Origin of the sequence: Serratia sp. CY33525 (genome assembly GCF_052169115.1) — a bacterium.
Taxonomy (GTDB): Bacteria; Pseudomonadota; Gammaproteobacteria; order Enterobacterales; family Enterobacteriaceae; genus Serratia; species Serratia sarumanii.
On the sequence record NZ_JBJNLK010000004.1, the window covers coordinates 57,672 to 281,049 of the forward strand.

Annotated in this window: 219 protein-coding genes, 3 tRNA genes, 1 other RNA gene, 1 pseudogene and 1 other annotated feature (1 of these 225 running past the window's edge); of the genes and pseudogenes, 117 read left to right on the top strand and 107 right to left on the bottom strand. The window is 60.7% G+C overall.

Annotated features, from left to right (window positions below; all coding sequences use genetic code 11):
* Positions 1-114: 114 nt before the first annotated feature.
* Positions 115-1,437, bottom strand: coding sequence for a guanine deaminase (guaD, locus tag ACJ8IM_RS11600; RefSeq protein WP_101455839.1), 1,323 nt, complete (start codon positions 1,435-1,437; stop codon positions 115-117).
* Positions 1,438-1,862: 425 nt separating this feature from the next.
* Here guaD and fecI point away from each other — a divergent pair, with 425 nt between their 5' ends.
* The 3 genes from fecI to fecA all read left to right on the top strand — a co-directional run bounded on the left by fecI (position 1,863) and on the right by fecA (position 5,806).
* Entirely contained in the window at positions 1,863-2,387 is a 525-nt protein-coding gene (gene fecI, locus ACJ8IM_RS11605) for a ferric citrate uptake sigma factor FecI (RefSeq protein WP_033648234.1), read from the top strand.
* Positions 2,384-3,340 carry a ferric citrate uptake sigma factor regulator FecR gene (gene fecR / locus ACJ8IM_RS11610; RefSeq protein ID WP_033655181.1) on the top strand — a complete coding sequence of 319 codons (957 nt, stop codon included), beginning with the start codon at positions 2,384-2,386 and terminating at the stop codon, positions 3,338-3,340. Before fecI ends, fecR begins: the two co-directional genes overlap by 4 nt.
* Positions 3,341-3,454: 114 nt before the next feature.
* Positions 3,455-5,806 (top strand): TonB-dependent Fe(3+) dicitrate receptor FecA, encoded by a 2,352-nt coding sequence (gene fecA, locus ACJ8IM_RS11615; RefSeq protein WP_033655180.1) that lies wholly within the window; start codon positions 3,455-3,457, stop codon positions 5,804-5,806.
* A 41-nt stretch (positions 5,807-5,847) separates the two neighbouring features.
* On the opposite strand, the gene ACJ8IM_RS11620 is transcribed toward fecA, so the two are convergent.
* Positions 5,848-6,015: a hypothetical protein gene (locus ACJ8IM_RS11620; protein ID WP_185745315.1), complete on the bottom strand. Its 168-nt coding sequence runs from the start codon at positions 6,013-6,015 to the stop codon at positions 5,848-5,850.
* Here ACJ8IM_RS11620 and ACJ8IM_RS11625 point away from each other — a divergent pair.
* Both ACJ8IM_RS11625 and ydfG read left to right on the top strand, forming a co-directional pair.
* A complete protein-coding gene (locus ACJ8IM_RS11625; protein ID WP_033655179.1) occupies positions 6,007-6,528 on the top strand; it encodes a GNAT family N-acetyltransferase in 522 nt (173 codons plus the stop codon). The genes ACJ8IM_RS11620 and ACJ8IM_RS11625 overlap by 9 nt on opposite strands.
* A gap of 125 nt (positions 6,529-6,653) precedes the next feature.
* Entirely contained in the window at positions 6,654-7,403 is a 750-nt protein-coding gene (gene ydfG / locus ACJ8IM_RS11630; protein ID WP_025302722.1) for a bifunctional NADP-dependent 3-hydroxy acid dehydrogenase/3-hydroxypropionate dehydrogenase YdfG, read from the top strand.
* Positions 7,404-7,439: 36 nt separating this feature from the next.
* On the opposite strand, the gene ACJ8IM_RS11635 is transcribed toward ydfG, so the two are convergent.
* The gene (locus tag ACJ8IM_RS11635; RefSeq protein ID WP_004938563.1) at positions 7,440-7,766 is read right to left on the bottom strand and encodes a YnfA family protein; all 327 of its coding nucleotides are present in this window, start codon (positions 7,764-7,766) and stop codon (positions 7,440-7,442) included.
* Positions 7,767-7,914: 148 nt separating this feature from the next.
* Here ACJ8IM_RS11635 and ACJ8IM_RS11640 point away from each other — a divergent pair, with 148 nt between their 5' ends.
* Both ACJ8IM_RS11640 and ACJ8IM_RS11645 read left to right on the top strand, forming a co-directional pair.
* Positions 7,915-8,283 carry a DUF1283 family protein gene (locus tag ACJ8IM_RS11640; RefSeq protein ID WP_004938560.1) on the top strand — a complete coding sequence of 123 codons (369 nt, stop codon included), beginning with the start codon at positions 7,915-7,917 and terminating at the stop codon, positions 8,281-8,283.
* 89 nt (positions 8,284-8,372) lie between these two features.
* Positions 8,373-8,672 carry a DUF1161 domain-containing protein gene (locus ACJ8IM_RS11645; RefSeq protein WP_033654733.1) on the top strand — a complete coding sequence of 100 codons (300 nt, stop codon included), beginning with the start codon at positions 8,373-8,375 and terminating at the stop codon, positions 8,670-8,672.
* Between the two features lie 56 nt (positions 8,673-8,728).
* Here the strand turns inward: ACJ8IM_RS11645 and ACJ8IM_RS11650 are convergent, their stop codons facing one another.
* Entirely contained in the window at positions 8,729-10,216 is a 1,488-nt protein-coding gene (locus ACJ8IM_RS11650) for an MDR family MFS transporter (RefSeq protein WP_101426872.1), read from the bottom strand.
* Between the two features lie 508 nt (positions 10,217-10,724).
* On the opposite strand from ACJ8IM_RS11650, the gene ACJ8IM_RS11655 reads away from it, so the two are divergent.
* The 5 genes from ACJ8IM_RS11655 (at position 10,725) to clcB (ending at position 15,588) form a co-directional block, all read left to right on the top strand.
* Positions 10,725-11,441: an ABC transporter permease gene (locus ACJ8IM_RS11655; protein WP_033638459.1), complete on the top strand. Its 717-nt coding sequence runs from the start codon at positions 10,725-10,727 to the stop codon at positions 11,439-11,441.
* A gap of 64 nt (positions 11,442-11,505) precedes the next feature.
* Entirely contained in the window at positions 11,506-12,363 is an 858-nt protein-coding gene (locus tag ACJ8IM_RS11660; RefSeq protein ID WP_223307178.1) for a glycine betaine ABC transporter substrate-binding protein, read from the top strand.
* A gap of 11 nt (positions 12,364-12,374) precedes the next feature.
* The gene (gene osmW / locus ACJ8IM_RS11665; RefSeq protein ID WP_033638455.1) at positions 12,375-13,025 is read left to right on the top strand and encodes an osmoprotectant ABC transporter permease OsmW; all 651 of its coding nucleotides are present in this window, start codon (positions 12,375-12,377) and stop codon (positions 13,023-13,025) included.
* Positions 13,022-14,161, top strand: coding sequence for an osmoprotectant ABC transporter ATP-binding protein OsmV (gene osmV, locus ACJ8IM_RS11670; protein WP_033638454.1), 1,140 nt, complete (start codon positions 13,022-13,024; stop codon positions 14,159-14,161). The genes osmW and osmV overlap by 4 nt, the downstream gene beginning before the upstream one ends.
* Before the next feature lie 125 nt (positions 14,162-14,286).
* Entirely contained in the window at positions 14,287-15,588 is a 1,302-nt protein-coding gene (clcB, locus tag ACJ8IM_RS11675; RefSeq protein WP_033654737.1) for a voltage-gated ClC-type chloride channel ClcB, read from the top strand.
* On the opposite strand, the gene ACJ8IM_RS11680 is transcribed toward clcB, so the two are convergent.
* Positions 15,585-15,977, bottom strand: a complete 393-nt coding sequence (locus ACJ8IM_RS11680) for a helix-turn-helix domain-containing protein (RefSeq protein ID WP_033648225.1) — start codon at positions 15,975-15,977, stop codon at positions 15,585-15,587. The genes clcB and ACJ8IM_RS11680 overlap by 4 nt on opposite strands.
* A gap of 68 nt (positions 15,978-16,045) precedes the next feature.
* Here ACJ8IM_RS11680 and ACJ8IM_RS11685 point away from each other — a divergent pair, with 68 nt between their 5' ends.
* Entirely contained in the window at positions 16,046-16,540 is a 495-nt protein-coding gene (locus ACJ8IM_RS11685; protein ID WP_033654738.1) for a DUF2938 family protein, read from the top strand.
* A 6-nt stretch (positions 16,541-16,546) separates the two neighbouring features.
* Here ACJ8IM_RS11685 and bioD read toward each other — a convergent pair whose 3' ends face one another.
* The 3 genes from bioD to ACJ8IM_RS11700 all read right to left on the bottom strand — a co-directional run bounded on the left by bioD (position 16,547) and on the right by ACJ8IM_RS11700 (position 19,624).
* Positions 16,547-17,212 carry a dethiobiotin synthase gene (bioD, locus tag ACJ8IM_RS11690; protein WP_033638445.1) on the bottom strand — a complete coding sequence of 222 codons (666 nt, stop codon included), beginning with the start codon at positions 17,210-17,212 and terminating at the stop codon, positions 16,547-16,549.
* Between the two features lie 144 nt (positions 17,213-17,356).
* Positions 17,357-18,574, bottom strand: a complete 1,218-nt coding sequence (gene mlc / locus ACJ8IM_RS11695; protein WP_004938526.1) for a sugar metabolism global transcriptional regulator Mlc — start codon at positions 18,572-18,574, stop codon at positions 17,357-17,359.
* A gap of 159 nt (positions 18,575-18,733) precedes the next feature.
* A complete protein-coding gene (locus ACJ8IM_RS11700; protein ID WP_033638441.1) occupies positions 18,734-19,624 on the bottom strand; it encodes a LysR substrate-binding domain-containing protein in 891 nt (296 codons plus the stop codon).
* Between the two features lie 147 nt (positions 19,625-19,771).
* On the opposite strand from ACJ8IM_RS11700, the gene ACJ8IM_RS11705 reads away from it, so the two are divergent.
* Positions 19,772-21,040: an MFS transporter gene (locus ACJ8IM_RS11705; RefSeq protein ID WP_031300458.1), complete on the top strand. Its 1,269-nt coding sequence runs from the start codon at positions 19,772-19,774 to the stop codon at positions 21,038-21,040.
* A gap of 51 nt (positions 21,041-21,091) precedes the next feature.
* Here ACJ8IM_RS11705 and ACJ8IM_RS11710 read toward each other — a convergent pair whose 3' ends face one another.
* Together ACJ8IM_RS11710 and ACJ8IM_RS11715 are read right to left on the bottom strand one after the other, a co-directional pair.
* Positions 21,092-22,378, bottom strand: coding sequence for a glycoside hydrolase family 10 protein (locus ACJ8IM_RS11710; RefSeq protein ID WP_172448766.1), 1,287 nt, complete (start codon positions 22,376-22,378; stop codon positions 21,092-21,094).
* 118 nt (positions 22,379-22,496) lie between these two features.
* Positions 22,497-24,293, bottom strand: a complete 1,797-nt coding sequence (locus ACJ8IM_RS11715; protein WP_101455836.1) for a glycoside hydrolase family 3 N-terminal domain-containing protein — start codon at positions 24,291-24,293, stop codon at positions 22,497-22,499.
* A 332-nt stretch (positions 24,294-24,625) separates the two neighbouring features.
* Here ACJ8IM_RS11715 and tus point away from each other — a divergent pair, with 332 nt between their 5' ends.
* Positions 24,626-25,564, top strand: a complete 939-nt coding sequence (tus, locus tag ACJ8IM_RS11720) for a DNA replication terminus site-binding protein (protein ID WP_033654741.1) — start codon at positions 24,626-24,628, stop codon at positions 25,562-25,564.
* Here tus and ACJ8IM_RS11725 read toward each other — a convergent pair.
* The 4 genes from ACJ8IM_RS11725 to ACJ8IM_RS11740 form a co-directional block, all read right to left on the bottom strand.
* On the bottom strand, positions 25,554-25,922 hold the full coding sequence (locus tag ACJ8IM_RS11725; protein ID WP_033638436.1) for a VOC family protein: 369 nt from the start codon (positions 25,920-25,922) through the stop codon (positions 25,554-25,556). The two genes, tus and ACJ8IM_RS11725, sit on opposite strands and share 11 nt — an antisense overlap.
* Positions 25,923-26,012: 90 nt before the next feature.
* Positions 26,013-26,702: a helix-turn-helix transcriptional regulator gene (locus tag ACJ8IM_RS11730; RefSeq protein ID WP_101455835.1), complete on the bottom strand. Its 690-nt coding sequence runs from the start codon at positions 26,700-26,702 to the stop codon at positions 26,013-26,015.
* A gap of 61 nt (positions 26,703-26,763) precedes the next feature.
* Positions 26,764-28,161 (bottom strand): class II fumarate hydratase, encoded by a 1,398-nt coding sequence (gene fumC / locus ACJ8IM_RS11735; RefSeq protein WP_033654744.1) that lies wholly within the window; start codon positions 28,159-28,161, stop codon positions 26,764-26,766.
* Positions 28,162-28,391: 230 nt separating this feature from the next.
* Entirely contained in the window at positions 28,392-28,724 is a 333-nt protein-coding gene (locus ACJ8IM_RS11740; RefSeq protein WP_033654745.1) for a hypothetical protein, read from the bottom strand.
* A gap of 476 nt (positions 28,725-29,200) precedes the next feature.
* Between ACJ8IM_RS11740 and manA the strand changes: the two genes are divergently transcribed.
* Complete coding sequence (manA, locus tag ACJ8IM_RS11745; protein ID WP_101455834.1) at positions 29,201-30,379, top strand: mannose-6-phosphate isomerase; 1,179 nt, start codon at positions 29,201-29,203, stop codon at positions 30,377-30,379.
* A 140-nt stretch (positions 30,380-30,519) separates the two neighbouring features.
* The gene (locus ACJ8IM_RS11750) at positions 30,520-32,052 is read left to right on the top strand and encodes a YdgA family protein (protein ID WP_033654747.1); all 1,533 of its coding nucleotides are present in this window, start codon (positions 30,520-30,522) and stop codon (positions 32,050-32,052) included.
* Positions 32,053-32,096: 44 nt separating this feature from the next.
* Here the strand turns inward: ACJ8IM_RS11750 and ACJ8IM_RS11755 are convergent, their stop codons facing one another.
* Entirely contained in the window at positions 32,097-33,260 is a 1,164-nt protein-coding gene (locus ACJ8IM_RS11755; protein WP_033654779.1) for a serine hydrolase domain-containing protein, read from the bottom strand.
* Positions 33,261-33,362: 102 nt separating this feature from the next.
* On the opposite strand from ACJ8IM_RS11755, the gene ACJ8IM_RS11760 reads away from it, so the two are divergent.
* Entirely contained in the window at positions 33,363-34,271 is a 909-nt protein-coding gene (locus ACJ8IM_RS11760; protein ID WP_033654748.1) for a LysR family transcriptional regulator, read from the top strand.
* Between the two features lie 26 nt (positions 34,272-34,297).
* Here ACJ8IM_RS11760 and blaSRT read toward each other — a convergent pair whose 3' ends face one another.
* Positions 34,298-35,434, bottom strand: a complete 1,137-nt coding sequence (blaSRT, locus tag ACJ8IM_RS11765) for an SRT/SST family class C beta-lactamase (RefSeq protein ID WP_033648215.1) — start codon at positions 35,432-35,434, stop codon at positions 34,298-34,300.
* 206 nt (positions 35,435-35,640) lie between these two features.
* On the opposite strand from blaSRT, the gene ACJ8IM_RS11770 reads away from it, so the two are divergent.
* Positions 35,641-36,522 (top strand): LysR family transcriptional regulator, encoded by an 882-nt coding sequence (locus ACJ8IM_RS11770; RefSeq protein WP_033654750.1) that lies wholly within the window; start codon positions 35,641-35,643, stop codon positions 36,520-36,522.
* Here the strand turns inward: ACJ8IM_RS11770 and ACJ8IM_RS11775 are convergent.
* Entirely contained in the window at positions 36,519-37,550 is a 1,032-nt protein-coding gene (locus ACJ8IM_RS11775) for a Mal regulon transcriptional regulator MalI (protein WP_033648213.1), read from the bottom strand. The genes ACJ8IM_RS11770 and ACJ8IM_RS11775 overlap by 4 nt on opposite strands.
* 223 nt (positions 37,551-37,773) lie before the next feature.
* On the opposite strand from ACJ8IM_RS11775, the gene malX reads away from it, so the two are divergent.
* Both malX and ACJ8IM_RS11785 read left to right on the top strand, forming a co-directional pair.
* Positions 37,774-39,393: a maltose/glucose-specific PTS transporter subunit IIBC gene (gene malX, locus ACJ8IM_RS11780; protein WP_033654751.1), complete on the top strand. Its 1,620-nt coding sequence runs from the start codon at positions 37,774-37,776 to the stop codon at positions 39,391-39,393.
* Positions 39,386-40,567 carry a MalY/PatB family protein gene (locus ACJ8IM_RS11785; RefSeq protein ID WP_033654752.1) on the top strand — a complete coding sequence of 394 codons (1,182 nt, stop codon included), beginning with the start codon at positions 39,386-39,388 and terminating at the stop codon, positions 40,565-40,567. Before malX ends, ACJ8IM_RS11785 begins: the two co-directional genes overlap by 8 nt.
* Before the next feature lie 32 nt (positions 40,568-40,599).
* On the opposite strand, the gene ACJ8IM_RS11790 is transcribed toward ACJ8IM_RS11785, so the two are convergent.
* Positions 40,600-40,968, bottom strand: a complete 369-nt coding sequence (locus ACJ8IM_RS11790; RefSeq protein ID WP_033654753.1) for an NUDIX hydrolase — start codon at positions 40,966-40,968, stop codon at positions 40,600-40,602.
* A complete protein-coding gene (locus ACJ8IM_RS11795; protein ID WP_033654754.1) occupies positions 40,965-41,561 on the bottom strand; it encodes an NUDIX domain-containing protein in 597 nt (198 codons plus the stop codon). The genes ACJ8IM_RS11790 and ACJ8IM_RS11795 overlap by 4 nt, the downstream gene beginning before the upstream one ends.
* Before the next feature lie 97 nt (positions 41,562-41,658).
* Between ACJ8IM_RS11795 and ACJ8IM_RS11800 the strand changes: the two genes are divergently transcribed.
* The 3 genes from ACJ8IM_RS11800 to ACJ8IM_RS11810 all read left to right on the top strand — a co-directional run bounded on the left by ACJ8IM_RS11800 (position 41,659) and on the right by ACJ8IM_RS11810 (position 44,204).
* Complete coding sequence (locus ACJ8IM_RS11800; protein ID WP_033654756.1) at positions 41,659-42,414, top strand: DeoR/GlpR family DNA-binding transcription regulator; 756 nt, start codon at positions 41,659-41,661, stop codon at positions 42,412-42,414.
* 136 nt (positions 42,415-42,550) lie between these two features.
* Positions 42,551-43,549, top strand: a complete 999-nt coding sequence (gene add, locus ACJ8IM_RS11805) for an adenosine deaminase (protein WP_019455941.1) — start codon at positions 42,551-42,553, stop codon at positions 43,547-43,549.
* A gap of 109 nt (positions 43,550-43,658) precedes the next feature.
* The gene (locus ACJ8IM_RS11810) at positions 43,659-44,204 is read left to right on the top strand and encodes an AAA family ATPase (RefSeq protein ID WP_033654757.1); all 546 of its coding nucleotides are present in this window, start codon (positions 43,659-43,661) and stop codon (positions 44,202-44,204) included.
* Positions 44,205-44,215: 11 nt separating this feature from the next.
* Here ACJ8IM_RS11810 and ACJ8IM_RS11815 read toward each other — a convergent pair whose 3' ends face one another.
* Together ACJ8IM_RS11815 and ACJ8IM_RS11820 are read right to left on the bottom strand one after the other, a co-directional pair.
* Positions 44,216-45,220, bottom strand: coding sequence for a bile acid:sodium symporter family protein (locus tag ACJ8IM_RS11815; RefSeq protein WP_033648207.1), 1,005 nt, complete (start codon positions 45,218-45,220; stop codon positions 44,216-44,218).
* Between the two features lie 73 nt (positions 45,221-45,293).
* Positions 45,294-46,334 (bottom strand): oxidoreductase, encoded by a 1,041-nt coding sequence (locus ACJ8IM_RS11820; RefSeq protein WP_033654759.1) that lies wholly within the window; start codon positions 46,332-46,334, stop codon positions 45,294-45,296.
* Between the two features lie 231 nt (positions 46,335-46,565).
* On the opposite strand from ACJ8IM_RS11820, the gene ACJ8IM_RS11825 reads away from it, so the two are divergent.
* The 4 genes from ACJ8IM_RS11825 (at position 46,566) to rsxC (ending at position 50,717) form a co-directional block, all read left to right on the top strand.
* Positions 46,566-47,006 (top strand): DUF2569 domain-containing protein, encoded by a 441-nt coding sequence (locus ACJ8IM_RS11825; protein ID WP_019455945.1) that lies wholly within the window; start codon positions 46,566-46,568, stop codon positions 47,004-47,006.
* A 135-nt stretch (positions 47,007-47,141) separates the two neighbouring features.
* Positions 47,142-47,723, top strand: coding sequence for an electron transport complex subunit RsxA (rsxA, locus tag ACJ8IM_RS11830; RefSeq protein WP_004938443.1), 582 nt, complete (start codon positions 47,142-47,144; stop codon positions 47,721-47,723).
* The gene (gene rsxB, locus ACJ8IM_RS11835; protein WP_004938428.1) at positions 47,723-48,295 is read left to right on the top strand and encodes an electron transport complex subunit RsxB; all 573 of its coding nucleotides are present in this window, start codon (positions 47,723-47,725) and stop codon (positions 48,293-48,295) included. The genes rsxA and rsxB overlap by 1 nt, the downstream gene beginning before the upstream one ends.
* Positions 48,288-50,717, top strand: coding sequence for an electron transport complex subunit RsxC (rsxC, locus tag ACJ8IM_RS11840; RefSeq protein ID WP_101455833.1), 2,430 nt, complete (start codon positions 48,288-48,290; stop codon positions 50,715-50,717). The genes rsxB and rsxC overlap by 8 nt, the downstream gene beginning before the upstream one ends.
* A 32-nt stretch (positions 50,718-50,749) precedes the next feature.
* Here the strand turns inward: rsxC and ACJ8IM_RS11845 are convergent, their stop codons facing one another.
* The gene (locus tag ACJ8IM_RS11845; RefSeq protein ID WP_033654761.1) at positions 50,750-51,643 is read right to left on the bottom strand and encodes a helix-turn-helix domain-containing protein; all 894 of its coding nucleotides are present in this window, start codon (positions 51,641-51,643) and stop codon (positions 50,750-50,752) included.
* A gap of 84 nt (positions 51,644-51,727) precedes the next feature.
* Between ACJ8IM_RS11845 and ACJ8IM_RS11850 the strand changes: the two genes are divergently transcribed.
* The 6 genes from ACJ8IM_RS11850 (at position 51,728) to dtpA (ending at position 57,188) form a co-directional block, all read left to right on the top strand.
* Positions 51,728-52,012: a hypothetical protein gene (locus tag ACJ8IM_RS11850; RefSeq protein WP_125460740.1), complete on the top strand. Its 285-nt coding sequence runs from the start codon at positions 51,728-51,730 to the stop codon at positions 52,010-52,012.
* Positions 52,009-53,094: an electron transport complex subunit RsxD gene (rsxD, locus tag ACJ8IM_RS11855; protein ID WP_033638411.1), complete on the top strand. Its 1,086-nt coding sequence runs from the start codon at positions 52,009-52,011 to the stop codon at positions 53,092-53,094. Before ACJ8IM_RS11850 ends, rsxD begins: the two co-directional genes overlap by 4 nt.
* A 9-nt stretch (positions 53,095-53,103) precedes the next feature.
* Positions 53,104-53,733 carry an electron transport complex subunit RsxG gene (gene rsxG, locus ACJ8IM_RS11860; RefSeq protein ID WP_033654762.1) on the top strand — a complete coding sequence of 210 codons (630 nt, stop codon included), beginning with the start codon at positions 53,104-53,106 and terminating at the stop codon, positions 53,731-53,733.
* Entirely contained in the window at positions 53,730-54,428 is a 699-nt protein-coding gene (locus ACJ8IM_RS11865; protein WP_033654763.1) for an electron transport complex subunit E, read from the top strand. The genes rsxG and ACJ8IM_RS11865 overlap by 4 nt, the downstream gene beginning before the upstream one ends.
* Positions 54,428-55,069, top strand: a complete 642-nt coding sequence (nth, locus tag ACJ8IM_RS11870) for an endonuclease III (protein WP_019455952.1) — start codon at positions 54,428-54,430, stop codon at positions 55,067-55,069. The genes ACJ8IM_RS11865 and nth overlap by 1 nt, the downstream gene beginning before the upstream one ends.
* A 604-nt stretch (positions 55,070-55,673) precedes the next feature.
* Positions 55,674-57,188 (top strand): dipeptide/tripeptide permease DtpA, encoded by a 1,515-nt coding sequence (dtpA, locus tag ACJ8IM_RS11875; RefSeq protein WP_033638407.1) that lies wholly within the window; start codon positions 55,674-55,676, stop codon positions 57,186-57,188.
* 77 nt (positions 57,189-57,265) lie between these two features.
* On the opposite strand, the gene ACJ8IM_RS11880 is transcribed toward dtpA, so the two are convergent.
* Positions 57,266-59,359, bottom strand: coding sequence for a prolyl oligopeptidase family serine peptidase (locus ACJ8IM_RS11880; RefSeq protein WP_033654764.1), 2,094 nt, complete (start codon positions 59,357-59,359; stop codon positions 57,266-57,268).
* A 194-nt stretch (positions 59,360-59,553) separates the two neighbouring features.
* Positions 59,554-60,117, bottom strand: coding sequence for a helix-turn-helix domain-containing protein (locus ACJ8IM_RS11885; RefSeq protein ID WP_033654765.1), 564 nt, complete (start codon positions 60,115-60,117; stop codon positions 59,554-59,556).
* Between the two features lie 115 nt (positions 60,118-60,232).
* Between ACJ8IM_RS11885 and ACJ8IM_RS11890 the strand changes: the two genes are divergently transcribed.
* Positions 60,233-61,420, top strand: a complete 1,188-nt coding sequence (locus tag ACJ8IM_RS11890; protein ID WP_033638404.1) for a benzoate/H(+) symporter BenE family transporter — start codon at positions 60,233-60,235, stop codon at positions 61,418-61,420.
* A 100-nt stretch (positions 61,421-61,520) separates the two neighbouring features.
* Positions 61,521-62,024 (top strand): cupin domain-containing protein, encoded by a 504-nt coding sequence (locus ACJ8IM_RS11895; protein WP_033638403.1) that lies wholly within the window; start codon positions 61,521-61,523, stop codon positions 62,022-62,024.
* On the opposite strand, the gene ACJ8IM_RS11900 is transcribed toward ACJ8IM_RS11895, so the two are convergent.
* Positions 61,989-62,843, bottom strand: coding sequence for an aminoglycoside phosphotransferase family protein (locus ACJ8IM_RS11900; RefSeq protein WP_033654766.1), 855 nt, complete (start codon positions 62,841-62,843; stop codon positions 61,989-61,991). The two genes, ACJ8IM_RS11895 and ACJ8IM_RS11900, sit on opposite strands and share 36 nt — an antisense overlap.
* Positions 62,844-63,025: 182 nt before the next feature.
* Between ACJ8IM_RS11900 and ACJ8IM_RS11905 the strand changes: the two genes are divergently transcribed.
* Positions 63,026-63,406, top strand: a complete 381-nt coding sequence (locus ACJ8IM_RS11905; protein WP_033654780.1) for a RidA family protein — start codon at positions 63,026-63,028, stop codon at positions 63,404-63,406.
* A gap of 7 nt (positions 63,407-63,413) precedes the next feature.
* On the opposite strand, the gene ACJ8IM_RS11910 is transcribed toward ACJ8IM_RS11905, so the two are convergent.
* Positions 63,414-63,794, bottom strand: coding sequence for a nuclear transport factor 2 family protein (locus ACJ8IM_RS11910; protein ID WP_033638401.1), 381 nt, complete (start codon positions 63,792-63,794; stop codon positions 63,414-63,416).
* 275 nt (positions 63,795-64,069) lie between these two features.
* Here ACJ8IM_RS11910 and ACJ8IM_RS11915 point away from each other — a divergent pair, with 275 nt between their 5' ends.
* The gene (locus tag ACJ8IM_RS11915) at positions 64,070-64,339 is read left to right on the top strand and encodes a hypothetical protein (protein WP_004938382.1); all 270 of its coding nucleotides are present in this window, start codon (positions 64,070-64,072) and stop codon (positions 64,337-64,339) included.
* On the opposite strand, the gene ACJ8IM_RS11920 is transcribed toward ACJ8IM_RS11915, so the two are convergent.
* Entirely contained in the window at positions 64,336-64,728 is a 393-nt protein-coding gene (locus tag ACJ8IM_RS11920; RefSeq protein WP_033638399.1) for a nuclear transport factor 2 family protein, read from the bottom strand. The two genes, ACJ8IM_RS11915 and ACJ8IM_RS11920, sit on opposite strands and share 4 nt — an antisense overlap.
* Before the next feature lie 201 nt (positions 64,729-64,929).
* Between ACJ8IM_RS11920 and ACJ8IM_RS11925 the strand changes: the two genes are divergently transcribed.
* The 4 genes from ACJ8IM_RS11925 to gstA all read left to right on the top strand — a co-directional run bounded on the left by ACJ8IM_RS11925 (position 64,930) and on the right by gstA (position 67,927).
* Positions 64,930-65,625, top strand: a complete 696-nt coding sequence (locus ACJ8IM_RS11925) for an HD domain-containing protein (protein WP_079656471.1) — start codon at positions 64,930-64,932, stop codon at positions 65,623-65,625.
* A 94-nt stretch (positions 65,626-65,719) separates the two neighbouring features.
* Positions 65,720-65,983 carry a DUF3811 domain-containing protein gene (locus ACJ8IM_RS11930; protein WP_004938373.1) on the top strand — a complete coding sequence of 88 codons (264 nt, stop codon included), beginning with the start codon at positions 65,720-65,722 and terminating at the stop codon, positions 65,981-65,983.
* Positions 65,984-66,344: 361 nt separating this feature from the next.
* Positions 66,345-67,229 carry a 4-hydroxy-tetrahydrodipicolinate synthase gene (gene dapA / locus ACJ8IM_RS11935; protein ID WP_033654767.1) on the top strand — a complete coding sequence of 295 codons (885 nt, stop codon included), beginning with the start codon at positions 66,345-66,347 and terminating at the stop codon, positions 67,227-67,229.
* Between the two features lie 92 nt (positions 67,230-67,321).
* Positions 67,322-67,927: a glutathione transferase GstA gene (gstA, locus tag ACJ8IM_RS11940; protein WP_033638396.1), complete on the top strand. Its 606-nt coding sequence runs from the start codon at positions 67,322-67,324 to the stop codon at positions 67,925-67,927.
* 39 nt (positions 67,928-67,966) lie between these two features.
* On the opposite strand, the gene pdxY is transcribed toward gstA, so the two are convergent.
* The 5 genes from pdxY to anmK all read right to left on the bottom strand — a co-directional run bounded on the left by pdxY (position 67,967) and on the right by anmK (position 72,536).
* Positions 67,967-68,827, bottom strand: a complete 861-nt coding sequence (gene pdxY / locus ACJ8IM_RS11945; RefSeq protein WP_033654768.1) for a pyridoxal kinase PdxY — start codon at positions 68,825-68,827, stop codon at positions 67,967-67,969.
* An 83-nt stretch (positions 68,828-68,910) separates the two neighbouring features.
* Complete coding sequence (gene tyrS / locus ACJ8IM_RS11950; RefSeq protein ID WP_033648189.1) at positions 68,911-70,185, bottom strand: tyrosine--tRNA ligase; 1,275 nt, start codon at positions 70,183-70,185, stop codon at positions 68,911-68,913.
* A gap of 138 nt (positions 70,186-70,323) precedes the next feature.
* The gene (gene pdxH, locus ACJ8IM_RS11955) at positions 70,324-70,977 is read right to left on the bottom strand and encodes a pyridoxamine 5'-phosphate oxidase (protein WP_033648477.1); all 654 of its coding nucleotides are present in this window, start codon (positions 70,975-70,977) and stop codon (positions 70,324-70,326) included.
* Between the two features lie 89 nt (positions 70,978-71,066).
* Positions 71,067-71,369, bottom strand: coding sequence for an MliC family protein (locus tag ACJ8IM_RS11960; protein WP_004931294.1), 303 nt, complete (start codon positions 71,367-71,369; stop codon positions 71,067-71,069).
* Positions 71,370-71,414: 45 nt separating this feature from the next.
* The gene (anmK, locus tag ACJ8IM_RS11965) at positions 71,415-72,536 is read right to left on the bottom strand and encodes an anhydro-N-acetylmuramic acid kinase (protein ID WP_033654769.1); all 1,122 of its coding nucleotides are present in this window, start codon (positions 72,534-72,536) and stop codon (positions 71,415-71,417) included.
* 359 nt (positions 72,537-72,895) lie between these two features.
* Here anmK and ACJ8IM_RS11970 point away from each other — a divergent pair, with 359 nt between their 5' ends.
* Positions 72,896-73,360, top strand: a complete 465-nt coding sequence (locus tag ACJ8IM_RS11970; RefSeq protein ID WP_028128178.1) for a glycine zipper 2TM domain-containing protein — start codon at positions 72,896-72,898, stop codon at positions 73,358-73,360.
* Between the two features lie 92 nt (positions 73,361-73,452).
* Here ACJ8IM_RS11970 and slyA read toward each other — a convergent pair whose 3' ends face one another.
* Positions 73,453-73,884, bottom strand: coding sequence for a transcriptional regulator SlyA (gene slyA, locus ACJ8IM_RS11975; RefSeq protein ID WP_004931301.1), 432 nt, complete (start codon positions 73,882-73,884; stop codon positions 73,453-73,455).
* Between the two features lie 180 nt (positions 73,885-74,064).
* Here slyA and ACJ8IM_RS11980 point away from each other — a divergent pair, with 180 nt between their 5' ends.
* The 3 genes from ACJ8IM_RS11980 to ACJ8IM_RS11990 are packed head-to-tail and all read left to right on the top strand — an operon-like array spanning position 74,065 to position 77,202.
* A complete protein-coding gene (locus ACJ8IM_RS11980; protein WP_049234481.1) occupies positions 74,065-74,301 on the top strand; it encodes a DUF1656 domain-containing protein in 237 nt (78 codons plus the stop codon).
* A gap of 3 nt (positions 74,302-74,304) precedes the next feature.
* On the top strand, positions 74,305-75,168 hold the full coding sequence (locus tag ACJ8IM_RS11985; protein WP_033654770.1) for an efflux RND transporter periplasmic adaptor subunit: 864 nt from the start codon (positions 74,305-74,307) through the stop codon (positions 75,166-75,168).
* 3 nt (positions 75,169-75,171) lie between these two features.
* Complete coding sequence (locus tag ACJ8IM_RS11990) at positions 75,172-77,202, top strand: FUSC family protein (protein WP_033654771.1); 2,031 nt, start codon at positions 75,172-75,174, stop codon at positions 77,200-77,202.
* On the opposite strand, the gene sodC is transcribed toward ACJ8IM_RS11990, so the two are convergent.
* On the bottom strand, positions 77,203-77,724 hold the full coding sequence (gene sodC / locus ACJ8IM_RS11995; RefSeq protein ID WP_033648185.1) for a superoxide dismutase family protein: 522 nt from the start codon (positions 77,722-77,724) through the stop codon (positions 77,203-77,205).
* A 240-nt stretch (positions 77,725-77,964) separates the two neighbouring features.
* Here sodC and ACJ8IM_RS12000 point away from each other — a divergent pair, with 240 nt between their 5' ends.
* Positions 77,965-79,809, top strand: a complete 1,845-nt coding sequence (locus ACJ8IM_RS12000; RefSeq protein ID WP_033654772.1) for a polyurethane esterase — start codon at positions 77,965-77,967, stop codon at positions 79,807-79,809.
* A gap of 60 nt (positions 79,810-79,869) precedes the next feature.
* On the opposite strand, the gene ACJ8IM_RS12005 is transcribed toward ACJ8IM_RS12000, so the two are convergent.
* The 3 genes from ACJ8IM_RS12005 to ACJ8IM_RS12015 form a co-directional block, all read right to left on the bottom strand.
* Complete coding sequence (locus ACJ8IM_RS12005) at positions 79,870-80,766, bottom strand: aldo/keto reductase (protein WP_033638383.1); 897 nt, start codon at positions 80,764-80,766, stop codon at positions 79,870-79,872.
* Positions 80,767-80,865: 99 nt separating this feature from the next.
* Complete coding sequence (locus ACJ8IM_RS12010; RefSeq protein ID WP_015377731.1) at positions 80,866-81,105, bottom strand: DUF1289 domain-containing protein; 240 nt, start codon at positions 81,103-81,105, stop codon at positions 80,866-80,868.
* A 23-nt stretch (positions 81,106-81,128) separates the two neighbouring features.
* A complete protein-coding gene (locus ACJ8IM_RS12015; protein WP_188239961.1) occupies positions 81,129-82,058 on the bottom strand; it encodes a LysR substrate-binding domain-containing protein in 930 nt (309 codons plus the stop codon).
* Between the two features lie 139 nt (positions 82,059-82,197).
* On the opposite strand from ACJ8IM_RS12015, the gene ACJ8IM_RS12020 reads away from it, so the two are divergent.
* The 6 genes from ACJ8IM_RS12020 to rnt all read left to right on the top strand — a co-directional run bounded on the left by ACJ8IM_RS12020 (position 82,198) and on the right by rnt (position 88,039).
* Entirely contained in the window at positions 82,198-82,839 is a 642-nt protein-coding gene (locus tag ACJ8IM_RS12020) for an NAD(P)-dependent oxidoreductase (RefSeq protein ID WP_033648179.1), read from the top strand.
* A gap of 138 nt (positions 82,840-82,977) precedes the next feature.
* Positions 82,978-84,615: a phosphoethanolamine transferase EptA gene (gene eptA, locus ACJ8IM_RS12025; protein WP_033654774.1), complete on the top strand. Its 1,638-nt coding sequence runs from the start codon at positions 82,978-82,980 to the stop codon at positions 84,613-84,615.
* A 103-nt stretch (positions 84,616-84,718) separates the two neighbouring features.
* Positions 84,719-85,339 (top strand): TetR/AcrR family transcriptional regulator, encoded by a 621-nt coding sequence (locus tag ACJ8IM_RS12030; protein ID WP_033654775.1) that lies wholly within the window; start codon positions 84,719-84,721, stop codon positions 85,337-85,339.
* Between the two features lie 89 nt (positions 85,340-85,428).
* Positions 85,429-86,532: an alkene reductase gene (locus ACJ8IM_RS12035; RefSeq protein ID WP_033654776.1), complete on the top strand. Its 1,104-nt coding sequence runs from the start codon at positions 85,429-85,431 to the stop codon at positions 86,530-86,532.
* A gap of 337 nt (positions 86,533-86,869) precedes the next feature.
* On the top strand, positions 86,870-87,277 hold the full coding sequence (gene gloA / locus ACJ8IM_RS12040) for a lactoylglutathione lyase (protein ID WP_004931325.1): 408 nt from the start codon (positions 86,870-86,872) through the stop codon (positions 87,275-87,277).
* Positions 87,278-87,355: 78 nt separating this feature from the next.
* Positions 87,356-88,039 (top strand): ribonuclease T, encoded by a 684-nt coding sequence (rnt, locus tag ACJ8IM_RS12045; protein ID WP_033654777.1) that lies wholly within the window; start codon positions 87,356-87,358, stop codon positions 88,037-88,039.
* A 68-nt stretch (positions 88,040-88,107) separates the two neighbouring features.
* On the opposite strand, the gene ACJ8IM_RS12050 is transcribed toward rnt, so the two are convergent.
* A complete protein-coding gene (locus tag ACJ8IM_RS12050; protein WP_004931329.1) occupies positions 88,108-88,455 on the bottom strand; it encodes a Grx4 family monothiol glutaredoxin in 348 nt (115 codons plus the stop codon).
* Positions 88,456-88,871: 416 nt separating this feature from the next.
* Here ACJ8IM_RS12050 and ACJ8IM_RS12055 point away from each other — a divergent pair, with 416 nt between their 5' ends.
* Together ACJ8IM_RS12055 and sodB are read left to right on the top strand one after the other, a co-directional pair.
* A complete protein-coding gene (locus ACJ8IM_RS12055) occupies positions 88,872-89,690 on the top strand; it encodes a C40 family peptidase (protein WP_033654778.1) in 819 nt (272 codons plus the stop codon).
* Between the two features lie 199 nt (positions 89,691-89,889).
* The gene (sodB, locus tag ACJ8IM_RS12060; RefSeq protein ID WP_004931333.1) at positions 89,890-90,468 is read left to right on the top strand and encodes a superoxide dismutase [Fe]; all 579 of its coding nucleotides are present in this window, start codon (positions 89,890-89,892) and stop codon (positions 90,466-90,468) included.
* A 61-nt stretch (positions 90,469-90,529) separates the two neighbouring features.
* Here sodB and cydH read toward each other — a convergent pair whose 3' ends face one another.
* Entirely contained in the window at positions 90,530-90,619 is a 90-nt protein-coding gene (gene cydH / locus ACJ8IM_RS12065) for a cytochrome bd-I oxidase subunit CydH (protein ID WP_019455989.1), read from the bottom strand.
* 324 nt (positions 90,620-90,943) lie between these two features.
* Between cydH and purR the strand changes: the two genes are divergently transcribed.
* On the top strand, positions 90,944-91,969 hold the full coding sequence (purR, locus tag ACJ8IM_RS12070; protein WP_033638375.1) for an HTH-type transcriptional repressor PurR: 1,026 nt from the start codon (positions 90,944-90,946) through the stop codon (positions 91,967-91,969).
* On the opposite strand, the gene punR is transcribed toward purR, so the two are convergent.
* Entirely contained in the window at positions 91,966-92,910 is a 945-nt protein-coding gene (gene punR / locus ACJ8IM_RS12075) for a DNA-binding transcriptional activator PunR (protein ID WP_033648176.1), read from the bottom strand. The genes purR and punR overlap by 4 nt on opposite strands.
* Positions 92,911-93,033: 123 nt before the next feature.
* Between punR and punC the strand changes: the two genes are divergently transcribed.
* Positions 93,034-94,245, top strand: coding sequence for a purine nucleoside transporter PunC (gene punC / locus ACJ8IM_RS12080; RefSeq protein ID WP_033638373.1), 1,212 nt, complete (start codon positions 93,034-93,036; stop codon positions 94,243-94,245).
* Between the two features lie 345 nt (positions 94,246-94,590).
* The gene (gene cfa / locus ACJ8IM_RS12085) at positions 94,591-95,742 is read left to right on the top strand and encodes a cyclopropane fatty acyl phospholipid synthase (protein ID WP_033638372.1); all 1,152 of its coding nucleotides are present in this window, start codon (positions 94,591-94,593) and stop codon (positions 95,740-95,742) included.
* Between the two features lie 73 nt (positions 95,743-95,815).
* Here cfa and ACJ8IM_RS12090 read toward each other — a convergent pair whose 3' ends face one another.
* Positions 95,816-96,109, bottom strand: coding sequence for an I78 family peptidase inhibitor (locus ACJ8IM_RS12090; protein ID WP_016927929.1), 294 nt, complete (start codon positions 96,107-96,109; stop codon positions 95,816-95,818).
* A gap of 54 nt (positions 96,110-96,163) precedes the next feature.
* On the bottom strand, positions 96,164-96,814 hold the full coding sequence (locus ACJ8IM_RS12095; protein WP_033638371.1) for a riboflavin synthase: 651 nt from the start codon (positions 96,812-96,814) through the stop codon (positions 96,164-96,166).
* Positions 96,815-97,053: 239 nt separating this feature from the next.
* Here ACJ8IM_RS12095 and ACJ8IM_RS12100 point away from each other — a divergent pair, with 239 nt between their 5' ends.
* The 7 genes from ACJ8IM_RS12100 to ACJ8IM_RS12130 all read left to right on the top strand — a co-directional run bounded on the left by ACJ8IM_RS12100 (position 97,054) and on the right by ACJ8IM_RS12130 (position 101,650).
* Positions 97,054-98,430: an MATE family efflux transporter gene (locus ACJ8IM_RS12100; protein ID WP_033638369.1), complete on the top strand. Its 1,377-nt coding sequence runs from the start codon at positions 97,054-97,056 to the stop codon at positions 98,428-98,430.
* A gap of 181 nt (positions 98,431-98,611) precedes the next feature.
* Positions 98,612-98,688: transfer RNA gene (locus ACJ8IM_RS12105), tRNA-Val, on the top strand.
* Positions 98,689-98,708: 20 nt separating this feature from the next.
* Positions 98,709-98,785 (top strand) — tRNA-Val (locus ACJ8IM_RS12110).
* A 20-nt stretch (positions 98,786-98,805) separates the two neighbouring features.
* Positions 98,806-98,882: transfer RNA gene (locus ACJ8IM_RS12115), tRNA-Val, on the top strand.
* A gap of 111 nt (positions 98,883-98,993) precedes the next feature.
* Positions 98,994-99,299: a cupin domain-containing protein gene (locus ACJ8IM_RS12120; RefSeq protein ID WP_033653931.1), complete on the top strand. Its 306-nt coding sequence runs from the start codon at positions 98,994-98,996 to the stop codon at positions 99,297-99,299.
* A 393-nt stretch (positions 99,300-99,692) separates the two neighbouring features.
* Entirely contained in the window at positions 99,693-101,105 is a 1,413-nt protein-coding gene (gene pykF / locus ACJ8IM_RS12125; protein WP_033638367.1) for a pyruvate kinase PykF, read from the top strand.
* A 308-nt stretch (positions 101,106-101,413) separates the two neighbouring features.
* Entirely contained in the window at positions 101,414-101,650 is a 237-nt protein-coding gene (locus ACJ8IM_RS12130) for a major outer membrane lipoprotein (RefSeq protein ID WP_004931354.1), read from the top strand.
* A 139-nt stretch (positions 101,651-101,789) separates the two neighbouring features.
* Here the strand turns inward: ACJ8IM_RS12130 and ACJ8IM_RS12135 are convergent, their stop codons facing one another.
* The 7 genes from ACJ8IM_RS12135 to sufA all read right to left on the bottom strand — a co-directional run bounded on the left by ACJ8IM_RS12135 (position 101,790) and on the right by sufA (position 108,710).
* Positions 101,790-102,803 (bottom strand): L,D-transpeptidase family protein, encoded by a 1,014-nt coding sequence (locus ACJ8IM_RS12135; RefSeq protein ID WP_033653930.1) that lies wholly within the window; start codon positions 102,801-102,803, stop codon positions 101,790-101,792.
* Positions 102,804-103,100: 297 nt separating this feature from the next.
* A complete protein-coding gene (sufE, locus tag ACJ8IM_RS12140; protein WP_033638363.1) occupies positions 103,101-103,517 on the bottom strand; it encodes a cysteine desulfuration protein SufE in 417 nt (138 codons plus the stop codon).
* Between the two features lie 36 nt (positions 103,518-103,553).
* Entirely contained in the window at positions 103,554-104,780 is a 1,227-nt protein-coding gene (sufS, locus tag ACJ8IM_RS12145) for a cysteine desulfurase SufS (RefSeq protein WP_033653929.1), read from the bottom strand.
* Positions 104,777-106,063, bottom strand: coding sequence for a Fe-S cluster assembly protein SufD (gene sufD, locus ACJ8IM_RS12150; protein ID WP_033638361.1), 1,287 nt, complete (start codon positions 106,061-106,063; stop codon positions 104,777-104,779). The genes sufS and sufD overlap by 4 nt, the downstream gene beginning before the upstream one ends.
* Positions 106,038-106,784, bottom strand: coding sequence for a Fe-S cluster assembly ATPase SufC (sufC, locus tag ACJ8IM_RS12155; protein ID WP_016927936.1), 747 nt, complete (start codon positions 106,782-106,784; stop codon positions 106,038-106,040). The genes sufD and sufC overlap by 26 nt, the downstream gene beginning before the upstream one ends.
* Positions 106,785-106,827: 43 nt before the next feature.
* The gene (gene sufB, locus ACJ8IM_RS12160; RefSeq protein WP_033638360.1) at positions 106,828-108,324 is read right to left on the bottom strand and encodes a Fe-S cluster assembly protein SufB; all 1,497 of its coding nucleotides are present in this window, start codon (positions 108,322-108,324) and stop codon (positions 106,828-106,830) included.
* Positions 108,325-108,338: 14 nt separating this feature from the next.
* Positions 108,339-108,710, bottom strand: a complete 372-nt coding sequence (sufA, locus tag ACJ8IM_RS12165) for a Fe-S cluster assembly scaffold SufA (protein WP_004931368.1) — start codon at positions 108,708-108,710, stop codon at positions 108,339-108,341.
* A gap of 527 nt (positions 108,711-109,237) precedes the next feature.
* Between sufA and ACJ8IM_RS12170 the strand changes: the two genes are divergently transcribed.
* Positions 109,238-109,642 (top strand): hypothetical protein, encoded by a 405-nt coding sequence (locus tag ACJ8IM_RS12170; protein WP_004931369.1) that lies wholly within the window; start codon positions 109,238-109,240, stop codon positions 109,640-109,642.
* A gap of 45 nt (positions 109,643-109,687) precedes the next feature.
* Here the strand turns inward: ACJ8IM_RS12170 and menI are convergent, their stop codons facing one another.
* Positions 109,688-110,104 carry a 1,4-dihydroxy-2-naphthoyl-CoA hydrolase gene (gene menI, locus ACJ8IM_RS12175; protein WP_016927938.1) on the bottom strand — a complete coding sequence of 139 codons (417 nt, stop codon included), beginning with the start codon at positions 110,102-110,104 and terminating at the stop codon, positions 109,688-109,690.
* Positions 110,101-113,157, bottom strand: coding sequence for a D-2-hydroxyglutarate dehydrogenase YdiJ (gene ydiJ / locus ACJ8IM_RS12180; RefSeq protein WP_033653928.1), 3,057 nt, complete (start codon positions 113,155-113,157; stop codon positions 110,101-110,103). Before ydiJ ends, menI begins: the two co-directional genes overlap by 4 nt.
* Positions 113,158-113,401: 244 nt before the next feature.
* Between ydiJ and ydiK the strand changes: the two genes are divergently transcribed.
* Together ydiK and rprA are read left to right on the top strand one after the other, a co-directional pair.
* Positions 113,402-114,502, top strand: a complete 1,101-nt coding sequence (gene ydiK / locus ACJ8IM_RS12185) for an AI-2E family transporter YdiK (RefSeq protein WP_033646299.1) — start codon at positions 113,402-113,404, stop codon at positions 114,500-114,502.
* Positions 114,503-114,760: 258 nt separating this feature from the next.
* Positions 114,761-114,870, top strand: an RNA gene (gene rprA / locus ACJ8IM_RS12190) — antisense sRNA RprA.
* A 109-nt stretch (positions 114,871-114,979) separates the two neighbouring features.
* On the opposite strand, the gene ppsA is transcribed toward rprA, so the two are convergent.
* Complete coding sequence (gene ppsA / locus ACJ8IM_RS12195) at positions 114,980-117,358, bottom strand: phosphoenolpyruvate synthase (protein ID WP_033653927.1); 2,379 nt, start codon at positions 117,356-117,358, stop codon at positions 114,980-114,982.
* Positions 117,359-117,817: 459 nt separating this feature from the next.
* On the opposite strand from ppsA, the gene ppsR reads away from it, so the two are divergent.
* The 9 genes from ppsR (at position 117,818) to ACJ8IM_RS12240 (ending at position 126,717) form a co-directional block, all read left to right on the top strand.
* Positions 117,818-118,678 (top strand): posphoenolpyruvate synthetase regulatory kinase/phosphorylase PpsR, encoded by an 861-nt coding sequence (ppsR, locus tag ACJ8IM_RS12200; protein ID WP_049234269.1) that lies wholly within the window; start codon positions 117,818-117,820, stop codon positions 118,676-118,678.
* A 197-nt stretch (positions 118,679-118,875) separates the two neighbouring features.
* The gene (locus tag ACJ8IM_RS12205; RefSeq protein ID WP_004931381.1) at positions 118,876-119,922 is read left to right on the top strand and encodes a 3-deoxy-7-phosphoheptulonate synthase; all 1,047 of its coding nucleotides are present in this window, start codon (positions 118,876-118,878) and stop codon (positions 119,920-119,922) included.
* Between the two features lie 105 nt (positions 119,923-120,027).
* Positions 120,028-120,513 carry a glutathione peroxidase gene (locus ACJ8IM_RS12210; RefSeq protein WP_033646302.1) on the top strand — a complete coding sequence of 162 codons (486 nt, stop codon included), beginning with the start codon at positions 120,028-120,030 and terminating at the stop codon, positions 120,511-120,513.
* 171 nt (positions 120,514-120,684) lie between these two features.
* The gene (gene hemP / locus ACJ8IM_RS12215; RefSeq protein WP_016927944.1) at positions 120,685-120,867 is read left to right on the top strand and encodes a hemin uptake protein HemP; all 183 of its coding nucleotides are present in this window, start codon (positions 120,685-120,687) and stop codon (positions 120,865-120,867) included.
* 94 nt (positions 120,868-120,961) lie between these two features.
* The gene (locus tag ACJ8IM_RS12220) at positions 120,962-123,004 is read left to right on the top strand and encodes a TonB-dependent hemoglobin/transferrin/lactoferrin family receptor (RefSeq protein WP_033653926.1); all 2,043 of its coding nucleotides are present in this window, start codon (positions 120,962-120,964) and stop codon (positions 123,002-123,004) included.
* 66 nt (positions 123,005-123,070) lie between these two features.
* The gene (locus ACJ8IM_RS12225) at positions 123,071-124,108 is read left to right on the top strand and encodes a hemin-degrading factor (protein ID WP_033653925.1); all 1,038 of its coding nucleotides are present in this window, start codon (positions 123,071-123,073) and stop codon (positions 124,106-124,108) included.
* A complete protein-coding gene (locus tag ACJ8IM_RS12230) occupies positions 124,105-124,935 on the top strand; it encodes a heme/hemin ABC transporter substrate-binding protein (RefSeq protein WP_033638352.1) in 831 nt (276 codons plus the stop codon). Before ACJ8IM_RS12225 ends, ACJ8IM_RS12230 begins: the two co-directional genes overlap by 4 nt.
* Positions 124,935-125,939: a FecCD family ABC transporter permease gene (locus ACJ8IM_RS12235; protein WP_033638351.1), complete on the top strand. Its 1,005-nt coding sequence runs from the start codon at positions 124,935-124,937 to the stop codon at positions 125,937-125,939. The genes ACJ8IM_RS12230 and ACJ8IM_RS12235 overlap by 1 nt, the downstream gene beginning before the upstream one ends.
* Positions 125,932-126,717 (top strand): heme ABC transporter ATP-binding protein, encoded by a 786-nt coding sequence (locus ACJ8IM_RS12240; protein WP_033646306.1) that lies wholly within the window; start codon positions 125,932-125,934, stop codon positions 126,715-126,717. Before ACJ8IM_RS12235 ends, ACJ8IM_RS12240 begins: the two co-directional genes overlap by 8 nt.
* Before the next feature lie 37 nt (positions 126,718-126,754).
* Here ACJ8IM_RS12240 and ACJ8IM_RS12245 read toward each other — a convergent pair whose 3' ends face one another.
* The 15 genes from ACJ8IM_RS12245 to ACJ8IM_RS12315 all read right to left on the bottom strand — a co-directional run bounded on the left by ACJ8IM_RS12245 (position 126,755) and on the right by ACJ8IM_RS12315 (position 142,165).
* Positions 126,755-128,197 (bottom strand): protein adenylyltransferase SelO, encoded by a 1,443-nt coding sequence (locus tag ACJ8IM_RS12245; protein ID WP_033653924.1) that lies wholly within the window; start codon positions 128,195-128,197, stop codon positions 126,755-126,757.
* A 258-nt stretch (positions 128,198-128,455) separates the two neighbouring features.
* Positions 128,456-129,187, bottom strand: a complete 732-nt coding sequence (locus ACJ8IM_RS12250; protein ID WP_033646308.1) for an EAL domain-containing protein — start codon at positions 129,185-129,187, stop codon at positions 128,456-128,458.
* Between the two features lie 510 nt (positions 129,188-129,697).
* The gene (locus ACJ8IM_RS12255; RefSeq protein WP_033653940.1) at positions 129,698-130,711 is read right to left on the bottom strand and encodes a lipoate--protein ligase A; all 1,014 of its coding nucleotides are present in this window, start codon (positions 130,709-130,711) and stop codon (positions 129,698-129,700) included.
* Between the two features lie 59 nt (positions 130,712-130,770).
* Positions 130,771-131,235 (bottom strand): NlpC/P60 family protein, encoded by a 465-nt coding sequence (locus ACJ8IM_RS12260; protein ID WP_016927954.1) that lies wholly within the window; start codon positions 131,233-131,235, stop codon positions 130,771-130,773.
* 176 nt (positions 131,236-131,411) lie between these two features.
* Positions 131,412-131,804: a 4-amino-4-deoxy-L-arabinose-phosphoundecaprenol flippase subunit ArnF gene (gene arnF / locus ACJ8IM_RS12265; RefSeq protein ID WP_033638346.1), complete on the bottom strand. Its 393-nt coding sequence runs from the start codon at positions 131,802-131,804 to the stop codon at positions 131,412-131,414.
* On the bottom strand, positions 131,801-132,145 hold the full coding sequence (arnE, locus tag ACJ8IM_RS12270) for a 4-amino-4-deoxy-L-arabinose-phosphoundecaprenol flippase subunit ArnE (protein ID WP_033653923.1): 345 nt from the start codon (positions 132,143-132,145) through the stop codon (positions 131,801-131,803). The genes arnF and arnE overlap by 4 nt, the downstream gene beginning before the upstream one ends.
* The gene (arnT, locus tag ACJ8IM_RS12275; protein WP_033653922.1) at positions 132,142-133,806 is read right to left on the bottom strand and encodes a lipid IV(A) 4-amino-4-deoxy-L-arabinosyltransferase; all 1,665 of its coding nucleotides are present in this window, start codon (positions 133,804-133,806) and stop codon (positions 132,142-132,144) included. The genes arnE and arnT overlap by 4 nt, the downstream gene beginning before the upstream one ends.
* Positions 133,803-134,708 carry a 4-deoxy-4-formamido-L-arabinose-phosphoundecaprenol deformylase gene (gene arnD, locus ACJ8IM_RS12280; RefSeq protein ID WP_033646311.1) on the bottom strand — a complete coding sequence of 302 codons (906 nt, stop codon included), beginning with the start codon at positions 134,706-134,708 and terminating at the stop codon, positions 133,803-133,805. The genes arnT and arnD overlap by 4 nt, the downstream gene beginning before the upstream one ends.
* Complete coding sequence (arnA, locus tag ACJ8IM_RS12285) at positions 134,705-136,687, bottom strand: bifunctional UDP-4-amino-4-deoxy-L-arabinose formyltransferase/UDP-glucuronic acid oxidase ArnA (protein ID WP_033653939.1); 1,983 nt, start codon at positions 136,685-136,687, stop codon at positions 134,705-134,707. The genes arnD and arnA overlap by 4 nt, the downstream gene beginning before the upstream one ends.
* The gene (gene arnC / locus ACJ8IM_RS12290; RefSeq protein WP_194243198.1) at positions 136,687-137,697 is read right to left on the bottom strand and encodes an undecaprenyl-phosphate 4-deoxy-4-formamido-L-arabinose transferase; all 1,011 of its coding nucleotides are present in this window, start codon (positions 137,695-137,697) and stop codon (positions 136,687-136,689) included. The genes arnA and arnC overlap by 1 nt, the downstream gene beginning before the upstream one ends.
* On the bottom strand, positions 137,654-138,808 hold the full coding sequence (gene arnB / locus ACJ8IM_RS12295; RefSeq protein WP_033653921.1) for a UDP-4-amino-4-deoxy-L-arabinose aminotransferase: 1,155 nt from the start codon (positions 138,806-138,808) through the stop codon (positions 137,654-137,656). The genes arnC and arnB overlap by 44 nt, the downstream gene beginning before the upstream one ends.
* Before the next feature lie 396 nt (positions 138,809-139,204).
* Positions 139,205-139,960: a vitamin B12 ABC transporter ATP-binding protein BtuD gene (gene btuD / locus ACJ8IM_RS12300; RefSeq protein WP_033638333.1), complete on the bottom strand. Its 756-nt coding sequence runs from the start codon at positions 139,958-139,960 to the stop codon at positions 139,205-139,207.
* Between the two features lie 5 nt (positions 139,961-139,965).
* Complete coding sequence (locus ACJ8IM_RS12305; RefSeq protein WP_033638331.1) at positions 139,966-140,517, bottom strand: glutathione peroxidase; 552 nt, start codon at positions 140,515-140,517, stop codon at positions 139,966-139,968.
* Positions 140,518-140,562: 45 nt separating this feature from the next.
* The gene (btuC, locus tag ACJ8IM_RS12310) at positions 140,563-141,570 is read right to left on the bottom strand and encodes a vitamin B12 ABC transporter permease BtuC (RefSeq protein WP_033653920.1); all 1,008 of its coding nucleotides are present in this window, start codon (positions 141,568-141,570) and stop codon (positions 140,563-140,565) included.
* A gap of 178 nt (positions 141,571-141,748) precedes the next feature.
* On the bottom strand, positions 141,749-142,165 hold the full coding sequence (locus ACJ8IM_RS12315) for a DUF2502 domain-containing protein (protein ID WP_033638328.1): 417 nt from the start codon (positions 142,163-142,165) through the stop codon (positions 141,749-141,751).
* 232 nt (positions 142,166-142,397) lie between these two features.
* Here ACJ8IM_RS12315 and ACJ8IM_RS12320 point away from each other — a divergent pair, with 232 nt between their 5' ends.
* The gene (locus ACJ8IM_RS12320; protein ID WP_033653919.1) at positions 142,398-142,529 is read left to right on the top strand and encodes a hypothetical protein; all 132 of its coding nucleotides are present in this window, start codon (positions 142,398-142,400) and stop codon (positions 142,527-142,529) included.
* Positions 142,530-142,714: 185 nt separating this feature from the next.
* Here ACJ8IM_RS12320 and ihfA read toward each other — a convergent pair whose 3' ends face one another.
* The 10 genes from ihfA to ACJ8IM_RS12370 all read right to left on the bottom strand — a co-directional run bounded on the left by ihfA (position 142,715) and on the right by ACJ8IM_RS12370 (position 152,117).
* A complete protein-coding gene (ihfA, locus tag ACJ8IM_RS12325) occupies positions 142,715-143,011 on the bottom strand; it encodes an integration host factor subunit alpha (protein WP_004931414.1) in 297 nt (98 codons plus the stop codon).
* A gap of 4 nt (positions 143,012-143,015) precedes the next feature.
* On the bottom strand, positions 143,016-145,403 hold the full coding sequence (pheT, locus tag ACJ8IM_RS12330) for a phenylalanine--tRNA ligase subunit beta (protein ID WP_033653918.1): 2,388 nt from the start codon (positions 145,401-145,403) through the stop codon (positions 143,016-143,018).
* A 14-nt stretch (positions 145,404-145,417) separates the two neighbouring features.
* Positions 145,418-146,401: a phenylalanine--tRNA ligase subunit alpha gene (gene pheS, locus ACJ8IM_RS12335; protein ID WP_004931416.1), complete on the bottom strand. Its 984-nt coding sequence runs from the start codon at positions 146,399-146,401 to the stop codon at positions 145,418-145,420.
* 172 nt (positions 146,402-146,573) lie between these two features.
* Positions 146,574-146,696, bottom strand: a sequence feature (Phe leader region).
* Complete coding sequence (gene pheM / locus ACJ8IM_RS12340) at positions 146,648-146,692, bottom strand: pheST operon leader peptide PheM (RefSeq protein WP_121626058.1); 45 nt, start codon at positions 146,690-146,692, stop codon at positions 146,648-146,650. It overlaps the preceding feature by 45 nt.
* A 113-nt stretch (positions 146,697-146,809) precedes the next feature.
* Positions 146,810-147,166, bottom strand: a complete 357-nt coding sequence (gene rplT, locus ACJ8IM_RS12345) for a 50S ribosomal protein L20 (RefSeq protein WP_004931417.1) — start codon at positions 147,164-147,166, stop codon at positions 146,810-146,812.
* 43 nt (positions 147,167-147,209) lie between these two features.
* Positions 147,210-147,407 (bottom strand): 50S ribosomal protein L35, encoded by a 198-nt coding sequence (gene rpmI / locus ACJ8IM_RS12350; protein ID WP_004931418.1) that lies wholly within the window; start codon positions 147,405-147,407, stop codon positions 147,210-147,212.
* Positions 147,408-147,505: 98 nt separating this feature from the next.
* Entirely contained in the window at positions 147,506-148,057 is a 552-nt protein-coding gene (infC, locus tag ACJ8IM_RS12355) for a translation initiation factor IF-3 (protein WP_048233542.1), read from the bottom strand.
* Between the two features lie 3 nt (positions 148,058-148,060).
* Positions 148,061-149,989, bottom strand: a complete 1,929-nt coding sequence (thrS, locus tag ACJ8IM_RS12360) for a threonine--tRNA ligase (RefSeq protein WP_025159696.1) — start codon at positions 149,987-149,989, stop codon at positions 148,061-148,063.
* 215 nt (positions 149,990-150,204) lie between these two features.
* Positions 150,205-150,828, bottom strand: a complete 624-nt coding sequence (locus ACJ8IM_RS12365) for a hypothetical protein (protein ID WP_033653917.1) — start codon at positions 150,826-150,828, stop codon at positions 150,205-150,207.
* 239 nt (positions 150,829-151,067) lie between these two features.
* Positions 151,068-152,117: a hypothetical protein gene (locus ACJ8IM_RS12370; protein ID WP_033653916.1), complete on the bottom strand. Its 1,050-nt coding sequence runs from the start codon at positions 152,115-152,117 to the stop codon at positions 151,068-151,070.
* Positions 152,118-152,235: 118 nt separating this feature from the next.
* Here ACJ8IM_RS12370 and ACJ8IM_RS12375 point away from each other — a divergent pair, with 118 nt between their 5' ends.
* On the top strand, positions 152,236-152,394 hold the full coding sequence (locus ACJ8IM_RS12375) for a hypothetical protein (protein ID WP_165790329.1): 159 nt from the start codon (positions 152,236-152,238) through the stop codon (positions 152,392-152,394).
* A 105-nt stretch (positions 152,395-152,499) separates the two neighbouring features.
* Complete coding sequence (locus ACJ8IM_RS12380) at positions 152,500-153,189, top strand: MarC family NAAT transporter (protein ID WP_033653915.1); 690 nt, start codon at positions 152,500-152,502, stop codon at positions 153,187-153,189.
* A 36-nt stretch (positions 153,190-153,225) separates the two neighbouring features.
* Here ACJ8IM_RS12380 and ACJ8IM_RS12385 read toward each other — a convergent pair whose 3' ends face one another.
* From ACJ8IM_RS12385 to ACJ8IM_RS12410, 6 genes are all read right to left on the bottom strand, one after another.
* A complete protein-coding gene (locus ACJ8IM_RS12385) occupies positions 153,226-154,359 on the bottom strand; it encodes an ABC transporter substrate-binding protein (RefSeq protein WP_033653914.1) in 1,134 nt (377 codons plus the stop codon).
* A gap of 150 nt (positions 154,360-154,509) precedes the next feature.
* Positions 154,510-155,793: a serine/threonine protein kinase gene (locus ACJ8IM_RS12390; protein WP_033638320.1), complete on the bottom strand. Its 1,284-nt coding sequence runs from the start codon at positions 155,791-155,793 to the stop codon at positions 154,510-154,512.
* Between the two features lie 257 nt (positions 155,794-156,050).
* Positions 156,051-157,388, bottom strand: coding sequence for a c-type cytochrome (locus tag ACJ8IM_RS12395; RefSeq protein WP_033638319.1), 1,338 nt, complete (start codon positions 157,386-157,388; stop codon positions 156,051-156,053).
* Positions 157,389-157,400: 12 nt separating this feature from the next.
* Complete coding sequence (locus tag ACJ8IM_RS12400; protein ID WP_004931432.1) at positions 157,401-159,182, bottom strand: GMC family oxidoreductase; 1,782 nt, start codon at positions 159,180-159,182, stop codon at positions 157,401-157,403.
* 2 nt (positions 159,183-159,184) lie between these two features.
* Positions 159,185-159,910: a gluconate 2-dehydrogenase subunit 3 family protein gene (locus ACJ8IM_RS12405; protein ID WP_033653913.1), complete on the bottom strand. Its 726-nt coding sequence runs from the start codon at positions 159,908-159,910 to the stop codon at positions 159,185-159,187.
* A 307-nt stretch (positions 159,911-160,217) separates the two neighbouring features.
* The gene (locus tag ACJ8IM_RS12410; RefSeq protein ID WP_004931439.1) at positions 160,218-160,883 is read right to left on the bottom strand and encodes a transglycosylase SLT domain-containing protein; all 666 of its coding nucleotides are present in this window, start codon (positions 160,881-160,883) and stop codon (positions 160,218-160,220) included.
* Between the two features lie 109 nt (positions 160,884-160,992).
* Here ACJ8IM_RS12410 and ghoS point away from each other — a divergent pair, with 109 nt between their 5' ends.
* The 6 genes from ghoS to ACJ8IM_RS12440 all read left to right on the top strand — a co-directional run bounded on the left by ghoS (position 160,993) and on the right by ACJ8IM_RS12440 (position 166,078).
* Positions 160,993-161,292: a type V toxin-antitoxin system endoribonuclease antitoxin GhoS gene (gene ghoS, locus ACJ8IM_RS12415; protein ID WP_033646321.1), complete on the top strand. Its 300-nt coding sequence runs from the start codon at positions 160,993-160,995 to the stop codon at positions 161,290-161,292.
* Positions 161,293-161,423: 131 nt separating this feature from the next.
* Positions 161,424-162,368 (top strand): metal ABC transporter substrate-binding protein, encoded by a 945-nt coding sequence (locus ACJ8IM_RS12420; RefSeq protein ID WP_033638313.1) that lies wholly within the window; start codon positions 161,424-161,426, stop codon positions 162,366-162,368.
* A complete protein-coding gene (locus ACJ8IM_RS12425) occupies positions 162,365-163,255 on the top strand; it encodes a manganese/iron ABC transporter ATP-binding protein (RefSeq protein WP_033638312.1) in 891 nt (296 codons plus the stop codon). The genes ACJ8IM_RS12420 and ACJ8IM_RS12425 overlap by 4 nt, the downstream gene beginning before the upstream one ends.
* The gene (gene yfeC / locus ACJ8IM_RS12430) at positions 163,255-164,115 is read left to right on the top strand and encodes an iron/manganese ABC transporter permease subunit YfeC (RefSeq protein WP_033638311.1); all 861 of its coding nucleotides are present in this window, start codon (positions 163,255-163,257) and stop codon (positions 164,113-164,115) included. Before ACJ8IM_RS12425 ends, yfeC begins: the two co-directional genes overlap by 1 nt.
* A complete protein-coding gene (locus ACJ8IM_RS12435; RefSeq protein WP_033646322.1) occupies positions 164,115-164,969 on the top strand; it encodes a metal ABC transporter permease in 855 nt (284 codons plus the stop codon). Before yfeC ends, ACJ8IM_RS12435 begins: the two co-directional genes overlap by 1 nt.
* Positions 164,970-165,208: 239 nt before the next feature.
* Positions 165,209-166,078, top strand: coding sequence for a fructosamine kinase family protein (locus tag ACJ8IM_RS12440; RefSeq protein WP_033642864.1), 870 nt, complete (start codon positions 165,209-165,211; stop codon positions 166,076-166,078).
* Between the two features lie 35 nt (positions 166,079-166,113).
* On the opposite strand, the gene ACJ8IM_RS12445 is transcribed toward ACJ8IM_RS12440, so the two are convergent.
* Positions 166,114-166,674, bottom strand: a complete 561-nt coding sequence (locus tag ACJ8IM_RS12445) for a YniB family protein (protein WP_033638308.1) — start codon at positions 166,672-166,674, stop codon at positions 166,114-166,116.
* Between the two features lie 185 nt (positions 166,675-166,859).
* Here ACJ8IM_RS12445 and ACJ8IM_RS12450 point away from each other — a divergent pair, with 185 nt between their 5' ends.
* From ACJ8IM_RS12450 to ACJ8IM_RS12465, 4 genes are all read left to right on the top strand, one after another.
* Positions 166,860-168,140 (top strand): HdeD family acid-resistance protein, encoded by a 1,281-nt coding sequence (locus ACJ8IM_RS12450; RefSeq protein ID WP_033653912.1) that lies wholly within the window; start codon positions 166,860-166,862, stop codon positions 168,138-168,140.
* A gap of 64 nt (positions 168,141-168,204) precedes the next feature.
* Entirely contained in the window at positions 168,205-168,870 is a 666-nt protein-coding gene (hxpB, locus tag ACJ8IM_RS12455) for a hexitol phosphatase HxpB (protein ID WP_033653911.1), read from the top strand.
* A gap of 422 nt (positions 168,871-169,292) precedes the next feature.
* The gene (locus ACJ8IM_RS12460; RefSeq protein WP_033638305.1) at positions 169,293-169,841 is read left to right on the top strand and encodes a metal-dependent hydrolase; all 549 of its coding nucleotides are present in this window, start codon (positions 169,293-169,295) and stop codon (positions 169,839-169,841) included.
* Positions 169,842-170,022: 181 nt separating this feature from the next.
* The gene (locus ACJ8IM_RS12465) at positions 170,023-171,414 is read left to right on the top strand and encodes an L-cystine transporter (RefSeq protein WP_033653910.1); all 1,392 of its coding nucleotides are present in this window, start codon (positions 170,023-170,025) and stop codon (positions 171,412-171,414) included.
* A gap of 63 nt (positions 171,415-171,477) precedes the next feature.
* Here the strand turns inward: ACJ8IM_RS12465 and phnX are convergent, their stop codons facing one another.
* Together phnX and phnW are read right to left on the bottom strand one after the other, a co-directional pair.
* Entirely contained in the window at positions 171,478-172,287 is an 810-nt protein-coding gene (gene phnX / locus ACJ8IM_RS12470; protein WP_033653909.1) for a phosphonoacetaldehyde hydrolase, read from the bottom strand.
* A 9-nt stretch (positions 172,288-172,296) separates the two neighbouring features.
* Positions 172,297-173,400 (bottom strand): 2-aminoethylphosphonate--pyruvate transaminase, encoded by a 1,104-nt coding sequence (phnW, locus tag ACJ8IM_RS12475; RefSeq protein ID WP_033653908.1) that lies wholly within the window; start codon positions 173,398-173,400, stop codon positions 172,297-172,299.
* Between the two features lie 155 nt (positions 173,401-173,555).
* Here phnW and phnR point away from each other — a divergent pair, with 155 nt between their 5' ends.
* From phnR to ACJ8IM_RS12500, 5 genes are all read left to right on the top strand, one after another.
* Positions 173,556-174,275, top strand: coding sequence for a phosphonate utilization transcriptional regulator PhnR (gene phnR, locus ACJ8IM_RS12480; protein WP_033653907.1), 720 nt, complete (start codon positions 173,556-173,558; stop codon positions 174,273-174,275).
* Positions 174,276-174,450: 175 nt separating this feature from the next.
* Complete coding sequence (locus tag ACJ8IM_RS12485; RefSeq protein WP_033653906.1) at positions 174,451-175,461, top strand: 2-aminoethylphosphonate ABC transporter substrate-binding protein; 1,011 nt, start codon at positions 174,451-174,453, stop codon at positions 175,459-175,461.
* Positions 175,462-175,463: 2 nt separating this feature from the next.
* Complete coding sequence (phnT, locus tag ACJ8IM_RS12490) at positions 175,464-176,594, top strand: 2-aminoethylphosphonate ABC transport system ATP-binding subunit PhnT (protein ID WP_373275238.1); 1,131 nt, start codon at positions 175,464-175,466, stop codon at positions 176,592-176,594.
* Between the two features lies 1 nt (position 176,595).
* The gene (gene phnU, locus ACJ8IM_RS12495; RefSeq protein WP_033653904.1) at positions 176,596-177,459 is read left to right on the top strand and encodes a 2-aminoethylphosphonate ABC transporter permease subunit; all 864 of its coding nucleotides are present in this window, start codon (positions 176,596-176,598) and stop codon (positions 177,457-177,459) included.
* Positions 177,460-177,461: 2 nt separating this feature from the next.
* Positions 177,462-178,265 (top strand): ABC transporter permease, encoded by an 804-nt coding sequence (locus ACJ8IM_RS12500; RefSeq protein ID WP_033653903.1) that lies wholly within the window; start codon positions 177,462-177,464, stop codon positions 178,263-178,265.
* Positions 178,266-178,311: 46 nt separating this feature from the next.
* On the opposite strand, the gene kdgR is transcribed toward ACJ8IM_RS12500, so the two are convergent.
* Positions 178,312-179,103: a DNA-binding transcriptional regulator KdgR gene (gene kdgR / locus ACJ8IM_RS12505; protein ID WP_033653902.1), complete on the bottom strand. Its 792-nt coding sequence runs from the start codon at positions 179,101-179,103 to the stop codon at positions 178,312-178,314.
* Between the two features lie 231 nt (positions 179,104-179,334).
* Between kdgR and ACJ8IM_RS12510 the strand changes: the two genes are divergently transcribed.
* Positions 179,335-180,729 carry an MFS transporter gene (locus ACJ8IM_RS12510; RefSeq protein ID WP_033653901.1) on the top strand — a complete coding sequence of 465 codons (1,395 nt, stop codon included), beginning with the start codon at positions 179,335-179,337 and terminating at the stop codon, positions 180,727-180,729.
* A gap of 100 nt (positions 180,730-180,829) precedes the next feature.
* Here ACJ8IM_RS12510 and ACJ8IM_RS12515 read toward each other — a convergent pair whose 3' ends face one another.
* The 5 genes from ACJ8IM_RS12515 to ACJ8IM_RS12535 all read right to left on the bottom strand — a co-directional run bounded on the left by ACJ8IM_RS12515 (position 180,830) and on the right by ACJ8IM_RS12535 (position 186,336).
* The gene (locus ACJ8IM_RS12515) at positions 180,830-181,537 is read right to left on the bottom strand and encodes a hypothetical protein (RefSeq protein WP_033653900.1); all 708 of its coding nucleotides are present in this window, start codon (positions 181,535-181,537) and stop codon (positions 180,830-180,832) included.
* 237 nt (positions 181,538-181,774) lie between these two features.
* Positions 181,775-182,653 (bottom strand): protease HtpX, encoded by an 879-nt coding sequence (htpX, locus tag ACJ8IM_RS12520; RefSeq protein WP_033638291.1) that lies wholly within the window; start codon positions 182,651-182,653, stop codon positions 181,775-181,777.
* Positions 182,654-182,963: 310 nt separating this feature from the next.
* On the bottom strand, positions 182,964-185,012 hold the full coding sequence (gene prc, locus ACJ8IM_RS12525; RefSeq protein WP_033638289.1) for a carboxy terminal-processing peptidase: 2,049 nt from the start codon (positions 185,010-185,012) through the stop codon (positions 182,964-182,966).
* 19 nt (positions 185,013-185,031) lie between these two features.
* Entirely contained in the window at positions 185,032-185,742 is a 711-nt protein-coding gene (gene proQ / locus ACJ8IM_RS12530) for an RNA chaperone ProQ (protein ID WP_033638287.1), read from the bottom strand.
* Between the two features lie 96 nt (positions 185,743-185,838).
* Positions 185,839-186,336: a GAF domain-containing protein gene (locus tag ACJ8IM_RS12535; RefSeq protein WP_033638286.1), complete on the bottom strand. Its 498-nt coding sequence runs from the start codon at positions 186,334-186,336 to the stop codon at positions 185,839-185,841.
* A gap of 255 nt (positions 186,337-186,591) precedes the next feature.
* Here ACJ8IM_RS12535 and yebS point away from each other — a divergent pair, with 255 nt between their 5' ends.
* The 10 genes from yebS to ACJ8IM_RS12585 all read left to right on the top strand — a co-directional run bounded on the left by yebS (position 186,592) and on the right by ACJ8IM_RS12585 (position 198,458).
* The gene (gene yebS / locus ACJ8IM_RS12540) at positions 186,592-187,839 is read left to right on the top strand and encodes a membrane integrity lipid transport subunit YebS (protein ID WP_033638760.1); all 1,248 of its coding nucleotides are present in this window, start codon (positions 186,592-186,594) and stop codon (positions 187,837-187,839) included.
* Entirely contained in the window at positions 187,808-190,438 is a 2,631-nt protein-coding gene (locus ACJ8IM_RS12545) for a PqiB family protein (RefSeq protein WP_033647432.1), read from the top strand. Before yebS ends, ACJ8IM_RS12545 begins: the two co-directional genes overlap by 32 nt.
* 101 nt (positions 190,439-190,539) lie before the next feature.
* Positions 190,540-191,976, top strand: coding sequence for a 16S rRNA (cytosine(1407)-C(5))-methyltransferase RsmF (rsmF, locus tag ACJ8IM_RS12550; protein ID WP_033653899.1), 1,437 nt, complete (start codon positions 190,540-190,542; stop codon positions 191,974-191,976).
* Between the two features lie 274 nt (positions 191,977-192,250).
* Positions 192,251-192,790 carry a Csu type fimbrial protein gene (locus ACJ8IM_RS12555; protein ID WP_033638282.1) on the top strand — a complete coding sequence of 180 codons (540 nt, stop codon included), beginning with the start codon at positions 192,251-192,253 and terminating at the stop codon, positions 192,788-192,790.
* Positions 192,791-192,792: 2 nt separating this feature from the next.
* Entirely contained in the window at positions 192,793-193,296 is a 504-nt protein-coding gene (locus tag ACJ8IM_RS12560; RefSeq protein WP_072008406.1) for a Csu type fimbrial protein, read from the top strand.
* A 5-nt stretch (positions 193,297-193,301) separates the two neighbouring features.
* Positions 193,302-193,850: a Csu type fimbrial protein gene (locus ACJ8IM_RS12565; RefSeq protein ID WP_086557004.1), complete on the top strand. Its 549-nt coding sequence runs from the start codon at positions 193,302-193,304 to the stop codon at positions 193,848-193,850.
* A gap of 24 nt (positions 193,851-193,874) precedes the next feature.
* Positions 193,875-194,639, top strand: coding sequence for a fimbrial biogenesis chaperone (locus ACJ8IM_RS12570; protein WP_033638279.1), 765 nt, complete (start codon positions 193,875-193,877; stop codon positions 194,637-194,639).
* 67 nt (positions 194,640-194,706) lie between these two features.
* Complete coding sequence (locus ACJ8IM_RS12575) at positions 194,707-197,127, top strand: fimbria/pilus outer membrane usher protein (RefSeq protein WP_172448765.1); 2,421 nt, start codon at positions 194,707-194,709, stop codon at positions 197,125-197,127.
* Between the two features lie 20 nt (positions 197,128-197,147).
* On the top strand, positions 197,148-198,083 hold the full coding sequence (locus ACJ8IM_RS12580; protein WP_033638278.1) for a Csu type fimbrial protein: 936 nt from the start codon (positions 197,148-197,150) through the stop codon (positions 198,081-198,083).
* A 135-nt stretch (positions 198,084-198,218) separates the two neighbouring features.
* A complete protein-coding gene (locus ACJ8IM_RS12585) occupies positions 198,219-198,458 on the top strand; it encodes a DUF1480 family protein (protein ID WP_101455830.1) in 240 nt (79 codons plus the stop codon).
* A 55-nt stretch (positions 198,459-198,513) separates the two neighbouring features.
* Here the strand turns inward: ACJ8IM_RS12585 and ACJ8IM_RS12590 are convergent, their stop codons facing one another.
* On the bottom strand, positions 198,514-199,113 hold the full coding sequence (locus ACJ8IM_RS12590; RefSeq protein ID WP_033653895.1) for a hypothetical protein: 600 nt from the start codon (positions 199,111-199,113) through the stop codon (positions 198,514-198,516).
* 4 nt (positions 199,114-199,117) lie between these two features.
* Positions 199,118-199,510, bottom strand: a complete 393-nt coding sequence (locus tag ACJ8IM_RS12595) for an ASCH domain-containing protein (protein ID WP_033638276.1) — start codon at positions 199,508-199,510, stop codon at positions 199,118-199,120.
* Positions 199,511-199,848: 338 nt separating this feature from the next.
* On the opposite strand from ACJ8IM_RS12595, the gene yniD reads away from it, so the two are divergent.
* Positions 199,849-199,941: a small membrane protein YniD gene (yniD, locus tag ACJ8IM_RS12600; RefSeq protein WP_226872161.1), complete on the top strand. Its 93-nt coding sequence runs from the start codon at positions 199,849-199,851 to the stop codon at positions 199,939-199,941.
* Positions 199,942-199,965: 24 nt separating this feature from the next.
* On the opposite strand, the gene ACJ8IM_RS12605 is transcribed toward yniD, so the two are convergent.
* Positions 199,966-200,118, bottom strand: coding sequence for a hypothetical protein (locus ACJ8IM_RS12605; protein WP_162846222.1), 153 nt, complete (start codon positions 200,116-200,118; stop codon positions 199,966-199,968).
* A gap of 157 nt (positions 200,119-200,275) precedes the next feature.
* Between ACJ8IM_RS12605 and ACJ8IM_RS12610 the strand changes: the two genes are divergently transcribed.
* Entirely contained in the window at positions 200,276-200,485 is a 210-nt protein-coding gene (locus tag ACJ8IM_RS12610; RefSeq protein ID WP_004931526.1) for a hypothetical protein, read from the top strand.
* A 276-nt stretch (positions 200,486-200,761) separates the two neighbouring features.
* Here ACJ8IM_RS12610 and ACJ8IM_RS12615 read toward each other — a convergent pair.
* Together ACJ8IM_RS12615 and ACJ8IM_RS12620 are read right to left on the bottom strand one after the other, a co-directional pair.
* Positions 200,762-200,971 (bottom strand): annotated as a pseudogene (locus tag ACJ8IM_RS12615) (M10 family metallopeptidase C-terminal domain-containing protein); the annotation flags it as partial.
* Between the two features lie 47 nt (positions 200,972-201,018).
* A complete protein-coding gene (locus ACJ8IM_RS12620; RefSeq protein ID WP_033653894.1) occupies positions 201,019-202,362 on the bottom strand; it encodes a 2-hydroxycarboxylate transporter family protein in 1,344 nt (447 codons plus the stop codon).
* 432 nt (positions 202,363-202,794) lie between these two features.
* On the opposite strand from ACJ8IM_RS12620, the gene pckA reads away from it, so the two are divergent.
* From pckA to ACJ8IM_RS12640, 4 genes are all read left to right on the top strand, one after another.
* Positions 202,795-204,414, top strand: a complete 1,620-nt coding sequence (gene pckA / locus ACJ8IM_RS12625; RefSeq protein WP_033653893.1) for a phosphoenolpyruvate carboxykinase (ATP) — start codon at positions 202,795-202,797, stop codon at positions 204,412-204,414.
* A 215-nt stretch (positions 204,415-204,629) separates the two neighbouring features.
* Positions 204,630-205,934, top strand: coding sequence for an MFS transporter (locus ACJ8IM_RS12630; RefSeq protein ID WP_033653892.1), 1,305 nt, complete (start codon positions 204,630-204,632; stop codon positions 205,932-205,934).
* 169 nt (positions 205,935-206,103) lie between these two features.
* Positions 206,104-207,363: an MFS transporter gene (locus tag ACJ8IM_RS12635; RefSeq protein ID WP_033653891.1), complete on the top strand. Its 1,260-nt coding sequence runs from the start codon at positions 206,104-206,106 to the stop codon at positions 207,361-207,363.
* Positions 207,360-208,802, top strand: coding sequence for a glycoside hydrolase family 32 protein (locus tag ACJ8IM_RS12640; RefSeq protein WP_033653890.1), 1,443 nt, complete (start codon positions 207,360-207,362; stop codon positions 208,800-208,802). The genes ACJ8IM_RS12635 and ACJ8IM_RS12640 overlap by 4 nt, the downstream gene beginning before the upstream one ends.
* 41 nt (positions 208,803-208,843) lie before the next feature.
* Here ACJ8IM_RS12640 and ACJ8IM_RS12645 read toward each other — a convergent pair whose 3' ends face one another.
* The 3 genes from ACJ8IM_RS12645 to ACJ8IM_RS12655 form a co-directional block, all read right to left on the bottom strand.
* Positions 208,844-209,845, bottom strand: coding sequence for a LacI family DNA-binding transcriptional regulator (locus tag ACJ8IM_RS12645; RefSeq protein ID WP_033653889.1), 1,002 nt, complete (start codon positions 209,843-209,845; stop codon positions 208,844-208,846).
* 69 nt (positions 209,846-209,914) lie between these two features.
* Entirely contained in the window at positions 209,915-210,478 is a 564-nt protein-coding gene (locus tag ACJ8IM_RS12650; protein WP_033653888.1) for a HutD/Ves family protein, read from the bottom strand.
* Positions 210,478-211,848 carry a formimidoylglutamate deiminase gene (locus ACJ8IM_RS12655; protein ID WP_033653887.1) on the bottom strand — a complete coding sequence of 457 codons (1,371 nt, stop codon included), beginning with the start codon at positions 211,846-211,848 and terminating at the stop codon, positions 210,478-210,480. Before ACJ8IM_RS12655 ends, ACJ8IM_RS12650 begins: the two co-directional genes overlap by 1 nt.
* A 180-nt stretch (positions 211,849-212,028) precedes the next feature.
* Here ACJ8IM_RS12655 and hutC point away from each other — a divergent pair, with 180 nt between their 5' ends.
* The 4 genes from hutC to ACJ8IM_RS12675 all read left to right on the top strand — a co-directional run bounded on the left by hutC (position 212,029) and on the right by ACJ8IM_RS12675 (position 216,746).
* Positions 212,029-212,784, top strand: coding sequence for a histidine utilization repressor (hutC, locus tag ACJ8IM_RS12660; RefSeq protein ID WP_033653886.1), 756 nt, complete (start codon positions 212,029-212,031; stop codon positions 212,782-212,784).
* 157 nt (positions 212,785-212,941) lie between these two features.
* Positions 212,942-214,165 carry an imidazolonepropionase gene (gene hutI, locus ACJ8IM_RS12665; RefSeq protein ID WP_033646347.1) on the top strand — a complete coding sequence of 408 codons (1,224 nt, stop codon included), beginning with the start codon at positions 212,942-212,944 and terminating at the stop codon, positions 214,163-214,165.
* The gene (hutG, locus tag ACJ8IM_RS12670; protein WP_033646348.1) at positions 214,162-214,965 is read left to right on the top strand and encodes an N-formylglutamate deformylase; all 804 of its coding nucleotides are present in this window, start codon (positions 214,162-214,164) and stop codon (positions 214,963-214,965) included. The genes hutI and hutG overlap by 4 nt, the downstream gene beginning before the upstream one ends.
* Positions 214,966-215,210: 245 nt before the next feature.
* Positions 215,211-216,746: a serine hydrolase domain-containing protein gene (locus ACJ8IM_RS12675; RefSeq protein ID WP_033653885.1), complete on the top strand. Its 1,536-nt coding sequence runs from the start codon at positions 215,211-215,213 to the stop codon at positions 216,744-216,746.
* A gap of 3 nt (positions 216,747-216,749) precedes the next feature.
* Here ACJ8IM_RS12675 and ACJ8IM_RS12680 read toward each other — a convergent pair whose 3' ends face one another.
* On the bottom strand, positions 216,750-217,280 hold the full coding sequence (locus tag ACJ8IM_RS12680) for a chorismate mutase (protein ID WP_033653884.1): 531 nt from the start codon (positions 217,278-217,280) through the stop codon (positions 216,750-216,752).
* Positions 217,281-217,394: 114 nt separating this feature from the next.
* Positions 217,395-217,880: an anti-virulence regulator CigR family protein gene (locus ACJ8IM_RS12685; RefSeq protein ID WP_033646351.1), complete on the bottom strand. Its 486-nt coding sequence runs from the start codon at positions 217,878-217,880 to the stop codon at positions 217,395-217,397.
* Positions 217,881-218,323: 443 nt separating this feature from the next.
* Here ACJ8IM_RS12685 and ACJ8IM_RS12690 point away from each other — a divergent pair, with 443 nt between their 5' ends.
* Positions 218,324-218,503 (top strand): hypothetical protein, encoded by a 180-nt coding sequence (locus tag ACJ8IM_RS12690; protein ID WP_025160261.1) that lies wholly within the window; start codon positions 218,324-218,326, stop codon positions 218,501-218,503.
* 54 nt (positions 218,504-218,557) lie between these two features.
* Here the strand turns inward: ACJ8IM_RS12690 and ACJ8IM_RS12695 are convergent, their stop codons facing one another.
* From ACJ8IM_RS12695 to ACJ8IM_RS12715, 5 genes are all read right to left on the bottom strand, one after another.
* A complete protein-coding gene (locus ACJ8IM_RS12695) occupies positions 218,558-219,439 on the bottom strand; it encodes a nucleoside-specific channel-forming protein Tsx (protein ID WP_004941293.1) in 882 nt (293 codons plus the stop codon).
* Between the two features lie 373 nt (positions 219,440-219,812).
* Entirely contained in the window at positions 219,813-220,085 is a 273-nt protein-coding gene (locus tag ACJ8IM_RS12700; protein WP_004941292.1) for a hypothetical protein, read from the bottom strand.
* Between the two features lie 73 nt (positions 220,086-220,158).
* Positions 220,159-221,052 carry an aromatic amino acid DMT transporter YddG gene (gene yddG / locus ACJ8IM_RS12705; RefSeq protein ID WP_033653883.1) on the bottom strand — a complete coding sequence of 298 codons (894 nt, stop codon included), beginning with the start codon at positions 221,050-221,052 and terminating at the stop codon, positions 220,159-220,161.
* A gap of 91 nt (positions 221,053-221,143) precedes the next feature.
* Positions 221,144-222,514 (bottom strand): APC family permease, encoded by a 1,371-nt coding sequence (locus ACJ8IM_RS12710; RefSeq protein ID WP_033646354.1) that lies wholly within the window; start codon positions 222,512-222,514, stop codon positions 221,144-221,146.
* 308 nt (positions 222,515-222,822) lie between these two features.
* Positions 222,823-223,378, bottom strand: the final stretch of a protein-coding gene (locus ACJ8IM_RS12715) for a glutamine synthetase family protein (protein ID WP_101455828.1). 863 nt of this gene lie beyond the right edge of the window; only the last 556 of its 1,419 coding nucleotides appear in the window; its start codon lies beyond the right edge, outside the window; it ends in the stop codon at positions 222,823-222,825.

Genomic DNA, 223,378 nt, shown 5'->3' on the forward strand with positions numbered 1-223,378 from the left:
CCACAACGTGTGCAGCAATAACGCTATCAAGGCTTTCACTTCCTTATGTTAAAATTGTCGCCACGCGGTGTCGGCGTATTCCAATATGCCTATGCGCCGGCACCGCGAATGAAATCAGTCTGACACCGCCGCCTGATAAACCACCTTTCCGTCCACATAGGTGCGATAAATATTGCGATCGTCCCCCAGCGTCATCAGCACGAAGCCTTGTTCCGCCGGCGTGGCGCTGTTGGCGTAGCGCAACTGCTGCAGCGGCGTGACCGCCGGATCGAGCACCACGAAATCCGCCTCTTTGCCGACGTCGAAGTTGCCGATTTTGTCGTCCAGCGACAGCGCGCGGGCGCCGCCCAGAGTGGCGTGATAGAACGCTTCTACAGCGGAGAGCCGGTAATGCTGCAGCTGGCCGACCTTGTACGCCTCACCCAGCGTGCGCAACATATTGAAGGAGGTGCCTGCCCCCACATCGGTGCCGATGCCGAGCTTCACCCGCTTGCGCCAGGCCTGCTGCAGGTCGAACAGCCCGCTGCCGAGGAACAGGTTGGAGGTGGGGCAAAAGGCGATCGCCGAGCGGGTCTCGCACAGGCAGTCCCACTCCTGCTCCTCCAGGTGCAGGCAGTGTGCGAACACGCTTTTGCCGCCGGTCATGCCGTAGCGATGGTAAACGTCCAGATAGCTTTGGCTTTGCGGGAACAGCGATTTTACCCAGGCCACTTCCTGCGGATTCTCGCTCAGGTGCGTCTGCAGCCACACGTCGGGGAATTCTTCGCGCAGCCGCTGCACCTGCGCCAGCAGCGCCGGGGTGCTGGTTGGCGCAAAGCGCGGCGTAATGGCGTAACCGAGGCGGCCTTTGCCGTGCCAGCGTGCAATCAACTCGCGCGTGTCGCGGTAACTCTGCTCCGGCGTTTCCAGCAGCGCCTGCGGCGCATGGCGATCCATCATCACCTTACCGGCGATCAGGCGCATGTTCAGCGTTTGCGCCTGGCTGAACAGCGCATCGACCGACTGCGGATGCACGCTGCCGAACACCAGCGCGGTGGTGGTGCCGTTGCTCAGCAACTCCCGCAGAAAGAAGGCCGACATCGCGTCGGCGTGCCGCTCGCAGCCATAGCGGCTTTCGGTCGGGAAGGTGTAATTATTTAACCAGTCCAGCAGTTGGTCGCCATAGGCGCCAATAATTTCGGTTTGCGGATAGTGGATATGGGTGTCGATAAAGCCCGGTACGATCGGTTTGTCGCGATACTCCGTGACCGCGAAACCCGGCGGCAGCAGCGCCTCGCCCTGCTGCCAGCTGCCGAACCAGACGATGACGCCCCCGTTCAGCAGCAACAAACCGTCGGGAATGTGCCGCAGGCGTTCGTCAAGCTGTTGCGGTTCCTCCACGCAGGCCGCGATATCAAAAAAATTGCCACGAATAGCCGTGGTGAATTGCAGTGCCATTATTTTCTTCCTTGTGACGACCGGCCAATCTCACCCGCATAATAACCTGCGCCGATGAAACAATGCCTTCTGTTGCCCAAACTTAAAGACCGGGTTAAGCATAGCAAGCCGTGTGCCAATAGACCGACATAAAATATATTTTCACGTTAAAACAAAGTGATACTAATTAAACAAAGAAAACCAACCGAAGAAAAAGAATAAAACACGCGGCGATCTTCGACGGCAGACTAATAGCAACCGTTTGCTTACCGAAATAACACCGTTGCTGCACCTTTAATGGGCAAAGGGATATTTTCACGCCCGTCAGCCTATTTCAAGGCGATAAAAAGAGGTCGGAACCATTCAGGAACCCACCCGACAAACTTGAAACGATAACCATTCTCAATTATCATCCGCGCATCTTTTTGACCAGCAATGCGAAAACCATGTCCGCCACCGCTTCCGCCCCGCACGCCGCGCTGTCGCGCCTTTACGCCACCCATCACGCCTGGTTGCAGGGATGGTTGCGCCGTCGGCTGGGTTGCGCCTTCGACGCGGACGATGTGGCGCAGGACACCTTTATGCGCCTGCTGAAAAGCGACGCCGCGGAGACCCTGCGCGAGCCGAAAGACTTTCTGGTCACCGTCGCCAAGCGGGTGATGGTCGATCTGTTCCGCCGCAGAACGCTGGAGCGCGCCTATCTGGAGATGCTGACGCTGATCCCGGAAGGCTACGCCCCGTCGCCGGAACAGCGCCAGAGCCTGTTGGAAAGCCTGCAGCAGATAGACGCCATGCTCGACGGCCTGGGGCCGAAAGCGAAACAGGCCTTTCTGCTGTCGCAGCTCGAAGGCCTGGGCTATGCGGACATCGCCGTGCGTCTCGGCGTGTCGGTCAGTTCGGTTAAAAAATACATGGCCAAGGCCACCGAGCATTGCCTGCTGTTCAGCCTGGAAAACGACGTTTTCTCATGAGCAACGCCATTACCCCCGAGCAGCGCCAGGCGCTGAAGATGGCCGCACACTGGTATGCCCTGTTGTGCGATGAGCACGTCACCGACCGCCAGCGCCTACAGTGGCAAGCCTGGCACCAGCAGCACGCCGATCACCGCTGGGCCTGGCAGCGCGTCGAAGCGCTGCAGAGCCAGCTGCAGGGCGTGCCGGGCAAGTTCAGCTACCGCGCGCTCGATCGCGCCGGCCGCCAGTCGGCGATCGACCGCCGCACCCTGCTGAAAAGCCTGCTGCTGTTGCTTGGCGTAGGCGGCGGCGGTTTCCTTTACCAATCGCCGTTCGGCCGGGAGCTGCGCGCCGACTACCGCACCGCCACCGGCGAAATCAAACCCATTGTGTTAAGCGACGGCACCCAGCTGGTGCTGAACACCGCCAGTGCGGTGGACGTGCATTACGACGATCGTCAACGGTTGATCCGTTTGCACGCCGGAGAAATCAGCCTGATTACCGGGCGCGACCCCCGGCCGCTGTGGGTGCAAAGCCCGCAGGGGGCGATGCGCGCGCTCGGCACCCGCTTTTTGGTGCGCGAGATCGGCGGCGAGACGCGCCTGACGGTGCTGGAGCATGCGGTCGAAGCGCAGCTGGCGCAGGATCCGCAGCAAACGCGCCGGGTGGACGCCGGGGAACAGATCGGCTTCAGCGCCTCGGCCTTCAGCGACAAGCAACCGGCTGCGGCGCAGGACGGCTGGCTGCGCGGCGTGCTGAGCGTCAGCCAATGGCGGCTGGACCGGGTGATCGCCGAACTGGCGCGCTACCGACGCGGCCACCTGAGCTGCGATCCGGCCGTCGCCGGCCTGCGCGTCAGCGGCAGTTTCCCGCTCAACGATACCGATCGCGCCCTCGCCCTGCTCAGCCAGACGCTGCCGGTGCGCCTGCAAAGCTTTACCCGTTATTGGCTGCAAATCGTTCCCGCCTGAATTTTTTAAATGAAAATGATAAAAAATCGCATTCTTGATTGTCCCTTTTGCTTCGCTCATCCGACTCCCAGGAAAACACTGCAGCAATAAATAAAAAATGATTCAGGAGAAGGTATGAACAACGCTTGGGGAAAAGTAGCGCCGGCTTCGCTTTGGGGAAAACGCGCCACGCCGCTGGCCGTGGCTATTGGCCTGGCATTCGCCGCACCGCTGACGGCGAGCGCCGCCAGCGCCGCCGCAGCCTATCATATTCCGGCCGGTGAGTTGGACGGCGCGCTGAACGCTTTCGCCGCTCGCGCCGGCATCGCGCTCTCGGTGGACGGCACGCTGACCGCCGGTAAACGTTCGCCGGGCCTGAGCGGCAGCTACGGCGTTGATGACGGCCTGAACGCCCTGCTGGCGGGCAGCGGCCTGCAGGCTAAAGCGCTCGGCAACAACGGTTACACGCTGGCCAAACGGCCGCAGCCGCAGAAGGAAGAAGACATCACCGTGGTCGGTGACTGGCTGGCGGAAGGCCGCCAGGTAGACGTGTTCGAACATCCCGGCGCGCGCGACGTGGTGCGCCGCGAAGAATTCGCCAAAACCGGCACCACCACCGTGCGCGAAGCGTTGAACCGGGTGCCGGGCGTGGTGGCGCCGGAGAACAACGGCACCGGCAGCCATGACATGGCGCTGAACTTCGGCATTCGCGGCCTCAACCCGCGCCTCGCCAGCCGCTCCACCGTGCTGATGGACGGCATCCCGGTGCCCTTCGCGCCTTACGGCCAGCCGCAGCTGTCGCTGGCGCCGGTCTCGCTCGGCAATATGGACGCGATCGACGTGGTGCGCGGCGGCGGCGCGGTGCGCTACGGGCCGCAGAGCGTCGGCGGCGTCGTCAACTTCGTCACCCGCGCCATCCCGAAAACCTTCGGCATGGAGGCCGGCATGCAGGGGCAGCTCAGCCCGACCTCGCGCCAGGATCACCCGAAAGGCACCGGCAACCTGATGATCGGCGGCACTGCCGACAACGGCTTCGGCGCGGCGCTGCTCTACTCCGGCACCCGCGGCAGCGACTGGCGCGAGCACAGCGCAACCAAGATTGACGACGTGATGCTGAAAAGCCGTTACGCCCCGAACGAGGTGCACACCTTCAATAGCCTGCTGCAATACTACGAAGGCGAAGCGGACATGCCGGGCGGCCTGAGCCGGGCGGACTACAACGCCAACCCGTTCCAGTCGACGCGCCCGTACGACAAGTTCTGGGGCCGCCGCCAGCTGGCGAACTTCGGCTATCAGTATCAGCCGGATCAACAGCACAAGTTCGACGTGCAGAGCTTCTACACCTACACCCTGCGCAGCGGCTATCTGGATCAGGGCAAAAATCTGACGCTGTCACCGCGCGAATACTGGGTGCGCGGCGTGGAACCGCGCTACAGCCAGAGCTTCCGCTGGGGAGACTCGGCGCATGAGGTCGGCGTCGGCTACCGCTACGTCAGCGAATCCACCCACGAGCTGCGCTACACCAGCAAGGCCAGCACCGGCCGGCTGCCGTCCAGCGCCAGCCCGTACGATCGCGATACCCAGTCCGGCACCGAGGCGCACGCCTTCTATATCGACGATCGCATCGACATCGGCGACTGGACCATCACGCCAGGCATGCGCTACGAGTACATCAAGTCGTATCAGAACAACTACATCAAGAACAACCGCCTCGACGTCAGCTATAACGCGCCGCTGCCGGCGTTGAACGTGATGTATCACCTTAACGAATACTGGAACCTGTACGCCAACACCGAAGGCTCCTTCGGCACCGTGCAGTACAGCCAGATGGGCAAAGCGGTCGACAGCGGCAAGATTGAACCGGAGAAGGCGCGCACCTGGGAGCTGGGCACCCGCTACGCCGGCGATGCGCTGACCGGCGAGATCGGGCTGTTCCTGATCAACTTCAACAACCAGTACGACTCCAACCAGGTGACCGACAGCGTGACCGCGCGCGGCAAAACTCGCCACGCCGGGCTGGAGGGCAGCCTGCGTTACGATCTGTCGCAGCTGACGCCGAAACTGGACGATCTGACCGCCTACGCCAGCTACGCCTACGTCAACGCCACTATCCGCGAAGACGGCGGCTACAAGGGCAACCAGGTGCCGTTCTCACCGAAACATAAAGGCACGCTGGGGCTGGACTACACGCCGGGCAACTGGGCGTTTAACCTCAACGGCGAGTTCCAATCCAGCCAGTTCGCCGATAACGCCAACACCGTGGCGGAAAGCGCCGACGGCAGCACCGGTCGCATTCCCGGCTATATGCTGTGGGGCGTGCGCGCCGCCTATGATTTCGGCCCGGAAATGGCCGGCCTGAATCTGGGCGTCGGCGTGAAAAACCTGTTCAACCACGAGTATTTCACCCGTGCCTATGACGACAATAACAAAGGTCTGTACATCGGCCAGCCGCGCACGATCTATCTGCAAGGCTCGGTGAAGTTCTGATCCCCGGCGGCGGGCGCACCTCAGCGCGCTCGCCGCTTCATTCATAACGTGACATTGTCACCAATCCCGATCTTTCCATCTTGCCCAAGCGGCGAAAAATAAGTCGCTTCTGCCGTCAATGCGCGTAATATCGACGATCCGCCCTGATTTATGGGCGCGGATTTTTTGCCGTTCTGGCCTGAAAAGCGAGGGAAAATAAGATGAATCATAATGACCTTTCTCAGTGCCGCGTGGACACCGACCGTTTGTTGATTGCCCCCTTTACCGCAGCAGACGCCGACGATGTTTACCAGGCGATCACCCCCACTCTGACGCGCTTTATGGCCTTTGAACCGGAGGCGTCGCCGGAAGATTTCGCCAACGTCTGGCAAGGCTGGCTGCCGCTGATGCGCGAAGGCGAAGAAGTGATCTTCGTCGCCCGTCGGCGCGAAGACCGGCAGTTTGTCGGCGTCGGCGGCGCGCACAACCTGCGCAGCCGCACCCCGGAGCTGGGCATCTGGGTGAAAGAGAGCCTGCACGGCCAGGGCTACGGGCGCGAAATCGTGCAGGGCATCGCGCGCTGGGTCAGCGAGCGCTTTCAGCCTCAGCACCTTATCTACCCGGTGGCCGAGCAAAATACCGCCAGCCGCCGCCTCGCCGAGTCGCTGGGCGGCGTGCTGGCCGGTAAGCGTGAAAACATCAAGTATGACGCCGTGGTCTACCACCTGCCGCCTCAGCGCTAATCAGCATCGGGCCGCCGGCCCGGTGCGGCCTTTTTTTCTCTGCGCCGCGATAACCGCTGCCACTGCCAGCGGGTTTGTGCTAATGATAGAGGCATGTAGGGTAAAAACAGTTGAGGAACAGCAACATGATTATTTTTGTTACCGGCGCCACCTCCGGTTTCGGCGAGGCAATCGCACGCCGTTTTATCCGTGAAGGCCATCAGGTGATCGCCGCCGGGCGCCGCCTTGAGCGTCTCGAAGAGCTGCAGGACGAATTAGGGCAAGCGCTGCACATCGTGCGGCTCGACGTGCGCAACCGCGCCGCCATTCAACAGGCGATCGAAGCACTGCCGGCCGAGCTGCGCCAGATCGACGTGCTGGTGAACAACGCCGGGCTGGCGCTGGGGCTGGAGCCGGCGCACAAGGCCAACGCCGATGACTGGGAAACCATGATCGACACCAACGCCAAAGGGCTGGTGAACATGACGCGCGCGCTGCTGCCGGCCATGGTCGAGCGCAACGTCGGCCATGTGATCAACATCGGCTCCACCGCCGCCAACTGGCCTTACGCCGGCGGCAACGTGTACGGCGCCACCAAGGCGTTCGTCAAACAGTTCAGCCTGGGCCTGCGCGCCGATCTGCACGGCACGCGCATCCGCGTGACCGATATCGAGCCGGGCCTGGTGGGCGGCACCGAGTTCTCCAACGTGCGCTTCAAGGGCGATGACGGCAAGGTCAACAAAACCTACGAAGGCGCCGATGCGCTGACGCCGGAAGACATCGCCGAGTCGGTGTTCTGGGTCGCGACGTTGCCGGCGCGCGTCAACATCAACACGCTGGAAATGATGCCGGTCAGCCAGTCCTTCGCCGGGCTGAACATCCACCGCGGTGCCTGATCTCCGGCGGCGGGAGGCGACTCCCGCCGTGTTTACTCAGGCTGCGCGCCAGCCGGAAACGATGATCAACATGCCCGCCAGCGCCACCCCCGCGCCCACCCAGTCCAGCGCAGACAGCTTCACCCCGTCCACCACCCGCAGCCACAGCAACGCCGTCGCCACATACACGCCGCCGTAGGCCGCATAGACCCGCCCGCTGGCCGCCGGATGCAGCGTCAACAGCCAGACAAACAGCATCAGGCTCAATGCCGCCGGCAGCAATAGCCAGGCGCTGCCCTGCTTTTTGAGCCAGAGATAAGGCAAGAAACAGCCGATAATTTCAGCCAGGGCAGTGGCGAAAAACAACAGCGTGGTTTTTAACATCGGTCGCAGTTTTCTCTCGATAAAGTAAACGAATCGGCGCTTGGCTGGTGAATTTCAGAAGCGCGGTGGTATATTTGTCACCACGCCTGCGGGCGAAGTAACGCCAGTGTCGCCATCATCAGGCGCACTCACTCATAAGGATGAAACGATGAAAACATTTTCGACCCAACGACTGCTGCGCGGGATGCTGCCGGTCGCCATGCTGGCCGTTATGGGCGCCTGGCAGGCGCCGGCGCTGGCCGCCACCTGCACGCAGGGCAGCACCTGCGTCACCGTCGATGGCAAAGGCAGCGGCGCGATGAGCACCGAAGAAGCACGCCAGAGCAAAGAGCAGTGGAATGATACCAAATCCCTGCGCCACAAGGTTAACACTCGCGTCGAGAAAGAGTTCGACAAGGCCGATCGCGCGGCGGATGATGAAGATCGCTGCAACGACAGCAACAACGTCAACGCGTACTGGGAGCCTGACACCCGTAAATGTCTGGATCGTCAGACCGGGCGTCGGATTAATCCTTAATCCGCCTGCGGCGGGCGGGCAAGCGTGAAACCCGGCCGCCATTACTGCTATCCTGTTACAGGAAGTCCATTGTCTAAAAGGATGACGTGATGAAGAAAACGCTGATATTAACCGCTGTCTTGCTGGCCGGCGCGCCGTTCGCGGCTCTGGCCTCCTGCGAAAGCGTGAAAGCGGACATTTCGCAGAAAATCATCAATAACGGCGTTCCGGAGTCCGGCTTCAAACTGGAGATCGTGCCTAACGATCAGGCCGATCAAGCGGGCGGCCAAGTGGTCGGCCACTGCGAAAACGACACCCAGAAGATCGTCTATACCCGCCTGAACAATGGCGACGATCGCGGTGACGCGGCGCAGACCGGCAGCAGCCAGGATACCTCCAACACGCAGTAAGCCGCATCGGCTATCCAGGGCGCAGTTCATTCACAGCCGCGCCCTTTACTTTTCCCTTACGCCTGCTCCGCCTCTTCCCCTTCGCCCTGCGGTCGACAACGCGCCGGGATCAGCATCGCCGCCGCCAACGCCAGCAACGACACCAACGCCGACGCCAGGAACACCCAATGCAGCGAAGCCGCCACCTGCTGGATCAGCTGCGCCAGCGCTTCGCTTCCCATGCTCTGCCGCACCGCCGGCTCCATCAGCCGCTGCACCGGATCGTCAACCTCCGGCAAACGCCACTGCAGGTTGAGGTTCAGCGTGGCGCCCAAAATCGCAGTGCCGATGGCCGAACCCACCATGCGGGTAAACACCGTACAGGCGGTGGCGATGCCGCGAATGCTGTAATGCGCCGCGTTCTGCACCGACACTAAAAACGTGGTGTTGCACAACCCCATGCCGGCGCCGACCATAAACGCCGCCACCCGGCCCCACAGCAGGCCGCCGGTCGGCTGCAGCATCAGCAGGATCAGGCCGCCCGCCACCAACAGCAGCGCACCCAGCAACGCCGTCGCGCGGTACGAGGTCATCAGCATCAAACGGCCGCTCAGCGTGCTGGCCAACGGCCAACCGATCGACATCAGCGCCAGCGTGGTGCCCGCCTCCAGCGGCGAGCCGCCCATTACGCCCTGAATGAAAGTAGGCAGGAAGGCGCTGATGCCCATCATCGCCGCGCCGATCACCAGCCCGCCGATGTTGCCGGCGACGATCACCCGGCTTTGCCACAGCGCCAGCGGGAACAGAGGTTCGACCGCGCGCCGCTCCTGGCGGACAAGCAGCGCCAGCGACGCCGCCGCCAGCGCGAGCAACGGTACCACCCACCATCCCAAGCTTTCCACCTGCAACAACGCCAGCAGCAGCGCCGAAACAAACAGCGTCAGCCAGGCGGTGCCCGCCAGATCCAGCGCGTGCCGCCGCAGCTGCTGATGCGCCGGCAGATAGCGCCAGAGGAAAAGCATCGCCAGCAGGCCGATCGGCAGGTTGACCCAGAAAACCAGCGCCCACGGCAGGTGCTGCACGATAAACGCCCCCAGCAGCGGGCCGATGATCGCCGACACGCCCCACACGCTCGACAGATAGCCCATCACCTTCGGCCGCTCGGTGGCGCTGTAGATGTCGCCGATGATGGTGGAGGCGATCGGCATGATGGCGCCGGCGCCCAGCCCCTGCAGCAGACGGAAGCCGATCAGCCAATACATGTCGGGGGCGAAGCCGCACAGCACCGATCCCAGCAGGAACAGCGTGGCGCCGAAGAAGAACACCCGCTTGCGGCCGTAGAGATCCGCCAGCCGGCCGTAGATGGGAATGGTGATCGCCTGCGCCAGCAAATAGACCGCGAACACCCAGCCCAGCAGCGAAAAGCCGCCGAGATCGCCGATGATGGTCGGCATGGCGGTGGCGACGATGGTGGCTTCGATCGCCGACATGAACATCGCCAGCATGCAGGCGATCAGGATCAGCGGGCGGTGGGTGATGGGTGCGGGTGAAACGTTATTTGTCATGGCGTTATGCAGGCTTCCTGGCGTTTTTATTTTCCTTGAGTATATCAGCAAGCGTCTGCGCCGAGTCTATCCGCCCTCACATCCTGCCTTTGCCGGCGGCGAATCGCACCATTTGGACTGATTGTTACGGCGTAACGTTTTGCTGCGGATTTTTTTTACTTTCCACGCATCCCAGCGCTGACGCGGTCTGCGGCGCCAATCTGGGCAAACTCAATCAGCTGATTTTGTTCATAAAACTTGGCACGCTCAACGTCAGGGTGCTATACCTTCCCTAGCCGGCGCCTTTGGGCTTCGTGCTTTCTCGGGTTTAAATATCAGTATCTTATGCTGATTAACTCACGTATTGAGCCTACGTTCAGCACGCTGTGCCGAACGCACCCTTCGCTCAATCTCGCTAACCTCATGCGAAACGCCCGTTTTGTACCGCCACGCCCGCCGGGCAGTGGGTAACAATCAGAGCGGAATGCGCCGCCTATCGGCCGCTCCGCGCAACGGAGGACGCAACATCATGCACAAGTCAGCGCCATACCGGCGCCTGCTCCTCGGGAGCCTGCTGTTTATCGCCGTCGTCGCGCTGCTGGTTTACGGCATCGGCTGGGAAACCCTCAAGTCGCGCCGGGAAGATTTGATTTACCTCGGCCAGCAGCACATGTTCCTGGTGGCGTGCTCCATGCTGCTGTCGCTGCTGGTCGGCATTCCCAGCGGCATCCTGCTGAGCCGCCCTTTCGCCCGCCGCTGGGCGGAGCACGTGATGCAGATCTTTAACGTCGGCAACACCCTGCCGCCGCTGGCGGTGCTGGCGCTGGCGATGGTGATCATCGGCATCGGCGACCGGCCGGCGGTGGTGGCGCTGTTCCTCGCCTCGCTGCTGCCCATCGTGCGCAATACCTATGCCGGCCTGCGTTCGGTGCCGCCGGCGCTGGTCGAGGCCGCCAACGGTATTGGCATGACCGCCGGGCAGCGGCTGCGCCAGGTCGAACTGCCCAACGCCCTGCCGGTGATCTTCGCCGGGGTGCGCATCGCAATGGCGATCAACGTCGGCACCGCGCCGCTGGCATTTTTGATCGGCGCCAGCAGCTACGGCGAACTGATCTTCCCCGGCATCTACCTGAACGACTTCCCGACGCTGATCCTCGGCGCCGCCGCCACCGCGCTGATCGCCCTGCTGCTCGATCTGGCGCTGGCCGGTCTCGGCCGCCGGCTCAGCCCGCACACCGCATCCTGATGGGAGAAACGCGATGACTCGATGGTTACAACGCCTCCGCCACGCGCTGCTGTTCTCCTTGCTGATGACCGGCGCGGCCGCCTGGGCCGCCCCGCTGACGCTGGCGAGCAAGAACTTTACCGAACAGCGCATTCTGTCGGCGATCACCGTGCAATACCTGCGGGCCAAGGGTTTTCAGGTCGAACCCAAGACCAATCTGGCCACGGTGATCACCCGCAACGCCATGATCAACAAACAGATCGACATGACCTGGGAATACACCGGCACCTCGCTGATCATCTTTAACCACATCAATAAGCGCATGACGCCGCAGGAAACTTACGACACGGTGAAAAAGCTCGACGCCAAACTCGGCCTGGTGTGGCTGCAGCCGGCGGACATGAACAACACCTACGCCTTCGCCATGCAGCGCCAGCGCGCGGAAAAAGAGCAGATTCGCACCATGTCGCAGCTGGTGGCCAAAGTGGAACAGGTGCGTAAAACCGACCCGAAACACAACTGGCTGCTGGGGCTGGATCTGGAGTTTGCCGGCCGCTCGGACGGCCTGAAGCCGATGCAGGCGCTGTACGACATGCCGCTCGATCGTCCGCAAATCCGCCAAATGGACCCCGGCCTGGTCTACAACGCCATCCGCGACGGCTTCGTCGACGCCGGGCTGGTGTACACCACCGACGGCCGGGTGAAAGGCTTCGATCTGCAGGTGCTCGAAGACGACAAGGGTTACTTCCCGAGCTATGCGGTCACGCCGGTGGTGCGCGCCGACGTGTTGCAAAACACGCCGGGGCTGGAAGAGGCGCTGAACACGCTGTCGAAACAGTTCAACAATCAGGTGATCACCGAGCTTAACGCCAGGGTGGATATCGACTACCAGACGCCGCAACAGGTCGCCGACGCGTTCCTCAAGCAGCGCGGCCTGATTTAGGGAGGCATGTGATGAATACCATACTTTACGCCTGGCAAAACTGGGCCTATATCGCTGGATTGACGCTGGAACATCTGCTGCTGGTCGGCGTCGCCGTCGGCCTGGCGATCCTGATCGGCGTGCCGCTCGGCGTGCTGATCGTCCGCCACAAATGGCTGGCGACGCCGGTGCTGAGCCTGGCCACGCTGGTGCTGACCGTGCCCTCCATCGCCCTGTTCGGGCTGATGATCCCGCTGTTTTCCTTAATCGGCCACGGCATCGGCTACGTGCCGGCGATCACCGCGGTGTTCCTTTACTCGCTGCTGCCAATCGTGCGCAACACCCACACCGCGCTCGACAACCTGCCCGGCGGGCTGCGCGAAGCCGGCCGCGGCATCGGCATGACGTTCTGGCAACGCCTGCGCTGGGTGGAGATCCCGGTGGCGCTGCCGGTGATTTTCGGCGGCATCCGCACCGCCGTGGTGATGAATATCGGCGTGATGGCGATCGCTGCGGTGATCGGCGCCGGCGGCCTCGGCCTGCTGCTGCTCAACGGAATCAGCAGCAGCGACATTCGCCAGTTGATTACCGGCGCCGTGATGATCAGCCTGCTGGCGATCGTCCTCGATTGGTTATTGCACCGCTTGCAAATTGCGCTAACGCCCAAGGGGATCCGCTCATGATTAAATTGGAAAATCTGACCAAACAGTTCATGCAAAAGAACGGCACGCCGTTCAACGCCGTAGACAACATCAATCTGGACGTGCCGGAAGGCGAAATCTGCGTGCTGCTCGGCCCTTCCGGCTGCGGCAAAACCACCACGCTGAAGATGATCAACCGCCTGATCGAACCCACCGGCGGCACCATTCTGGTCAACGGCGAAGACACCAGCGCGCTGGATACCGTCAGCCTGCGCCGCAAAATCGGCTACGTCATCCAGCAGATCGGCCTGTTTCCCAACATGACCATCGAGGAGAACATTACCGTGGTGCCGCGCATGCTGGGCTGGGACAAAAAACGCTGCCACGATCGCGCCGAGGAGCTGATGAGCATGGTGGCGCTGGATCCCAAGCGTTTTTTGCACCGCTACCCGAAAGAGATGTCTGGCGGGCAGCAGCAGCGCATCGGCGTGATCCGCGCGCTGGCGGCCGATCCACCGGTGCTGCTGATGGATGAACCCTTCGGCGCAGTGGATCCGATCAACCGCGAAACCATCCAGAACGAGTTTCTCGACATGCAGCGCCAGCTGAAAAAGACCGTGATGCTGGTGAGCCACGACATCGACGAAGCGCTGAAGCTCGGCGATCGCATCGCGGTGTTCCGCCAGGGCAAAATCGTGCAGAACGCCAGCGCCGATGAGCTGCTGGCGCGGCCGGCCAACGACTTCGTCGCTTCCTTTGTCGGCCAGGATCGCACGCTGAAGCGCCTGCTGCTGGTGCAGGCCGGCGACGTGGCCGATCAACAGGAAACGGTGACGGTGCGGCGGGAGACGCCGCTAGTGGAAGCGTTCGGGCTGATGGACGATATCGACGCCCGCTCGGTGACGGTGGTGGACGCCGACGGCAAGCCGCTGGGGTACGTCAAGCGCCGCGAGGCGCGCGGCGCGCCGGGCGTCTGCGCCGACAGCCTGCACCATTTCCGCGTCACCGCCCGTGCGGAGGAGAACCTGCGCGTGGTGCTGTCGAAGCTGTACGAGCACAACACCTCCTGGATGCCGATCGTCGATGAAGACGGCCGCTACAGCGGCGAAATCTCGCAGGATTACATCGCCGACTACCTCAGCTCCGGCCGCACGCGCCGGGTGCTGACGCCGCAATAACCCACGCCGGGGCGCTCGCCGCCCCGCCCACGCCGCAGTTTGCTAAAGATTCACTGGTCATCGGCCGGAGCGCCAAGCACAATGCGCTGATGACCCTTTGATTTTTCTCACGACGCCGCCCACGCATGAAAAGATTGGTCCACCTGCACCACTATCGCGCCCTGTTGCGCAGCCTGTTTATCGCCGTGTTCATCGGCGTCGCCGCCGCCCTGGCGGTGTGGCTGTTCCACCGTTCGATGATTGGCCTCGAGTGGCTGCTGCTCGGCAATGCCGACGGCAGCCTGGTGGCCGCCGCCGCCGCGCTGCCCGGCTGGCGGCGCGCCCTCACTCCGGCGCTGGGCGGGCTGGCGGCGGGCCTGCTGCTTTATATGCATCAGCGCTACCGCCACCAGCGCCCGGCGGCGCCCACCGACTATATGGAAGCGATCGAGACCGGCAACGGCAAGCTGGACACCGGCGCCAGCGTGGTGAAGTGCCTGGCGTCGCTGCTGGTGGTGTCGAGCGGCAGCGCCATCGGCCGCGAAGGCGCGATGATCCTGCTGGCGGCGCTGGTGGGCTCGCTGTTCGCCCAGCGCTTTACGCACGAGAAAGAATGGAAACTGTGGGTGGCCTGCGCCGCCGCCGCCGGGATGGCCAGCGCCTATCATGCGCCGCTGGCGGGCAGCCTGTTTATCGCCGAGATCCTGTTCGGCACCCTGATGCTGGCCTCGCTCGGCCCGGTGGTGATCGCCGCGGTCAGCGCCCTGCTGATGACCAACCTGCTCAACGGCGGCCAGGCGCCGCTCTATCTGGTGACGCCGCTCGCCGCCCCCTTGCCGACGCAATACCTGCTGATGGCGCTGGTCGGCGTGGTGGCCGGCGCCGGTGGGCCGCTGTTTTTATGGCTGATGACCGCCACCGGCCATGCCTTCCGCTCGCTGCGGTTGAAGCCGCCGTTGCAGCTGGCGCTGGGCGGCCTGATCGTCGGGCTGCTTTCGCTGCTGTTCCCGCAGGTGTGGGGCAACGGTTACAGCGTGGTACAGGCGCTGCTGATCGCGCCGCCGGGGGTATTGCTGCTGGGGGCGATCCTGGTGTGCAAACTGTTGGCGATCCTCGCCAGCAGCGGGTCGGGCGCGCCGGGCGGGGTCTTCACCCCGACGCTGTTCGTCGGCGCCGCGCTCGGTTCGATCATCGGTCAGCTGTTTGGCCTGTGGCCGGGCATGGATGCGGCGGTGCCGCTGCTGCTGGCGCTGACCGGCATGGCCACCCTGCTGGCCGCCACCACCCATGCGCCAATCATGGCGGCGCTGATGGTGTTTGAAATGACCGGCGAATACGCGCTGCTGCCCGGCATTCTGCTCTCGTGCGTGATCGCCACCACCGTGTCGCGCGGCCTGCGGCCGGTGTCGGTGTATCACTCGGCGCCGCCGCCCAAACGCGAGGCTTAGAACTCGCCCTGCTGCAGGATTTTCCTGAACTGCGGGCACTGCAGGTGCTCGGGTTCAGGGCAATCGACCATGTGGCGCAGCCCGTCGCGCACCTGCATCAGGCGTTGGATATGGCGATCCAGTTCATCCGCCCGCGCCGCCAGCAGCCCGCGATCGAGCGCTATCTTGCCCCGTTCGTCAAACAAGGCGCTCATCTCGTCCAGCGTAAAACCGGCCAGGCGCGCCAGCGCGATCAGCCGCAGTTGGTCAAGCACGCCGGCGGCGTATTGGCGGCGCAAACCGTGGCGGCCCGTCGACGCGATCAGCCCCTTTTTCTCGTAATGCCGCAGCGCGGAAGGCGCGACTCCGCTCAGGCGCGCCACCGCGCCGATATCCAGTTCTTTTGCCATTGACTTGAAGCCGACTTTAAGTTGCACACTGTGCGCACATTATCACGTCACTGAGCCAAGGACACCCTATGACCCCCGATCTGTTAGTGCGCATCCTGTTAACCGGCGCCGGCGCCACCCTCTGTATGGATCTGTGGGCGCTGCTGCTGAAGCGGCGCTTCGACATCCCTTCTCTCGATTATGCGCTGGTGGGCCGTTGGTTTCTCGGCATGTTCGACGGCCGCTGGTTTCACGCCACCATCGTTACGGCGCCGCCGCGCCGGGGAGAGAGAGAAATCGGCTGGATATTGCATTACGCCATCGGCATCGCGTTTGCCTTTATCCCGCTCGGGTTGGCGGGCAGCGAGTGGTATGCGACGCCGGAGCCGCTCATCGCGCTGTTGAGCGGCTGGCTGAGCCTGGCGGCGCCATTTCTGGTGATGCAGCCCGCGCTGGGCTTTGGCGTGGCGGCGGCAAAAACCGCCTACCCACGAAAAGCGCGGCTCCTCAGCCTGCTCACCCACACGGTGTATGGGCTGGGCCTGCTGATCGCCGCCCGGCTGTTGGCGACGCTCTGCGCCTGAGCGAGCTTACAGCAGCGTGGAAATATCGAGGTAGTGCGCCAGTTCGCGCTGCTCCGCGCGCGGCAGATACGGAATTTCACCCAGCAGCGGCGCGGGAATGCGCTGCTGCAGCGCCGCGATGGTTTCGGCATAGTGCGCCAACCCCGGGTTGATGCGGTTGGCGACCCAGCCCAGCAGCGGCAGACCGTCGTTGATGATCGACTGCGCGGTCAGCAGCGCGTGGCTGACGCAGCCCAGTTTGATGCCCACCACCAGCACCACCGGCAGCTGTTCCTGCACCACCCACTCGGCGTAAGGCCGCAGATCGTTCATCAGCACCCGCCAACCGCCGCTGCCTTCCACCACCACCGTGTCGGCTTTGGCGGACAGATCGCGCAGACCGCTGCTCATCACGCCATAGTTGATGTCCTCGGTTGCATGCGCGTGAAACACCTCATCCAGGCAGGTGATGGGATTGATCTCCTCGTAGGACAGCGGCAGGGTTGAGGTGGCCTGCAACACCAAAGCGTCTTTATTGCGGATGCCCTCACTGGTTTCCTGGCAGCGCGCGGCGATCGGCTTGTAGCCGGCCACCGAACGGCCATCGGCGGCCAGCGCCTGCATCAACCCGCGGGAAACCACGGTTTTACCGACGTCGGTATCCGTGCCTGTCACAAATAAACGCTTCAACATGAATAAAATGCCCCAGAATGCCCCGTTAACAATGTGTCGCCGCACCGGCGGCGAAGAAGTCTTGCGGAAAAATTCTAGGGGATGCGCCCTCATAGGGGCTTGAGGTAGCTCAATCTTTTGCGGGATTAATAAGAAGTTCTGATGTTAGCCCTGCAGCAGCTGCACCAGCAATGAACCGTTGTACAGCGCCTCTTTCACCAGCGCCGCGCCGGGCATGGTGCCCTGATTGAAGAACTGCGTGGATTCGACCTTGACCTGCTCGCTATAGGCCGGCAGCGCCTGCTGACGAATGCAGGAGGCGATGGCCGGATGCAAGATCTCCGCCGCGCGGTTGAGCGGCGAGCCCACCAGGATCTTCTCCGGATTGAACAGGTTGACCATGATAGCCAGAATGCGCCCCACGCTGTGGCCGACGCCGAGGATGATGTCCCGCGCCAGCTGATCGCCCGCCAGCGCGGCGTCGCACAGCGATTCAACGGTCAGCGGCGCGCCGTGCAGGCTGGAGCTCATCGAGCCGCTCAGCCGCTGCTGGGCGATCTCCAGCATGTTCTCGATGCTGGCCACGGTCTCGAGACAGCCGTGGTTGCCGCAGTAGCAGCGTTTGCCGTAAGGATCGACCTGGGTGTGGCCGATCTCCACCACGCTGTGGCTGCCGGCGTGCAGCACATGGCCGCCGGTGATCACCCCGGCGCCGACGTTATGGTCGATCACCACCTGAATGACGTTCTGGCTGCCGCGTGAGGCGCCGTACAGCGCCTCGGCCATGGTCCAGGCGCTGATGTCGTGCTGCAGGTAAACCGGCAGGCCGGTGCGGGTTTCCAGCGCCGGGCCGAGCGGCATCTCCAGCACGTCGTAAAACGGCATGCGGTGCACCACGCCGGACTGCACGTCGATCATGCCCGGCAGCGTGATGGCGATCGCCGTCAGCCGCTCCAGCTTGCTTTGGTGGCGGATAAAGAACTGATCGACTTCGGTCAGGATGCGTTTCAACAGCGGTTCGGGGTGTTCGGCCGCCAGCGGCAGCTGTTCCTCCACCACCAGTTTGCTGCTGAGATCGCGCAGCGCCAGCGTGATGCTGCCGCGGCTGATGCGGGCGGACAGGTAATGCCAGGCTTCGGTGTCCAGCACCAGTCCCACCGCCGGGCGGCCCCGGCTGCCGATTTCCTGGTACTCGGTTTCCTTGACCAGGTGGGCTTCCAGCAGTTCGCGCACGATCTTGGTGATGCTGGCGGGCGCCAGCTGCGCGCGTTTTGACAGTTCGATGCGCGAAATCGGGCCCAGTTGATCGATTAGCCGATAAACCGCCCCCGCATTAGTCTGCTTGATTTGATCGATATGCCCAGGCTGCCCAACCGCAATCACAAACCTGCTCCTACTATTTTTCGCGCTTCTAAATAAAGACTAGGGGTTATGGTGGGGCTTTTGTCATACAGCGTCAACTATTTGATTCGTTATGTGATTTGCTGCACAAATTCCTCGCAATTTCAGTGTGAATCGAGTTTTATTTACCCGGTTTCGGCGTCATTTGAGCATCAACGCCATCAGCGCCTGCGCCGCAGCGGTCAGCGGCCGCCGGCGGTGATGCACCAGCCACACTTCGGTGGTGGCGTCGGGTTCCGCCAGCGGCAAATAGCGCACGCCGTCCACCCGCACCCGGGCGAAAGAGGCCGGCAGAATCGACACCCCCAACCCGGCGGAAACCAGCCCGATAATGGTCATCGCTTCGCCCACTTCCTGGGTGATGTACGGAGTTATGCCGGCCTTGCCGAGTAGCAGCAGAATTTCGTCGTACAGCGCGGTGCCCACTTCGCGCGAGAAAAACACGAACGGCTCCTGCGCCAAATGTTGAAACCGCAGCGCGCCGCCGGGCGTTTCCGCCAGCGGATGCCCTTGCGGCACCACCGCCACCAGCGGTTCGCGCAGCAGCAGCTGATAGTGAAGCGCCTCCGGCAGCCGCGTGTTGCGCATCACCCCCAGATCCAGCTCACCGTTCAGCAGCGGTTCGATCTGCTGTTTGGTGTTGATTTCGCGCATTTTGATATGCACCTGCGGCGAGTGCTGACGAAAGGCGCGCAGGCTGCGCGACACCACGCCGATAAAGGGCGCGGAAGAGGTAAAGCCGATGGTCATTTCCCCCAGTTCACCGCGATCCAGACGCGCCGCCTTTTCCGCCGCGCGCCCGACCTGATCGAGCACCTGATAGGCTTCTTTGAGGAACATCTCCCCGGCCTGGGTCAAACTGACGTTGCGGTTGTTGCGCGCCAGCAGCCGCGCGCCGACCATCTCCTCCAGCGCCTGGATTTGCTGGCTGAGCGGCGGCTGGGAGATGCGCAGCCGCTCGGCGGCGCGGCCAAAATGCAGCTCTTCCGCCACGGCGATAAAGTAACGCAGGTGCCTCAATTCGATATTCATATTTAAAACGTCTTAATTTTAATTATTAATATATTAGACAAAAAAATCGCCGCTCCCTATCATTTTGTTATCTGCAAAGTGTCTGTTTATCTCCCCGAAGTTCGGTAAGGAAACACTGTGACAACCCCTGTGCGTTCTGCGGCCGCGATGCCGTCGACGCTGGCCGCCAACGATGACGCGGCCGCTGCGCCAAAAGTAAAACGCTCCACCCTCAACAACAAACTCCCCTACATCGAACGCGGCACGCCGCAGTTTATGCGCGTGACGCTGGCGCTGTTTTCCGCCGGGCTGGCGACCTTCGCGTTGCTTTACTGCGTGCAGCCGATCCTGCCGGTGCTGTCGCAAGATTTCGGCGTCTCGCCGGCGGAAAGCAGCCTGTCGCTCTCGGTCTCCACCGGCCTGCTGGCGATCGGCCTGATGTTCACCGGGCCGCTGTCCGACGCCATCGGCCGCAAATCGGTGATGGTGGTGGCGTTGCTGCTGGCGGCGGTCTGCACGCTGATCTGCGCCTTTATGACCAGCTGGCACGGCATTTTGCTGATGCGCGCGCTGATCGGCCTGTCGCTGAGCGGCGTGGCGGCGGTCGGCATGACCTATCTCAGCGAAGAGATCCATCCCAGCTTCGTCGCCTTCTCGATGGGGCTGTATATCAGCGGCAACTCGATCGGCGGCATGAGCGGCCGCCTGGTGACCGGGGTGTTGACCGACTTCTTCTCCTGGCGCGTGTCGCTCGGGGTCATCGGCCTGTTCGCCCTCGCCGCCGCCTGCATGTTCTGGCGCATCCTGCCTGCCTCGCGGCATTTTCGCGCCAGCTCGCTGCGCCCGCGCACCCTGCTGATCAATTTCAAACTGCATTGGCACGATAAGGGCCTGCCGCTGCTGTTCGCGGAAGGTTTCCTGCTGATGGGCAGCTTCGTCACCCTGTTCAACTACATCGGCTATCGCCTGCTGGCGGATCCTTACCACCTGAGCCAGGCGATCGTCGGCCTGCTGTCGGTGGTATACCTCACCGGCTCCTACAGCTCGCCCAAGGCCGGCGCGCTCACCTCGCGCTTCGGGCGCGGCCCGGTGCTGCTGGCCTCGATCGTGATTATGCTGATCGGGATTCTGATTACCGCGCTGCCGCAGGTGCCGGCGATCTTTATCGGCATGATGCTGTTCACCGCCGGCTTTTTCGCCGCCCACTCGGTGGCCAGCAGCTGGATCGGCCGCCGCGCGCGCCGCGCCAAAGGCCAGGCGTCGTCGCTGTATCTGTTCTGTTATTACGTCGGCTCCAGCGTGGCCGGCACCCTCGGCGGCGTGTTCTGGCACAGCTTCGGCTGGAATGGCGTGGCGGCGTTCATCAGCCTGATGCTGCTGCTGGCGCTGCTGGTGGTGCATTACCTGAAACGCCTGCCGGAAGCGGCGCGCCTTTGAAGAGAAAAAGCCGCGGTGGTTTGCCGCGGCGTGTCATGCCAGTGCCTGTGATTATTGACCGGTTTTCCAGCGGGTGCGCAGGTACTCCACCGCCTTATCCGTTTGCGGCTCAGTCAGATAGCGTTGCCGGAACAGGATGGTTCCCCCCATTCCCGGCAGGCTTTCGTTGAGATCCAGCTGCCTTTTCAGTTCGGGAACGCCGCCCTCGACAGCCCAGGCCGGCTCGCCGGCGGCAGGCGTGCCTACTTTATACAGGGCCACCCCGGCATAGAGCCGAACCGACGTGCCTTTCACCACCTCGGCCCACCAGTTGGCCAGCACGTCGTAGCGGACAATTTCACGATCAAAAGGCCAATACAGCTGCGGTGCGATGTAATCGAGCAGCCCCAGTTTTACCCACTGGCGCGTATCGGCATAGGCCGTATCGTACGATGGCGCGCCTGCCCGCGTCGCCGAACCGTCAGGATCGTCCGCTTTGTTTCGCCATACGCCCGCCGGACTGACGCCAAACGCAACCTCGGGCTTCAATGCTTTGACGGCGGCTGACACCTGTTTTATCAATTGCAGCGTGTTGTCTCTGCGCCAGGCGGCTTTGTCTGCAAATCCTTTGCCGTATGCGCGATACGTTCGTTCATCATCCAGCGGCGATTGCGGCGTTTCGTAATAGAAATAATCGTCAAACTGAATGCCGTCGACATCGTAGTTTTTGACTATTTCAGCCACCACGCCGGTGATCCAGTTGCGCACGTCGGGCAGGCCGGGGTCGAGCACGAAGCGCTCGTTGGCGGTGCGTATCCAGTCGGGATGCAGCGCATAGACGCTGGCCGGCGGCGACTGCAGCGTATGATTGAGTGCATCAATCGTCTGTGGGCGGGTATTCATGGAAACCCGATAAGGGTTCAGCCAGGCATGCACCTTGATGCCGCGCCGATGCGCTTCTTGCAGCATAAAGGCCAGCGGATCATAGCCGGGATCCTGGCCAACGGTGCCGGTCAACACCTCAGACCAGGGCAAGATGTTTGAGCGCCACAGGGCCGTGCCGTCCGGTTTAACCTGAAAATAGACCGTGTTAATCCCGGTTTTCACCATCTCGTCCAGCGCGTCCGTCAGCCCCTGTTTCTGCTGGCAAACCCGCTCTTGCGCGGTTTCCGCATTCAGGGAGGCCGCCGGCGGCCAGTCCAGGCCAATGACCGTGGCCAGCCAGATGCCCCTCATTGGTGTTATCGGCGGTGTCGGCCGCGGGGGCTTCTCCGGTTCGGGTGGCTTGGCGCATCCGCTCACACCCAGCATGGCGGCCATCAACAGCCATCCGCCTAATTTTGTTGCGCCTGTCGGCATCCTGATTCTCCTTCCGTGAGTGACGGTTATCCCATGTCGTTACGTGCAGAGCAAGAAACTGCCCGCTATCAAGCTGCCGGCGTCGCCTTTTTCAGACGACGCCGGTGTCCTTACCCCATCACCAGCTCAGCCCAGTCCCGCGAGGGAACGCCACCTTGCCCGTATTGGTTTCCGCATCGTAGTCATGCCAAGTGTTGACCGGCAATTTGCCCTGCGGTTTGATTTTACCCGTCAGCACCTGCGCTAAAGAGACCATCGAAGGGCCGCGCCACACGCCGCTGTCATAACCGTAGTAGGCGTAGGTGGCGACGGCCGCCTCCACCTCTGCGGCATAGTTCACGATATCGTAAGGGGCGCGCAGTGAGAGGTGAACGCGTTTTTTCCCCTGCTCGGCAGCGTATTTCAACCAGCCCGGATAAGGGCTGCCGTCATTGCCCGCTCCGGTTGCGGAAGTCACCACCCCATCCTGCTCGGCAGGCGTAAAGCGGGTTGACAGCGTTCCGAGCAGGAACACGTCGCAGCCGGCAATATGCTCTCTGATCTGGGCATCGCTCAGTTCCGTTTCCTTCGCGGCAACGACGTTCTGATACCCCTCCTGCGCCATCACGCGCGCAATGCCGTTGGCCTGCTCGCCCCACGGGGTCAAAATAAAGTAGCGCAGCGTTTTGTCCTTCAACGGCAACAGGCTGTGGCGATTGATCACCACGGTAATGGAGCGATCGGCGATGCGTTTTTCCAGCTTGTGCGCTGAGGACGAAACGCTGCTGGAACAAGGAGCTTCGCGATGCCCCATCAGGTTATGGCGTAATTTGAGGCGCAAAATTCGCTCGACCGAGGCATCGATATCGGCTTCGCTGAGATGCCCCATTTTCACCCTGTCCGCAAGGTAACGGATCAGTTCCGGCAGCAAGCGCGCCTGGGCCGGCGAGGCGATGCTGACAGGCATCAGGGCAATATCCACCCCGGCGGCAAAGACGTTTTCAGCGGCCGCTTGCTGGCTGAAATGCTCGGCAATCGCGCCCATATCCAGCGCGTCTGAAATCGTTACGCCGGCATACCCCAATTCATTGCGCAGGATCTGGGTCTGAATTTCATGCGACATGGTGGCCGGCACCGTGATTTTTTCACCGCTGCGGGTGTCTATCTGGCGGTTATCCAGTGCCGGATACTGAATATGGGCGGTCATGACCATGTCCGGCGCCGCGCAGCGATCGATGGCCTGCTTGTAAGGGGCGATATCGATGGCAAAAGCCTCTTCCCGCGTGCGATCGACGCGCGGCAAACCGGTATGCGAGTCGGTCGAGGTGCTGCCATGGCCGGGGAAGTGCTTGTAAGCGGTGATCAGCCCCTGCTGTTTCATGCCCGCCACCATTTTCTCTGCCAGACGGGAAACGGTGTTCTTATCATCGCTGAAGGCGCGAACGTTAATCACCGGATTGAACGGGTTGGTGTTGACGTCCACGACCGGGGCAAAGTTGGTATTGATATGCAACGCGCGCATATCCTGGGCCATCAGTTTGCCTTGTTCAACGGCGAGATGTTTATCCGCACCGCCCTCAATCGCCGCTGCGAGCGCCATATTGCCGGGAAATGAGGCATAGTCGCCGCGCGGCAGCCGGAAAACGTTACCGCCTTCGTTATCGGTGCCAATAAACAAACGTATGCCCGCGTGGGTTTTCATCGCGGCATACCAGGCCGTCAACGTGTTGATCTGCTGCTTGTCTTTCAGATTATTGGCAAACAGGATCACCCCACCCACGTGGTTATCGGCGATCAGCTTGCCAATGGCTTCATTGGGAACGGTCATATCCTGATTGCTGCTACCGCTCCGATCCCAGTAGCGAAAATCCAGCATGATTTTTTGCCCGATTTTCTCTTCCAGCGTCATGTTTTTGACTTTCTGTTTAATATCCACAGTGAACCTCCGTTTAAAGCGCCCGTTAATGACAGAAGAAAAGATAACCCCAAGGGCTCATCGCGTCCTGCCATTCCGTTTGTTCCAGCGTTTGGACAACGGCGTGCGGAAAATGGATTAAACAAAACACAAACGAACAGGATAAAATCCATAAAATAATCAAAACACTACGCATACAGAGTGTCTTGCGTGCCCTGCCGCCAAAGACCGTTATGGCGTATTTTCCGCTGATAAGCCGGGTGGCCAATGAAGCTGCCTTTTCCCCGGTAGCCTATGTTGCCCCCAGTCTGCTACTCTTCTATAGTATGTTGTAACTAAAATAGGAGGGTGCGATGAGCAGATACGATGTGATAGGCCGGATGAACGCCTGCTTTACCGAACTGGAGCAGGCGCTCGGCGCGCTGCAGCAGCAGATCGCCCCGCTGCGGTTGCTGGCGGCGCGGGTGTTCAGCCTGCCGGAGGTTGAAAAAGGCCAGGAACATCAGGCCATCTCACATATCGCGGTCGAACAGCATGTGGGGCAAGCGGCGCGCGATCTGGCGCTGGAGCACTATCAGCGGCTGTTTATCCACCATAACCGGGAGAATGTCAGCAGCAAGGCCGCCGTTCGCCTGCCCGGCGTCATCTGTCTGGCGGTGGAGCAGCCGGAGTATCAGGTGCTGCAAACGCAGCTGGCGCTGATCAATCGCCTGAAGGGCGAGCTGGAACAGATTATCACCGTCGATTCCGGCCTGGCGCCGGAGCAGCGTTTCGAGTTCGTGCACACCCATCTGCACGGGCTGATTACCCTCAGCGCCTATCGCACCCTCACCGCCCTGACCAATCCCGACTCCGTGCGCTTTGGCTGGGCCAACAAGCACATCATCAAAAACGTCAAGCGGGACGACATCCTGGCGCAGCTGGAGAAAAGCCTGAAAGCCGGCCGCGCGGTGCCGCCGCACAGCCGTGAACAGTGGGCTGCCCTGGTCAGCCGCGAGATAGACGACGTCAGCCGCCTGCCGCAGCACGCGACGCTGAAAATCAAGCGGCCGGTCAAAGTGCAGCCGATCGCCCGGGTGTGGTATCAGCAGCAGCAAAAACAGGTGCAACACCCCTGCCCGCTGCCGCTGATCGCCCTGTGTCAGGTTGAAAACGGCGCCGCGGTGCCGAAGATTGGCGAGCTGCTCAACTACGACGTCGACGCGGTGAAACACCGTTACAAACCCGACGCCCGGCCGCTGCGGCTGCTGGTGCCACGCCTGCACCTGTATACCGACGACGCTACTCGCTGAGGGCATACACCCGCAGGCGATGGCCGTCCGGATCCCGCGCCACGAAGGTGTAACCGAACGCCATCTCGGTCGGCGTTTGTTCAATCGGCAGCCCGAGTTCGCGCCACTGGTTATAGCGCGCCTCGACCTCTTGCGGATCCTGGCACAAAAAGCCCAGTTCACCGCCGCCGCCGGTCAGGGTCGCCGCAGGTTTTACCCCCTGTTTGGCCCACATCCCCAGCTTAAAGCCGTTGTTGAGCACGAACAGGGCGAAGCCGGGAGAAAGCTCTACCGGCGCCTGTCCCAGTAAGCGTTGATAAAAGGCGGCGCTGTTCAGCGGGTTGTCGACGTAAAGCAGGGTCATGCTGGGAAGAGTCATCGGTCTGTCCTCTGGGTGATGGGAACCGGCCGGTTCCCGATAGGCACAGACTAAAGCGCGCGGCTGACAGTTTATGGCAGCAGCGTGCCGCTATTGCTCCACAATGCCCTCGCTGAGGCGCCACTCTTTCAGCAGCCGCCGCCGGCCGCGCGGATAGCGCTGTTCCAACGGCATGGCGGCCTGAATGCGATCGAGGCGAAAATGGCGAAACGCCTGGCGCAGCTCGCACCAGGCGACCAGCACCTGGAGCTGGTCGAAAAAGCCCAGCGCAAAGGGCCACAGCAGGCGTTCGCTGCGCTGCCCCGCCAGATCGAGATAGTCGATATGCAGCTTGCGCTCGTGGCGGATGGTGTCACGGATCAGCACCCGCATCGCATCCGCCACCGGCGGTGCCTGAACCGGCGCGATCAACAGCGTGTTGGCCTCCAGCTCCTCCCGCAGCGCCGGCGGCAGCACGGCGGCGATCTTGGCCAGCGCCTGGCCCGCCGCGCTCGCCAGCTGGCTGTCGCCGCGGCGGCTGACCCAGCGCATGCCCAGCACCAACGCTTCTGTCTCCGCCTGAGAGAACATCAGCGGCGGCAGCATAAAGCCGGGGCGCAGCACATAGCCGACGCCCGCCTCGCCGGCGATCTCCGCCCCCTGCTGCTGCAGCGTGGCGATATCGCGGTACAGCGTGCGCATGCTGATACCCAGCGTCTGCGCCAGCACATGGCCCGCCACCGGATAACGGCGGCTGCGCAGCAGCTGCATCAGATCGAGTAAACGTTGTGCGCGCGACATCTTGATTTCTCCACAAAAAAAGGGCTTACCTCAGTAAGCCCCCGGTTGCCTCACAGATCAATCATTTCTGCATGCTGCCAACCATCGCTTCCGGCCGCACCCACTCGTCGAACTGCGCTTCGGACAGGTAGCCCAGCTTCAGCGCCGCGGCTTTCAGCGTCAGCCCTTCCTTGTGCGCTTTCTTGGCGATTTCCGCCGCCTTGTCGTAGCCGATGTGGGTGTTGAGCGCCGTCACCAGCATCAGCGATTCGTTCAGCAACTGGGTGATGCGATCGCGGTTCGGTTCGATGCCCACCGCGCAGTGCTCGTTGAAACCCTGCATGCCGTCGGCCAGCAGGCGAATCGACTGCAGGTAGTTGTGGATCACCATCGGGCGGAACACGTTCAGCTCGAAGTTGCCGGAAGCGCCGCCAATGTTTACCGCCACGTCGTTGCCCAGCACCTGGGCGCACAGCATGGTCATCGCCTCACACTGGGTCGGGTTGACCTTGCCCGGCATGATGGAACTGCCCGGTTCGTTCTCCGGGATCGAAATCTCGCCGATGCCGCAGCGCGGGCCGGAAGCCAGCCAGCGCACGTCGTTGGCGATCTTCATCAGCGAGGCCGCCAGCCCTTTCAGCGCGCCATGCCCTTGCACCAGCGCGTCGCAGGTCGCCAGCGCTTCGAACTTGTTCGGGGCGGTGACGAACGGCTGATGGGTCAATTCCGCCAGCGCTTTAGCCACGCGCACCGCGTACTCCGGATGGGTGTTCAGCCCGGTGCCGACCGCCGTGCCGCCAAGCGCCAGCTCGGCGATGTGCGGGATACTGTCCTCGATGTGTTTCAGATTGTGCGCCAGCATCGCCGCCCAACCGGAGATCTCCTGCCCCAGGGTCAGCGGCGTGGCGTCCTGCAGATGAGTGCGGCCGATTTTGACGATGTCGCGGTAGGCTTCAGCCTTGTCGCTCAGCGTCTTGTGCAGCACTTTCAGCTCGGGGATCAGATGTTCGCGCAGCGCAATCACCGCCGCCACGTGCATCGCGGTGGGAAACACGTCGTTGGAGCTTTGGCTTTTATTGACGTCGTCGTTCGGGTGCACCTTGCGCTCTTCACCGCGCACGCCGCCCAGCAGCTCGCTGGCGCGGTTGGCCAACACTTCGTTCATGTTCATGTTGGTCTGGGTGCCGGAACCGGTTTGCCAGATCGACAGCGGGAACTGGTCGGCATGGCTGTCCGCCAGCACTTCGTCGGCGGCGCTGATAATGGCGGCGCCCCGTTCGGCCGGCAGCAGCCCCAGATCCACGTTCACCTGCGCGGCGGCGCGCTTGGTCAACGCCAGCGCGTGGATCAGCGCGGTCGGCATCTTTTCGGAGGAAATGCGGAAATGCGCCAACGAACGCTGGGTTTGCGCGCCCCACAGCTTGTCGGCCGGTACTTCGATGGGGCCCATAGAGTCTTTTTCGATACGAACGCCTGCCATCATTATCTCCTTAGCATAATTCCTAAAATCGTAGGGTTAGGCCGACGCGCTACCCCCCGTCGGCATGCACTCCCAGTATAGTGACATAATAACTATTCGCATTAAGAGAGTTATCTCACAGCACGTTTCATCTTTTTTACCCATTAACGACGCGGTTATTTTCCATCGGTTAACCCGCGGCGAAATAAACGGCCGGGAATGAGCCAGGAGAATAAAAGTGTGGCTACTCATTAACGCGGATGACGCGAATTAAAATTATTGATGCGCTGCGCCTGTAAATGATTGAGCTCATCGATACGTTGTTGCTGCAGATGATTGATCTCGTCGTAGGCGTCCTGCCGTTCATGATGCCGATAGGCCCCGGTCGCCACCGCGCCGGCGGTGAGCGCCAACGGGTGCGCCACGGGCACGATCGCGGCGGGAACCGCGACCGGCGCGGGTGCAACGACGATCGGCGCCGGCGCGATCGCCACGGCGCGCGGCGCCGCGTAGGGATAGGTGACGATCACCGCCGCCTGGGCTGCGCCGGCGCAAAGCCCCAACAGCAACAACAGTTTTTTCATGCAACAGACCTCTGGTTTTGTTAAATCGACTCGTTAGCCGTTACGGTAAAGGGGTCTGACGCGCAGGTTTAAGCTCGGCGTGTGATCGCCCGGCGCAGCGTGAAAATAATAATAAGGGAATGGCTCAGACGGTAAAAAATAAATTCAGCAGTCATATTTTGACATGCTGAATAATAAATAATGCGGCAGGGTGAGCGGACTATCGGCAATAATCCTGCCGGTTCAAAAAATAATCGAACGGCGGGTTTTCCGGGCCGCCTTGAGGCCTGCGCGCCAATTGAGGCGCCGATCGTTATCACGCTATACTTTGGCCCCGTTGCCGGGCGCGACGTTATTCGGCGTTGTTTTGATCGCGCCCATGATTTTTCCTGCCGACGCGGGCGTATGATGGTTGTCGGCACAGATTTAACTAACCGTATAAAATCAGTAAGTTATTGCCATCCGGTACGGCAATGACGCTAAGGACGTTTATCGACATGCAAAAAATGACCAACGCGGTACAGAATTACGCCTGGGGCAGCCACGATGCGCTGACCCGTCTTTACGGCATCGCCAACCCTGATAATCTGCCGATGGCCGAACTGTGGATGGGCGCCCATCCCAAGAGCCCTTCCCGCGTGCCGGGCGCCGACGGCGAGCTGCGTTCGCTGCGCGATCTGATCGATGAAGACCAGCCAAAACAGCTGGGCACCAACGTCGCCAGCCGCTTTGGCGAGTTGCCGTTCCTGTTTAAAGTACTCTGCGCCGATCAGCCACTGTCGATCCAGGTCCACCCGAGCAAAGCGGCGGCCGAAATCGGCTTCGCGAAAGAGAATGCCGCCGGCATCCCCCTGAGCGCCGCCGAACGCAACTATAAAGATCCCAACCACAAGCCCGAGCTGGTGTTCGCCCTCACGCCGTTCCTGGCGATGAACGGCTTTCGCGAACTGGCCGATATCGTTTCCCTGCTGCAACCGATCGCCGGCGCACACCACGACATCGCCGCCTTCCTGCAACAGCCGGACACTGCGCATCTCGCATCCCTGTTCGCCAGCCTGCTGACGATGAGCGGCGAGCAAAAGTCGCTGGCGCTCGGCGTATTGAAAGCCGCGCTCAACAACCAGCAGGGGGAACCCTGGGACACCGTACGCTTTATCGCCGGCTTCTATCCGGACGACAGCGGCCTGTTCTCACCGCTGCTGCTGAACGTGGTGCAGCTCGCGCCGGGCGAAGCGATGTTCCTGTATGCCGAAACGCCGCACGCCTACCTGAAAGGCGTGGCGCTGGAGGTGATGGCCAACTCGGACAACGTGCTGCGCGCGGGCCTGACGCCGAAATTCATCGACGTGCCCGAGCTACTGGCCAATCTGCAGTTCCGCCCGCAGCCGGCTTCCGGCCTGCTGACCCAGCCGGAGCCACGCGGCAACGAGCTGTTCTTCCCGATTCCGGTGGAGGATTTCGCCTTCTCGCTGCACGATTTGACCACCGCCCCGCAGGTGCTGGCGCAGCAAAGCGCCGCCATCGTGTTCTGCGTCACCGGCGAAGCGACGCTGGAAAAATCCGGGCAACGCCTGACGCTCAAACCGGGCGAATCCTGCTTTATCGGGGCTTTCGAATCCCCGGTCAACGTCAGCGGCAGCGGCCGCATCGCCAGGGTTTATAACCATCTGGCCTAACCGTTGATAAATTTCAGCAAATTGCTTGCTGAAAGCGAGAGCTACCCCCACAATTAAACGCCTGCGGGCGTTTATTTTCGGCCCCTATTTGCCCCTCCCGCGCAACGGAGGGTGATAAGAAAAAAGGATGAAACAGAGCTATGAAAAAATCGTTAGTCGCTGTCAGCGTCATTGTGGTTCTTGGCGCAGCATGGACCGGGGCATCCTGGTACACCGGGAAACTGATCGAGCAGCACATGGGCGAAGTCGTCGACAACGCCAACGGCCAGCTGAAAGCTTACCTGCCGAAAGCCGGCGTGAAGCTGAGCTATGAAAATTACCAGCGCGGCCTGTTCAGCAGTAAAGTGCGTTATGTGCTGCGCTCCGACGGCACGGATACCAGTGAAGACGCGGCGCTGAAAGCCGGCGAAGAAGTGGCGTTCCTGGAAACCATCGATCACGGCCCGTTCCCCTTCGCCCAGCTGAAAAAATTCAATCTGCTGCCGAGCATGGCGTCGGTGCATACCGAGCTGGAAAATACCCCGGCGGTGAAAGGCCTGTTTGACACCACCAAAGGCAAATCGCTGTTTACCGCCGATTCGCGCATCTCTTACAGCGGGGACACCTCGTCCGCCATCGACATCATCCCGCTGGACTACCAGAAGGATAAGTCTTCGCTGAAATTCAGCGGCGCCACCATTAACGCCGATGTGTCCAGCGATCTGAAAAAATTCGTGCTGGACGCCAATAGCGACAATATCGTGTTCGCCAGCCCGAACGAATTCGGTCAAAACGAGCAGATCACCTTCCAGGGCTTCAACCTGAAGGGCAACAGCAACGAGAGCAAGTTCGGCGTGAAGCTCGGCGATCAGACGATGACGCTGAAGCAGTTCAAACTGACGATCGACGGTAAAGATACCGTGGCGTTGGACGGTTTCAACCTGGTGAGCAAGTTCGGCGAGCAAGGCAGCAGCAACATCGGCGGCCAGATCGACTACACCATGGACGCGCTCAAGGTGCAGGGCAACGATTTCGGCGCCGGCAAGCTGGCGCTGAAAATCGACAACGTCGACGGCAAGGCGCTGAAAGACTTCGCCGACAGCTACAACCGCCAGACCATGGCGCTGCTGCAACAGGGCGAGAACCTGGATCCGGCCGTGTATGAGCAGCAAAACGCCGAGCTGTTGCAAAAGAACCTGCCGCTGCTGCTGAAAGGCAACCCGAGCCTCAGCATCGCGCCGCTGAGCTGGAAAAACAGCAAGGGCGAGAGCACCTTCACGCTGGATCTGGCGCTGACCGATCCGAGCAAAGCCGCCTCCCCGGCGCAATCGCCGGATCAGCTGATCGCGCAGGCGGTTAAAAAGCTGGATATCAACCTGACCATTCCGGAAGCGATGGCCACCGAAGTGACCGCGAAAACCGCGCTGTTGCAGGGTTACAATGCGGAAGACGCGCAGAAACTGGCGCAGCAGCAGGTGCAGGGCCTGGCGGCCATGGGCCAGATGTTCAAGCTGACCACCCAGAAAGACGGCGTGATCGCGAGCAAGTTCCACTATGCCGACAACCAGGTTGACCTCAACGGCAACAAGATGTCGCTGCAAGAGTTCATCGGCCAGTTCGCCATCCTGGGCGCCCCGGCGGAAGACGCTGAACCGGCGCAGGAAGCGGAACCCGCTCCGGCACCGGCGCAGTAATCGCCTGACAGCCTGATCAAGGGCCCCTGCGGGGCCCTTTTTATTTACCCCATTTCCGCGGCGTAAACCGCATCGCGGATCTGCTGCGGATAGCGGCCGCACATGCCTTCAAACGCGGTGTTGGTCAGTATCACCACGCTCAGCTGCGCCTGTGGATCAAAGAACCAGCTGTGGCCGTAAACGCCGCCCCAGGTCAGCGTGCCGGCATGCTGCGGCGTCTGCGCGGCATCTGTGTCCACCAGCAGCGCCCCGCCGAAACCGAATCCCCAGCCCGGCCCTTGCGTTTGCGCCTGCGCCCCCACGTGCGGGCTGCGCAGCAACGCCACCGTGTCCGGCCGCAACATGCCCTGCCCGCCGCTGCGCAGCGCCTCCACCAGCCGCAGCACATCGTCGGCATCGCCGACCATGCCCGCACCGCCGGAAGGATAGGCCCCGGAGTTAAGCGCCCGCGCGGGTGAAAACAGTACCTCGCCCCCCGCCATCTCCTCCGGCAGCGCCAGCCGCAGGCCTTCATGCATGCGCTGCGGCCCTTGCGGCGTGTTGTAATACGGTGTCGCCAGATTCGCGGCGTCCGTCGCATAAAACGCGGTATTGCCGAGCCCCAGCGGCCGCGCCACCCATTCGACAAACAGCTGCGGCAGCGGCATGCCCGTCACCCGTTCCAGCACCGCGCCAAGCACGTCGATCGCCAGCGAATAATTGAAGCGCTCCCCCGGCGCCGACAGCAACGGTGCCTGTGCCAACAGCCGCAGGTTTTGCTCCAGCGTCAGCGTCGACAGCTCCACGCCGTCCTGGATCCCCAGCTGATGATAAACGCCCGCCGGCGGCTGGTTCAGCCGATAGTCCAGCCCGGCGGTGTGGCTCAGCAAATGACGAATCTTGATCGCCGGGCGCCGGCCGTCCGCCAACGCCGGAGTGAACCACGGCAGCCAGTCGCTGACCGCGTCGTCCAGGCTCAGCTTGCCCTGCTCAATCAGGCGCAGCACCGCCAGCGTGGTATAGGGTTTGGAGACCGACGACAGCCGAAACTGCGTTTCTCGCCGCATCGGCCGCCGCGCTTCGCGATCGGCATAGCCGGCCGCCCCGGCGTAGCAAATCTCGCCCCGCCGCGCCACCAGCACTACGCTACCCACGATGCGCCCTTCGGCCATCGCCTGTTGATCGATCGCCGCGATCCGTTCTGTTAACACCCGTTGTTCTGCCGACATGATTTTCATCTCTCTGATGGAAAGTAAAATCAGTCTAAAACCTTCGTCATAAATTAAAATAAGGCATAATTTAATGAATCATTAAGCACAGGTTATTGATAGATGAGTTCACTCCTGCAGCTGTTGCCCTATTTCGAAGCCGTCGCGCGCCTGGGCAACTTTACCCGCGCGGCCAGCCAACTCGGCGTCACGCCGCCGGCGGTGTCGCAAAACATTCAGGCGCTGGAGAATCAGCTGGGAGTGCGGTTATTTCACCGCACCAGCCGCTCGGTGCGCCTCAGTGACGAGGGCCGGTTGTTCTATCAGAAGGTATCGCCGGCGATGAGCCAGATCGACGTGGCGGCGGACGACGTGCGCGCTCTGGGCGCGCAGCCGGCGGGCCTGCTGCGCATTACGCTGCCGCAGCTGGCCGCTTCGCTGCTGGTGATGCCGCATCTGGCGGAATTTCAACGGCGCTATCCCGACGTGCAGCTGGAACTGTTTACCGAAGACCGCTTTTCCGATCTGGTGCTGGGCAGTTTCGATGCCGGCATTCGCATGCATGCCATGCTGCAAAAGGACATGATCGCCGTGCCGATCGACAACGGCCAGCGTCGGGTGCTGGTCGCCTCGCCCGACTATCTGGCGCGCTGCGGCGTACCGGCCACGCCGGACGATCTGCCCGCTCACCACTGCCTGCGCTACCGTTTTCCCGGCAGCGGCAAACTGGAACCCTGGTATTTCAGCCTGGGCGACGATGAACGCGCGCTGGACGTCAGCGGTAGTTTGATTTTTAACGAAGATCGGCTGATCAAGGATGCGGCGTTGGCGAGCCTGGGTATCGCACAGCGTTTTCAGGGCACGGTGTTGCAGGAGCTGGCGCAGGGGCAACTGGTGGAAGTGCTGCCGGATTACGCCAGCGAAGCGTCGGGGTTTTTCATCTACTTTCCCGCCGGCCGGCATCTGCCGCTCAAGCTGCGCGCCTTTATCGATTTCATGCGCGAGCAACGTGAACGGCAGCATCGCTGGTAGGGGCACCTCGTCGGCGCCCCTGGCCGTCAGCGCTTCTCCAGCGCCTGGACGATGTGGTAAGCCGCCTCGACGCGATCGTCGTTCGGGAACCACTTGTTGGCCAGCATCACCACGGCGATATTTTTCGCCGGGATAAATACCGCGTAGGTGGAGAAGCCGCCGGTGGAGCCGGTTTTGTTATACCAGCCGGCGCGCAATTCCGGCTGCGGCGGCGTGATGGCGGTGGCCGGCGTGCCGTTCATGATCATCCCGGCGTTGTTGCCTTCAATCAAACGCGACAGTTTCACTGGATACGGGTAGTTCTCCCACATCAGATCCTGCGTGAACGCGCCCGCCTTGTAATACCCGACGTGCGTCGCGGCCAGCGCGTCGCGCCACGGCTGCGCCACCTTCACCTGCTGCAGGTTGGCGTCCAGATAGCGAATCAGATCGCGAGCGTTGGACTTGATGCCGTAAGACTCGGCATCCAGCGGGCCGGGGTTGACCCGCACCGGCTTATCGTCCTTGCTGTAACCCTGCGCATAGTTAGCCATCTGCGCCGCCGGCACCTGAACGTAGGTGTGGCTCATGCCCAGCGCCGGCAGCATCCCCTGTTCCATCGCCTGGATAAACGGCTGGTCGAGGCTCTTGGCGGCGATCATGCCCAGCATGCCGATGCCGAGGTTGGAATAGACGCGGTAGCTGCCCGCCGGGTGTTTCGGCTGCCAGGCCCGGTAGTAGGCCATCAGCTGGGCGTCGTTGGTGACGTCGTCCGGCACGAACAGCGGCAGGCCGGAGGTATGCGTCGCCAGATTCAGCAGGCTGACGCCGTCGAAGGCGCTGCCGCGCAGCTCGGGCAGATAGCGGCTGGCCGGATCGTTGAACGACAGCTTGCCCTGCTGCTGCGCATAGACCGCCAGCGTCGCGGTAAAGGTTTTGCTCAGCGAGCCCACTTCGAACAGCGTCTGCTCGGTGATCGGTTTGCCGGTCTGCTTCGAGGCGACGCCATACGGGTAAATCTGCTGTTTGCCGTCGACCGACACGGCGATCGCCATGCCCGGTACGCCATATTTTTTCATCAGCGGCTGAATAACGGCGTCGATATCCTGCTGCTGCGCGGCCTGCGCGGTCGGCAAGATCAGTGCGGCGATCAGCGCGGCCGCCAGGCGGTTCATTTTCGTCATGATAGAAGCTCTTAGGTTGCAGGGTATCAGCCGCGGCCAAAAGTTTTTATTGGCGTTATGCACGGCGCTTTCCCTGATTGATGATGTCATTCCTTTACGGCTGCGGCGACGCTCACAGCAGCCGCGCCAAATATCGGATTTTGCCGCCGGGTTGACAAGCGATAATAATTTCAGCCAGCATAAAGAAAAACTTATGGCTATCGACAATGCGCAATCGACTTCCCCTCAACGCCCTGCGGGCGTTCGAATCCTCCGCTCGCCACCTGAACTTCACCCGCGCCGGTCTGGAGCTGCGCGTCACCCAGGCCGCCGTCAGCCAGCAGGTGCGCATGCTGGAAGAACAGCTGGGCATTCAGCTGTTCCGCCGCCTGCCGCGCGGGCTGGATCTGACCGAAGAGGGCCAGGCGCTGCTGCCGATATTGAGCGACGCCTTCGACCGCATCGAGGCGGTGCTGCAGCAGTTCGAAGGCGGGCATTTCCACGAGGTGCTGACGGTGGCGGTGGTCGGCACCTTCGCCGTCGGCTGGCTGATGCCGCGGCTGGCGGCATTCCGCACGGCGCACCCGTTTATCGATCTACGGGTGCTGACCCACAACAACCTGGTCAATCTGTCGGCCGACGGCATGGATTTCGCCATCCGCTTCGGCGAAGGCCTCTGGCCCGCCACCTGCAATATCAAGCTGTTCGACGCGCCGCTGACGGTGCTTTGCCCGCCGGCGGTCGCCGCGCGCCTGCGCACGCCGCAGGATCTGCAGCACGAGCAGCTGATGCGCACCTACCGCAAGGACGAGTGGGAACGCTGGTTCGCGGCGGCACAGGTGACGCCGTGGCGGATCAACGGCCCGGTGTTCGACTCGTCAAGGCTGATGGTGGAAGGCGCGATCCAGTGCGATGGCGTGGCGCTGGCGCCGGTCAGCATGTTCCGCCGCGAACTGGCCGCCGGCGCGCTGCAGCGGCCGTTCGCCGCCGAGGCCGCGCTCGGCGCCTATTGGCTGACCCATTTGAAATCGCGAGATCTGACGCCGGCGATGAAAACCTTTATCGGCTGGATCCGCCGGGAGGCGGAGGAGGAACAGCAGCAGGGCTAGGCGGAGCCGCGCCGGATCAGCGTCGGCGGCAGAATGACGTTCTGCGCCGGCAGGTCGGCGTCACCGATGCGCTGCAGCAGGCGCGCGGCGGCGCTGCGCCCCACTTCCCGCGCCGAACTGGAGACGAAGGTCAGCGGCGGCTCGGTCAGTTCGGCCTCCGGCACGTCGCCGAAGCCGATCAGCGCCACCTGCCGCCCGTAGTAGGCGTCGACCCCGTCCGAACCGATGCTGCGGCCGCTGCGCGCCAGGCCAAAATAGGCGCCGAGCGCCACCGACGCCTTGTGGCAGACGATGGCGGTAATATTCGGGTAATGGCGCAGCAGTTGCTCCGCCGCTTCCGCCGCCTGGCGCTGCCGGCAATCGCACTCGACGATCCATTCACTGCGAAACGGCAGGCCGTACTGCACCAGCGTGGCGCAAAAGCCGCCCAGCCGCTCGGCGCGCGTCAATGAATCGCTCTGGCCGCCGAGGTAGGCGATTTGGCTGTGGCCGCGCTTGATCAAAAATTCGGTGGCCAGCTTGGCGGCCTGCATGTTGTCCGGCCGCACCACGTCCACGCCATCGAGGCCGCTGGAGCGCGCCACGCAGACCAGCGGTACGCCCTGCTCGGCCGCCTTCTCCTTCAGGCCCGCCGCCGCGCGAATGCCGCCCGCCAGCACGATGCCGTCGACGCCCTGCGCCAGCAGCGCGTCAAACGCCCGCTGCAAGCCCTGGCCGTCGCGCCCGCTCTGCGTCAAAAACAGCAGCTTGTCGTGCGCCTCCAGCGCTTCGCTCAGCCCGGCGGTCATTTCGGCATAGAAGGGTTCGCAGATGTCGCGCAGAATAAGGCCGATCACCCCGGACTCCCCGCCGCGCAGCGTAGCCGCCTGGCGATTGCGCACATAGCCCAGCTGCTCTATCGCCTGATTGACCTTCTCGACGGTGGTCGGCGAAATGCGCCCCTTGCCGCTCAACACCAGGGAAACCGTGGTGACCGACACGCCCGCCTGTTGCGCCACATCGGTGATGGTGATCTTTTTGATGCTCATAGTCTCTGCGAACCCGTTCCTGGGCAACCCGCGCCGTAATGATCAAGGGTATACCGAATCCGTTATCTCAGTAAAACGTTTTACTGCCTGCCGCATTGTCGCCAAAAACCGGGCGGCAGATTTGTGATTGGCGGCGCATTTTTGTTAGGTAAAACGTTTTATCTTCTTTTTACCTAATCAGAAGTCCCCTTTTTGCTCGTCTTTTCGCCAGGAGAAGTCGGTTATGTCAGCAGCCAACAAACCCAAAATCACGCTCTGGGAGTTCTTCCAGAGCCTGGGCAAAACCTTCATGTTGCCCGTCGCCTTACTCTCTTTCTGCGGCATCATGCTGGGGATCGGCAGCTCGCTGAGCAGCCGCGACGTGATCACCCTGATGCCGTTTATCGGCCACCCGATCTTCCAGCTGATCTTTACCTGGATGAGCAAGGTAGGCTCCTTCGCCTTCAGCTTCCTGCCGGTGATGTTCGCCATCGCCATTCCGCTGGGTATGGCGCGCGAGAACAAGGGCGTCGCCGCCTTCTCCGGCTTCGTCGGCTTCGCCGTGCTGAATCTGGGCACCAATTTCTACCTGACCGCCGCCGGCGTGCTGCCCACCAGCGATCCGCTGGTGCTGAAAGCCAACAATATCCAGAACATCCTCGGCATTCAGTCGATCGATACCGGCATCCTCGGCGCGGTGATCGTCGGCATCATCGTCTATCGCCTGCATGAACGCTTCCACACCATCCGCCTGCCGGACGCGCTGGCGTTCTTCGGCGGCACGCGCTTCGTGCCGATCGTCACCACCGTGGTGCTGGGCCTGTGCGGCCTGGTGATCCCGCTGATCTGGCCGTGGTTCGCCGCCGGCATCACCGGGCTGGGTTGGGTGATCAACAGCGCCGGCGCCTTTGGCCCGATGCTGTTCGGCACCGGCGAACGCCTGCTGCTGCCGTTCGGCCTGCAGCACATTCTGGTGGCGCTGATCCGCTTTACCGAGGCGGGCGGCACCATGGAAGTATGCGGCCACAGCGTCAGCGGCGCCCTGACCATCTTCCAGGCGCAGCTTTCCTGCCCAACCACCACCGGCTTCGCCGAAAGCGCCACCCGCTTCCTGTCGCAGGGTAAAATGCCGGCGTTCCTCGGCGGCCTGCCGGGCGCGGCGCTGGCGATGTACCACTGCGCCAAACCGGAGAACCGTCATAAAATCAAAGGGCTGTTGATTTCCGGCGTGGTGGCCTGCGTGGTCGGCGGCACCACCGAGCCGATCGAGTTCCTGTTCCTGTTCGTCGCGCCGTTCCTCTACCTGATCCACGCGCTGCTCACCGGGCTGGGCTTTACCGTGATGGCGCTGCTGGGCGTGACCATCGGCAATACCGACGGCAATATCATCGACTTCGTGGTGTTCGGCATTCTGCACGGCACCGCCACCAAGTGGTATCTGGTGCCGGTGGTGGCCGCCGTCTGGTTCGTCGGCTATTACGCCATTTTCCGCTTCGCCATCCAGCGCTTTAACATCAAAACGCCAGGCCGCGAGAGCGACGGCGCCGTCAGCCAAAGCGCGCCAAGCAGCGCGGTGGGCAAATCCGGCTACAACGTGCCGGCGATTTTGGCGGCGCTCGGCGGCCCGGACAACATCATCACGCTGGACAACTGCATCACCCGCCTGCGCCTGTCGGTCAACGACATGAGCCGGGTGGACGACGCGGCGCTGAAGGCCAACCGCGCCATCGGCGTGGTGCATCTCAACGACCATAATCTGCAGGTGGTGATCGGCCCGCAGGTGCAATCGGTGAAGGATGAATTAGACTCACTGATAGCCACGGCGCAACCTGCCGCGGCCCTGCAGGGAGCCACCCATGTTTGATTTCTCCACCCCGATCGACCGCCACGGCACCTGGTGCACCCAGTGGGACTATATCGCCGATCGTTTCGGCAGCGACGACCTGCTGCCGTTCACCATCTCCGATATGGATTTCGCCACCGCGCCGTGCATTCTCGACGCATTGCAGCAGCGCCTGCAGCACGGCGTGCTGGGCTACAGCCGCTGGCAGCACGAGGATTTTCTCGGCGCGCTGCGCCACTGGTATCAGCAACGTTTCAACGTCGCCATCGACACCGCGACGGCGGTGTACGGCCCTTCCGTTATCTACATGGCGGCGCAGCTGATCCGCCAGTGGTCGGTGCCGGGCGATTACGTGGTGACCCATACCCCGGCCTACGACGCTTTCTACAAGGTGATCCTCGCCAACCAGCGCCAGCTGTTGGCCTGCCCGCTGCAAAAAGCCGGCGACGACTGGCGCTGCGATATGGCGCACCTCGAAGCGTTGCTGGCGCGGCCGCAGACCAAGATCCTGCTGCTGTGCAGCCCGCATAACCCCACCGGCAAAGTGTGGCGCCGCGACGAGCTGCAGCAGATGGCCGAACTGTGTGAACGCCACGACGTGCGCGTCATCAGCGACGAGATCCATATGGACATGGTCTGGGGGGAACACCGCCATACGCCGTGGAGCCAGGTGGCGAGCGGCGCCTGGGCCCTGCTGACCTCCGGTTCCAAGAGTTTCAACATTCCGGCGCTGACCGGCGCCTACGGCTTCATCAGCGACGCCGCCAGCCGCGAAGCCTACTTCCAGCAGCTCAAAGCCCGCGACGGCCTCTCTTCGCCGGCGGTGCTGGCGGTGGCCGCGCACGTGGCCGCCTATCGCCACGGCGAACCCTGGCTGGATGCCCTGCGCGACTACCTGCAGGATAATCTGACCTACGTCGCCGAACGGCTGGAGCAGGCGTTTCCGGCGCTGGGCTGGCGTCCGCCGCAGGCCACCTACCTGGCCTGGATCGATCTGCGGCCGCTGGCCGTAGACGATCGAGCGCTGCAGCAGGTGCTGATCGAGCGCGAAAAGGTGGCGATCATGCCGGGCTTTACCTACGGCGAGGAAGGCCGCGGTTTCCTGCGCCTCAACGTCGGCTGCCCGCGCAGCAAGCTGGAGGCCGGCATGGACAAGCTGATCGCCGGATTGCGGTTGGTGCTGGACGAGCAATAGCGCGAGGGGGCGAGCCTCTGCCCGCCCCTTCGTTACCCCTGAACAGGCGGGATCTCCTCCAGGCGGCGATAGACCGTCAGGCCCCACTCGTTGGCCAACCGCACGTCGTTATCGGCCCCCGCAGATGCCCCTTCGATGCGATACACCGCCTGACACTGCGCAATCAGCCGATGGGCTACCGGGTAGAGAAACGCCTCGCTCACCGCATCGCCAAGCTGCGTGGAACCCGCCGCGGCCGCCAAAGGCAGCGCCAGCCACTCGCCGATCACCGGCACGTGCCCCCGCTGGTAAACCGCCAGCGCCGCCTGTTCCAGGCGCGCCAGATTGGCAGCGATACGCTGCGGATCGCCATCGGTGCCGCTGCGATAGGGGCCGGCGATCAGGATTTGTTGCGCTTTCATCGTTCTTCCTCCAATGTGCGGTTCAAGGCGACAAACTGCAGCAGCATGATGGTCTTGGCGTCAACGATCGTGCCCTGGCGAACCGCCTGCAGGGCTTGCGCCAGCGGCAGCTCGAGCACCTCCAGATCTTCCCCCTCCGCCACCACCCCGCCGCCCTCGTTGACGCGGTCGCCCGCCTGATATTCGCCGACGAAAAAGTGCAGCTTCTCGGTGACCGAGCCGGGGCTCATGTAGGCTTCGAACACCTTCTCCACGTTCTGCACGAAATAGCCGGTTTCCTCTTCCGCTTCGGCGCGGATGCGCGCCTCCGGCGAGGCGTTATCCAGCAGCCCGGCGGCGGCCTCAATCAACATGCCGTCATGGCCGTTGACGAACACCGGAAAGCGGAACTGGCGCGTCAGGATCACCGTTTGCGCCCGCCGGTTGAACAGCAAAATCACCGCGCCGTCGCCGCGATCGTAGGCCTCGCGACTTTGCCGCTGCCAAACGCCGTCGCGCCGCAGAAAATCAAAGGTGGTTTTTTTCAGCAGGTACCAGTCATCGGACAACACCCGGGTTTCGACAATGCGAACCCTGTCTTTGGTGGCTATCATCGGTTTACTCCGCCAGAGGAAGGAAATTGATACTATCGTGCAATTTCGTGTATGATCAAGATATTTCGTGCAAAGCAAATTTGAGAGGAAAATGGCCATGTTGACCAGCCAGCGCAAGAAAATCATCCTGGAAAAACTGGCCCAGGATGGCCAGGTGTTGGCCAAGCAGCTCAGCGAAATGTTCGGGCTGTCGGAAGACACTGTCCGGCGCGATCTGCGCGAACTGGACGCCGAGGGGTTGCTGCAACGGGTACATGGCGGCGCCCTGCCGGTTTCCTCTGCCATTGCCAGCTTCGCCGAGCGCAATCAGTTGGAATCCGGCGCCAAACGCGCGATCGCCAAAGCGGCGGCGGCGATGATCGCCCCCGGCCAGGTAGTGATTATCGATGGCGGCACCACCTCCGCCGAGCTGGTCAGGCAGCTGCCGCCCAACCTGAACGCCACCATCGTCACCCACAGCCCCAGCGTTGCCGTAGGCCTGGTCGATCACCCCACGGTGGAGGTGATCCTGATCGGCGGCCGGCTGTACAAGCATTCGATCGTCAGCGTCGGCGCCGCCGCGGTGGAGGCGATGTCGCATATTCGCGCCGATATCTATTTTATGGGCGTAACCGGCGTGCACCCCACCGCGGGGCTGAGCACCGGCGATCTGGAAGAGGCCTACATCAAGCGGGCGTTGGCGGCCCGCGCGGCGGAAACCGTGGTGCTGGCCTCCGCCGCCAAGCTTAACGCCGCCTCGCAGTATGCGATCGGCGATATTACGCTGGCGCATACCATCATCGTTGAACGCGCCACCGACGACGCATTGATCGCGCCGTTGCAGCAGGCGGGCGTCAGCGTGTTGAAAGCCTGATTCACGACGATAATGCGATAGATCTCGCATTATTTGTGATTCAAGTCACTTTTTTATGCAACAAGATGGCAAGTTTCATTCATTTGTTTTTATACTGTTCTGCACTTTACCTACGATAAATTAGCGAGTGCCCAGCATGATCGATCCCCGCCTACCGCTTACCGACATTCACCGCCATCTCGACGGCAACATCCGCGCGCAGACCATTCTCGACCTCGGTCGCCAATTCAATCTCGCCCTGCCGGCCAACGATTTGGAGAGCCTGCGCCCGCACGTGCAGATCACCCACGCCGAACCGGATCTGGTCAGCTTCCTGCAGAAACTGGACTGGGGCGTGGCGGTGCTGGGCGATCTGGACGCCTGCCGCCGTGTGGCCTACGAAAACGTCGAAGACGCCGCCAACGCCGGCCTGCACTACGCCGAGCTGCGTTTTTCCCCTTACTACATGGCGATGAAGCACCAGCTGCCGGTCGCCGGCGTGGTGGAAGCGGTGATCGACGGGATCCGTTCGGGCTGCCGCGATCGCGACATCGACATTCGCCTGATCGGCATCATGAGCCGCACCTTTGGTGAGGCCGCCTGTCTGCAGGAATTGGAAGGGTTGCTGGCGCACCGCGACGGCATTACCGCGCTGGATTTGGCGGGCGATGAGCTGGGCTTCCCCGGCAGCCTGTTCCTCAACCACTTCAACCGCGCGCGCGACGCCGGCCTGCGCATCACCGTGCATGCGGGCGAAGCCGCCGGCCCGGAAAGTATCTGGCAGGCGATCCGCGAGCTGGGCGCCGAGCGTATCGGCCACGGGGTGAAAGCGGTCGAAGATCCGGCACTGATGGACTTCCTGGCGGAACACGGCATCGGCATCGAGTCCTGCCTGACCTCCAACATCCAGACCAGCACCGTGCCTTCGCTGGCACAGCATCCGCTGGCCACCTTCCTGCGCCACGGCGTGCTGGCATCGATCAACACCGACGATCCGGCGGTTCAGGGCATCGAGATCGAGCACGAATACCGCGTCGCCGCGCCGCAGGCCGGGCTGACGCCGGAGGAAATCCGCACCGCGCAGGAAAACGGCCTGAAGCTGGCCTTCCTCAGCGAGCAGGAAAAACAGGCGCTGCGCGCCAAAGTGCAAGGTTAAATTCCCCCAAGGCGCCACACGGCGCCTTCTTCTCATCCCCGTTTTCTTCCGCCTGCTCGTCTTTATCGCTGTTTTCACCCATAACTCTGCCGCACTAGAGGAATTTCTTATGTCTGACAAACTACGCCGCATCGTGCTGACCGGCGGCCCGGGTTCGGGCAAAAGCACGCTCATCGAGGTTCTTCATCGCCGTGGCTACCCGCATTCGCAGGAGGCGGGCCGGGCGATTATTCAGGAGCAGGTGAGTATTGGCGGCAATGCGCTGCCGTGGGGCGATCGCCAGGCTTTCGCCGAGCGGATGCTGGATTGGGAACTGCGCTCATGGCGGGAAGCGACGGGCGCAACATGCTGGTTCTTCGATCGCGGCCTGCCGGATATCGCCGGTTACCTGACGCTGTGCGGGTTGCCGATCCCCGCGCCCTTAACCGCGGCGATCGGCGCTTTTCGCTATGCCGATACGGTGTTCATCGCCCCACCGTGGCGAGCGATCTACGCGCAGGACAGCGAGAGAAAACAATCTTTCGCCGAAGCCGAGCAGACCTATCGAGCGATGCTGGCCGCCTATCGCCAACATGGCTATCAGCTGCAGGAACTGCCGCGCGTCTCGCCCGACGAGCGCGCCGACTTTCTGCTCGACGCGCTGGGCTGCCGTTAGCGGCCTGCGTTCTATTTGGCCGCCAGCGCCTCCGCCTCGGCCCGTTGTTTGGCGGTTTTACGCGCATAGCGCTGCGCCAGCACCGCGCACACCATCAGCTGCACCTGGTGGAAAATCATCAGCGGCAGCACCATGGCGCCTACCGCCGCGGCCGGGAACAGCACGTTGGCCATCGGGATGCCGTTCGCCAGGCTTTTTTTCGAGCCGCAGAAGACGATGGTGATTTCATCGGCGGTGTTGAAGCCCAGCCAACGCGCCGCATAGGTGTTGATCACCAACACCACCGTCAGCAGCACCAGCGACATCACCAGGATGGTCAGCAGCGACCAGCCGTCGATGCGATGCCAAATCCCTTCCACCACCGCCGCGCTGAACGCGGTATATACCACCAGCAGGATCGACGAACGGTCGGTCAGGTTGATCAGCTTGCGATGGCGATCGACCCACTTGCCGATCAGCGGCCGCGCCAGGTGACCGACCACAAATGGCACCATCAGCTGCAAAATAATTGAGCCAATGGCGTGCAGCACGTCGGTATTGCCGCCCTGGGTATGCATCAACGCGCCCACCAGCAGCGGCGACAGGAACACGCCGAGAATGCTCGACGCCGAGGCGCTGCAGATCGCCGCCGCCACGTTGCCGCCCGCCGCCGAGGTAAAGGCGATGGCCGATTGCACCGTGGCCGGCAGCGCGCACAGATAGAGGAAGCCGAGATAGACCGTCGGGGTCATGATGCCCGGCACCAGCAGGTTCATCGCCAGCCCAAGCAGCGGGAACAGCGCAAAGGTGCTGAGGAACACCAGCAGATGCAGCTTCCAGTGGCTCATGCCGGCGACGATCGCCTCGCGCGACAGCTTGGCGCCGTGCATAAAGAACAACAGCGCGATGGCGGCGGTGGTCAGGTGTTCAAAGAAGGTTTTCCAGATGCCTTCGCAAGGGAACAGCGAGGCGACGATCACCACCAAAATCAGAACCAGCAAAAATTTATCAATGCGCAAACGCTGCAACCAGGACATGAAACGGATTTCCTTGCACGTAAAGTCGTAAAAAGGCCCGACGTTGCGCCGGGCCACAGAGAAATGGACGGGCTCAGACCACCGGCAGCGCCTGCTGCAGCCGGGCCGATTCCAGCCCCAGTTCGATCAATGCCATCACCGCGATGGCGTCGGCGGCCGGCACCGGGTTTTCGCCGATGCCGGCGATCGCGTCGCGCACCGCCGCGTAATAGGCCGGGTAATTGCCGGGAATGTTGAGCAGCGGCTGCTCCGCCAGCAGATCGCCACGTGACAGCGTCACCACGCCGTCGCGCATGTCATAGCCCCAATCGGCCTGAGGCAGGCGCTCGCCGGCCTTCAGCCGGTCTTCCTGCGGGTCCAGGCCGTATTTGATATAGCTGCCGCGGGTGCCGTGCACCACGTAACGCGGGCTCTCCGCCGCCGCCAGCATGCTGGCGTGCAGCACCACGCGGCGATCGCCATAGCTCAGCAAGGCGTGGAAATAGTCCACCGCCTGCGCCCCCGGCCGCAATTCCCCCAGATCGACGAACAGCCGCTCGGGCTTGCCGAAGAGTTGCAGCGCCTGATCGAGCAAGTGCGGCGCCAAATCGTACCAGATACCGCTGCCGACGCCGCCCTGTTCACGCCAGCGCTGGCGCACCTGCGGCCGGTAACGATCGAAATGCGACTCGAAATAGACCACCTCGCCCAGCGCACCCTCATTCAGCAGCGCTTTCAAAGTAAGGAAGTCGCTGTCCCAGCGGCGGTTGTGAAATACCGACAGCAGCAAACCGCTCTGCTGCGCCTGCTGTTGCAGCGCCTGCGCTTGTGACAATGTCACGGTAAACGGTTTATCCACCACCACGTGCTTGCCGGCGGCCAGCGCCTGCTGCGCCAGCGGGAAGTGGGTGTCGTTGGGAGTGGGAATCACGATCAGATCGAGGGTGGGATCGGCGAACAGCGCCTGCGCATCGCCCACCACCGCCATCGACGGCCAGTCGGCGTGCACTTTGCCGGCATCGCTGCTGGCGACGGCAGCCAGCTCCAACCCCGACGTACCGGCGATCAGCGGCGCATGAAAGGTTTTGCCGGCGTAACCGTAACCGACCAGCCCGACACGAATTTTCTCAGCCATGGGATTTCCTCTTGCAGGCTCACGACAGACCTTTCGATTTGACACCATGCGGCCGGATGGAACAAGAAGTAAATGAGATGTTAATTTGAAGCGGGCTTAATACGGCGTCGAGTAGCCAAACGTGCTGCCACCCGCCGCGATGCCGAGCTATCCGGTTGATTGAGATGACGAAGCCGGTATTACCCGCTAAGCTATGCCGCCTGTGATCCCCGTTTCAATCAGGAAGCCTTTATGTCTCAAGCTGAATACTCTCGTATCGGCGGTTGGTTGCTGGCCCCGATGGCCTATCTGATCGTCACCCTGCTCAGCGCCAGCCTGATGCTGCTCCTGTACGCCATGGCGATCTTCATGCCCGAATCGCGCGACTACCTGCTGACCAACGCCCAGGCGTTTACCCTGCAATGGTACTTTTCGGTGCTGACCACGCTCTTGATGTGGTGCTTCACCCTGTGGCTGCTGTGGCTGTTTTGCCAGCGCTCGCAGCGCTTTCCCAAACTGTTTTTGCTGTGGCTGCTGATCACGGTGCTCCTGGCGGTGAAAGCCTTCGCCTTCGCGCCGGTGCCGGATGAAGTGGCGGTGCGCAGCCTCGGCTGGCCGCTGCTGATGGCGGCGCTGCTGGTGCCTTACATCAAGCGCTCGCAGCGGGTCAAAGGCACCTTTACCGAACGTTAAGGGCGGTTGCAGCACGTTTTATCGGGTGTTTTGTGTAAATTTTCGCCAAAAAAGGCAATACCCCTGCGATTCATATGTTGTCGTCCGGCCGCCGATTCCCGATAATAGGCGGCTTTTATTTTTTTAGGCATCGCAATGACCGAATACCTGCTCCTGTTTGTCGGCACCGTACTGGTGAACAACTTCGTTCTGGTGAAGTTTCTTGGCCTGTGCCCGTTCCTCGGCGTTTCCAAGAAGCTGGAAAGCGCCATCGGCATGGGAATGGCCACCACCTTCGTCATGACGCTGGCCTCCGTCAGCGCCTGGGTGATCAACACCTTTATTCTGGTTCCGCTGGATCTGGTGTACCTGCGCACGCTCTCCTTCATTCTGGTGATCGCCGTCGTCGTGCAGTTCACCGAGATGGTGGTGCGCAAGACCAGCCCGGCGCTCTACCGCCTGCTGGGCATCTTCCTGCCGCTGATCACCACCAACTGCGCGGTGCTGGGCGTGGCGTTGCTTAACGTTAACCTCGGCTACAACTTTCTGCAGTCCGCCGTGTACGGCTTCAGCGCCGCCGCCGGTTTCTCGCTGGTCATGGTGCTGTTTGCCGCCATTCGCGAACGTCTGGCGGTCGCCGACGTGCCGGCGCCGTTCCGCGGCTCCTCGATCGCACTGATCACCGCCGGGCTGATGTCGCTGGCCTTTATGGGCTTTACCGGGCTGGTGAAATTCTAATGACTGCGTTGTGGATAGCTATCGCGGCTTTAAGCGCGCTCGGGCTGCTGTTCGGACTGGTGCTGGGCTACGCCGCGCGCCGTTTTGAGGTGGAGGAGGATCCGGTCGCCGAGCAGGTCGACGCGATCCTGCCGCAGAGCCAGTGCGGCCAGTGCGGCTACCCCGGTTGCCGCCCCTACGCCGAGGCGGTGGCCAACGGCGAGATGATCAACAAATGCGCGCCGGGTGGCGAACAGGTGATGTTGAAACTGGCGGAGCTGCTCAACGTCGAGCCGCAGCCGCTGGGCAGCGAAGCCGCCGCCGAGCCGGAGCGTAAAGTGGCCTATATCGACGAGGCCAACTGCATCGGCTGCACCAAGTGCATTCAGGCCTGCCCGGTGGACGCCATCGTCGGCGCCACCCGCGCCATGCACACCGTCATCACCGACCTCTGCACCGGCTGCGACCTGTGCGTCGCCCCTTGCCCTACCGACTGTATTGAAATGAGACCGGTCGCCACCACCACCGCCAACTGGAAGTGGGACATGAAGACGATCCCGGTGCAAGTGATCCACGTGGAGCAACATGCTTAATCTGTTCGCCGCCTTTAAAAAAGACCGGATCTGGGATTTCAACGGCGGGATCCATCCGCCGGAAATGAAAACGCAGTCCAGCGGTGCGCCGCTGCGTGTCGCTCCCCTGCCCAAGACCTTTATCATTCCGCTGCAGCAGCATCTGGGGCCGGAAGGCGAGCTGTGCGTCAATGCCGGCGATCGGGTGTTGAAAGGCCAGCCGCTGACCGTCGGCCGCGGCCGCACCGTGCCGGTTCACGCCCCCACGTCGGGCACCGTCAGCGCCATCACGCCGCACATCACCGCGCACCCTTCCGGGCTGACGGAGCTGTGCGTGATTATCGAGGCGGACGGCGAAGACCGCTGGGGCGAACGCGATCCGGTGGCTGACTATCGCCAAGCGCCCGCCGCGGATCTGATTCAACGTATTCATCAGGCCGGCATCGCCGGTCTGGGCGGCGCCGGTTTCCCGACCGCCAGCAAGCTGCAGGGCGGCATGAGCGGCGTGGAAACGCTGATCCTCAACGCCGCCGAGTGCGAGCCTTACATCACCGCCGACGATCGCCTGATGCAGGAACATGCCGATCAGATCGTTGAAGGCACGCAGATCCTGCAACATATTCTGCAACCCAAGGTCACGCTGATCGGCATCGAAGACAACAAACCGGAGGCGATCGCGGCGCTGAAGCAGGCGTTGCGCGGCCAGTCCGGCATTGCGCTGCGCGTTATCCCCACCAAATACCCGTCCGGCGGCGCCAAACAGCTGACCAAGATCCTGACCGGCAAGGAAGTGCCGCACGGCAAGCACTCCTCTGCCATCGGCGTATTGATGCAAAACGTCGGCACCGCCTTCGCCATCAAGCGAGCGATCGTCGACGGTGAACCGCTGATTGAGCGCGTAGTGACCCTGACCGGCGACGCGATCGAGCGCCCGGGCAACCTGTGGGCGCGCATCGGCACGCCGGTGCAGCACCTGCTTGACTTCGCCGGTTTCCGCCCGCAGGCGCAGCAGATGGTGGTCATGGGCGGCCCGCTGATGGGCTTCACCCTGCCTGCGCTGAATGTGCCGATCGTCAAGATCAGCAACTGCATTCTGGCGCCGACGGTCGATGAAATGACACCGCAGGAGCCGGAGCAGTCCTGCATCCGCTGCGGCCTGTGCGTAGACGCTTGCCCTGCCGGGCTGCTGCCGCAGCAGCTGTACTGGTTCAGCCGTGGGCAGGAGCACGACAAGGCGCGCAACCATAACCTGTTCGACTGCATTGAATGCGGCGCCTGCGCGTTCGTCTGCCCCAGCAACATCCCGCTGGTGCAGTACTACCGTCAGGAAAAGGCCGAGATCAAGGCTATCGATCTTGAAGCGGCGCGCGCCGCCGAGGCCAAGGCGCGTTACGAAGCCAAGCTGGCCCGCCTGGAGCGCGAGAAGCTGGCGCGCGAAGAGCGGCACAAAAAAGCCGCCGTCAAACTGACCGACGACGATCAGGGTGCGGTGCAGGCCGCGTTGGCGCGCGTGCGCAGCAAAAATGCCGAAGCGGCGGTCACGCCGGTCGACGGCCAGCAGCCGGATAACAGCGAAATGATCGCCGCCCGCGAAGCGCGTAAAGCGCAGGCGCGTGAACGCCGCGCCCAGTTGGCGGCCGAGGCGGAAAAAGAGGCGCCACCGGCGGCCTCCGGCGACGACGCGCGCAAAGCCGCCGTGGCCGCGGCGCTGGCCCGCGTGAAAGCGCGCAAGGAAGCGCCGGCCGCAGACAACGCCGCCCCGGCGGCAACAGAGGACGATCCGCGTAAAGCGGCCGTTGCTGCCGCCCTGGCGCGCGTCAAAGCCAAAAAGGCAGAGCAGCAGGCAGATACCCCAGCCGCAGTGGAACCGGCTCCGGCAAGCGCCGAAGAAGATCCGCGCAAGGCGGCGGTCGCGGCGGCACTGGCGCGTGTCAAAGCCAAGAAAGCGGCGCAGCAGGCGGACGCCCCTGCACCGGCGGAAACGGCGCCGGTAACCGCCGAAGAAGATCCGCGCAAGGCGGCGGTCGCGGCGGCTATCGCCCGCGCCAAAGCCAAGAAAGCGGCGCAGCAGACGGACGCCCCTGCACCGGCGGAAACGGCGCCGGCAGCCGCCGAAGAAGACCCGCGCAAGGCGGCGGTCGCGGCAGCTATCGCCCGCGCCAAAGCCAAGAAAGCGGCGCAGCAGACGGATGCCCCTGCACCGGCGGAAACGGCGCCGGCAGCCGCCGAAGAAGATCCGCGCAAGGCGGCGGTCGCGGCAGCTATCGCCCGCGCCAAAGCCAAGAAAGCGGCGCAGCAGGCGGACGCCCCTGCACCGGCGGAAACGGCGCCGGTAACCGCCGAGGAAGATCCGCGCAAGGCGGCGGTCGCGGCGGCTATCGCCCGCGCCAAAGCCAAAAAAGCCGCCAGGGAATCGCTGGCGGCGGAAACGGAAGACAAATGATGACAGCGGCGCCTGGCTGACGTCGGCGCCGTTTAATCGATAGAGATCAGGTAGGTGTAATCCACATCAATCTGGCGCAGTTTGGATTCCGGATTCCACTCTTTGGTTTGAATGATCTCCATTTCCATACTGCCGCGCACTTCATCCTTCAGCCCCGGCATTACATGCGACATCAGGTAGCCGAAAAACTGCAAACACTCTTTCGCCGAACCCTTATGGTTGATGGAGATAAACTCGCGGCTCGGCAGATGGAAAGTGTCGATTTGATAGTTGGAAAGAATATCCTTTTTGTGTTCAGGATCGACCGCCATCACCAGCGTGGATGAGAGCTCGTCGCCCTCCCCGGCATGAGGGGAGTAGATGCTGTAAATCCGCCGACAGTCGACGTGCAGCCCCTTGAAGAAGTCGTTGAAAATCTCGTCCTTCATCGCCATGCAGGAAGAGTACTCCAGCTCCTGTTCGGAGGCGAAATCCAGCCGGCGCGTGAAACCGACCAACTGCATCTCGGGCAGCGTCAGCCGCTTCACTTCCGGGTAATAACCGGCGCCGTAGCTGGCTTCGAAGTTAAAGCGCGGCATCAGGTTTTTCACGTCCCAGTGCGTCATCGAACGGTAGCGATTGGGCGTGGTGCCGAAGCGCTGCTTGAACATGCGGGTAAAGGTCTGCTGCGAGTCGAAGCCCAGCTCATCGGAAATGTCGATGATCGAGCGACGAGTAATGCGCAGCGCCACCGCGGCGCGCGTCAGGATACGCGAACGGATGTAGGTGGCGAGTTGAATGCCGGTAATACGCTTGAATTTACGCTGCAGATGCCACTTGGAATAGCCCGAAATACGCGCGACTTCATCCAGGTTTGGCCGTTTCTCCAGATGTATCTCCACCCACTCAATTAGCTCTTCAATAAAAAAAATGTCTTCATTTGTCATTATTATGGGTTCACTGACTCAATAATGTTCGCGATAGTAACCTACACGGATTATGTGAAAGTTGTTATTTTGTGCGGAAATCTGGTGAAAAATGATATTTCATTCATACGGTTAACCCATTTATTGCGGTCGATGGCGGCACAAGTTCCACTGACAATTCCTCACGTTAGCCCATTTTCCGGCCAAAAAAAAATCAAATCGCGCCGTCCCGATCGCCAGATGCGCGGAAAGCCCAATACCCCTATCATTAAGGCGTATTACCCTCGCATCGAATCAGGTAGAATGCTCGGCTATTATTTTTGCCGCGCCCGCAATTCGGCGCATCGAAACTGCCGCAGGCGCGGCGCAGAAGGTATCGTTACTCTATGAAGTTCAGGCCGGTATCACCCACAGCCGCCAAAGGCTTACACATCGCCAGCTCGCCGTTCACCCACAACCAGCAAAGCACCAGCCGCATCATGCTGTGGGTGATGCTGGCGTGCATTCCCGGCATCGCGGCGCAGATTTGGTTCTTCGGCTACGGCGTATTGATTCAGGTGGCGCTGGCGGCGATCGTCGCGCTGGCCGCAGAAGGCGCGATCCTCAGGCTGCGCAAGCTGCCGGTGCGCAGCCGGCTGGCAGATAACTCCGCTTTGCTGACCGCCCTGCTGCTCGGCATCAGCCTGCCGCCGCTGGCCCCGTGGTGGATGATCGTTATCGGTACCTTCTTCGCCATCGTCATCGCCAAGCAGCTGTACGGCGGCCTCGGGCAGAACCCGTTCAACCCGGCGATGGTCGGTTACGTGGTGCTGCTGATCTCCTTCCCGGTACAGATGACCAGCTGGCTGCCGCCGGATGAGCTGCGCGCCACCGCGCTGTCGCTCCACGACACGCTGCTGGCCATTTTCAGCGGCCATACCTCGCAAGGCGCGACGCTGCACGAACTGCAGATGGGCGTGGACGGCATCAGCCAGGCTACGCCGCTCGACGGCTTTAAAACCGGCCTGCGCAGCGGCCACAGCGTGGAACAGGTGTTACAGCAGCCGCTGTTCGGCGGCGCGCTGGCCGGCATCGGCTGGCAGTGGGTCAACCTCGGCTTCCTGGCCGGCGGCCTGTTTATGCTGGCGCGCCGCCTGATCCATTGGCAAATCCCTTTCAGCATGTTGGCCGCCATCGCCTTCTGCTCCGGCCTTGCCTGGTGGATAGATCCGGCGCATCAGGCTTCGCCGCTGATCCACCTGTTCTCCGGCGCCAGCATGCTGGGCGCGTTCTTTATCGCCACCGATCCGGTCAGCGCCTCCACCACGCCGAAGGGCCGCCTGATCTACGGCGCGCTAATCGGCGTGCTGGTCTGGCTGATCCGCGTCTATGGCGGCTACCCCGACGGCGTGGCTTTCGCCGTGCTGCTCGCCAACATCACCGTCCCGTTAATCGACCACTACACGCAGCCGCGCGTGTACGGCCATCGCTAAGGAGCCGCCATGCTGAATTCCATGAGAAAGCACGGCACCACGCTGGCGGTGTTCGCGGCGGTCACCACCGGCCTGACCGCCGTGGTCTATACCTTGACGAAAGGCACCATCGCCCATCAGGCGGCGCTGCAGCAAAAAGCGCTGCTCGATCAGGTGGTGCCGCCGGAAAACTACGACAACATTATGCAGAACGAATGCCTCCTGGTCAGCGATCCGGCGCTGGGTGACGGCGCGCCGCACCGCTTGTACCTGGCACGCAAAAACGGGCAACCGACCGCCGCCGCGCTGGAAACCACCGCGCCGGACGGCTACTCCGGCGCCATCAAGCTGCTGGTCGGCGCCGATTTCAACGGCACGGTGCTCGGCACCCGCGTGATTGAACACCACGAAACCCCGGGGCTGGGGGACAAAATCGAACTGCGCATTTCCGACTGGATTTCCTTCTTCAGCGGCAAGAAAATCGAAGGCCCGGACGATAAGCGCTGGGCGGTGAAGAAAGACGGCGGTATGTTCGATCAGTTCACCGGCGCCACCATTACACCGCGTGCGGTGGTCAATGCAGTGCGCCGCACGGCGTTGTATATGGAAACGCTGCCGCCTAAACTTGAAAGCTTACCTGCGTGTGGAGCCGCCGAATGAGTGAAGCCAAAGAATTGATCGTCCAGGGGTTGTGGAAGAACAACTCCGCCCTGGTGCAGCTGCTGGGCATGTGCCCGCTGCTGGCGGTGACCTCCACCGTCACCAACGCGCTCGGCCTGGGGTTGGCCACCACCCTGGTTTTGGTCTTGACCAACGCCTCGATTTCCGCGGTGCGCCGCTGGGTGCCGAGCGAAGTGCGTATTCCGATCTACGTGATGATCATCGCCGCGGTGGTGAGCATCGTGCAGATGCTGATCAACGCCTATGCCTTCGGTTTGTATCAGTCGCTCGGGATCTTTATTCCGTTGATCGTGACCAACTGCATCGTGGTCGGCCGTGCCGAAGCGGTGGCGGCGCGAAAACCGGTCGGCCTCTCGGCGCTGGACGGTCTGGCGATCGGCCTCGGCGCCACCGGCGTGATGGTGACGCTGGGCTCGATGCGAGAACTGTTGGGCAACGGCACGCTGTTCGACGGCGCCGACCAGCTGCTGGGCGGCTGGGCCAAGTCGCTGCGCATCGAAGTGGTGCATTTCGACAGCCCCTTCCTGCTGGCCATGTTGCCGCCGGGCGCCTTTATCGGCCTGGGGTTGCTGCTGGCGGTCAAATATCTGATCGACGAAAAAATGAAGGCGCGCAAAGCCCGCGCCCTGGCGGTGGAACCGCTGCTGGAACAAGGACGTGCTGAGAAGGCCTGATGAACAAGCAGAAGCGACTGGAAATTTTGACCCGGCTGCGCGACAACAACCCGCACCCGACCACCGAGCTGGTGTACACCACGCCGTTTGAACTGCTGATCGCGGTATTGCTGTCCGCACAGGCCACCGACGTCAGCGTCAACAAAGCGACCGCCAAGCTTTATCCGGTCGCCAACACCCCCGCCGCCATGCTGGCGCTGGGGGTTGATGGCGTCAAGGAGTACATCAAGACCATTGGTCTGTTCAACAGCAAGGCCGAAAACGTGATCAAAACCTGCCGCATGCTGCTGGAGCTGCACGGCGGCGAAGTGCCGGAAGATCGTGCCGCGCTGGAAGCGCTGCCGGGCGTCGGCCGCAAGACCGCCAACGTGGTGCTCAATACCGCCTTCGGCTGGGCGACCATCGCCGTGGACACCCACATCTTCCGGGTGTGCAACCGCACTCACTTCGCGCCAGGCAAGAACGTCGATCAGGTGGAAGAGAAGCTGTTGAAGGTGGTGCCCGCCGAATTCAAGGTCGATTGCCACCACTGGCTGATCCTGCACGGCCGCTATACCTGCATCGCGCGCAAACCGCGCTGTGGCTCCTGCATTATCGAAGACCTGTGCGAGTATAAAGAAAAGGTTTATCCGGAATCCTGAGTCTGTTGGGTGCGGCAAACCGCACCCGTCGCCACCTCTCCCCCCGCCAGCGCCTCTTTTTTATCGGAAATGTGATATCGCGCAGCAGTAACCCCGGCAATTTCGAGGTTTTCAGTGAAAAGCTCAGTGCCGTGTTATTTTCAAGCGAAAAATTAGTCGAAAATTGCGGTGAACGTCACGCTTTCAGGATCACAAGGCGTTCACAAATGCCAGTACCGTTTTCCCAAATTTCTATAATTTTACAAAATGCGCCATGTGCACAACATTCCAACGGATTAATAACCTCACCTACACTGATGCGCTAAAAAATAGCAATTCAGCAGAATATATCCCTGTTTAAAATTCGTATAGCTTTTAATCAAAACAAAAAATCGGCAAACCATTAAAACCCGAAAGTTAATACTGCATAACATTTGCAACATCGCGGCATAATCCTGCGGGCGTTAAATGTAACCGAATATGACAAACTGCTTGCCTCGTTGACAAAGATAGTGAACATTAACCGCCGTCCCCATCCTATAACAACGCAAAAGGATGCCGTTCCGCATCAACTTTTGTACTTTCCCGTCCTCCAAAGACGGGCTGCGAAAAAACAGAGGTACCAGTGTCAACAGCAAACAACCAACATCCGGAGAGCGTGAGCCTTAACGCGTTCAAACAACCGAAAGCGTTCTATCTGATCTTCTCGATCGAACTGTGGGAGCGTTTCGGCTACTACGGCCTGCAGGGCATCATGGCGGTTTATCTGGTCAAGATGCTCGGCATGAGCGAAGCCGACTCCATCACCCTGTTCTCTTCCTTCAGCGCCCTGGTATACGGTTTCGTCGCCATCGGCGGCTGGCTGGGCGACAAAGTGCTGGGCGCCAAACGCGTGATCGTGCTCGGCGCGCTGGTGCTGGCCGCCGGTTACGCCATGGTGGCTTACTCCGGCCACGACATCTTCTGGGTCTACATGGGCATGGCGACCATCGCCGTGGGCAGCGGTCTGTTCAAGGCCAACCCGTCCTCTCTGTTGTCCACCTGCTATGAGAAAGACGATCCGCGTCTCGACGGTGCCTTCACCATGTATTACATGTCGGTGAACATCGGTTCCTTCTTCTCTATGCTGGCCACTCCGTGGCTGGCGGCGAAATACGGCTGGAGCGTGGCGTTCTCGCTGAGCGTGGTCGGCATGCTGATCACCCTGGTCAACTTTATGATGTGCCGCAAGTGGGTGAAGGAAAACGGTTCCAAGCCTGACTTCAAGCCGCTGCATCTGCCGAAACTGCTGATGGTGCTGGTCGGCATCGTGGCGTTGATCGCCGTGTCCAGCTGGCTGCTGCACAACCAGGTGATCGCGCGCTGGGCGCTGGCCCTGGTTTCCGCCGGCATCGTTCTGGTGTTCGCCAAGGAAACCTTCGCCCTGCACGGCGCCGCTCGCCGCAAGATGATCGTCGCCTTCCTGCTGATGCTGGAAGCGGTGGTGTTCTTCGTGCTGTACAGCCAGATGCCAACCTCGCTGAACTTCTTCGCCATCCACAACGTGGAACACAGCATCTTCGGCGTCGCCTTCGAGCCGGAGCAGTATCAGGCGTTGAACCCGTTCTGGATCATGCTCGCCAGCCCGATTCTGGCCGCGCTGTATAACAAAATGGGCGATCGCCTGCCGATGCCGCACAAGTTCGCTTTCGGCATGATCCTCTGCTCCTGCGCCTTCCTGGTGCTGCCGTGGGGCGCCAGCTTCGCCAACGAACAGGGCATCGTGTCGGTCAACTGGCTGATCCTGAGCTACGCGCTGCAGAGCATCGGCGAGCTGATGATTTCCGGCCTGGGTCTGGCGATGGTGGCGCAGCTGGTGCCACAGCGTCTGATGGGCTTCATCATGGGCTCCTGGTTCCTGACTACCGCCGCCGCCGCGCTGATCGCCGGTAAGGTTGCCGGTCTGACCGCCGTCCCAAGCGACATCAACGACGCGCACGCTTCGCTGGCCATCTACAGCCATGTGTTTATGCAGATCGGTATCGTCACCGCCGTCATCGCTATCCTGATGATGCTGACCGCGCCGAAGCTGTATCGCATGACGCTGGACACCACGGAAGACGCCAATCAGAAAGCGCAGGAAGCCACCGCGGCTCGCTGATCGCCGGCAGATTGAGACGTAAATAAAAACACCGGAGTTAACGCCCCGGTGTTTTTTTATGCCTGCAAGAAAAAGGCTTACGCTGACTTGGGTTTGCCGCTCAGGTTGGCCCACATGAACTCGCTCACCAATGCGCTGTGGAACGCCGCCTGTTGCTTGTCGGCGGCGGCGCTGTGCCCGCCTTCGGTATTCTCGTAGAAATAAGCCTGCTGATACCCCATCGCCTGCATGCGCGCGGCCATTTTGCGGGCGTGGGCCGGGTTGACCCGATCGTCGCTGGTCGCGGTATAGAACAGCACCGGCGGATAGGCCGTTTTCGCCTGAATGTTGTGGTACGGCGAGAAGGTTTTGATATAAGCCCACTGCTCCGGCTTGCTCGGGTCACCGTATTCGGCGATCCACGACGCGCCGGCGGAAAGCTGCGTATAGCGCTGCATGTCCAGCAGCGGCACTTCGCAGACGATGCAGCCGAACAGCTGCGGATACAGCGTCAGCATATTGCCCACCAACAGGCCGCCGTTGCTGCCGCCGCGCGCGCCCAGATGCGGCGCCGAGGTCACCTTGCGTGCGATGAGATCTTCGGCCACGGCGGCGAAATCCTCGTAGGCGCGATGGCGATTCTGCTTGAGCGCCGCCTGGTGCCAGGCCGGGCCGTATTCGCCGCCGCCGCGGATGTTGGCCACCACGTACACCCCGCCGCGCTCCAGCCAGGCCGGCGCCTTGCCGCCGAGATAGCCCGGCAGCAGCGGCACTTCAAACCCGCCGTAGCCATACAGCAGCGTCGGCGTGCTGCCGTCCAGTTTGAGATCTTTGGCGGCAATCTGGAAATACGGCACGCGGGTACCGTCCTTGGAACGCGCAAAATGCTGGCTCACCCGGTAGCCTGACGCATCAAAATCCTGCGGCGCCTGTTTCAGCAGCGTCGCCTCACCGCCGTCAAGATTGCCCATGTACAGCGAGGTCGGCTGCAGGAACCCGCTGACGGTCAGGAAATAGGCGTTGCTCTCTTCTTCGATGCCGCCGGCGGAAAGGGTGCTGATGGCGCCGGGGTTGCCCAGCGGGCGACGTTGCCAGCTGCCGCCCTGCGGCGTCAGCACTTCCAGCCGGTTGACCACGTTATCCATGATGCTGAGGATCAGATGATCGCGGGTGCCGCTGTAGCCGCTCAGCGCCTGCTCCGCCGTCGGGGTAAACAGCAGCTGCAGCTCGCGCTTGCCCGCCAGATAGTCATCGAAGTTGGCCGCCAGCAGCGCACCGGACGGATAACGCTTGCCGCCCACCTCCCAGTCGCTGCTCGGTTTGATCAGCAGCCATTCCCGATGCGTGTCCAGCTCGGCGTCGGCCGGGATGTCGATTTTGATCTGCCGGCCGTCCTTAGCCAGCAAGAAGTAGTCGCGGCGATAGAAATCCAGGCTGCGGCCGACGAAATCGCGCTCAAAGCCCGGCGTGCGATCGTGATAGGCGAAGACCGCCATGTCCTCAGGCTGCGCTTCATACAGCGTTTCGGCGGCGCTCAGCGGCGTGCCGCGCCGCCAGCGTTTGGCGATGCGCGCGTAACCGGACTGGGTCATCGAGCCGGGGCCGAAATCGGTGGCGATGAACAGCGTGTCCCGATCGACCCAGGAAACCCGGCTTTTCGCCACCGGCACGTTGAAGCCGTCCTTGACGAAGCGTTTGGCCACCAGATCGAATTCGCGGATTTCGGTGGCGTCGCCGCCGTCCGGCGACAGCTGCATCAGGCAATAGCGGTATTCCGGCGCCAGCGGCTGCGAGCCCTGATAAACCCAATCCTTGCCCTCCGCCTTGCCCAACGCATCGATATCCAGCACCGTTTCCCAGGCCGGTTTGGCCTTGCGGTACTCGTCCAGCGTGGTGCGCCGCAGCAGGCCGCGCGGGTTGGCCTGGTCCTGCCAGAAGTTGTAATAGTACTCGCCGCGCTTGCTCACCCACGGGATCTGGGTGTCTTTATTGAGGATATCCAGCACCTCGCGCTCAATGCGCTGAAAGTCTTCGCCCTGGCCGAAACGCGCCACGGAGCGCTGATTTTCCTGCTGCACCCATTGCAGCGCTTTTTTACCCTGCAGCTCCTCCAGCCACAGGAATTCATCGCCGGCGGCCGCGCCGCCTTCCGCCGCCATCGCCAGGCGGATACTGTTGGGTAATGAAGTCATCGCGAATACGGCTCCTGCGGTTTGCGCACTGAGTTTAATAAACTGACGTCGATTGGTGACCGGCAAAATCAAGCTCCTTTTGAGTCGGCTGCAACGCCGCCCCGTCGTGGGCGACAGCCTGTGAAATAAGCGTCATTTTCAACAAGGTAGGCGTTTGGCGGCGCGGAGTCAAAGCCCACGGCCGCCGCGTTGAGTCAGGATTGAGGATAGTGGATCAGATCGTGGATACGCACCGTTTGTGAACTGGCGTTGCGGTAAGCGTGCGGCCGATCGGCCTGAAAGCGCATCGCCTCGCCGGCGGCCAGGCTGTGCCATTCGCCCTCTATCGCCAACTCCAACCGGCCGCTGATCACGATGACATGCTCGATCACGCCCGGCTCATGGGGCGACGACTCGCTGAGCGCGCCCGGCGCAAGATCGATGACGAACATATCGAAACCCAGCTGGCGATCGTAGGGAAACAGCGGCACCACGCGCATATCGGCGTTGTCCTGATCGTACACCGGCAGATCGCCGTAGCGGTGCAGCGTCGCCTGCTGCTGCGCGGGAGAAGCCTCGAGAAAGGCGGAGAACGCCACGTTGAAACCGGTGGCGATCTTCCACAGCGTCGCCACCGTCGGGCTGGACTCGCCGCGTTCGATCTGCCCGAGCATCGCCTTGCTGACGCCGGTGTATTCCGCCGCCTGCGTCAGGCTCCAGCCGCGCTGTATGCGCAGCGTGCGAAGGGTGTGCGCCAAGTGGCCGGCAAGTTCCTGCATCCTGTTCTCCTCTGCATGTCGGGCTCGATTATACCCGCTTGTGCGCTATAGCGCACGGTGCTATGCTGATTTCTCATCGTGCGTTATAACGCACAGTCACCGATTGGAGCACCTCATGCGCCCAGCCCTCTCCCTGCGCCACCTGACCCTGCCCGCCGTCATGGCCGGCTTTGTCGCCGTTCTGGTGGGTTACACCAGTTCTGCCGCGATCATTTTCCAGGCCGCCGCCGCTGCAGGCGCCACGCCGGCGCAGATCGGCGGCTGGCTGAGCGCGCTGGGGATCGCGATGGGCGTCACCTCGCTGGGACTGTCGCTTTACTACCGTACCCCGATCCTCACCGCCTGGTCGACGCCCGGTGCGGCGCTGTTGGTCACCAGCCTGCCCGGCACGCCGATCAACGAGGCGATCGGCGTGTTTATCTTCGCTTCCGGCCTGATCCTGCTGTGCGGCGTCACCGGGCTGTTCGCCCGCCTGATGGACTATATTCCGCAGGCGATTTCCGCCGCGATGCTGGCGGGGATCCTGTTGCGTTTCGGGCTGGACGCCTTCGCTTCGCTGCAGCTCAATTTCCCGCTGAGCGCCGGCATGGGGCTGGCCTATCTGCTCAGCCGCCGTTATCTGCCGCGCTACGCCATCGTGCTGACGCTGGCGGCCGGGCTGGCGATCGCCGCGCTGCAGGGCAATATCCAGCCGGCGCAACACGCGCCGGCGTTTGCCATGCCGGAATTTATCGCGCCGCACTTCAGTTGGCCGACGCTGCTGGGCATCGGCGTGCCGTTCTTCGTGGTGACCATGGCTTCGCAGAATGCGCCCGGCATCGCCACGCTGCAGGCGGCGGGCTACCGCGTGCCTACGTCACCGCTGATCGCCTGGACGGCGCTCACCGCGCTGCTGCTGGCGCCGTTCGGCGGATTCTCGGTGTGCATCGCCGCGATCACCGCCGCCATCTGCATGGGCCCGGACGTGCATCCCGATCCGCAGCGCCGCTATATGGGCGCGGTGGCCGCCGGCGGCTTCTACCTGTTGGCCGGGCTGTTCGGCGGCGCCATCGGCCTGCTGTTCAGCGCGCTGCCCCTCGCCCTGATCCACACCATCGCCGGGCTGGCGCTGCTCGGCACCATCGGCGGCAGCCTGCAGCGCGCGCTGCATGATGAGAAACAGCGCGACGCGGCGCTGATCGCCTTCCTCATCACCGCCTCCGGCGTCACGTTACTGGGCATCGGTTCGGCCTTCTGGGGCATCGTCGGCGGCGCGATCGCCCATCTGCTGCTGTCGCTGCCGCAGCGAACAAGCCAAGCATAACGGGCGGTCTACATTGACAAGTGCCGCCGTGGCGCCTTCACTTTCTCTGTCGTCTTGAGATCAATTCACAAAATAAGTGACGCCGTCACCAAGGAAGCCTATGACTGAGAAAGCTGCGCTGTTGGCTCAGCGCCTGATACGCAATGTCGAACGAGTAGATAAGCGGCACGATCGGCGGCCGCCGCTGTATGACAGCGTCGGCGCTCGCCTCGGCACCGGCACCGCCGCCGACAAGCTGGGCGCCTCTTTCGATTGTGTCGCGCCGGGTATGCGCTCCTGCCCCTACCATTTTCACTACGCTCAGGAGGAAATGTTCATCATTCTGGAAGGCAGCGGTACGCTGCGGGTGGCCGGAGAAATGCTGCCGATCGTCAGCGGGGATGTCATCTTCATTCCGCCGGGCCCGGAATACCCGCACCAGATCATCAACACCTCCGATGCGCCGCTGAAGTACCTGTCCGTCAGCACGCGCGAGCAGCCGGAGCTGGTGATGTACCCGGATTCCGGCAAATACCAGGCGATGGCGCGCGGCGCAGACGGCCAGCAGGTGCGCTACCTGCAGCGCCCTTCAACCTCGCTCGATTACTGGCAGGATGAACCCTGAGTCGCCGCCCGGCAGCGGGAGATCCAGCGCGCGCGCCGCCAGCTCAGCGACGCGAAAGTCGATGTCCGCCGCCTGCCCGTCTTCCATGAACCAGGCGGCGGACAGCCCCGACCAGGCGAGGATCCATTGCAGCAAGCGCCGGCGCTCCAGCCCGGCCAAGCGACAGACCTGTTCCACGCGGCGCTGGAAAATGGCCGGATCGGTGGCGATGCCGTAGTTGGGATTGCAGAAGATATTGGCGTAGTCGAAGCCCCGTTCGCCGTACAAACGCTTGGGATCGATCGCCAGCCAGCCGCGTTCGCCGAAGTCCAGCACGTTGTCATGGTGAATATCGCCGTGCAGCACGCTCTCTTCTCGCGGGCTGTGCAGCAATTCTGCCGCCGCCGTGGCACAGAGACGCAGCATGCCGCCGTGCGCCTGCGCCGCCGGCCACAGTGAGCTGAACCACTCCTGCAGCGGGATCAGCTCGGGCAACGGTTCCGCTCGCGGCGCATGCAAGGCGGCGATCGCCCGGCACAGGATTTGCGTGGCCTGCTCATCGTCGCCGTCACGCACCAGCTGCGCCAACGAGCCTTCACCCTGCGCGCGCTCCAGCAGAATGCCGTCGTCATGCCACGCCAGCACCTGCGCGGCGCCTTCCCCACGCCACCAGCACATCAGTTGGCCACCGAAGCGCTCCTCCTGCTCGCGGGCGATCTTCAGCATCGCCGCCTCGCCCCGGTAACGCACCGGCATCAGCAGACTGCTGTGGGTTTCGAAGGCTTTGCCGTCCTGTTCCAGTTGCCAGCGTTGCAGGTAGGGAGTAAAAAGCGGGTTCATCGTCTCATGCGTCCTTGTGGCCGATCTGCGCCGCACTGTCACATTCAGGTGAAAGACGACGTATAAAATAAAGAGGGATGATACTCTCAAATATCATCGGTGCGCGGCGTCTGGCCGCCGTTTCCTCAGTATCCTAACCAAGTTTGTCGATTTTATTAACCGGTCTTGCGCGGGGTTTGATCATGACATTATTAAAACGCACGAATTATCCGCAGTTGCCTACGCCGGGCGGCCCCTATGTGCATGCGGTGCGCCACGGCGATCGCCTGTACGTGTCGGGATTGACGGCCTTCGCCACCGACGCGCAAGGCTTGAGCGCGCCGGAGCAAACGCAGGAGATCCTCGAGCAGTTAGCCACTATCGCCGCCAGCGAAGGCGTTAATCTTAAAGCGTTGATTAAAATCAGCGTGTTCCTGACCGACATCGCCGATCTGGCGGGCGTGCGCCCGGTGCTGTTTGACTATTTCGATGGCGCGCTGCCGGCCTGTTCACTGATGGCGGTCAGCGCGTTGTTTTCACCGCAGGTGTGCGTAGAGATAGAAGCGGTGATGGCGTTGCAATAATGCGCGGCTAGAGCGCGCCCTCATCCGGCACGCAGGGGCCGATCTTGAACCAGGCTTTGGCGATCCGCCCCTGCTCCACTTCGTAAATGGCGATGACATCCATTTTGCCACGCCCCTGCGGGAAGTTCCGTGTCACCACTTCCTGATCGACCACCATGTTCCCCACCGCCATGCGTTTTATCCGTTCACCGTACAGACTTGGCTCCTGGAAACGCACCAGATGCCGTTCGCGGATCGCCGCCTTGCCGCTGGCCAGCAGCGTGTCGGGATGCTCGTAATACTGCGCGTCGTCCGCCCAGCAGGCCATGAAGGCGTCGATGTCGCGGGCGTTATAGGCGTCAAGCTGTTGCTGAACCACATCCTGCGGGCGTGCCGTTTTATCGTTCATCACATCCTCCTGCCGAAGTTAACCGCCGCATGTATCGAACCCATCACGTTAACCGCCCGGTGCTGCAGCTTGATGACACGGCGAATGTTGAATAAAAACCCAAAAATAGCGAATAAATAACCTACCACGCCCGATGGACAATTCAAGCGTCCGGCATAAATTTTCTGCCCCGCGCCAGCGGCGGGGAAAACCGCATGGCACCGCGCGTTAATCTTTGCGGCGGTTAGGGAAATTCTGCTAATTTAGCGTGAACAGCCTGATGATAACGAAACGCTATGCAGCAAAAACCGGTGTTGGACGAAGCCAGACAGTTAAAGCGACTCAACGCCGCCACGCGGCGTCAATCCCATATGTATAAATGGATCGCGCTGATTGCGGCGCTGGATGCGCTGTTGGTGTTTTGGTATGACCGGGATATGCGCAACGTCACCTTCTCGGGAGCGGTTGCGCTGGTGTGCGGTTATCTGTGGATCCGCGATCGCAACAAGGCCCGGGGTTACCGGCGCGAGTTCGACCGCAAATTCGGCAAGCGCAGCGGCGATTAAGGCTGCATCGCTTCCAGCACTTTGGCGCTGTCGACGATCTGCACGAACTTCACGATTTTGCCGCCGCGCAGCGTATAAATATGCGCAAAAGAGGCGCTGAAGGATTTGCCGGTGGCCCGGTAGGTGCCGTGATAAAAACCTTGAGCGATCACATTGTCGCCGGCGTCGTAAAAGTGGTCGACATCGGCGCGGTAACCTTGCCATTCGCTGCCCAGGCGCTGATGCACGTTCTTGATGATATTTTCCGGGCCGATATAGGTACCGGCGTAGGGGAAACCGGCAGCTTCGGTCCACTCGGCATCGGGGGCCAGCGCCGCCAGCAGATTACGGCCGTTTTCTTCGGAGCTGCCTTCATAGGTTGCGCGCACTATTTCAAGAGGGGTTGGCATGTCTCTTCTCCCATGGCTGATGAGGATATTCCGGCCATCTCCGCGGACACAGGCTCTCACCAAGCGGAGACGGCGGAATGCGGCTATTCTAGGTTGCTTGTTTCGCTGCAAAAACCGCAGTTATGACAATAGTGGGTTGCACTTTAGTAAACAATAGCCGTTTTTCTGTCATTCTCCCGGCATCCGGCGCGGCTATGCTGATTGACCGATTTCCCCCAACAGGAGCTGAACGTGTCTTTACCCTCGCTGACGCAAGAGCTGTTACAACCTTTTTCCCCCTACCAGGCGCTGGCGCAAACGCTGTTGCCGCTCACCCTCGAGTCGGACGACGGTTCGCATGACGTGGCGCATCTGCACCGGGTCTGGAAGAACTGCCGCCGGATCAGCAAGCTGGAAGGCGGCGACCGGCGCATTCTCTGTGCGGCGGTGCTGCTGCACGACGCCGTCGCGGTGGAAAAGAATTCGCCGCAGCGCCATCTGGCCTCACGCATGGCGGCGGAGCAAGCCACGCTGACGCTGACCCGGCTGGAATGGGCGCCGGCGGATATCGCGGCGGTGGCTCACGCCATCGAAGCGCACAGTTTTTCCGCCGGCATCCCCCCGCAAACCCTGGAGGCGAAGATCCTGCAGGATGCCGATCGCCTCGACGCCATAGGTCTTATCGGCGTGGCGCGCTGCTTCTATATCGGCGGCCGCATGCGCAGCGCGCTGTACGACGCCGCCGACCCGCGGGCCGAACATCGCCAATACGACGACAAGCGTTTCAGCCTGGATCACTTCGAAACCAAGCTGTTCAAACTGCAAGACGGCTTCCAGACCGCTGCCGGGCGGCACATGGCCGAGCAGCGCACCGAACGCATGCGGCGCTTTGTCGACGATCTGCTGGAAGAGGTGTAATGCCGGCTTACCGCGCATTTCGTTATGCCCATAACATTTTCGGTCACATAACGCCGCTAAACTGTAGGTCAACTTCACCGAACGGGCGGCACAGATGAAAAAGTTGACGTTGAAAGAGATGACGGAAAGCGAACAGCGGGAAGTGAAAACCGAACTGGACAAGGCGCGCAAGAGCCACGGCAGGCCGCTGACCAACGCCGAACAGCACAAGGTCAAGGATGAAGTGGTGGCGCGCATCATGGCCGCCAGAGCGAAGCTCGCCAAGGCGGAGCGTGCAGAACGCAAGGCCAACCGCTATCGGCCGAGCGGCGACACCTTCAGTTGGTCCGCCACCATCGGCTCCCGCCCGCCGCGCTGAACCAGCCAAACTCTCCCCGCCGCTGCGGGGATTTTTATTTATTAGCCAAACTCATCCTCGCTACCGAATCATGAATAACAATGTTATCAATCTGTTGTAAATTGACAGCCTGATGAAGAATATTCATTATCACCCCACTTCCCCTTTTCACGAGACCGCCATGGCCTACCCACGCAACGCCGACTTTCTGATAACACCTGCGTTGCCCGTTGGCGATTTGGCGGCGGTTAAATCGAAGAAACAGACGCTCATTTGACCGGGGCGAGCTGTCCCGTCAGATGAGCTGACTGGATGGCGCGCAACGCCCCGCCTTCAATTTTCTCATCTGGCTTCTCTGTCGGTCACACAGAAGGAATATTTTATGGCCTCATTTTCGGGTATTTGGGTGGCGATGGTTACCCCTTTCAATCACGATGCCGTCGATTTGCCGGCGGTGAAACGCCTGGCGCGGCACCTGCTCGACGCCGGCATCGATGGCCTGGTGGTCTGCGGCTCCACCGGTGAAGCCGCCGCGCTGAGCAAAGAAGAACAGCTGGCGGTACTCGACGCCGTGCTGGAAGTGGCGCCCGCACACCAGGTGGTGATGGGCCTTTCCGGCAATAACATGGCCGCCACGCTGCAGATGCAGCAGGCCATTCAACTGCGCGACATCGCCGGCGTGCTGATCCCGGCACCTTACTACATTCGCCCTTCGCAATGCGGCCTGATCGATTATTTCACCCAGTTGGCCGACGCCTCCAGCGTGCCGGTGATCCTGTACAACATTCCGCAGCGCACCGGCATCGCCATGGAGCTGGCCACATTGCGCCGGCTCGCGCGCCATCCGCGCATCACCGCCATCAAGGACTGCGGCGGCAATCCTGACGCCACCATGGCGCTGATCGCCGACGGCGAAATCGATGTGATGACCGGGGAAGACAATCTGATCCTCACCACGCTGTGCCTCGGCGGCACCGGCGCCATCTCCGCCGCCGCGCATGTTCACCCGGAACGTTTCGTGCAGCTGGTGCAGCAGGTCGCCGCCGGCGATTTGGCCGCGGCGCGCAGCAACTTCTATGAGCTGCTGCCGATGATCCACCAGATGTTCAGCTTCCCGAATCCGGCGCCGGTCAAGACGGTGCTGGCTCAGCAGGGGCTGATCGCCAACGAGCTGCGCTCGCCGATGCAGGTAGCGCCGCAGGCGTTGCAACAGCAGATCGCCGCAACGCTGGTGCAGCTGCAGCCCGCCGAGGCGATCATCGGTTAAATTTGTTAGCTAAGCCGCTGTAATTTTGGCGCTATGGGACTACGATGAGTGGTTAAGCATGCCCGTCATTCGTCATCAACAAGGAGCTTCCGATGAAACTGTTCTATAAAGCCGGCGCCTGTTCGCTGTCCCCGCATATCGTGCTGCGTGAGGCAGGGCTGGATTTTACGGCGGAGAAGGTCGATCTGGCGCAGAAGAAGACCGAGAGCGGCGCCGATTACCTCGCCATCAACCCCAAGGGACAGGTACCGGCGCTGCTGCTGGATGACGGCAGCCTGCTGACCGAAGGCGTGGCGATCGTGCAATACCTGGCGGACCGCGTGCCCGATCGCAACCTGATCCCGGCGGCGGGCACCCTGTCGCGCTACCACGCGATCGAATGGCTGAACTACATCGCCACCGAACTGCACAAAGGGTTCAGCCCGCTGTTCAACCCGAAAACGCCCGAGGAATACCAAACCATCGCGCGCGCCAAGCTGGAGCAGCAGTTCAGCTATCTGGATTCGGTGCTGGCGAAGCAGCACTTCCTGTTGGGAAGCCGTTTCAGCGTAGCCGACGCCTACCTGTTCACCGTGTTGCGTTGGGCGTTCGCCCTGCAGTTCGACGTGCGCAAGCACGCCCATCTGGCGGCCTGGTTCGATCGCGTTGCGGCGCGCCCGGCGGTAGATGCGGCGCTGAACGCCGAAGGATTGAAGTAAAGTTTCAGCCCCGGCGGCTGTCGCCGGGGCTCGATGCACTTACAGCTTTACCGCTTTGAATTCGCTGAGCGGCTGCACGATCCGATCCTGCGCCGCCACCACCTGCAGTTCGTATTCGCCCATCTCCTGCGTGGTCAGCATCACCTCATACACGGCGGCGGTCACGTGCTCCAGCGCTTTGTCCAGCGCCTCGCCCTTCAGCAGATCCACCAGCAGCAGACCGCTGGTCAAATCACCGACGCCAACCGGTTGACGCGCGCCGAAGTCCACCAGCGGCCGGCTGATGTGCCAGGCCTCGTCCGCCGTCACCAGCAGCATTTCGAAGCAGTCGGCGTGATAGCCGGCGCGGGCCAGGTGCTTGACCAGCACCAGCCGCGGCCCCTTGGCGATCAGCACGCGGGCGGCCTGCACCGCGTCGGCCACGTTGGCGACGGCTATCTGGCTCAGCATCTCCAACTCCAGCAGGTTCGGCGCCACCATGTCGCTGCACGGCAGCGCCTGGCGGCAGTGAAACTCGGCCACGCCCGGCGCCACGATGCAGCCCTTTTCCGGATGCCCCATCACCGGATCGCAGAAATACCAGGCGTTCGGGTTCGCCTGCTTAACCTGACGCACGATCTCCAGAATATGATCGCCCTGCTCCGGCGAACCGATATAACCGCTCAGCACCGCATCACAGCGTTGCAGCTGCTCGATATTGGCAATACCCTGCGCGATCTCGGTCAGGTGGCTGGCCGGCATGACGCAGCCGGTCCACTGGCCGTATTGAGTATGGTTGGAGAACTGCACCGTGTTCAGCGGCCAGACATTGACGCCCATGCGGCGCATCGGGAATTCAGCCGCACTGTTGCCGGCGTGACCAAACACCACGTGCGACTGGATAGAAAGAATGTTTTTCATCGACAGAACTCGTTCGGAATACCGCAGCCGGGCGGCTGCGCAAAAATAAAGGGGCCACCAGGGCCCCTTACCGTCATTATTCGTTACTGCCAATCCACCAAGCAGTAGTGTTTCTTGCCGCGGCGCAGCAGCGTGTAGCGGCCGAACAGACGGTCCGCATCGCTGAAGCGGTATTCGGCATCCGATTGTTTCTCGCCGTTGATGGTCACCGCGTTGGAGCCGATCATGGTGCGCGCCTGGCCGCGTGACGGCACCAGTTCGGCATTCACCAGCGCCTGCTGCAGATCGGCGTCGCGCTCCAGTTTAATGGTCGGCATGCCGTCCTGCGCCAGCTGGGCGAAGTCCGCTTCGGTCATGTCGTGCAGCGCGCCGGAGAACAGGCTCTGAGTGATGCGCTTGGCGGCCGCCAGGCCTTCCGCACCGTGCACCATGCCGGTCACTTCTTCCGCCAGCACGTACTGGGCGCGCGGCGCCTTGCCGCTGTTCTTGTCTTCTTCCTCCAGCGCGTTGATGTCTTCCAGGCTCATGAAGGTGAAGAACTTCAGGAAACGGTAAACGTCGGCGTCGGCGGTGTTGATCCAGAACTGGTAGAACTTGTACGGGCTGGTTTTTTCCGGCGCCAGCCAGACCGCGCCGCCTTCGGTTTTACCGAACTTGGTGCCGTCTGCTTTGGTGATCAACGGCACGGTCAGGCCGAACACCTGCTTCTGGTGCTGACGACGCGTCAGATCGATGCCTGAGGTGATGTTGCCCCACTGATCGGAACCGCCGATCTGCAGCTCCACCTGGTGGCGGTTATACAGCTCGGAGAAATCGTAGCCCTGCAGCAGGTTATAAGAGAACTCGGTGAAGGAGATGCCGGAGTCGTCGCGATTCAGGCGCTGCTTGACCGCTTCCTTGTTGATCATCTGGTTGACGGAGAAGTGCTTGCCGATGTCACGCAGGAAGGTCAGCACGTTCATGCCGCCGAACCAGTCGTAGTTGTTGGCCGCGATAGCGCTGTTGCTGCCGCAGTCGAAATCGAGGAACGGGGAAACCTGCTTGCGGATCTTCTCGACCCACTCGTTCACCGTATCGGTGGTGTTCAGCTTGCGCTCCGCCGCTTTGAAGCTCGGATCGCCGATGAGGCCAGTGGCACCGCCCACCAGTGCTACCGGCTTGTGGCCGGCCAGCTGGAAGCGCTTCAGGCACAACAGAGGAACCAGATGGCCCAAATGCAAGCTGTCAGCGGTCGGATCGAAACCGCAATACAGTGCAATTGGCCCTTGCGCCAGTCGCTCCGCTAACGCTTCCTCATCCGTAACCTGGGCAACGAGGCCCCGCTCTTGCAGTTGTTTAATCAAGTTGCTGCTTGCCATCAATGACTCCATGTATAAACGAATGCACCTTTGCCGGTACACGGCCTTTCGCCCAGTGGCGAAATAAAAATTCAGGGTAGCGCATAGAATAAAGCGCCGGCGGCGTCAGCACCAGCGCTTAGAGGGGATTTTCCGTCTTCAGGGTGCCAGTCGGTCAATTTTCCAGTCATTCCCGTCCCGCTGATACAGGAAACGGTCATGCAGGCGATGGGCGCCGCCCTGCCAGAACTCGACGGAGTCAAATTTCACGCGGAATCCGCCCCAGAAACTCGGCAACGGCACCTCGCCCTGCTGGAACTTCTGCTTCAGCTCAAGGAATTTGCTTTCCAGCACGCCGCGCGCGGAAATGCGCGACGACTGCTGCGACACCCAGGCGCCGATCTGGCTGTCTTTCGGCCGGCTGTTGAAATACTTCAGCACTTCGAGGGTCGACAGGCGCTCCGCCTGGCCGAGGAAAATCACCTGGCGATCGAGCATGTGCCAGGGGAACAGCAGGCTGATATGCGGGTTGTGCGCCAGCTGCTGCGCCTTGCGGCTGCCGAGGTTGGTGTAGAACACCAGCCCCTGCTCATCGAAATGCTTCAGCAGCACGATGCGTTGATAAGGCTGGCCGTGTTCGTCGACGGTCGCGACGCACATGGCGGTGGGATCGGCCAGGCGCGCGTCGCAGGCCTGTTTCAACCAACGCTCGAACAGTTCGAGCGGGTTGGCGGTCAGATCGTTGCGGCGCAGGCCGCCTCGGGTGTATTCACGGCGCAGGTCCGCAACATCAAACTCACTCTTTTCAATCATCTGGGTTATCGACCAACTGAAAAAATCCGTCGTTACATTCTGCGCCTGCGGCGTCAGGAACTCAATCGCTCCGACGCCGCCGTCGACCTTCACTCCGTCAACACGCAGTCGCTCATGACTACCTTGCCGTTGCGCTCAAGATAGGCGTTACGGTCTTTCGACCAAAAAGTGTATTTGCCGTCGCTGTATTTGGCGCCGGTCAGCGCCAGCACCTGCTTGAGATGCAGCTGTTCGCCGTCCATCAGCAGGCTGACTTCGCTCGCCTTGCCGTCAAGCGCCACCGTCAGCGGCGTGGTGCCGCACTGGTAGTGCATCGTCTGGCTGCTTTGCGGCAGGATGTAGCTGCAGCCGGACAGCGCCAGCGCGCCGGCGACGAAAATGACTTTTTTCATGCTGTTGCTCCTTAGAAAAATCCTTCACAGGCTATCCTAACAGAGCTAACGGGCCCCCAATGGCAAAACCGGATAAATCCCACCCAACACCGTTTCACGGCTGGCGCCGGTCACCGAAGGCAGATTGCCGGCCTGGCCGGACAACGTGCGGAAGGCCAGCCAGGCAAAGGCCAGCGCCTCCATGTCGTCGCCGCTGACGCCAAAATCGTCGGTCAGCCCGACCTCCGTGCCCGGCAGCAGCGCCGACAGGCGCGCCATCAGCAGCGTGTTGCGCGCCCCGCCGCCGCAGACCAACAGGCGCTCGCACCCGCCGGCCAGCAATACCTGCTCGCTGATGCTGACCGCGGTCAGCTCCGTGAGCGTGGCCTGCACGTCGACCGGCGCAATCGCCGGCAATCCGGCCAGCTGCCGCTCCAGCCAGGCGATATTGAAATACTCGCGGCCGGTGCTTTTCGGCGCCGGCAGCGCGAAGTACGGATCCGCCAGCATCTGCTGCAACAGCGGCAAGCAGACTCGCCCCTGCATCGCCCAGCCGCCGTCCTGATCGTAAGGCTGCGCGCGGTGGCGCCATACCCAGGCGTCCATCAGCATGTTGCCCGGCCCGGTATCGAAACCGCGCACCGGCGTACCGGGCAACAGCAGAGAAAGGTTGGCGATGCCGCCGACGTTCAGCACCATGCGCCGCTCGACGGGATGCCCCAGCAGCGCCTGATGAAACGCCGGCACCAGCGGCGCGCCCTGCCCGCCGTAGGCCATGTCGCGCCGGCGGAAATCGCCGACGGTGGTGATATCGGTCAGCGCGGCGATGCGGTTGTTATCACCGAGCTGCATCGAGAAACGCGCGTCACCCTCCGGTTCGTGCCACACCGTCTGGCCGTGGCACCCGATGGCGGTGATCTGCTCCGCGTCGATGCCGGTTTGCTTCAGCAGGCCGAGCACCGCCTCGCCGAACAACGTGCCCAGCTGCGCGTCCAGCCGGCCGACGGCGGCCAGCGTGGTTTGCTGCCCCTGGCACATGCCCAGGATCTCTTTTTTCAACGCCATCGGCATCGGATGGCTATAGCTGGCCTGCTGCGCCACCATGCGATCGTCGATCGCGGCCAATACCACATCGATTCCGTCCAGACTGGTGCCGGACATGACGCCTATATAGCGGCCTGACTTCATAGCAACATCCTCTAACCCGCGCGGTAAGCAAAATTCATCCTGACAAATAAACCAGAATTGCCGGATTAACGCCATGAATTATGATGCTTTTTTTACGGTTCGTGAGCCAGATGCCCCCCGACGCCGCTGTGGCACGGGTTATGTGTTAAACCGTGCCATAACAGGCGACGGAATGTCGCCAAGGCTGTCATAAAGGTAAACCGCGGTTTATTATTGGTTGAACAGAGAAAAGTTAAGCTGCATGCAGCGATGAAGCATGGCGGTGTGTCAACTTTCAGCCATACTTTGTCTATCGTTTTCACTGAATCTTGCCTGGAGAGCATTGCCAGGTTATGGACTACTACCATCAGGAGTTTTGTATGATCAAGCGTCTTCTCGTCGTTGCCGTCGCCGCCGTTACGCTGGCCGGCTGTGCCAATGAATCCATGTCCGGTGATGTCTACTCGTCCTCGCAGGCCAAGCAGGTGCAGACCGTCACCTACGGGACGCTGGTTTCCGTGCGTCCGGTTAAAATTCAGGGCGGCGAAGGCTCCAACGCCATGGGGATGATCGGCGGCGCGGTGATTGGCGGGCTGTTGGGCAACACCGTTGGCGGCGGCACCGGTCGTACGCTGGCTACCGCGGCGGGCGCTATCGCCGGCGGCGCGGCAGGTAACAGCATCGGTGAAGTGGCCGGCCGTACCTCCGGCTACGAGCTGGAGATCAAAACCGATCAGAAAGAGAACATCGTGGTGGTGCAGAAAGCGGGCGACACCAAGTTCAGCCCTGGCCAGCGCGTGCGCATGGCGCGCATGGGCGACACCATCACCGTTTCCCCGCTGTAAGCCAGCCGGCGACAAGCGGCAAACCGGAGGCAATCGCCTCCGGTTTTATTTCTGATGCTGTGAAACTGTAATCGTAGAAAATAAGAATATTATTATTTGTTCTGCAGTTCGGTGATATTTTGTTCTAACTTGCCAATCAGCCCTACCAACAGATGCACTTCGTCGGCGGTAATGCCGCTTAAAATCTCACTGCGCGTAGACGTGATCACACTGTCCACTTCCCTGATGATCGGATCGGCCGCTTCGGTCAGCTTGATGCGCTTCGCGCGGCGATCGTTGGCACAGGTGTGACGCGTGATCAGCCCTTTCTCCTCCAGTTGGTCCAGCGTACGGACCAGTGACGGTTGCTCGATACCGATCGCCTTGGCCAGCTGGATTTGCGACTGCTCCGGCGGCAAGCGATTGATATTGTGCAACGTGACCCAATGCGTTTGGGTCAGCTCCAACGGCTTGAGCCGATGATCGATGAGCGCGCGCCACACACGAACTAATCGTGCTAAATCTGAACCTAATGTTGACTCCACTTCCCCCTCCTTATAATTAGCATGCTAACATTACCTCCCAGAGCTTAGACTATTTTGGGTAACTCACATTAAAAACACAAATGTATATAATGTATATTGTGGAAATAGCCACTATTTTTAGCCGCTATTGTTTAATCGTTATGCAAATATTCAACATATTCACCCTTAGGGATTGTTAATGTGAATACATCATGGTTACACACATCATCTCCCTTGCCCGATTTGGTCCTGGGAGCATCGCTTTATTTTCCACCTATATTTAAAGCTTTTTTACTAGGACTGCTCTTATGGCTGCTGATTCATCAGCTGCTGAGAGACTGGATGTATTCCGGTGAAATCTGGCATCCCATGTTGATGGATCTGTCCATTTTCGTTCTGACCGTCAGCGGTTCCTTATGGATTTTAGCGAGTTGGTAACCCATGCAGCATAAAACATTAAAATACTTCTCTACGGTGATCGTCTGCGCCATTGCCGTCTGCGCCGGTTGGTGGCTCTGGAATTATTATATGCAATCCCCATGGACCCGTGATGGAAAAGTGCGCGCCGAACTCGTCAATATCACCCCTGAAGTCTCTGGAAGATTAGAGAAAATAAGCGCGAATGACAATCAGTTCGTACCTGCGGGAAGTCTGATTTTTACCCTCGACCCGGTGCCCTACCAGATTGCGTTGGACAATGCCGAGGCCGCGGTGGCAAAAGCGCAATCCGATCTGGCCAAAGCGGACCACGAGGCTGCCCGCCGCCGCGGTTTAGCGCGTAACGTTATTTCCGCTGAAGATTTGGACGAGTCAAATTTAGCCGCGCAGGCAATGAAGGCCTCCTATAAAGCCGCCCTGGCCAATCTGGAACAGGCCAAATGGAATTTGAGCAAAACCAAAATTTACGCGCCAACCGACGGTTATATCACCAACCTGCAGACGCGGGTCGGGAACTACGCCAACGCCGGTACGCCGCTGGTGGCGTTGGTGGATGTGCATTCGTTTTATGTGCTCGGTTATTTCGAAGAAACCAAGCTGAAGCATATAAAAGAAGGCAATAAAGCGGACATCGTTTTATATAACGGCAACACGCCGCTACAGGGGGAAGTAGAGAGCATCGGCCGCGCCATTTACGATCAGAGCGTTGACAGCAGCAACGATCTATTAATGGACGTTAAGCCTAATGTTCCTTGGGTGCGTTTGGCTCAGCGCGTGCCGGTACGGATAAAATTGCTCAACGTGCCCGCCGATTTGACGCTGGTCGCCGGCACCACCTGCACCATTTCGATTCATCAGCGGAACTAAAGTGTGAACCTGCCTTTTTTGGAGTGGAGCCGCACCCCCTGGGGTAAGGCGACCGGCGGCCAATGGCGCTATGCGCTGCGCAACTCGCTCGCGATGTGTCTGGCGCTATGGGTAGCCTTCGTGCTCGAACTCGACGAACCCTATTGGGCGCTTACCTCCGCCGCGGTGGTGAGCTTCCCCACCATCGGCGGCGTGATCAGCAAAAGCATCGGCCGCATCTTCGGCAGCCTGGTGGGCGCCGCCGCGTCGGTGGCGATCGCCGGCCACTGCCTGAACGATCCCTGGCTGTTTACGCTGTTCATCGCCGCCTGGATCGGGCTGTGCACCTACGTCTCCAACCATTACCAAAACAACGTCTCTTACGCCTTCGCGCTGGCGGGCTATACCGCCGCCATCATCGCCTTCGGTACGGTCAACGTCACCGATACCCAGCAAATCTTCGATATCGCGCAGGCGCGGGTTTGCGAAGTGATCACCGGCATTCTGTGCGGCGGGTTGATGATGATGATCCTGCCCAGCACCTCGGACGGCGAAGCCCTGCTGACCTCGCTGCGGCGCATGCAGCTGCGCCTGCTGGAGCATGCCGCCATGCTGTGGCAGCCGGAGATCACCGCGCAGATGCGCACCTCGCACGAAGGGGTCATCGGCCAGATCCTGACCATGAACCTGCTGCGCATTCAGGCATTCTGGAGCCACTACCGGCTGCGGCGGCAAAATAACCTGCTCAACTATCTGCTGCACCAACAGCTGCGCATGACCAGCGTTATCTCCAGCCTGCGCCGCATGCTGCTGAACTGGCCGGATCGCCCCGCCAATCTGATGCCGGTGCTGACACAACTGCTGGACGAGTTGCGCGATCCCGCCACCGACAAATACCGTTTGGCGCGCCTGCTTCAGCAGATCGCCCCGCAAGAGGCTACGGACTACCGCCATCGCGCCTTCTGGCTGCGGCTGCGCGATTTCTGTTGGCTTTACCTGCGCTGCAACCGCTGGCTGCGGCGGTTGGAAAGCGCCACGGCGGTCAGCGACCTCCAACCGCCGCGCGTCACTGCGCTGGCGCGCCATACCGACAGCTACGAAGCCGCCTACAACGGCCTGCGCACCTTTTTGTGCATCGTGATCGGCTGCGCCTACTGGATCAACACGCAGTGGGACGCCGGCAGCGCGGCGCTGACGCTCACCGCCATCAGCTGCGTGCTCTACTCTTCCACGCCTTCGCCGATCAACAGCGTCAGCACCTTGCTCAAGGCGGTGCTGCTGCTCTCGGTCGCCTGCTTCGTGGTGAAATTCGGTTTGATGATCCAGATTGACGACTTCTGGGTGTTCTGCGCCTTCCTGTTCCCGATCCTGGTGACCATGCAGATGCTCAAGCTGCAGAATCCACCTTATGCCGCGCTCTGGGGGCAGTTGATCGTCTTTATGGGCTCGTTCCTGACCGTCAGCAATCCGCCGAGCTATGACTACCAGTCCTTTATCAATGACAACATCGCTAAAATCGTCGGCGTGCTCCTGGCCGGGCTGGCGTTTCAGATCCTGCGCCCCAGCTCGGACAAACGCAAAAGCCGCCGCATTATCCGCGCGCTGCGACGCGACTTTATCGATCAGTTGAGCAAACGGCCGCAGCAGAGCGAAAGCCAGTTCGAATCGCTGATCTACCATCGCATCAGCCAGCTTAATCAAAGTCAGGATCAGGACGCTCGCACCTGGCTGCTGCGCTGGGGCGTGGTGCTGCTCAACTGCAGCCATATCGTCTGGCAACTGCGCGACTGGCAAACCCGTTCCGATCCGCTCTCGGCGGTGCGCAACGTCTGTATCCACTGCCTGCGCGGCATCATGACGGAGAAAGGCGTGCAGCACAGTTCGCTGGACGCCACGCTGCAGGAGTTGCTGCGCATGAGCAACGCGCTGGCGCACCACCCGGAACAGGCGGCGCGCGATCTGGCCGGCCTGATCTGGCGGCTCTACTGCTCGCTGCAGCAGTTGCAACAGGCGATGGGCCAGCCCACCGCCGTACCGGCCGTTAGCGGCGGATAATCATTTGATCACACCGCAGGCGAAGCGTTCTCCGCCGCCGCCGAGCGGTTGTGGATGATCCGAATGGTTGTCGCCGCCGGCGTGCACCATCAGCGCTTTACCCTCAATGTCGCTGATTTTTTTCAGCCGCGGCGCCAACACCGGATAGTTCGCCATGCCGTCGGCGGTCACATAGATGGCCGGAAGGTCACCCAGGTGCCCGTCGGCATACGGCCCGAGGTGTTTTCCGGTCTTTTGCGGGTCGAAATGTCCGCCGGCCGCCAGCGCCGCCACCGCTTTGCCGTCCTTCATGCCCGGCTCGCAGCTGCCTTTCTCATGCACGTGGAAGCCGTGTACCCCGGCCGGCAATGCTTTCAGGCTCGGCGTGAAAAGCAGGCCATACGGCGTTTCGCTGATGGCCACCTTGCCGATGTCCTGACCGATCCCCTGCCCGGTCACCAGGTGCATCTCGACGTCGGTTGTCGCCGCCTGAGCCGCACCACACGCCATTAGGCCGAGCGCTGCATACCAATAACGTTTCATCAATCAGTCTCCTTAATGACTATATCGAGCTATCAGTATAGGAGAGCCTGCGCCGGCACTGTTAACCAACGCACAATCTCGCTAATTTGATTCGCGGGCCTAATATTTAACACTAATAATAATTCTACCGATGTTGGTCCTCTGACCAGCTGTCGTTCGGCTAACGTTGTTTCCCTGTTTCCACCGCCGACGCATGTGAGTCCACTTACAGGCCCGCGGCATACTTCATAAGGAACTGATATGGGCATCTTTAGCTATAAGGATCTGGACGAAAAGGCGTCGAAAGCGCTATTTTCCGACGCCTTGGCCATCTCTACCTACGCTTACCACAATATCGATAACGGCTTCGATGAAGGCTATCACCAGACCGGTTTCGGGCTGGGTCTGCCGCTGACGCTGGTCACTGCGCTCATCGGCAGCACCCAATCGCAGGGCGGCCTGCCCGGCATTCCCTGGAATCCCGATTCCGAACAGGCAGCGCAGCAGGCGGTGAATAACGCCGGCTGGTCGGTGATCAGCGCCGCACAGTTGGGTTACGCCGGCAAAACCGATGCGCGCGGCACCTACTACGGCGAGACCGCCGGTTACACCACCGCTCAGGCCGAGGTGCTGGGCAAATATGACAGCGAAGGCAATCTCACCGCCATTGGCATCTCATTTCGCGGCACCAGCGGCCCGCGCGAGTCGTTGATCGGCGATACCATCGGCGATGTGATTAACGATCTGCTGGCCGGCTTCGGGCCGAAAGGCTACGCCGACGGCTACACGCTGAAGGCCTTCGGCCAGTTGCTGGGCGACGTGGCGAAGTTCGCGCAGGCGCACGGGCTGAGCGGAGAAGACGTGGTGGTCAGCGGCCACAGCCTCGGCGGGCTGGCGGTCAACAGCATGGCGGCGCAGAGCGACGCCAACTGGGGCGGCTTTTACGCGCAGTCCAACTATGTCGCCTTCGCCTCGCCGACCCAGTACGAGGCCGGCGGCAAGGTGATCAACATCGGCTACGAGAACGATCCGGTGTTCCGCGCGCTCGACGGCACCACGCTGACCGGGGCGTCGTTAGGCGTACACGATGCGCCCCATGCCTCCGCCACCAACAATATCGTCAACTTCAACGACCACTACGCGTCGGACGCCTGGAACCTGCTGCCGTTTTCCATTCTCAACATTCCGACCTGGCTGTCGCACCTGCCGTTCTTCTATCAGGACGGTCTGATGCGGGTGCTGAACTCCGAGTTTTATTCGCTGACCGACAAAGACTCGACCATCATCGTCTCCAACCTGTCGAACGTGACGCGCGGCAATACCTGGGTGGAAGACCTGAACCGCAACGCGGAAACGCACAGCGGGCCGACGTTTATCATCGGCAGCGACGGCAATGATCTGATCAAGGGCGGCAAAGGCAACGACTATCTCGAGGGGCGCGACGGCGACGATGTCTTCCGCGATGCAGGCGGCTATAACCTGATCGCCGGCGGCAAAGGCCACAATATCTTCGATACCCAACAGGCGTTGAAAAACACCGAGGTCGCCTACGACGGCAACACGCTTTACCTGCGCGACGCCAAAGGCGGCATTACGCTGGCGGACGACATCAGCACCCTGCGCAGCAAAGAAACCTCGTGGCTTATCTTCAACAAACAGGTGGACCATCAGGTGACCGCCGCCGGATTGAAATCGGACTCTGGCCTCAAAGCCTATGCCGCCGCCACCGCCGGCGGCGACGGCGATGACGTCCTGCAGGCTCGCAGCCACGACGCCTGGCTGTTCGGCAACGCCGGCAACGACACCCTTAACGGCCATGCCGGCGGCAACCTGACCTTCGTCGGCGGCAGCGGCGATGACATCCTGAAGGGCGTCGGCAACGGCAATACCTTCCTGTTCAGCGGTGACTTTGGCCGCGATCAGCTGTATGGCTTCAACGCCACCGATAAGCTGGTGTTTGTCGGCACCGAAGGCGCCAGCGGGAATATCCGCGACTACGCCACGCAGCAAAACGACGATCTGGTGCTGGCCTTCGGCCACAGCCAGGTCACGCTGATCGGCGTCTCGCTCGATCACTTCAACACCGATCAGGTGGTGTTGGCCTAAAGATCGACGTAAAAAAGCCGGGTGCTTTCGCCGCCCGGCTTTGCTCTTTTTTACTCCGCCTTAAGGCACGTCATACCCCAGCGCCGCCTTGCGAATGCGGAACCACTGCTGGCGGTTCAGCACCAGTTTCTGCGCCTTCAGCGCCGAACGCACCCGCTCAATCTTGCCGGAACCGATAATCGGCAGCGGCGACGACGGCAGGCGCATCACCCAGGCGTACACCACCTGCTCGATGGTCTCGGCGCCGATTTCTTGCGCCACCCGCTGCAGCTCGTCGCGCAGCGGCTGGAACTCGGCGTCGTTGAACAGGCGCCCGCCGCCCAGGCAGGACCAGGCCATCGGCTTGATGCGCAGTTGCTGGCACTGGTCGAGCGTGCCGTCGAGAATAGCCGGTTGGTGAATCGGCGAGATCTCCACCTGATTGGTCGCCAGCGAGAACGGCAGGCGCGACTGCAGCAGCTGGAACTGCGCGGGCGTAAAGTTGGAGACGCCGAAATGGCGCACCTTGCCGCTTTTGTGCAGCGCAACAAAGGCTTCGGCCACGTCGTCGGCGTCCATCAACGGATCCGGCCGGTGGATCAGCAGCAGATCGAGGTAGTCGGTATGCAGATGGCGCAGCGATTGTTCCGCGCTCTGTACGATATGGTCGCGGTCGGTGATGTAGTGGCCGATCGGGTTGCCGGGCTTGGCGGTGGTGGCGATGCCGCATTTGCTCACCAGCTCCAGCGACTGGCGCAGCGCCGGCTTCAGGCGCAGCGCGTCGCCGAACGCCTGTTCGCAGGCATAGCCGCCATAGATATCGGCGTGATCGGCGGTGGTGACGCCCAGTTCGACATGCTGTTCGATGAACGTCAGCAGCTGCTGCGGCGACATGCCCCACTCCATCAACCGCCAGTAACCGCAAATCATGCGGGAAAATTCAGGCCCCTGCGGCGCGAGACGAATACGTTCTACCATTGCGAAAACCTCATGACATTAGTTGTCAGTCAGCATACACAAGCCGGTGAGGCACAGGGAAGCGGTAAGCCACACGAACGTGCGGCAGATCAGGAAAGGTTAAAACAGCGACGGCTGCTCCGGCAGCGGCTCGTCGGGCGCTTTATTGGCGCGCTGCAGGCGCAGGAAGCGCTGACGGCACAGGCGCAGCACCTCGCGCTTTTGCGCGTCGCTCATGTTCATCCAGCCAAAACGCTCCTCGCGGCTGCGCAGGCAGCCACGGCAGAATCCGCGATCGTCGGCCTGGCAAATGCCGCGACACGGGCTGGGAATGTCGAAAAACTCAAGCTGCTGCGCCACGGGGCTCCTCCTGCGTTCTCTTGCTAATTGAAGACGCCATCGCCGCCGCTGGCAAGTCCCTTTTCGCCATTGCGGCGAAAATAGTCGCGCAAATAGCGCAGCGCCTGGCGGCTTTTCTCCGGCACGTTGCGCTCGAGCGTCAGCGCGTGCAGCCGCAGCGGCGCCGGCCGCCACTCAGGCAACAGCAGCAACAGCTCGCCGCGCTGAAGCTCGTCGCCAATTTCATACAGCGGCTGAACGGAAATGCCCAGCCCGGCGCGGGTAAAGGCGCGCATCACGTTCATGCTCTCGCTGACGATCTGCCCTTCCGCCAGCCGCAGCTTAACCTGCTGGCCGGACTGGTGCAGCAAGTCCAGATGGGCCCCGTTGTAGCCGCTGGAGATCCAGCGGTGCTGCACCAAATCCTGCGGCTTTTCCGGCACCCCATGCTGGCTGAGATAACGCGGCGCGGCGCACAGCACCATCGGCCACGCCGTCAGCGGATGCGCGATCATATTGGCGTCCGCCAGTTGACGGTTGGCCCGCAGCGCGATGTCGACCCGCTGCTCTATCATATCGACGATGCGATCGTCCGCCAGCACCCGCAGCGTCAGCTTGGGGTGCGCCTGCAACAGCGGCGCCAGCGCCTCCGCAAGCGATCGGCCGCCGATGCCGACCGGAGTGGCGATGCGCAGCTCGCCCACCAGCGTATCCCGCAATTCCGCCAGCCGCTGCTCCGCCTGCTGCGCCTGTTGCAGCATCGCCTCGCAGCCGGGGTAAAACGCCGCCCCGGCCTCGGTCAGCGCCAGACGGCGGGTGGAGCGATGCAGCAACGGCACCCCAAGCGCCTTCTCCAGCGAGCGCATGTGCTGGCTGACCGCCGACGGCGTCATGCCCAGCCGCCGCGCCGCGCCGGCCAGCGATCCCTCCGCCACCACGGTGGCGAATACCGCCATTCGATTGAGTTTATCCACGATTATGAAGTTTTACTTAATCAAGAAAGCATGAATATGGCACTAATCACGGCTATTGTTAAGGACTAGAGTAAACACCACGCAGCAGGCACATCGGCCTGCGTCACGATACTGAACCTATCCCCGAAGGAGCATGCAGATGAAAGTAGCCATTATTGGAGCAACCGGTTTTGTTGGCCGCCGCGTGGTGGATGAAGCGCTGGCTCGCGGTATTCAGGTGACGGCAATCGCCCGCCAGAAAAAAGATTTGCCGGAGCACGCCAACCTGACCGTCGCGCTGGGCGACGTTGCCGATACCGCCTGGCTGGCGGGGCAATTGCGCGGTCAGGATGCGGCGATCAGCGCCTACAACCCCGGCTGGGGCGAAGACAACCTGTATGAAAAAACCCTCCGCGGCGCCCAACAGATCCTCACCGCGGTCGAACAGGCCGGCGTCAAGCGCCTGCTGGTGGTCGGCGGCGCCGGCAGCCTGGAAGTGGCGCCCGGCGTTGAACTGGTAGATACGCCGCAGTTCCCGGAAAATATCCGCCCCGGCGCGCAGGCAGTGCGCGATCTGCGCAACAAACTGCGCAATGAATCGGCGCTCGACTGGACCTATCTCTCGCCGGCCGCCCTGCTGGAGCCGGGCAAACGCACCGGCCAGTTCCGCCTCGGCACCACGCAACTGCTGATGAACGGCGAAGCGCCGGCCAGCATTTCGGTAGAAGACCTGGCGGTCGCTATCGTTGATGAAATTGAAAAGCCTCAGTTTATTCGCGCGCAATTCACCGCCGCCTACTAAACCGCCCCACCGCCAGGCCGCCCGGCCTGGCGTTTTCCGCGCAGGCTCCGCCGCCAATATTCTGAGTTTCTAAGGTTTCCTTAAGTTTCATCCGGTAGATTTCAAAGCATTATCTACTTTCAGGATCCCGATTCGGCAATGTGGTTACGTCAACGCTTACGGTGCAACAGCCTCGGTTTTACCCTCGCCACCGCCCTGTTCTTCACTCTGTTTCAAAACGCGTTATTCCTGCATCGCGCCTGGTCGTATATCACCTTCGATAGCGTCCACAGCGTGATTTTCGCTGCCAGCATGCCGGTGGTGATCTTCTGTGCGCTGAATATCATCTTCAGCGTGTTGACCGTGCCCTACCTGCGCAAGCCGCTGATCATCTTTTTCTTGCTCGGCAGCGCCGCAGCCAACTATTTCATGTTCAGCTATGGTGTGGTGATCGACGGCAACATGATGCAAAACGCCTTCGAAACCAACCCTCAGGAGGCGACGGCGCTGCTGACGCCGCGCATGGGATTGTGGCTGGCGCTGCTCGGCATTCTGCCGGCGGTAGCGGTCTGCTTCACCCAGATTCGCCAGACTCGCCCCTGGTGGTACATGGTTGGACTGCGCGCCGCCAACGTCATGCTGTCGCTGGCGGTGATCCTGATCGTCGCCGCGCTGTTCTACAAAGACTATGCTTCGCTGATCCGCAACAATAAAAGCGTGGTGAAGATGTTGACCCCTTCCAACTTCGTCGCCGGCACCATCAAGTTTACCGAACAGCGTTACTTCACCCGCAATCTGCCGCTGGTCAAGATCGGCGAGGACGCGCGCAAAGGGCCGCTGATCGCCGGGCAGGCCAAGAAAACGCTGGTGATCCTGGTGGTGGGCGAAACCGCCCGCGCCGAAAACTTCTCCCTCGGCGGCTATCAACGCGAAACCAACCCGCGCCTGAAGCAGGACGATGTGATCTACTTCAAGAACGCCAGTTCCTGCGGCACCGAAACGGCGATCTCCGTGCCCTGCATGTTCTCCAACATGCCGCGCAAGGAGTACGACGCGACTCAGGCAACGCATCAGGAAGGCATGCTCGACGTGCTGGCGCATGCCGGCGTCAGCGTGCTGTGGCGCGATAACGACGGCGGCTGCAAAGGCGCCTGCGACCGGGTGCCGCACATCGACATGACCAAGCTGAAACTGCCGCAGGACTGCGACGGCGAGGTTTGCATGGACAACGCGCTGCTGTACAAGCTGAACGACTATATCAATGGCCTGAAAGACGACGGCGTGATCGTGCTGCACCAGATGGGCAGCCACGGCCCGGCTTACTACCGCCGCAGCACGCCAGAATTCCAGACATTTTCGCCGACCTGCAACAGCAATCAGATCCAGGATTGCAGCCATGAACAGCTGGTGAACACCTATGACAACTCCATCCTGTATACCGACGCGATGCTCGATGCCACCATCAAGCTGCTGCGGCAGTATGACGACCGGTTCAATACCGCGCTGGTCTATTTGTCCGATCACGGCGAATCGCTGGGGGAAAACGGCATGTATCTGCACGGCACGCCCTATGTCTTCGCGCCGAGCCAGCAGACGCACGTGCCTTTTCTGATGTGGATGTCGGCCGACTATCAGCGCAACTTCGGCGTCGATCGCCAGTGCCTGAACGCGCTGGCGGAAAAGGACGACGTGTCGCAGGACAACCTGTTCCACACCCTATTGGGCATGCTGAACGTACAGAGCCGCGAGTATCAATCCCGGCTGGATATCCTGCAGCCTTGCCGCAACGCGGCGTAAGGGCTTAACTTCCGCGTGCCGCTGGGGCACAATAGTTTGCAGACAACCGGCGTTTTGTGCGCCGGTTTTTTTATTCCCATTGACCTAGACCAATCGGTCTATTATGCTCGGCACCATGATGACCAAATCAACGCATTGCAACGTGGACACACGTGAACATCTGCTCGCCACCGGCGAAACCCTCAGCCTGCGCCTGGGCTTTACCGGCATGGGGCTGAGCGAACTGCTGGCCACTGCGGGCGTGCCGAAAGGCTCGTTCTACCACTATTTTCGCTCGAAGGAAGCCTTCGGCGAAGCGATGCTGCAACGCTATTTCGCCCATTATGATGCAGAAATGCAGGCGCTGTTTGCCGACAGACGCGGCGATGCCCGCCACCAGCTGCTCGGCTATTACGCTCAGGCCATCAGCTACCACTGCCGCAGCGAATGCCACAACGCCTGCCTGGCGGTGAAGCTTTCCGCCGAGGTGAGCGATCTGTCGGAACCGATGCGTCATGCGCTGGAAACGGGCACCGCTCGCGTGATCGGCCACCTGCAGGAGGCCATCGAGCGCGGTATCGCCGAGGGCTCGCTGTCGGTGGCCATGAGCCCCGCGGCGACCGCAGAAACGCTGTATTCACTGTGGCTCGGTGCCTCGCTGCGCGCCAAGATCCGTCACTCGCTGGCGCCGTTAACCAGCGCGCTGGAAAGCATCGAGTTGCTGCTGCGCCCGCCGCAAGCGTAACGGTAACAATTTCTTTTTATTGAAAATGCAGTTCGTGGTTTTTTATCGCTCATTACTAGACGACCGGTCTATTAAATACAGGATGCACTATGAAGACTGAAAAATTGCTCTCTCCGCTGAAGGTTGGCGCCATCACCCTGCCCAACCGCGTGTTTATGGCTCCGCTGACGCGTTTGCGCAGCATCGAGCCGGGCGACATTCCTACGCCGCTGATGGCGGAATATTATGCACAGCGCGCCAGCGCCGGCCTGATCGTGACCGAAGCGACCCAGGTTTCCTTCCAGGCAAAAGGCTACGCCGGTGCGCCGGGGTTGCATACGCCGGAGCAGATCGCCGCATGGAAAAACATCACGCAGGCAGTGCATGATAAAAACGGCCATATCGCCGTACAGCTGTGGCACGTAGGCCGCATCTCCCACGCCAGCCTGCAGCCGGGCGGGCAAGCACCGGTCGCCCCTTCCGCAATCAACGCCGAAACTCGCACCACCGTGCGTGATGAAACCGGCGCCTGGGTGCGCGTACCGACCTCCACGCCGCGTGCGCTCGAAACCAGCGAGATCCCGGGCATCGTCAACGATTTCCGCCAGGCGACCGCCAACGCGCGGGAAGCCGGCTTCGACTTCATCGAACTGCATGCGGCGCACGGCTATTTGCTGCATCAATTCATGTCACCGGCCTCCAACCAACGTACCGATCAATACGGCGGCAGCATCGAGAATCGCACTCGCCTGACGCTGGAAGTGGTCGACGCCACCATCGCCGAATGGGGTTCCGAGCACATCGGCATCCGCATCTCGCCGCTGGGGCCGTTCAACGGGCTGGACAACGGTGAAGATCAGGAAGAAGCGGCGCTGTATCTGGTGGAAGAGCTGAATAAGCGCAACATCGCTTACCTGCACATCTCCGAACCGGACTGGGCCGGCGGCAAACCGTACTCCGACGCCTTCCGCGACTCGGTGCGCGCCCACTTTAACGGGGTGATCGTCGGCGCCGGCGCCTACACCGCCGAGAAAGCCGAAGCGTTGATCGAAAAAGGCTTCATCGACGCGGTGGCCTTCGGCCGCAGCTACATCGCCAACCCGGATCTGGTAGAGCGTTTCCGTCAGCACGCTCCGCTGAACGAACCTAAGCCGGAAACCTTCTACGGCGGCGGCGCCGAAGGCTATACCGACTATCCGTTTCTGGCGAAGTAACCCTTCCTGACCCCAACGGCCACGCAATCGCATGGCCGTTTTTTTGTGCGCCGCGCGCAAAAAGGCCCGCACGAGGCGGGCCGGTGTTCCCTGGTGTTGTTCTCTATTGCCGTTCAATTTTTACACGATTGCCGCTGGAATAGATAATTGATTGTGCAGATCAATTACTCTGTATCGATCGGTACGCTCGATCAATATTTATACACCGTTGACGGAAAACCAATACGTGACATCGTCACTCACTCGTCACGTTGAATTCCCTTGCGGGACAAGGCTATACTCGCTTGTGCTTCAATCCACCCGCCGTCTGCCACGGCACAGCCAATTCAGAGGAATTATGCGCTTACTCCATACCATGATCCGCGTCGGTGATCTGCAACGCGCCATCGACTTCTACACCAAGGTATTAGGCATGCGCCTGCTGCGCACCAGCGAAAACCCCGAGTACAAGTACTCCCTGGCTTTCGTCGGCTATACGGAAGAGAGCGAAGGCGCAGTTATCGAACTGACCTATAACTGGGGCACCGACAGCTACGACATGGGCACCGCCTTCGGCCACCTGGCGCTGGGCGTGGACGACGTTGCCGCCACCTGCGACAGCATCCGCCGCGCAGGCGGCAAGGTCACCCGCGAAGCCGGCCCGGTGAAAGGCGGCACCACGGTCATCGCCTTCGTCGAGGATCCGGACGGTTACAAAATCGAGCTGATCGAAAACAAACACGCCGGTCAGGGCCTCGGCCACTAAGCCTCCCCTTCAGGGCGCGCTGCGCCCTGCTGATTCTCCGCGCGATAGCGCCTGCAACCGGGCGCAAAATTTGCCATAATGCGCGCTGCATTCGATGAAGATAAGAAACTGATGGCCGAAAAAAGTGATCTTAACGCCCTGAGTGGTCGTTTTCGTGGGTTTTATCCCGTAGTAATAGATGTTGAAACCGCCGGCTTTAACGCCAATACCGATGCGTTGCTGGAGATCGCCGCCGTCACGCTGAAAATGGATGAAAATGGCTGGCTGCAGCGGGACGAGACCCTGCACTTCCACGTGGAGCCTTTCGAGGGCGCCAACCTGCAGCCGGAAGCGCTGGCGTTTAACGGCATCGATCCGCACAACCCGCTGCGCGGCGCGGTCAGCGAATATGACGCGCTGCACGCCATTTTCAAAGCGGTGCGCAAAGGGCTCAAGGATCGCGGTTGCAACCGGGCCATTATCGTGGCGCACAACGCCAACTTCGATCACAGCTTCCTGATGGCCGCGGCCGAACGCGCCGGCCTGAAGCGCAACCCGTTCCATCCGTTCGCTACCTTCGACACCGCCGCGCTGAGCGGCCTGGTGCTGGGCCAAACGGTGTTGGCGAAGGCCTGTATCGCGGCCGGAATGCCGTTCGACAGCAGCCAGGCGCACTCTGCGCTGTACGACACCGAGCAAACCGCCCTGCTGTTTTGCGAGCTGGTTAACCGCTGGAAACGTCTCGGCGGTTGGCCGCTGCCCGCCGGCGATCTCGCCGAATAAGCCCAACGAAAAAGGCGGCCCAGTTTGCACTGGCGCCGCCCGTTACGCGATAACCGCAAGCCCGTCGATTAAGACTGCTGGTCTTCCTGCGCTTTATACTTTTCTGCCGTTTCTTTGATCAGCTGCTGCAGTTCGCCGCGCTGATACATTTCGATAATGATATCGCAACCGCCGACCAGCTCACCGTCTACCCACAGCTGCGGGAACGTCGGCCAGTTGGCGTATTTTGGCAGCTCGGCGCGGATGTCCGGGTTCTGCAGAATGTCCACGTAAGCGAAACGCTCGCCGCAGGCGGACAGCGCTTGCACAGCCTGTGCGGAGAAGCCGCAGCTCGGCAGCTTTGGCGAACCTTTCATGTACAGCAGAATCGGGTTTTCAGCGATCTGGTGCTGAATTTTTTCAAGTGTCGTCGTCATTTATTGCTTCCTCAAGCCACATTTCATGGCTACAACATGCATCACGCGGGCTATTGTAGCGGCTGGAACAGTCGCAAGAAAACGCCATCTTTTGCAAGGATATTCACCCGCCGCCGATCGCGTTTCACCGGCCACGTCATTCCGGTCAAAACATACGTTGAGAATAACATTTTTAATCCGACCATTTCACTAATATATTGCGCGGCGGTGACGGCGCGGATTAATTATATCCATAGCCCCCTGCCGGCGCTTTTTCATACACCAACGGGCTGATTTTGAACCAAAAAAAATGTCATTAACGTTTTCTCACAATATGGATTATTATTTATGAGTTCTTCGCTGTTTTATATGGCGAAATTCGGGAATACTGTAACTCTTTCGATATCCGTTTCGGGGCCAAGGTTGGTGACGTCGACATGCGTTTAATTCTTACGCTCTTTGCGCTGCTGTTTACGCAGCTCTTCTTCAATTTGGCGCACGCTGCGCCACAGGCGCGTGTTGCCGCCGAGCAGCGTAAAAGCCATGCTAATGAAGCGCGGCCCGATGACCGCAGAAAAAAGAAAGCGGACAAAACCGCTAAAAAAGCCAAAGTGACGGCCCCCGCGAAAAAAACCAAGACCGCCAAGGCGAAAAGCGAGAAAAGCGCGAAAAAGATCGCCAGCGCCAAACCCAAGGCCAAAGCGCAGAAAACCGCCAAGATTAAAGTCACCCCGCCGAAAAAGGGCTACAAAAAAGGCTACGGCCGCCACCGCGAAACCGGTATGGCCACCGCCAAGCTGGCGCGTGATGAAAAACCGTTGAAACTCAGCCCGGCGCACAAAAAACGCTATCAGCATGCCAAGCAGACCGCGATGGCCAAGCTGATGGGCCAGATGGGCAAACCTTACCGCTGGGGCGGCAGCTCGCCGCGCACCGGCTTCGACTGCAGCGGCCTTATCTATTACGCCTATAAAGACGTGGTGAAAATCAAGATGCCGCGCACCGCCAACGAAATGTATCACCTGCGCGACGCGGCGCCGATCAAGAAAAGCGAACTGGAAAGTGGCGATCTGGTGTTCTTCCGCATCAACAACCGCGGCGTGGCGGATCATGTCGGCGTTTATCTCGGCAACGGCAAATTCATCCAGTCGCCGCGCACCGGCGAAGAGATCCGCATCAGCCAGCTCGACAACGACTATTGGCAAAACCACTACATCGGCGCGCGCCGCGTAGTAACGCCGAAAACCATTCGTTAATTCCCTGCTCTGCGCGGTTGCGGCCCCGGTCGCAACCGCCTGCTCAAGCTATCACCCATCACACCGCCTCACGCGCATTTCTCGCTTTTCTTCCTGTTTTTTATGATGAAAATTGTTAAGATTGAAAGACCACAATAAAAAACGGCCCATTCGGCTCCCGCTCCGGCGGAAAAAGAGTGGCGCTGTAAAGGAGGAAGCAATGTCGTTTGAATTACCTGCATTACCGTATGAGAAAAACGCGCTCGAGCCGCACATCTCCGCCGAGACCCTGGAATACCACTACGGCAAACACCACAACACCTACGTGGTTAACCTGAACAACCTGGTGAAAGGCAGCGAGTTCGAGGGCAAATCGCTCGAAGAGATCATCAAGACCTCAAACGGCGGCGTCTTCAACAACGCCGCGCAGGTGTGGAACCACACCTTCTACTGGCACTGCCTGTCGCCACAGGGCGGCGGTGAACCGCAGGGCGAACTGGCGGCGGCGATCGTCAAATCCTTCGGTTCTTTCGCTGCGTTCAAAGAGCAGTTTACCGATGCCGCAGTGAAAAACTTCGGCGCCGGTTGGACCTGGCTGGTGAAAAAACCGGACGGCGCGCTGGCGATCGTCAACACCTCCAACGCGGCCACCCCGCTGACCGGTGAAGACAAACCGCTGCTGACCGTTGACGTGTGGGAACACGCGTATTACATCGATTACCGCAATGCGCGTCCAAAATACCTGGAAAACTTCTGGGCGTTGGTCAACTGGACCTTCGCAGCGGAAAACCTGGCGTAAACGCAGGTTCTGAGGTGATGAGGCGCAGCCAGGCTGCGCCTTTTTTATAACCGGGGGTAAATCAGTTCAACGCGGCAACGAAGCTGAAAGCGATAATGACCGCCAAGGCGCAGACGGTGGTGAACAGCGACATCTTCAATTCGGTATCCATGACAACTCCTTTAAAATGGGCTTTCCTAAGGATAAAAGGCGTACAATTAGTACGTCAAATCATTTTCCCACAGTTCGCCGATAAAATCTTGTTATCATTTCCCGGTTTATAATCTCGATTACCTCTTCCACTTTTGTTCAATATGCGACAAAATTCGCAGTTCACAACTGCGTACCGGCATCCATGCCCCTCCTGATTAAGCGCTGAAGACTTCAACACACTAAAAACTCAGTTTTCGCTTCTCTGGAGAAGGATCTACGTAGGCAAACGATTAACATCACACTTACATGCTGTAAACATGTGAGTTCAGGAGTCATTCCTTACATGGCAACGATTAAAGATGTGGCCAAACGCGCGGGCGTTTCCACCACCACCGTTTCGCACGTCATCAATAAGACTCGTTTCGTCGCCGAAGAGACCAAAGCGGCCGTGTGGGCCGCCATCAAAGAGCTGCACTACTCGCCGAGCGCCGTGGCGCGCAGCCTGAAAGTCAATCACACCAAGTCGATCGGCCTGCTGGCCACCTCGAGCGAAGCGCCCTACTTTGCCGAAGTGATCGAGGCGGTGGAAAACAGCTGCTACAGCAAAGGCTACACCCTGATCCTGTGCAACTCGCACAACAATCTGGACAAGCAGCGCGCCTACCTGGCGATGCTGGCGCAAAAGCGCGTCGACGGCCTGCTGGTCATGTGCTCCGAGTACCCGGATCAGCTGCTGGGCATGCTGGAAGATTACCGCAACATCCCGATGGTGGTGATGGACTGGGGCGCCGCGCGCGGCGACTTCACCGACACCATCATCGATAACGCGTTCGAAGGCGGCTATCTGGCCGGCCGTTACCTGATCGAGCGCGGCCACCGCGATATCGGCGCCATTCCGGGCCAGCTGTCGCGCAACACCGGCGGCGGCCGTCACCAGGGCTTTATGAAGGCGCTGCAGGAAGCGCATATCGACATTCGCGAAGAGTGGATCGTCCAGGGTGACTTCGAGCCGGAGTCCGGCTACAAGGCGATGCACCAAATCCTGTCGCAAAAACAGCGGCCGACCGCGGTATTCTGCGGCGGCGACATCATGGCGATGGGCGCCATCTGCGCGGCCGACGAGCTGGGGCTGCGGGTGCCGCAGGATATTTCCGTGATCGGCTACGACAACGTGCGCAACGCCCGCTACTTCACCCCGGCGCTGACCACCATTCACCAGCCGAAAGAGCGTCTGGGCGAAATGGCCTTCACCATGCTGCTGGATCGCATTATCAGCAAACGCGAAGAGTCGCAGGTGATCGAAGTGCATCCGAAGCTGATCGAACGCCGCTCGGTCGCCGACGGCCCATTCATCGACTACCGCCGCTAATCCCCCGCGCCGGAAGCCTGCGCGGCTTCCGGTTCCACCTCGCTCAGCCACTCCTGATTCAGCGTCTCCCCATCGCCCAGATACGCCAGCAGCCAGCTCATCGCCGGTGACGGTTTATCCTGCTGCCAGGTCAGGCAGCAAGGGCTGGCGGGAAACGGCTGCTGCAGCTGCAACGCCGTCAGCTCACCGCGCTGCACCCGCGGCAGCGCCCGATGCGCCGGCATCATGCCGACGCACAGCCCGGCGCACAAACAGTCGAGCGCCGAAGTCCAGTCCGGCACCACCAGCCGCCGCTGGTTATCCAGCGTCCAGGTGACGCGCTTGGGCAGATTGCGCGAGGTGTCCTCCAGGCAAAGCGAAGGGTACGGCCGCAGCTGATCGTCATTCAGCGGCCCCGTCAACTGCGCGAGAGGATGTTGCGGGCTGGCTACACACAGCCAGTTCATATAACCCATGTCGCGGAAGGCGAAGCCGCCGCCGACCGGCACCGCGCGCGTGGCGCCGATCGCCATGTCCGCCCTGCCGTCCACCAAGGCATCCCACACGCCGTTGAACACCTCGGGTTGCAGCATCAATTCGACGTCGGGGAAATGACGGTAGAAATCCAGCACCAGTTGGCGGCTGCGCTGCGGTTTGACGATGATGTCGACCGCAATATTCAGCTGGCCGCGCCACCCGTTGGCCACCTGCTGACAGTGGCGGCGGGTGTCGAGCATTTTTTTGATAACAACTCGCGCATCTTTGATAAACAGCGCACCGGCGGGCGTCAACTCCACATCGCGATGACGCCGCTCAAACAGCGGCACCGCCAGCCATTGCTCCAGCTGCCGTACGGTATAGCTGACCGCCGACGGCACCCGGTGCAGCTCCTGCGCCGCCGCGCTGAAACTGCCGGTGCGCGCCACCGCATCGACCACTTCAAGAGAATATTCAGACCACATCGCCTTGCCTTCAATTTTTTTAACAGCACTTTGCAAATATTACCGTTTCACAAGCAGAGATCCAGCCGGATACACTGGCCGGCGCTAAAAACCTGCGACATTAAAATATTAACGAGAAATACCATGCGAAATTCCTTTGGCTTTATGTTCTACCTCGCCGGCCTGAGCATGCTGGGTTATCTGGCGACCGATATGTACCTGCCCGCCTTCGGCGCCATGCGGGAGGAACTGCAAATTTCCGCCGGCGCGGTGAGCGCCAGCCTGAGCATCTTCCTGGCCGGCTTCGCCTTCGCGCAGCTGCTGTGGGGGCCGCTCTCCGACCGTCTGGGCCGCAAACCGGTATTATTGATCGGGCTGACGCTGTTCGCCCTCGGTTGCCTGGGCATGCTGTGGGTGGAAAACGCCGTGCAGCTCTGGATCCTGCGCTTTATTCAGGCCGTCGGCGTCTGCGCCGCCGCCGCCATCTGGCAAGCGCTGGTGGTTGACCGTTACCGCGAAGGCCAGGCCAACCGCGTGTTCGCCACCATTATGCCGCTGGTAGCGCTGTCGCCGGCGCTGGCACCGCTGCTCGGCGCCTGGTTGCTGAACCACGCCAGCTGGCGCGCGATCTTCGCCGCGCTGTTGGCCATCACCGCGCTGCTGCTGCTGCCGACGCTGCTGCTCAAAGAGCGCGCCAAAACGCAACCCAGCGCCGATGCGCCAAAAAACGGCGTCAGCTTTTGGCAACTGTTGAGATCCCCGGTGTTCAGCGGCAACGTCGCCATGTACGCCGCCTGCTCGGCCGGCTTCTTCGCCTGGCTGACCGGCTCGCCGTTCATCCTCGGTGACATGGGCTACAGCCCGAGCGATATCGGCCTGAGCTACGTGCCGCAAACGCTGGCCTTCCTGCTGGGTGGCTACGGCTGCCGCGCCGCGCTCAAGCGCATCAACGGCAAAACCCTGCTGCCGTGGCTGCTGGTAGCTTATGGTGTCAGCATGGTGGCGCTGTATCTGGTGGCCACCCTGACCGATCCGACGCTCACTACGCTGCTGATTCCGTTCTGCGTGATGGCGCTGGTCAACGGCGCCGGCTACCCGATCATGGTGGCGAATGCGCTGATGCCGTTCCCGGAAAGCAGCGGCAAGGCCGCCGCGCTGCAAAATACGCTGCAGCTGGGGCTGTGCTTTGTGGCGAGCATGCTGGTGTCGGCGTTTATTGCCCAGCCGCTGTTGGCGACGGTGACGGTGATGGTGTCTACGGTAATCCTGGCCGCGCTGGGGTATTTCCTGCAGCGGGGAAAAGCGGCCGATGCGCAGCAAAAGCCGCAGCGGGAACATGCTAACTCAGCGTCATAATTGCCAAGTTTAATAATCACTTAAAGAATATGCGTGCCGAGTGCGATTTACAGTTGAGTCAACGCCTCGGCACGCCTATACTCAAAAACAACCTTGTAAAGTAACACCTTATAATCTCTATATCTCAATTAGCGCTTGTGTACGCGCTTTGCGTCACACTCTTTTTTTTAAGGATGCGTTTATCCCGCGCCGTTCGCGCCGGGTCGCTTCTTTAAATTTCCTCTGTTCATAGTCGGATATCAGACGCCGCGGGCCTATTTTCCGCCGGTAAACGTATGCACCCGCAGAAATTGTCTAAGCTGTTTCCTAACGGGTCATCAGTCAGAAGAAGGTGATGGAGAAGCTATGAGTTCATCGTGTATAGAAGATCTGAGCATCCAGGACAATCAGTGGTACCGTATCGCGCACGAAATGCTCGGCCTGGCCGGCATTGAAATCAACGGTTCGCGCCCCTTCGATATTCAGGTTAAAAACCCCGATTTCTTTAAACGCGTCTTGCAGCAAGGTTCGCTGGGCCTGGGCGAAAGCTATATGGACGGCTGGTGGGAATGCGAGCGGCTGGATATGTTCTTCCAGCGCGTGGTCAGCGCCGGGCTGGAGAAGAAACTCCCCCACCACCTGAAAGATACCCTGCGTATCGCCGCCGCGCGCCTGACCAATCTGCAATCGAAAAAGCGCGCCTGGATCGTCGGCAAAGAACATTACGATCTCGGCAACGATCTGTTTACCCTGATGCTCGATCCTTACATGCAATATTCCTGCGGCTACTGGAAAGACGCCACCACGCTGGAGGAGGCACAGGAAGCCAAGCTGCGGATGATCTGCGAGAAACTGCAGCTGCAACCGGGCATGCGCTTACTGGACATCGGCTGCGGCTGGGGCGGCCTCTCCGCCTATGCGGCGAAAAATTACGGCGTATCGGTGGTCGGCGTGACCATCTCCGCAGAACAGCAGAAGCTGGCTCAGGCGCGCTGCGCCGGGCTGGATGTGCAGATCCTGCTGCAGGATTACCGCGATCTGCATCAGCAGTTCGATCGCATCGTGTCCGTCGGCATGTTCGAGCACGTCGGGCCGAAAAACTACCGCACCTATTTCAATGTGGTAGAACGCAATCTGGCGCCGCACGGTCTGTTCCTGCTGCACACCATCGGCTCCAACAAAACCGACATGAACGTCGATCCGTGGATCAACAAGTACATTTTCCCGAACGGCTGCCTGCCTTCAGTGAGCCATATCGCCGAAGCCAGCGAGGGCCATTTCGTGATGGAAGACTGGCACAACATCGGCGCCGACTACGACCGCACGCTGATGGCCTGGTTCGAGCGCTTCAAACAGGCGTGGCCGCAGCTTGCCCCGCGCTATTCCGAACGCTTCGAGCGGATGTTCAGCTATTACCTGAACGCCTGCGCCGGCGCGTTCCGGGCGCGCGATCTGCAGCTGTGGCAGGTGGTGTTCAGCCCGAAAGGCGTTGAAGGCGGCATCCGCGTCGCCCGCTAAGCGTTTGCCCGACAAAAAAGGCCCCGGCAGCAATATCGCCGGGGCCTTTTTTTGCTCGTTCTACGCGTACGGCTTAGCCGCAGTAGACGCGGATGATTTTATCGTCGCTGTCGCCAAGGAAGTTCAGGCGGCGCAGGTTGAAATCCATGGTGACGGCAGAGTTGTACGGAATGGCGCGCACCTTGGCGTCAATCCGCACGCCTTCCAGCGAGGTCATCGGTTTGCCGACGAAGTTTTGATACTGCGAAGCGCCGCAGGTATCATCCGCATCGGCCATTTGCGCGCCCGCGCCCTGCTCAGGCGAACTGCTGCAGGCGCTCAGCGCCAGCAACGCGGTTAACAACAACGTTTTCCCATAAAACTTCACGCGTTTCTCCTCTCTGCTTATGATTCGATTCCGGCGGCAACGCCCGAATCGCTGTCAGTCTTTGTGCGCCGGCGCCATCGCCGCCGCCAGCGCCGCTTCCCGATTGGCCAGCACGCGCTCGACGGTGTCCACCACCGCCTGCGTTTGCGGATCGATCTCGATGTTCACCTTGTCACCCAGGCGTTTCTTACCCAGCGTGGTGCGATCCAGCGTTTCCGGGATCAGGTGCACGCAGAAACGGTTATTCACCACTTCGCCGATGGTCAGGCTAATGCCGTCGATGCCGATGAAGCCTTTGTGCAGCACATATTTCATCAATTCGGCATTCGGCATGCGCAGCCATACCTGCCGGTTATTTTCCGAGGTATAAATCTTGGCCACTTCCGCCGTGCAGATAATATGGCCGGACATCAAATGGCCGCCAATTTCGTCATTGAACTTCGCCGCGCGCTCGATATTGACGATGTCGCCCAGCGCCAGATCGCCGAGGTTGGTCAGGCGCAGCGTTTCCTTAATCAAATCGAAGCTGACGCGGTTGCCTTCCACCGCGGTGACGGTCAGGCAGCAGCCGTTATGGGCCACCGACGCGCCCAGCTCCAGCCCCGGCAGCAGCTCGGCAGGCATTTCGATCACGTGGGTGCGGAAATTGGGTTTCTCATCAATGGCGACCAGCGGCGCGGTGCCTTGTACGATACCGGTGAACATATGTGCCTCTTCTTGCTAAATAGGTTAAAACGCTATCGGCAGTTTGCCCCAGTTGGCGCTGAAAACCAAATCCGCGACGGCAAAAAACGAATGGCTGCGCATTTAATAACTATTTATCTGCGGCGTTTGCTTAACGACGCCGAGCAGGTACAATCTTTTTGACAAAATTCCGCTATTTTAATTGTTGTCCTCTCGCGGCAGCCCTCCCTCCCACATATATAAATAGAAAAGGTGTATGCGTGCAGAAGTACTTAATTGAAGCGCGTAGTTTATTGGCTCTCGCTATCCCGGTCATCATCGCGCAAATATCGCAAACCGCCATGGGCGTGGTGGATACCATCATGGCCGGCGCTTACAGCGCCACCGACATGGCGGCGGTTGCGGTCGGCACTTCAATCTGGCTGCCGGCCATCCTGTTCGGCCACGGCCTGCTGCTGGCGCTGACCCCGGTTATCGCCCAGCTCAACGGCGCCGGGCGTCGCGATCGCATCGCTCACCAGGTGCGCCAGGGTTTTTGGCTGGCTTCCGGCGTGTCCGTGCTGCTGATCGTCGTGCTGTATAACTGCAAGTTCGTCATCGACATGATGCACAACATCGATCCGCAGCTGGCGGATAAAGCCGTCGGTTATCTGCACGCCATCATGTGGGGGGCGCCGGGTTACCTGTTCTTCCAGGTGATGCGCAACCAGTGCGAGGGGCTGTCCAAAACCAAGCCCGGCATGGTGATCGGCTTCCTCGGCCTGCTGGTGAATATCCCGATCAACTACATCTTCATCTACGGCAAATTCGGCATGCCGGAGCTGGGCGGCGTCGGCTGCGGCGTCGCCACCGGCAGCGTCTACTGGATCATGTTCCTGATGATGCGCGGCTACGTGAAGCGCGCGCCGTCGCAGCGCGACATCAAACGCCAAACCGGCGATCTCGGCGGCCCGGACTGGGCGGCGCTGAAACGCCTGATCGGCATCGGCATGCCGGTGGCGCTGGCGCTGTTCTTCGAAGTCACGCTGTTCGCCGTGGTGGCGCTACTGGTGTCGCCACTGGGGATCGTCGCGGTCGCCGGCCACCAGATCGCGCTTAACTTCAGCGCGCTGATGTTCGTACTGCCGCTGTCGCTGGGCGTCGGCGCCACCATCCGCGTCGGTTACCGTCTGGGGGAAGGCTCGGTCGAAGGCGCGCGCGTCGCCGCCTACTCCGCCATCGGCGTCGGCATCACCATGGCCGTCTGCACCGCGCTGTTTACCGCCGCCTTCCGCGAACCGATCGCCCTACTGTACAACGACAGCCCGGCGGTGGTGGCGATGGCCTCGCAGCTGATGCTGCTGGCGGCGCTGTACCAGATCTCGGATTCTGTCCAGGTGATCGGCAGCGGCGTGCTGCGTGGTTATAAAGATACCCGCGCGATCTTCTTCATCACCTTCATTGCTTATTGGGTGTTGGGCCTGCCGAGCGGCTATCTGCTGGCGTTAACCGACGCGGTGGTGCCGGCGATGGGGCCAAGCGGTTTCTGGATCGGCTTTATCATCGGCCTGACCTTCGCCGCCATCATGATGGCGCTGCGCATGCGCTGGCTGCAGAAACAGCCGACCACCGTCATCCTGCAGCGATCCACGCGCTGAATCCGCTCCCGGCCGGTTTCATCCCCGGCCGGGCTGCGGTTTGCGGAAAAAAACGCCGGACTGCGCACAACCTCAGCAATCGCGTGAAATACCAAATAAAATTGCGCTTTTCCCCTTGCCAGCACGCGGGTAGCTCGTTAATATTCGTCCCCGCTGTCAGCCATGACAGACAGGAAAAGATGCGTCCGTAGCTCAGTTGGTTAGAGCACCACCTTGACATGGTGGGGGTCGGTGGTTCGAGTCCACTCGGACGCACCAAATTCCTGAAGCAGTACAGTGCGTCCGTAGCTCAGTTGGTTAGAGCACCACCTTGACATGGTGGGGGTCGGTGGTTCGAGTCCACTCGGACGCACCAAATTTCAGAAGCAGCGCAGTGCGTCCGTAGCTCAGTTGGTTAGAGCACCACCTTGACATGGTGGGGGTCGGTGGTTCGAGTCCACTCGGACGCACCATATTGCTGATTCACCTCCCCCTGTCGCGTTATACTTCCCGTTATTTCGTCTCTGCCCGACCGCCTGCTCGTTATGTCGATCGCGCCGTGCTACCGTCATCAGGAACGCCACATGACCACTTTTACCGCCAAAACCGCCTTTTTACCGCTCGACAATGGCCTTGCCCGCCGTGAAGGCGTGATGAGCGATGGTTCGCCGGCGGCGGAAGTGCGTTTCGAAGCCGGCGCCTTCGGCCAGTTGCAAAAGCCCCCGCACGCGCTGCAAACCCGAGTGATATCCGGTGAATTCGAGTTCACTCTCGGCGGCGATACGCGAGTGGTGCGGGCCGGCGAGAGCCTGATATTGCCGGCCAACGTCCCCAGCGGCTGCTTCTGCCTGAGCGCCGGCGTGCTGCTGGAAATCCCCCTAACGCGGTAAGCCATATTTACAGAAAGGTTATTTGCGCAACAAGCGGCCCACAACGCGTTGCATTTGCGCCACATTTGGCCCCGTTTTGCTATATCCGCCGCACCGCCGCGGTTTTTTATTTTGTTTCCCGCCGCTTAGCCTTTATAATGCGCAACGTCTATCAGTTGAATGGTTTCAGCCCTTGATCTGCGAAAACGCAATAACAACACGATGTGATCTTACCCCGTTGCGCAGCATCCCCGCGCCCCCGCGCGGGCTGAATTTTTCCGCCCCACTTCAACTGTCGTCACCTATCCTTAACTATGTTTTTCACCACCAGGCACGGCCCAAATTCCCTACCGGCGTAAACCGCGCCGGTCAAATTCGTTTTTTTATCCATCACAACTTGTAGAAAACTCCGCCATGAAAAAGACCAAAATTGTTTGTACCATCGGTCCAAAAACCGAATCGGAAGAAATGCTGACCAACCTGCTCAATGCGGGCATGAACGTGATGCGTCTCAACTTCTCTCACGGCGACTATGAAGAGCACGGCAACCGCATCAAGAACATGCGCGCCGTGATGGCGAAAACCGGCATCAACGCCGGCATCCTGCTGGATACCAAAGGCCCGGAAATTCGCACCATGAAACTGGAAGGCGGCAAAGACGCCTCGCTGGTCGCCGGCCAAACCTTCACTTTCACCACCGACCAGAGCGTGATCGGCAACAGCGAACGCGTGGCGGTCACCTACGCCGGCTTCGCTGCCGACCTGAAGATCGGCAATACCGTGCTGGTTGACGACGGCCTGATCGGCATGGAAGTCACCAACGTGACCGAGAACGAAGTCGTTTGTAAAGTGCTGAACAACGGCGACCTGGGCGAGAACAAGGGCGTCAACCTGCCGGGCGTATCCATCCAGCTGCCTGCGCTGGCCGAAAAAGACAAACGCGACCTGATCTTCGGCTGCGAGCAAGGCGTCGACTTCGTGGCGGCGTCCTTCATCCGCAAACGCTCAGACGTGCTGGAGATCCGCGAACACCTGAAAGCCCACGGCGGCGAGCAAATCCAGATCATCTCCAAGATCGAAAACCAGGAAGGCCTGAACAACTTCGACGAAATCCTCGAAGCGTCCGACGGCATCATGGTTGCCCGTGGCGACTTGGGCGTGGAGATCCCGGTCGAAGAAGTGATCTTCGCCCAGAAGATGATGATCGAGAAATGCAACCGCGCGCGTAAAGTGGTGATCACCGCCACCCAGATGCTCGATTCCATGATCAAGAACCCGCGCCCTACCCGCGCGGAAGCCGGCGACGTTGCCAACGCCATCCTGGACGGCACCGATGCCGTCATGCTGTCCGGCGAGAGCGCCAAGGGCAAATACCCGCTGGAAGCGGTCAACATCATGGCGACCATCTGCGAGCGTACCGATCGCGTGATGCCAAGCCGCATCGACGCCCTGAACGATCGCCGCAAGCTGCGCATCACCGAAGCGGTGTGCCGCGGTGCGGTTGAAACCGCCGAGAAACTGGACGCGCCGCTGATCGTGGTCGCCACCAGCGGCGGCAAGTCGGCGAAATCCGTGCGTAAATACTTCCCGAACGCGGTGATCCTGGCGCTGACCACCAATGAAACCACCGCGCACCAGCTGGTACTGAGCAAGGGCGTCATCCCGCAGATGGTCAAGGAAATCGCCTCTACCGACGACTTCTACCGCATCGGTAAAGAAGCCGCCCTGGCCAGCGGCCTGGCACAGAAAGGCGACGTCGTGGTGATGGTTTCCGGCGCGCTGGTGCCGAGCGGCACCACCAACACTGCCTCGGTACACGTGCTGTAATATAAAACGTGACATAATTGCCTTGATCAAAACGCCGCTTTGCGGCGTTTTTTTTATCGGCAGTAAACTATTTTTCTCAAAACGCAACCGCGATCCGCTCATTATTTAGCTAATAAAGAATCGGAGTAGTCCCATGGAAGCCGGCTGTTTTCCCTCGTTTTTTTAACTAATTTGTAAAACCAGATGCAAGTTTGAGCGAACGATCAAAATAAAGCACCTCAACACTAAAAAATTATTCTCTTTCGAAAAAAGTTTGTGTAATACTTGTAACGCTACATGGAGATTAACTCAATCTAGAGGGTGTTATAATGAATCGTACTAAACTGGTACTGGGCGCGGTAATCCTGGGTTCCACTCTGCTGGCTGGCTGCTCTAGCAACGCTAAAATCGATCAACTGTCTTCTGACGTTCAGACTCTGAACGCTAAAGTTGATCAGCTGAGCAACGACGTGAACGCAATGCGTTCTGACGTTCAAGCTGCTAAAGACGACGCAGCACGCGCTAACCAGCGTCTGGACAACCAAGCTCACGCTTACAAAAAGTAAGATAGCTTTGGTTATTGAAAACGGCGCACATTGTGCGCCGTTTTTTTTGCCTGTCCCTTGGACTGGTTTTTCCTGCACCGCAGGCAAAAAAAGAGGCTCAGCACGCTGAACCCCTCTTCGACCACACAATCCTGCAAACTTAGTTCACGGAACTGATTGGCGCTGCCTTGAATGGGCTCTTATTCGCCTCAGGCGTCGCTGCAGGCGTCAAACTCACCGCCGACGGGCTCTCCCCTACGTTGACCAGCACCGGCATGCCAGAACGGCGTACAACCGCGCTATCGAACACGGCGCGATCGGTCTGAGCATCCGCAGCGAAGGCTTTCTCCGCTTTAGACAACGCAATCGGCATGGTCTGCGGATCGTCGCTTTCTACCCGCGACAGCGGCTGATGCACTTCCACATAGCGTTTGCCGTCCGGCTCAACCGAAATCTTCACCGGATCGTTGATCACCTGCACCCGCGTACCGCGCGGCACCTGATTGAACAGCGCTTCGATATCCGTCGGACGCAGACGAATGCAGCCGGAGCTGACGCGCATGCCGATACCGAAGTTGGCGTTGGTGCCGTGGATCAGGTATTCACCGCGCCCCATCGCCAGACGCAGGGCGAACAACCCCATCGGGTTCTCAGGGCCGGCCGGCACCACCGCTGGCAGCGTCACGCCCTGGGACTGATAGCGTTTGCGGATATTGGCGGTTGGCGTCCAGGTCGGGTTAGGGATCTTCTGGCTGACGGAGGTCACCTCCAGCGGCGTGTGCATCCCGGTCTGGCCGATACCGATCGGATAGACGATCACTTTGTTCTCGCCTTTCGGGTAGTAATAAAGACGCAGCTCGGCCAGGTTGACGATGATCCCTTCACGCTTGGTGTCAGGCAGCAGCATTTGGGTCGGAATGGTCAGCACCGTACCCGGCTTGGGCAGGAACGGGTCAGTGCCGGGGTTGGCTTCCAGCATGCCCAGCAGGCCGATCTTGTAGTCGGCGGCGATCGCCTCCAGCGGACGGCCGTCGTTTGGCACGGTATAAGTGGTATTTTCACCGATCAGACGGCTGTCCGGCGGCGGCAGCGGGTACTCGGTCGCACTGGCGGCCTGCGTGCCGGCCAATACGGTGGCGAAGACCATGCCCATTAAACTCAACGCACGTTTCATTATCATCCCTATATTTTTTTATGACGGTTCGCCCCCAAGGCTAACGAGCGCCTGGCGGTGGGTAAATCAGACAATACCTGATTAATACTAGCAACGCTGGTATCAAAGGCAATAAGTCCTCTAAAAATCAACACGTTATAACGTAATCGCCGCCGCTGATTGTCAACGAAACGTCAATAGGTAAGCTGCTGAAATATCACTGAATTGGGAGCATTGCCGGGAGGAAAACTGCGGATTGTAAAGACTCATTGACAAAGCGAAGGTATCAATGAGCCTTGAGGATGCGGGCGTTATGGGTCAGGCCAGCTGCGCCGCTTTGCTGCGAATGGCGCGGATCATCGCTTCCAACCCCTGTGAACGCGAAGGCGTCAGATGTTGGCTGAGCGCCAGCTCGCCGAAAAACGGCCGCACATCGAGATCGACGATCTGCTGTGGCGTCAATTGACGATAAAGAATAAACACCACCGCCAGCAGCCCTTTGACGATCGCCGCGTCGCTGTCGCCGTGAAACTCGACCTGCCCCTGCTCATCACGGCGCATCACGATCCATACCTGGCTCTGACAGCCGGAGATCAGGTTGCCGGCCTGCCGCTCGGCCTCGTCCAGCGGCGGCAATTTGGCGCCGAGTTCAATCACGTACAGGTATTTCTCCTCCCAGTTCAAACAGCGGGAGAAATTACGCACCAATTTATCTTTGTCCGGCAAATTCGCCATGGGGATCCTTTTGTACCGCCGGGGACGCGCCCCGGCCTAGCCTAATAGCTGATGAATGCGTTGCAGCCCGGCCACCAGCCGGTCCACCTCTTCGCGGGTATTATATAACGCCAGCGAAGCGCGGCACATGCTCGGCACCTGATAAAACGCCATCAGCGGCATTGCGCAGTGATGGCCGGTGCGAATGGCGATGCCGTACTGGTCGAGGAAACTGCCGACATCATAGGCATGGTGCTCCCCCAGGTTGAAGGCGATCACCCCGGCGCGATGGGCCGGACCATAAACTTTCAGCGTCGGCACCTGCCTGAGCGCCTCCAGCGCGTAGTGCATCAGCGACTGTTCATAATCGTGGATCGCATTCAGGCCCAGGGCTTCAACGTAATCGAACGCCGCCCCCAGCCCCATGATGCCGGCGGTGTTCGGCGAACCGGCCTCGAAGCGCCACGGCGGATCGACGAAGGTGGTGCCCGCCGTCAGGCTGACCTGGCGGATCATCGAGCCGCCCCCTTCCCACGGCGGCATCTTCTGTAACAACGCCTGGCGGCCGTACAGCATGCCGATGCCGGAAGGGCCGTACAGCTTATGGCCGGAAAATACGTAAAAATCGCAGTCCAGCGCCTGAACATCGACGCGCTGGTGCATTACCGCCTGCGCGCCGTCCACCAGCACCGTCAGCTCCGGCGCCAGGGCTCTGGCGCGGGCGATGATGTCGCGTACCGGGTTGACGGTGCCCAGCACGTTGGAAACCTCGGTCAGCGCCAGCAGTTTGCAGGACGAGTCGACCAGCTCCGGCAGCAAAGCCAGATCCAGCGTACCGTCCGGCTGCAGCGGCCACACCCGCAGCTGCAGCCCGCGCTCCTGCGCCAGCATCTGCCACGGCACGATATTGGCGTGGTGCTCCATCTCGGTGATGAGAATCGCATCGCCCGGCTGCAGCAGGTGGCGGCCAAAGCTGTTGGCCACCAAATTGATGCCTTCGGTGGTGCCCTTGACGAACACCATCTCTTCCGCTGAAGCGGCGTTGATAAAGCGTGCCGCCTGTTCCCGCACCGCTTCCATCTGCTGGGTCGCCTCGGCGCTCAGGGTGTGGATGCCGCGATGCACCGCCGCATAACCGTGGCGGTAGAACTCCAGCTCGCGGTCGATCACCGCCTGCGGTTTCTGCGCGCTGGCGGCGCTGTCGAGATAGGCCAACGGTTGGCCGTTCACCTCACGCGCCAGCAGCGGGAAATCGCCGCGCACGCGTTCAATCGGATAACTCATTCAGCCTCCCCCGGCAGGCGCTGGGCGATACGCGCCAGCACCCGTTCCCGGATGGTGTCATTGGCGATGCCTTCGGTGAGCTCGGCGGCGAAGGCGAAAATGATCATCTGCTGCGCCGCGTGTTTGTCGATGCCGCGCGACTGCAGATAGAACAGCTGCTCTTCATCGATGCGCCCCACGGTGGCGCCGTGGCTGCATTTGACGTCGTCGGCGTAGATCTCCAGCTGCGGCTTGGTATCCACCTCCGCCACCTTGCCCAACAGCAGGTTATGGTTGGTCATCTGGCCGTCGGTTTTAATCGCGTGCTTGGCCACTTTGATCATGCCGTTGAACACCGCCTTGCCGCGATCGCTGACCACGGTTTTATGCAGCTGGCGGCTTTCGCAATAGCCCTTGTTGTGCTCCAGATAGGTGCGGGTATCGCAGATCTCTTTGCCCACCGGCAGCACCAGGCTGTTGATCACCAGATTTGCGCCTTCGCCGTTCAGCTGCGCGCTGGTGTTGTGGCGCGTCAGGCCGGCGCCCAGCAGGAAACTGTCGCTTTTCACCCGCGCGTCGCGGCCGATAACCAGATCGTTGTGGGCAAAGTGGTAGCTCGGCTGGCTCTCAAACGCCAGCTTGCAGTGCAACAGCCCGGCGTTGTCCGCTACGTTTGCGGTCAGGCGCGCGCCGGTGAAGTGCGCGGCCTCGCCCAGGCTGACGTAGTGTTCAATCACTTCCGCCTCGGCCCCGCGCCCGATCTCCAGATGGTGACGATGATGCACGGTGTTCACTTCCCCGGTGGCGCCGCGTCCGCTGCTGATATGCAGCAGGTACAGCGGGCGGGCAGGGACCTTGCCGGCCGGCAAGCGAATCAGGCTGGTTTCCTGCGCCAAGCTTTCAGTCAGGTGCAGGAAAATTTCCGGCTGGATCGGCTCCGGCAGCGCCTGCGGCGTGCCGTAGGCAGTCAATTCGAACTGGTAGTCGCCCAAATCGCCATCGCTCAGCGCGGCGCTGTAGCGGCCGTCGATAAACACCAGCCGACAGGCATCGATGCCGAGCGCCAGCGCCTCCAGCTGCTCAGCGCTCACCGGCGCGGGCTGCGGATCGAGGAACTGCTGCTCCAGCAGGCTCTCCAGCGGCGTGTATTTCCAGTTTTCATGCTTGCGCGTTGGCCAGCCGAGGCGCAGCGCCTGCTGCCAGTGCGCCAGCGCATGCGGCGAACGCTCGCCGCCGCGGCCTTCGAACAGGCGATACAGCTGCTGCAGCGCGTTTGAATTACTGTTGGTCGGTAAGCCAGCCATAGCCCTGCTCCTCCAACTGTTTCACCAGCGAGAAATCGCCGGATTTGACGATGCGCCCCTGGGACAGCACGTGTACGTAATCCGGCTGGATGTAGTCCAGAATGCGCTGATAGTGGGTGACGATGATAAACGCGCGCTTGCCGTCCCGCAGCGAGTTGACGCCGTTGGCGACGATCTTCAGCGCGTCGATGTCCAGGCCCGAGTCGGTTTCATCGAGAATGCACAGATCCGGCTCCAGCGCCGCCATCTGCAGAATGTCGTTGCGCTTTTTCTCGCCGCCGGAGAAGCCGACGTTGACCGAACGGGTCAGCAGATCGGCCGGCATATCCAGCAGCGCGATTTTCTCTTCGATGAAATCGGCGAAGTCAAAGCGATCCAGCGGCTCCTGCTCGCGGTATTTGCGCACCGCGTTGACCGACGTCTGCAGGAAGAAGTGGTTGCTGACACCGGGGATCTCCACCGGGTACTGGAAGGCGAGGAACACGCCTTCGCCGGCGCGATCTTCCGGATCCAGCTCCAGCAGATCCTTGCCTTTGAAAGTGACTTCCCCTTCGGTCACTTCGTACTCTTCACGCCCGGCCAGCGTGGCGGACAGCGTGCTCTTGCCCGAGCCGTTCGGCCCCATGATGGCGTGCACTTCGCCCGGTTTGATCTCCAGATCCAATCCCTTGAGGATCTCGTTGCCTTCCACGCTGACTTTCAAATTCTTGATGCTTAACATGCTGTGTCCTCAGATAGCGCCGGCGGCGCTAAAAATGCGGCGATTAACCCACGCTGTGTTCCAGGCTGATGGCCAGAAGTTTCTGCGCCTCGACGGCGAACTCCAGCGGCAGCTCGGAGAAAACGTCCTTGCAGAAGCCGTTGACGATCATCGAAATGGCGTCATCCTCGCTGATGCCGCGCTGCAGGCAGTAGAACAGCTGGTCGTCGCCGATCTTCGAGGTGGTGGCTTCGTGCTCCAGCTGAGCGCTGTTGTTGCGCGCTTCAACGTAAGGGAACGTGTGGGCACCGCTGTCCGGCCCGATCAGCATCGAGTCGCACTGGGTAAAGTTACGGGCGTTTTCCGCCCCCGGCAGGATTTTCACCAGGCCACGATAGGTGTTCTCGCTGTGGCCGGCGGAGATGCCTTTGGCGATGATGGTCGACTTGGTGTTTTTGCCGATGTGGATCATCTTGGTGCCGGTATCGGCCTGTTGATGGCCGCTGGTCAGCGCCACCGAGAAGAATTCGCCGATCGAGTTGTCGCCCTGCAAAATCACGCTCGGGTATTTCCAGGTGATGGCCGAGCCGGTTTCCGACTGGGTCCAGGACATTTTCGAGCCGGCGCCTTCACACAGCGCGCGCTTGGTGACGAAGTTGAGGATGCCGCCCTTGCTCTCGCCGCCGGAGAACCAGTTCTGCACCGTCGAGTATTTCACTTCGGCGTCTTTATGCAGGATCACTTCCACCACCGCCGCGTGCAGCTGATAGCTGTCGCGCACCGGGGCGGAACAGCCCTCGATATAGCTGACGTAGCTGCCTTCGTCGGCGATCAGGATGGTGCGCTCGAACTGGCCGGTTTTGGCGGCGTTGATGCGGAAGTAGGTCGACAGTTCCATCGGGCAGCGTACGCCCTTCGGCACATAAACGAAGGTGCCGTCGGAAGCCACCGCGGCGTTCAGCGCGGCGAAGAAGTTATCGTTGGACGGCACCACGCGCCCCAGGTACTGACGCACCAGATCCGGGTATTCCTGGATCGCTTCGCCGAACGAGCAGAAGATCACCCCGCTCTCCGCCAGTTTTTCACGGTAGGTGGTGGCGACAGAGACCGAGTCGAAGATGGCGTCCACCGCCACCTCGCTGCCCTCGCGCACCGGCACGCCGAGCTGGTTGAACGCCAGCTCCACTTCGCTGGTCAGGTAATCTTTTTCCGTCGCCGCGCCCGGTTGCTGCTCGGCGCCGGGTTGCGAACCGCAGGCGTCGTCGCAGCTGCCGCAGGACGGCGCCGAATAGTAACTGTAGTCCTGGTAGTTCAGGCGATCGTAATTGGCCTTCAACCAGTGCGGCTCTTCCATCTGCAGCCAGGCGCGGTAGGCCTCGAGGCGGAATTCCAGCATCCACTCGGGTTCGTTGCGCTTGGCCGATATGGCGCGCACCACCTCTTCGTTGATGCCTTTGGCCAACTCATCGGTTGCCAGCTGGGTGAAGAAACCTTCTTTGTAGCGACCTTCGCTGACCCAAGCCTGCACTTCATTAGGCATTTCTACATTGCTTCGTGTCATGTTGATTGCATCGCTCAAACGCCAAAGCTCTCGCCGCACCCGCAGGCATGCTGAGCTTTAGGGTTGTTAAATTTGAATATCTGATTCAGCCCTTCGCGGACGTAATCTACCGTGGTGCCATCGATGAACGGCATGGCCTTCAGCGGCACATAGAGTTTGGCGCCGTCGCGCTCAAACAGCAGATCGTCATCGGCGGGTTCGCGGGTCAGATCCAGCACATAGGCAAAGCCGGCGCAGCCGGATTGTTTCACCCCTAGCTGCAGCCCTTTCACCTGCGGATCCTGCTGCATCAGTTTGGTTATTTGTCGTACGGCGCTGTCGCTGAGCGAAATGCCTTGCCAGACATTTTCATCCAGAGAAAAAGTGCCGACATTTTCCGTTTGCATAGGGTCTACCTCACACTCGTGTTTGGCCACAGCCAATCTGGGTTGCTTATATGTTAGTGATAACGATTATCACTTCAACCGTTTGTTTTGCGGGGGTATCCGCCGCGAGCGCGGTTTTTCGCTGCGGCGCGCGGCAAGCCAACGGGACACCCGTGGCGGCTTGCGGCGTCTGGCGGCAAGGCGTGCATGCTATCCCTATGAATTTGTTCTCTATCCTGCATCACCGTACCGCACTCCCCGGTGGCCCGTCAGCGTTACAGCGCCGCGGGGCGTTGCCGATCTAAACATTCATAGAAAATACCTATTTCTGCATTCTGTCTGTCGTAAATGTGCGTTTATCGGCATTTCGTGGCGCGGCGCAAGCGCGCGCCCTCAGGTTAAAGTTTAGTCGCTCAGGATTAAATTGGGTCGTCGACGGCCTTTTACACCACCGCGCGATGAAAAAACGCCGCGCCGGGGATTGATCGGCAACGCGGCAGTTTATATGATAATGATTATCATTCAATTGTAATTTGAGCGCGAAGCCAATGACTCTTTCGATCAACGCATGGTTGCTGGGCAAGATTGATGACTACAAATTCAGCGTGCGCGACGCCACGGTGGACTTTTACATGGCCGAAGCGGCGCTGCGGCGCCCGGAATGCAATATCGACCACCTGAAGCGGTACAACAGCGTCAGCCTCACCATGGCCAATCTGTGTCTGGAGAACGGCGACGACGACAGCTACCTGCATGCGCTCAGCAAGCTGCACAACCGGCTGATCGTCGAGATCAACAACCCACAGCGCTGCCAGCTTTTTCGGGTGCAAAGCTACCACTTCGCTCGCCACACGCTGACGCTGATCTGCCAAAAATATGCAATGGAAGGCACCTGGGAGAAGGCAAACGCGTTTCAGAAGGACTTCGTCAAACGCGTGCCGTTTCAGCTGTAAGGCGCAAGGCTCCGCAGGCCGATCGCCTGCGGAAACCGGCGGGAATCAGTCGATGACCGCCGTGGTCAGACGCGAGGTGCAGCACAGCCGATCGCGCGCGTCGAAGATCTCGATTTGCCACACCTGATGACGGCGGCCAACGTGCAATGCGCGGCACACCCCGCGCACCTGGCCATCGAACACCGCGCGCAGGTGGTTGGCGTTGATCTCCAGCCCCACCACTTTCTGCTCGCCCTCGCTGCACAGGTAACCGGCCATCGATCCCATCGATTCCGCCAGCACCACCGACGCCCCGCCGTGCAACAGCCCGAACGGCTGCCGGGTGCGGCCATCGACCGGCATGGTGGCCTCGAGGAAATCCTCGCCCAGCTGGGTAAACTCGATGCCCACATGGCTGACCATGCAGCCGTCGCCGGCGCGGTTCAACTGCTCCAGCGATGTTTCACGTTTCCACAATTTCACTCAATCATCTCCAGAAGTGCCTGTAAGGGGTGGCGCACGCCATTGCCCTCGATGCGTTTCACCTGGCTGCGGCAGGAATAGCCGGTCGCCAGGCAGCGCTGCCGCGGCAAACGCTGCAGTGTCGGGTGCCATGATAGCTCATAAATGCCGAGCGAGTTTTGCAGGTTCTTGGCTTCATGGCCGTAAGTGCCCGCCATGCCGCAGCAGCCGACGCTGACGTTCTCCAGTTTGGCGCCGAAGCGCGCGAAGATCGCCGCCCACTGTTGGCCGCTGGCCGGCAGCGCGGTGGTTTCGGTACAGTGGCCGAACAGATACCAGGGTTCGCCGGTCGCCGGCTGTTCGGCGCGATCCGCGATCCGCTGCTGCAGCCATTCGTGCACCAGCAGCACCTGGAAATCGCCGCGTTCGGCGCCGAGGATCTCGCGGTATTCGTCGCGGTAGCACAGCACCAGCGCCGGATCGACGCCCACCAGCGGCATGCCGAGCTGCGCCACGCGGTTGAGGAAATCGGCGGTTTTGCGCGCGGTGCGGGCAAAGCGCGTCAGGAAACCCTTCACATGCTGCGCCTTGCCGTTCGGCGAGAACGGCAGCAGCACCGGTTTATAGCCGAGCTTCTCCACCAGCCGGACAAAGTCCGCCACCACTTTGGCGTCGTAATAGCTGGTGAACGGATCCTGGACGATCAGCACGTGTTCTGCGCGCTGCTCGGCGCTCAGCCCTTCCAGCTGCTCCAGCGTCAGCGTGGTCGCGCGGTGGCCGGACAGCTGCTGACGCAGCGTCGGGCTGGACAGCAGCGGCAGATCGACCATGCCGATGGCGTTGCGGCTCATCTCCCGCAGCCACGGCTGGCGGAAGAAGAAGTTGAACACCTTCGGCGCGCGGGCCATCAATGGGGTATAGCTCTCCACGCCGGCGACCATGTAGTCGCTTACCGGGCGCAGATAGCGGGTGTGGTAGAGCTGCAGGAAGCGCGAACGGAATCCCGGCACGTCAATCTTGATTGGGCACTGCGTGGAGCAGGCCTTGCAGGCCAGGCAACCGGACATCGCCTCTTTCACTTCGTGCGAAAAGTCGTACTCGCCCTTGCCGGCGTGCCAGCTGTTGCGGGTCTTCTCGATCAGGCCGCGCAGGCTGAGGCGCTGCTGCGGCAGCTGTTTCTCCAGCGCCAACGGATCGACGCCCTGCTCGGCCAACAGACGCAGCCACTCGCGCACCAGCGTCGCCCGCCCTTTCGGTGAATGAATGCGGTTGCCGCTGATCTTCATCGACGGGCACATCGGGCTGCGCACGTCGAAGTTGAAGCACAGGCCGTTGCCGTTACACTCCAGCGCGCCGCGGAACGAGGTGCGCACCTCGACCGGGATCTGGCGATCGAAGGTGCCGCGTTTGACCGCGTCCACCTGCATCATTGGTGCATCCACCGCCAGCGGCGCACAGATCTTGCCCGGGTTCAGACGGTTATCCGGATCGAACGCCGCTTTGATGCGGCGCAGCTCCTCATACAACGTTTCCCCGAAGAATTCAGGGCTGTATTCCGCGCGGAAGCCCTTGCCGTGCTCACCCCACAGCAGGCCGCCGTATTTGGCGGTCAGCGCCACCACCCGATCGGAGATATGCTTCATCAGCACTTCCTGCTGCGGGTCGCACATATCAAGCGCCGGGCGCACGTGCAGCACCCCGGCGTCGACGTGGCCGAACATGCCATAGCTCAGGTTATGGTCGTCGAGCAGTTGGCGAAATTCGACAATATAGTCCGCCAGGTGTTGCGGCGGCACGCAGGTGTCCTCGGCGAATGGAATCGGCTTGGCGCGCCCTTTGGCGTTGCCCAGCAGCCCGACCGCCTTCTTGCGCATGTTATAAATGCGCTCGATGCCCGCCAGATCGCCACAGATCTGGTAACCGATCACGCCGCCCTGCCGCTGCGCGATCAATTCGTCCAGCCGTTGACACAGGGTTTCCATCTGGCCGTCGATCAGCGCCCGATCGTCGCCGGCGAACTCGACGATGTTCAGCCCGAGCATCTCTTTATCCGGCACATCGGCGATCAGTTCGTTCACCGAGTGCCAAACGATGTCTTCACGCGCCAGGTTCAGCACCTTGGAATCAATGGTTTCCACCGACAGCGCCTTGGCTTCGACCATAAAGGGCGCATTGCGCAGCGCCGAGTCGAAGGAGTCGTATTTTACGTTAACCAAACGGCGCACTTTCGGCAGCGGCGTGATGTCCAGCCGCGCCTCGGTGATAAACGCCAGCGTGCCTTCGGCGCCGGTCAGGATGCGCGTCAGATCGAAGGTTTGCAGATCGTCGCTCAGCACGTGGCGCAGATCGTAACCGGTGAGGAAGCGGTTGAGCTTGGGGAATTTCTCCAGGATCAGCGCGCGCTGCTCGCGGCAGCGGTTCAGCACCGTGCGGTAGATACGCCCTTCGGCGGTCTCGTCCAGAGCAATCGTTTCCGCCAGCGCCGTCGGCATGGCGCGGGTATCGATCATCTCGCCGCCCAGCAGCACCGCCCGCAGGCCCAACACGTGATCGGAGGTTTTGCCGTACACCAGCGAGCCCTGACCGGAGGCGTCGGTATTGATCATGCCGCCCAGGGTGGCGCGGTTGCTTGTGGACAGTTCCGGCGAGAAGAAGTAGCCGAACGGCCGCAGATATTGATTCAGCTGATCCTTGATCACCCCGGCTTCGACTTTTACCCAGCCTTGTTCAACGTTGATCTCCAGAATGCGGTTCATATGGCGCGACATATCGACCACGATGCCGGTATTGAGCGACTGGCCGTTGGTGCCGGTGCCGCCGCCGCGCGGGCTGAAGGTCAGCGCATTGAATCGCTCTTCCCCGGCCAGGCGGGCGATCAGCGCCACGTCGGCGGTGGAACGGGGAAACACCACCGCATCGGGCAACAGCTGATAGATGCTGTTGTCGGTGGCCATCGTCAGCCGGTCGGCATAGCTGGTGGCGGTATCGCCGTTGAATCCGTTTTGCTTCAGTGCTTCCAAAAAGTCGAGCACCCGTTGAACGAGGCCGGGCGCCTGAGAAATCTGTGGGATCATTCGCTTTTTTGACCCTGTCCGTCTATTTTTTATGCGCTGATGTACGCTGAATCGGGCCTTTAATTCAGACCCACCCTATTTTTTAGTGACACTAAAAACTAACATACTCGTTTAGTGAAGGCATTCACATTATTACCGCCCTGCGAACGCCGCCACAGGCGGCCGCCCGGCGGTAATAAACCGACCGACAGGCACCCGATTCGCCGGTGCCAGGGATTTAATTGACCAGGATGAGAAGCCACTGATGCCACTCCCGCAATCGCGTTACGACTTACCGCGAATTATTTTCGGCGTGCTGTTTATCGCCATCATGATCGTCGCCTGTTTTTGGGTGATCCAACCGTTCATTCTCGGCTTCGCCTGGGCGGGAATGGTGGTGATCGCCACCTGGCCGCTGCTGCTCAAACTGCAAAAGCTGCTGTGGGGCCGCCGCTCGCTGGCGGTGCTGGTGATGACCCTGCTGCTGATCCTGCTGTTCATTTTGCCTATCTCTCTGCTGATCAGCAGCGTGGTGGATAACAGTGCGCCGCTGATCGCCTGGGCCAGCTCGCCGGGCAAACTGCACATTCCCGATCTCGCCTGGCTGCAGTCCGTGCCGATGATCGGCGACAGGCTCTATACCAGCTACCATACGCTGGTTAACGCCGGCGGCGCCGCGCTGCTGGCGAAGGTGCAGCCGTACTTCGGCCAAACCGCCACCTGGTTCGTGGCGCAGGCCGCGCATATCGGCCGTCTGCTGCTGCACTGCGCGCTGATGCTGCTGTTCAGCGCCCTGTTGTATGCGCGCGGCGAGCAGGTGGCGTTGGGCATCCGCCACTTTGCGGTGCGCCTCGGCTCTGCGCGCGGCGATGCGGCGGTGCTGCTGGGCGGCCAGGCGATCCGCGCCGTCGCGCTGGGTGTGGTGGTGACGGCGCTGGTGCAGTCGGTGCTGGGCGGCATCGGTCTGGCGGTGAGCGGCATTCCGGCCGCCACTCTGCTGACGATGCTGATCTTCATCTGCTGCGTGGCGCAATTGGGGCCGCTGCTGGTGCTGGTGCCGGCCATCATCTGGCTGTACTGGCACGGCGATACCACCTGGGGCACCGTGCTGCTGGTCTGGAGCTGCGTGGTGGCTACGCTGGATAACGTGCTGCGCCCGGTGCTGATCCGCATGGGCGCCGATCTGCCGCTGCTGCTGATCCTGTCCGGCGTTATCGGCGGCTTGCTGGCCTTCGGCATGATTGGCCTGTTCATCGGCCCGGTGGTGTTGGCGGTATCTTATCGCCTGCTGACCGCCTGGATGGATGAAGCGCCGGAGCCGACCACCGCGCCGGAGCAAGTCATCGAAGATTTGGAAAAACGCTGATTCCCCTCTTCCGCCCGCATCGTCGGGCGGAACTTTTCATTCCTGCCGTTATTCCTACCCCATTCGAGTAATATCTCCACCCAATATAATGCCGCCATATATTGATTACGGCACCGCGAATGAAAGGTGCAATGTAAATCCCTGTTTGTTGCAAACGGCAAAAAGAGATAACTCCCGCAAATAAAATGTGATGCCGCTATCGATTAGGATGATTCTTAATGACTAGTCGCGTTCAAAAATCTAGTATTATGGCCATCTATTGCTTCAAATCACTGATTTTAAAGCAACCTTTCTGAACAATGTAATGCCATACATGTGAATTGCTGTGTGTAGTCTTTGCCCATCTCCTACGGTGGGCTTTTTTTTATTCTTTTTTCGTCGAATTGATTATTTTACGCGCCGTTATTTACATTCAGAAATAAAAAGGCCGCAGCGTTAACTGCGGCCCGGCGTTAATGCCTCAGCGAGGCCGAGACATTATTTCTTTTTCGACAAATTGATCCAGGTCTGCACCACGGTGTCCGGATTAAGCGACAGGCTGTCGATGCCCTGCTCCATCAGCCACTCGGCGAAGTCTTCGTGGTCGGACGGACCCTGGCCGCAGATGCCGACGTATTTGCCGCGGCGCTTGGCCGCCTGAATCGCCATCGACAGCAGCGCTTTCACCGCGTCGTTGCGTTCGTCGAACAGCTCCGACACCACGCCGGAGTCGCGATCCAGCCCCAGCGCCAACTGGGTCATGTCGTTGGAGCCGATGGAGAAGCCGTCGAAGTGTTCGAGGAACTGATCCGCCAACAGCGCATTGGACGGGATCTCGCACATCATGATCACTTTCAGCCCGTTTTCGCCGCGCTTCAGTCCCTGACGCGCCAGCTCGGCCACCACCGCTTCCGCCTGCGCCACGGTGCGCACGAACGGCACCATGATTTCGACGTTGGTCAGCCCCATTTCGTTACGCACGCGTTTCACCGCCTCGCACTCCAGCGCGAAGCAATCGCGGAAGCTGTCGGCCACGTAGCGGCCGGCGCCGCGGAAGCCCAGCATCGGGTTCTCTTCGTGCGGTTCATACTTGTCGCCACCCACCAGGTTGGCGTACTCGTTGGATTTGAAGTCGGACAGGCGCACGATCACGCGCTTCGGCCAGAAGGCGGCGCCCAGCGTCGCGATGCCCTCGGTCAGGCGGCCGACGTAGAACTCGACCGGATGATCGTAACCCTGCATCAGCGCGCGAATCTCGTTTTGCAGCGCCGGCGTCTGCTGATCGAACTCCAGCAGCGCACGCGGGTGCACGCCGATCATGCGGTTGATGATAAATTCCAGCCGCGCCAGGCCCACGCCTTCGTTCGGCAAACGCGCAAAGTCGAAGGCGCGATCCGGGTTGCCGACGTTCATCATGATCTTCAGCGGCAGATCCGGCAGCTCGGTCACTTCGGAGCTCTGCACGCTGAAGTCCAGCATATCGCTGTAAACGAAGCCGGTGTCGCCTTCCGCGCAGGAGACGGTGACTTTCTGGCCGTCTTTCAGCACGTCGGTGGCGTGGCCGCAGCCCACCACCGCCGGGATCCCCAGTTCACGGGCGATGATCGCCGCGTGACAGGTACGCCCGCCGCGGTTGGTGACGATCGCGGCGGCCTTCTTCATGATCGGTTCCCAGTCCGGGTCGGTCATGTCGGTGACCAGCACGTCGCCCGGCTGGATGCGATCCATTTCGCTGATGTCGTGGATCACTTTCACCGGACCGGCGCCGATGCGGTGGCCGATGGCGCGGCCTTCCACCAGCACCGGGCTGGAGCCGTTCAACTGGTAGCGCTCCATGGTCTGCTCGTTGGAGCGCACGGTTTCCGGGCGTGCCTGCACGATCAGCAGCTTGCCGGTATGGCCGTCTTTCGCCCACTCGATATCCATCGGGCGGCCGTAATGTTTTTCGATCAGGATCGCCTGCTGCGCCAGCGCCTGCACTTCGTCATCCGTCAACGAGAAACGGCTGCGCTGCGCTTCCGGCACGTCTTCGATGCGCACCTGCTTGCCGTGATCCTGCGACGGCGCGTACACCATGCGGATCTTTTTCGAACCCAGGTTGCGGCGGACGATCGCCGGCTTGCCGTTTTGCAGCGTCGGTTTGTGCACGTAGAACTCATCCGGGTTCACTGCGCCCTGCACCACCATTTCACCCAGGCCGAAGGCGGAGGTGATAAACACCACCTGATCAAAGCCGGACTCGGTATCGATGGTGAACATCACGCCCGAAGAGGCCAAATCCGAGCGCACCATGCGCTGTACGCCCGCCGACAGCGCCACGCCGCGGTGGTCATAGCCCTGATGCACGCGATAAGAGATGGCACGGTCGTTGAACAGCGACGCGAACACGTGCTTGATCGCCACCATTACGGCGTCGATGCCCTGCACGTTGAGGAAGGTTTCCTGCTGGCCGGCGAAGGACGCGTCCGGCATGTCTTCCGCCGTGGCGGAGGAGCGCACCGCGAAGGAAGCTTCCGGTTCGCCGTCGGCGAGCTGTTGGTAAGCCTGATGAATTTCGCGTTCGAACTCGGCGTGGAACGGCGTGTCGATCACCCATTGGCGGATCTGGGCGCCGGCCTTGGCCAGTTGTGCAACGTCGTCAACGTCGGTCTGATCCAGTAGCTGATAGATGCGCTGGTTAACACCGCTTTGTTCGAGGAAATCGTTAAACGCCTGTGCGGTGGTGGCAAAACCGTTCGGCACGGCCACGCCCAAATCGGAAAGATTGGTGATCATTTCACCGAGGGAGGCGTTTTTACCGCCGACACGGTCAACGTCGTGCATGCCAAGCTGGTTGTACCAAAGCACATTACGCAAGTCTGGGCCATTGTTGGACATCGAGACAATCCTTATTGCTATCAGTAGGGTAAAGACGGATTTAATTCGCTTGCTTTACGGCGCCGCTAACACGGAGCCGAATCAGACTAGCACACTGATCCGGGGAAAATGGAAAGGTGAATCGATCAACCCACTGAAGAAAGTGGTTTTTAAGAGAATGTCCTAACCGGCTGATTTGCCTGGGAACCGTTCCCAATCGCACGAAAAGCTTAGTTCTCAACAAATTACGCTCTTTTTAAACTTCTGTTTTAATGACCACGCAAACGCTACCGTTTTTGGTGAAAATAGCGGCAAATTTACGTTTCGGATCGAAAAGCGTCGCCGCGCCGCGATTTTTACCGCCGGCAAAACGCGCTTTTCTTCACGCGCCGCCGCAAGGCGCTTTACCGCCCCGCCGTCACAATTTTTCCCCTCGCCCCTTTACCGGCGGATCGTCTGCGGCTCATGATATTGACAGTGATGACAGCAGTAACACCGTTTTCAGGTAAGGAGCCTCGGGTGGAAAGAAGCGTTTTTTATATTTCGGATGGTACGGCGATCACCGCCGAAGTACTGGGACACGCGGTGCTGTCGCAGTTCCCGGTCACGGCGACCACCTATACCCTGCCGTTTGTCGAAACCGAGGCGCGCGCTCGCGCAGTTCGCCAACAAATCGATGATATCTATAATGAAACCGGCGTGCGGCCGCTGGTGTTTTACTCCATCATCTCGCCGGAAGTGCGCGATGTGATCGTGCAGAGCCAGGGCTTCTGCCAGGATATCGTGCAGGCGCTGGTCGGCCCGCTGCAGGGCGAGCTGGAAGTGGAGCCGACGCCGGTGCCGAACCGCACCCACGGTCTGACCGCCAGCAACCTCGGCAAGTACGACGCGCGCATTGCCGCCATCGACTATACGCTGGCGCACGACGACGGCATTTCGCTGCGCAACCTCGATCAGGCGCAGGTGATCCTGCTCGGCGTGTCGCGCTGCGGCAAAACCCCCACCAGCCTTTATCTGGCGATGCAGTTCGGCATCCGCGCCGCCAACTACCCGTTTATCGCCGACGATATGGACAATTTGCACCTGCCGGCCTCGCTGAAACCGTTTCAGCATAAATTATTCGGCCTGACCATCGATCCGGAACGCCTGGCGGCGATCCGCGAGGAACGGCGTGAAAACAGCCGTTACGCTTCATTGCGCCAGTGCCGTATGGAGATCGCCGAAGTCGAGGCGCTGTTCCGCAAAAATCAGATCCGCTACCTCAATACCACCAACTATTCGGTCGAAGAGATCTCCACCAAAATCCTCGACATCCTCGGCATGAGCCGCCGCATGTTCTGACCTTTTCCTCGCGGGGCCGCCGCGCCCCGCCACCTGCCGTTTATTTCAGCAGCCGCTGATTTTTTTGTGCTTTTTTTCGCGGCTTTGATCAACAGAACACAATCTCTACGGTTGAATTCAGCGCTTTTTGCGTTATTGTGATCGCCATCACTTCCCGGCACTCCTGCCGCAGAGAAGAACAGTTTCCAGGAAACAACATGCACAAAACAGATGAACTGCGGACCGCGCGCATCGACAGCCTCGTCACGCCGCAAGCGTTGGCGGACAAGCTGCCGATCTCGGCGGCCGTCGCCGACAACGTGACCGCGTCACGAAAACGCATTGAAAAAATCCTCACCGGTGAAGACCGCCGCCTGCTGGTGGTGATCGGCCCCTGCTCCATCCACGATCTCGACGCCGCCGTCGATTACGCCGGCCGGTTGAACGCCCTGCGCGAACGCTACCAGGATCGCCTGGAGATCGTGATGCGCACCTATTTCGAAAAACCGCGCACCGTCGTCGGCTGGAAAGGCCTGATATCCGATCCGGCGCTGGACGGCACCTTCCAGGTCAACCGCGGCATCGAAATGGCGCGCCGCCTGCTGCTGGAAGTGAACCAGCTCGGCCTGCCAACCGCCACCGAATTCCTGGACATGGTGGTCGGCCAATACATCGCCGATCTGATCAGCTGGGGCGCCATCGGCGCGCGCACCACCGAAAGCCAGATCCACCGTGAAATGGCCTCGGCGCTCTCCTGCCCGGTCGGCTTCAAAAACGGCACCGACGGCAACACCCGCATCGCCATCGACGCCATTCGCGCGGCGCGCGCCGGGCACATGTTCCTGTCGCCGGACAAACATGGCCAAATGACCATCTACCAGACCAGCGGCAACCCGTACGGCCACATCATCATGCGCGGCGGCAAAACGCCGAACTATCACGCCAGCGACATCGCCGCCGCCTGCGACAGCCTGCGCGAGTTCGATCTGCCGGAACACCTGGTGATCGACTTCAGCCACGGCAACTGCCAGAAAATGCACCGCCGCCAGCTGGAAGTGGCCGACAACGTCTGCCAACAGATCCGCGCCGGCTCCGCCGCCATCACCGGCGTGATGGCGGAAAGCTTCCTGGTGGAAGGCACGCAGAAGATCGTCGCCGGCCAGCCGCTGACCTATGGCCAATCAATCACCGATCCTTGCCTGAGCTGGTCCGACAGCGAACAGTTGCTGGCGATGCTGGCGGATGCGGTCGATAGCCGTTTCTGACGCACTAGAGGCCGGGGCCTCGCCCCGGCTTTATCCCTTCTGTCCCGCTCATCTATACTGATTGCAACGCTTTAGCACCCGCCGAAACGCACCTGGAGCCACGGCATGATTCACTCTCTGTTATCCATCCCCTGCGTCACGCTGCAGGGCGAGCAAAAAACGCTGGGCGATTACCCGGCGCGCGCTTATCTGGTGGTCAACACCGCCAGCAAGTGCGGCTTCACCCCGCAATACCGCGGGCTGGAAAATTTGTGGCAATACTATCGCGAACGCGGCCTGGTGGTGCTCGGCTTCCCCTGCAACCAGTTTGGTTCTCAGGAGCCGGGCAGCCCGCTGGAGATCGCCAACTTTTGCAGCCTCAACTACGGCGTCAGTTTCCCGCTGTTCAGCAAGATAGACGTTAACGGCCCCGGCGCGCACCCGCTGTTCAATGAGTTGAAACGCCTGGCGCCCGGCATTCTGGGCAGCCGCCGCATCAAATGGAATTTCACCAAGTTCCTGCTCACCGCCGACGGCCAGCGCGTCACGCGCTTTGCGCCGATCACCAAACCCGAACGCCTGTTTGACCGCATCGAAACCCTGCTGAAATAACGCCCCTTTTTTACGGGCCGGGTACGCTCGGCCCGCCGCCGGATGTCCATTCGACAAAAAGGTTCCATCGGTAAGAAAATTTTCCTTGATGTAACCTTTCCTTCACATGATAATGATTCTCAGTTTGATATTAATTACCATTTAATGGTCTGTTTTATAAGCACAATGATAATGGATACTGCCAACACGCCTACCCCCGCCGCCGCGGCCCCGACCGAGCACAGCGCAAACGCGCCGCCCAGCTACGACAGCGCACAGCTGCTCGGCGCCGACGGCATCGCGTTCATTACCCATCAGGGCCAGCGCTATCAGCTGCGGCAGACCAAAGCCGGGAAATTGATCCTGACCAAATAACCACAGAACCCTCAAACGCCAGCCACCCCGATCTTTTGATCCAGGCAGCCAGCAAATCTATTGATATGTTTTATTACATACGGAGAGTTGCACCATGCCTCTGACATTTTCCACCCGGCTGCGTTTTTCCGCTTTGAGTCTGGCGATTGCCTGCGCTCTGCCTACGGTGGCCTTGGCACAAAACACCAGCACAACATCCTCTTCCAACGCGGCGCCGGCTAAAAAAGCCAAAGCCGCCGACGAGACCATGACCGTGGTCGCCACCGGCAACCAACGCAGCAGCTTTGAAGCGCCGATGATGGTCACGGTCATCGAAGGCAACTCGCCGGAAAGCCAAACTGCAGGCACCGCCGCCGATATGCTGCGCCGCGTGCCGGGCATTACCGTCAACGGCACCGGGCGCAGCAACGGCCAGGACGTGACGATGCGTGGCTACGGCAAAAACGGCGTGCTGACGCTGGTCGACGGCATCCGCCAGGGGACCGATACCGGCCATATCGGCGGCACCTTCCTCGATCCGGCGCTGGTGAAACGCATTGAAATCGTGCGCGGTCCCTCCGCGTTGCTGTACGGCAGCGGCGCGCTGGGCGGCGTTATCGCCTACGAGACCGTTGATGCCGCCGATCTGCTGCTGCCGGGCCAGGATACCGGGTTCCGCGTCTACGGCACCGCCGGCACCGGCGATCACAGCCTGGGCATGGGCGCCAGCGCCTACGGCAAGACCGATAACCTCGACGGTTTGCTGTCGTTTGGCACCCGCGACGTCGGCGATCTGCGTCAGGGCAACGGCTTCGATGCGCCAAATGACGAAACCATAAGCAACGTGCTGGCCAAAGGCACCTGGAAGATCGACGACAATCAGTCGCTGAGCGGCAATCTGCGCTACTACAACAACAGCGCTCAAGAGCCGAAAAATCCGCAGACGCCGGGCAGCTCGAGCGGCAACCCGATGACCAACCGCTCGACCATCCAGCGCGATGCCGCATTGAGCTATAAGCTCAAGCCGGTCGGCCAGGATTGGCTGGACGCCACCGCCAAGCTGTACACCTCGGAAGTCAAAATCAATGCGCACAACGCCGGCGCGACCGACGAATTCCGCAAGCAGACCACCAACGGCGGCAAGCTGGAAAACCGCACGCGCCTGTTCGCCGACAGCTTTGCGTCACACCTGCTGACCTACGGCTCCGAGGTCTATGAACAGAAACAACAGCCGGGCGGCGCCACCACCAGCTTCCCGCAGGCCAAGATCAACTTCGCCTCCGGCTGGCTACAGGATGAAATTACGCTGCGCGACATTCCGATCACCGTGCTGGCAGGCACGCGCTACGACGATTACAAAGGCAGCAGCCAGAGCCACGAAGACGTCAAGGCCGACAAATGGTCGTCCCGCGGAGCCCTGAGCTACTCGCCGACCGACTGGTTGATGCTGTTCGGCTCCTATTCCCAGGCCTTCCGCGCCCCGACCATGGGCGAGATGTACAACGATTCGCGCCACTTCCCCGGCAACTATTGGGTGCCCAATCCTAATCTGCGGCCGGAAACCACCAGCACCACCGAAGCCGGTTTCGGGCTGCGCTTCGACGATCTGCTGCTGGCGGATGACAGCCTGCAATTCAAGGCCAGTTACTTCGATACCGACGCCAAAGACTACATCTTCATGTATGTCACTCGCACGCAGACCGCCTCAGCGAATATCTCTCGCGCCAAAATTTGGGGTTGGGACACCTCGCTGAACTATCAGACCAAGTGGTTTAACTGGGATCTGGCTTACAACCGTACACGCGGCAAGGACAAGTCTCGCAATGGCGAGCTGAACGCGAAAAGCGGCGATTGGCTGGCCGACATCAGCCCGGATACCGTTACCAGCTCGCTGGACGTGCCGCTGGGCGAAACCGGCCTGTCCGCCGGCTGGGTTGCCACCTTCGCCGAGCGCGCCAAGCGAGTGCCCGCCACCTACTCGGAACAAGGCGGCTATGGCGTCAACGACTTCTATCTGAGCTACAAGGGCCGCGATCGGCTGCAGGGCATGACCACCACCGTGGTGCTGGGCAACGCCTTCGACAAGGAATATTACTCGCCGCAGGGCGTCCCGCAGGATGGCCGCAACGCCAAACTGCTGGTCAGCTACCAGTGGTAATCATTTGACTATCTGGCGGACAACCCGGTTGTCCGCCGTTCGCATTACAGCGCAGGAGAATCCCGCATGAGCAACACCCTATACGAACGCTACCAACAGGCTAAAATCGATCACCCCGGCAAATACGCCCGCGATCTGGCGGCGATCCTCGGCGTCAGCGAAGCGGAGCTGACGCACGCCCGCGTCGGCCACGACACCCGCCGCCTGCAGGCCGACGCGCGCACCCTGCTGACCGAGCTTGAGCAGGTCGGCGTCACCAAGTCCATCACCCGCAACAGCTATGCGGTGCATGAGCAGATGGGCCGTTACTGCAACCAGCACCTCAACGGCCACGCCGGACTGATCCTCAACCCACGCGAGCTGGATCTGCGCCTGTTCCTCAACCACTGGACCAGCGTCTTCGCCATGAGCGAAACCAACAAGCGCGGCGTGCGCCACAGCATCCAGTTCTTCGACCAACAGGGCGATGCGCTGCACAAGGTCTACACCACCGAAGAGACCGATCTGCCGGCCTGGATGGCGCTGGTGGAACGCCACCTGAGCGAAGAAAACCCGGCGCTGGCGCTGCAGCCCGTCGAGGCGGCCACCACCGATGAAACGACGCAGGATCATGCCAAAATCGACGGTGAGTGGCGCGCGATGACTGACGTTCATCAGTTCTTCCAGCTGCTGAGCCGCAACAAGCTGACGCGCCAACAGGCCTTCCGCGCCGTCGGCAACGATCTGGCCTACCAGGTGGACAACAGCGCGCTGTCGCAGCTGCTCGAAGCGGCGCAGCAACAGCAAAACGAGATCATGATCTTCGTCGGCAACCGCGGCTGCGTGCAGATCTTCACCGGCCAGATCGAACGTTTGATGCCGCAGGAAGGCTGGATCAACGTGTTCAACCGCCGCTTCACGCTGCACCTGATTGAAGACGCCATCGCCGAAAGCTGGATCACCCGCAAACCGACCAAGGACGGCATCGTCACCAGCCTGGAGCTGTTCGCCGCCGACGGCACACAGATCGCGCAGCTGTATGGCCAGCGTACCGAAGGCCAGCCGGAACAAACCCAGTGGCACGAGCAGGTTGCCGCGCTCGCCGCCAAGGACATCGCCGCATGAAATCTTCCTTGATCCGCCGCCTGGCGTTGATGATGTCGCTAGCGCTGCCGCTCACCGCCGCGGCGGCGCAGCGCATCGTCTCGATCGGCGGCGACGTGACGGAAATCGCCTTCGCGCTCGGCGCCGGCGACGAGGTGATCGCCCGCGACAGCACCAGTCTGCATCCGGAAGCGGTGAAAAAGCTGCCGGACGTCGGCTACATGCGCCAGCTGAACGCCGAAGGCATTTTGGCGCTGAAGCCGACGCTGGTGCTGACGACCGAGCTGGCACAGCCGGCGCTGGTGCTCAAACAGCTGGCGGACAGCGGTGTCAACGTGGTCAGCGTGCCGGGTGACACCACCCTGCAGGCGGTGCCTCAGAAAATCGCTACGATCGCCGCCGCGCTGCAGCGCGTTGAGCAAGGCAAACAGCTGAGCGAGCGCTATCGACAACAGCTGGCGGCGGTGGATACCTCCCCGCTGCCGGTCAAGGTGCTGTTCGTGATGAGCCACGGCGGCATCACGCCGATGGCCGCCGGGCAACACACCGCCGCCGACGCGGTGATCGCCGCCGCCGGGCTGAAAAACGCCATGCAGGGCTTTGACCGCTACCGGCCGCTGTCGCAGGAAGGCGTCATCGCCAGCGCGCCGGATCTGTTGCTGGTCACCACCGACGGCGTGCGCACCCTCGGCGGCGAACAGCAGCTGTGGACGCTGCCGGGCCTGGCGTTGACGCCGGCAGGCAAGCAGCGCCGCGTGCTGATCGTCGATGACATGGCGCTGCTGGGCTTCGGTCTGGAAACGCCGGCGGCGCTGGCCAAGCTGCGCCACGCGGCGGAGCAAAAGTAATGCGCTGTCGCACCTCGCCTCAGCTGGCCATCATCGGTCTGCTGGTGCTGCTGACGCTGCTGGCGCTAGTCGCCGCCAACCTGGGCGCGCTGACGCTGTCGTTTCGCACCCTATGGCGCGAACCTTTCAGCGACGCCGCCTGGCACATCTGGTTGAACATTCGCCTGCCGCGCGTGCTGCTGGCGGTGGTGATCGGCTGCGCGCTGGCGGTGTCCGGCGCCGTGATGCAAGGGCTGTTCCGCAACCCGCTGGCGGATCCGAGCCTGCTGGGCATCAGCAGCGGCGGCGCGCTGTTTGTCGCGCTGTTCATCGTGATGCCTCTGGCGTTGCCGGTGACGATCGCGCTGTACGGTCATATGCTGGCGGCGTTCCTCGGCAGCCTGCTGGTGTCATTGTTGATCTACGGCATCAGCCGCAGCGGGCACGGCAATCTGTCGCGGCTGCTGCTGGCGGGCATCGCCATCAACGCCCTGTGCATGGCGGCCATCGGCGTGCTCTCTTACGTCAGCAGCGATCAACAGCTGCGCCAGTTCTCGCTGTGGATGATGGGCAGCCTCAGCCAGTCGCAGTGGCCGACCCTGGCGGTTTCCGCCTCGCTGATCCTGCCTGCGGCGCTGCTGACGCTGCTGCAGGCGCGCCGACTGAACCTGTTGCAGCTGGGGGACGAAGAGGCCCACTACCTCGGGGTGAACGTCCAGCGCGCCAAGCTGCAGCTGCTGTTGTTGAGCGCCTTGCTGATCGGCGCGGCGGTAGCGATGAGCGGCGTGATCGGCTTTGTCGGCCTGGTGGTGCCGCATCTGGTGCGCATGCGCCTCGGCGGCGATCACCGCTGGCTGCTGCCCTGCTCCGCGCTGGGCGGTGCCTGCCTGCTGCTGGTCAGCGATACGCTGGCGCGCACGCTGGTGGCGCCGGCCGAAATGCCGGTGGGGCTGATGACCAGCCTGATCGGCGGTCCCTATTTCTTGTGGCTGGTGATGCGCCAGCGGGAGCGAGCCGGTGGATAACGCCGCCTGCCTGACAGCCCGGGAGCTGCGTTACAGCCTCGGTACGCGCCGGTTGATCAACGACGTTTCGCTCAGCCTTGCCGGCGGTGAAATGGTGGCGATTATCGGCCCTAACGGCGCCGGCAAGTCGACGCTGCTGCGCTTGCTGACCGGCTATTTGACGCCGGACTGCGGCGAATGTCGGCTGCTTGACCGCCCACTGGAACACTGGGCGCCGCAACAGTTGGCCAAAGTCCGGGCCGTGATGCGCCAGTACAGCGATTTGGCGTTTCCGTTCAGCGTGGAAGAAGTGGTCAGCATGGGGCGTTCGCCGCACGGCAAACGCGACGAGCATCAGGCGATCCAACAGGTGATGGCGCAAACCGACTGCCTGGCGCTGGCGCAGCGCGACTACCGCCAGCTGTCCGGCGGTGAACAACAGCGGGTGCAGCTGGCGCGGGTGTTGGCGCAGCTGTGGCAACCGCAGCCGTCCCCCGCCTGGCTGTTCCTCGACGAACCGACCTCGGCGCTGGATCTGTATCACCAGCAGCACACCCTGCGCCTGCTGCGCTCGCTGACGCGCCAACAGCCGCTGGGCGTCTGCTGCGTGCTGCACGATCTCAATCTGGCCGCGCTGTACGCCGATCGGATCCTGCTGTTGCATCAGGGGCGGTTGGTGGCGAGCGGCACGCCGCAGGAAGTGTTGCAAACGGAGATCCTCACCCGCTGGTATCAGGCCGATCTCGGCGTGGTGCATCATCCCGAAGTGTCGCTGCCGCAGGTCTACCTGCGCCAATAAAAAATTTAAGGGCGCTATCAAGCGCCCTTTCTTCATCTCAGCTGGAGCAGGAAATCTCCAGGTGCTTGCCCCAGTCCGGCGGCAGCGCGGCGAGATCGTCATACTCCGGCACATCGTCGAACGGCCGCAGCAGGGCCTGATGCAATCGCTGCAAACGGCCCACGTCGTCGTTCTCCGCGTCCTCAATCGCCTGCTGCGCCAGATAGTTGCGCAGGATCAGCCGCGGATTCACCGCCTTCATCGCCCGTTGCCGCTCCGCATCGCTCACCTGCTCCTGTTGCAAACGCTGACGATACTGCTGATACCAGGCGTCGAACGCCGCGCGATCGATAAACTCGTCGCGCAGCGGCGACTGCGCCTGCTGCTGTTCGGTCTCGCTCAACAGGCGGAACGTGCGGGTATAGTCCCGCCCTTCCTGCGCCATCAGGCTCAACAGACCGGTGAGCACGTCGTTGTCCTGCGCCGTCGGCGTGAAGAAGCCGAGTTTGGCGCGCATCTGTTCGCCATAGGCGCGCATCAGCGCCGGCTCATACGCCGCCAGCGCCTGCTGCAGCTGTTCGGTGGTCATCAGCCCCGATAGGGTCTGCGCCAGACGATGCAGGTTCCACAACGCCACCGCCGGCTGATTGTCGAAGGCGTAACGCCCCTGGTGATCGGAATGGTTGCAGATATAGCCGGGCTGGTAGTCGTCAAGGAAACCGTAAGGGCCGTAATCGATGGTGATACCGAGAATCGACATGTTGTCGGTGTTCATCACGCCGTGCGCGAAACCGACGGTTTGCCAATGGGCGATCAGGCGCGCCGTGCGTTCGACCACGTCGGTAAACCACAACAGGTAACGCTCGGCCTGATCCTGCAGCTGCGGCCAGTGACGGGCAATGACGAAATCCGCCAACTGCCGCACCTGCTCCGGCTGTTTACGGTAGTAAAAGTGTTCGAAGTGGCCGAAGCGCACGTGGCTTTCCGCCACCCGCATCAGCATGGCACCGCGTTCCGGCTGCTCGCGGAACACCGGCTGCCTGCTGGTGACGATGGTCAACGCTCGGGTGGTGGGGATCCCCAAATGGTGCAGCGCCTCAGAGGCCAGAAACTCGCGGATAACCGAACGCAGCACCGCGCGGCCGTCCCCCATGCGCGAATACGGCGTAAGCCCGGCGCCCTTCAGGTGCCAGTCGCGGTGGCTGCCGTCCGCCAGAACCTGTTCGCCAAGCAAAATGCCGCGGCCATCGCCCAACTGCCCGGCCCACACGCCGAACTGGTGGCCACTGTACACCTGCGCCAGCGGCTGCATGCCCGGCAGCAGCGTTTCTCCCGCCCAAATCGGGGTTTTATCCTGAGTAAACCAGCTTTCATCCAGCCCCAGCTCGCGCGCCAGCGGCTCGCTGTGGTACAGCAGGCGCGCATCCTTGAGCGGCGTCGGGTTCAGAGCGGTGTAGAAGCCGGGTAACTGTTGGTAGTAAGCGTTATCGAACTGCGGCATAGGCCCTCCGTTTCAGCGTAGTGTAGAGCCTGAACGAGCGGATTAACACCGAAGGAATGCAGGGAGAACGCATCCGCCTGTCGTCAGGACGGATGCGGGGAGTTTAGCGTTCCGCCTGGCTGAGGAAGCGCGGGTTTAATGCCGGCTGATAAACGGTGTTATCAGCCCAACAACGAGGATCAATAACGGTAGCGGAATCACGGTAACCTCATTCCGCGCATGATTTACCTCATTGTGTGTAATTTTTTATATCACTTCTTAATTATTGAACTCGCTGGGCGTCGCCAGCAAAGCTTGCAGATTATCCACACCAACGCTGGGCCATAAAAAACCTTGCAGACCTAAAACACCGGCGTACCTGAGTTTATTAAAATACTCTTTTTTCTCTATTCCTCCGACGATCACGCCTTTACATAACAGGTTGATATTCTTTAACAACGAGTCGATGACCACGTCATATCCCTGATGGGTAAACAGCTGCCAGTAAAAACGCTTGTCTATCTTTACGTAGTCAAACAAACCATCGTACAACGCGGTCAGCGTGGCTTTACCGGAACCGAAATCATCGAGCCACAGCGTAAACATTTCGCTTAATCGCCGCACGCTCGGGTTGTTCTTCCCGGCCGAAAGATTCGGAAAACTCTCACTCACTTCAAATGCAATAAAAGGATATTGCCCGATCCGTTGGCACAACGCCGAATCGGAAAGAATAAGCTCAACGATGGTTTCTTCGATATTGATGGTCAACTGCACGTTGTTACCGGTAAACCAAGCCGCATGCTGCTCCGCAAGTTTCAGTTGCTCATTAAATAACTCAATCCTTTGTTCAGGCGCCAATAAATTAATCCCAATTTCGGCCGGCATGGCTAAATCACCGTCGAGACTGTTGAATCGGCTCAACATTTCCACCGCCAACAGCCCACCCTCCATTGAGTAAACAGGTTGAAAAACATAGCTACTAATAAAGTCAGCTTCGAGTTGGATGTTCATTTTAATGCCACAGGATGAATGGCTAGCGTATCATCGTATATCAATATATTTTATCGATCAATCCCTCTGGGATTAATCGGAAATATCAATGTAAATACCCATGAAATATCATTTAATTGATAGATTAAAGCTATACGACAATCGTGAAAGGCGCAAAGAAAAGCAGCCTAACTTATGCCATGGCGCCCGCCAAACGCGTTATGTGAAAAGGTATTTGGCTTAAGTGGAATGGATTGACGGCCAAATTTGACTTATCTCCTTTGTTTTATTTAAGAAAAATCTTAAATAAAGTAAAATAATCTTCCCGCCTTAACGCCGATTTTTCCTGCCGTTAACGATGACTGATTAAATTTAATAACGCATCAATTCCGCCCGTTATTCTCGGCATTGAAAACGCAAAAAAATGCCCACCTTGATTTTCAGAAAATCTGCGCTACCGCCGTGCAAAACGTCGATTTCAGCGATAAAAAAAGGGATGAGCACGCTCATCCCTTCATCACCAGGCCTTCGCTAACGGATCGTTTCACTCAGCCATTGCCGCAGTTCGGCTAATTCGGCCGCCTGCTGAGGATAGTCCGCCATCAGTCGGTCACAGCAGGCGGCAACGGGCTCGCTTCGATACGGGCAGCCCACCAGCATATCCGCCAGCCGCTGCAGCGAGGCGGGATTAAGGCTGTCGGTGAACGCCTGCGCGCGAACGATAGCCCCCTTCTCCACATCGAAGAACAGGTCTACGCCGCCCCAGACAAAGCGCTCGTTAAGCAAGTGGCTGAACGCCGGCGCCTTGCCGAAATTCCATTCCCAGCTGCTTTGTTTGGCGAACTGCGCGGCAAAATCGGGCAGATCGGGGAAAACGTCCGGCGAAATGATCTCCGGCTCGGCCGTTTCGCCATAGTGGGCGAAGAAAGCCTGCACGATGGCGTCGCATACCTGCTCATGGCTGATACCCGGCAAAAACTCCGCCAAATTGGCGACGCGTGAACGCACCGAGGTGATGCCCTTGGCCTGCAGCTTTTTGGGATCGGGATTGAGGTAGTCCGCCAGCCGCTCCAGATCGGCGTTCAGCAGCAGCGTGCCGTGGTGGAAACCGCGATCCTGGGTTTCTCGATAGGCTGAGCCGGATATTTTACGCGGCCCGTCGGCGGTTTCCATCACCAGATCGTTGCGCCCCGACGCGCTAGCCGCGACGCCCAGCTGCCGCAGCGCTTGCAGAATGATGTCGGTCGAGACGCTCTTGTCGTAGCCCGGCTTGCCGGCCATAAAGGTGAAGCAGGTATTGCCCAGATCGTGAAATACCGCCCCGCCGCCGCTGCTGCGCCGCGCCAGCCGAATGCCGTCCTGCTCCATGCGCCGGGTGTTGCACTCTTTCCAGGGGTTCTGCGACTGGCCAATCACCACCGTTTCGGCATTGCGCCACAGGAAGAGAATTTTTTGCGTGGTCATTTCGCGGAAGATGCACTCTTCCACCGCCAGGTTGAACCAGGGATCGTAGGAGTCGGAGATCAGTAAACGCAGGCTGTTCATGGCAGGCACCGTCCAAAACATGAGATGCCGCCATGATACACCAAATCAATGGGTTAAGGCTAAATGCGTCGCGCCTGCCAGTACACCCGCTTCCAGTAGACGTTATCGAGCGAGGAGCGTATCACTCCACGGCTGGTCGACGCGTGGATAAATTGGTCGTTGGTATCGTAAATGCCGACGTGCAGGCCGTTCTCACCGCCGCCGGTTTTGAAAAACACCAGATCGCCCGGCATCAGCTCATCGCGTGAGACCTTGGTGCCCAGCGAGGTCTGTTCTTCGGTCGAACGCGGCAGTTGCATGTCAAAACGATCGCGGAACGTGCGGTAAACAAAGCCGGAACAATCTACCCCGCCCCGATCCAGGCCGCCGTAACGGTATGGCGTGCCGTACCACTGGCGCAGCTGCTCATTGAGCTGGGCCACCACCACGATAGAGTCCGCCAGGCGGCCGCTGGGCGGCGGCGCATGGCTGCTGCACCCGGCGAGGATCAAACTGGCTAATAAAAACCACACACGCATCCGCATAATATCCCTTCATTGAACACGTTGCCGCATTATGCCATCCGGTACACCACCACACCGCCTGCGAGGCAAAGCCGGCACCACGTAAGGAGAGCGCTATTTGGCGTTAATTTATCTCCCGCACGGGGAAAAAGGCAAGCGCCATAAGGGAGATAATGACAGGATCGCCGGTTTTGGCCCTATTCCGGCGATTTTGTCTCGGACTTGCTGTTAATCAGCCAGACGCCGAACAGAATAAACAGCGTGCCCAGCGTTTTCAGCAGTGTAGCGGACTCGTTGAACCACGGCAGGATCACCGCCGCCAGATAGACCAGCGCGTAACTGACGCTCAACAGAGGATAAGCGCGGTTTAACGGCAGGTGGCGCAGCGCAAAGAACCAACACAGCATCGACAGCGCATAACCGCAGATGCCGCCGCCCACCGCCAACAGCGGCAGCCAGTAGCCGCCGATCAGCGCCAACGAGACGTCGGCGAACGACATCAGCGGGATTTGCACCATGCCCCACTTCATCAGCAACTGCGCCAACGTCACCAGCAACACGCTGGCGGCGCCCCAGGCATAACCCCTCATGAATGCACGCTCATCAGCAGGATCCCCAACATAATCGACGCTACGCCACACCAGTGGCGGGCGGTCGTCGGCTCATGAAACAGCCAGCGCGCCGCCAGCGTCACCATCACGAAGTTCAGGCTGAGCATCGGGTAAGCCAGGCTGAGCGGCAGGCGTTGCAGCACATTGAGCCACACCGCCATGCCCAGCCCCAGCAGCAGCACCGCCAGCGCCAACCAGCGCAGCGTCAGCTTCAGCCGCGCCTCGTCCGCCCGTTCCCAACAGTGCGCCGCCTGTTTCTGGCACAGCTGCCCACCACAGGTGAGCAGGCTGACCACAATCACCAACAGAAAACCCATCATGGTTGCTGTTTATACCACATCAGCACCAGGCGGTTCATGCGATCCACCTTGTCTGCGGCGGGCAGTTCCTGCGGCAGCGCTTCGCCACGGGACAGCTGCAGCACCAGCGACACGTTCCCCTGCTTGCGCGCCTGCGCCAGCCACTGCGGGAAGTCGGCATCGCTGATCAGGTGCCCCTTGGCGTCCGGGTACTCCAGACCATAGGCCACCTCGCCTTTCTGGCTGTACATCAGCACGTCGCTGCGCTTCAGCTCCCAGGCCAGGCCGGCCGCCAGCCCGACGCTGTCGCTCAACACATAGCGGCTGTCGCTCAGTTCGGCCATCGTGGCGCGGGCAAAGTTTTGCGGCAGTTTGGAATCGGTCACCTGTTGCGGGATGGCGTAACCGATCACCAGGCACAGCAGCACCGGGCAAGCCGCCGCCCAGCGCCATTGGCGGCCGTTGTCGCGTACGGAAACCAGCGCGAACAGCAGCCAGCCGCCGAAGGCGATCAGGCCGAGCACCAGTTTCGGCCACTCCTGCGGAGTAAACAGATGTGCCTTCGGCAGCAGACCGGAGCTCAACACCACCAGCGCCACGATGCCGATCAGGCCGAACAGGCCGTTCAGCCAGGCGTTGGCCTTGAACAGCCTGGCGCGCAGCGTGGCGGCGTAGTCTTCCGCATAGGCGGTCATCAGCAGCGCCAGCGGGGCCATGCACGGCAGAATGTAGGTCGGCAGCTTGCCTTTGGCGATGCTGAAGAAGATCAGCGGCATCAGCGCCCAGCTCAGCAGGAAGAACAGCTCCGGACGCTGTACGCGCTCGCGCCACCCCTTGAGCAGCGCACCGGGCAGCAGCGCCAGCCACGGCAGCACCGCCGCCAGCAGGACCGGCAGGTAATACCAGAACGGCGCCTTGTGCTGGGCGTTATCTTCGGCGAAACGCTGAATATGCTCGACCCAGAAGAAGTAATTCCAGAAATCGGGTTCGCGTTGCGCGATCGCCAGCGCCCACGGCAGGCTGAGCAGCGTAGCGGTCACGATCGCCACCGGGCCATAGCACAGCAGATCCTTGATGCGGCGTTGCTGAATGACGATCGGGATCACCGCGATCACCGGCACCGCCAGCGCCAGGAAGCCCTTGGTCATAAAGCCCATGCCGCAGGCCAGGCCCAGCAACGCGTAAGCGCCCAGCTTGCCTTTGACCGAGGTGGCTTTCAGCGTCAGGTAATAACTGACCATCGCCGCCGCCAGCCACAGCGAGATCATCGGATCCAGCACGCTGTAGGTGCCGATGCTGAACACCAGCACCATCGACAGGAACATCAGCGCCGCCAGGCTGGCGCGGCGCGCATTGCGCCACATCAGCATCGCCAGCGCAAACACCAGCAGCGCGGTCATGCCGGTGCTGAACACCGAGCCGAAACGCACCGCAAAGTTGTTTTCGCCAAACAGCCACTGGCTGATGTTATTGAACCAGTAACCCGCCACCGGCTTTTCGAAATAGCGCAGCCCCAGCAGGTGCGGCACGACCCAATCGCCGCGCTGCAGCATTTCACGGCTGATCTCGGCATAACGCGTCTCATCCGGCTGCCACAGCAGGCGGCCGTTAAGCGGGATCAGGTAAACCAGAGCAAAAAAAACGGCCAGCACAATGGCCCAGGATCCTTTTAGCGCCTTCATGTAACGTCCTTCACATCGGTTTGACAGCCCAGCCAACCTTCGCGGCCGGGGAAAGGAGCGCGCTTGATGCGGCCCAACGGCAGTGACGCCAAATCTTGCGGTAACAGCGCGCTCAGCGGACAGAATTCGATGCCCTGCCGCTGTGCGCGTTGCAATAACTGTTCGAACATCGCCGCCTGCGACATGCCTTCCACTTCGGTGTGAATGGTGTACACCGGCACGCCGCGATCGTTCTCGATGGCGCGCAGAATATAGTCGTTGAAGTCGGCCATGCTGACTTCGCTGCCAATCACTTCATCGAAGGTCGGCAGCGTCACCGGGATCTGCACCGTACCGTGGCGCCCGTCGCTCAGCACCGGACGGAACGGATGGGTGCCGCGGCAATCGCTGTTGTAATGGAAGCCGAAGCGTTGTTTGACCTCCAGCACGCGCGTATCGGCGCGCCAGCCCGCCACGGCGGAGCATTTCACCGGCTGGCCGGTGCTGGCGCTCAGGGCGTCGACGCCCAGCTGTACCTGTTCGGTCAGCTGCGCCTCGCTCCACTTGCCGACCCTGGCCTGCCACCCCTGGTGATCCCAGGCGTGCAGCCCGACCTCATGGCCGGCTTCGGCGGTGCGCTTCATCAGCGGCCCCAGCGCGCGTGAAATGTTGCGCCCCGGCCAGGCGGTGCCGGCCAGCAGAATGTCCAGACCGTACAGCGAGGCGGCGTTCGAACGCAGCATTTTCCACAAAAATTTCGGACGCAAAAGGCGCCAAAGATGGCGCCCCATGTTGTCCGGTCCCACGCTGAAGAAGAAGCTGGCCTGAATGTCGTACTTTTCGAACAGGTCCAGCAACTGCGGCACCCCTTCACGGGTGCCGCTGAAGGTATCTACATCAACCCGCAGACCGACTTTCTTCATGCACCGTTCCCTTCCTGAACGGTAGTGCGCAGGAAGTAGTCCAGCGTATCGGCGATGGTTTGCTTCATCTCGATGGTCGGCTGCCAGCCCAGCAGGCGGTGAGCATTTTTGATGCTCGGCGTGCGGTGCTCGACGTCCTGGTAACCTTTACCGTAATAGCTGCTGCTCTCCACGTCCTTGAAGCCGGCAAACGGCGGGAAGCGGTCGCGCAACGGGTGGTTGTTGAAGCTTTCTAGCAGCATTTCCGCCAGCTCGCGAATGCTCGCTTCGTTGGTCGGGTTGCCGATGTTGACGATCTGGCCGTCACACAGGCCGTCGCGGTTCTCGATGATGCGGAACAGCGCTTCGATGCCGTCGTTGATGTCGGTGAAGCAACGTTTCTGCGCGCCGCCGTCCATCAGTTTGATCGGCGAACCTTCCACCAGGTTGAGGATCAGCTGGGTGATGGCGCGGGAAGAACCGATGCGCGCCGCGTCCAGGTTATCCAGGCGCGGCCCCATCCAGTTGAACGGACGGAACAGCGTGAACTTCAGGCCTTCTTTGGCGCCGTAAGCCCAGATCACCCGATCCAGCAGCTGTTTGGAGACCGAGTAGATCCAGCGCTGCTTGTTGATCGGCCCAACGATCAGGCGCGAATGGTCTTCGTCGAACTCTTTGTCGTCGCACATGCCGTACACTTCAGAGGTGGACGGGAAGATGATGCGCTTGTTGTATTTCACGCAGTCGCGAACGATCTTCAGGTTCTCTTCGAAGTCCAGCTCGAACACGCGCAGCGGGTTACGGGTGTATTCGATCGGCGTCGCGATCGCCACCAGCGGCAGCACCACGTCGCATTTCTTGATGTGATACTCGATCCACTCGGAGTGGATGCTGATGTCGCCTTCCACGAAGTGGAAGCGCGGGTTGTCGAGGAAGCGGCTGATGGCGTCAGAGCCGATATCCAGACCGTAGATGTCGTAGCGATCGTCGCGCAGCAGGCGCTCGGTCAGGTGGTTGCCGATGAAGCCGTTGACCCCGAGGATCAGTACGCGGGTGCGGCGTTTCATCGCGGCGTTCGGCTTGGCGGCCAGACGCACGTCGGTGACGATGCCCATTTCCTGCGCCAGGCGGCTGCCCTGCACGTACAGACCGCTGTCGTTTTGACCGGCGACGATCTCCAGCGCGCCTTCGCCACAGGCGATGACCAGCGGCGAGGTGCTCAGCACGGTGCCCGGCTGCTTATCGTGTTGGGTATCCAGCACGCGAGAGCGCCAGACGATCAGCTGGCGCTGGCCGAGGTAGCTGAACGCCCCCGGGTACGGCTCGGTGACGGCGCGCACCAGGTTGTTGATCTCTTGGGCGGATTTGTGCCACAGGATCTCGCCGTCCGCCGCGCTGCGGCGGCCGAAGTAGCTGGCCTGGGACTCATCCTGCTTGGTGAAGGTGGCGGTGCCGTTCTTCAGCTTCGGCAGTTGCTCTTTCAACACGATCTGCGCGGCTTCCAGCACTTTTTTGTGCAGCGTCAGCGCGGTATCGCTGTCGGCGATGGCCACTTTTTGCTGCCCGACGATGTCGCCGGCGTCCGGGCGTTTCACCATCTTGTGCAGCGTGGCGCCGGTTTCGGTTTCGCCGTTCACCAGCGCCCAGTTCACCGGCGCACGGCCACGGTAACGCGGCAGCAGCGAACCGTGCAGATTGAAACCGCCCTGCGGTGCCAGCGACAGGATCTCGTCGCTCAGCATGTGGCGGTAATAGAACGAGAAGATCACGTCCGGCTGCAGTGCGCGAATGCGGTCAACCCACAGCGGATGGTTTACGTCCTCTGGCGCATAGACCGGCAGATCCAATTCGGCGCCCAAACGGGCCACGGAGGAGAAGAAGTTGTTCTCGCCAGGGTCGTCGGTGTGCGTGAACACGGCCTGCACGTCATAACCCGCCTCAGTCAGCGCTTTCAGACCGGCGCAGCCAATATCATGGTAAGCAAATACAATAGCTTTCATCATTCTTCTTCCTGAGTATTGTGGCCCTGCTGTGCACCGACCACTTTCTGAACAAAATAGCGAGGACGCGCGCGCACGTCGGTATAGATGCGGCCGATGTATTCACCCAGTAGACCCATGCCGACAAACTGGGCGCCGATAAAGGTGAACAGGACGGCGAAAAGGGTGAACACGCCGCCGGCGGCCCATTCAGGGCCGAGCAGCAGACGCAGCGCTATCAGCACCAGCGCCAGCACAAACCCGGACAGCGCCACGATGCTGCCGACCACGCTGAGCAAACGCAGCGGCGTGGTGGTCAGGCAGGTGATCAAGTCATACATCAGGTTGATCAGCTTCATCAGGCTGTACTTGGAGTCGCCAAACTCGCGTTCGGCGTGACGCACGTCGATCTCGGTCGTGCGGCGGGCGAAGGTATTCGCCAGGATCGGGATAAAGGTGCTGCGCTCATGGCAGTGCAGCATCGCCTCAACGATATGACGACGGTAGGCGCGCAGCATGCAGCCGTAGTCCCCCATCGACTTGCCGGTGGCGCGTTGAATCATCATGTTGATTACGCGCGAGGCGCTTTTGCGGAACCAGGAGTCCTGACGGTTGGCGCGCACGGTGCCCACCACGTCATAGCCCTCTTCCGCCACGCTGACCAGCCGTGGGATCTCCTCCGGCGGGTTCTGCAGATCGGCGTCCAGCGTAATCACCAGATCGCCGGTCACCTGATTGAAACCGGCCATAATGGCCGAGTGCTGGCCATAGTTGCGGTTCAGCAAGACGGCGATCACGTGGCTATCCGGCTTTTCCGCCGCCGCAGTCAGCATGTCAGCGGAGTTGTCGCTGCTGCCATCGTCGACGAGGATGATTTCATAAGGTTGAGATAACTGCTTACAGGCGGCAGTAGTCCGCTCCAGCAACGCCGGCAGGCTTTCCTGCTCGTTGTATACCGGGATGACTACCGAGACTTTTTTAATCGGTTCAACGCGAGGCACGTAAAGACTCCACAACAGAAGACAAGGCATTGACCACGCGATCCACGTCGGCGTCGGTCATATCAGGGAATAGCGGTAAGGTGCACAGCCGCGCCGAGTTCCATTCGGTATTCGGCAAAGAAAGCTGCGGATAACGCTCACGGTAGAATTTCTGAGTATGCGCGGCGCGGAAATGCAGCCCGGTGCCGACGCCAACCTCTTTCAGGCGCTCCATCAGCTGGTCGCGATCGATGCCGCAACGCGCGGGATCGACGCGGACCATAAACAGGTGCCAGGCGTGGTCATGCGGATAATCCGGCACGCCCAACGGTTGGAACGGCGAGCCTTCCAGCGCGCTCAGGTAGCGCTGTGCCAGCGCCTTACGGCACGCGTTCAGCTCAGCAAAGCGCGACAGTTGCACCACGGCGATCGCCGCATGAATGTCGGACAGGTTGTATTTGTAACCCGGCTCCACCACTTCGGCCTGCGGTTTGCGGCCAAGCTGCTGGCGATCGAAGGCATCGACGGCCAGACCGTGGAACTTCAGGCAACGCAGGCGATCCGCCAGCGCATCGTCGTCGGTGGCGATCAGGCCGCCTTCGGCGCAGGTCACGTTTTTAATCGCGTGGAAAGAGAAAATCGCCGTGCCGCGTGCGCCGACCCATTCGCCGTTGTAGCGCGTGCCGACCGCGTGGGCGGCGTCTTCGATCAGCGGCAAGCGATGGCGTGCGGCTACGGCGCGCAGCGCATCCATTTGCAGGGGAGCACCGGCGTAATGCACCGGAACAATCGCTTTGGTGTTCGGGGTGATGGCAGCCTCGACATCGGCGGCGCTGACCATCAACGTATCACGGTCAACGTCGATCATCACCGGCGTGGCGCCCAGCAACTCGATCATGTTGAGGGTGGAGACCCAGGTTTGCGAAGGGGTGATGACTTCGTCGCCGGGGCCGATACCCAGCGCCATCAGCGTGATGTGCATACCCGCCGTGGCGGAACTGACGGCGATGGCGTGCTTACAGCCGAAAGTGGAGCAGAAGTCGCTTTCCAGTTGCTGGTTTTGCGGCCCGGTGGTGATCCAACCGGAACGCAACACTTTCTCTACCGCGGCGATTTCTTCATCGCCGATGGCCGGACGAGAGAAAGGCAAAAATTGATCCATAGTTAACCCCAAACGTATCGAGCTGCTTTGATGACACTGTAAATCCCTTTCGTTTAACGAATATTAAACGCCAGAGAAGAATCGTTTCCGTGGATTAACTGACAATGTAAGGCCGCAAGCTTAACTAAACCTTAAGACGAGACGTGTCATCAGTGGGAGAACTGATGGATAGGTGCCGTCATCATTAATTTAAATTTACTATGAAAATCAATTTACTATATATATTAATAATTATTTACTTATTTTATTTTTGCCGAATCAAGCCTAGCACGTCATTGACGCTTTTCAATAAAACCCACGATAAAATGAGCGGTGGAACAATAATAGCCGATGATTACCCGGCTATTTATATTCACTACGTTTAGTTTCCGTTTACATTTATGCTGCCGGGACGAATTAAGCCGTGCGCGTCATGATCCAACGCTGGTTCCCCACCCATTGCAGGTGAAAATCCACTTCATAGATCTGCGACAACAGGTCGGGCGCCATCACCTCACGGGTGATGCCCTGCGCCACCAGCTGCCCAGCGTGCAGCAACCAAACCCGATCGGCCTGCTGCAGGGTATGATTCAGATCGTGCGCGCACACCAGCGCGCTGCGCCCACTTTGGCAGAATTCGCGCAGCAGGCGATCCAGCGCGACCTTTTGCGCCACATCCAGGCTATTGGTCGGTTCATCCAGCAACAACAATCGGCTGTGCGGATTGACGCTGGGCCACACCTGCAGCAACACCGCCGCCAGCCGCACCCGCTGCCATTCGCCACCGGAAAGCTGCGTCAACGTGCGTGACAGCTTATCCACCAGCTTCAACCGCTGGCACAGATAGAGGATGGCGTGCTCCACCTCGGTTTGCGCCGCGCCGGCAGGCCGGTGCAACGCCAAATACTGAAACACCGGCATCAGCGACACCGGCGGCTGTTGCTGGCTGAGATAACCGCGTCGGCGCGCCAGCTCGCTCCCCGGATAATCGGCTAACGCGCGTCCGTCCAGGCAGATTTCGCCCAGCCCCGGCAGCATGCCCGCCACCCGCGCCAACAGGGTGCTCTTCCCTGCGCCATTGGGGCCGATCAGGTGAACCTGCAACCCGCCGTCAATCTGTGCCGAAAAAGGCGCCAGGCGCCCCGCCACCCCAACCTCAACGAGTTGCAGCATCTGTCTTATCCTGCCAGCGCTTGTTTCACCGCCGCCACCAGCGCCGGATCTTCCGGCGTAGTGTCAGGCGAGAAGCGCTGGATCACCGTGCCGTCGCGCGCGATCAGGAATTTCTCGAAGTTCCACAGAATATCGCCGGGGTGCTTCGGCGCACGCCCTTTGCTGGTCATCCGCGCCAGAAACTCGCTGCCCTGCGGTGCGACAGCCTCCGGCTGTGCGGCAATCAGCGCCTGGTACAGCGGATGACGGCGTTCGCCGTTCACCTCAATCTTGGCGAACATCGGGAATTGCACGCCGAAGGTGCCACGGCAAAACGCCAGGATCTCTTCGTTGCTGCCCGGCTCCTGGCCCAGGAATTCATTGGACGGGAACCCGAGGACTTCCAGCCCTTGATCGCGATAGGCTTCGTACAGCGCTTCCAGCCCTTCGTACTGTTTGGTCAGGCCGCACTCCGAGGCCACGTTGACCACCAGCAACACCTTACCCCGGTAGGCGCCCAGCGTGGTCGGCTGATTTTCAATGGTTTGTAACGGCAGGTTGTCGATTGGCTTGCTCATCGGTTGTCATCCTTTGGTTTTGTAATGGCAGGTGAATGAAGAGAACTACCTTACGCCTTTTGCCCGGGTCAGTAACCAGATAAATAGCGGCGCCCCCAGCGTGGCGGTCACCACGCCGATCGGCAGCTCGGCCGCCAGCAGCGCAATGCGGGCAACCACATCGGCCACCAGCAACACCCCGGCCCCGGCCAGCGCGCAGGCCGGCAACAGATAGCGTTGGTCGGTCAGGCCGATAAGCCGCAAGATATGCGGGATCACCAGCCCAACGAAGCCAATCACCCCGGCGAGCGCCACGCTGACGCCGACCAGCCAGCCGATCGCCAGCACCAGCAGGTTACGCCACAGATGCAGCGACAGCCCTAGTTGCCGCGCCTGTACCTCGCCCAGCGCCATCAGGTTGAGCGCTTTGCCCTGGCCACACAACCACAGCAGCACCGGCAGCAGCGCCAGCACCAGCCACTTTTGGCGCCAGTCGACCCCGCCGAAACCGCCCATCATCCAGTACATCAGCTGCCGCAGATCGAGGCTGGTGCTGAAATAGACCGCCCAGGTCATCAGCGCGCTGCACACGATGCCCAGCGCTACGCCGACCAGCAACAGCCGCGCATTGGTCAGACGTCGGCGGCGAGCGAAGCCCAGCAACAAGAAGGTCATCGCCAGCGCACCGGCTATCGCGGCGGCGCTCATCAGCGCCACCGGCAACAACCCCTGCCCCAACAACACCGTCAGCACCAGCGCTACGCCGGCGCCGTTAGCGACGCCCAGCAGACCAGGCTCCGCCAGCGGGTTTTCAAACAGCGCCTGCATTACCGCGCCCGCCACCGCCAGGGCGGCACCGACCAGCATCACCGCCAGCGCGCGCGGCAAACGCAGTTGCCAGACGAACAGTTGCGCCCGATCGCTGAACCACTCTGACGGCCATATCCATTGGTCGCCGGCGCAAAGGCTGAACAGCAACGCCACCGCCACGCACAGCGCCAACAGACCGATCTGGCGTTTATCGCGGTAGCGTTGATGTTGCAACAATAAGGTGAAGGTACGGCTGGTTGGCATGGCGCGGCGGTTCCCTGCCGGCCGCTGTCGTGGCCGGATAATTGACGTTTGAGTCGAATATTAGGGGGTTAACGCCGCAAGGGGAAGCCTTGCGTGGATGATGGCGCAGGAAAGCAGCGGCTGGCCTTGCCCGTCATCGCAACGATGATGGCAAAACCAGCCGCCGATAAACTCAGGGTTAACGATGCGGGCCGGCGTTGCCCGGTGGATAAGGCTGGCCGCGGCCGTCATCTCGGCGGTCGGAGGCACCGCGATCGTCATGATTGCGCTCGTGGTCGCGATTATCGCGATCGCCGCGGAACGGATTGCCGCTGCGTGCCGGCTCACGGTGATCATAGCCACGCGGCGGCGATGGCTGCCAGCGGCCGCCGTCCCAGTACATGCCGCGCGCATTGCGCTCACCCAGACCGCGGCCCTGATGCGCATGCCACCACTGCGGTGGACGCCAGTCGTAACCATCCCAGTAGTAGCCGCGACGGTCCTGATCCCCCAGATGCAGAGAAACGCCCGGCACATTGATATCGACAGAGACATCGGCCTGCGCCGCCAGCGGCAGCAACAGCGGGAAACACACCAGCAACAGGATCTTTTTCATTTTGCCTTCTCACTCTATTTTTCTTGCTGCAGTGGTTATATCAGCGCGTTTATTTAACCACTATCTCACCGATGCCTATTTTCAGATTGTTTTCGACGGCCTTACACAATCCCTACACTGTTTGCCCTCGCCTTTAATTATCATAACCGCTGACAAGGCTTAACGAATAACTGACGGCTCTCAAGCGGCGTGGCAATTATAATTAAGCGAATTTCCATCGGAGGAGAATAAGATGATTAAACGTATAGGCAGCCTGCTGGCCGTTGTGGCCCTGACAGCAAGCCTCAGCGCCTGCTGCTGGGGCCCGCACTGGGGCGGCGGCCACCGTGGCGATGGCCCTGGCCATTATCACGGCCGTTATTGAAGCGAAAACAATGCCACTCACCAAATAAGATTTAAGAATATTCCGAAATCGAGCTTAAATAAACTTCCGCCGTAGCGTTTGAACGCAGGATTTTAATTCTTACATTGCCCATTAGGAATAAACTGAATTTTATCCTCAAAAAGAAAAAGGCCGCGCAAGCGGCCTTTTTTGATATCACACGTCACTCACCCTTTCGGGCTGGCGTTTTCTACCCGGCTTTTCAGCTTCTGCCCCGGACGGAAGGTCACCACGCGGCGCGCCGTAATCGGAATGTCTTCGCCGGTCTTCGGGTTACGCCCCGGACGTTGGTTCTTGTCACGCAGATCAAAGTTGCCAAAACCCGACAGTTTTACCTGTTCGCCATTCTCAAGGGCCCGACGGACCTCTTCAAAGAACAGTTCCACCAGGTCTTTGGCGTCCCGTTTGCTAAGCCCAAGCTTCTCAAACAGGTGTTCTGACATTTCAGCTTTAGTAAGCGCCATAGGTTCAATCCCTCAAGGATGCTTGGAATCGCTGTTTTAGAGCCTCTACGCATTTTGCAACGGTAGCGGCTATCTCCTCTTCTTCCAGTGTACGAGCGGTATCCTGCAATACCAGACTGATAGCCAGGCTCTTGTCACCTTCTGCCACGCCCTTGCCACGGTACACGTCAAACAAGTTTACGCCAACTACCTGATTTGCGCCAACTTTCTTACACTCGGCCAAAATATCTTCTGCGGGGACGTTTTCAGCCACCACAACGGCGATATCACGGCGGTTTGCCGGGAAGCGCGAAATCTCCCGCGCCTGAGGCACGGCGCGGCTCGCAAGCTTGTTCCACTCCAGTTCAAACACCACGGTGCGGCCGTTAAGATCCAGTTTACGTTCAAGTTCCGGGTGAATCACACCGATGAAACCTACGCGTTCGCCGTGCAAATAAATCGCCGCACTCTGCCCTGGATGCAGGGCCGGATTGGCTTCCGCCCGGAACTGAATTTCGGATAATTTACCGGTCAGTTCGAGGACAGACTCCAGATCCCCTTTTAAATCATAGAAGTCGACGGGCTTGCGCGCCAGATCCCAATGCTCATCGTGCGTATGGCCGGCGATCACGCCTGCCAGCATGACGTCCTGGCGAATACCCAGATCTGCCGCACTATCAGGCACAAAGCGCAGGCCGCTTTCGAACAGGCGCAGACGCGTCTGCTGACGGTTCTGGTTATACACCACCGCAGACAGCAAACCGGTCCACAGCGACAGGCGCATCGCCGACATTTCGACCGAAATCGGGCTCGGCAGGATCAGCGCTTCTTCATTCGGGTGCAGCAGCGCCTGCACTTTCGGATCGACGAAGCTGTAGGTGATCGCTTCCTGGTAGCCGTGATCGACCAGCATGGTCTTCACGCGCTTGAGCGTCAGATCGGCTTCGCGATGCTGGGTCATCACCAGATCGGCGCGCACCGGCACATCCGGGATGTTGTCGTAGCCGTAAACGCGCGCCACTTCTTCCACCAGATCCTCTTCGATTTCCATATCGAAACGCCAGCTCGGCGCGACCGCTTGCCAGCTGTCGCCCTGCTCGGTCACCTGGCAACCCAGGCGGCGCAGAATGTCGCTGACCTGCTCGCTCGGCACCACGTGGCCGATCAGACGATCCAGCTTCTCGCGGCGCAGCGTGATGGTGGCACGCTTCGGCAGTTCGTTTTCGTGGGTTACGTCGATAACCGGGCCGGCCTGGCCGCCGCAGATGTCGAGCAGCAGGCGCGTGGCGCGCTCCATCGCTTTGTACTGCAGCGCCGGATCGACGCCGCGCTCATAGCGGTGAGACGCATCGGTGTGCAGGCCGTGACGGCGTGCGCGGCCGGTGATCGACAGCGGGCTGAAGAAGGCGCACTCCAGCAGCACGTCCTGAGTTTCCCCGTTGACGCCGGAATGCTCGCCGCCGAAGATGCCGCCCATCGCCAACGCTTTTTGATGATCGGCGATCACTAAGGTGTCGGCGCTCAGTTTGGCTTCGTTGCCGTCCAGCAGCGTCAGGGTTTCCCCTTCTTCCGCCATGCGCACCACGATGCCGCCGTCGATGCGGCCCAGATCGAAAGCGTGCATCGGCTGGCCAAGCTCCAGCAGCACATAGTTGGTGACGTCTACCACGGCATCGATAGAACGGATGCCGCAACGACGCAGTTTTTCGCGCATCCACAGCGGGCTTGGCGCCTTGACGTCGATACCTTTCACCACGCGCCCCAGATAGCGTGGGCACGCCTGCGGCGCGTCAACGCGGATCGGCAGCGTGGCGTCGATGGTGGCGGCCACCGGGCTCATGTCCGGCTCGGTCAGCGCAACCTGGTTCAGTACGCCCACGTCGCGCGCGACGCCGATGATGCCCAGGCAGTCGGCGCGGTTCGGCGTGACGCTGATCTCGATGGTGTTGTCGTTCAGTTTCAGATAGTCGCGGATGTCGGTGCCGATCGGCGCATCCAGCGGCAGCTCGATGATGCCGTCATGATCGTCGGAAATGCCCAGCTCGGAGAACGAGCACAGCATACCTTCCGAAGGTTCGCCGCGCAGCTTGGCGGCCTTGATTTTGAAGTCGCCCGGCAGCACCGCGCCCACGGTGGCGACCGCCACTTTCAGGCCGGTACGGCAGTTTGGCGCGCCGCAGACGATGTCGAGCAGGCGTTCGCCGCCTACGTTAACCTTGGTGACGCGCAGTTTGTCGGCGTTCGGATGTTGACCGCACTCGACCACTTCGCCCACGACGACGCCGTTAAACGCGCCGGCAACCGGATCCACGCCGTCCACTTCCAGACCGGCCATGGTGATTTGATCGGATAATGCTTCGCTGCTGATGGCCGGGTTTACCCACTCGCGCAACCAGAGTTCACTGAATTTCATGTGATATTCCCGCCTTACTTAAACTGTTTGAGGAAACGCAGATCGTTTTCGAAGAATGCACGCAGGTCGGTGACGCCGTAACGCAGCATCGTCAGGCGCTCCATGCCCATACCGAAGGCGAAGCCGGAGTAAACTTCCGGATCGATGCCCACGTTGCGCAGCACGTTCGGATGCACCATGCCGCAGCCCAGCACTTCCAGCCATTTGCCGTTCTTGCCCATCACGTCCACTTCAGCGGACGGCTCGGTGAACGGGAAGTAGGACGGGCGGAAACGAACCTGCAGGTCTTCTTCAAAGAAGTTGTTCAGGAAATCGTGCAGCGTGCCCTTCAGATTGGTGAAACTGATGTCTTTATCGACGATCAGCCCTTCCATCTGATGGAACATCGGGGTGTGCGTCTGATCGTAGTCGTTACGATAAACGCGGCCCGGCGCAATGATGCGGATCGGCGGCTGCTGGTTCTTCATGGTGCGGATCTGCACGCCGGAAGTCTGGGTGCGCAGCAGGCGCGTGGCGTCGAACCAGAAGGTATCGTGGTCGGCGCGCGCCGGGTGATGCCCCGGAATGTTCAGCGCGTCGAAGTTGTGGTAATCGTCTTCAATCTCCGGGCCGGTGGCAACGGAGAAGCCCAGCTCGCCGAAGAAGGTTTCGATACGGTCGATGGTGCGGGTCACCGGATGCAGACCGCCGTTTTCCATGCGACGGCCCGGCAGGGAGACGTCGATGGTTTCAGCCGCCAGGCGCGCGTTCAGCGCAGCGCTTTCCAGCGCGTTCTTACGCGCGTTCAGGGCGTCTTGCACCTCCTGCTTGGCCTGGTTGATCACCGCGCCGGCCGCCGGACGATCTTCCGCCGGGACGTCGCGCAGAGACTGCATCTGCAAGGTGAAATGACCTTTCTTGCCAAAATATTCGACGCGCACCAAATCTAACGCGGCAACATCCTGGGCATCTTCTACGGCTGCCTTGGCATTGGCAACCAGCTCTGCGAGATGTGGCATTGCTTTCCTCTTCCTCTGGCCGGGATGGCCCTAAGTAATTGTTATCTATATTCGAACACGCCTTTGAGCAATCTTCAAAGACTTTTCAATGCGTTGCCGGCCGGGCGGCTCACCTGAGCTGAACGCCAGCCGTACTCACCGCAACGCGTTGCAAGGCGGGACGATGGCCAAAAACAAAAAAGCCTCCACGAGGGAGGCTTAGGCGCTACTTTTCGTTTCTTTTCTTACGCGCAAAGCCTCCTGAAATCAGGCGCTAAAGTAAAAAAAGAAACGAAAAATAGCTGCGTGCATGATTGCGGTACCTTGTCGATGATTGCCCACCAGTGATATAGCTGCGGACAATGAAAGTCAATATTTGTCGCTGAAAACAAAGATTAAAAGAGGGAGCAAGCTCCCTCTTCTACTGACTTACGCCAGAGCTGCTTTCGCTTTCTCAACCAGTGCGCCGAAGGCCACTTTGTCGAAGACTGCGATGTCAGCCAGGATCTTACGGTCAATTTCGATCGACGCTTTTTTCAAGCCGTTGATGAACTTGCTGTAAGACAGACCGTTCTGACGAGCAGCTGCGTTGATACGTGCAATCCACAGCTGACGGAACTGACGCTTACGTTGACGACGGTCACGGTAAGCATACTGGCCTGCTTTGATTACTGCCTGGAAGGCAACACGATATACGCGCGAACGGGCACCGTAGTAGCCTTTCGCCTGCTTCATAATTTTCTTGTGACGTGCGCGTGCAATTACACCACGTTTTACGCGAGCCATATGCTCTCTCCTAAAGTCTTATTCTAAATTCAAAAAAAATGGCTTATGCGTACGGCAGGCACGCGGTAACCAGGACCAGATCGTTTTTAGACACCATGCCTTTCGGACGCAGGTGACGTTTACGCTTGGTTGCTTTTTTGGTCAGAATATGACGCAGGTTGGCATGTTTACGCTTAAAACCACCGCTGCCGGTTTTTTTGAAGCGCTTGGCTGCACCACGTACAGTTTTAATCTTTGGCATTTTAATTAAATCCACTTCGCATTGTTAAACAACGAATCAGTTGGGCGAATAAAACCCACACAGCGCAAGCGCCGCGCGGGTTCCATTACTTGTTAGCCTTACTGTTTCTTCTTAGGAGCGAGCACCATAATCATCTGGCGGCCTTCGATCTTCGTAGGGAAGGATTCGACCACTGCCAGATCCATATCTTCACACAGGTCTTTACGGACGCGGTTAAGCACTTCCATACCGATCTGCTGGTGCGCCATCTCACGCCCGCGGAAACGCAGGGTGATTTTGGCTTTATCGCCATCTTCCAGAAAGCGAATCAGGTTGCGTAGTTTGACCTGATAGTCGCCATCATCGGTGCCAGGACGGAATTTGATTTCCTTGACCTGAATAACTTTTTGCTTCTTCTTCTGTTCTTTCGTCGACTTGCTCTTCTCGTAGAGGAATTTGCCGTAATCCATGATTCGGCAAACTGGCGGTTCGGCATTTGGGCTGATTTCTACTAAATCAACGCCCGCTTCCTCAGCTTTTTCAAGAGCTTCATTCAGACTGACAATACCAATCTGCTCGCCATCGACGCCGGTTAGGCGAACTTCTTGCGCGCGAATTTCTCTGTTAATGCGATTAGGACGCGCCGGTTGAACTCGTTTTCCGCCTTTAATACTTTATTCCTCCAGTTGATGAAGACTACGGCTGCGAATCTCTTTCAGCAGCTTGTCTACGACTTCGTTTACGTCCAGGCTTCCCAGGTCTTTGCCACGGCGGGTACGAACGGCAACTTTGCCTGCTTCGACCTCTTTGTCGCCGCACACCAACATGTAAGGGACTCGACGTAAAGTATGTTCGCGAATTTTAAAGCCAATCTTCTCATTTCTCAAGTCCGCTTTCACGCGAATGCCTGCATCCTGCAGTTTTTTGGTCAATTGCTGGACGTAATCAGACTGGCTGTCGGTGATATTCATCACCACCACCTGCACCGGAGCGATCCAGGTCGGGTAGAACCCGGCGTATTCTTCGGTCAGGATACCGATGAAACGTTCCATGGAGCCCAAAATGGCGCGGTGAATCATTACCGGCACGACGCGATCGTTGTTTTCGCCAACATACGAAGCGCCCAAACGGCCCGGCAAGAAGAAATCGAGCTGCACGGTACCACATTGCCATGCGCGATCCAAACAATCATGCAGGGTAAATTCAATTTTCGGTCCGTAGAAGGCGCCCTCACCCGGCTGATATTCAAACGGAATGCCGTTCTCGGTCAGCGCGGCGGCCAGGTCTTCTTCCGCACGGGTCCACATGTCGTCGGTGCCGATGCGTTTTTCCGGGCGAGTGGACAGCTTGACGGCGATCTTGTCGAAGCCGAAAGTGCCGTACACGTCATACACCATGCGGATGCATTCGTTCACTTCAGCGCGCACCTGCTCTTCCGTACAGAAGATGTGGGCGTCATCCTGCGTGAAGCCGCGCACGCGCATCAGGCCGTGCAGGGAACCCGATGGCTCATTGCGGTGGCAGCTGCCGAACTCGCCCATGCGCAGCGGCAAATCGCGGTACGACTTCAGGCCCTGGTTGAAGATCTGCACGTGGCCCGGGCAGTTCATCGGCTTGATGCAGTATTCGCGGTTTTCCGACGCGGTGGTGAACATGGCGTCTTTGTAGTTTTCCCAGTGGCCGGTTTTTTCCCACAGCACGCGGTCCATCATGAACGGACCTTTCACTTCCTGGTACTGGTACTCTTTGAGCTTCATGCGCACGAAGGCTTCCAGCTCGCGGAAGATGGTCCAACCGTCGTTGTGCCAGAACACCATGCCCGGCGCTTCTTCCTGCATATGATACAGGTCGAGCTGTTTGCCGATCTTGCGGTGATCGCGCTTGGCCGCTTCTTCCAGGCGTTGCAGGTAGGCGTTCAACTGCTTCTTGTCTGCCCAGGCGGTACCGTAGATACGCTGCAGCATTTTGTTTTTGCTGTCGCCGCGCCAGTAAGCGCCGGAGGTTTTCTGCAGCTTGAAATGGTGGCAGAAACGCATGTTCGGCACGTGCGGGCCGCGGCACATGTCGACGTATTCTTCGTGGTGGTACAGGCCAGGACGATCGTCATGGCTGATGTTCTCATCCAGGATCGCCACTTTGTAGATTTCGCCGCGCTCAGCGAAGGTGTCGCGGGCTTCTTGCCAGCTGACCTTCTTCTTGATGACGTCGTAATCCTTATCGGCCAACTCGTGCATCCGCTTTTCCAGCAGATCCAGGTCTTCCTGCGTCAGGGTGCGGTCGATATCCACGTCATAATAGAAACCGTTGTCGATCACCGGACCGATCGCCATTTTGGTATCCGGCCACAGCTGCTTGATCGCATGACCCAGCAGGTGAGCACAGGAGTGGCGCATGATTTCCAGGCCGTCCTCATCTTTGATGGTGATGATGGCCAGCTGCGCATCCGATTCGATCAGATCGCCGGCGTCGACCAGCTCGCCGTTGACGCGGCCGGCGATACAGGCTTTCGCCAGGCCAGGGCCGATATCGCGCGCGACATCCATCGGGGAAACGGGGTGATCGAAATGACGCTGACTACCGTCAGGAAGGGTAATAACAGGCATTAATAATTCCTTATCTACAGTGGTGACCCACACGACAGATCACATGCAGTACGAAAATTGGATTTTGGGTTTGGTCAGCCAGGTTTCAGATCTCGCCCACAATTGCCAGATTGAAACCTCACTGGGTATACAGAATGGAACGCATACCTTCTCAGCCACATTCGGCTAAGCGAATAGTATCACTAAAATTGTTCCGGATAAATAAAGCGCCGCCCTCACGCTTTCGCGTCAGCCGGCGCAAAAACGGTTTTCATGTAGCTGAGGGTGGCCAGCAGGCACAGGCCGTAGCCCAGCAGTTCGCAACCCTCTTCCACCATGTTTTTCACCACCCGGTTGTAGCCGTCCAGCATCAGCGTTTGCCACAGCGCGCTCATGCCAAACAGGCGTGAAAACACCAAAATGCACAGCAGGCCGGCGCACATCATGCCGTAGGCGGGATGCGTCACGAAATAGGCCAGGCCGCGCACCGCCGCCGCGATGTGCCGCGCTGCATGCACCAGGCAGGCCAAGGCTACCGCCAGCGCGAACCACACCCAGGCGCCGTGCCACAGCGCATCGAAGGCGAAATCCATCTCGCGGATCAGCATGCAGAGAAAGAAACCGCCGACCAGCATCCAGGCGGAGCGGCGTTCAGACTGCCGCCGGGCCGCGGCGAAGAAACCGCCGGAGATGGCGAGCAGCAACAGCTCCTGCGCCGCTTCTGTCAGCGAGGTTTCATGCACGAAATTATGCAGCCAGTGTACGTCGATAAATACCAGGCCGACCAAGGCCGCCAAAAAAGCGCAGTAGAGCAGAAAGGTAACGGCTTTCCCCAGCAAAATATGCAGTTCTTGTTTCATAATCACACTCATTATTATTTACAGCGCATCTATGTTATCCACCTGTCCCCAGGGATCGTGGCAATTGATGCCTAATACCCTACACAGCGATTAAGGTGGTCATTAATCACGCCGCAAACAATAAAAACCCCGGCACATGGCCGGGGTAGGCGCCAGTCTTTCCTGGCTGTCATTTCATCGTCGTCGGTATTTCAGGCTCTCATCCCTATATCATCGAGACGCGCAAACGAGCCTGGAGATTACGCCTGCGGAGATGATACGGTTACACGTCGGGCATTGGTGTTAACGCCCCACAAGCCTGCCAATGCACTGACCACTGCGCCAATCAACAACGCAAAGAATGACCACAGGGCAGCCCGAGACAATTCGTCCGCAGCCGCGGCAGCCTGTTCGCGCGCCTTCTGTTTCAGCTCAGCATACTCCTGTTTTGCCTGATTGATTTTTGCTTCGGCTTCATCCAAGCGCTGATTAACCAGCTGCGCAGTTTTATTTTTGGCGTCGACCAAATTCTTCACCGTCTGGTCCACTTCCTGCGGCGTCATATTGGTATTTTCAACCAGAGCTTTTTTCAGTGTGTCTTGATCCACATCTTGCGAGATGGCATCACCATGTTTTTTAAGCTTGTCGACCAGTTGCTTAATAATCGCATCGCTATTGTCAGGCTGAAGTGCCAGGGCTTTTACTGCGTCTGCCAAATCAGTCTTGGCCGCATTCAACTGTTGCTGCATGAATTCAGGCTGCAATGACGGAATACCACTTTTTTTGAGCGCCGTAACCACATCACCATGCAGCTGTTCAGGTTCCAACGTGGTGTCGATACCCAACTTGTCAAACACCTTACCGCCCACGTCTGCCAACCCGGTTGCCCCTTTGCCAATCGCGGAACCGGCGCCGGAAAGCAAACTGCCAGAGGTCGAAGCGATAGCACCCAGCGCATTACCGGTGGCCTTCACTGCAGACCCGACCAGCATTCCACCCAACACCGCCGCCACAATCAGTGACGTAGCCCATACCAGGAAGCCATGAATAAGGCCGTCATTAGCAGCCAAACGTCCGGCAATAAAAGCGCCGGCAGCCAAGCTAATGATGATTGAAACAGCGGACCAAATCACTACGGTGGTACCGGCTCCGTTGATCGGATCGTCTGATGTCGGATCCACGATGGAAAATCCCAAACTGGTGCCCAACGTCGACAGCAACAGTGAAACAGCCAATACGGTGATCACACCACCGATGACGCTGCCCCAGGAGATTTTTTTCGCCGCTACCCATTCTTTTGCCACTTCCATAGTAAAACTCCTTTTAAGCTTTTCGATTATGAAGAAATGCCACAAAGCCTTACCAGTATAGAAGTGTTTAATCTATTAAGCGGTTAAACGGTAAAAACAGTTAAAAATAATTAATAATATGTACCCAGTATTAGCGACGCTGTATGGGCGGGTGCATTTTGGCTCGCGTTCGGTGCCGCGGGCGATTGCGGTCAATGAAGCGCCACTGGGGTGCGAGGATGGACCGGAGCTCGCCGGCGAGTGCAACGGCGGTGATAAAACGCCGGCCGACGGTTAATTAACGTTACGAGCTGTCCCCATTGCCGCCAGGCGCACGGCAGGCTAGGCTGTTCAGCTCATGGGCCGCCGCGTGGCGGCTTGAACGTTGCACAGGGAGTTTTTTATGACGGGTATTTTGCAGTTATTCCAGGCCATCGGACTGGGTTTGGTGCTGCTGTTGCCGCTGGCCAACCCGCTGACCACGGTGGCGTTGCTGCTCGGGTTGTCCGGCAATATGACGCGCGAAGAGCGTAATCAGCAGTCGCTGATGGCCTCGGTTTATGTGTTCTGCATCATGACGGTGGCGTTTTACGCCGGGCAGGTGGTGATGAACACCTTCGGCATTTCGATCCCCGGCCTGCGCATCGCCGGCGGCCTGATCGTCGCCTTCATCGGTTTCCGCATGTTGTTCCCGCAACAAAGCGCCGATGAGGCGCCGGAGGTGGAGAGCAAGTCGCACGAGCTGCGCCATAAGACCTCGGCCAACATCGCCTTCGTGCCGCTCGCCATGCCGAGCACCGCCGGGCCGGGCACCATCGCGATGATCATCAGCTCAGCGTCGAGCGTCAAAGATAACACGCTGGGTTTTGAACCCTGGGTGCTGGCGGTGGCGCCGGTCGCCATCTTCCTGACGGTCGCGGTGATCCTGTGGGGCTGCCTGCTCAGTTCCGGCGCCATCATGCGCTTGGTGGGGAAAAGCGGCATCGAGGCGATCTCGCGCCTGATGGGCTTCCTGCTGGTGTGCATGGGCGTGCAGTTCATCATCAACGGCGTGCTGGAGATCATCTCCACCTATACGCCGGCCGCCGCTTAAAGATCAAAAACGGGCGCGTCGTCGCGCCCGTTGCCGTTATTTCCCCGTCGGCGCCTGCGCGCCCAAAATGCCCTTGCCTTCCGGCACTTCGGTAAAGCGGCTGAGGATCTCGCTGTAGGTCTTGGCCGGATCCAGATCCGGGAACTGCGCCGGATAGATAAACTTCGCCAGATACTCCAACCCGACAATGTTGTACGGATGGTTGTAGAAGTTATGGTAGATGCCGTAGAACCGCCCTTCTTTCACCGCCGACACCTGCGCGAAGCCCGGGCGCTGTTTCATGCGATTGAAAGCCTCATCCACCTGCTGCTGCGTGACGCCATAGCCGAACGGCACCGCAGCGTTGGTCTTGCTGGCCCACTGCGAGCCGGAAACGATGTAGGCATCCGGTTTCATGGCGATCACCTTTTCCAGCGCCACGTCGCCGGTCGCGCCCGGCAACAGCGCAGAGCCGATATTGTGCGCGCCGACCGCTTCCACCAACGCGCCCCAGCCGACGTGCGCATGGGTGAAGCAGCAGGACTCCAGCCCGTTCAGGCCGGCCTTGGCTTCAAAGAACACCAGCGGCTTGGGTTCCACCGCCTGCGTCTTGGCCAGAATGGCCTGATAATGCTGCTGATAATAATCGGTATATTGCTTGGCTTCACTTTCCCGGTTGAGGGTTTCCCCCAGCAGCGTCACGCTTTTCGGCGTGTTTTCCACCGGCTTGAGCATGGTGTCGATAAACAGCACCGGCACGTTCAGCGCCTTGAGCTTATCCAGCACGCCGGTTTGGCTCAGCGAAGGTTTGGAACGCAGCTGGGCGATCATCAGATCGGGCCGCTTGGCGATCACGCTCTCCAGATTCACTTCACCTTTGTCGCTGAATCCCATATCGATGATGTTTTTCGCCGCCGGCCATTTGCTCTGCAAGATATCCCAGGTCGCCGCGTCGCTTTTCTTCAGCAGGTTATTCCAGGCCACCAGCCGGCCGAACGGGTTGGCGCGATCGAGCAGCGCCAGCGTGAGAATGTCGCGCCCGTCCTGCACCACGATACGTTTCGGTTCTTGCTGGAGGGTGAGCGTCTGGCCGGAGGTGTCGGTCAGGGTCAGCGGATAGGTGGTGGCCATCGCCGGAGAGGCGAGTAAGGCGGCGCAAATCAGCGCCGGCAAAGTGATTCGACGGTGCACGAAAGACTCCTTAGTCATGAACGCAATCAGGAAATACTAATGAGAATGGCTTGCATTATCAAAGATAACGCCCGGCAACCCGACGATTAATTGCAAAGGGATGTGTAACGCAGGATTGAGAGGCGCGCCGAAGGCGGCGCGCCCAGGGGATCACACCAGGCCGTAAATCAGCGCCGACAGCGCGATCAGGCCCATCACCAGCACGAAGACGTTGCTCGCCGCGCGGTATTTGCGCATCGCCGGCACCGCGCGCACCGCGTACATCGGCAGGATAAACAGGATAGCCGCAATCAGCGGGCCGCTGATGGTTTCGATGATGTGCAGCGCGCTGGGGTTCCACACCGTCGCCGCCCAGGTGAGCAGGAACAGCGAAACCGCCGAGATGCGGTGCGTCATGCGCGAGCTGAGCGGTTTGCCGACCGCGCGCGTGACGCCGTCGATCAGGCTGGTCGCCCCCTCCGTGACCCCCAGCGAGGTGCCGAGATAGGATTTCGCCATTGCCAGCATCGCCATCACCGGGCCGAGATAGGCGATCAGCGGGTTGGAAAACTTGTTGGCCAGGGTGGTCAGCACCGTGATGTTCTGATCTTTCGCCTGCTGCATGTCTTCATGGGACAAACTCAGCACGCAGCTGAACACGAAGAACAGCACGGTGACGCAGATCAGCACATAGCTGTAGCGCATGATGCGCGCGCAGCGGCGTTCCGCCTTATCGCCATACAGGCTCTTCTGGGTCGAGGCGAAGGAAGAGATGATCGGCGCATGGCTGAAGGAAAACACCATCACCGGCACCGCCAGCCACAGCGAATGCCACAGCCCCGGCGTGTCGAAGCGGGTGGCGGCCAGGCCGTGAACGAAATTGGCGGTATTCCAGCTCGGCATCAGGTACAGCGAAATGCCCATCAGGAACACCAACAGCGGGAACACCAGCATGCCCATCGCCGCCACGATGCTGTCTTTGCCGCGCAGCAGCACCAGATTGAGCACCACCACCACCGCCAGGCTTAGCCAGATGCGCGGCAGCGGCGCCACGTGGAACTGGTGGATCAGGAAGCTGTCCAGCGCATTGGTGATCGAAATGCTGTACACCAGCACGATCGGGAAGAACGCCATCAGATACAGCATCATGATGATTTTGCCGGCCAGTACGCCGAAGTGTTCGACCACCACATCGTGAATATTGCCGTCGCGGCTGGAGCCGGAAAGCACGAAGCGGCTGAGCGCGCGGTGCGGCAAATAGGTCAGCGGGAAAGCGAACAGCGCCATCAACAGCAGCACCAGCGGGCCGTTCAGGCCGGCGTTGATCGGCAAGAACAGCGTGCCGGCGCCCACCGCGGTGGCATAGAGACCGAACATCCAGACGGTGTCGGTTTTGTTCCATTTGGCGGGCTGAGCGGCCGTCAGCGTGCCTGAATCGGGAGAAATCGTACTCATGAGACAGTCTACCTTAATCTGCGGCGCCAACGATTGCGCCTAACGGGATATCCTTCTCCGCGAATTTTTTAATAATAATCAGTGAATTAAAGCGATATTTCATACTTGCGCCTGATGAAAGGACGGCAAAGGATAATGAAAAATCCGTTGCGGGTCTATGTTTTATCGGCCGAACGAACGGTTTGCGAACAGAAAGTGCTGAAAAAACCGGCGCACCCAGTAAAAACTAAGGGCCCCTTGCGGAGCCCTTAAACGGTTTACTTCTTCGCGTCCGGATGGTCCGGCACCTCGGCGCTGCCCATCTCCTTCTCGTCGCGGATCATCGAGCGGTCTTTACGCACGTCGGCCACGTCGGAGGCGCTCACCGGTTTGGCGCTGTTGCCCCAGCTGGTGCGGATGAAGTTCACCACGTCCGCCACCTGCTGATCGTTCAGACGCCAGCCGAACGGCGGCATGGTGATGTTGGACACCGCCCCCTGCACCGCCGGCGTGGTGTTGCCGGTCAGCACGATGTGGATCAGCGAGGTCGCGTCCTCGGTCTGCACCACCGGATTGCCCTTCAGCGATGGGAAGGCGCGCTTGTAACCCACCCCGTCGGTGCGGTGGCAGGCCGCGCAGTTATCGACATACAGCGCCGCGCCGGGCTTGCTGTCGTCGCCGCGCCACAGATCCTTGGCCACGCTGTCTTCGACCGGCGCCGCCTGCTGCTTGCCGTCTTTCGGCGGCAGCGATTTCAGGTAGCGTGCGATAGCGGTCAGATCGTCATCGCTCAGGTATTGCAGGCTGTGCTCCACCACGTCGCTCATGCCGCCGAATACGATCGCCTTGTCGTTACGGCCGGTTTTCAGGAACTCGGTCAGCTCGGCTTCGCTCCAGCTGCCCAGGCCGTCCTTGTTATCACCGCGCAGGCTGGAAGCCACCCAGCCGTCGATCGGCGCGTTGCTGCCTGACAGGTAATCGTCGCTTTCGCTGTTGCTCAGCGCTTTTTCCTGCATGGTGATGCTGCGCGGGGTATGGCAGGCGCCGCAGTGGCCCAGGCCTTCCACCAGGTAGCGGCCGCGCTCGATGATCGGATCGGCCTTGGCGTCGGCGACGAAGTCCGCCGGCGACGGCGCGAACATGCCGCGCCAGATGCTCAGCGGCCAGCGCATCGACAGCGGCCACGGGATGTCGGAATCCTTGTTGGCCTGCTCCACCGGCTGCACGCCGTGCATGAAATAGGCATACATGGCGCGCATGTCGTCTTCTTTCACCAGCGCGAACGACGGGTACGGCATCGCCGGATACAGGGTGCTGCCGTTTTTGGCTACGCCCTTACGCACCGCGTTGTCGAAATCCTCGAAGCTGTAATCGCCGATGCCGGTTTTCTTGTCCGGCGTGATGTTGGTGGAGTAGATGGTGCCGATCGGCGTCTCCATCGCCAGGCCGCCGGCGAAGGTTTTGCCGCTCTTGCCGTCGGTGTGGCAGGCCACGCAGTCGCCGGCGCGCGCCAGGTATTCACCGCGCTTGATCAGCTCGCTGCTGACGGTGGCGTCCTGCGCCCAAACGGAAAAACTCACTGCACTGAGAACCAGTGCCGGTACAAATGCTTTCATCGTTCGCCGTCCTTATGCCTGCACCAATGGGCCTGGGTTTTTCAGATACTGCTCGCGAATGGCGCGGGCAGACCAGTAAGCCAGCGCCGCCACGGTGCCGGTCGGGTTGTAGCCCAGCCCCTGCGGGAAGGCCGATGCGCCGATCGAGAACACGTTGTGCACGTCCCAGCTCTGCAGATAGCGGTTGACCGCGCTGGTCTTCGGATCTTCCCCCATCACCGCGCCGCCGTTCATGTGGGTGGTCTGGTAGCTGGTGGTGTCGAAGTGGCTGTTGGCGTTTTTCGGGCTGCCGGCGATCAGTTTCGGGTTCATCGCCTTGGCGATCGGCGCCATCTTGTCGTACATGAACTGCGCCATCTTGATGTCGTTCTCCTGCCAGTCGAACGTCATGCGCAGCAGCGGCTGGCCAAAGACGTTCTTGTAGTTGGGATCGAGATCCAGATAGTTGTTGCGGTACGACTGGTGCGCGCCGTGGGCGTCCATCGAAACGTGGTGGGTGTAAGCATCCGCCACCGCCGCTTTCCATTTGCTGCCCCAGGCCGGGGTGCCCGGAGGCGTCGGCAGACCGGAGATCGGCTTGGTGCCCGCCTGGTTGACCCAGAACGGCGAACCGCCGACGAAGCCTTCTTTGGCATGGTCGAAGTTGTCGGCGTTGAAGTCGTCCACGCCCACGCCGTTGCCGCCGGCGCCGATAAACGGGTTGGTGAACACGTCTTTATCGAAGAACGCCTTGATGGTGGTCATGTTCTGGTAGGCGAAGTTACGCCCGACCACACCCTCGCCGGTCACCGGATCGTAAGGCTTGCCGATGCCGGACAGCAGCATCAGGTGCACGTTGTGGAACTGGAACGCGCCCAGGATCACCAGATCGGCAGGCTGTTCAATCTCGCGCCCCTGCGCATCGACGTAGTTCACGCCGGTGGCGCGGGACTTGTCGTCGGTCAGGTTGACCTTCAGCACGTTGGCGTTGGTGCGCAGCTCGAAGCGTTTCTCCATGCGCAGCGCCGGCAAGATGTTGACGTTCGGCGAAGCCTTGGAATACATGTAGCAGGCGTAGCCGCTGCAGAAACCGCAGAAGTTGCACGGGCCCATCTGCGCGCCGTACGGGTTGGTGTAAGAATCCGAGGTGTTGGCGGACGGCAGGTTGTAAGGGTGGTAACCCACCTCCAGCGCCGCTTTCTCGAACAGTTGGGCGGAGTAGGTATTTTTCTGCGCCGGCAGCGGGAAATCGTCGGAGCGATCCGGCGCAAAGCGGTTGCCGCCCTTCTGCGCCACTTTCTGCCCTTTGATGGTCCAGGCGGTGCCGGAGGTGCCGAACACTTTCTCCGCCTTGTCGAAGAACGGTTCCAGCTCGTCGTAGGTCACGCCGAAGTCCTGGATGGTCATGTCCTTCGGAATGAAGTTTTTGCCGTAGCGCTCTTCATAGTGGCTGCGCATGCGCAGTTCGATCGGATCGACGCGGAAATGCACGCCCGACCAGTGCAAACCGGCGCCGCCGACGCCGGTGCCCGGCAGGAACGCCGCCAGCTGGCGGTAAGGCACCGCGGTCTGGCTGCTGTTATGGCGAATGGTGACGGTGCTTTTCGACAGATCCTGGAACAGTTTGCGACGGATGTTATAGGTCAGCTCGTCGATCACCTGCGGATAAGACCCGTCCGGATAGGTATCGCGCATCGGGCCGCGCTCCAGCGCCACCACGTTGAGGCCGGCCTCGGTCAGCTCTTTGGCCATGATCGCGCCCACCCAGCCGAAGCCGACGATCACCGCGTCTACTTTTTTCATTACCGTTGCCATGCTTAGCCCCTCTCCCCACGAATCGAGACCGGCGGGAAGGGATAACGCTCCCCTCGCTCAACCCAGTCCATAAAATCGGCGCGCGCGCCCGGAAAATTAATCAGCTTCCAGCCCACCATGTCTTTGTTGCCGCCATGGATGGGATCGCTGAAGAAACCTTCGCGGGTGTTTTGCAGCAGATAGGAGAAGAACAGTTTCGACGGCAGCTGCGGGAACTCCGCCTCGCCGGACTCGAACTTTTGCAGTATGGCGTCTTGCTGCGCGCCATCCAGTTCGGCGAAGGGCTTGCCGGCGGTTTTCTTGCTGTAGGCGTCGGCGTCACTGATGCCGAGGTTGTAGATTTGCTTGGGCACCAGCGGCAGCTGATAGCCCATTTCCTTCGGCACATCGGGGTTGAACGGCCCCTGCATGTACCAGATGGCGCCGGTGGCGTACGGGGTATTCATCTGGCGATCGATAAACTCCGGCACGCCGGCTTCCAGTGCGCCGGGGCCGCGCTCGTCGGCCGGGATCAGGTGCGCCACGGCGGCCTTGATGAAGGCCCACTCTTCCGGGGTGAAAAAGGTCGGTTGGTAATCGTTCTGCGTTGAGGTGTTCGAGGCCGCGACCGCCGGTGTCGGTGCCGTCAGCGCGCCAACGCCGCTGCCACCAATTACCGCCGCAGGAATTAAGGTCATCGATTTCAACAAGAAATCGCGCCGCGAATTGTTGGTTTTATGATTCGACATGTCACATTCCATCCAAAGATAGTCACAACTATTTAACCGCAACCTTGCGATCGATACGGGTTTTTAAAATAATTTGTTACTTATTTGTATATTTATTGAAGGTCAGAATGCATCCAAGCGCAAAAATGTTACCGGTAACTTATTGAATGAACGTAAAGATTTATCTGCTAACGTAAATTTAACTTTTCGTGCGGTTTTTCCGATAAGCGGTGAGGAAATAACGAAAAATGAGAAGCAGCTCGCGCGCTGGAACGGTGCCGGAAACAAAATCGGCCGCGTTCAGCGGCCGATTAGACAAGAGAGAGGGTTACTGCGACATCGCCTGATAGGCGGTGGTCACCTTCCACAAATAGCGCGGTGCCTGCGGCGCCGGATGCTTTTTCTGGATGTGCTGATAAAACTCATCCGGGCTCATCTGATTGATGCGATTGACCGCCACGCGCTTGTCCGATGAGAAGGTGCGCAACATGGCGCCCGCCCCGTTCACGTACGAAACGATGGTGGCATAACGCAAAGTCTGTGGGTTGTTGATCCCGGCTAGCTGCTGGCTTTGAAGAATATTGATATAGGCCGTTCCCAGATCAATATTGACCGCCGGATCCTTCAGCTCACGCGAGCTGGGTTGCCCGCTTCTTCCTTTCATGCGATAGGCGTCGCGGCCGGCGGTAGAAGCCTTAAGCTGCATCAATCCCACTGCGTTCGAGGTGCTGACCACGTTCGGGTTAAACCCGGACTCCACCTGAATAATCGCTTTAATCAGCGTTTCGTCAACGCCGTAGTTGCTGGCGGCCTGACGAATGTAATCGTTATAGGCAACCGGCGTGCCTGTGCGGTTTACCGGTGCCTGCGGAGGGGGTTTTAACCAACCGCCGCGCGTTGTGCCACTGCCTGAAATATTGCTTGCCGTTTGCGGATCTTTGGCGCACCCCGACAAAAGCAAAATTGCCGTAAGGCAACCTATTTTTGTTTTCACAGAATCCCTCACTCCTTTCAATGAGTTGCGTAGCATATACAACTTGTAAGGACACCTGCAGTAATTTTTTGGGCTAATCTCAAGCTATCCATATACCAAGAGGTGATTTATGAGTCAATCTGCAACAAACTGCTTTGTGGTGACTTTTCGCTATCAGGAAGAAGGATTAACCGACCTGGCGAAGCTGACCGGGCAATTGACGCGCGAAGGTTTTGTCACGTCGGTGACAGACGAAAATGGCGTGCACCATGAGCTCGGCAGCAACAGTTTTGCGTTCATAACCGTGCTGGATCAAGAGGATGTACAGCGCCTGGCGCAGGGGTTCGGCCAGTTGGCATTGGGAAAACAGCCGGAGGTGGCGATATGCGCCTGTAAGGACTACCTTCAGCGGTTACATACTGATACATAAAATGCTATAACTTCCCGGAGGGTATTATTTTTTCAGTTGGAGATGTACCCCGCCGGCGGTGGGCAAGTGACGCTTGACTTCGCTTCAATTGATATTGATAATCATTTTCATTTGAACCAGGAGACGTCATCATGCCATTGATAAGTTGCGCTTTTCGTCGCAGTCGCCCTTTCCGCGCTGCCACACTGTTACGCCCTTTCACGCTCGCCTGCCTGCTGCTCGGTGCCGCCTTGGTCAGCCAAAACGCGCTGGCGGAAAAAAAGCTGCGCGTGGTGACGACCTTTACCATCATTCAGGACATCGCCCAGAACGTGGCGGGTGATGCCGCCGTGGTAGAGTCCATCACCAAGCCGGGCGCCGAGATCCACGACTATCAACCGACCCCGCGCGATATCGTCAAAGCGCAGCACGCCGACCTGATCCTGTGGAACGGCATGAACCTGGAACGCTGGTTCCAGCGTTTCTTCGAAAACATCAAGCAGGTGCCGGCGGCGGTAGTCACCGAAGGCATTACCCCGCTGCCGATCCGCGAAGGGCCGTATAACGGCAACCCTAATCCGCACGCCTGGATGTCGCCGAGCAACGCGCTGGTATACATCGAGAACATCCGCAAAGCGCTGGTGGAGCACGATCCGGCCAACGCGGCAACCTATAACCGCAATGCCAAGGCCTACGCAGAGAAAATCGGCGCGCTGGACGCCCCGCTGCGCGAACGCCTGGCGCGCATTCCGGCCGCACAGCGCTGGCTGGTGACCAGCGAAGGCGCCTTCAGCTACCTGGCGCAGGACTATCAGCTGAAAGAAGTCTATCTGTGGCCGATCAACGCCGATGAGCAAGGCTCGCCGCAGCAGGTGCGCCGGGTGATCGACGCAGTGCGCGCCCACCATATTCCGGTAGTGTTCAGCGAGAGCACCATTTCCGACAAGCCGGCCAAACAGGTGGCGAAAGAAACCGGCGCCAAATACGGCGGCGTGCTGTACGTGGATTCGCTGTCCACCCGCGACGGCCCGGTGCCGACCTACATCGACCTGCTTAACACCACCGTGCAAACCATCGCCAAAGGATTCGATCAATGACCCATGAACCGTTTGTCCGCCCTGAGTTGAACGTGGACGACGTCACAGTGACCTACAACAACGGACACACCGCCATTCACAACGCCAGCTTTACCCTGAGTGGCGGTTCGATCTGCGCGCTGGTCGGCGTCAACGGCAGCGGCAAGTCGACGTTGTTCAAAAGCATCATGGGCCTGGTCAGGCCCACCGCCGGCCGGGTATCGCTGAGCGACAAACCGGTGGCGGAGGCGCTGAAAAAGAATCTGATCGCCTACGTGCCGCAGACCGAAGACGTCGACTGGAACTTCCCGGTGCTGGTGGAAGACGTGGTGATGATGGGCCGCTACGGCAAGATGAACTTCCTGCGCATTCCGTCGCGCGAGGATCGGCTGCGGGTCGACAAGGCGCTGGAGCGCGTCGGCCTGAGCGAGCTGCGCGGCCGGCAGATCGGCGAGCTGTCGGGCGGCCAGAAGAAGCGCGTGTTTCTGGCGCGCGCGCTGGCGCAACAGGGCACCGTGCTGCTGCTGGATGAACCGTTCACCGGCGTGGATGTGAAAACCGAGAATGCCATTATCGATCTGCTGCGCGCATTGCGCGACGAGGGGCACCTGATCCTGGTCTCCACCCACAACCTCGGCAGCGTGCCGGAGTTTTGCGATCGGGTGATCCTCATCAACCGCACGGTGCTGGCCGCCGGCCCGACCGAAACCACCTTCACCCAGAGCAATCTGGAGCAGGCGTTCGGCGGCGTGCTGCGCCATATCAACCTCTCCGGCCCGGATCTGCACGACGACAACGATCCGCGCACCGTTACGGTGTTGACCGACGATGAGCGCCCGGCGGTGTTCTACGGCCACACCAAGAGCGATCCGCCGGCCAACAGCCAGGCCAGGGAGAAACAATCCTGATGCTGGACCTTCTGCTGCAACCTTTCAGTTATAACTACATGGTGAAGGCCATCTGGGTCAGCGCCATCGTCGGCGCCGCCTGCGCGTTCCTGTCCGCCTACCTGATGTTAAAAGGGTGGTCGCTGATGGGCGATGCGCTGTCGCACTCGGTGGTGCCCGGCGTGGCCGGCGCCTACGCCCTCGGCCTGCCCTACGCCGCCGGCGCCTTCTTCACCGGCATGCTGGCGGCGCTGGCGATGACGCTGGTGCGCCACATCACCCGGCTGCGCGAAGACGCCATCATCGGCTTTATCTTCTCCACCTTCTTCGCCGTCGGCCTGCTGATCGTGTCGCTCAACCCCACCTCGGTCAACGTGCAGTCGATCATCTTCGGCAACATCCTCGGCATCGCCGATGAAGACGTGCTGCAGGTGGAAATCATCATCGGCGTTTCGCTGCTGATCCTGTGCCTGGTGTGGAAAGACCTGCTGGCGGTGTTCTTCGACGAAAGCCACGCGGTGTCGATCGGCCTGTCGCCGCTGCGGCTGAAGATCCTGTTCTTCACCCTGCTCAGCGCCTGTACCGTCGCCGCGCTGCAAACCGTCGGCGCCATTTTGGTGATCGCCATGGTGATCACGCCGGGCGCTACCGCCTATCTGTTGACCGATCGCTTCAGCCGGCTGGTGATCATCGCCATCATCATCGGCGCATTGACCAGCGGCATCGGCGCCTACCTGAGCTTCTTCCTCGACGGCGCCACCGGGGGGGTGATCGTCACCCTGCAAACGCTGGTGTTCCTGGCGGCGTTCTTCTTCGCGCCGAAACACGGCCTGCTGGCGTCTCGGCGCCGCGTGGCGCATTCGCAAACCGGAGGCCGCTGATGGACACCCTGTATCAACTGCTCAGCGAACCCTTCGCCTACCCGTTCATGCAGCGGGCGATCGTTGCCGCCATCGTCACCGGCGTGGTGTGCGCCGTGCTCTCCTGCTACCTGGTGCTCAAAGGCTGGTCGCTGATGGGCGACGCCATCTCGCACGCGGTGCTGCCCGGCATCGTGGTGGCGTTCGTGGTCGGCATTCCGCTGGCGATCGGCGCCTTCCTCTCCGGCATCTTTTGCGCGGTAGCCACCGGCTACCTGAAAGAGAACAGCCGGGTGAAAGAAGACACGGTGATGGGCATCGTCTTCTCCGGCATGTTCGCCTTCGGCCTGGTGCTGTTCTCGCGCATCGATACCGACCAGCACCTGAGCCACATTTTGTTCGGCAACATGCTGGGCATTACCGACGGCGAGCTGAAGCAAACACTGCTCATCGCCGGCATCACCTTGGCGGTGGTGCTGCTCAAGCGCAAAGACTTCATGCTGTACTGCTTCGATCCGCATCATGCGCGGGTGATTGGCCTGCCGGTCAAGCTGCTGCACTACGGGCTGCTGTGCCTGCTGGCGATGACCATCGTCGCCTCGCTGCAGGCCGTGGGGGTGATCCTGGTGATCGCCATGCTGATCGCCCCGGGCATCATCGCCTTTATGCTGTGTCGCCGCTTCGAACGCATGCTGGTGGTGGCGACGGTGGTGTCGGTGTTTTCCTGCGTGCTTGGCACCCTGATCAGCTTCCACATCGACGGTGCCACCGGGCCCTGCATCGTCATCGTACAGGCCGTGCTGTTCGTTATCGCCTTGTTGTACAGCAAGCTGCGTCCGTTACAGCGTAACCAAAACGCCCTCACCGGCGGTTAATCCCCTCCGATGCGGCGATGCCCTCTGCTCGCCGCATCGCCTGCCCCCGCTCATTACGTTGTTGTCATCAAGTTGCAACCGGTATTGCGCTTAAATTAATCAATAGGGTATATACTTTGAGCTGGCGAGACGCTGAAAAAATCGCCGCCTTTGACGCCGGCTGTGCGCCGCGTCGTGTTTTCACCACGGGAAAGACGCTAACCTAATGAATTATCAGGCAGCACAGAGGGGGAGATACCATGTGGCAAGCCGTTAGCCGTCTGTTAAGTGAACATCTTGGCAGCGCAGAGATACGCGAAAGGATTGAACTGCCCGGGGGCGACATTCACCCGGCGTGGCGCGTGAGTTACGGTGACAACGAGGTGTTCGTGAAATGCGACGCCCGGGAACAACTGCCGATATTCACCGCCGAGGCCGATCAGCTGGCGTTGCTGGCACGCAGCAAAAGCGTGCGGGTGCCGGAAGTGTACGGCGTCGGCAGCGATCGCGACTACAGCTTCCTGCTGCTGGAGTATCAGCAGCTGAAACCCCTCGACGCCCACGGTGCCTACTGCCTGGGCCAGCAGCTGGCGCATCTGCACCAGTGGAGCGAGCAACCGCAGTTCGGTCTCGACTTCGACAGCGATCTGACCACCACCCCGCAACCCAACGCTTGGCAGCGCCGCTGGTCGGAATTCTTCGCCGAGCAGCGCATCGGCTGGCAGCTGCAGCTGGCGGCGGAGAAAGGCATGACCTTCGGCGATATCGACGACATCGTCGATCGGGTGTATCTGCGCTTGCAGCACCACCAGCCGCAGCCTTCCCTGCTGCACGGCAACCTGTGGCCGGGCAACTGCGCGATGACCGCCAACGGGCCGATTCTGTTCGACCCGGCCAGTTACTGGGGCGACCGAGAGTGCGATTTGGCGATGCTGCCGCTGTATCCGGAGCTGCCGCCGCAGATCTACGACGGCTATCAGAGCGTGTGGCCGCTGGGTGCCGGGTTTATCGAGCGCCAGCCGCTGTATCAGCTGTACTACCTGCTCAACCGCAGCAACCTGTTCGGCGGCCAGCATCTGGTGGCTGCGCAACGCGCGGTGGAGGCGCTGTTACAGCCCGAGGCGTCGTAACGTTCCGGGGCGCCGCTCGGCGCCCCGTTCATGCCTCAGGCCGCGCCGGCCAACTGGCCTAACAGTCGGATCACGAACCAGGCGATCACCGCAATCACGATCGGCAGGATGTACAGCGGGAAGTATTGCAGGAAGATGGTGTGGTGCGGCAGCGTAATGCGCTCCTCCAGCTGCTGGCGCGTGTGCCCTTCGCTGCCCTTGGCCTGCTCCAGGATCATCTGGTCTTCCAACCCTTCGCGGATGAACTTGACCTGGCGCGACATGCGCGCGCCGGAAGCCTGCAGCGCCAGCCCGACGAAGATCAGTATGTAGATGATGATGAACATCAGATTGGCGCCGCTGAACAGGCTTTTATCCACGTCAGGCACCGGGGAGTTGTACCAGAAAAGGTTCAGGAACGGCGTATTGAAACGCACCATGTCCACCATCACGTGGACAAAATCCAGCATCACCGCGTTGATGCCCTTGGTTTTTTCACTGTGCTGGTAGACAAAGCCCAGCACGGAAATCAGCGTAGACAGCAACGCCGGGATAAAAACCACCCATCCGAGAATGCGTTTCAAAATGGCGATACGCCCGGCCTGTTGATACGTCATGTGTTCCCCTTGTTAGCGACGTAACCGAATCGGCTAAGTCTACCTGCAGTTGGCAAAGCTCGCCCACCGTTTTCTTCATTCCCGCTGTGCTACAAGCTTAGCCGAATTCGCCGAAATCAACTGCTTAACGCCGTCCGGGCACTATCATTGAAGAGATAAAGTTATCCATTCGGGCAGAGGCCGCCATGATTCGACTGATTATCTTATTGCTGGGCGCGCAGGCGCTGCACGGCCAGCGCCGCCTGCTGGTGCTGTTCGGTTGGCTGTGGATAGCCGCAGGGGCGCTGGTGCTGTTCGACATACTGCAGGATGGCCGATCCGTGCTGGCGCTGGATGCGCTGGCGGTCATCCTGGCGCTGGAGGGGCTGGTGGCGATATCCGCCGCGCTGGTGATTGGCTCTTCCGCCAGCAGACCGGTGCTGCTGAAGGGGCTGGGCTTCGTGTTTATGGCCTTTTTAATGTTGGACGTGCCCGCAGACGATAACATCGTCGCCACCGTGGTGTTTGGCAGCGCGCTGCTGCTTGACGGCGCCGTGCGCATCGCCTCCTCCACGGTGATTCAACACAGTCGATGGAAAACCGTGGCGCTAGCGGGCGGCGGCGAGATCCTGCTTTCGTTGATGATTTTTGTCGGCTGGCCGGCGCCGCACCGGATGACGGTGCCCTTTTGCCTCGGCGTGATGATGGTGCTTTCCGGCTGGGCTTTATTGCGTATCGCCCGGAGGCTGGCAAGCTTCTCTCTGAATCAGCACCCCGCGCGGCAGCCACCGCCCCCGGCGGACGAGGCTACGCCGCTCACGGTGTATGTCTGGACACCGATTGGTGCGGCTAAAGATCCACGCCGGCGTTACATCGTCGACCGATACATCGCGGCGGTCGACGGCGGCGGCAATATCTCCACCGGTCATGCCGCCCTGGCGCTCGCGCCGGATGTGTATATCAGTCACTACCCGCTCAACGACATCAGCCATTCCGTTCAGGATTTCCGCCAGTTGCTGCATGCCGGCGAACAGAACAACGTCGACGGGCGTTTCCTGCCCGACCTGCCGGGCGAGATCGCCGCCTGGTGCCCGCCGGACAAGAAAATTCAGTTCTATCGCTATAACCCGGCGGCGCTGCGCGCATTCTGGCGGCGGTATCGGCAGGACGCGACTTACAACCTGACTCGGCGCAACTGCTCCACCACGGTCATCGGCGCACTCGACAGCGCGCTGGAGGGCGTGCTGGGCGATAAACATCTGTGGCGCCGTTTTCTGTTATTGGTGCTGGATCCCAATCTGTGGATGCTGGCGGTGCTGCGCAGCCGTGGCGAAAGCATGACCTGGACGCCGGGACTGGTGCTGGACTATGCCCGCATGTTGCAACAGGTCACCGAGCGCCAACACCAACGCTGGTGGTTAAAATTACGCGAGGTGTGGAATATCCTTCGCTTTGGCAAAAGCCAAACGCGCAGGCAAAGATTTTAGTCTCACCACCGGCGATGATAGAGTATCGGGCACATTCACCCGCGCCGGCAGGAGTTAACCGTTAATGGCTTATTCGCAACGCATTGAAACCGCAATTTTTGATATGGACGGCTTGTTGATCGACTCGGAACCGCTGTGGCTGCAGGCCGAGCTGGATATCTTCGGCGCGCTGGGTCTGAATCTGTCCGATCGCCACAAGCTGCCGGACACCCTGGGGCTGCGCATCGATCTGGTGGTGAAAATGTGGTACCAGGCGATGCCGTGGCAAGGCGTATCGCTCGATGAGGTGTCGGCGCGGATTATCGAACGCGCCATCGAGCTGGTGCACGAGACGCGCCCGCTGCTGCCGGGCGTCCGGCAGGCGCTGGAGCTGTGCCGCGAGCAGGGGCTGAACATCGGCCTCGCCTCCGCCTCGCCGCTGCACATGCAACGGCAGGTGCTGAAGATGTTCGATCTTGAGGGCTACTTCGATCAGCTGGTTTCCGCCGAATACCTGCCGTATAGCAAACCGCATCCGGAGGTCTACCTGATCGCCGCCGAGCGCCTGGGCAGCGATCCGCTGCGCTGCATCACGCTGGAAGACTCCTTTAACGGCATGATCGCCACCAAGGCCGCGCGCATGCGTTCCATCGTCATCCCGGCCGCCGAATACCGCCACGATCCGCGCTGGGCGCTGGCGGACCACCAGCTGGAGACCCTGGAACAGCTCACCCCCGCCCACTTTGCCTGACCTGCGGCGCCGGCCACCGGCGCCCTGGCTTTGCCGCTCTGCGCATAAAGGGGTTCCGCGCCGCAAAACAAACGAAACAGTGTTTCATTATTATTGAATTGGCATGTTGTTATTATTATGCTGGGCGGCAGGGAAAGCGACGGCCCGCGGAGCGTTGTCACTGCCACGCAGCGCTGTTCAAGGCCGCCGCTTCCTCCCGCCGCACGCCAAACAACAGCCCTCGTTTCTTTCCGTTCCCCACCGCCCATCGCCCGCCGTTAATTCTCACCGGTCAAAATCGATGATTTGTTACGCATTGCCGTAACAACCCGTTGTAAAACAGGGGAAAATAAACAATTGGTTACAGGGTAACTGCTTCCACTACTGGGAATTTTCCCATATACTGGATAAATTAACAGTTTACCAGCCGGAATCGCAACAGCATGACCGCGGAAGGACACCTTATATTCTCTGTCGCTTGCGCGATCTTCGCCAAGAAGGCGGAAGTGACGCCAGAGCTGGCTACCGGCGACTGGTGGCACATCATACCCGCCGCGCTGCTGACCTCGCTGCTGCCGGACATCGATCACCCCAAGTCGGTGCTGGGCCAGCGTCTGCGCTGGCTCGCCATTCCCATCGCCCGCGCATTCGGCCACCGCGGTTTCACCCACAGCCTGCTGGCGATCGCCGGCGGCATGGCGCTGTTCCAGCTGGACGTGCCGCGCAGCTGGCCGATCCCGGCCGACGCGCTGCACGCCATGATCATCGGTTACTTCAGCCATCTGCTGGCCGATATGCTCACCCCCGCCGGCGTGCCGCTGCTGTGGCCGTGCCGCTGGCGTTTTCGCCTGCCGCTGCTCAACTCGCAAAAGGGCAACCAGCTGGAGCGTGTGTTGTGTCTATGCCTGGTGGCGTTTGCCATCTGCTGGCAAGGTGATTTCACCCTGCCGGTGCAATCCTATGTCGAGCAAATCAGAAATATTAGACCCTGATCACAAAAATCCGCTCAACCAATCACCTTAATGTATATAAAACGAACAAAAACACACAAAAAGCTATATTAAATTCCATTTGGATATAAGTAGGCCACCCGGCAAACTGTTACGATATTTACATCGCGACATACGTGATGCGTAGTCGTTTTTATAAGAAAGATGATTGGAGACATTGGGGATGAATTTTCCGCTCGTGATTAACGTGCTGGTGTTTGTCGCGCTCCTGTTGCTGCTGGCGCAAACCCGCCACAAGCAATGGAGCCTGGCGAAAAAAGTGCTGGTCGGCCTGGTGGTCGGCGTGGTGTTCGGCCTGGGCCTGCAGCTGGTGTACGGCTCCGACAACCCGGTACTGAAAGAATCCATCAGCTGGTTCAACATCGTCGGCAACGGCTATGTGCAGCTGCTGCAAATGATCGTCATGCCGCTGGTGTTCGCCTCGATCCTGAGCGCGGTGGCCAAGCTGCATAACGCCTCTTCTCTGGGCAAAATCAGCGTCCTGACTATCGGCACGCTGCTGTTCACCACGCTGATCTCGGCGCTGGTGGGCGTACTGGTCACCAACCTGTTCGGCCTGACCGCCGAAGGCCTGGTGCAGGGCGCGCAGGAAAGCGCGCGCCTGACGGCAATCCAGACCAACTACGTGGGTAAACTGGCCGACCTGACCGTGCCGCAGATGGTGCTGTCGTTCATCCCGAAAAACCCGTTCGCCGATCTGACCGGCGCCAGCCCGACGTCGATCATCAGCGTGGTGATTTTCGCCACCTTCCTCGGCGTGGCGTCGCTGCAGCTGCTGAAAGACGACAAGCCGAAAGGCGAGCGCGTGCTGGTGGCTATCGACACCCTGCAAGCCTGGGTGATGAAGCTGGTGCGTCTGGTCATGAAACTGACGCCGTACGGCGTGCTGGCGCTGATGACCAAAGTGGTTGCCGGTTCCAACATTCACGACATCGTCAAGCTCGGCAGCTTCGTGGTGGCCTCGTACATCGGCCTGGGCATCATGTTCGTGGTTCACGCCGCCCTGCTGGCCTTCACCGGCGTTAATCCGCTGAAATTCTTCCGCAAAGTGTGGCCGGTGATCACCTTCGCCTTCACCAGCCGCTCCAGCGCCGCCAGCATTCCATTGAACGTGGAAGCGCAGACCCGTCGCCTGGGCGTGCCGGAATCCATCGCCAGCTTCTCGGCGTCGTTCGGCGCCACCATCGGCCAGAACGGCTGTGCAGGCCTCTACCCGGCAATGCTGGCGGTGATGGTTGCGCCGACCGTCGGCATCAACCCGCTGGATCCGGTGTGGATCGCCACCCTGGTCGGCATCGTCACCATCAGCTCCGCCGGTGTGGCGGGCGTGGGTGGCGGCGCCACCTTCGCCGCGCTGATCGTGCTGCCGGCGATGGGCCTGCCGGTGACGCTGGTCGCGTTGCTGATCTCGGTCGAGCCGCTGATCGACATGGGCCGTACCGCGCTGAACGTCAACGGCTCCATGGCGGCGGGCACCATCACCAGCCAGCTGATGAAGCAAACCGACAAAACCGTGATGGACAGCGAAGACGAAGTCGAATTGGCTCACCGTTAACGCCGTCTCAAAACGAAAAAACCGGGGATTCTCCCCGGTTTTTTTATGCCCCGCGCCCGGTCGTTACGGCCGCTCGCCGTCCGCCAGCCGCCGGTTGATGTCGGCGATAACGCCCGGCAATTGCGCCAGCGTGTCTATCACATAATGTGCGCCCGCCGCATACAGCTTATCGGCCGCCGCCGTACGGCGCAGCTCGATCTCTGCCGCCGCCATTTGGCGGTACTCCTGCCAGGTCGCGCCAAACTCGTTGCCGGACAGCGCCAGCCCGACGCTCCACATCCCGGCGTTCAGCCCTTCATGAATGCCCGGCACCGCGTCGTCCACCTTCACGCAGTGCGCCACCGCATCGATGCCCAGCGCGATGGCGTTCTGCAGCGCCATCCACGGCCCCGGCCGCCCGCCGGCCGCGAGATCGTCAGTGGCGACCCAGTAATCCGGCGCGTAGCCACGCTGCGCGGCGGCAGGCACCAGCACCTCCATCACCGCACGCGGATAACCGGAGCAGGAGCCGATTTTAATGCCCTGTTCGCGCAGCCCGGCAATCACCTGTGGCACACCCTCGATGGGATCGGCGAAGTCGATCACTTTGGCGATTTGCAGCGGCATAAACGCCTGATACAGCGCGTCTATGTCCTGGTGGCTCATCGAGCGGCCCAGCTTCTGCCGCCAGCGCGCGTCGACCGCCGGCAGCTTGCCCAGCGCCTCGATGTGCTGCCATTTGCCCAGCCCCATCGGAATGCGCGCCTCCGCCAGGCTGATGTCGATATCGAAGGTTTGTTTGAACGCCTCGACGAAAATCTGCGTTGGCGCAAAGGAGCCGAAGTCCACCGTGGTGCCGGCCCAGTCGAGGATCACTGCGTTGATCTGTTTCATGGTCAATCCTTATTGATTCCAGTACATCGCCTGCCCGACGGCCGCCAGCAAACGTTCGATATCTTGCGGATAAATTTCCCCGATGTTGCCGATGCGGAAGCAGTCGCTCTGCGACACTTTGCCGGGATAGATCACAAACCCTTGCTGTTTCAGGCGCTGATAAAATTCGGCGAAGCGGTAAGTGTCGGCCTTTGGCGAATAGAATGCGGTGATGATCGGCGAATGCAACGCATCATCGAGCAGAGTCTCAAAGCCCAGCTCGCGCATGCCCGCCACCAGCCGCCGCTGATTGGTTTGATAGCGGCGGTGGCGCGCGGCAATGCCGCCCTCTTGTTCCAGCTCTTTCAGCGCCTGCGCGAAGGCCAGCACGGTGTGGGTCGGCGACGTAAAGCGCCATTTGCCGGCCTGGTCTTCCATACAGCGCCACTGGGCATACAGATCCAGCGACAGCGAGCGCGAGCGGCCGGCGCATTTCTCCAGTTCGCTGCGGCGGGCGATGACGAAAGCGAAGCCCGGCACGCCCTGAATGCATTTGTTGGCGGAGCTGATCAGAAAATCGATGCCCAGCGCGTCTACATCCAGCGGGATGCCGCCGAAGCTGCTCATGGCGTCGACGATAAAGGTCTTGCCGTTGCGCGCCGCCAGGCCGGCGACCTTCTGCAGCGGGTTGAGCATGCCGGTGGTGGTTTCGCAGTGCACCATGGCGATATGGCTGATGCGCGCATCGCTTTTCAGCACCGCCTCCATCGCCGTCACGTCCGGCTCATTGACCTCGCCGCAGTCGAAAGCGTGATGGTCGATATCCATCAGCCGCGCCATTTCGATCATCCGCGCCCCATAGGCGCCGTTGTTGACGATCAGCAGCTTGTCCTGCGGGCCGATGGCCGTGCCCAGCACGCCCTCCACCGCAAAGCTGCCGCTGCCCTGCAGCAACACCGAGGTGTAACCGGCGGACGGCGTCGCCAGCGCCACCAGCTGCTGCCGGATGCTTTGCACCACGCCCAGGTTGTAATCTTCATCCCAGGTGCAGCTGTCGAACAGCATCGCCTCTTTTACCGTTTTCGACGTGGTCAACGGGCCGGGGGTCAACAGCAGGTAGTTTCGATCGGACATGTTATTCACCTATTTGGTCTATACCAGATTACAGGCATTGTGGCGGCAAATTCCTTCCCTGGTCAAACGACAAAGCGCGGTGAAACAAAAAATTCATCTGGCTATGTATAATAAGCGCGTGCCGGAATGACGGGCCGATGCCATAGCGAGATGAAATGAAAGAACATCAGGGCGAAATGCCCCACTACCTGCAGATCAAGGATCAGCTTCAGGCGCGCATCACCCGCGGCGCGCTGCAGGCGGGCGACAAGCTGCCTTCGGAGCGCGAGCTGTGCGCCATCTTCTCCACCACCCGCGTTACCATTCGCGAGAGCCTGGCGCAGCTGGAGGCCACCGGCGCCATCTATCGCGCCGATCGCCGCGGCTGGTTCGTCACGCCGGAACGGCTGTGGCTGGATCCGACGCAGAACACCAACTTCCACCGCCTGTGCCAGGAGCAGGGGCGCGCGCCGCGCACTGCGCTGCTGTCCGGCGAAAAAACCACGGTGCCGCTCGACGTGATGCAGCCGCTGGCGCTCGAACCCTTCGACCAGGTGTATCTGCTGCGCCGCGTGCGCTACGCCGACGGCCGCGCCATCTGTTATTGCGAAAACCACTGCCTGCCGCAGCGGGTGCCGGAACTGCTCAGCCACGATCTCAACGGTAGCCTGACCGAAGTCTATCAACAGCATTACGCGTTGATTTACAGCAACATGCATCTGTCGTTCTACCCGACGGCCCTGCCTTACCGCGCCGCCAACGCGCTCGGCGCCATGGTCGGCCTGCCCGCCTTATTGCTGCGCCGGTTGAATTACGACCAGCACGGCCGCATTCTCGATTTCGATATCGAGTACTGGCGCCACGACAGCCTGCGCATCGAAGTCGATACGCTTTAACCCCGCATGACAGGGGCTGCGCCCGCCGCCCCGCCTTTCTCCCCCACGCCCAATTCCCCGTTGCCGGCAAATATATTTTGCCGCTTTCATTTGTTTGTCATATTCGCCGATTAGCGTGACCGCATATCTGGTGTATACCAGTTACGCTTAAATCCGCAACAGTGAGGCTGAAGCTATGAAACTTTCTCGTCTGATCGTGATGACCGCCATCGCACTCGGCTCCGCGCCGGCCTGGGCCGCCGACGCGGTGGTGACCGTCTACTCCGCCGATGGTCTGCACGCCGGCGATCACAGCTGGTATCAAACCCAGTTCGACGCCTTCACTCAGGCAACCGGCATCAAGGTGCAGTACGTTGAAGGCGGTTCCGGCGCCATCGTAGAGCGGCTGTCGAAAGAGCGCAGCAACCCGCAGGCCGACGTGCTGGTGACGCCGCCGCCGTTCATCCAGCGCGCCGCCGCGGAAAAACTGCTGCAGGATTTCACCCCGCAGGATGCGGCGCAGATCGCCGAGGCTCAGCCGCAGTTCGTGCCGCTGGTAAACAACTACCTGAGCTTCATCTATAACGCCAAACTGTTGCCGCAGGCGCCCGCCAGCTATCAACAGCTGCTGGACGCGCAGTTCCGCAACAAGCTGCAGTACTCCACGCCGGGCCAGGCCGGTGACGGCACCGCAGTATTGCTGCAGGCGTTTCACAGCTTCGGTAGCAAGGACGCCGGTTTCGACTACCTCGGCAAGCTGCAAAGCAACAACGTCGGCCCTTCCGCTTCCACCGGCAAGCTGACCGCGCTGGTCAATAAAGGCGAGCTGTTGGTGGCCAACGGCGATCTGCAGATGAACCTGGCGCAAATGCGCAGCAACCCGAACGTGCAGGTATTCTGGCCGACCGGGCCGGACGGCAAGCGCAGCACGCTGGCGCTGCCTTACTATGTCGGCCTGGTGCAAGGCGCACCGCAAAGCGCCAACGGCAAAAAGCTGATCGACTTCCTGCTGAGCAAAGAAGCGCAGAGCAGCGTTAGCGCCATGTCCTACGGCATGCCGGTGCGTAAGGACGTCATCCCGACCGACGATAACTTCAAGCGGTCGCAGGCGGCGCTGGAAGGCGTGGACATCTGGGCGCCGGACTGGAATCAGGTGGTAAGCAGCCTGTCCGCCGATATCTCACGCTGGCACAAGGTGACCGAATGACGCTGACAATGCCTTCTACCCTCTCTTCCCGCGCCGAGGCGCGGGATAACAGCCTCGACATCGCCGGGCCGTCGGGCATCCAACTCGACCGCGTCAGCGTGTCGTATCGCGGCACCGAAGTGCTGAAACCCCTGACGCTCACCATCGCCCCCGGCGAAGTGCTGGCGCTGATCGGCCCCTCCGGCTCGGGCAAAACTACCGTGCTGCGGGCGATCGCCGGTTTCGTGCAGCCTTCCGCCGGGCGTATTGCCATCGGTGACGTCGATGTCACCGACGTGCCGCCCTATGAGCGCGGTCTGGGCATGGTGGTACAGAACTACGCGCTGTTTCCGCATATGCGCGTCGAGGACAATGTGGCGTTCGGCCTGCGCGCCCAGGGCAAGCCGCTCGGCCTCACCGCCGAGCGCGTCGAGGAGGCGCTGGCCATCGTCGGCATGTCCGCCTACGCCAGGCGTTATCCCAGCCAGCTCTCCGGCGGCCAACAGCAGCGCGTGGCGATCGCCCGCGCCATCGCGGTGCGCCCCAAAGTCTTGCTGCTGGATGAACCGCTGTCGGCGCTGGACGCGCAGATTCGTCACAGCATGGTGGAAGAGATCGCCCGCCTGCACCGCGAGCTACCGGAGCTGACCATCCTGTACGTCACCCACGATCAGGGCGAAGCGCTGACGCTGGCGGACAAGATTGGCATCATGCGCGACGGCCATCTTATCGCCCACGGCGAGACCCGCGCGCTGTACCGTCATCCCACAAACCGCTTCGCCGCCGAGTTCCTCGGCCGCGCCAACCTGCTGCCGGCCACCGCGCTGGAAACCACCGCCGGCCAAGGCATGACCACCGTCAGCTGCGCCGGAAAAGTGATCGGCTGTTTCACCTACGGCGCACAACGCGGCTTCGACAAACTGCTGTGCATTCGGCCGCAGCATATTGCGCTCGATGCCGATGCCCAGCGCAGCAACTGCATCGTCGGCACGCTGCGCGATATTCACTGGCAGGGGGAGTTGACGAACCTGCAGTTCGACGCGCAAGGCCACCCGCTGCGCGTGGTCACCACCCATCAGAGCCGGATGCCGCAGATCGGCGAGCGCGTGCCGCTCTATTTCGCCCCTGACGACGCGGTACTGATCGAGGACTGACATGACCGACTCTACGCTTATTCGCCCGGCCCGGCGGCCGCGTTCACCGCGCCGTTTATGGATCCTGCTGCCGCTGCTGGTGCTGGCGACGCTGTTTTTCTATCCGCTGGCGCTGATCGTCAAACAGGCGTTTACCGACGATCAGGGGCTGTTCAGCGCCGGCGCGCTGCAGCAGGTGTTCGAATCCCGACGCTTTGTCAGCGCCCTGCTCAACACGCTGCAGATTGCGCTGCTGGCGACGCTGGGCTGCCTGGTGCTCGGCACCCTGCTGTCGCTGCTGCTGGTGTTCACGCCGTTCCCCGGCAGCCGGCTGATCGCCTGGGTGATCGATACCTTTATCGCCATGCCGACCTTCCTGATCACCTTGGCCTTCACCTTTATCTACGGCTCCGCCGGCCTGCTGAACGGTACGCTGATGGCGACCTTCGGTTTTACCCTGCCGCCGGTAGACTTTCTTTACTCCATCTGGGGCGTGATCCTGGCGGAAATCACCGTGTTTACGCCGCTGGTAATGCGTCCGCTGATGGCGGCGCTGTCGCAGATCGATCGCAGCCAGCTCGAAGCCGCCAGCATCCTCGGCGCCCGGCCGGGGCGCGTGGTGCGCCAGGTGATTTTGCCCGCCGCGCTGCCGGCCTTGCTGGCCGGCGGCAGCCTGTGCTTGCTGTTGACCACCAATGAGTTCGGCATCGTGCTGTTTATTGGCGCCAAGGGCGTCACCACGCTGCCGATGATGGTCTACTCCAAAGCGATTCTGGAGTCGGATTATGCCGTCGCCTGCGCGATCGCCGTCGTGAATATCGCGCTGTCGCTCGGGCTGTTCTCCCTTTACCGCTACGCCGCGGCGCGCGCCGGGCTGAGGAACTGACGATGTTGATTTGGTCTCGCACCGGCCGCACCCTGACCTGCACGCTGGCGGTCACGTTGTTCGCGCTGTTCTTCTGCCTGCCGCTGGCGGTGATCCTGATGTCCAGCCTGAGCGAACAGTGGAACGGCGTGCTGCCGAGCGGTTTCACCTTCAGCCACTTCCGCCAGGCCTTTGGCGGCGCCTCCTGGGACGCGCTGGTCGCCAGCCTGGCTATCGGTTTCAGCGCCAGCCTGTTCGCGCTGCTGTGCGGCACCTGGGCGGCGTTGGCGCTGCGCCACCATCAGGGGCGCGGCCAGCGCCTGCTGAGCACGCTGTTCTTCATTCCCAGCGCGGTGCCTTCGGTGTCGATCGGTCTCGGGATGCTGGTGGCGTTCAGCCAGGGGCCGCTGCAGATGAACGGCACCTTCCTGATCGTGCCCGTCGCGCACTTCGTGCTGATTTCCGCCTTCACCTTCGGCAACGTGATGGCCGGGCTGGCCCGGCTGCCTGGCGACTACGAGAACGTCGCCGCCAGCCTGGGCGCTTCGCCGCTGTTCCGCCTGCGCCACGTCACCCTGCCGATGATCGCCCCCTATATGATCTCCGCCTTCGCCCTCAGCCTGTCGCTGTCGATGGGAGAGCTGGGCGCGACCATGATGATCTACCCGCCGAGCTGGGCAACGCTGCCGGTCACTATCTTCAGCCTGACCGATCGCGGCAGCATCGCCAACGGCGCGACGCTGACCATGATCCTGGTGGCGGCCACGCTGTTGCTGATGTTAGTGCTGGAACGGATTTCGCAGCGGCTGACGCCGGGCGTGAAATAGCCACAAGGCGCTGCCATGGCAGCGCCTTGTTCATGGAAGCGAAGGGTCAGAACGGATAGTCGTGATAGCCCTGCTGTTCACTGATGCGCCGGGCGGCGACGTGCAACAGCGCCACATACTCCTCCCGCGCCGCTTCGGAAAAGCGCAGCGTCGGGAAAGAGATGCTCAACCCGGCGATCGCCACCCCAAACCGATCGAATACCGGCACCGCGATACAACGGATCCCCACTTCCTGCTCTTCGGCATCTTCGCCGTATCCCTGCTCACGCACCCGCGCCAGCACCGGCAGCAGTTCGGCGGCGCTGGTCAGGGTATGCTCGGTGCTGCGGGTAAATTCAATCTGCGACAGGATCTGCGCCACCTCATCCCGATCGCGCCAGGCCAGCAGCACTTTACCGATGGCGGTGCTGTGCAACGGGTTGCGGCGACCGATGCGCGAATACATACGCAGGTTGTACATCGCGTCGATCTTGTGGATATAGACGATACCGTCCTCATCCAGGGCGCCAAGGTGGATGGTTTCGCGGGTGCGGTTCGACAGTTCGCGCATCTGCACGTCGGCGCTGCGGATCAGATCGACGTTCTGCAACGATTTGGCGCCCAGCTCGAACAGCTTGAGCGTCAGCGCATATTTTTCCGTCTCGCCTTCCTGCGAAACGTAGCCCAGCGCTTTCATGGTCTGCAGAAAACGGTAGACGGTGCTTTTGGACATCATCACCCGCTGGGACAGTTCAGTAATGCCAATCTCGCGCTCATCGCCGAGCGCCTGCAAAATACCGAACACTTTCATCACGGATGAGACGGCATCCGGTTGCTTGTCTGAATCTGCGTTAGCCATGGCGAATACCCTACTTAACGGTTCTGTTTCAGGAAATTTAAACAAGGGTTTCAGTATAATCGGAACAGATCGCGACGCGCAACGCAGTTGAACGCTAAGCGATTGAAGCCAAATGGATAACCGCCGGCCCGCTCACCGCCGTTTACAATTCAGCGGACAAGGGGCATGCAATCACGGGCGAATATGATTAGCATGATAATACTCCCCTGAATAAATACCGCTGAGACCAACATGCGTCCTTGTTCCGACGGCCTCCCCGCCCCGCAACGCTATGGGGCGATCCTCGCCATCGCCCTCGGCATTACCGTATCCGTGCTCGACGGCGCGATAGCCAACGTGGCGCTGCCCACCATCGCGCGCGATCTCAACGCCAGCCCGGCCAGCTCCATTTGGGTGGTTAACGCCTATCAGCTGGCGATCACCGTCTCTCTGCTGTCGCTGGCGTCGCTCGGCGATCTGATCTGTTATCGCCGCATCTATCAGGCCGGGCTGCTGGTGTTCAGCATCACCTCGCTGTTCTGCGCCCTGTCCGACTCGCTGCTTACGCTGACCATCGCCCGCGTGCTGCAAGGCTTTGGCGCCGCCGCCATCATGAGCGTCAACACCGCGCTGATCCGCATCATCTATCCGCAGCGTTTTCTCGGCCGTGGCATGGGCATCAACTCGCTGATCGTCGCCTGCTCCTCGGCGGCCGGGCCAACGGTGGCGGCGGCGATCCTGTCGGTCGCGTCCTGGCAGTGGCTGTTCGCCATCAACCTGCCGATCGGCCTCGTCGCGCTGCTGCTGGGCATGAAGTTCCTGCCGGCCAACGGCCAAAAAAGCGATAACCGCCGTTTCGATCCCACCAGCGCCGTGCTGAACGCGCTGACTTTCGGCCTGCTGATCACTGCCATCAGCGGCTTCGCCCAGGGCCAGAGCCTGACGCTGATCTTCAGCGAGATCGCCGCGCTGCTGGCGATTGGCACGGTGTTCGTGCGCCGCCAGCTGCGCCAGGAATTTCCGCTGCTGCCGGTCGACCTGCTGCGCATCCCGATTTTCGCCCTGTCGATGGGCACCTCAATCTGCTCGTTCGCCGCGCAGATGCTGGCGATGGTATCGCTGCCGTTCTTCCTGCAAAGCGCGTTGAGCCGCGACGAAGTGGCGACCGGGCTGCTGCTGACGCCGTGGCCGCTGGCGATCGTCGTCATGGCGCCGATCGCCGGCCGGCTGGTGGAGCGCGTGCACGCCGGCCTGCTGGGCTGCATTGGGCTGGCGGTGTTCGCGCTCGGGCTGTTCTCGCTGGCGCTGCTGCCCGCGGCCCCGTCGAATGGGGACATCATCTGGCGCATGGTGCTGTGCGGCGCCGGTTTCGGCCTGTTCCAGTCGCCCAACAATCACACCATCATCTCCGCCGCGCCGCGTAACCGCAGCGGCGGCGCCAGCGGCATGCTGGGCACCGCTCGCCTGCTGGGGCAAACCTCGGGGGCCGCGCTGGTGGCGCTGATGTTCAACCTGTTCCCCACCTCCGGCACCCACGCATCGCTGGTCCTGGCCGGCGTGTTCGCCACTCTGGCGGCGGCGGTCAGCAGCCTGCGCATCACCCAATCGACGGCGCAAACGGCGCAGCCAAGCCGCGAGGTGAAATAGCGGCCATAGAAACAGCCGAAACCCCATCGATTCTAAAGCCGGCGGTTCCAGCAATGCGGCCGGCCTGAATCACGCCGCGCCAGGTGTGATACGCTTGGCGTCAGTCGCCGCTCCTCAAAGGGCTGCGGCCTTGTTGCAAACACGCTAAATAGGCATCGTCATCCGGATACCAGCCAACAATGTGTTGGCCGTCGTTATCCTCCCCCTCAAAGGCCTTCAGCAGGTCTGAAGCGAACATGCGCGTGATCGGTTCAGCGGACTGCGCGCTGTCGATTCGACAGCCGCAGCGCGTCTCTCCGTCAACCTGAACGAAGTTCTGCAATGAGGCGAGACATCGCGCGTCGAGATCGCCATATACATGGATAAATTCCCCCGTTTCTACCAGGGTGAGCACGGCCAGATTTCCCCCCACCACAAACGCGCCGTCGTTTCCAGAGCTGCAATAGGCATGGCGTATGCGGGCATCGTCACGCACGAGCAGCTCGCCCAAACAAATCAGCGTATCCGACTGCAGCCGCCCCAGCACAATGATGCCGCCATCCTCCCGCTGGGGTGACACCGCCATGCACCCCTCTACGATCAAATCTCCTTCTACGACCAGATAATCGTAATCGTGCCTGTCGTTCTCGTCTGGGAAAAACGATGGGAGGTGCAGGTCGCCTGAATGCCAGCGTATAGCTGGCTGTTCAGAATCGTAACCATTCCGGTTTAACAACTCCGCAGACGCATCGGCGACGCCGCCCGCCAATATGGTAAGGCGCGCCAGCGCCTCATCACAGCCGAGCAAGGGAAGAGCGTTGATTTTCATAGGGCCTCAGGGACAGACGTTATGGTGCCAAAGCATATAGCATGAGCTTCTCAAACCAAGCAAGCGAAGGCGTCAGGCATGGTAGCCTGCAGCGGCTAGCGTACCGCGAGAGGCGGAAAGGCCGTATTCAAATCGCGAAATCTGACGCTTGAATCAGCATCCTCCTCCTGAAAAAGCGATTTCGTCATGCCGTAAAAAAACCCCGGCGAGCCGGGGTTTTTCCTTTCATTCAGCCGATTACTTCAGGTACTGGCCGGAACGCAGCGCTTCGATGCGCTTGTCGAGCGGCGGGTGCGACATGAACAGCTCGCTGAACGACTTGGATTTGCCGTTGATGCAGAACGCCATCATGCTGCCCGCTTCCTGCGGCTCGTAGCTGGTTTTCAGGCGCTGCAAGGCGGCGATCATCTTCTCGCGGCCCACCAGCTTGGCGGAGCCGGCGTCGGCGTAGAACTCGCGGTGACGCGAGAACCACATGGTGATGATGCTTGCCAGGATGCCGAACACCAGTTCCAGCACCATCGACACCGCGAAGTAAATCATCGGGTTGCCGTTGCCTTCCCCTTCACCGTCGCGGTTGCCCAGGAAGCCGGCGGCAACCTGCGCGATCAGGCGCGAAATGAAGATGACGAAGGTGTTCACGATGCCCTGAATCAGGGTCATGGTCACCATATCGCCGTTGGCGACGTGGCTGATTTCGTGCGCGATGACCGCTTCCGCTTCGTCGCGGCTCATGCTCTGCAGCAGGCCGGTGCTGACGGCGACCAGCGAGGCGTCGCGGCGTGCGCCGGTGGCGAAGGCGTTGATGTCCGGCGCGTGGTAGATAGCAACCTGCGGCATGGCGATGCCCGCCTGCTGCGACTGACGGCGCACCGTTTCCAGCAGCCAGTTTTCGGTTTCGTTACGCGGTTGTTCAATCACTTCCCCGCCGACGGAGCGCAGCGCCATCCATTTGGACATCAGCAACGACACGAAAGCGCCGCCGAAGCCGAACAGACCGGCCATGATCATCAGGCCCTGAACGCTACTGGATTGGATTCCTGTCAGGCTGAGCACCAGCCCGAAAACCAACATCACCGCCAGGTTGGTGAGCAGGAACAGAGCTATACGCATCATAAAATGTTTACTTCCTCATAAATGTTAACAAAACGCTGTCTAAGATACCCTAGATCGTATGGGCATTCGTCACAGTTTCAAGAGTCGCGCGTCATTAACCTACTAAAAATACGAAACTTTACAAAAACGGCGCGCGACCGGGATTTGGCAAATTGTAAACGATTGTTGCGCAAGGCGGAGGGGTTTTTTGCCATAAATTTGTCAGGCGACGCATAAGCCCGCCCCCATTCCCCCGGCAGGGAAGCAGGCCTTCTCGTCACCATAAAAAAACGCACCCGAGGGTGCGTTTTTCATCCTGCCGGACGCGGCCTTATTTGGCCGGCGTTGGCTGCTGAGCGGGCCGATCTTTTTCCAGATGAGCCAGCTCCAGCGCGATATGCACGGTTTCATCCAGGTACGGATCCGGTTCCTGGTAATCCTTCGGCAAATCGTCGAGCGATTTCAGCGGCTTCTTGCCCGCACGTTCCAGGCGCTCGTTGATGCGTTTCAGACGGGTCGCATCGTCATCGTGGTTCTCTTTCTCGCGCACCGCCAGATTGAGGGACACGATGTTGCGTTTATCCTTCAGCGCCTTGTAATGCGCGATATCCTGCGCGATGTACTGGAACTCCGGATTCTGCGCGATGCGCTGCTGGTGATCTTTCAGCAGCTCCGGCTCGAACGGCGCCATATCGCCGGTCTTGCTGTAGGTCGCCGCATTGATGCTGTCCCACGGCATGGCGTTGTCTTCAAACGCTTCGCCGGTTTCCGCCGGATCGACGCCGGTCGGCATCAGAATGTCCGGGGTCACCCCTTTGCGCTGGGTGCTGCCGCCGTTGACGCGGTAGAACTTCTGAATGGTGTACTGCACCGACCCCAGCGCCGGCCACTCAGGGCGCAGCATCTGATCGTAGATGCGGTTCAGCGAACGGTACTGCTGCACGGTGCCTTTACCGAAGGTCGGCTCGCCGACGATCAGCGCACGGCCGTAATCCTGCATCGCCGCCGCGAAGATCTCGGAGGCGGAGGCGCTGAAGCGATCGACCAGCACCACCAGCGGGCCTTTGTAGTAGGTCACGCCGTCGGTGTCGGCGTCTTCACGCACTTTGCCGTTGTTGTCGCGCACCTGCACCACCGGGCCGCTCGGAATGAACAGGCCGGACAGCGACACCGCTTCGGTCAGCGCGCCGCCGCCGTTGGTGCGCAGATCGATGATCACGCTCTTGACGTTCTGCTTGGCCATCTTCTGCAGCTGCACTTTCACGTCATCGGTCAGACCGACGTAGAAGCCGGGGATGTCGAACACCGCCACCTTCTCTTTGCCGACGGTCTTGATGGTCATTTTCACCGCGCGGTCTTCCAGGCGGATGCGCTCGCGGGTCAGGGTGACCACGCGGGTTTTGGTGCCCTTGCCGGCCGGCAGGATCTCCAGGCGCACCTTGCTGCCTTTCGGCCCTTTGATCAACGATACCACGTCGTCCAGGCGCCAGCCGATCACGTCCACCATCGGTTTGCCGGCCTGGCCGACGCCGACGATGCGATCGCCCACGGTGATCGCCTTGCTCTTCGCCGCCGGGCCGCCCGGCACCATCGAGTTGATCAGGGTGTAGTCGTCATCCATCTGCAGCACCGCGCCGATGCCTTCCAGCGACAGGCTCATTTCGGTGTTGAACTGCTCGGTGTTGCGCGGAGACAGATAGTTGGTGTGCGGGTCGATTTCATGCGCAAAGGCATTCATCGCCAGCTGGAAGACGTCTTCGCTGTTGCTTTGCGTCAGGCGCTTGATGGCGAACTGATAGCGCTTGGTCAGCGTGTCGCGGATTTCTTTGTCGGTCTTGCCGGTCAGCTTGAGGTTCAGCTCGTCATAGGTGACTTTCGCATCCCACAGGCTATCCAGCTCGGCCTTGTCTTTCGGCCACGGCGCTTTGCTGCGGTCGAGATCGATAGTGCCGTTGCCGGTGAAGTTCATCGGCTTGTCCAGCAACGACAACGCATAGGTGTAACGCTCAAAGCGGCGTTTCTGCGCCAGATTGAACAGCGCGTAGAAGGTGTCCAGCTTGCCGGTTTTCAGCTCTTCGCCAACCTGATTGCGTTTGCCGGCGAACTGCGCCACGTCGGAGGCCAGCAACACGTTATGGCTGTAGTCCAGCATGTTCAGGTAGCGATCGAAGATCTTGCCTGAAAACTCCGCGTCGAGGGCAAACTGGCGGTAATGAGAGCGAGTGAAGCGCGAGGTGACGCGCTCACTCACCGTAGCGTGCTGAGGTTCCTGTTGCAGTTGAGGCAGTTGGCCGATGCGGATGTTGGCTGTTTCCGCGCCGTAACTAACACCCGCCCACAGCAGCCCTGCAATCGCTGTTAATCTGACGAATTTGTTCATGCCTGGGTTGGCCTCCGTATCAGAACTGCAAGTGTTCTGCGCGCACAATCATCGCCAGACCGGAAGAGAGCTGCACACGTACGCCATCTTTAGCGATTTCGAGTACGGTAGCATCCATCGCGCTCTTGCCTGCTCTGACTTTGATTTCCTGGCCAATTTGCAGTTTAGAGATATCCGTGACTGGCGCATAACGCGGCTGGTTTTCCTCTTTTGCTGCACGAGGTTGACGAGCTGGCTGTGGGCGAGTTTGTGGGCGCGGCTTGCGGTTCTCCGGCGCGGCTCCGCCTTCGCGACGTGCAGCGGGCTTTTTACCGGCTGGGCGCGGACGGCGTGGCGCGGCATCGGCGGATTCACCGGCGGCTTCACGTTTTTTGGCGTTTTGTTCGGCACGCTGTGCCTGAACGCGCGCTTTGGCTTCTTCAAGCTGCTGGCGAGCATGATCGACATGCTGCTGCTCCAGTTCACCGCACGGATTGCCGTCCAGATCGACGCGCTGCGCGCCGACTTTGACGCCGTACAGGTAACGCCAGCTTGAGGTGTACAGGCGCAGGGCAGAACGCAATTGCGTTTTGCTGAGATTCTCTTCCCCCTGCACGCGCTCTACCAAATCCTGAAAAATACCGATTTTCAGCGGACGAGCTTCGCCTTCGGCGCTAAAGCAGAGCGGAAAACGCTCGGCAAGAAAAGCAATGACTTCTTTACTAGAGTTCAACTTAGGTTGATTTTCCATGAAATTTCCTGATTACAACGGTATTGCCAACAAGCCACAGGCATGAACAGGCGTCATTATAATGACGCCATCGGTAATTGCCACGTTAACCGTCGATCAACTTGCCGCCACAGTCACATATTTCGCACTGTCGCACTGTTCCAGTTGCTCACAAAGCCCCGCCACCACGGCTTTCAAGCCCGCTTCGTCCTGTTCGTCGAAGCGTTGATAAACCGTGCTGTCGATATCCAAAACGCCGATCGCTCGGCCGCCAACCGCCAGCGGCAGCACGATTTCCGCGTTGCTGGCCGCATCGCAGGCGATATGGCCCGGGAACGCATGCACGTCGCCGACGCGCTGCACGCGATTTTCCGCCACCGCCGTGCCGCACACGCCCTTGCCCACCGGAATACGCACGCAGGCGATCTTGCCCTGGAACGGCCCCAGCACCAGCTGGCCGCCATCCATCAGATAGAAACCGACCCAGTTCACGTCATCCAGACGCTCGTTGAGCAACGCGCTGGCGTTGGACAACGCCGCGATAAAGTTGGTTTCCCCGCCGAGCAACGCGCTCAGGTCACGTTTTAATTCCGCGTAGAATTGTTCTTTTGTCATGTGATAACCATTGAAACAGTGAAGATGGCCAGAAGCCCAAAGCTTAGGCCCTATAAAATAAGCATTAAATGCGTATAGCCACAAGGTTAATCATCTGTTGCTTCACAAAACCCTGTCGCTCGGGGTATGTTTGCCGCTCAGAATCCCGGTTTACCTCGTTTTACCGTCCGGCGCCCGATCGCCAGTGACGCGGCCGGTTTATTTTTCAGCTACGCTGACAGTTCCGGCGGGCTCAAGGGCAGCGACTTGTCAAAGATGAAAATACACGCGATCACCGCCCCCCTTTCCAAAGCGCGCCACCAGCGCTGCTGCGAGTGCGATCTGCTGTTCGTGCTGCCGCCGCTCAGCGGCAACCAGGCCGCCTATTGCCCGCGCTGCAACGCCAAGGTAGTGAACGGCCGCGACTGGTCGATGACGCGCCTGACCGCCATGGCGATCGCCATGCTGCTGCTGATGCCGTTCGCCTTCACCGAACCGCTGATCAGCATCCGCCTGCTCGGCACGCGCATCGACGCCAGTTTGCTGGAAGGCATCTGGCAGATGAGCCGTCAGGGCGACCCGCTTACCGCCAGCATGGTGGCGTTCTGCACCATCGGCGCCCCGCTGACGCTGGCGCTGTCGTTGCTGTACCTGCGCTTCGGCCACGCGCTCGGCATGAACCTGCGGCCGGTGCTGCTGATGCTGGAGCGGCTCAAAGAGTGGGTGATGCTGGACATCTATCTGATCGGCATGGCGGTGGCGGCGATCAAGGTGCAGGATTACGCCGACATCCAGGCGGGCAGCGCGCTGATCGCCTACCTGTCGCTCACCCTGCTCAGCATCCTGACGCTGATCCACGCCAACCTGGAGCAGCTGTGGGAGCGTTACTATCCGCAGGAACAGCCGAAAGGCCCGCCGGCGGCGCTGCACATTTGCCTGTCCTGCCACTATACCGGCTACCCCGACGCGCGCGGCCGCTGCCCGCGCTGCCACGTGCCGATGTGCCATCGCCAGCCTTACAGCCTGCAGAAAACCTGGGCGGCGCTGATCGCGGCGATGATCCTGTTGATACCGGCCAACCTGCTGCCGATTTCCATCATTTACGCCAACGGCGTGCGCCTCGAAGACACCATATTCTCCGGCGTGGTCTCGCTGGCCACCTCCGGCAACGTGCCGATCGCCGCCATTGTGTTCATCGCCAGCGTGCTGGTGCCCTTTACCAAAGTGATCGTGCTGATCACGCTGTTGTTCAGCATTCACTTCAAAACCTCGCACAGCCTGAAGACGCGCATTCGTCTGCTGCGTCTGGTCGCCTGGATCGGCCGCTGGTCGATGCTCGATCTGTTCGTTATCGCCTTGATGATGTCGCTGGTAAACCGCGACCAGCTGTTATCTTTTACTATGGGACCGGCCGCGTTTTACTTTGGCTCGGCGGTCATTTTGACTATTCTTGCCGTTGAGTGGCTGGATAGCCGATTGATTTGGGATGCACATGCAACAGGAAACGCCGACTACACCGACTGAAGCGCGGGTCAAGAACAAGCGCCGCATTTCACCGTTCTGGTTACTGCCGTTCATCGCCCTGCTGATCGCCGGGTGGCTGGTCTATAACAATTTCCAGGAGCGCGGCACCACCGTCACCATCGATTTCCAATCGGCGGCGGGCATCGTCGCCGGCCGCACGCCGGTACGCTATCAGGGCGTAGAGGTCGGCACGGTGCAGAAAATCAGCCTGAGCAAAGATTTGCGCAGCATCGTGGTGGAGGCCAGCATCAAAAGCGATCTGGAAGACTCGCTGCGCGAAGGCACTCAGTTCTGGCTGGTGACGCCCAAAGCCTCGCTGGCCGGGGTCTCCGGGCTCGATGCGCTGGTCGGCGGCAACTATATCGGCATGATGCCCGGCAGCGGCAAGGAGCAAACTCACTTCACCGCGCTCGATACCCAGCCGAAATACCGCCTGAACACCGGCGAGCTGATGATCCACCTGCACGCCGACGATCTCGGCTCGCTCAACAGCGGCTCGCTGGTCTACTACCGTAAAATCCCGGTCGGCAAGGTGTATGACTACACCATCAGCGAAGGTAACAAGGGCGTGACCATCGACGTACTGATCGACCGCCGTTTCGCCAACCTGGTGAAGAGCAACAGCCGCTTCTGGAATGTCTCCGGTTTCAAGGGCGATTTCAGCCTGTCCGGCGCGACGGTGCAAATGGAGAGCCTGGCGGCGCTGGTCAACGGCGCCATCGCCTTCGATTCGCCGGCCGATGGCCAGCAGGCCAAGGGCGATCAGAGCTATACCCTGTATCCGGATCTGGCCCACAGCCAGCGCGGCGTCAATATCCTGCTGGATCTGCCGAGCGGCAACAGCCTGAGTGAAAACCGCACGCCGCTGATGTACCAGGGGCTGCAGGTCGGCACCCTGACCAAGCTGACGTTGCAACAGGACAGCAAAGTGGTCGGTGAACTGACCATCGATCCTTCGGTGGTCGATCTGATGCGCAGCGGCACCCGCATCGTGATGCGCAGCCCGCGCATCAGCCTCAACGACGCCAAGCTCAGCCAGCTGCTGACCGGCACCACGCTGGAGTTGGTGCCGGGCGAAGGTGAGCCGCAGCAGCGCTTCAACGTGCTGGACAGCAGCGAAACGCTGTTGCAGCAGCCGGGCGTGCTGACCGTCACGCTAAATGCGCCGCAAAGCTACGGCATCGACGTCGGGCAACCGCTGGTGGTGCACGGCGTGAAAGTCGGCCAGATCCTGAGCCGCACCCTGACCGCCGGCGGCGTGGTGTTCACCGCCGCCATCGACGCGCAGTATCGCGGCCTGCTGCACAAAGACAGCAAATTCGTGGTCAACAGCCGGCTCGACGTCAAGCTGGGCATCGACGGTATGGAAGTGCTCGGCGCCAGCGCTCAGGAATGGGTGGACGGCGGCGTGCGCATTATTCCCGGCAGCAAGGGGGAACCGGGCGGCCAATACCCGCTGTACGCCAACAGCGAAAAAGCCGAGGAAGGCATCGTCGGCAACGCCCCTTCCACCACCCTGACCCTCAGCGCCACCAGCCTGCCGGATGTGCAGGCCGGTTCGGTGGTGCTGTACCGCAAATTCCAGGTGGGCGAGATCGTCAACGTTCGGCCGAAGGCCAACGAGTTTGAGGTTGACGTGTACATCAGCCCGGAATACCGCAAGCTGCTGACCCGCGAAAGCATCTTTTGGGCCGAAGGCGGCGCCAAGGTGCAGCTCAACGGCAGCGGGCTGACGGTGCAGGCTTCGCCGCTTAACCGCGCGCTGAAAGGCGCCATCAGCTTCGACAACCTGCAGGGCGTGACGCTCAACAAGGGCGCCAACCGCGTGCTGTACGCCAGCGAAACCGCCGCCCGCGCGGTGGGCAGCCAAATCATGCTGCGAACCTATGACGCCAGCAAGCTGTCGGCGGGCATGCCGCTGCGCTACCTCGGTATCGACGTCGGCCAGGTGGAGTCGCTGCAGCTGGCGCCGGAGCGCAACGAAGTGTTGGCCAAAGCGGTGCTGTATCCGGAATATGTGCACACTTTCGCGCGCCTGGGCAGCCGCTTCTCGATCGTTTCGCCGGAGATCTCCGCCGCCGGCGTCAGCAATCTCGATACCCTGCTCCAGCCTTATATCAACGTGGAGCCGGGGCGCGGCCGCGAGCTGCGCACCTTCGAGCTGCAGCAGGCCAGCATCACCGACTCGCGCTATCTCGACGGCCTGAGCGTAGTGCTCGACGCCGCCGAAACCGGCTCGCTGCAGATCGGCACGCCGGTGCTGTTCCGCGGCGTAGAGGTCGGCACCATCACCGGCTTCTACCTTGGCGCCATGTCCGATCGGGTGCACGTCGCGCTGCGCATCAGCAAGAAATATCAGCATCTGGTGCGCAACAACAGCGTGTTCTGGCTGGCTTCGGGTTACAACCTGCAGTTCGGCCTGACCGGCGGCGTGATCAAGAGCGGCACCTTCCAGCAGTTCATCCGCGGCGGTATCGCCTTCGCCACGCCGCCGACCATTCCGCTGGCGCCGAAAGCCACGCCGAACAAACACTTCCTGCTGAATCCGGAAGAGCCTAAGGACTGGAAAACCTGGGGCACCGCCATTCCGCGCGATTAAATTTCGCATTTTCCTCAGGGCCTGGCATCGCCAGGCCCTGTTTTTTTCCGCTTTGTGATAAACTCTCGCCCTTATCTTTATTGCACCCTGAGAGTTCGCCCGTGGCCAAATCCACCGCCGTTTTTCTGCCCCCCGCTTTCCTTGACGCCACCCGCGCCATCATGCCCGCCGAGCTGGCGATGGACGATTTTATCGCCGCCTGCCAGCGCCCGCTGCGCCGTAGCCTGCGCGTTAATACGCTGAAAATCAGCGTCGCCGACTTCCTGGCGCTGGTGCAGGATTACGACTGGCGACTGGAGCCCATTCCCTGGTGCGCGGAAGGGTTCTGGATCGAGCGCGACGATGAAGAGCTGCGCCTGGGCAGCGCCGCCGAACACCTGAGCGGCCTGTTCTACATTCAGGAAGCCAGTTCGATGCTGCCGGTCAGCGCGCTGTTCGCGGGCGGCGCGGCGCCGACTCGGGTGCTGGACGTGGCGGCGGCGCCGGGATCCAAAACCACCCAGATCGCCGCGCTGATGGGCAATCAGGGCGGGATCGTCGCCAACGAATACTCCGCCAGCCGGGTGAAAGTGCTGCACGCCAATATCAGCCGCTGCGGCGTGAAGAACACCGCGCTGACCCACTTCGACGGCCGGGTGTTCGGCGCCGCGCTGCCGGAGAGCTTCGACGCCATTCTGCTCGACGCCCCCTGCTCCGGCGAAGGCGTGGTGCGCAAGGATCCGGACGCCATGAGCAACTGGTCGCCACAGAGCGTGGCCGAGATCGCCGCCACCCAACGCGAACTGATCGACAGCGCGTTTCATGCGCTGGCGCCGGGCGGCGTGATGGTTTACTCCACCTGCACGCTCAATGCGCAGGAAAATCAGCAGGTGGTGCGCTGGCTGCTGGACACCTACGGCGACGCGGTCAGCATCGAGCCGCTGGGCGAGCTGTTCCCCGGCGCCAACAAGGCGCTGACCGCCGAAGGTTTCCTGCACGTCTTCCCGCAGATTTACGACAGCGAAGGCTTTTTCGTCGCCCGCCTGCGCAAACGGCGCGCCGTGGCGCCGTTGCCGAAGCCGACCTACAAAGTCGGTAAATTCCCGTTCAGCCCGCTGTCCGGCAAAGAAGCGGCGCAGGTCGCCCAAGCCGCCGCCGCATCCGGCTTAACCTGGGGCGATGACGGCCGGCTGTGGGAGCGCGACAAAGAGATCTGGCTGTTCCCGGCCGAGCTGGAACCGCTGTTCGGCAAGGTGCGCTTCTCGCGCATCGGCCTCAAACTGGCGGAGCGTTTCCCTAAAGGTTTCCGCTGGCAGCACGAGGCGGCGATCGCGCTGGCCGGCACCGGCGGCAAAGCGCATTTCGAGCTGGACGCCGCGCTGGCGCAGGAGTGGTATCACGGCCGCGATCTCTACCCGGAACTGCCGCCGGCGGGCGATGAATGCATCGTCACCTACCAAGGGCAGCCGCTGGGCATCGCCAAGCGCATCGGTAGCCGTATCAAGAACAACCTGCCGCGCGAGCTGGTGCGCGACGGCGCGCTGGATTTCCACCTGTAAACAATACCGCGCCGGGGAATAAAACGCCCCGGCGATAAAATAACGCTAATAATATTCCCATCACCGTTCGTTATTATTCTAATCATTTCAATTTATCGGTATACCTAACCTGCAAGCCCCGTCAGCCGGGGGATGGTAATAAAAAGTTTCTCGCTTTCATCAAGACAATTCCCGATTCTTATTCTATTAATTAAAGTGCAGCTAAATGAATACGTTCAACCCACCTCTGGGTGGCGTCTTTGCGGGCTTTCTCTCATACGGCAAGGAATATAAGATGAAAAAAACTCTGATGGCATTGACCTCGGTAGCAACCCTGCTGTGCGCCAACGGCGCGGCTAACGCAGCAGGCACCATTCAAGGCACGCTAGGCGTGACGCTGACCATCGGCGCCGGTTGCGTCGTGGGTGGCGGCAACAGCAGCGGTTCCGTCAACGACTTCGGCTCCATCAGCTTCGGCACTTACTCTTCACTGGCCAACATCATCGACGCCAGCGCCACCGGCGCAGGGGGGGCCGGTACGCTGTCATTGACCTGCACCACCGGCACAGACTACACGGTGGCGCTGGACAACGGGCTCCACGTCACGTCAGGCACCCAACGCCGCATGGCCAGCACCGCAGGCGCATTCATCAGCTATAACCTTTACCAGGATGCCGCGCGCACCACCGCCTGGGGCAGCGGCGCCAACGCGCTGACCGGCACCGGCACCGGCGCCGCCGTTCCGCTGATCGTGTATGGCCGCGTGCCGGCGGCCGGTTCTACCCCGGCGGCGGACACCTATAACGACACCGTCACGATGACGGTCACCTGGTAACGGTGCGGCTCGCGCTTTGCTGCGGCGGATTATGGGCGTGCAGCCTGTTGGCGCTGGCCGACAGTAAAACGGCGACCCTCGGCGTCAGCGCGACCTTGCTCAGCGCCTGTGAAGCCGGCAGCAGCTCAGGCGGCAACGTCAGCTTCGGCACGCTGAATTTCGGCACGCTGTATTTTCTCAGCACCGCCACCAGCGTCGCCGGGCAGCAAAACGCCGGCGCCATTCGGGTGAAATGCACCAACGGCACCAGCTACAGCGTTCTGCTTGGCGGCGGGCAAAGCGGCAATACCGCGGCCCGCTACCTGCAAAGCGCGGCCGGCCAACGGGTGAATTACAACCTGTACACCAACGCCGCCCACAGCACCATTTGGGACAATCTGACGGGCGTGTCACAAACCGCCAACGGTTCGGACAACTGGCTGCCGGTCTATGGCATGATTCCGGCGCAGTCCACGCCCCCGACAGGCAGCTACACCGATACGGTACAGGTCACGATCAATTGGTAATGACGATGCGCGCTTCCATTTGCGGTTTGCTGTTCTGCCTGCCGCTTTCCCCGGCCCAAAGCGATACCGGCGTCAACGACTTGACCAAAAGCCAGCCGTTCACCGTAAATGCAACCGTGGTAAAAGGCTGCGTATTGGGCAGCGGCGTCAGTGACGTGACCACCTTCGGCACCCTGAACTTCGGCCAGCTGTCCTCACTGAGCAACGCGGTCAGCGTCGTCTCCAGCAGCGGCGCCGGTTCGGTGCTGTTTCGCTGCAACCCGGGGCTGAGCGTTACGCTGGCCCTCGGCGTCGGCAATCATGTGACCGGATCCATCGCTGGCGGCAGAAAATTACAAAACGCCGCCACGTCGGAAACGCTGCTGTATCAACTTTATCAAGACAGCAACTACGCCACCCTTTGGGGGGATGGCGCCAACGGCGGCGCGGCGCAGACCGTCGCCGCCACCGGCAGCACGCAAGAAATCAAGGTTTACGCCCGTCTGTTTTCGACCAGTACCCTGCCCACCAGTGGCGTTTACAGCGATACGGTCTTGTTGACGGTCACTTATTAAGTTTTTTTGCAATAAGGATGAGTTATGCGCATACCCTTCCGCCTGCCGTTAACGGCAGCCCTGCTCCTGGCAAGCCAGCAGCACGCCCTGGCCGCGGCCTCCATTCTCATTTGGCCAATCGATCCGGTGATTGAAGATCAACAACAGGCCACCGCGCTGTGGCTGGAAAATCGCGACAGCAAACCGGTCTATATGCAAATTCGCGTGTTGGGTTGGCGGCAAACCGCCGGCAAAGACGATTACAGCAACCAAAGCGACGTGATCGCCAGCCCGCCGGTGGCGTCGATCGCGCCAGGCAAACGCCAGCTGATACGCCTGATCAAACAGTCGGCCCCGGCGGCGGGACAGGAGCGCGCCTACCGCATTTTGGTCGATGAAGTGCCGGTGAAAGAACAGTCGTCGGGCGCCGCTCCCGGCGGTGCGGAGATGGGGCTGAAATTCCAGATGCGCTACTCGGTGCCGCTGTTCGTCAGCGGCAAGGGCATTTGGACCAAACAGGACAGCGAAAAACCGCGCGATTACGCGACCGCCAGCCAACCTCAGCTCAGCTATCGTCTACAGCAGCAAAGCAGCGAACGCTGGCTGGAGGTGCGAAATCAAGGCGCAGTGCATGCCCGCATTTCGAAAGTGACGCTGCAAGGCCGCAGCCTGAATCCCGGCCTGATGGGATACGTGCTGCCCGGTTCGCAAATGCGCTTCGCCTTGCCGCCCGCCGGCGGTTTCAGCAGCGGCAAACTGATGGCCACGGTCAATGACAACAAACAGCCCGTAGCCATTCCGTCTTATTGAGGCCCAGGTGCAGCCGACAGGGAGGCTATCGACGCGGCGTTTCAGCCTTAAGCCGCTGGCGTTTGCCATGCTGAGCATGGCGGCCGGCGGCTGGCTGCCGTTTGCGCTCGGCGACGATCTGCCGCCGCCGCCCAGCGCCGTCAGCATGCCGGACACCACGCTGTATCTGGAGCCGGTCGTCAACGGGCGCCAAACCGGCAACGTCGTGCCGGTCAACTACCGCGGCGGCCATTACTACATGACGCCCCAGCAACTGCTCGACGCCGGGCTGCCGGTAGCGGATAAGCAGGCGAAAGAGATCGCCGTCGATCGGCTGGAGAAGGTGGATGTCAGCTACAGCGGCGAGAGCCAGCAGTTGCTGATCAACGTGCCTAACGACTGGTTGCCGCAGCAAACCATCGGCGCCCATTCACCGTTGCAGCGCTTGCCGGCGCAAAGCAGTCTGGGTTTGCTGTTCAACTACGATATCTATGCCAGCCAAAGCAACGGCAATGGCCGGCCGGGCTACCTGTCGGCGTGGAGCGAACAGCGACTGTTCGACGGGTTCGGCGTCATCGCCAACACCGGCATCTACCGCAGCGGGTTTAACGGCGGGCCGAACGACGATGGCGGGCGCTATATTCGATACGACAGCTACTGGCGTTTCAACGACGACCAGCGGATGCTGAGTGTGATCGCCGGTGACCTTACCACCGGCTCGCTCCCCTGGAGCAGCGCCGTGCGCATCGGCGGCTTGCAATTGGCGCGCAATTTCGCGGTGCGCCCGGATCTTATCACCTACCCGCTGCCGCAGTTTTCCGGCCAGGCGGCATTGCCCAGCAGCGTCGATTTATACATCAACAGCTATAAAAACAGCACCACCAACATCAATCCCGGACCGTTCACCCTCAACAGCGTGCCCTACATTAATGGCGCGGGTCAGGCCACCGTCGTCACCACCGACGCCCTCGGCCGCCAGGTCAGCACCACGGTGCCGTTCTACGTGGCCAGCAACCTGCTGCAGACCGGCATGAGCGATTTCAGCATTTCCACCGGTTTGCTGCGGCGCAACTACGGGTTGAATTCTGCCGATTACGGGCAATGGGTCGGCAGCGCCAGCTTACGTTACGGCGTCACTGATTGGTTAACCCTGGAAGGACGCGCCGAAGGCGCAGCCGAGTTGGCGGTTGGCGGCGCCGGCGCCGACCTTCGCGTCGGGCAATGGGGGGTTCTCAACGCGTCCTACAGCGTCAGCCAGGCCGGCGATGAAGCGTTTAACGGCGGACGGGCGATACAATCCCCCACCTATTACGATCCGCTGACCGGCAGGCCGTTGCAACAGCCGGATCCCCAGCCCGTCTATCGCTACACCGGCAACCACGGCGATCAGAGCAGCTTTGGTTACACCTACAGCAACCAACGTTTCAGCCTCAACGCCCAACGCATCCTGCGCAGCGCCGATTTTGGCGACATTTCCGTGTATAAAAGCGACTACCGCCTGAGCCGCCGCACCGATCAGTTGACCGGCAGCGTCAGCCTGGGCCGGCTCGGCAGCCTCGGCGCCGGTTATTTTGACGTCCGCGACGCCATCGCTCAGCGAACCCGCCTGGTGAACCTGTCCTACAGCGTATCGCTTTGGCGCAACAGCAGCCTGTACGCCTCGCTGAACCGGGAAATCGGCAGCAGCGGTTACAGCGCCCAGCTGCAGCTCTCCATTCCGTTCGACAGCTGGGGCACGGCCAGCTTCAGCGCCGCGCGCGACAACAACAACCGCTGGAGCGAACGCGTCAGCTACAGCCGCGCCGCGCCGACCGATGGCGGTTTCGGCTGGAATCTGGCCTACGCCAATAACCCGAGCGGCGGCGATTACCGCCAGGCCGATCTGACCTGGCGCACCCGCAGACTCGAAGCCCGAGCGGGCGTATACGGCACCCGCGATGAAACCAACCACTGGGGAGAAATCAGCGGTTCGCTGGTGGCGATGAACGGCGGCGTGTACGCCACCAACACCATCAACGATGCCTTTGCGCTGGTGTCCACGCAAGGATACGCCGACATTCCGGTGAGCTATGAGAACCAGCCGATCGGCAAGACCGACGCCCAGGGCTATTTACTGGTGCCGACCGTCACCTCTTACTACCATGCGAAATTCCAGATTGATCCGCTCAACCTGCCCGCCGACGTCGCGCTGCCGACGGTGGAGAAAACCGTCGCCATTCGCGATCACAGCGGTTTTCTGGTTGAGTTCCCCATCCAACCCATCTCCGCCGCCGACGTCGAACTGGTTGACGAACAAGGCAAACCGTTGGCCAACGGCAGCCAGGTGGCGGTGGTTGGCGGCAATCAGCAAAGCTATGTCGGTTGGGATGGCATGACCTATATCGACCCGGTGCAACAACACAATCGGCTGAGCGTGATCCCGGCCGACGGCGGCCCGCCGTGTCAGGCGGAATTCAGCCTGGCGAAGCCTCAGGGCATCCAGCGCGTCGGCCCGGTTGTCTGCCGCTAATTCAACGACGGAGAGTCACTATGTTTCGGGGATTGAAAGCCTTCTTATTGTTAACCCTCTCGCTGCTGTTCTGTCAGCGCGCATTCGCCGACTGCGCCACCACCAACGGCACCGTCACCTTACCGGGAAGCAGCTCTTTCGTGGTCTACAACGGGCAGATCAACGCCCAGGGTACCGCCGGCCTCAACTGCACCGGCCTCGGGCTATCGCTGCTGTCGCAGAACACCGTCACGGTCAAGGTTGCGTCGACCACCAACGGCATGGCGGTCGCCAACACCGACGGTTCCGGCGATAAAATCGCCTACCTGATCTATCCCGACGCCAACTATCAATATCCCTACAGCATCGGGCAGACCATTGACTACAGCTCGCTGAACCTGCTGTCGCTGATCCTGATCTCTTCCAACGTCAACTTTCCGCTGTATATCAAAACCACCGCCGGCGCCAACGTGCGTTCGGGCACCTATACCGACACCATCAACCTGATCTGGAACTACCATATCTGCGGCCTCGGCGTGCTCGGCCTGTGCATCTGGTGGGACGGCGTCAACAAGGCCAGCACGGTCAGCGTCAGCGTCGCCATCACCAAAGACTGCCTGATCGGCACCGCGCCCAACGTCAACTTCGGCAGCATGGCGTTGGTCGGGCAGTTCAATCCTGTCAATCAGAGCATCACCCTGACCTGCACCAAAACCGAGGGATACAACACCTATTTCACCAACGGCAATAACCCGGTCTCCGGTTGGCGGCGTATGAAAAGCGGCACCAGCAATTTCATGCAGTATCAGATTTACTTGCCCAATACGACGACCGTTTGGGATAGCACCAACAAACAGAGCGGCGCCGGCACCGGGCTGGCGCAAAGCATCCCGTATAAGGCGGCGGTCAATGCGGCGCAGACGGAAGTGGCGGTCGGCAGCTATCAAGACAATCTCAGTTTTGTGGTGGAGTACTAGGCGCGGTGCTTTGCCGTCGTGGAAATTGTTTCCAAAATGTAATTTTTATGTGGCATTTTTTGCTCACTTGGCTATGCTGTTACCGATGGCCGCACTGGTCTAACCTCCTACCACACCATTGAGCAAGGAGTTCCCATGAGCAAAACCGTCGTAAAAATTGGCAGCTTCGAGGTCGATGACGCGCATCTTAACGCCGGCGCCGACCGCGCCGGCACCCTGAGCATTCCCTGCAAGTCCGATCCGGATCTGTGCATGCAGCTGGACGGCTGGGATGAACACACCAGCATTCCGGCGATCCTCGACGGCAAACAGTCACTGCTGTACAAGCAGCACTACGATCGGCAGGCGGACGCCTGGGTGATGCGGCTGGCATGAAAATGCATCAGAACTGCTGACGACGCGCTGTTTTCATCGGAAACAGCGCGTTTTTTTATGCGATGGCGATGCCGCGGCCGGCAAAGAAAGGGGTGAAGCGGCTGAGCGGCAGGTGCACCCGCTCGCGCGTCGCCGGGCTGTCGCCCGAAGGATTGTGGAAGGTCACGCTTTGCGCATCGGCGGCGGTGATCAGCACCAGATGCCCGCCCCGCTGCGGCGGTATGCTCTCCGGCCGGCGAATGGAGGGATGCACCGAGGCGATAAAGTAACGGCATTCTTGAAGCAGCGCCGGCACGTCAGCGGCCTCCAGCCCCACCTTCACCTCCGCTTGCAGCGCGAACTGCTCGCGTACAAACTCGACGAACGGCGCGTAAATCAGCCCCTTTATCCGCACCCCTTCGCGCACATAGGCGCCGTAAGGCAGGCTGCGCCGCGCCAGCTCCAGCAGCGGCGGCGCTTCGCCGTCGCGGTGGCCCAGCACCATTTTCAGACAGGCCATGCCGCACACGTGATTGGCCCACTCGACGTACTCCGCCCGATCGCGGGCGCCGCTGCGCGCCCAATTTTCGTCTTGCGCCAGCGTCGCGCGGCCGGCGATCAGATCGGCGGCCAGTTCCGGGCTGGCCCACTGGCACTCGTAGGGAACGGCGCGCATAAGATTAGAATTTGTCGACGACTTTGAAATTCATCAGCACCAGCGTCATGTCCGGCGAGAACAGATCGTACTCTTCAAAGAAGCGCTGCAGCTCTTTGCGCCAGTGCGCCAGCGAGCGATCGCCCTCGCCTTCGGCAAAGGCGTGCGCTTCATCGACCTGATCGTAAGTTTTCATTTCCACCGCGGTCAGCTCGACCGCGCAGACCGGCTCACCCTTGCCGTCCACCACCAGGAACCGATCGCCGGCCTGCGGGATCCCCTCGCCGTCGAGGTTGGAACAGGTGGCCGTTTTGGTGCCATTGAGGATCAATTGCACCACTTCATCGGCCTGCTGCTCGGTATCGCCGAACGCCCAGCGCTCAAGGTGCTCGTATTTCTGTGGAATTGCCGTCGCCATGATTATACCTTTAGGAAAAATGCATCAATGCAGACAGGATAGTACAACGTATTGCCGGCCGTCTGCATCCGTCGCAAGCGCGACTGCGCGTTCCGCCACCGCCGCCTTTACGCGTTTTTACCGTTCTTCGCTGTGCCTGTCGCGCTGTCGGGCGCATACTGTGAACATTATTCACCCAATGGCGACCGCCAGGCGGCAACATGCGGCAAAATGACATCGATGCTGACGATACCTTCAGCGATTTACTCAACGGCGTCGCGTTAGTGACGCTTTTCCTCATCATCCTCGCCGGTGGATGGTATTTCAGCTAAAGGGGAAACAACGTGGCAACAAAACGCATGGGCGCCAAGCTCAGTAAAATGGTGGTGGTGCTGGTGCTGATCTGCCTGGCGTTGCTGCTGTTGCGTTGGGCGGCGATCGCTTTCGGTTAACCCCGCGAAACGCCGGCGCCCTGCTCACCGACGCCGCGGCGCGGTCGGCTCCAGCAACTCCCGCAAATAGGCCAAGCGCGCCTCTCCCTGCGGCAACCAGCGGCGACACAGCCAATGCTGCGTTTCACCCGTGCGGCTCAGGCGGTAGTATTCCGTAAAGGTTTCGACCCAGTTCATGATGTTTTCTCCTGCTTTTCGACACCGCAAGTATTGAGCGTAAAAACCAGAAGAAATACTGATGGCTTGTTTTTTATGCTTCCTGTTTTAGGCAGCCGGTAGCGAAGCCGCAGTTCAGCTGCTACATTGGGCAAAAATCAACCAACCGAGGTAGGCCATGACGTTCTCGGAACAGGAGATTAAACCCGTATGGGATGAGGTCGCACGCCTGATCGGCGACGGCGTGATGCAGCTGCGCCATCGCGGCGAAGCGCTGTCGGTGGAAACGCTGGAAAAACATCTGGCGCGGCAGCTGGCGGACAGCAACGATATCGAACGGCGCATCCTACTCGGCGCCGCCATCAACATGCTGAAAGGCGGAAAATGAATCGCCAACCGAAAAGGTTGGCGATCCGACAGAAGCCCGAGGTATGCAAGCCCGGCCTTCTGCGCGCTACTATGTCACGCTAATATGACGGAATTAATAGGAATTGTCGGGTTTTTGCCCAAAACGCCCTATTTTTGTTGCCTGCATTACGCCAGCACGAAATCATCCGCATCCAGCGGCTGCCCCACCACTTTCACCAGGAAATCGCTGCCGGTGTTGAACAGCGTCAGATCGATCTTGTCTTCACCGCGCACGAAGTCGCGGATCCAATCCGCCGGTGGCGGTGAGGAAGTCGCGATCGGTATTGGAATTGAAACCGTAGATCGTATCGCCGATGCGGGTGTGCATGTTGGCGCCGTAGAAATGCGGGATCGCCGTGATGTCGTTGAGCAATGGCCCGGATGAGTACGCGCCTTTAAAGTCCTGCCCGATGTTGCTTTCGCTGAAATAGCTCATCACGCTGTGGGTGCGGCTGTCCTCGAAATAAAAAACCGGGGCAATCCAACCCCGGCTATCCATAAGAAATTCTGGACTCAGACTAACCAACCGAGCAGCAGCGTCGCGCCAATGACCGTGGAAGCGCCGCCGATGCGCGTGGCGATTTGGGCGAACGGCATTAGCCCCATGCGGTTCGATGCCGACAGGATCGCCACGTCACCGGTGCCGCCCAGGCCGCTGTGACAACAGGTGACGATCGCCGCTTCCACCGGGAACATCTTCAGGTAAGGCGCAATCAGGAAACTGACCAGCCCCATCGACAGCACCACCGAACCGCAGACCACCACATAACCGACCGAGAACACCGCCACCACGCTTTCCAGCGGCACGTACAGCATGCCCAGACCGATCATCAGCGGCCACACCAGCGCGGTGGAGACGAACTTGTAGAAACTGTGCGCGCCGATCTCCATCGAGGCCGGGATCATCCGGCAGTATTTGCACAGCACCGCGAACAGGATCATCAGCACCGGGCCGGGAATATGCACGATGTGTTCAAACAGGCCGCCGACGATAAAGAAAGCGCAGATCACCAGCAACCCGCCGCCCATCAGTTGGAAATCGACGTTGCCGCTTTGCTCCTTGATGGCGAACATCGCGTTCTCCTGCGCCGAGCGGATCAGCATGCCGTCGCCGCTCAGCGCCTTGCGCTGCATGCCGATGCGCGCCAGCACCCCGGCGGTCACGATGGCGAAGATGTTGCCCAGCACCGCCGCCGGCGCCAGCTGCGCGACGTAGACGTCCGGCGTCGAGCCCAGGATCGCCGAATAGGCCAGCGACAGCGGTAAAATCCCCTCGCCGATGCCGCCGCCGATGATCGGCACGATGATGAAGAAAAAGGTGTGATAAAAGGTAAAGCCGAACAGCTTGCCCACCAGCAGCCCGGTGATCACCGCCGTCACCGTACCGACCACCAAGGGCACAAACATGCGAATCATCCCCTGAATCAGGATCACCCGGTTCATGCCGAGAATGCTGCCGACCACCAGACTGGCGATGACGAAATAGAGCAGGTTGGCGTCTTTCATCAGCAGATGAACGGTGCCCATGACGTTAGGCTGGAAGACATTGAAATAGACCAACACCGACGGCACCATCAAACACAGAATGGCCGGCCCGCCGATATCGCGCAGCACGGGAATGCTTTTTCCCAACTGCGCCAGCGCAAAGCCCAGCGTCATTATCACCGCCAGGCCGCCGATCATATTCTTCGGCAGGAAGTTGGCGTAGGCGGAAATCGCCACGATCGCGCAAATCGTGATAAACAACGCGATCGGCACCGCACCGATATCTATTTGACGAAGTTGATTAATTAATCCTGAGGATTCGGACGATGCCGCATTTTTATCACAGGCCAGTTCTGCATTTATCTGTTTCATTATTCACCCTGCTGACAAGCGTACAGTACGGTTAGATTCACCTGGCGCAACAGTCTTGCCATAGCCAAGCAAAAACAAATGATTACGAAAAATCCTATTGTGGATTTCGCTTTTTCTAATAAGAAATAAAACAGTGGACAGCCCTGACGATATGATAAAAAATAAAAATGCAAAACTAAATTACGCCGGCGAAATTCAATATTGTGACCCTCCGCCAAGGTTGGTTTTAATTAATTATCGTCAGCATTTTGTAATTAAAGTAAGCAGGCTTAAATTCGCTGCTATGCTATAGGAGGGCGAAAAAGCCCCCTGTTTTATTAATAAAGAACCGGAAACGCATTAGCTGAATCCGGTCAGCTTGATCCGAACCTTAATCCTGCGCGCGGCACCGCACGGGAAAGAGGCATAATATGACTCATAAGGAAGTAGAATATGTCTTCACGCGCTGTTACCCCACAAACCCTCGCTCGCTACGGCATCCATCAGGCCGCCGACATCGTCTATAACCCCAGCTATGAATTGCTGTTCGCCGAAGAGACCCGCGCCGACCTGCCGCCGCTGGAACGCGGCACCCTCACCCAACTCGGCGCGGTCAACGTCGCGACCGGTGAGTTCACCGGCCGTTCGCCGAAGGACAAATACATCGTGCGCGACGACACCACGCGCGATACCGTCTGGTGGTCGGACAACGGCACCGGCAAAAATGACAACCAGCCGCTCTCCCCGGAAGTCTGGCAGCATCTGAAGACGCTGGTGGGCAACCAGCTCTCCGGCAAGCGTTTGTTCGTGGTCGACGCGTTCTGCGGCGCCAACGCCGACACGCGCCTGAAAGTGCGCTTCATCACCGAGGTGGCCTGGCAGGCGCACTTCGTGAAAAACATGTTTATTCGCCCGAGCGACGCCGAACTGGCGGACTTCGAGCCGGACTTCGTGGTGCTGAACGGCGCCAAATGCACCAACCCGGACTGGCAGCAGCAAGGGCTGCATTCGGAGAACTTCGTCGCCTTCAACCTGACGGAACGCATGCAGCTGATCGGCGGCACCTGGTACGGTGGCGAGATGAAGAAAGGCCTGTTCTCGATCATGAACTACCTGCTGCCGCTGAAGGGCATCGCCTCGATGCACTGCTCGGCCAACGTCGGCGAGCAAGGCGACGTGGCGGTGTTCTTCGGCCTGTCCGGCACCGGCAAAACCACCCTCTCCACCGATCCGAAGCGCCAGCTGATCGGCGATGACGAGCACGGCTGGGACGACGACGGCGTGTTCAACTTCGAAGGCGGCTGCTACGCCAAGACCATCAAGCTGTCGCCGCAGGCGGAGCCGGAAATCTATCAGGCGATCCGCCGCGATGCGCTGCTGGAAAACGTCACCGTGCTGGCCGACGGCAGCATCGACTTCGACGACGCCAGCAAGACCGAGAACACCCGCGTTTCCTATCCGATTTATCACATCGAGAACATCGTCAAACCGGTGTCCAAAGCCGGCCATGCGCGCAAGATCATCTTCCTGACCGCCGACGCCTTCGGCGTACTGCCGCCGGTATCGCGCCTGACGCCGGAGCAGACCCAGTACCATTTCCTGTCCGGCTTCACCGCCAAGCTGGCCGGCACCGAGCGCGGCATCACCGCGCCGACGCCAACCTTCTCCGCCTGCTTCGGCGCTGCGTTTCTGACGCTGCACCCGACGCAGTATGCCGAAGTGCTGGTGAAACGCATGGAGGCCGCCGGCGCCCAGGCTTACCTGGTCAACACCGGCTGGAACGGCAGCGGCAAACGTATTTCGATCAAGGATACGCGCGGCATTATCGACGCCATTCTGAATGGCGACATTGAGCAGGCCGAGACCTTCACGCTGCCGATCTTCGGGCTGGACGTGCCGACCGCGCTGCCGGGCGTCGATCCGTCGATCCTCGATCCGCGAAAAACCTACGCCGACGAATCGCTGTGGCAGGAGAAGGCGCAGGATCTGGCGCAGCGCTTTATCGATAACTTCGCCAAATATACCGTTACCCCGGCGGGCGAAAAACTGGTGAACGCCGGGCCTAAACGGTAACGCAGGGTTTATGCCAAGCCGTCTCAGGGCCGAATTTTCGGCCCTTTTTTGTTTTCACTCTTCCGCCATCCCCTGCGTTCGCCGATGTTTGCCCCGAATGGTGGCGTATCGACGGCATGCGCTGAGCGCCTCACAGTTCCCGCTGAAATCAATTGATTGTTTTGTCGTATAAATTTAGAACTGACGAACAATAATTCAAAAGTATGGGAACGGGGATGAATCAACAGACTCTCGACGCGCGCCGCTCGCGTCAGGCGTTGCTGGCCGGCTCGGTCGGCAACTTTATCGAATGGTATGAGTTCGGGGTGTACGGGTTCCTGGCCACCGTTATCGCCGCCAATTTTTTCACGCTGCAGGGTGAAAACGAAATCACCAGCCTGATCCTCACCTACGCCGCCTTCGCGCTGGCGTTTTTCTGTCGGCCGATCGGCGCGGTGATATTCGGCCGCATCGGCGATCGCATCGGCCGTCGCCCAACGCTGATCGCGGTTCTGCTGTTGATGACGCTGGCCACCGCGCTGATCGGCGTCATGCCGACCTATGCCTCGATCGGCGTCGCCGCCCCGCTGCTACTGACGCTGCTGCGCATGTTTCAGGGGCTGTTCGCCGGCGGTGAATTCGGCGGCGCCGTGTCGCTGATGACCGAGTTCGCCCCGAAGGGCAAGCGCGGGCTGTTCGGCGCCTGGCAATCGCTGACCGTCGCGCTCGGCCTGCTGGCCGGGGCCGGGCTGGTGGCGCTGTTGGCCGCGCTGCTCAGCGTGCAGCAGCTACATGACTGGGGCTGGCGCATTCCGTTCCTGCTGGCGCTGCCGCTAGGCGCCGTGGCGCTGTGGCTGCGGCTAAAGCTCGAGGAAACGCCCACGTTCACCCAGGCGCAGCAACATGCGGAACACGCCGCCGCGCCGCCGGAAGCGAAGCTGGGTGGCGTGGTGAAAACCATTCTGATCGGCATCGGCCGCATGATGGGCTGGTCGGCCGCCGGCTATACCTTCCTGGTGGTGATGCCTTCCTATTTGCAAACCTCATTGCACGCCACCTTCCAGCAGGCGCTGGTGGCGACGGTGCTCGCCAACGTCGGCTTCGCCCTGACCATTCTGCCGGCGGGCATTGTCAGCGACAAACTGGGGCGTAAAACGGTGATGCTGACGGCGGTGGCAGCGGTGATCCTGTTCACCTTCCCGCTGCTGCACCTGTTGCAGGATGCGCAGAGTTCACTGTGGGCCAAAGGGCTGGCGGTCATGATCGCCGGCGCCGTGGTCGGCCTGCTGGCCGGCCCCGGCCCGGCGATGCTGGCGGAGATGTTCCCGACCCGGGTGCGCTATACCGGCTTGGGGCTGGCTTACTCGCTGTCCAATGCGGTGTTTTCCGGCTCGGCCGGGCTGATTATCACCGGCCTGATCAAACAGACCGGCAATATCGACATTCCCGCCTACTACGTGGTCGCCACCTCGGTGGTCAGCCTGTTTGCGCTGATGACGCTGCGCCGCGACGACCATCTGCGCTCGCTGAACGAACGTTAATCTTCCGGGGGGCGCATCGCCCCCTTATCAACCCGTGACCTCGATCACAAGGCACAAATGTTAACGTTAACTTTTGTGATTAACATCGCATGCGTGACATCTGCTGGCTTCATCCCTTTACGAGTTAACGTTAACAATAGAGCTAACTTCACTCACCGGGGCCCTACCCATGAACCGCGAAACTAAAAAATATTACGTGCTGCTCAGCGGCCTGCTGTTCTTCTTTTTCTTCACCTGGTCTGCCAGCTTTTCGCTGATCTCGTTGTGGCTGAATCAGAAGATCGGCCTGAAAGGCGCCGAGACAGGCCTGATCTTCTCCGCTATCTCGTTGGTGGCGCTGTGCGCCCAGCCGCTGTACGGGTTTATTCAGGACAAACTTGGGCTGCGCAAGCACCTGCTGCAGTTTCTCGGCGTGATGCTGCTGCTGACCGGCCCGTTCTTTATCTACGTTTACGCCCCGCTGCTGGCCAGCAGCCTGCCGCTCGGCGCGCTGGTCGGCGGGGTATTTATCGGCGCCACCTTCTTCGCCGGCATCGGCGCGCTGGAATCTTATACCGAGCGAGTCAGCCGCATCAGCGGTTTCGAATTCGGCCGCGCCCGCATGTGGGGATCGCTCGGCTGGGCCAGCGCCACCTTTTTGGCCGGTTTTATCTTCAATATCGATCCGAACATCAATTTCTGGCTGGCCTCCGCCGCCGCCGTGGTATTCCTGTTGCTGCTCAGCCAGGTGCGCGAGCTGAAGCCGAACGCCATGGCAGGCCTGGCGTTCGGCAAACCGGAAAATCTGCGGCTGCAGGATGCGCTGGCGCTGCTGCGTATGCCGGGCTTCTGGGCGCTGGTGGTGTTTGTGCTCGGTATCAGCGTGTACAACGTTTTCGATCAGCAATTTTCGGTCTACTTCGCTTCGCAGTTCGCTTCACGCGAACAGGGCAACGAGATGTACGGCTTCCTCAACTCGCTGCAGGTCTTCCTCGAAGCCGGCGGTATGTTCCTGGCGCCGCTGCTGGTGAACCGCATCGGCGCCAAACAGGGGTTGTTGCTGGCCGGTGGCGTGATGGCGCTGCGCATGTTCGGCTCCGGCTTGGTCAGCGGCGCATTGATGATCTCCGCCATGAAACTGCTGCACGCCGTAGAGTTGCCGATCCTGCTGATCGCTATCTTCAAATACATCGCCAGCCGCTTCGACAGTCGCCTCTCCTCAACGCTTTACCTGGTGGGCTTTCAGTTCATCACCCAGGTGATGGCCAGCTTCCTGTCGCCGCTGGCGGGCTACGGTTATGACCGCATCGGCTTTGCCGACACCTATCTGCTGATGGGGTGCGCGGTCGCCGCCACGACGCTTGTCTCCTGTTTCCTGCTGCGCGGCGAACGTTCCGCCGGCGCAACCCCCTTTCAATCCGCCATTAAATCAAGCGAGTCTGTCCAATGAACACTGCCTTAGCTCAAGCCGACCATGCGGTCGAGGCCCTGCGCGCAGAGCGCCGAGACGAATACTACCCGCAGTTCCATCTCGCGCCGCCCGCCGGCTGGATCAACGATCCCAACGGCCTGATCTGTATTGACGGCGTCTATCATGCCTTCTTCCAGCATCACCCCTACAGCGAACACTGGGGGCCCATGCACTGGGGGCACGCGACCAGCCGCGATCTGATCCGCTGGCAGCACCAGCCCATCGCCCTGGCGCCCGATGCGCCCTATGACAAAGACGGTTGTTTTTCCGGCTGCGCCGTGGATGACAACGGCGTGCTGACGCTGATTTACACCGGCCACGTGTGGCTGGGCGAGCCCGGCGACGACAGCCAGGTGCGGGAAGTGCAATGTCTGGCCACCAGCGAAGATGGCATACGCTTCGTTAAACATGGGCCGGTGCTGGCCCCGCCGGACGGCATTCAGCATTTCCGCGATCCGAAAGTCTGGCGCGAGAACGGCGAATGGTGGCTGGTGGTCGGCGCCAAAGAAAACGGTCTCGGCCAGGTGCGCCTGTACCGTTCTGCAGACCTGCGCGCCTGGCGCTTCGATCGGGTGCTGGCCGGCGCGCTGGCGGCGCATCAAGGGTATATGTGGGAATGCCCGGATTTCTTCCCGCTGGGGGAACAGCACCTGTTGCTGTTCTCGCCGCAGGGGCTGGCGGCACAGGGCTACCGCTACCGCAATCGCTTCCAGAGCGGCTATCTGCTCGGCCACTGGCGGCCGGACAGCGACTTCAGGGTGACCCAACCCTTCTGCGAGCTGGATGCCGGCCACGATTTCTATGCGCCGCAGACCTTCACCGCCGCCGACGGCCGTCGGCTGCTGTTTGCCTGGATGGATATGTGGGAATCCCCGATGCCCAGCAAAGTGCACCGTTGGGCCGGCGCCCTCACCCTGCCGCGCGAGCTGACGCTGGCTGCCGACGGCAGCGTCCGCATGAACCCGGCGCGTGAACTGGCGGCGCTGCGCCGAGAATCGCACACCTTTTTGGCACAGACGCTGACCAATCAGCATCTGCCGCTGGCGGACGACGTGCAGGAACTCACCCTGACGTTGAGACCGGCCGACAACGACGCCGAGCGTTACGGGCTGGCCATCGGGAATGCGGCGCGCCTGTTCGTCGACAATCAGGCGCACCGGCTGGTGCTGGAACGTTTTCATGACAACCCCGCCCTGTGCACCTGCCGCAGCGTGCCGCTGCCGGAAGGTGACACCCTGTCACTACGGATCTTCATTGACCGCTCATCGCTGGAGATCTTCGTCAATCAGGGCCAGGCCTGCCTGACCAGCCGCATCTACCCGACGGCGGGCGAGCGCCACCTCAGCCTGTTCGCCGAAGGCGGCCGGGCACAGTTCGAGCCCATCACGGGATGGCGGTTGGGAAGCATCTGGGGATAATGGGTATGAGCACCGGGCGCGCAGCGACGCACCCGGTGCGCTTACAGCGAACCACGCGCCAACAGCGGGCAAGGCACTTTCACCGTCTCACGCTGCTCCCGCTGCTCAATCACATGCAGCGCCGCAAGGCGGCCCAGCTCGTAATGCGGCAGTTGCACCGTCGTTAATGCCGGCAGGAACAGCTCGCCGGTGCCGACCATATTGTCGTAGCCCAGCACCGCCACCTGTTGCGGTATCCGCCACCCTTGCGCCAGCAATACCTGATACACCAGAAAGGCTATCCGATCGTTTCCGCACACCACGACGTCGCAATCGCGCCGCCCGGGAGAGAAATGCCGCTCCAGCAGCGCGACGCAGTCGCGATAGCTTTGATCGCCGCCGCTCAGATCGAGATGATACTGCCGCAGCTGTTCAACATCGCGCCCCGCTTCGCGCCAGGCGCGTTCCAGACCGCGGCGGCGCAGGCCCGCCGCCAGCGTATCCGCCGGTAAATGAATGCACAGTGGCGCGCGATAGCCTTTGGCGATCAGCGTGCGCGTGGCGTCATACTGCCCTTGCTCGTCATCAGGAATGTAGCTGGCGATCGAATGCGCCGGGCTGACGCAGTTGGCCAGCACCAGCTTTTTGTCCAGCAGTTTGGCCGGCAATGTCACCTCGCGCAGCCCCATCGTGGTGAAGATCACCCCATCCGGACGATGCGCCAGCAGCAGATCGACGGTCTGTTCGGCGTTGTCGTCGGCAAACAGGTTGACGACGAAGCTGTTCCAGCCTCGCTCGCGCGCGGTTTTCTCAATCGACAGGATCATTTCCACCGAGAACGGCGTCGTGGCGGTGTCCAGCGCCAGCACCCCGAGCGTCTGCACGCGATTTCCGTCACCGCGAATACGCCGCGCCGACAGATCCGGCACGTAGTCCAACTGGTCGATAGCCTGTTTGACGCGGCGGTAGGTTTCCGGCCGCAGCTTGCCGGGTTCATTGATGGCGCGGGACACCGTCATCAACGAGACTCCGGCAAGTTTTGCGACGTCTTTCAGCGAAGCCATGCGCCCTTCTTTATGATTAATGGGGAAAAGTGAATAATCCCATAACCGGGCGCAGGACTCTACTCTGCGTTAGCAGGCTGTGATGTTAGCCCACAGGAGAGCGCCGTCAGCCGTCAGCGGCGCCACTTCGCCGCCCGCCGCCTGCGCCGCCCACCAGACGCCCTCGCGCGCCCGCAGTTCGCCGCCCCCCGGCAGCGACCAGACCCCGTTCAGCACATACAGCACGCCCGCCCGGTTGGGTGGCAAGGTGACGGGCGCCGTGCTGCGCCGCACCTCGGCCGCCTGCCGGCCGCGGCGCGTCATGATGTTGAAATCCTGACTGGCGCCGCCCAGCAGCGTCGCTTCCAGCGCCACGTCGCCGGAGAACGCGAACGGCTCCCCGACGCGCGCCAATTGATGGTCGATATGCCCGGCGCTGAACAGCCGCACGCCGTCGCCTTCCAGCAGCGTGATCGAACGATCGATGCCTGCAAAGGCGGAAAACGGCCCGTCCTGTGCGATGGTGGCGATGCTGGCGCGCCAGTCAAAATCCTGCGCGCCCGGCGGCCAGCTGACGATTTCACGGGTTTCCCCACCGCCGTTGCGCCACGGGCTGACCGGCAGCGCGGCGAAGCTAAAACGGGTCAGGCTCATTACGCCTCCTGCTGAAAGGTTTTCAGCACCTGCAGGAACTCGGCGCCGCTCTGCTGCTGCAGCGCGTGCCGCCCCTGCTCGATCACCTGCCGGCCGCCGACGAACACGTCGCGAATTTGCTCTTTACCGCCGGCGAACAGCCAGCGGTTGAGGATCGAGGCGTCCGGCGCCGCCGCCAGATACGGATCGTCGCCGTCCAGCACCAGCCAGTCGGCGCGATAGCCGCTCTGCAACCGGCCGATCGGCGCGCCGCACGCCTGCGCGCCGCCCTGCAGCGCCTGCAGGTACAGCACATCGCCCACCGCCGACTGTTCCGGCGTCGTCAGACGGTTGCGGCGCTGATCGCGCAGCCGCTGGCCGTATTCAAACCAGCGCAGCTCTTCCACCACGTTGAGCGAAACGTGGCTGTCGGAACCGATGCCCCAGCGCCCCTGCTGCTGCAGGTAAGCGTCGCCGGGGAAGATGCCGTCGCCGAGGTTGGCTTCGGTGGTCAGGCACAGCCCGGCCACCGCGCGGCTGCGCGCCAGCGCTTCCAGCTCGTCGCGATCCAGATGGGTGGCATGCACCAGGCACCAACGCTGATCGACCGGCAGATGGTCATACAGCCAGGCCACCGGGCGCTGCCCGCTCCACGTCAGGCAGTCGTTCACCTCTTTTTGCTGCTCGGCGATGTGAATATGCACCGGCAAAGTGCGATCCGACGCGGCCAAAATCTGCTGCATCTGGCCCAGCTCCACCGCGCGCAGCGAATGGAAGCACAGCCCCTGATTCTGCAACGGACGATCCGCCAGCTGGCGGGCAATCACCTGCTGCTGGTACAGATAGCTTTCGGTATCCTGGATAAAACGTTTCTGCCCCGGCTGAGCCGGCTGCGCGCCGAAACCGGCGTAGCTGTACAGCACCGGCAGCATCGTCATGCCGATGCCGGCCTGATGCGCGGCCTCGCTGAGGCGGCCGGTCATCTCACCGCGATCGGCGTAAGGCTTGCCGTCGGCGTCGTGATGCAGATAATGGAATTCGGCCACCTGGGTGTATCCGCCCTTGAGCATTTCGATATACAGTTGACGGGCGACTACCTCCACCTGCTCCGGCGTCAGGCGCTGCACCAGGCGGTACATCAGATCGCGCCAGGTCCAGAAGCTGTCCTGCGGGTTGCCCGCCACTTCCGCCAGCCCGGCCATCGCGCGCTGGAAAGCGTGGGAGTGCAGGTTCGGCATGCCCGGCACCGCGTCGCCGTGCAGCCGGGTGCAGCCTTGCGGCTCAGCGTCGGCGGTAACTTGAGTCAGATAACCTTGCGCATCGACGTCCAGCCGGACGTTATGCGCCCAGCCCTCAGGGAGCAAAGCGCGTGGGGCAAAATAAGCAGGCATGGCAGTATTCCACTGTTGGTGTAACGGCGAATGAGGCGCGGCGATGGCGCGCCTTCGGGAATTTTTGGCGGCCGCCGGCAAGTTTCTGGCGCGACGGCCACTAGTTGTATATACATATACATACGCCGACATCAACAGTAAACTGGTGTTATTATTTTTTTATTTGACGAGGTTAACGTCGTGGCTGAACAACAGACCGTGTTACAACTGGCGGCTGCAATGAGCGATGCCCCCGCCCCGATCTACCAACGGGTCAAACAGGCGATCGTGAATCAAATCCGTGCGGGGCATTGGCAACCGCACCAGCGCGTGCCCTCCGAAAGTGAACTGGTGGCGGAACTGGGCGTCAGCCGCATGACCATCAACCGCGCGCTGCGCGAGCTGACCAGCGAAGGCTTTTTGATCCGCATGCAGGGCGTCGGCACCTTCGTCGCCGAAGCCAAGGCGCATACCGCGCTGCTGGAAGTGCACAACATCGCCGATGAAATCGCCGCGCGCGGTCATCGCCACAGCAGCAAGATCCTCGAGCTGAAGGCCCGTGCGGCCAGCGAGGAAGAAGCGACGGCGCTGGGCATTCAGCCCGGCCAACGGCTGTTCTACTCGCAGATCGTGCATTACGAAAACGACGTGCCGGTGCAGGTGGAAGACCGCTGCGTCAACCCGCAGGTGGCGCCGGATTACCTGAAGCAGGATTTCGACCGCGTCACGCCTTACACCTACCTGACACAGGCTGCGCCGCTGACCGCCGGCGAACACATCGTCGAAGCGGTGATCCCCACCCGGCGCGAGCGCGAGCTGCTGCAGCTGGAGGACCACGAACCCGGCCTGCTGATCCATCGCCGCACCTGGTCCGGCAAAACCGTGGTGACCTCGGCCCGGCTGCTGTACCCCGGCAGCCGTTATCAACTGTTCGGCCGCTTCACCAGCGAAGTCTGATCCCCGGCGGGCGCGCCCTGCGCCCGCATCTCCGCTATCGATCACATCCTGATAACAAAATTTCGCCCGCCTCTTGTGACATCCCGATGAATGCGTTAGGTTGTTTTTAATTGTATATACAACCATGTGGGAGCTGCGGCTCCGGCGGAGGAAAGCAATGACGTCTGAGATTCACTGTGACAGCCTGTGGCACGGCGCCGATATCGTCACCATGCGCGACGGCAAGTATCACACCCTGACCGACGGCGCGATCGCCGTGCGCGACGGCAAGATCGTCTGGATTGGCGAACATGCGGCGCTGCCGTCCGGCCTGATCGCGGACGAAACGGTGAAATTCGACGGCGGCATCATCACCCCCGGTTTTGTTGACTGCCACACGCACCTGGTGTTCGGCGGCAATCGCAGCGGCGAGTTCGAACAGCGGCTGAACGGCGTGAGCTACGCCGAGATCGCCGCGCAGGGCGGCGGCATCATTTCCACGGTGAAAGCCACCCGCGCGGCCGACGAAGCGCTGCTGCTGGAGCAGGCGCTGTTCCGCCTGCGGCCGCTGCTGGCGGAAGGCGTCACCTGCGTGGAGATCAAATCCGGTTACGGCCTCAGCCCGGAAAGCGAACTGAAGATGCTGCGGGTGGCGCGCAAGTTGGGCGAGCTGTTGCCGGTCGAGGTGAAAACCACCTGTCTGGCGGCCCATGCGCTGCCGCCGGAATACGCCAACCGCGCCGACGACTACATCAACCTGGTCTGCGACACCATCATCCCGCAGGCGGCGGCAGCCGGCCTGGCGGATGCGGTTGACGCCTTCTGCGAACATCTGGCGTTCTCGCCGGCGCAGGTGGAGCGGGTCTTCGCCGCCGCCGAAGCCGCCGGTTTGCCGGTCAAGCTGCACGCCGAGCAGCTCTCCGCCCTCGGCGGCAGCACGCTGGCGGCGCGCCATCACGCGCTTTCCGCCGACCATCTCGAATACGCCACCGAACAAGATGCCCGCGCCATGGGCGACGCCGGCACCGTGGCGGTGCTGCTGCCCGGCGCCTATTACCTGCTGCGCGAAACCCAGTGCCCGCCGGTGGAGCTGTTCCGCAAGCACCAGGTGGCGATGGCGATCGCCAGCGACGCCAACCCCGGCACCTCGCCGGCGCTGTCGCTGCGCCTGATGATCAACATGGCCTGCACGCTGTTCCGCCTGACGCCGGAAGAAGCGTTGGCGGGCGTCACCACCCACGCCGCCAAAGCGCTGGGGCTGCAACACAGCCACGGCACGCTGGAAACCGGCAAGGTGGCGGACTTCGTTCACTGGCCGCTGTCGCGGCCGGCGGAACTGGCTTATTGGTTGGGCGGTCAGCTGCCCTGTACGGTGATTTTCCGAGGAGAAGTACGTCAATGACCATTCGCGATCCTTTTAGCTTCCAGACCGGCAGCCTGCCGCTGCTGATCAGCATCCCGCACGCCGGCACGCAACTGACGCCGGCGGTCGAAGCCGGGCTGACCGACGACGCCCGCCCGCTGCCCGATACCGACTGGCACATACCACAGCTGTACGAGTTCGCCCGGGCGATGGGCGCCAGCGTGCTGGTCGGCAACTATTCGCGCTTCGTCATCGATCTGAACCGCCCGGCGGACGACAAGCCGCTGTACACCACCGCCACCACCGGTCTGTATCCCGACGTGCTGTTCGACGGCCGCCCAAGCTTCCTGCCGGGCAAAGCGCCGACGGACGCAGAGCGCGCCGGCTATCTGCAGCAAATTTGGCAACCTTATCATCAGCAGCTGCAAGACGAACTGGCGCGCCTCAAAGCGCGGCACGGCTATGCGCTGCTGTTCGACGCGCACTCCATCGCCTCGGTGATCCCGCGGCTGTTCGAGGGCAAGTTGCCGGATCTCAATCTCGGCACCAACGGCGGCGAAAGCTGCGCCCAGGCGCTGAGCGATCGGCTGGTCGCCTGCTGCGAGCAGCAACAGCAGTACACCCACGTGCTGAACGGCCGCTTCAAGGGCGGTTACATCACCCGCGCCTACGGCCAGCCGCAGCAGCAACAGCATGCGATCCAGCTTGAGCTGGCGCAGGTGAACTACATGTCCGAACAGTATCCTTACGCGTTCGAACCGCAGCGCGCCGCCTCGCTGCAGCGCCTGCTCAAGCAGATGATTGAAGGCCTGTTGGACGGCGCCGCCAGACTCAACTGATCCCCTTTGCAGGCGCCGCCGGGCGCCTGTCTCTCCCCCTGCCTTTAACCGCATCGTCAGCCGCGTTCTGCGCGCCATATCAAAGTTTCGCGTGATTCCCCACCGACTGGTCTAAACAGCGCACAAAACAGCGGCCGACGAAAAACGCACTGCGCCACAATCAGCCGAAAAGCCCGCGCTCCTCGTCAGCGCCGGGCGGCGTGTGGCCGAGCTGGCCCGTTTCGAACCATCACTCTGGAGGCCCTATGTCTGTAACACCGTTAAACTGGCGCGCTGCCGGCGCCCTCGCCGAACAATTGCTGGCCGGCTGGCAACGGCGTGGCGAACCCGGCGGCGCCATCACCCTGTTTGACGCCGAACAACTCCGCGCCACCGCCTGCGCCGGCCTGGCCGATCTGGCGCAGAATACCCCCTTCACCGCCGACAGCGTGGTGCGCTACGCCTCAGTGACCAAGCACATCTTCGCCGCGCTGGCGCTGAACGCCACCGATCGCGCCATTCGGCTGGAGCAACGCCTGGGTGACCTGTTGCCCGCCCTGCAGCCCGCGCTGGCGGACGTCACCGTCGGCCAGGCGCTGGACATGACCGGCGGCCTGCCCGACGTGCGCGAAACGCTCGGCCTGCTCGGCATCTCGCTGCACGCCGTCAGCGAGGCGCAGCCGGTGATGCAGTTTGTCGAGGGGTTGGAAAGATTGAACTACGAAGCCGGCAGCGAGATCGCCTACAGCAATACCGGCTATCGGCTGCTGGAGGCCGCGCTGCGCAGCAAAGGGTATGATTTCGACCAACTGGTGCAACAGCACATCGCCCGGCCGCTGCAGTTGCAGATGCGGGCGCCGGAAAGCTGGTTCGACGTGGTGCCAGGGTTGGTGCCGGGTTACTGGCGAGCGCCGCAGGGCTGGCAACACGCCAGCGCCGGCCTGCACCTTTCCGCCTCCGGCAGCCTGACCGGCAGCCTCAACGCCCTCACCCGCTGGCTGCAGACGCTGCTGGCCAACGAAGGCACCGGCCAGGGCGTGCTGGCGCAACTCGGCGCACCGCGCCGCCTCAATCAGGGCCAACTCAGCGCCTATGGCCTGGGGCTGGCGCAAACCCCGCTGGGCCGCCGGCGCTTGCTCGGCCACGGCGGCTCCCACGCCGGTTACAAAACCTATTTCCTGCTGGCGCCCGATCGCCAGGCCGGCGTCGCGCTGGTGGCCAACCGCGAAGACTGCGACAGTTTCGGTATGGCTTTGCAGGTGATGGCGGCGCTGCTTGGCGAACCGCTGCCGCAGCGCAGCATGGCGATCCCCGACGGCCTTTACGCCACGCCGGCGGAGCCGCACTGGCTGGAGGTCAAAAATGGCAATCTGGCCTATCTGGGCAGCGATGAACCGCTGTATCAGGGCGAAGACGGCTACGCGGTGTCGCTGTCCGCCCATATGCCAATCAAATTGAAGTGGACCGGCGAAGCGGTCGAGGGCGAAGTCGGGCATGTGGCGCGCCGTTTCCTGCCGGTCACGGCCAACGGCGACTGCCTGAAGCATGTGCAGGGACTTTGGTATCACCCGCACTATCGCACCGCCTTTGAAATTCGCGGCGATCGGGTGCATATCGGCGTCGGCCCGGCGGCGCAGACCGGGACGCTCAGCCCGCTCGGCCAGGGCCGCATGCTGGTGGAGTGCCAGGACGGCCCGTGGTTAAAACGCTTTTGCCTCTATTTCCGCGGTTACAACGTGGATCTCATCGCCAACCGCAGCCGGATGCTGACCTTCCGCCGCAGCACCGTCGGCCGCGACTGACGCTCAGCGTGCGCTGCCGGTTTTGACCGCCAGCAGCGCATCCGCCAGCCGCCGTTTGTCGGCGGCGCTGAGATTCACCTGATCCACGGACGCCATAAACGCCGCCCGATCCGCCTCGCCGAGCGGGCCGGCGCGCAGCCGCTCCGCCAGCCGTTGCAATATCTGGCTGCTCAGCTGTGCGATCTGCGGGCGCACCTGCGCCAACGGCCGCGGCTGCCAGCCGGGTTCCGGGCTCGCCAGCCAGTCGGCGCGATAGCGGTACTGAATCGCCTTGGCGGCGTCCATCTGCGCGGCGATAAAAGGCCGCACCGACGCCGGCTCCAACCCCAAACGCCCCGCCTCCGCCTGCGCGCTGGCCAACACCTTCGCCTCCTGCGCCAGGTCTTCGATCGGCAAATGCCGCTGCGCCTTGTAACCGGCGACGTCCTTCATCAACGACAGCCGTTGGTTCACCAGCTCGCCGATAGCGGCTGCGCCCTCTGCCAACGCGGGAAAACTGGTCAAACAGCAGGCTATCAATAACGCCCTGAACATGGCGCCTCCCTTATGATGCAGTGAAAACGTAAGGCCCAAAGTTCACCACGTCCGCCCCGCGCTGGCAAATAAAAAGGCCCCGCCGCAGCGAGGCCCGATAACGCTCGACAAACCTTAGTCGAACACGCCGTTGATGACGGAAGCCACAATCGCGGTGCTGAGTGCGACCAGCACCAGATCGTCGCCGGCGATACGCCACTCATAACCCGGGTACTGCGGCAGATCGCGCAGCATCGAGTAAGGCACCACTTTTTTGGCGATGCCCGGCGGCAGCGGTTTACCGCGCGCCAGATTCTTGGCGATGCCCGGTGGCAGCGAGCTGTAGCCGGTCAGGCCGTAGTTGCGCGCCAGCGAACGGGCGCGGTCGCGCGAGAGGCTGACGGAAACCAGATTATCGTCGTTTCTATAGCCGCCTTTATCTTTATTGCCTTTGTTGCCGTTGTTGCCATGGTTACCGCTATTACCGTGATTGCCGCTGTTGCCATGGCCATTACCGTTGCCGTTACCATTGCCGCCTTTGTCAGCCAGGGCCGGGGCGGATGACAACCCCAGCGACGCGATCAGCGCCAACACCGTGAGGGTCGTACGACGTTTGTTCATGTTGTGTATTCCTGCGTGGGGGACTCTGTTGACTATAGCGGGTCTTTTCCGGACGAAGTATAAGGAAAACTCCGAGATAACAAGTGCAGTTTGACGGCAGTCGCGCCAATAGCTTGTTTCAACGCAACACGCCTCGAGAATTCCGAAACTTACCTCAGATTTTTCTTGAAGAAAAATAAGCCTTACGCTAGCGTGGGAGGGTAACAAAAAAGAGTTAGCGTGCTCTTTTTCGTCGCACCTCAAATCTTATTCTTATCATCCATAATGATAATAGCGAACACTTCCCGCCTCTCCGTGCGGGATTCTTTTTCCCGCCGCTGTCGCCCCAATCTGGTGCTTTATGTTGAGATTTGGTTGCCAATAATTTACATTCGCTGTCTGAGAAACCTCAACCTCCCGCGGTGGCCAGGCTGGCAACGGGTGGGCGTTCAGGAGCAAAAGACGTGCAAATGACCCTCATGGAATACATCACTCGGCACTTTAACGGCGATCTTCATCGTTACGCGCAGTCGGAAGGCGTCAGCCGTGAACAAATCATTAGTTGGATAAATAATGAATGTCACGTGATCAAAGGCAGGCTGTTTATGCCGGTGAAGCATCTCCCGGTTGAACAAGCCCAGTGATGACAAAAAAAAACCCCGCCAGGCGGGGTTTTCTGTTTCTGATAACACGGAAAATCAGAAGTTATAGCCGACCACGAGGTAATAACCCCAGCCGGTAGACTTGATCGGGCCCTGCGGGGTGCCGATATCCGCGCCATCCTGCCACTGGCCGCCGTTATGGAAGTAACGCGCCACGAAAGAATAGTGCCAGTGATCGTAGTTCAGCGCCAAAATATGACTGGAGGCGATCGAGTTGCTGGTGCGCACCTGTTTGCCGGTGCCGTCAACCCAATGGCTGTCCTTGCCCAGATCGGAACCGAAGTCGAAGTTGGTGAAGCCGATGTAGCTCAGGTTGCCGCCCCACACCTGGGTCAGCGGCACGAAGTATTTCACCTTGAAGCGGTAACCGTCCCAGCTGTTCTCGTTGGCGGCCTGGTAGTTTTCCCACTGGTATTTGGCATAGATGTTCATCGACAGGCTCATCGGCAGGCCGGTGTCGATATCGGTGCCCAGACCCATGTACCAGGTGTTCTGACGGCCGTCGGCGTTGTGGCCCAGATCATAGATGTAGTTGTTGGCGAAGTACCACTCTTTGAACGGACCGAAGCTCAGATCGGTGCCGGTCAGCTTGTCGATGGAGAAGCGCGGTTCAATCTCCATAAACAGCGGGGAACCTTTGTCCCAGATGCCGCGATCCGGGGTATTGCCCACGCCGAAGAACTTCGGCACGTCAACGTAACCGTAGAAATCGAACCAGTCTTTCTTAGCGAAGGCTTCGTATTCGAGATACACGTCGTTATTCAGCTGCGGCCCGAAGCGGGTGTGGTAGCTGCCCACCACGTTGACGCTCTGGTGCCACCAGTCGGAGACATATTGACTGTCTTTGCTATCAGCCATTGATGATGCACTGTAAGACGCTGCGAGCAGTACACCTGCTGCGAGAGCTATTTTTTTCATTTTATTACCACATGCTTAAAGGGCCATTTCCTGCCCGTTTAGAAAAGATGACAATGAGTCTGCCGACACCTGGCGTTGTCTTCACACAGAAACTCGGATGACGCGCGCATTATAGAAACCACTGACTGTAAGAATCTGTGATCCAGTTACGCATTTCGCGAATAGGTAATCGATTGCGTTCACATTTGTCAAATTATGTTTCATACAAATTCACATTCGCTGTGATTTTTGTCATGCACATCGATTTTTAGCGCAGTTTTTGAGCCAACTGTCATCAGGGCGTCACCTGCCTGCCATTGAGCCGCGGCAAAGAAAAAGCCGACGTATAAACGTCGGCCTTCATCAAAATCAGTAAAAAATACGCAAAGCGAAATCAGTTCACCGCCGGCACCGCTTTGGCGATGTTTTCCTGGCGGAACGCCACCTCTTCGCCGTTTTTCACCTCCCAGCTGGCGACCGGGATATCGGTCTTGGGCGCCGCCGCGACGACCGAGCCGTAAATCAGCTTGTCGTCGCGGCGCAAAATATAAACGTCAAGCTGATATTCATGCCGCAAATTCGCCGTGGTCAGGCGCACGGTATCGCCGCGCTCGTAGTGATGCACGTCGATTTCGGGTTGTTGAATAAATTGAATGTCGCTTCTCATCGTCGTCGTTCCTTCAGGCAACATGGCTAGTTAAATTCTAGTTCAACATTGCGCCGACGGCGGATAATTTCCGTTAATTTCCACGGGTTGCCCGCCAACAGATCAGCGAGCCGAGAGTGACCATCGCCACGCCCTGCCAGAAATTGACGGTCAGCGAGGTGTGCAACACCAGCGCGGCGAACACCGCCGACAACACCGGGGTAAAATAAGAGACGGTCGCCAGCAGCGTCATGTTGCCGTGCAGAATGCCGACGTTCCAGGCGGCATACCCCGCCCCCATCGCCACCCCGGCGCACAGCAGCGTCACGATCACGCCGGCGCTGAACTGCATGCCGCTTTCCGCGCTGAAGGCATATTTAAGCCACAGCGCCAGCGCGGTCAGCACAATGAACAGCACCACGCCGTTGCTGCCCTGGGCGATCTTCTTGGTCAGGTTGCAGTACAGCGCCCAGATCACCGCGCCGCTGAACGCCAGCCCGTAGCTGAGCGGATTGCTGCGCACGTTGGCCAGCATCTGCGCCGGTGACCAGCCGCCCTCGCCGCTCATGATCCAGCCGATGCCGAACAGCGACAGCAGCAGCCCCGGCAGCAGCCACCATTTCGCCTTTTGGCCGTTGAGCGCCAGCGCCATCAGCACGGTGAAACAGGGCCACAGGTAGTTGATCATGCCCACTTCTATCGCCTGCAGGCGGGTATTGGCGTAGCCGAGCGACAGCGACAGGCAGATCTCGTAGCTGACGAACAGCAGGCTGCCGACGATGAGATAAGGCCGCGGAAAGCTGCGCCATTTCGGCACGCCGAGCGCCACCAGCAAAAACACCGCGCTGACGCTGTAGATCATCGCCGCGCCGCCGATCGGCCCCAGCCCTTCGCTGACGCTGCGGATCAGGCCGACGACGCTGCTCCACAACACAATAGCCAACAAACCGAACAGCGTGGCGCGGGTACGCGAGGGCAAAGCGGGCATAAGGCGAGTCCAATGGGTTATTTTTTATCAGGTTTTTCACTCTACTGCCGCACGCGCCAAAAAGAAAGGCGGGAAATTCCCGCCTGTGATTTTATTGCTGCGGCTGCCGCTCGAGCTGCGGCGGCGGCTGGCGAAAACGCCGGGTCAGCCAGGCCAAATAGCCGAAGCCCAGCGTCGCCCAGATCAGCCCCATGGTCAGCGAGCTCTTCTCCAGGTTCAGCCACAGCACCCCCACCGTCAGCGCCCCCACCAGCGGCAGGAACAGGAAGTTGAAGCGATCCTTCCAGCTTTTGTTGCGCCCTTCGCGAATGAAGAAGTGGCTGATCACCGACAGGTTGACGAAGGTAAAGGCCACCAGCGCGCCGAAGTTGATCAGCGCCGTGGCGGTCACCAGATCGAACGACAGCGCCGACAGCGCCACCAGCCCGACCATCAGCACGTTGAGCGCCGGCGTGCGCCATTTAGGGTGGATGTAGCCGAAGAATTTCTCCGGGAACACGTTGTCACGCCCCATCACGTACAGCAGGCGCGACACGCTGGCGTGCGACGCCAGGCCGGAGGCCAGCGTGTTGATAAAGGTCACGCACAGGAAGATCGACTGGAACAGCTTGCCGCCGACGTACAGTGCGATCTCCGGCAGCGCGGCATCGGGCTGGTGGAAACGCTGAATGGTCGGGAAAAACAGCTGGATGAAGAACGACACGCTGATAAAGATCACCCCGCCGTACAGCGCGGTCAGGAAGATGGCGCGCGGGATCACCTTGGCGGCGTCGGGCGTCTCTTCGCACAGCGTGGTGACCGCGTCAAAGCCGAGGAACGAGAAGCACAGGATAGTGGCGCCGGTAATGATCGGCAGCAGGTGCGCATTCTCACTGAGGAACGGCCGCAGGCTCCACACCGTGCCCATCCCCTCGCCGTTGTGCAGGCCGCGCACCACCAGGTAGATGAACACCAGAATGATCGCCACCTGCGCCAGCACGAACAGGGTATTGAAGTTGGCCACCAGATTGACGCTTTTCAGGTTGATGGCGGTAATCAGGATAACGAAGCCCACCACCCACACCCAGGGCGGCACTTCCGGGAACAGCGCGGTCAGGTAAATCTTCGCCAGCAGCGTGTTGATCATCGGCAGGAACAGATAATCGAGCAGCGATGACCACCCCACCAGAAAACCGACGTGCGGGTTGATCGCCTTCTGCGCATAGGTGTAGGCGGAGCCGGCGGTAGGAAACTGGCGCACCAGTTTGCCGTAGCTGATGGCGGTGAACAGCACGCCGGCCAGCGCCAGCAGATAGGAGGTCGGCACATGGCCGTCGGTGAGGCCGGAGACGATGCCGAAGGTATCGAACACCGTCATCGGCGTCAGATAGGCCAGGCCCATCATCACCACCTGCCACAGCTTGAGGGATTTGCGCAGCTGCGGTTTGCCCGCCGGGCCGCCGTCGGTGGCTTTAATCGTCATGGCATTTCCCCTCTTGGTCCTCTGCTGTCAACCGCGCAACGTCATTCAGAGAGGCCGCGGGGAAACTGCTGCTCAGGCGGCGGGTAAAACGGGTTGAGGTCACTGTCGGGCGGCCGGCGACCGGCCCGTAGGCACTGCGGCACAGGCAAACGTCTGCGCATGGGAATGACTGAGTCATGGTTATTTCCTCGTCGGCGTCCTGTACGCCGTGATAGAAGAAATTCAGTACCGCAGCGCGCAGCCTCACCGGCCACAGGAGAGCCGATGAAATGCGCCGGACGCGCGCGGTAGTCGCAGGGTGAGCGGGATCAGGCGTTTTTCAGCATCCACTCGATTTCGGTTTCGGTGATCAGGCGCTCGAACTGCACCAGCTCATCGGTTTTGCAGGCCAGATAGACGTGGCTGAAACGTTCGCCCAGCAATGCATTGAGCACCGGCTGATGTTCGAACTCGTACAGCGCGTCGCTCTGGCGGATCGGGAACGCCAGCCCGTCCTGCTCCAGCCCGTTGCCGGTCACCGGCTCAGGCAGCGGCAGCGCGGTTTCCAGCCCGTAGACGATGCCGGCCAGAATGGCCGCCATCACCAGATAAGGGTTGGCGTCGGCGCCCGCCACGCGGTACTCCACGCGGTGGTTGTCGCGATCGCCGCAGGGAATGCGCAGCGCCACGGTGCGGTTGTTATGCCCCCAGGAAGCCTGGGTCGGCACATACATGCCGGGCTGGAAGCGACGGTAAGCGTTGACGTTCGGCGCCAACAGCGCCATCGAGGACGGCATCAGGGCGATCATGCCCGCCAGCGCCTGTTTCAGCAGCGCCGAATCTTCGCCGTCGTCGTCGGCGAACACGTTGTTGCCCTGCGCGTTC

Excerpts from the sequence above, each read along its gene's own strand:
- sufA (WP_004931368.1), bottom strand. The coding sequence starts at position 108,710 with ATGCAAACGGAAAATGTCGGCACTTTTTCTCTGGATGAAAATGTCTGG.
- ACJ8IM_RS12245 (WP_033653924.1), bottom strand. The coding sequence starts at position 128,197 with ATGCCGCAGTTCGATAACGCTTACTACCAACAGTTACCCGGCTTCTAC.
- ACJ8IM_RS12610 (WP_004931526.1), top strand. The coding sequence starts at position 200,276 with ATGACGTTCTCGGAACAGGAGATTAAACCCGTATGGGATGAGGTCGCA.
- rpmI (WP_004931418.1), bottom strand. The coding sequence starts at position 147,407 with ATGCCAAAGATTAAAACTGTACGTGGTGCAGCCAAGCGCTTCAAAAAA.
- rsxA (WP_004938443.1), top strand. The coding sequence starts at position 47,142 with ATGACCGAATACCTGCTCCTGTTTGTCGGCACCGTACTGGTGAACAAC.
- ACJ8IM_RS12250 (WP_033646308.1), bottom strand. The coding sequence starts at position 129,187 with ATGAACATCCAACTCGAAGCTGACTTTATTAGTAGCTATGTTTTTCAA.
- yniD (WP_226872161.1), top strand. The coding sequence starts at position 199,849 with ATGGGCGCCAAGCTCAGTAAAATGGTGGTGGTGCTGGTGCTGATCTGC.
- gloA (WP_004931325.1), top strand. The coding sequence starts at position 86,870 with ATGCGCTTACTCCATACCATGATCCGCGTCGGTGATCTGCAACGCGCC.
- ACJ8IM_RS12685 (WP_033646351.1), bottom strand. The coding sequence starts at position 217,880 with ATGAACAAACGTCGTACGACCCTCACGGTGTTGGCGCTGATCGCGTCG.
- phnR (WP_033653907.1), top strand. The coding sequence starts at position 173,556 with ATGAAAGAACATCAGGGCGAAATGCCCCACTACCTGCAGATCAAGGAT.
- ACJ8IM_RS12485 (WP_033653906.1), top strand. The coding sequence starts at position 174,451 with ATGAAACTTTCTCGTCTGATCGTGATGACCGCCATCGCACTCGGCTCC.
- dapA (WP_033654767.1), top strand. The coding sequence starts at position 66,345 with ATGGCCTCATTTTCGGGTATTTGGGTGGCGATGGTTACCCCTTTCAAT.
- ACJ8IM_RS12535 (WP_033638286.1), bottom strand. The coding sequence starts at position 186,336 with ATGACAAAAGAACAATTCTACGCGGAATTAAAACGTGACCTGAGCGCG.
- sufS (WP_033653929.1), bottom strand. The coding sequence starts at position 104,780 with ATGAGTTATCCGATTGAACGCGTGCGCGGCGATTTCCCGCTGCTGGCG.
- ACJ8IM_RS12205 (WP_004931381.1), top strand. The coding sequence starts at position 118,876 with ATGCACAAAACAGATGAACTGCGGACCGCGCGCATCGACAGCCTCGTC.
- ACJ8IM_RS12135 (WP_033653930.1), bottom strand. The coding sequence starts at position 102,803 with ATGAAACGTGCGTTGAGTTTAATGGGCATGGTCTTCGCCACCGTATTG.
- gstA (WP_033638396.1), top strand. The coding sequence starts at position 67,322 with ATGAAACTGTTCTATAAAGCCGGCGCCTGTTCGCTGTCCCCGCATATC.
- nth (WP_019455952.1), top strand. The coding sequence starts at position 54,428 with ATGAACAAGCAGAAGCGACTGGAAATTTTGACCCGGCTGCGCGACAAC.
- ACJ8IM_RS12465 (WP_033653910.1), top strand. The coding sequence starts at position 170,023 with ATGAATTTTCCGCTCGTGATTAACGTGCTGGTGTTTGTCGCGCTCCTG.
- ihfA (WP_004931414.1), bottom strand. The coding sequence starts at position 143,011 with ATGGCGCTTACTAAAGCTGAAATGTCAGAACACCTGTTTGAGAAGCTT.
- ACJ8IM_RS11865 (WP_033654763.1), top strand. The coding sequence starts at position 53,730 with ATGAGTGAAGCCAAAGAATTGATCGTCCAGGGGTTGTGGAAGAACAAC.
- ACJ8IM_RS12230 (WP_033638352.1), top strand. The coding sequence starts at position 124,105 with ATGAAATCTTCCTTGATCCGCCGCCTGGCGTTGATGATGTCGCTAGCG.
- cydH (WP_019455989.1), bottom strand. The coding sequence starts at position 90,619 with ATGGATACCGAATTGAAGATGTCGCTGTTCACCACCGTCTGCGCCTTG.
- ydiJ (WP_033653928.1), bottom strand. The coding sequence starts at position 113,157 with ATGATCCCACAGATTTCTCAGGCGCCCGGCCTCGTTCAACGGGTGCTC.
- bioD (WP_033638445.1), bottom strand. The coding sequence starts at position 17,212 with ATGTTGAAGCGTTTATTTGTGACAGGCACGGATACCGACGTCGGTAAA.
- proQ (WP_033638287.1), bottom strand. The coding sequence starts at position 185,742 with ATGGAAAATCAACCTAAGTTGAACTCTAGTAAAGAAGTCATTGCTTTT.
- ydiK (WP_033646299.1), top strand. The coding sequence starts at position 113,402 with ATGCCACTCCCGCAATCGCGTTACGACTTACCGCGAATTATTTTCGGC.
- ACJ8IM_RS12405 (WP_033653913.1), bottom strand. The coding sequence starts at position 159,910 with ATGTCGAATCATAAAACCAACAATTCGCGGCGCGATTTCTTGTTGAAA.
- ACJ8IM_RS12120 (WP_033653931.1), top strand. The coding sequence starts at position 98,994 with ATGACCACTTTTACCGCCAAAACCGCCTTTTTACCGCTCGACAATGGC.
- ppsA (WP_033653927.1), bottom strand. The coding sequence starts at position 117,358 with ATGTCCAACAATGGCCCAGACTTGCGTAATGTGCTTTGGTACAACCAG.
- ACJ8IM_RS12640 (WP_033653890.1), top strand. The coding sequence starts at position 207,360 with ATGAACACTGCCTTAGCTCAAGCCGACCATGCGGTCGAGGCCCTGCGC.
- phnU (WP_033653904.1), top strand. The coding sequence starts at position 176,596 with ATGACCGACTCTACGCTTATTCGCCCGGCCCGGCGGCCGCGTTCACCG.
- ACJ8IM_RS12630 (WP_033653892.1), top strand. The coding sequence starts at position 204,630 with ATGAATCAACAGACTCTCGACGCGCGCCGCTCGCGTCAGGCGTTGCTG.
- ACJ8IM_RS11705 (WP_031300458.1), top strand. The coding sequence starts at position 19,772 with ATGCCGTCGACGCTGGCCGCCAACGATGACGCGGCCGCTGCGCCAAAA.
- ACJ8IM_RS12370 (WP_033653916.1), bottom strand. The coding sequence starts at position 152,117 with ATGGAAGTGGCAAAAGAATGGGTAGCGGCGAAAAAAATCTCCTGGGGC.
- pdxH (WP_033648477.1), bottom strand. The coding sequence starts at position 70,977 with ATGATTGAAAAGAGTGAGTTTGATGTTGCGGACCTGCGCCGTGAATAC.
- htpX (WP_033638291.1), bottom strand. The coding sequence starts at position 182,653 with ATGATGCGTATAGCTCTGTTCCTGCTCACCAACCTGGCGGTGATGTTG.
- ACJ8IM_RS12620 (WP_033653894.1), bottom strand. The coding sequence starts at position 202,362 with ATGAAACAGATAAATGCAGAACTGGCCTGTGATAAAAATGCGGCATCG.
- ACJ8IM_RS11750 (WP_033654747.1), top strand. The coding sequence starts at position 30,520 with ATGAAAAAATCGTTAGTCGCTGTCAGCGTCATTGTGGTTCTTGGCGCA.
- ACJ8IM_RS11645 (WP_033654733.1), top strand. The coding sequence starts at position 8,373 with ATGAAGAAAACGCTGATATTAACCGCTGTCTTGCTGGCCGGCGCGCCG.
- arnT (WP_033653922.1), bottom strand. The coding sequence starts at position 133,806 with ATGAAGGCGCTAAAAGGATCCTGGGCCATTGTGCTGGCCGTTTTTTTT.
- sufB (WP_033638360.1), bottom strand. The coding sequence starts at position 108,324 with ATGACACGAAGCAATGTAGAAATGCCTAATGAAGTGCAGGCTTGGGTC.
- ACJ8IM_RS12220 (WP_033653926.1), top strand. The coding sequence starts at position 120,962 with ATGCCTCTGACATTTTCCACCCGGCTGCGTTTTTCCGCTTTGAGTCTG.
- ACJ8IM_RS11915 (WP_004938382.1), top strand. The coding sequence starts at position 64,070 with ATGCAGCAAAAACCGGTGTTGGACGAAGCCAGACAGTTAAAGCGACTC.
- ACJ8IM_RS12035 (WP_033654776.1), top strand. The coding sequence starts at position 85,429 with ATGAAGACTGAAAAATTGCTCTCTCCGCTGAAGGTTGGCGCCATCACC.
- sufD (WP_033638361.1), bottom strand. The coding sequence starts at position 106,063 with ATGGCTGGCTTACCGACCAACAGTAATTCAAACGCGCTGCAGCAGCTG.
- ACJ8IM_RS12680 (WP_033653884.1), bottom strand. The coding sequence starts at position 217,280 with ATGTTCAGGGCGTTATTGATAGCCTGCTGTTTGACCAGTTTTCCCGCG.
- rplT (WP_004931417.1), bottom strand. The coding sequence starts at position 147,166 with ATGGCTCGCGTAAAACGTGGTGTAATTGCACGCGCACGTCACAAGAAA.
- anmK (WP_033654769.1), bottom strand. The coding sequence starts at position 72,536 with ATGAAGTCAGGCCGCTATATAGGCGTCATGTCCGGCACCAGTCTGGAC.
- ACJ8IM_RS11885 (WP_033654765.1), bottom strand. The coding sequence starts at position 60,117 with ATGCAGGAACTTGCCGGCCACTTGGCGCACACCCTTCGCACGCTGCGC.
- yebS (WP_033638760.1), top strand. The coding sequence starts at position 186,592 with ATGAAAATACACGCGATCACCGCCCCCCTTTCCAAAGCGCGCCACCAG.
- ACJ8IM_RS12500 (WP_033653903.1), top strand. The coding sequence starts at position 177,462 with ATGTTGATTTGGTCTCGCACCGGCCGCACCCTGACCTGCACGCTGGCG.
- thrS (WP_025159696.1), bottom strand. The coding sequence starts at position 149,989 with ATGCCTGTTATTACCCTTCCTGACGGTAGTCAGCGTCATTTCGATCAC.
- hutI (WP_033646347.1), top strand. The coding sequence starts at position 212,942 with ATGACGTCTGAGATTCACTGTGACAGCCTGTGGCACGGCGCCGATATC.
- ACJ8IM_RS12580 (WP_033638278.1), top strand. The coding sequence starts at position 197,148 with ATGTTTCGGGGATTGAAAGCCTTCTTATTGTTAACCCTCTCGCTGCTG.
- clcB (WP_033654737.1), top strand. The coding sequence starts at position 14,287 with ATGAAAAGATTGGTCCACCTGCACCACTATCGCGCCCTGTTGCGCAGC.
- ACJ8IM_RS12320 (WP_033653919.1), top strand. The coding sequence starts at position 142,398 with ATGATTAAACGTATAGGCAGCCTGCTGGCCGTTGTGGCCCTGACAGCA.
- ACJ8IM_RS12225 (WP_033653925.1), top strand. The coding sequence starts at position 123,071 with ATGAGCAACACCCTATACGAACGCTACCAACAGGCTAAAATCGATCAC.
- punC (WP_033638373.1), top strand. The coding sequence starts at position 93,034 with ATGCGAAATTCCTTTGGCTTTATGTTCTACCTCGCCGGCCTGAGCATG.
- ACJ8IM_RS11790 (WP_033654753.1), bottom strand. The coding sequence starts at position 40,968 with ATGAAAGCGCAACAAATCCTGATCGCCGGCCCCTATCGCAGCGGCACC.
- ACJ8IM_RS11625 (WP_033655179.1), top strand. The coding sequence starts at position 6,007 with ATGAATCATAATGACCTTTCTCAGTGCCGCGTGGACACCGACCGTTTG.
- fumC (WP_033654744.1), bottom strand. The coding sequence starts at position 28,161 with ATGGCAGGCGTTCGTATCGAAAAAGACTCTATGGGCCCCATCGAAGTA.
- eptA (WP_033654774.1), top strand. The coding sequence starts at position 82,978 with ATGTGGTTACGTCAACGCTTACGGTGCAACAGCCTCGGTTTTACCCTC.
- ACJ8IM_RS12435 (WP_033646322.1), top strand. The coding sequence starts at position 164,115 with ATGGACACCCTGTATCAACTGCTCAGCGAACCCTTCGCCTACCCGTTC.
- ACJ8IM_RS12365 (WP_033653917.1), bottom strand. The coding sequence starts at position 150,828 with ATGAAACAAGAACTGCATATTTTGCTGGGGAAAGCCGTTACCTTTCTG.
- tus (WP_033654741.1), top strand. The coding sequence starts at position 24,626 with ATGAGCAGATACGATGTGATAGGCCGGATGAACGCCTGCTTTACCGAA.
- ACJ8IM_RS12425 (WP_033638312.1), top strand. The coding sequence starts at position 162,365 with ATGACCCATGAACCGTTTGTCCGCCCTGAGTTGAACGTGGACGACGTC.
- arnB (WP_033653921.1), bottom strand. The coding sequence starts at position 138,808 with ATGGATCAATTTTTGCCTTTCTCTCGTCCGGCCATCGGCGATGAAGAA.
- ACJ8IM_RS11785 (WP_033654752.1), top strand. The coding sequence starts at position 39,386 with ATGTTTGATTTCTCCACCCCGATCGACCGCCACGGCACCTGGTGCACC.
- ACJ8IM_RS12595 (WP_033638276.1), bottom strand. The coding sequence starts at position 199,510 with ATGGCGACGGCAATTCCACAGAAATACGAGCACCTTGAGCGCTGGGCG.
- ACJ8IM_RS11725 (WP_033638436.1), bottom strand. The coding sequence starts at position 25,922 with ATGACTCTTCCCAGCATGACCCTGCTTTACGTCGACAACCCGCTGAAC.
- ACJ8IM_RS12605 (WP_162846222.1), bottom strand. The coding sequence starts at position 200,118 with ATGAACTGGGTCGAAACCTTTACGGAATACTACCGCCTGAGCCGCACG.
- ACJ8IM_RS11740 (WP_033654745.1), bottom strand. The coding sequence starts at position 28,724 with ATGAAAAAACTGTTGTTGCTGTTGGGGCTTTGCGCCGGCGCAGCCCAG.
- ACJ8IM_RS11795 (WP_033654754.1), bottom strand. The coding sequence starts at position 41,561 with ATGATAGCCACCAAAGACAGGGTTCGCATTGTCGAAACCCGGGTGTTG.
- ACJ8IM_RS11640 (WP_004938560.1), top strand. The coding sequence starts at position 7,915 with ATGAAAACATTTTCGACCCAACGACTGCTGCGCGGGATGCTGCCGGTC.
- ACJ8IM_RS12305 (WP_033638331.1), bottom strand. The coding sequence starts at position 140,517 with ATGAGCAAGCCAATCGACAACCTGCCGTTACAAACCATTGAAAATCAG.
- ACJ8IM_RS11655 (WP_033638459.1), top strand. The coding sequence starts at position 10,725 with ATGCACAAGTCAGCGCCATACCGGCGCCTGCTCCTCGGGAGCCTGCTG.
- pykF (WP_033638367.1), top strand. The coding sequence starts at position 99,693 with ATGAAAAAGACCAAAATTGTTTGTACCATCGGTCCAAAAACCGAATCG.
- ACJ8IM_RS12260 (WP_016927954.1), bottom strand. The coding sequence starts at position 131,235 with ATGCGGATGCGTGTGTGGTTTTTATTAGCCAGTTTGATCCTCGCCGGG.
- pheS (WP_004931416.1), bottom strand. The coding sequence starts at position 146,401 with ATGCCACATCTCGCAGAGCTGGTTGCCAATGCCAAGGCAGCCGTAGAA.
- ACJ8IM_RS11760 (WP_033654748.1), top strand. The coding sequence starts at position 33,363 with ATGAGTTCACTCCTGCAGCTGTTGCCCTATTTCGAAGCCGTCGCGCGC.
- ACJ8IM_RS12650 (WP_033653888.1), bottom strand. The coding sequence starts at position 210,478 with ATGAGCCTGACCCGTTTTAGCTTCGCCGCGCTGCCGGTCAGCCCGTGG.
- fecI (WP_033648234.1), top strand. The coding sequence starts at position 1,863 with ATGTCCGCCACCGCTTCCGCCCCGCACGCCGCGCTGTCGCGCCTTTAC.
- ACJ8IM_RS11755 (WP_033654779.1), bottom strand. The coding sequence starts at position 33,260 with ATGTCGGCAGAACAACGGGTGTTAACAGAACGGATCGCGGCGATCGAT.
- ACJ8IM_RS11710 (WP_172448766.1), bottom strand. The coding sequence starts at position 22,378 with ATGCCGACAGGCGCAACAAAATTAGGCGGATGGCTGTTGATGGCCGCC.
- arnF (WP_033638346.1), bottom strand. The coding sequence starts at position 131,804 with ATGAGGGGTTATGCCTGGGGCGCCGCCAGCGTGTTGCTGGTGACGTTG.
- sodC (WP_033648185.1), bottom strand. The coding sequence starts at position 77,724 with ATGAAACGTTATTGGTATGCAGCGCTCGGCCTAATGGCGTGTGGTGCG.
- sodB (WP_004931333.1), top strand. The coding sequence starts at position 89,890 with ATGTCGTTTGAATTACCTGCATTACCGTATGAGAAAAACGCGCTCGAG.
- purR (WP_033638375.1), top strand. The coding sequence starts at position 90,944 with ATGGCAACGATTAAAGATGTGGCCAAACGCGCGGGCGTTTCCACCACC.
- ppsR (WP_049234269.1), top strand. The coding sequence starts at position 117,818 with ATGACAGCAGTAACACCGTTTTCAGGTAAGGAGCCTCGGGTGGAAAGA.
- ACJ8IM_RS12020 (WP_033648179.1), top strand. The coding sequence starts at position 82,198 with ATGAAAGTAGCCATTATTGGAGCAACCGGTTTTGTTGGCCGCCGCGTG.
- ACJ8IM_RS12655 (WP_033653887.1), bottom strand. The coding sequence starts at position 211,848 with ATGCCTGCTTATTTTGCCCCACGCGCTTTGCTCCCTGAGGGCTGGGCG.
- osmW (WP_033638455.1), top strand. The coding sequence starts at position 12,375 with ATGAATACCATACTTTACGCCTGGCAAAACTGGGCCTATATCGCTGGA.
- ACJ8IM_RS12255 (WP_033653940.1), bottom strand. The coding sequence starts at position 130,711 with ATGAACAGCCTGCGTTTACTGATCTCCGACTCCTACGATCCCTGGTTC.
- cfa (WP_033638372.1), top strand. The coding sequence starts at position 94,591 with ATGAGTTCATCGTGTATAGAAGATCTGAGCATCCAGGACAATCAGTGG.
- ACJ8IM_RS11905 (WP_033654780.1), top strand. The coding sequence starts at position 63,026 with ATGACATTATTAAAACGCACGAATTATCCGCAGTTGCCTACGCCGGGC.
- ACJ8IM_RS12055 (WP_033654778.1), top strand. The coding sequence starts at position 88,872 with ATGCGTTTAATTCTTACGCTCTTTGCGCTGCTGTTTACGCAGCTCTTC.
- ACJ8IM_RS12675 (WP_033653885.1), top strand. The coding sequence starts at position 215,211 with ATGTCTGTAACACCGTTAAACTGGCGCGCTGCCGGCGCCCTCGCCGAA.
- ACJ8IM_RS12645 (WP_033653889.1), bottom strand. The coding sequence starts at position 209,845 with ATGGCTTCGCTGAAAGACGTCGCAAAACTTGCCGGAGTCTCGTTGATG.
- ACJ8IM_RS12695 (WP_004941293.1), bottom strand. The coding sequence starts at position 219,439 with ATGAAAAAAATAGCTCTCGCAGCAGGTGTACTGCTCGCAGCGTCTTAC.
- kdgR (WP_033653902.1), bottom strand. The coding sequence starts at position 179,103 with ATGGCTAACGCAGATTCAGACAAGCAACCGGATGCCGTCTCATCCGTG.
- prc (WP_033638289.1), bottom strand. The coding sequence starts at position 185,012 with ATGAACAAATTCGTCAGATTAACAGCGATTGCAGGGCTGCTGTGGGCG.
- ACJ8IM_RS11890 (WP_033638404.1), top strand. The coding sequence starts at position 60,233 with ATGCGCCCAGCCCTCTCCCTGCGCCACCTGACCCTGCCCGCCGTCATG.
- malX (WP_033654751.1), top strand. The coding sequence starts at position 37,774 with ATGTCAGCAGCCAACAAACCCAAAATCACGCTCTGGGAGTTCTTCCAG.
- ACJ8IM_RS12030 (WP_033654775.1), top strand. The coding sequence starts at position 84,719 with ATGCTCGGCACCATGATGACCAAATCAACGCATTGCAACGTGGACACA.
- ACJ8IM_RS12005 (WP_033638383.1), bottom strand. The coding sequence starts at position 80,766 with ATGGTAGAACGTATTCGTCTCGCGCCGCAGGGGCCTGAATTTTCCCGC.
- ACJ8IM_RS12440 (WP_033642864.1), top strand. The coding sequence starts at position 165,209 with ATGTGGCAAGCCGTTAGCCGTCTGTTAAGTGAACATCTTGGCAGCGCA.
- ACJ8IM_RS11930 (WP_004938373.1), top strand. The coding sequence starts at position 65,720 with ATGAAAAAGTTGACGTTGAAAGAGATGACGGAAAGCGAACAGCGGGAA.
- ACJ8IM_RS12555 (WP_033638282.1), top strand. The coding sequence starts at position 192,251 with ATGAAAAAAACTCTGATGGCATTGACCTCGGTAGCAACCCTGCTGTGC.
- ACJ8IM_RS12635 (WP_033653891.1), top strand. The coding sequence starts at position 206,104 with ATGAACCGCGAAACTAAAAAATATTACGTGCTGCTCAGCGGCCTGCTG.
- ACJ8IM_RS11650 (WP_101426872.1), bottom strand. The coding sequence starts at position 10,216 with ATGACAAATAACGTTTCACCCGCACCCATCACCCACCGCCCGCTGATC.
- ACJ8IM_RS11635 (WP_004938563.1), bottom strand. The coding sequence starts at position 7,766 with ATGTTAAAAACCACGCTGTTGTTTTTCGCCACTGCCCTGGCTGAAATT.
- ACJ8IM_RS12210 (WP_033646302.1), top strand. The coding sequence starts at position 120,028 with ATGATTCACTCTCTGTTATCCATCCCCTGCGTCACGCTGCAGGGCGAG.
- blaSRT (WP_033648215.1), bottom strand. The coding sequence starts at position 35,434 with ATGACGAAAATGAACCGCCTGGCGGCCGCGCTGATCGCCGCACTGATC.
- ACJ8IM_RS11820 (WP_033654759.1), bottom strand. The coding sequence starts at position 46,334 with ATGGCTGAGAAAATTCGTGTCGGGCTGGTCGGTTACGGTTACGCCGGC.
- ACJ8IM_RS12420 (WP_033638313.1), top strand. The coding sequence starts at position 161,424 with ATGCCATTGATAAGTTGCGCTTTTCGTCGCAGTCGCCCTTTCCGCGCT.
- ACJ8IM_RS12315 (WP_033638328.1), bottom strand. The coding sequence starts at position 142,165 with ATGAAAAAGATCCTGTTGCTGGTGTGTTTCCCGCTGTTGCTGCCGCTG.
- arnD (WP_033646311.1), bottom strand. The coding sequence starts at position 134,708 with ATGAAGAAAGTCGGTCTGCGGGTTGATGTAGATACCTTCAGCGGCACC.
- osmV (WP_033638454.1), top strand. The coding sequence starts at position 13,022 with ATGATTAAATTGGAAAATCTGACCAAACAGTTCATGCAAAAGAACGGC.
- ACJ8IM_RS12575 (WP_172448765.1), top strand. The coding sequence starts at position 194,707 with ATGCTGAGCATGGCGGCCGGCGGCTGGCTGCCGTTTGCGCTCGGCGAC.
- ACJ8IM_RS12565 (WP_086557004.1), top strand. The coding sequence starts at position 193,302 with ATGCGCGCTTCCATTTGCGGTTTGCTGTTCTGCCTGCCGCTTTCCCCG.
- sufE (WP_033638363.1), bottom strand. The coding sequence starts at position 103,517 with ATGGCGAATTTGCCGGACAAAGATAAATTGGTGCGTAATTTCTCCCGC.
- ACJ8IM_RS12700 (WP_004941292.1), bottom strand. The coding sequence starts at position 220,085 with ATGAGAAGCGACATTCAATTTATTCAACAACCCGAAATCGACGTGCAT.
- ghoS (WP_033646321.1), top strand. The coding sequence starts at position 160,993 with ATGAGTCAATCTGCAACAAACTGCTTTGTGGTGACTTTTCGCTATCAG.
- ACJ8IM_RS11700 (WP_033638441.1), bottom strand. The coding sequence starts at position 19,624 with ATGAATATCGAATTGAGGCACCTGCGTTACTTTATCGCCGTGGCGGAA.
- hemP (WP_016927944.1), top strand. The coding sequence starts at position 120,685 with ATGGATACTGCCAACACGCCTACCCCCGCCGCCGCGGCCCCGACCGAG.
- ACJ8IM_RS11970 (WP_028128178.1), top strand. The coding sequence starts at position 72,896 with ATGATCAAGCGTCTTCTCGTCGTTGCCGTCGCCGCCGTTACGCTGGCC.
- ACJ8IM_RS12095 (WP_033638371.1), bottom strand. The coding sequence starts at position 96,814 with ATGTTCACCGGTATCGTACAAGGCACCGCGCCGCTGGTCGCCATTGAT.
- phnW (WP_033653908.1), bottom strand. The coding sequence starts at position 173,400 with ATGTCCGATCGAAACTACCTGCTGTTGACCCCCGGCCCGTTGACCACG.
- ACJ8IM_RS12130 (WP_004931354.1), top strand. The coding sequence starts at position 101,414 with ATGAATCGTACTAAACTGGTACTGGGCGCGGTAATCCTGGGTTCCACT.
- ACJ8IM_RS11685 (WP_033654738.1), top strand. The coding sequence starts at position 16,046 with ATGACCCCCGATCTGTTAGTGCGCATCCTGTTAACCGGCGCCGGCGCC.
- fecA (WP_033655180.1), top strand. The coding sequence starts at position 3,455 with ATGAACAACGCTTGGGGAAAAGTAGCGCCGGCTTCGCTTTGGGGAAAA.
- fecR (WP_033655181.1), top strand. The coding sequence starts at position 2,384 with ATGAGCAACGCCATTACCCCCGAGCAGCGCCAGGCGCTGAAGATGGCC.
- ACJ8IM_RS12170 (WP_004931369.1), top strand. The coding sequence starts at position 109,238 with ATGACTCTTTCGATCAACGCATGGTTGCTGGGCAAGATTGATGACTAC.
- ACJ8IM_RS11775 (WP_033648213.1), bottom strand. The coding sequence starts at position 37,550 with ATGAGCATCAAAAAGATCACCATCACCGATGTGGCGCAACAGGCGGGC.
- ACJ8IM_RS12710 (WP_033646354.1), bottom strand. The coding sequence starts at position 222,514 with ATGACGATTAAAGCCACCGACGGCGGCCCGGCGGGCAAACCGCAGCTG.
- ydfG (WP_025302722.1), top strand. The coding sequence starts at position 6,654 with ATGATTATTTTTGTTACCGGCGCCACCTCCGGTTTCGGCGAGGCAATC.
- ACJ8IM_RS12445 (WP_033638308.1), bottom strand. The coding sequence starts at position 166,674 with ATGACGTATCAACAGGCCGGGCGTATCGCCATTTTGAAACGCATTCTC.
- ACJ8IM_RS11815 (WP_033648207.1), bottom strand. The coding sequence starts at position 45,220 with ATGTCCTGGTTGCAGCGTTTGCGCATTGATAAATTTTTGCTGGTTCTG.
- phnX (WP_033653909.1), bottom strand. The coding sequence starts at position 172,287 with ATGAAACAGATCAACGCAGTGATCCTCGACTGGGCCGGCACCACGGTG.
- ACJ8IM_RS11900 (WP_033654766.1), bottom strand. The coding sequence starts at position 62,843 with ATGAACCCGCTTTTTACTCCCTACCTGCAACGCTGGCAACTGGAACAG.
- ACJ8IM_RS12460 (WP_033638305.1), top strand. The coding sequence starts at position 169,293 with ATGACCGCGGAAGGACACCTTATATTCTCTGTCGCTTGCGCGATCTTC.
- sufC (WP_016927936.1), bottom strand. The coding sequence starts at position 106,784 with ATGTTAAGCATCAAGAATTTGAAAGTCAGCGTGGAAGGCAACGAGATC.
- ACJ8IM_RS12585 (WP_101455830.1), top strand. The coding sequence starts at position 198,219 with ATGAGCAAAACCGTCGTAAAAATTGGCAGCTTCGAGGTCGATGACGCG.
- guaD (WP_101455839.1), bottom strand. The coding sequence starts at position 1,437 with ATGGCACTGCAATTCACCACGGCTATTCGTGGCAATTTTTTTGATATC.
- rsxC (WP_101455833.1), top strand. The coding sequence starts at position 48,288 with ATGCTTAATCTGTTCGCCGCCTTTAAAAAAGACCGGATCTGGGATTTC.
- ACJ8IM_RS12050 (WP_004931329.1), bottom strand. The coding sequence starts at position 88,455 with ATGACGACGACACTTGAAAAAATTCAGCACCAGATCGCTGAAAACCCG.
- rsxB (WP_004938428.1), top strand. The coding sequence starts at position 47,723 with ATGACTGCGTTGTGGATAGCTATCGCGGCTTTAAGCGCGCTCGGGCTG.
- add (WP_019455941.1), top strand. The coding sequence starts at position 42,551 with ATGATCGATCCCCGCCTACCGCTTACCGACATTCACCGCCATCTCGAC.
- ACJ8IM_RS11660 (WP_223307178.1), top strand. The coding sequence starts at position 11,506 with ATGACCGGCGCGGCCGCCTGGGCCGCCCCGCTGACGCTGGCGAGCAAG.
- rnt (WP_033654777.1), top strand. The coding sequence starts at position 87,356 with ATGCGCGCTGCATTCGATGAAGATAAGAAACTGATGGCCGAAAAAAGT.
- rsxG (WP_033654762.1), top strand. The coding sequence starts at position 53,104 with ATGCTGAATTCCATGAGAAAGCACGGCACCACGCTGGCGGTGTTCGCG.
- rsxD (WP_033638411.1), top strand. The coding sequence starts at position 52,009 with ATGAAGTTCAGGCCGGTATCACCCACAGCCGCCAAAGGCTTACACATC.
- ACJ8IM_RS12590 (WP_033653895.1), bottom strand. The coding sequence starts at position 199,113 with ATGCGCGCCGTTCCCTACGAGTGCCAGTGGGCCAGCCCGGAACTGGCC.
- manA (WP_101455834.1), top strand. The coding sequence starts at position 29,201 with ATGCAAAAAATGACCAACGCGGTACAGAATTACGCCTGGGGCAGCCAC.
- ACJ8IM_RS11770 (WP_033654750.1), top strand. The coding sequence starts at position 35,641 with ATGCGCAATCGACTTCCCCTCAACGCCCTGCGGGCGTTCGAATCCTCC.
- hxpB (WP_033653911.1), top strand. The coding sequence starts at position 168,205 with ATGGCTTATTCGCAACGCATTGAAACCGCAATTTTTGATATGGACGGC.
- ACJ8IM_RS12570 (WP_033638279.1), top strand. The coding sequence starts at position 193,875 with ATGCGCATACCCTTCCGCCTGCCGTTAACGGCAGCCCTGCTCCTGGCA.
- ACJ8IM_RS12375 (WP_165790329.1), top strand. The coding sequence starts at position 152,236 with ATGTACCCAGTATTAGCGACGCTGTATGGGCGGGTGCATTTTGGCTCG.
- ACJ8IM_RS11880 (WP_033654764.1), bottom strand. The coding sequence starts at position 59,359 with ATGACTTCATTACCCAACAGTATCCGCCTGGCGATGGCGGCGGAAGGC.
- ACJ8IM_RS12450 (WP_033653912.1), top strand. The coding sequence starts at position 166,860 with ATGATTCGACTGATTATCTTATTGCTGGGCGCGCAGGCGCTGCACGGC.
- ACJ8IM_RS11620 (WP_185745315.1), bottom strand. The coding sequence starts at position 6,015 with ATGATTCATCTTATTTTCCCTCGCTTTTCAGGCCAGAACGGCAAAAAA.
- arnE (WP_033653923.1), bottom strand. The coding sequence starts at position 132,145 with ATGATGGGTTTTCTGTTGGTGATTGTGGTCAGCCTGCTCACCTGTGGT.
- tyrS (WP_033648189.1), bottom strand. The coding sequence starts at position 70,185 with ATGGCAAGCAGCAACTTGATTAAACAACTGCAAGAGCGGGGCCTCGTT.
- pckA (WP_033653893.1), top strand. The coding sequence starts at position 202,795 with ATGTCTTCACGCGCTGTTACCCCACAAACCCTCGCTCGCTACGGCATC.
- ACJ8IM_RS12390 (WP_033638320.1), bottom strand. The coding sequence starts at position 155,793 with ATGAGTACGATTTCTCCCGATTCAGGCACGCTGACGGCCGCTCAGCCC.
- arnC (WP_194243198.1), bottom strand. The coding sequence starts at position 137,697 with ATGCCTTGTCTTCTGTTGTGGAGTCTTTACGTGCCTCGCGTTGAACCG.
- ACJ8IM_RS11680 (WP_033648225.1), bottom strand. The coding sequence starts at position 15,977 with ATGGCAAAAGAACTGGATATCGGCGCGGTGGCGCGCCTGAGCGGAGTC.
- ACJ8IM_RS12395 (WP_033638319.1), bottom strand. The coding sequence starts at position 157,388 with ATGAAAGCATTTGTACCGGCACTGGTTCTCAGTGCAGTGAGTTTTTCC.
- ACJ8IM_RS11960 (WP_004931294.1), bottom strand. The coding sequence starts at position 71,369 with ATGAAAAAAGTCATTTTCGTCGCCGGCGCGCTGGCGCTGTCCGGCTGC.
- ACJ8IM_RS12235 (WP_033638351.1), top strand. The coding sequence starts at position 124,935 with ATGCGCTGTCGCACCTCGCCTCAGCTGGCCATCATCGGTCTGCTGGTG.
- ACJ8IM_RS11920 (WP_033638399.1), bottom strand. The coding sequence starts at position 64,728 with ATGCCAACCCCTCTTGAAATAGTGCGCGCAACCTATGAAGGCAGCTCC.
- ACJ8IM_RS11800 (WP_033654756.1), top strand. The coding sequence starts at position 41,659 with ATGTTGACCAGCCAGCGCAAGAAAATCATCCTGGAAAAACTGGCCCAG.
- ACJ8IM_RS11910 (WP_033638401.1), bottom strand. The coding sequence starts at position 63,794 with ATGAACGATAAAACGGCACGCCCGCAGGATGTGGTTCAGCAACAGCTT.
- arnA (WP_033653939.1), bottom strand. The coding sequence starts at position 136,687 with ATGAAAGCTATTGTATTTGCTTACCATGATATTGGCTGCGCCGGTCTG.
- ACJ8IM_RS12510 (WP_033653901.1), top strand. The coding sequence starts at position 179,335 with ATGCGTCCTTGTTCCGACGGCCTCCCCGCCCCGCAACGCTATGGGGCG.
- yddG (WP_033653883.1), bottom strand. The coding sequence starts at position 221,052 with ATGCCCGCTTTGCCCTCGCGTACCCGCGCCACGCTGTTCGGTTTGTTG.
- yfeC (WP_033638311.1), top strand. The coding sequence starts at position 163,255 with ATGCTGGACCTTCTGCTGCAACCTTTCAGTTATAACTACATGGTGAAG.
- ACJ8IM_RS11895 (WP_033638403.1), top strand. The coding sequence starts at position 61,521 with ATGACTGAGAAAGCTGCGCTGTTGGCTCAGCGCCTGATACGCAATGTC.
- ACJ8IM_RS12515 (WP_033653900.1), bottom strand. The coding sequence starts at position 181,537 with ATGAAAATCAACGCTCTTCCCTTGCTCGGCTGTGATGAGGCGCTGGCG.
- ACJ8IM_RS12000 (WP_033654772.1), top strand. The coding sequence starts at position 77,965 with ATGGGCATCTTTAGCTATAAGGATCTGGACGAAAAGGCGTCGAAAGCG.
- pheT (WP_033653918.1), bottom strand. The coding sequence starts at position 145,403 with ATGAAATTCAGTGAACTCTGGTTGCGCGAGTGGGTAAACCCGGCCATC.
- ACJ8IM_RS11810 (WP_033654757.1), top strand. The coding sequence starts at position 43,659 with ATGTCTGACAAACTACGCCGCATCGTGCTGACCGGCGGCCCGGGTTCG.
- ACJ8IM_RS11985 (WP_033654770.1), top strand. The coding sequence starts at position 74,305 with ATGCAGCATAAAACATTAAAATACTTCTCTACGGTGATCGTCTGCGCC.
- ACJ8IM_RS11825 (WP_019455945.1), top strand. The coding sequence starts at position 46,566 with ATGTCTCAAGCTGAATACTCTCGTATCGGCGGTTGGTTGCTGGCCCCG.
- hutG (WP_033646348.1), top strand. The coding sequence starts at position 214,162 with ATGACCATTCGCGATCCTTTTAGCTTCCAGACCGGCAGCCTGCCGCTG.
- btuC (WP_033653920.1), bottom strand. The coding sequence starts at position 141,570 with ATGCCAACCAGCCGTACCTTCACCTTATTGTTGCAACATCAACGCTAC.
- punR (WP_033648176.1), bottom strand. The coding sequence starts at position 92,910 with ATGTGGTCTGAATATTCTCTTGAAGTGGTCGATGCGGTGGCGCGCACC.
- ACJ8IM_RS12380 (WP_033653915.1), top strand. The coding sequence starts at position 152,500 with ATGACGGGTATTTTGCAGTTATTCCAGGCCATCGGACTGGGTTTGGTG.
- ACJ8IM_RS11845 (WP_033654761.1), bottom strand. The coding sequence starts at position 51,643 with ATGACAAATGAAGACATTTTTTTTATTGAAGAGCTAATTGAGTGGGTG.
- btuD (WP_033638333.1), bottom strand. The coding sequence starts at position 139,960 with ATGCTGCAACTCGTTGAGGTTGGGGTGGCGGGGCGCCTGGCGCCTTTT.
- ACJ8IM_RS12400 (WP_004931432.1), bottom strand. The coding sequence starts at position 159,182 with ATGGCAACGGTAATGAAAAAAGTAGACGCGGTGATCGTCGGCTTCGGC.
- ACJ8IM_RS12545 (WP_033647432.1), top strand. The coding sequence starts at position 187,808 with ATGCAACAGGAAACGCCGACTACACCGACTGAAGCGCGGGTCAAGAAC.
- pdxY (WP_033654768.1), bottom strand. The coding sequence starts at position 68,827 with ATGAAAAACATTCTTTCTATCCAGTCGCACGTGGTGTTTGGTCACGCC.
- ACJ8IM_RS11730 (WP_101455835.1), bottom strand. The coding sequence starts at position 26,702 with ATGTCGCGCGCACAACGTTTACTCGATCTGATGCAGCTGCTGCGCAGC.